Source organism: Caballeronia sp. 11_S32, from assembly GCF_056930355.1.
Genome location: NZ_JBXOWH010000005.1, coordinates 287,131 through 514,271, shown reverse-complemented (window position 1 = coordinate 514,271; position 227,141 = coordinate 287,131). Strand labels below are relative to the sequence as shown.

General features: G+C 63.3%; 202 protein-coding genes, 2 tRNA genes, 3 rRNA genes and 2 pseudogenes (2 of these 209 only partly in view). 98 read left to right on the top strand and 111 right to left on the bottom strand.

Features of this window, described 5'->3' with window-relative positions:
• Nucleotides 1-244, bottom strand: the start of a protein-coding gene (locus AC1Z32_RS36965; RefSeq protein ID WP_483483813.1) for a bifunctional AfsR/SARP family transcriptional regulator/alpha/beta hydrolase. Its footprint begins 1,307 nt before the window's first position; only the first 244 of its 1,551 coding nucleotides appear in the window; the start codon lies at nt 242-244; the stop codon falls past the left edge of the window.
• A 118-nt stretch (nt 245-362) separates the two neighbouring features.
• On the opposite strand from AC1Z32_RS36965, the gene AC1Z32_RS36960 reads away from it, so the two are divergent.
• The 3 genes from AC1Z32_RS36960 (at nt 363) to AC1Z32_RS36950 (ending at nt 4,365) form a co-directional block, all read left to right on the top strand.
• Complete coding sequence (locus tag AC1Z32_RS36960; protein WP_483483812.1) at nt 363-1,745, top strand: FAD-dependent oxidoreductase; 1,383 nt, start codon at nt 363-365, stop codon at nt 1,743-1,745.
• Between the two features lie 307 nt (nt 1,746-2,052).
• Nucleotides 2,053-2,970 carry an SDR family NAD(P)-dependent oxidoreductase gene (locus tag AC1Z32_RS36955; RefSeq protein ID WP_483483811.1) on the top strand — a complete coding sequence of 306 codons (918 nt, stop codon included), beginning with the start codon at nt 2,053-2,055 and terminating at the stop codon, nt 2,968-2,970.
• 42 nt (nt 2,971-3,012) lie between these two features.
• Nucleotides 3,013-4,365 carry an epoxide hydrolase family protein gene (locus AC1Z32_RS36950; protein WP_483483810.1) on the top strand — a complete coding sequence of 451 codons (1,353 nt, stop codon included), beginning with the start codon at nt 3,013-3,015 and terminating at the stop codon, nt 4,363-4,365.
• 108 nt (nt 4,366-4,473) lie between these two features.
• Here the strand turns inward: AC1Z32_RS36950 and AC1Z32_RS36945 are convergent, their stop codons facing one another.
• Complete coding sequence (locus tag AC1Z32_RS36945) at nt 4,474-5,712, bottom strand: MFS transporter (protein ID WP_483483809.1); 1,239 nt, start codon at nt 5,710-5,712, stop codon at nt 4,474-4,476.
• Nucleotides 5,713-6,008: 296 nt separating this feature from the next.
• A complete protein-coding gene (locus AC1Z32_RS36940; RefSeq protein WP_483483808.1) occupies nt 6,009-7,199 on the bottom strand; it encodes an FAD-dependent monooxygenase in 1,191 nt (396 codons plus the stop codon).
• A gap of 328 nt (nt 7,200-7,527) precedes the next feature.
• On the opposite strand from AC1Z32_RS36940, the gene AC1Z32_RS36935 reads away from it, so the two are divergent.
• Nucleotides 7,528-9,906 (top strand): sensor domain-containing protein, encoded by a 2,379-nt coding sequence (locus tag AC1Z32_RS36935; RefSeq protein ID WP_483483807.1) that lies wholly within the window; start codon nt 7,528-7,530, stop codon nt 9,904-9,906.
• A 19-nt stretch (nt 9,907-9,925) separates the two neighbouring features.
• Here AC1Z32_RS36935 and AC1Z32_RS36930 read toward each other — a convergent pair.
• The 3 genes and pseudogenes from AC1Z32_RS36930 to AC1Z32_RS36920 all read right to left on the bottom strand — a co-directional run.
• Nucleotides 9,926-10,105 (bottom strand): annotated as a pseudogene (locus tag AC1Z32_RS36930) (hypothetical protein); the annotation flags it as partial.
• A gap of 73 nt (nt 10,106-10,178) precedes the next feature.
• On the bottom strand, nt 10,179-10,751 hold the full coding sequence (locus AC1Z32_RS36925) for a DUF3331 domain-containing protein (protein WP_483483806.1): 573 nt from the start codon (nt 10,749-10,751) through the stop codon (nt 10,179-10,181).
• Between the two features lie 29 nt (nt 10,752-10,780).
• Nucleotides 10,781-12,358: an outer membrane protein assembly factor BamB family protein gene (locus AC1Z32_RS36920; protein WP_483483805.1), complete on the bottom strand. Its 1,578-nt coding sequence runs from the start codon at nt 12,356-12,358 to the stop codon at nt 10,781-10,783.
• Nucleotides 12,359-13,014: 656 nt separating this feature from the next.
• Here AC1Z32_RS36920 and AC1Z32_RS36915 point away from each other — a divergent pair.
• Together AC1Z32_RS36915 and AC1Z32_RS36910 are read left to right on the top strand one after the other, a co-directional pair.
• Entirely contained in the window at nt 13,015-13,890 is an 876-nt protein-coding gene (locus tag AC1Z32_RS36915) for a pirin family protein (protein WP_483483804.1), read from the top strand.
• Nucleotides 13,891-14,018: 128 nt separating this feature from the next.
• On the top strand, nt 14,019-14,966 hold the full coding sequence (locus tag AC1Z32_RS36910) for a LysR family transcriptional regulator (RefSeq protein ID WP_483483803.1): 948 nt from the start codon (nt 14,019-14,021) through the stop codon (nt 14,964-14,966).
• A 16-nt stretch (nt 14,967-14,982) separates the two neighbouring features.
• On the opposite strand, the gene AC1Z32_RS36905 is transcribed toward AC1Z32_RS36910, so the two are convergent.
• Both AC1Z32_RS36905 and AC1Z32_RS36900 read right to left on the bottom strand, forming a co-directional pair.
• Complete coding sequence (locus AC1Z32_RS36905) at nt 14,983-17,634, bottom strand: glycoside hydrolase family 15 protein (RefSeq protein ID WP_483483802.1); 2,652 nt, start codon at nt 17,632-17,634, stop codon at nt 14,983-14,985.
• A 218-nt stretch (nt 17,635-17,852) separates the two neighbouring features.
• Nucleotides 17,853-18,509 carry a FadR/GntR family transcriptional regulator gene (locus AC1Z32_RS36900; RefSeq protein ID WP_483483801.1) on the bottom strand — a complete coding sequence of 219 codons (657 nt, stop codon included), beginning with the start codon at nt 18,507-18,509 and terminating at the stop codon, nt 17,853-17,855.
• A gap of 158 nt (nt 18,510-18,667) precedes the next feature.
• On the opposite strand from AC1Z32_RS36900, the gene AC1Z32_RS36895 reads away from it, so the two are divergent.
• From AC1Z32_RS36895 to AC1Z32_RS36880, 4 genes are read left to right on the top strand one after another with little or no spacing between them, the layout of a single operon-like run.
• The gene (locus tag AC1Z32_RS36895) at nt 18,668-20,452 is read left to right on the top strand and encodes a gamma-glutamyltransferase family protein (protein ID WP_483483800.1); all 1,785 of its coding nucleotides are present in this window, start codon (nt 18,668-18,670) and stop codon (nt 20,450-20,452) included.
• 27 nt (nt 20,453-20,479) lie between these two features.
• Nucleotides 20,480-21,889 carry an MFS transporter gene (locus AC1Z32_RS36890; RefSeq protein ID WP_483483799.1) on the top strand — a complete coding sequence of 470 codons (1,410 nt, stop codon included), beginning with the start codon at nt 20,480-20,482 and terminating at the stop codon, nt 21,887-21,889.
• Between the two features lie 14 nt (nt 21,890-21,903).
• Nucleotides 21,904-22,446, top strand: coding sequence for a GAF domain-containing protein (locus AC1Z32_RS36885; RefSeq protein WP_483483798.1), 543 nt, complete (start codon nt 21,904-21,906; stop codon nt 22,444-22,446).
• A complete protein-coding gene (locus AC1Z32_RS36880; protein ID WP_483483797.1) occupies nt 22,443-23,756 on the top strand; it encodes an MFS transporter in 1,314 nt (437 codons plus the stop codon). Before AC1Z32_RS36885 ends, AC1Z32_RS36880 begins: the two co-directional genes overlap by 4 nt.
• 216 nt (nt 23,757-23,972) lie before the next feature.
• Here AC1Z32_RS36880 and AC1Z32_RS36875 read toward each other — a convergent pair whose 3' ends face one another.
• Entirely contained in the window at nt 23,973-24,425 is a 453-nt protein-coding gene (locus AC1Z32_RS36875) for a phosphate-starvation-inducible protein PsiE (protein WP_483483796.1), read from the bottom strand.
• A 25-nt stretch (nt 24,426-24,450) separates the two neighbouring features.
• Nucleotides 24,451-25,440: a LysR family transcriptional regulator gene (locus AC1Z32_RS36870; RefSeq protein WP_483483795.1), complete on the bottom strand. Its 990-nt coding sequence runs from the start codon at nt 25,438-25,440 to the stop codon at nt 24,451-24,453.
• 331 nt (nt 25,441-25,771) lie between these two features.
• Here AC1Z32_RS36870 and AC1Z32_RS36865 point away from each other — a divergent pair, with 331 nt between their 5' ends.
• On the top strand, nt 25,772-27,199 hold the full coding sequence (locus AC1Z32_RS36865) for an aminotransferase-like domain-containing protein (RefSeq protein ID WP_483483794.1): 1,428 nt from the start codon (nt 25,772-25,774) through the stop codon (nt 27,197-27,199).
• Between the two features lie 22 nt (nt 27,200-27,221).
• Here the strand turns inward: AC1Z32_RS36865 and moaA are convergent, their stop codons facing one another.
• From moaA to AC1Z32_RS36835, 6 genes are all read right to left on the bottom strand, one after another.
• On the bottom strand, nt 27,222-28,286 hold the full coding sequence (moaA, locus tag AC1Z32_RS36860) for a GTP 3',8-cyclase MoaA (RefSeq protein ID WP_483484143.1): 1,065 nt from the start codon (nt 28,284-28,286) through the stop codon (nt 27,222-27,224).
• Between the two features lie 223 nt (nt 28,287-28,509).
• Complete coding sequence (locus AC1Z32_RS36855) at nt 28,510-29,421, bottom strand: bestrophin family protein (RefSeq protein WP_483483793.1); 912 nt, start codon at nt 29,419-29,421, stop codon at nt 28,510-28,512.
• 37 nt (nt 29,422-29,458) lie between these two features.
• Nucleotides 29,459-30,466: a cytochrome d ubiquinol oxidase subunit II gene (cydB, locus tag AC1Z32_RS36850; RefSeq protein WP_483484142.1), complete on the bottom strand. Its 1,008-nt coding sequence runs from the start codon at nt 30,464-30,466 to the stop codon at nt 29,459-29,461.
• Nucleotides 30,467-30,470: 4 nt separating this feature from the next.
• Nucleotides 30,471-31,859 (bottom strand): cytochrome ubiquinol oxidase subunit I, encoded by a 1,389-nt coding sequence (locus tag AC1Z32_RS36845; protein WP_483483792.1) that lies wholly within the window; start codon nt 31,857-31,859, stop codon nt 30,471-30,473.
• Nucleotides 31,860-32,031: 172 nt separating this feature from the next.
• Nucleotides 32,032-34,314 (bottom strand): FdhF/YdeP family oxidoreductase, encoded by a 2,283-nt coding sequence (locus AC1Z32_RS36840; protein WP_483483791.1) that lies wholly within the window; start codon nt 34,312-34,314, stop codon nt 32,032-32,034.
• 304 nt (nt 34,315-34,618) lie between these two features.
• Complete coding sequence (locus tag AC1Z32_RS36835; protein ID WP_483483790.1) at nt 34,619-34,864, bottom strand: hypothetical protein; 246 nt, start codon at nt 34,862-34,864, stop codon at nt 34,619-34,621.
• 183 nt (nt 34,865-35,047) lie between these two features.
• Here AC1Z32_RS36835 and AC1Z32_RS36830 point away from each other — a divergent pair, with 183 nt between their 5' ends.
• Nucleotides 35,048-35,263: a hypothetical protein gene (locus tag AC1Z32_RS36830; RefSeq protein ID WP_483483789.1), complete on the top strand. Its 216-nt coding sequence runs from the start codon at nt 35,048-35,050 to the stop codon at nt 35,261-35,263.
• Nucleotides 35,264-35,305: 42 nt separating this feature from the next.
• Here the strand turns inward: AC1Z32_RS36830 and AC1Z32_RS36825 are convergent, their stop codons facing one another.
• Together AC1Z32_RS36825 and AC1Z32_RS36820 are read right to left on the bottom strand one after the other, a co-directional pair.
• On the bottom strand, nt 35,306-38,077 hold the full coding sequence (locus tag AC1Z32_RS36825) for an ATP-dependent Clp protease ATP-binding subunit (RefSeq protein WP_483483788.1): 2,772 nt from the start codon (nt 38,075-38,077) through the stop codon (nt 35,306-35,308).
• Nucleotides 38,078-38,548: 471 nt separating this feature from the next.
• Nucleotides 38,549-39,481, bottom strand: a complete 933-nt coding sequence (locus AC1Z32_RS36820) for a LysR family transcriptional regulator (protein WP_483483787.1) — start codon at nt 39,479-39,481, stop codon at nt 38,549-38,551.
• 218 nt (nt 39,482-39,699) lie between these two features.
• Here AC1Z32_RS36820 and AC1Z32_RS36815 point away from each other — a divergent pair, with 218 nt between their 5' ends.
• The 3 genes from AC1Z32_RS36815 (at nt 39,700) to AC1Z32_RS36805 (ending at nt 45,614) form a co-directional block, all read left to right on the top strand.
• Nucleotides 39,700-40,473, top strand: coding sequence for a putative hydro-lyase (locus AC1Z32_RS36815; RefSeq protein WP_483483786.1), 774 nt, complete (start codon nt 39,700-39,702; stop codon nt 40,471-40,473).
• A gap of 151 nt (nt 40,474-40,624) precedes the next feature.
• On the top strand, nt 40,625-41,932 hold the full coding sequence (locus AC1Z32_RS36810; protein ID WP_483483785.1) for an MFS transporter: 1,308 nt from the start codon (nt 40,625-40,627) through the stop codon (nt 41,930-41,932).
• A 49-nt stretch (nt 41,933-41,981) separates the two neighbouring features.
• The gene (locus AC1Z32_RS36805; protein WP_483483784.1) at nt 41,982-45,614 is read left to right on the top strand and encodes a hydantoinase B/oxoprolinase family protein; all 3,633 of its coding nucleotides are present in this window, start codon (nt 41,982-41,984) and stop codon (nt 45,612-45,614) included.
• 120 nt (nt 45,615-45,734) lie between these two features.
• Here AC1Z32_RS36805 and AC1Z32_RS36800 read toward each other — a convergent pair whose 3' ends face one another.
• Nucleotides 45,735-46,778 carry an SDR family oxidoreductase gene (locus AC1Z32_RS36800; RefSeq protein WP_483484141.1) on the bottom strand — a complete coding sequence of 348 codons (1,044 nt, stop codon included), beginning with the start codon at nt 46,776-46,778 and terminating at the stop codon, nt 45,735-45,737.
• Between the two features lie 181 nt (nt 46,779-46,959).
• Here AC1Z32_RS36800 and AC1Z32_RS36795 point away from each other — a divergent pair, with 181 nt between their 5' ends.
• The 3 genes from AC1Z32_RS36795 to AC1Z32_RS36785 all read left to right on the top strand — a co-directional run bounded on the left by AC1Z32_RS36795 (nt 46,960) and on the right by AC1Z32_RS36785 (nt 51,108).
• Nucleotides 46,960-47,934, top strand: coding sequence for an AraC family transcriptional regulator (locus AC1Z32_RS36795; protein WP_483483783.1), 975 nt, complete (start codon nt 46,960-46,962; stop codon nt 47,932-47,934).
• Between the two features lie 319 nt (nt 47,935-48,253).
• Nucleotides 48,254-49,330, top strand: coding sequence for an ABC transporter substrate-binding protein (locus tag AC1Z32_RS36790; RefSeq protein ID WP_483483782.1), 1,077 nt, complete (start codon nt 48,254-48,256; stop codon nt 49,328-49,330).
• Entirely contained in the window at nt 49,327-51,108 is a 1,782-nt protein-coding gene (locus tag AC1Z32_RS36785) for a diguanylate cyclase domain-containing protein (RefSeq protein ID WP_483483781.1), read from the top strand. The genes AC1Z32_RS36790 and AC1Z32_RS36785 overlap by 4 nt, the downstream gene beginning before the upstream one ends.
• Nucleotides 51,109-51,169: 61 nt before the next feature.
• Here the strand turns inward: AC1Z32_RS36785 and AC1Z32_RS36780 are convergent, their stop codons facing one another.
• The 7 genes from AC1Z32_RS36780 to AC1Z32_RS36750 all read right to left on the bottom strand — a co-directional run bounded on the left by AC1Z32_RS36780 (nt 51,170) and on the right by AC1Z32_RS36750 (nt 59,837).
• Nucleotides 51,170-52,912 carry a tannase/feruloyl esterase family alpha/beta hydrolase gene (locus tag AC1Z32_RS36780; protein WP_483483780.1) on the bottom strand — a complete coding sequence of 581 codons (1,743 nt, stop codon included), beginning with the start codon at nt 52,910-52,912 and terminating at the stop codon, nt 51,170-51,172.
• Nucleotides 52,913-53,173: 261 nt separating this feature from the next.
• Nucleotides 53,174-54,637, bottom strand: a complete 1,464-nt coding sequence (locus tag AC1Z32_RS36775) for an MdtP family multidrug efflux transporter outer membrane subunit (RefSeq protein WP_483483779.1) — start codon at nt 54,635-54,637, stop codon at nt 53,174-53,176.
• Nucleotides 54,634-56,736: an FUSC family protein gene (locus AC1Z32_RS36770; protein ID WP_483483778.1), complete on the bottom strand. Its 2,103-nt coding sequence runs from the start codon at nt 56,734-56,736 to the stop codon at nt 54,634-54,636. The genes AC1Z32_RS36775 and AC1Z32_RS36770 overlap by 4 nt, the downstream gene beginning before the upstream one ends.
• A gap of 9 nt (nt 56,737-56,745) precedes the next feature.
• Entirely contained in the window at nt 56,746-57,804 is a 1,059-nt protein-coding gene (gene mdtN / locus AC1Z32_RS36765; RefSeq protein ID WP_483483777.1) for a multidrug transporter subunit MdtN, read from the bottom strand.
• Between the two features lie 19 nt (nt 57,805-57,823).
• A complete protein-coding gene (locus tag AC1Z32_RS36760) occupies nt 57,824-58,108 on the bottom strand; it encodes a YtcA family lipoprotein (RefSeq protein ID WP_483483776.1) in 285 nt (94 codons plus the stop codon).
• A 283-nt stretch (nt 58,109-58,391) separates the two neighbouring features.
• Nucleotides 58,392-59,276, bottom strand: coding sequence for an SGNH/GDSL hydrolase family protein (locus AC1Z32_RS36755; protein ID WP_483483775.1), 885 nt, complete (start codon nt 59,274-59,276; stop codon nt 58,392-58,394).
• 75 nt (nt 59,277-59,351) lie between these two features.
• Nucleotides 59,352-59,837, bottom strand: coding sequence for a hypothetical protein (locus tag AC1Z32_RS36750; protein WP_483483774.1), 486 nt, complete (start codon nt 59,835-59,837; stop codon nt 59,352-59,354).
• 143 nt (nt 59,838-59,980) lie between these two features.
• Here AC1Z32_RS36750 and AC1Z32_RS36745 point away from each other — a divergent pair, with 143 nt between their 5' ends.
• The gene (locus AC1Z32_RS36745; RefSeq protein ID WP_483483773.1) at nt 59,981-60,283 is read left to right on the top strand and encodes a protealysin inhibitor emfourin; all 303 of its coding nucleotides are present in this window, start codon (nt 59,981-59,983) and stop codon (nt 60,281-60,283) included.
• 157 nt (nt 60,284-60,440) lie between these two features.
• Here the strand turns inward: AC1Z32_RS36745 and AC1Z32_RS36740 are convergent, their stop codons facing one another.
• The 3 genes from AC1Z32_RS36740 to AC1Z32_RS36730 all read right to left on the bottom strand — a co-directional run bounded on the left by AC1Z32_RS36740 (nt 60,441) and on the right by AC1Z32_RS36730 (nt 62,390).
• Entirely contained in the window at nt 60,441-60,755 is a 315-nt protein-coding gene (locus tag AC1Z32_RS36740; RefSeq protein ID WP_483483772.1) for a hypothetical protein, read from the bottom strand.
• Nucleotides 60,756-60,821: 66 nt separating this feature from the next.
• Nucleotides 60,822-61,055, bottom strand: a complete 234-nt coding sequence (locus AC1Z32_RS36735) for a hypothetical protein (protein ID WP_483483771.1) — start codon at nt 61,053-61,055, stop codon at nt 60,822-60,824.
• A gap of 30 nt (nt 61,056-61,085) precedes the next feature.
• Nucleotides 61,086-62,390: a M4 family metallopeptidase gene (locus AC1Z32_RS36730; RefSeq protein WP_483483770.1), complete on the bottom strand. Its 1,305-nt coding sequence runs from the start codon at nt 62,388-62,390 to the stop codon at nt 61,086-61,088.
• Nucleotides 62,391-63,141: 751 nt separating this feature from the next.
• On the opposite strand from AC1Z32_RS36730, the gene AC1Z32_RS36725 reads away from it, so the two are divergent.
• Nucleotides 63,142-63,909: a C1 family peptidase gene (locus AC1Z32_RS36725; protein ID WP_483483769.1), complete on the top strand. Its 768-nt coding sequence runs from the start codon at nt 63,142-63,144 to the stop codon at nt 63,907-63,909.
• A gap of 58 nt (nt 63,910-63,967) precedes the next feature.
• The gene (locus tag AC1Z32_RS36720; RefSeq protein ID WP_483483768.1) at nt 63,968-64,288 is read left to right on the top strand and encodes a protease inhibitor I42 family protein; all 321 of its coding nucleotides are present in this window, start codon (nt 63,968-63,970) and stop codon (nt 64,286-64,288) included.
• Between the two features lie 86 nt (nt 64,289-64,374).
• Here the strand turns inward: AC1Z32_RS36720 and AC1Z32_RS36715 are convergent, their stop codons facing one another.
• The 3 genes from AC1Z32_RS36715 to AC1Z32_RS36705 all read right to left on the bottom strand — a co-directional run bounded on the left by AC1Z32_RS36715 (nt 64,375) and on the right by AC1Z32_RS36705 (nt 67,208).
• Nucleotides 64,375-65,106 carry a helix-turn-helix transcriptional regulator gene (locus AC1Z32_RS36715; RefSeq protein ID WP_483483767.1) on the bottom strand — a complete coding sequence of 244 codons (732 nt, stop codon included), beginning with the start codon at nt 65,104-65,106 and terminating at the stop codon, nt 64,375-64,377.
• A 477-nt stretch (nt 65,107-65,583) separates the two neighbouring features.
• Entirely contained in the window at nt 65,584-66,027 is a 444-nt protein-coding gene (locus AC1Z32_RS36710) for a helix-turn-helix transcriptional regulator (protein ID WP_483483766.1), read from the bottom strand.
• Between the two features lie 320 nt (nt 66,028-66,347).
• Nucleotides 66,348-67,208 (bottom strand): ATP-grasp fold amidoligase family protein, encoded by an 861-nt coding sequence (locus AC1Z32_RS36705; protein ID WP_483483765.1) that lies wholly within the window; start codon nt 67,206-67,208, stop codon nt 66,348-66,350.
• Nucleotides 67,209-67,804: 596 nt separating this feature from the next.
• Between AC1Z32_RS36705 and AC1Z32_RS36700 the strand changes: the two genes are divergently transcribed.
• On the top strand, nt 67,805-69,043 hold the full coding sequence (locus AC1Z32_RS36700) for a hypothetical protein (protein ID WP_483483764.1): 1,239 nt from the start codon (nt 67,805-67,807) through the stop codon (nt 69,041-69,043).
• A gap of 215 nt (nt 69,044-69,258) precedes the next feature.
• Here AC1Z32_RS36700 and AC1Z32_RS36695 read toward each other — a convergent pair whose 3' ends face one another.
• From AC1Z32_RS36695 to AC1Z32_RS36615, 17 genes are all read right to left on the bottom strand, one after another.
• Nucleotides 69,259-69,552 carry a GYD domain-containing protein gene (locus tag AC1Z32_RS36695; protein ID WP_483483763.1) on the bottom strand — a complete coding sequence of 98 codons (294 nt, stop codon included), beginning with the start codon at nt 69,550-69,552 and terminating at the stop codon, nt 69,259-69,261.
• Between the two features lie 158 nt (nt 69,553-69,710).
• Nucleotides 69,711-69,905, bottom strand: a complete 195-nt coding sequence (locus tag AC1Z32_RS36690) for a hypothetical protein (protein WP_483483762.1) — start codon at nt 69,903-69,905, stop codon at nt 69,711-69,713.
• A gap of 182 nt (nt 69,906-70,087) precedes the next feature.
• Nucleotides 70,088-70,201 (bottom strand): 5S ribosomal RNA (rrf, locus tag AC1Z32_RS36685).
• Between the two features lie 172 nt (nt 70,202-70,373).
• A 23S ribosomal RNA gene (locus AC1Z32_RS36680) occupies nt 70,374-73,260 on the bottom strand.
• A gap of 283 nt (nt 73,261-73,543) precedes the next feature.
• Nucleotides 73,544-73,619: transfer RNA gene (locus AC1Z32_RS36675), tRNA-Ala, on the bottom strand.
• 45 nt (nt 73,620-73,664) lie between these two features.
• Nucleotides 73,665-73,741 (bottom strand) — tRNA-Ile (locus tag AC1Z32_RS36670).
• Between the two features lie 62 nt (nt 73,742-73,803).
• Nucleotides 73,804-75,335, bottom strand: a 16S ribosomal RNA gene (locus AC1Z32_RS36665).
• The 16S, 23S and 5S rRNA genes sit together here with 2 tRNA genes alongside, the layout of an rRNA operon.
• A gap of 440 nt (nt 75,336-75,775) precedes the next feature.
• Nucleotides 75,776-76,801, bottom strand: a complete 1,026-nt coding sequence (locus tag AC1Z32_RS36660; RefSeq protein WP_483483761.1) for a DUF2955 domain-containing protein — start codon at nt 76,799-76,801, stop codon at nt 75,776-75,778.
• An 8-nt stretch (nt 76,802-76,809) separates the two neighbouring features.
• Nucleotides 76,810-77,964, bottom strand: coding sequence for an HlyD family secretion protein (locus AC1Z32_RS36655; protein ID WP_483483760.1), 1,155 nt, complete (start codon nt 77,962-77,964; stop codon nt 76,810-76,812).
• Nucleotides 77,961-79,535: an efflux transporter outer membrane subunit gene (locus AC1Z32_RS36650; RefSeq protein ID WP_483483759.1), complete on the bottom strand. Its 1,575-nt coding sequence runs from the start codon at nt 79,533-79,535 to the stop codon at nt 77,961-77,963. The genes AC1Z32_RS36655 and AC1Z32_RS36650 overlap by 4 nt, the downstream gene beginning before the upstream one ends.
• A 23-nt stretch (nt 79,536-79,558) precedes the next feature.
• Nucleotides 79,559-80,659 carry an AI-2E family transporter gene (locus AC1Z32_RS36645; RefSeq protein ID WP_483483758.1) on the bottom strand — a complete coding sequence of 367 codons (1,101 nt, stop codon included), beginning with the start codon at nt 80,657-80,659 and terminating at the stop codon, nt 79,559-79,561.
• 143 nt (nt 80,660-80,802) lie between these two features.
• Nucleotides 80,803-81,975, bottom strand: a complete 1,173-nt coding sequence (locus tag AC1Z32_RS36640) for a monovalent cation:proton antiporter-2 (CPA2) family protein (RefSeq protein ID WP_483483757.1) — start codon at nt 81,973-81,975, stop codon at nt 80,803-80,805.
• A 128-nt stretch (nt 81,976-82,103) separates the two neighbouring features.
• Entirely contained in the window at nt 82,104-82,301 is a 198-nt protein-coding gene (locus AC1Z32_RS36635; protein WP_483483756.1) for a hypothetical protein, read from the bottom strand.
• 349 nt (nt 82,302-82,650) lie between these two features.
• On the bottom strand, nt 82,651-84,114 hold the full coding sequence (locus AC1Z32_RS36630) for a purine-cytosine permease family protein (RefSeq protein ID WP_483483755.1): 1,464 nt from the start codon (nt 84,112-84,114) through the stop codon (nt 82,651-82,653).
• The gene (locus AC1Z32_RS36625) at nt 84,111-84,905 is read right to left on the bottom strand and encodes a creatininase (protein WP_483483754.1); all 795 of its coding nucleotides are present in this window, start codon (nt 84,903-84,905) and stop codon (nt 84,111-84,113) included. The genes AC1Z32_RS36630 and AC1Z32_RS36625 overlap by 4 nt, the downstream gene beginning before the upstream one ends.
• Nucleotides 84,906-84,985: 80 nt before the next feature.
• On the bottom strand, nt 84,986-86,197 hold the full coding sequence (locus AC1Z32_RS36620; RefSeq protein WP_483483753.1) for a M24 family metallopeptidase: 1,212 nt from the start codon (nt 86,195-86,197) through the stop codon (nt 84,986-84,988).
• 172 nt (nt 86,198-86,369) lie between these two features.
• Nucleotides 86,370-87,383, bottom strand: coding sequence for a GlxA family transcriptional regulator (locus AC1Z32_RS36615; protein ID WP_483483752.1), 1,014 nt, complete (start codon nt 87,381-87,383; stop codon nt 86,370-86,372).
• A gap of 174 nt (nt 87,384-87,557) precedes the next feature.
• Here AC1Z32_RS36615 and AC1Z32_RS36610 point away from each other — a divergent pair, with 174 nt between their 5' ends.
• Nucleotides 87,558-88,328, top strand: coding sequence for a DUF3047 domain-containing protein (locus AC1Z32_RS36610; RefSeq protein WP_483483751.1), 771 nt, complete (start codon nt 87,558-87,560; stop codon nt 88,326-88,328).
• Between the two features lie 78 nt (nt 88,329-88,406).
• On the opposite strand, the gene AC1Z32_RS36605 is transcribed toward AC1Z32_RS36610, so the two are convergent.
• The 7 genes from AC1Z32_RS36605 to AC1Z32_RS36575 all read right to left on the bottom strand — a co-directional run bounded on the left by AC1Z32_RS36605 (nt 88,407) and on the right by AC1Z32_RS36575 (nt 97,813).
• The gene (locus AC1Z32_RS36605; RefSeq protein WP_483483750.1) at nt 88,407-89,627 is read right to left on the bottom strand and encodes a hypothetical protein; all 1,221 of its coding nucleotides are present in this window, start codon (nt 89,625-89,627) and stop codon (nt 88,407-88,409) included.
• Nucleotides 89,628-89,836: 209 nt separating this feature from the next.
• Nucleotides 89,837-91,273: an aspartate ammonia-lyase gene (gene aspA, locus AC1Z32_RS36600; RefSeq protein WP_483483749.1), complete on the bottom strand. Its 1,437-nt coding sequence runs from the start codon at nt 91,271-91,273 to the stop codon at nt 89,837-89,839.
• A gap of 97 nt (nt 91,274-91,370) precedes the next feature.
• Entirely contained in the window at nt 91,371-92,828 is a 1,458-nt protein-coding gene (cuyB, locus tag AC1Z32_RS36595) for a cysteate racemase (RefSeq protein ID WP_483483748.1), read from the bottom strand.
• A complete protein-coding gene (locus AC1Z32_RS36590; protein WP_483483747.1) occupies nt 92,825-94,120 on the bottom strand; it encodes a dicarboxylate/amino acid:cation symporter in 1,296 nt (431 codons plus the stop codon). The genes cuyB and AC1Z32_RS36590 overlap by 4 nt, the downstream gene beginning before the upstream one ends.
• A gap of 186 nt (nt 94,121-94,306) precedes the next feature.
• Entirely contained in the window at nt 94,307-95,221 is a 915-nt protein-coding gene (locus tag AC1Z32_RS36585; protein WP_483483746.1) for a LysR substrate-binding domain-containing protein, read from the bottom strand.
• A 72-nt stretch (nt 95,222-95,293) separates the two neighbouring features.
• A complete protein-coding gene (gene pyk, locus AC1Z32_RS36580; protein WP_483483745.1) occupies nt 95,294-96,712 on the bottom strand; it encodes a pyruvate kinase in 1,419 nt (472 codons plus the stop codon).
• A gap of 15 nt (nt 96,713-96,727) precedes the next feature.
• Nucleotides 96,728-97,813: a tartrate dehydrogenase gene (locus AC1Z32_RS36575; RefSeq protein WP_483483744.1), complete on the bottom strand. Its 1,086-nt coding sequence runs from the start codon at nt 97,811-97,813 to the stop codon at nt 96,728-96,730.
• A gap of 108 nt (nt 97,814-97,921) precedes the next feature.
• Here AC1Z32_RS36575 and AC1Z32_RS36570 point away from each other — a divergent pair, with 108 nt between their 5' ends.
• Nucleotides 97,922-98,851, top strand: coding sequence for a LysR substrate-binding domain-containing protein (locus AC1Z32_RS36570; protein ID WP_062607068.1), 930 nt, complete (start codon nt 97,922-97,924; stop codon nt 98,849-98,851).
• 12 nt (nt 98,852-98,863) lie between these two features.
• Here AC1Z32_RS36570 and AC1Z32_RS36565 read toward each other — a convergent pair whose 3' ends face one another.
• A complete protein-coding gene (locus tag AC1Z32_RS36565) occupies nt 98,864-99,787 on the bottom strand; it encodes a LysR family transcriptional regulator (RefSeq protein ID WP_483483743.1) in 924 nt (307 codons plus the stop codon).
• Between the two features lie 140 nt (nt 99,788-99,927).
• Here AC1Z32_RS36565 and AC1Z32_RS36560 point away from each other — a divergent pair, with 140 nt between their 5' ends.
• From AC1Z32_RS36560 to ttdB, 3 genes are read left to right on the top strand one after another with little or no spacing between them, the layout of a single operon-like run.
• Nucleotides 99,928-101,232: an MFS transporter gene (locus AC1Z32_RS36560; protein WP_483483742.1), complete on the top strand. Its 1,305-nt coding sequence runs from the start codon at nt 99,928-99,930 to the stop codon at nt 101,230-101,232.
• Between the two features lie 48 nt (nt 101,233-101,280).
• Entirely contained in the window at nt 101,281-102,180 is a 900-nt protein-coding gene (gene ttdA, locus AC1Z32_RS36555) for a L(+)-tartrate dehydratase subunit alpha (RefSeq protein WP_483483741.1), read from the top strand.
• Nucleotides 102,177-102,785, top strand: coding sequence for a L(+)-tartrate dehydratase subunit beta (ttdB, locus tag AC1Z32_RS36550; protein ID WP_483483740.1), 609 nt, complete (start codon nt 102,177-102,179; stop codon nt 102,783-102,785). The genes ttdA and ttdB overlap by 4 nt, the downstream gene beginning before the upstream one ends.
• A gap of 50 nt (nt 102,786-102,835) precedes the next feature.
• On the opposite strand, the gene AC1Z32_RS36545 is transcribed toward ttdB, so the two are convergent.
• Entirely contained in the window at nt 102,836-103,471 is a 636-nt protein-coding gene (locus tag AC1Z32_RS36545; RefSeq protein WP_483483739.1) for a TetR/AcrR family transcriptional regulator, read from the bottom strand.
• Between the two features lie 249 nt (nt 103,472-103,720).
• Between AC1Z32_RS36545 and AC1Z32_RS36540 the strand changes: the two are divergent.
• The 13 genes and pseudogenes from AC1Z32_RS36540 to AC1Z32_RS36480 all read left to right on the top strand — a co-directional run.
• A pseudogene (locus AC1Z32_RS36540) lies at nt 103,721-103,864 on the top strand (NUDIX hydrolase N-terminal domain-containing protein); the annotation flags it as partial.
• Nucleotides 103,865-103,894: 30 nt separating this feature from the next.
• Nucleotides 103,895-104,365 carry an NUDIX domain-containing protein gene (locus tag AC1Z32_RS36535; protein WP_483484140.1) on the top strand — a complete coding sequence of 157 codons (471 nt, stop codon included), beginning with the start codon at nt 103,895-103,897 and terminating at the stop codon, nt 104,363-104,365.
• 387 nt (nt 104,366-104,752) lie between these two features.
• Complete coding sequence (locus tag AC1Z32_RS36530) at nt 104,753-105,076, top strand: DUF6566 family protein (RefSeq protein WP_483483738.1); 324 nt, start codon at nt 104,753-104,755, stop codon at nt 105,074-105,076.
• A 184-nt stretch (nt 105,077-105,260) separates the two neighbouring features.
• Nucleotides 105,261-106,304, top strand: coding sequence for a Dyp-type peroxidase (locus AC1Z32_RS36525; protein WP_483483737.1), 1,044 nt, complete (start codon nt 105,261-105,263; stop codon nt 106,302-106,304).
• Nucleotides 106,297-107,100 (top strand): family 1 encapsulin nanocompartment shell protein, encoded by an 804-nt coding sequence (locus tag AC1Z32_RS36520; protein WP_483483736.1) that lies wholly within the window; start codon nt 106,297-106,299, stop codon nt 107,098-107,100. The genes AC1Z32_RS36525 and AC1Z32_RS36520 overlap by 8 nt, the downstream gene beginning before the upstream one ends.
• A gap of 68 nt (nt 107,101-107,168) precedes the next feature.
• Nucleotides 107,169-107,549 carry a TraR/DksA family transcriptional regulator gene (locus AC1Z32_RS36515; protein WP_483483735.1) on the top strand — a complete coding sequence of 127 codons (381 nt, stop codon included), beginning with the start codon at nt 107,169-107,171 and terminating at the stop codon, nt 107,547-107,549.
• Between the two features lie 103 nt (nt 107,550-107,652).
• Nucleotides 107,653-108,528 carry a glutathione-dependent disulfide-bond oxidoreductase gene (gene yghU, locus AC1Z32_RS36510; RefSeq protein ID WP_483483734.1) on the top strand — a complete coding sequence of 292 codons (876 nt, stop codon included), beginning with the start codon at nt 107,653-107,655 and terminating at the stop codon, nt 108,526-108,528.
• A gap of 238 nt (nt 108,529-108,766) precedes the next feature.
• Nucleotides 108,767-110,068, top strand: a complete 1,302-nt coding sequence (locus AC1Z32_RS36505) for a glycosyltransferase family 87 protein (protein ID WP_483483733.1) — start codon at nt 108,767-108,769, stop codon at nt 110,066-110,068.
• A 69-nt stretch (nt 110,069-110,137) separates the two neighbouring features.
• The gene (locus AC1Z32_RS36500; RefSeq protein WP_483483732.1) at nt 110,138-111,094 is read left to right on the top strand and encodes an alpha/beta fold hydrolase; all 957 of its coding nucleotides are present in this window, start codon (nt 110,138-110,140) and stop codon (nt 111,092-111,094) included.
• 584 nt (nt 111,095-111,678) lie between these two features.
• Nucleotides 111,679-112,758, top strand: a complete 1,080-nt coding sequence (locus AC1Z32_RS36495) for a lipopolysaccharide biosynthesis protein (RefSeq protein WP_483483731.1) — start codon at nt 111,679-111,681, stop codon at nt 112,756-112,758.
• Nucleotides 112,759-112,857: 99 nt separating this feature from the next.
• Nucleotides 112,858-113,133: a hypothetical protein gene (locus tag AC1Z32_RS36490; protein WP_483483730.1), complete on the top strand. Its 276-nt coding sequence runs from the start codon at nt 112,858-112,860 to the stop codon at nt 113,131-113,133.
• Nucleotides 113,134-113,281: 148 nt separating this feature from the next.
• Nucleotides 113,282-113,734, top strand: coding sequence for a hypothetical protein (locus tag AC1Z32_RS36485; protein WP_483483729.1), 453 nt, complete (start codon nt 113,282-113,284; stop codon nt 113,732-113,734).
• A 21-nt stretch (nt 113,735-113,755) separates the two neighbouring features.
• Nucleotides 113,756-114,286 (top strand): hypothetical protein, encoded by a 531-nt coding sequence (locus AC1Z32_RS36480; protein ID WP_483483728.1) that lies wholly within the window; start codon nt 113,756-113,758, stop codon nt 114,284-114,286.
• A gap of 137 nt (nt 114,287-114,423) precedes the next feature.
• Here the strand turns inward: AC1Z32_RS36480 and AC1Z32_RS36475 are convergent, their stop codons facing one another.
• Nucleotides 114,424-115,716, bottom strand: coding sequence for an ATP-binding protein (locus AC1Z32_RS36475; RefSeq protein WP_483483727.1), 1,293 nt, complete (start codon nt 115,714-115,716; stop codon nt 114,424-114,426).
• A 206-nt stretch (nt 115,717-115,922) separates the two neighbouring features.
• Between AC1Z32_RS36475 and glcC the strand changes: the two genes are divergently transcribed.
• The 3 genes from glcC to dld all read left to right on the top strand — a co-directional run bounded on the left by glcC (nt 115,923) and on the right by dld (nt 120,008).
• The gene (gene glcC / locus AC1Z32_RS36470; protein ID WP_483483726.1) at nt 115,923-116,690 is read left to right on the top strand and encodes a transcriptional regulator GlcC; all 768 of its coding nucleotides are present in this window, start codon (nt 115,923-115,925) and stop codon (nt 116,688-116,690) included.
• Between the two features lie 218 nt (nt 116,691-116,908).
• Nucleotides 116,909-118,261, top strand: a complete 1,353-nt coding sequence (locus tag AC1Z32_RS36465) for an MFS transporter (RefSeq protein ID WP_483483725.1) — start codon at nt 116,909-116,911, stop codon at nt 118,259-118,261.
• A 7-nt stretch (nt 118,262-118,268) separates the two neighbouring features.
• Entirely contained in the window at nt 118,269-120,008 is a 1,740-nt protein-coding gene (gene dld / locus AC1Z32_RS36460) for a D-lactate dehydrogenase (RefSeq protein ID WP_483483724.1), read from the top strand.
• A 9-nt stretch (nt 120,009-120,017) separates the two neighbouring features.
• Here dld and AC1Z32_RS36455 read toward each other — a convergent pair whose 3' ends face one another.
• From AC1Z32_RS36455 to AC1Z32_RS36445, 3 genes are read right to left on the bottom strand one after another with little or no spacing between them, the layout of a single operon-like run.
• On the bottom strand, nt 120,018-120,911 hold the full coding sequence (locus tag AC1Z32_RS36455; protein WP_483483723.1) for a tyrosine-protein phosphatase: 894 nt from the start codon (nt 120,909-120,911) through the stop codon (nt 120,018-120,020).
• Nucleotides 120,908-122,212 carry an ATP-binding protein gene (locus tag AC1Z32_RS36450; RefSeq protein ID WP_483483722.1) on the bottom strand — a complete coding sequence of 435 codons (1,305 nt, stop codon included), beginning with the start codon at nt 122,210-122,212 and terminating at the stop codon, nt 120,908-120,910. Before AC1Z32_RS36450 ends, AC1Z32_RS36455 begins: the two co-directional genes overlap by 4 nt.
• Nucleotides 122,209-122,937: a response regulator gene (locus AC1Z32_RS36445; RefSeq protein WP_483483721.1), complete on the bottom strand. Its 729-nt coding sequence runs from the start codon at nt 122,935-122,937 to the stop codon at nt 122,209-122,211. The genes AC1Z32_RS36450 and AC1Z32_RS36445 overlap by 4 nt, the downstream gene beginning before the upstream one ends.
• 244 nt (nt 122,938-123,181) lie before the next feature.
• Here AC1Z32_RS36445 and AC1Z32_RS36440 point away from each other — a divergent pair, with 244 nt between their 5' ends.
• The gene (locus AC1Z32_RS36440) at nt 123,182-123,928 is read left to right on the top strand and encodes a response regulator (protein WP_483483720.1); all 747 of its coding nucleotides are present in this window, start codon (nt 123,182-123,184) and stop codon (nt 123,926-123,928) included.
• A gap of 20 nt (nt 123,929-123,948) precedes the next feature.
• Here AC1Z32_RS36440 and AC1Z32_RS36435 read toward each other — a convergent pair whose 3' ends face one another.
• Genes AC1Z32_RS36435 through AC1Z32_RS36420 form a run of 4 tightly spaced genes read right to left on the bottom strand, consistent with a single transcriptional unit; the run spans nt 123,949 to nt 125,613 of the window.
• Complete coding sequence (locus tag AC1Z32_RS36435; RefSeq protein WP_483483719.1) at nt 123,949-124,617, bottom strand: flagellar basal body L-ring protein FlgH; 669 nt, start codon at nt 124,615-124,617, stop codon at nt 123,949-123,951.
• A gap of 20 nt (nt 124,618-124,637) precedes the next feature.
• Nucleotides 124,638-125,258, bottom strand: coding sequence for a hypothetical protein (locus AC1Z32_RS36430; RefSeq protein ID WP_483483718.1), 621 nt, complete (start codon nt 125,256-125,258; stop codon nt 124,638-124,640).
• A 1-nt stretch (nt 125,259) separates the two neighbouring features.
• A complete protein-coding gene (locus AC1Z32_RS36425) occupies nt 125,260-125,442 on the bottom strand; it encodes a DUF6726 family protein (protein WP_483484139.1) in 183 nt (60 codons plus the stop codon).
• Between the two features lie 3 nt (nt 125,443-125,445).
• On the bottom strand, nt 125,446-125,613 hold the full coding sequence (locus AC1Z32_RS36420; RefSeq protein WP_483483717.1) for a hypothetical protein: 168 nt from the start codon (nt 125,611-125,613) through the stop codon (nt 125,446-125,448).
• A gap of 405 nt (nt 125,614-126,018) precedes the next feature.
• On the opposite strand from AC1Z32_RS36420, the gene AC1Z32_RS36415 reads away from it, so the two are divergent.
• From AC1Z32_RS36415 to AC1Z32_RS36395, 5 genes are read left to right on the top strand one after another with little or no spacing between them, the layout of a single operon-like run.
• Nucleotides 126,019-126,978, top strand: a complete 960-nt coding sequence (locus AC1Z32_RS36415; protein WP_483483716.1) for an ABC transporter substrate-binding protein — start codon at nt 126,019-126,021, stop codon at nt 126,976-126,978.
• A gap of 19 nt (nt 126,979-126,997) precedes the next feature.
• Entirely contained in the window at nt 126,998-128,518 is a 1,521-nt protein-coding gene (locus tag AC1Z32_RS36410; protein WP_483483715.1) for a sugar ABC transporter ATP-binding protein, read from the top strand.
• A complete protein-coding gene (locus tag AC1Z32_RS36405; protein WP_483483714.1) occupies nt 128,511-129,569 on the top strand; it encodes an ABC transporter permease in 1,059 nt (352 codons plus the stop codon). Before AC1Z32_RS36410 ends, AC1Z32_RS36405 begins: the two co-directional genes overlap by 8 nt.
• Nucleotides 129,566-130,603 carry a galactofuranose ABC transporter, permease protein YjfF gene (yjfF, locus tag AC1Z32_RS36400; RefSeq protein WP_483483713.1) on the top strand — a complete coding sequence of 346 codons (1,038 nt, stop codon included), beginning with the start codon at nt 129,566-129,568 and terminating at the stop codon, nt 130,601-130,603. Before AC1Z32_RS36405 ends, yjfF begins: the two co-directional genes overlap by 4 nt.
• An 18-nt stretch (nt 130,604-130,621) precedes the next feature.
• Entirely contained in the window at nt 130,622-131,344 is a 723-nt protein-coding gene (locus AC1Z32_RS36395; RefSeq protein ID WP_483483712.1) for a FadR/GntR family transcriptional regulator, read from the top strand.
• Between the two features lie 3 nt (nt 131,345-131,347).
• On the opposite strand, the gene AC1Z32_RS36390 is transcribed toward AC1Z32_RS36395, so the two are convergent.
• The 3 genes from AC1Z32_RS36390 to AC1Z32_RS36380 form a co-directional block, all read right to left on the bottom strand.
• Nucleotides 131,348-132,508 carry a phytanoyl-CoA dioxygenase family protein gene (locus tag AC1Z32_RS36390; protein WP_483483711.1) on the bottom strand — a complete coding sequence of 387 codons (1,161 nt, stop codon included), beginning with the start codon at nt 132,506-132,508 and terminating at the stop codon, nt 131,348-131,350.
• A gap of 89 nt (nt 132,509-132,597) precedes the next feature.
• Nucleotides 132,598-132,975 carry a DUF3140 domain-containing protein gene (locus AC1Z32_RS36385; protein WP_483483710.1) on the bottom strand — a complete coding sequence of 126 codons (378 nt, stop codon included), beginning with the start codon at nt 132,973-132,975 and terminating at the stop codon, nt 132,598-132,600.
• 49 nt (nt 132,976-133,024) lie between these two features.
• Nucleotides 133,025-133,915, bottom strand: coding sequence for a LysR substrate-binding domain-containing protein (locus AC1Z32_RS36380; protein WP_483483709.1), 891 nt, complete (start codon nt 133,913-133,915; stop codon nt 133,025-133,027).
• A 103-nt stretch (nt 133,916-134,018) separates the two neighbouring features.
• Here AC1Z32_RS36380 and leuC point away from each other — a divergent pair, with 103 nt between their 5' ends.
• From leuC to AC1Z32_RS36365, 3 genes are all read left to right on the top strand, one after another.
• Nucleotides 134,019-135,413, top strand: coding sequence for a 3-isopropylmalate dehydratase large subunit (leuC, locus tag AC1Z32_RS36375; protein ID WP_483483708.1), 1,395 nt, complete (start codon nt 134,019-134,021; stop codon nt 135,411-135,413).
• A complete protein-coding gene (gene leuD / locus AC1Z32_RS36370) occupies nt 135,406-136,050 on the top strand; it encodes a 3-isopropylmalate dehydratase small subunit (protein ID WP_483483707.1) in 645 nt (214 codons plus the stop codon). Before leuC ends, leuD begins: the two co-directional genes overlap by 8 nt.
• 70 nt (nt 136,051-136,120) lie before the next feature.
• Complete coding sequence (locus AC1Z32_RS36365; protein WP_483483706.1) at nt 136,121-137,443, top strand: 2-hydroxycarboxylate transporter family protein; 1,323 nt, start codon at nt 136,121-136,123, stop codon at nt 137,441-137,443.
• A 133-nt stretch (nt 137,444-137,576) separates the two neighbouring features.
• On the opposite strand, the gene AC1Z32_RS36360 is transcribed toward AC1Z32_RS36365, so the two are convergent.
• Both AC1Z32_RS36360 and AC1Z32_RS36355 read right to left on the bottom strand, forming a co-directional pair.
• A complete protein-coding gene (locus tag AC1Z32_RS36360) occupies nt 137,577-138,149 on the bottom strand; it encodes a hypothetical protein (protein WP_483483705.1) in 573 nt (190 codons plus the stop codon).
• Nucleotides 138,150-138,263: 114 nt separating this feature from the next.
• Complete coding sequence (locus AC1Z32_RS36355) at nt 138,264-138,557, bottom strand: hypothetical protein (protein ID WP_483483704.1); 294 nt, start codon at nt 138,555-138,557, stop codon at nt 138,264-138,266.
• 176 nt (nt 138,558-138,733) lie between these two features.
• On the opposite strand from AC1Z32_RS36355, the gene AC1Z32_RS36350 reads away from it, so the two are divergent.
• Together AC1Z32_RS36350 and AC1Z32_RS36345 are read left to right on the top strand one after the other, a co-directional pair.
• On the top strand, nt 138,734-139,090 hold the full coding sequence (locus tag AC1Z32_RS36350; RefSeq protein WP_483483703.1) for a winged helix-turn-helix domain-containing protein: 357 nt from the start codon (nt 138,734-138,736) through the stop codon (nt 139,088-139,090).
• 230 nt (nt 139,091-139,320) lie between these two features.
• The gene (locus AC1Z32_RS36345) at nt 139,321-139,902 is read left to right on the top strand and encodes a TonB-dependent receptor domain-containing protein (RefSeq protein ID WP_483483702.1); all 582 of its coding nucleotides are present in this window, start codon (nt 139,321-139,323) and stop codon (nt 139,900-139,902) included.
• Nucleotides 139,903-139,929: 27 nt separating this feature from the next.
• Here AC1Z32_RS36345 and gcvA read toward each other — a convergent pair whose 3' ends face one another.
• On the bottom strand, nt 139,930-140,838 hold the full coding sequence (gene gcvA / locus AC1Z32_RS36340) for a transcriptional regulator GcvA (protein WP_483483701.1): 909 nt from the start codon (nt 140,836-140,838) through the stop codon (nt 139,930-139,932).
• Between the two features lie 104 nt (nt 140,839-140,942).
• Here gcvA and AC1Z32_RS36335 point away from each other — a divergent pair, with 104 nt between their 5' ends.
• Nucleotides 140,943-141,785 carry an EamA family transporter gene (locus AC1Z32_RS36335; protein WP_483483700.1) on the top strand — a complete coding sequence of 281 codons (843 nt, stop codon included), beginning with the start codon at nt 140,943-140,945 and terminating at the stop codon, nt 141,783-141,785.
• A 285-nt stretch (nt 141,786-142,070) separates the two neighbouring features.
• Nucleotides 142,071-142,289: a hypothetical protein gene (locus AC1Z32_RS36330; protein WP_483483699.1), complete on the top strand. Its 219-nt coding sequence runs from the start codon at nt 142,071-142,073 to the stop codon at nt 142,287-142,289.
• A 68-nt stretch (nt 142,290-142,357) separates the two neighbouring features.
• On the opposite strand, the gene AC1Z32_RS36325 is transcribed toward AC1Z32_RS36330, so the two are convergent.
• Nucleotides 142,358-143,278, bottom strand: a complete 921-nt coding sequence (locus AC1Z32_RS36325) for a hypothetical protein (protein ID WP_483483698.1) — start codon at nt 143,276-143,278, stop codon at nt 142,358-142,360.
• A 458-nt stretch (nt 143,279-143,736) separates the two neighbouring features.
• Here AC1Z32_RS36325 and AC1Z32_RS36320 point away from each other — a divergent pair, with 458 nt between their 5' ends.
• Nucleotides 143,737-143,874: a hypothetical protein gene (locus AC1Z32_RS36320; protein ID WP_483483697.1), complete on the top strand. Its 138-nt coding sequence runs from the start codon at nt 143,737-143,739 to the stop codon at nt 143,872-143,874.
• Between the two features lie 70 nt (nt 143,875-143,944).
• Here the strand turns inward: AC1Z32_RS36320 and AC1Z32_RS36315 are convergent, their stop codons facing one another.
• The gene (locus AC1Z32_RS36315; protein WP_483483696.1) at nt 143,945-144,910 is read right to left on the bottom strand and encodes a homocysteine S-methyltransferase family protein; all 966 of its coding nucleotides are present in this window, start codon (nt 144,908-144,910) and stop codon (nt 143,945-143,947) included.
• Nucleotides 144,911-145,125: 215 nt separating this feature from the next.
• Here AC1Z32_RS36315 and AC1Z32_RS36310 point away from each other — a divergent pair, with 215 nt between their 5' ends.
• Entirely contained in the window at nt 145,126-146,166 is a 1,041-nt protein-coding gene (locus AC1Z32_RS36310) for a GlxA family transcriptional regulator (RefSeq protein ID WP_483483695.1), read from the top strand.
• Here the strand turns inward: AC1Z32_RS36310 and AC1Z32_RS36305 are convergent.
• From AC1Z32_RS36305 to AC1Z32_RS36255, 11 genes are all read right to left on the bottom strand, one after another.
• A complete protein-coding gene (locus AC1Z32_RS36305) occupies nt 146,150-146,677 on the bottom strand; it encodes an SLATT domain-containing protein (RefSeq protein ID WP_483483694.1) in 528 nt (175 codons plus the stop codon). The two genes, AC1Z32_RS36310 and AC1Z32_RS36305, sit on opposite strands and share 17 nt — an antisense overlap.
• A 74-nt stretch (nt 146,678-146,751) precedes the next feature.
• A complete protein-coding gene (locus AC1Z32_RS36300) occupies nt 146,752-147,168 on the bottom strand; it encodes a VOC family protein (RefSeq protein ID WP_483483693.1) in 417 nt (138 codons plus the stop codon).
• Nucleotides 147,165-147,674, bottom strand: coding sequence for a helix-turn-helix domain-containing protein (locus AC1Z32_RS36295; RefSeq protein ID WP_483483692.1), 510 nt, complete (start codon nt 147,672-147,674; stop codon nt 147,165-147,167). Before AC1Z32_RS36295 ends, AC1Z32_RS36300 begins: the two co-directional genes overlap by 4 nt.
• A 225-nt stretch (nt 147,675-147,899) precedes the next feature.
• Nucleotides 147,900-148,829, bottom strand: coding sequence for an amidohydrolase family protein (locus tag AC1Z32_RS36290; protein ID WP_483483691.1), 930 nt, complete (start codon nt 148,827-148,829; stop codon nt 147,900-147,902).
• A 2-nt stretch (nt 148,830-148,831) separates the two neighbouring features.
• Entirely contained in the window at nt 148,832-150,157 is a 1,326-nt protein-coding gene (locus AC1Z32_RS36285; protein WP_483483690.1) for an MFS transporter, read from the bottom strand.
• Nucleotides 150,158-150,171: 14 nt separating this feature from the next.
• On the bottom strand, nt 150,172-151,413 hold the full coding sequence (locus AC1Z32_RS36280) for an MFS transporter (protein ID WP_483483689.1): 1,242 nt from the start codon (nt 151,411-151,413) through the stop codon (nt 150,172-150,174).
• Between the two features lie 10 nt (nt 151,414-151,423).
• A complete protein-coding gene (locus AC1Z32_RS36275; protein WP_483483688.1) occupies nt 151,424-152,575 on the bottom strand; it encodes a porin in 1,152 nt (383 codons plus the stop codon).
• A 59-nt stretch (nt 152,576-152,634) separates the two neighbouring features.
• On the bottom strand, nt 152,635-154,014 hold the full coding sequence (locus AC1Z32_RS36270) for an MFS transporter (RefSeq protein WP_483483687.1): 1,380 nt from the start codon (nt 154,012-154,014) through the stop codon (nt 152,635-152,637).
• A 61-nt stretch (nt 154,015-154,075) separates the two neighbouring features.
• Nucleotides 154,076-154,999, bottom strand: a complete 924-nt coding sequence (locus AC1Z32_RS36265) for an SMP-30/gluconolactonase/LRE family protein (protein WP_483483686.1) — start codon at nt 154,997-154,999, stop codon at nt 154,076-154,078.
• A 22-nt stretch (nt 155,000-155,021) separates the two neighbouring features.
• Nucleotides 155,022-155,969 (bottom strand): hydroxyacid dehydrogenase, encoded by a 948-nt coding sequence (locus AC1Z32_RS36260; RefSeq protein ID WP_483483685.1) that lies wholly within the window; start codon nt 155,967-155,969, stop codon nt 155,022-155,024.
• Complete coding sequence (locus AC1Z32_RS36255; protein ID WP_483483684.1) at nt 155,969-156,667, bottom strand: RraA family protein; 699 nt, start codon at nt 156,665-156,667, stop codon at nt 155,969-155,971. Before AC1Z32_RS36255 ends, AC1Z32_RS36260 begins: the two co-directional genes overlap by 1 nt.
• A gap of 167 nt (nt 156,668-156,834) precedes the next feature.
• Between AC1Z32_RS36255 and AC1Z32_RS36250 the strand changes: the two genes are divergently transcribed.
• Nucleotides 156,835-157,545 (top strand): IclR family transcriptional regulator, encoded by a 711-nt coding sequence (locus AC1Z32_RS36250; RefSeq protein ID WP_483483683.1) that lies wholly within the window; start codon nt 156,835-156,837, stop codon nt 157,543-157,545.
• A 9-nt stretch (nt 157,546-157,554) separates the two neighbouring features.
• Here AC1Z32_RS36250 and AC1Z32_RS36245 read toward each other — a convergent pair whose 3' ends face one another.
• Nucleotides 157,555-158,439, bottom strand: coding sequence for a LysR family transcriptional regulator (locus AC1Z32_RS36245; protein WP_483483682.1), 885 nt, complete (start codon nt 158,437-158,439; stop codon nt 157,555-157,557).
• A 77-nt stretch (nt 158,440-158,516) separates the two neighbouring features.
• Here AC1Z32_RS36245 and AC1Z32_RS36240 point away from each other — a divergent pair, with 77 nt between their 5' ends.
• Nucleotides 158,517-159,818: an aspartate aminotransferase family protein gene (locus AC1Z32_RS36240; RefSeq protein ID WP_483483681.1), complete on the top strand. Its 1,302-nt coding sequence runs from the start codon at nt 158,517-158,519 to the stop codon at nt 159,816-159,818.
• A gap of 51 nt (nt 159,819-159,869) precedes the next feature.
• Here the strand turns inward: AC1Z32_RS36240 and AC1Z32_RS36235 are convergent, their stop codons facing one another.
• The 5 genes from AC1Z32_RS36235 to AC1Z32_RS36215 form a co-directional block, all read right to left on the bottom strand.
• Nucleotides 159,870-160,745, bottom strand: a complete 876-nt coding sequence (locus AC1Z32_RS36235; RefSeq protein WP_483483680.1) for a sugar phosphate isomerase/epimerase family protein — start codon at nt 160,743-160,745, stop codon at nt 159,870-159,872.
• The gene (locus AC1Z32_RS36230; protein WP_483483679.1) at nt 160,742-161,761 is read right to left on the bottom strand and encodes an ABC transporter permease; all 1,020 of its coding nucleotides are present in this window, start codon (nt 161,759-161,761) and stop codon (nt 160,742-160,744) included. The genes AC1Z32_RS36235 and AC1Z32_RS36230 overlap by 4 nt, the downstream gene beginning before the upstream one ends.
• Nucleotides 161,758-162,774, bottom strand: coding sequence for an ABC transporter permease (locus AC1Z32_RS36225; RefSeq protein WP_483483678.1), 1,017 nt, complete (start codon nt 162,772-162,774; stop codon nt 161,758-161,760). Before AC1Z32_RS36225 ends, AC1Z32_RS36230 begins: the two co-directional genes overlap by 4 nt.
• On the bottom strand, nt 162,767-164,305 hold the full coding sequence (locus AC1Z32_RS36220) for a sugar ABC transporter ATP-binding protein (RefSeq protein WP_483483677.1): 1,539 nt from the start codon (nt 164,303-164,305) through the stop codon (nt 162,767-162,769). The genes AC1Z32_RS36225 and AC1Z32_RS36220 overlap by 8 nt, the downstream gene beginning before the upstream one ends.
• A 66-nt stretch (nt 164,306-164,371) precedes the next feature.
• Nucleotides 164,372-165,364: a substrate-binding domain-containing protein gene (locus AC1Z32_RS36215; RefSeq protein ID WP_483483676.1), complete on the bottom strand. Its 993-nt coding sequence runs from the start codon at nt 165,362-165,364 to the stop codon at nt 164,372-164,374.
• A 228-nt stretch (nt 165,365-165,592) separates the two neighbouring features.
• On the opposite strand from AC1Z32_RS36215, the gene AC1Z32_RS36210 reads away from it, so the two are divergent.
• Nucleotides 165,593-166,648: a LacI family DNA-binding transcriptional regulator gene (locus AC1Z32_RS36210; RefSeq protein ID WP_483483675.1), complete on the top strand. Its 1,056-nt coding sequence runs from the start codon at nt 165,593-165,595 to the stop codon at nt 166,646-166,648.
• A 3-nt stretch (nt 166,649-166,651) separates the two neighbouring features.
• Here AC1Z32_RS36210 and AC1Z32_RS36205 read toward each other — a convergent pair whose 3' ends face one another.
• Both AC1Z32_RS36205 and AC1Z32_RS36200 read right to left on the bottom strand, forming a co-directional pair.
• Nucleotides 166,652-167,125, bottom strand: a complete 474-nt coding sequence (locus tag AC1Z32_RS36205; RefSeq protein ID WP_483484138.1) for a VOC family protein — start codon at nt 167,123-167,125, stop codon at nt 166,652-166,654.
• Between the two features lie 40 nt (nt 167,126-167,165).
• Nucleotides 167,166-168,092, bottom strand: coding sequence for a LysR substrate-binding domain-containing protein (locus tag AC1Z32_RS36200; RefSeq protein ID WP_483483674.1), 927 nt, complete (start codon nt 168,090-168,092; stop codon nt 167,166-167,168).
• A gap of 170 nt (nt 168,093-168,262) precedes the next feature.
• Here AC1Z32_RS36200 and AC1Z32_RS36195 point away from each other — a divergent pair, with 170 nt between their 5' ends.
• From AC1Z32_RS36195 to AC1Z32_RS36135, 13 genes are all read left to right on the top strand, one after another.
• Complete coding sequence (locus AC1Z32_RS36195) at nt 168,263-169,318, top strand: ABC transporter substrate-binding protein (protein WP_483483673.1); 1,056 nt, start codon at nt 168,263-168,265, stop codon at nt 169,316-169,318.
• Between the two features lie 43 nt (nt 169,319-169,361).
• Complete coding sequence (locus AC1Z32_RS36190) at nt 169,362-170,441, top strand: ABC transporter ATP-binding protein (protein ID WP_483483672.1); 1,080 nt, start codon at nt 169,362-169,364, stop codon at nt 170,439-170,441.
• The gene (locus AC1Z32_RS36185; RefSeq protein ID WP_483483671.1) at nt 170,428-171,300 is read left to right on the top strand and encodes an ABC transporter permease; all 873 of its coding nucleotides are present in this window, start codon (nt 170,428-170,430) and stop codon (nt 171,298-171,300) included. The genes AC1Z32_RS36190 and AC1Z32_RS36185 overlap by 14 nt, the downstream gene beginning before the upstream one ends.
• A 16-nt stretch (nt 171,301-171,316) precedes the next feature.
• Nucleotides 171,317-172,114 carry an ABC transporter permease gene (locus AC1Z32_RS36180; RefSeq protein ID WP_483483670.1) on the top strand — a complete coding sequence of 266 codons (798 nt, stop codon included), beginning with the start codon at nt 171,317-171,319 and terminating at the stop codon, nt 172,112-172,114.
• Nucleotides 172,111-173,247: an NAD(P)/FAD-dependent oxidoreductase gene (locus AC1Z32_RS36175; RefSeq protein WP_483483669.1), complete on the top strand. Its 1,137-nt coding sequence runs from the start codon at nt 172,111-172,113 to the stop codon at nt 173,245-173,247. The genes AC1Z32_RS36180 and AC1Z32_RS36175 overlap by 4 nt, the downstream gene beginning before the upstream one ends.
• Before the next feature lie 7 nt (nt 173,248-173,254).
• Complete coding sequence (locus tag AC1Z32_RS36170) at nt 173,255-173,617, top strand: (2Fe-2S)-binding protein (protein ID WP_483483668.1); 363 nt, start codon at nt 173,255-173,257, stop codon at nt 173,615-173,617.
• The gene (locus tag AC1Z32_RS36165) at nt 173,607-175,013 is read left to right on the top strand and encodes an FAD-dependent oxidoreductase (RefSeq protein ID WP_483483667.1); all 1,407 of its coding nucleotides are present in this window, start codon (nt 173,607-173,609) and stop codon (nt 175,011-175,013) included. Before AC1Z32_RS36170 ends, AC1Z32_RS36165 begins: the two co-directional genes overlap by 11 nt.
• Nucleotides 175,006-176,178 carry an NAD(P)/FAD-dependent oxidoreductase gene (locus AC1Z32_RS36160; protein ID WP_483483666.1) on the top strand — a complete coding sequence of 391 codons (1,173 nt, stop codon included), beginning with the start codon at nt 175,006-175,008 and terminating at the stop codon, nt 176,176-176,178. Before AC1Z32_RS36165 ends, AC1Z32_RS36160 begins: the two co-directional genes overlap by 8 nt.
• Nucleotides 176,179-176,263: 85 nt before the next feature.
• Nucleotides 176,264-176,617 carry a RidA family protein gene (locus AC1Z32_RS36155; RefSeq protein WP_483483665.1) on the top strand — a complete coding sequence of 118 codons (354 nt, stop codon included), beginning with the start codon at nt 176,264-176,266 and terminating at the stop codon, nt 176,615-176,617.
• A gap of 129 nt (nt 176,618-176,746) precedes the next feature.
• Complete coding sequence (locus tag AC1Z32_RS36150; RefSeq protein WP_483483664.1) at nt 176,747-178,036, top strand: M20/M25/M40 family metallo-hydrolase; 1,290 nt, start codon at nt 176,747-176,749, stop codon at nt 178,034-178,036.
• A 62-nt stretch (nt 178,037-178,098) separates the two neighbouring features.
• Nucleotides 178,099-179,412, top strand: coding sequence for an MFS transporter (locus AC1Z32_RS36145; protein WP_483483663.1), 1,314 nt, complete (start codon nt 178,099-178,101; stop codon nt 179,410-179,412).
• A gap of 70 nt (nt 179,413-179,482) precedes the next feature.
• Nucleotides 179,483-180,385 carry a LysR substrate-binding domain-containing protein gene (locus AC1Z32_RS36140; RefSeq protein WP_483483662.1) on the top strand — a complete coding sequence of 301 codons (903 nt, stop codon included), beginning with the start codon at nt 179,483-179,485 and terminating at the stop codon, nt 180,383-180,385.
• Between the two features lie 27 nt (nt 180,386-180,412).
• Nucleotides 180,413-182,035 (top strand): gamma-glutamyltransferase family protein, encoded by a 1,623-nt coding sequence (locus tag AC1Z32_RS36135; protein ID WP_483483661.1) that lies wholly within the window; start codon nt 180,413-180,415, stop codon nt 182,033-182,035.
• A gap of 9 nt (nt 182,036-182,044) precedes the next feature.
• Here the strand turns inward: AC1Z32_RS36135 and AC1Z32_RS36130 are convergent, their stop codons facing one another.
• Complete coding sequence (locus AC1Z32_RS36130; RefSeq protein ID WP_483483660.1) at nt 182,045-182,305, bottom strand: hypothetical protein; 261 nt, start codon at nt 182,303-182,305, stop codon at nt 182,045-182,047.
• Between the two features lie 312 nt (nt 182,306-182,617).
• On the opposite strand from AC1Z32_RS36130, the gene AC1Z32_RS36125 reads away from it, so the two are divergent.
• The 6 genes from AC1Z32_RS36125 to AC1Z32_RS36100 all read left to right on the top strand — a co-directional run bounded on the left by AC1Z32_RS36125 (nt 182,618) and on the right by AC1Z32_RS36100 (nt 189,192).
• Nucleotides 182,618-183,103 (top strand): RHS repeat-associated core domain-containing protein, encoded by a 486-nt coding sequence (locus AC1Z32_RS36125; protein ID WP_483483659.1) that lies wholly within the window; start codon nt 182,618-182,620, stop codon nt 183,101-183,103.
• A gap of 537 nt (nt 183,104-183,640) precedes the next feature.
• A complete protein-coding gene (locus AC1Z32_RS36120) occupies nt 183,641-184,918 on the top strand; it encodes a cation:proton antiporter (protein WP_483483658.1) in 1,278 nt (425 codons plus the stop codon).
• A gap of 32 nt (nt 184,919-184,950) precedes the next feature.
• Nucleotides 184,951-185,769: a helix-turn-helix transcriptional regulator gene (locus tag AC1Z32_RS36115; RefSeq protein ID WP_483483657.1), complete on the top strand. Its 819-nt coding sequence runs from the start codon at nt 184,951-184,953 to the stop codon at nt 185,767-185,769.
• Nucleotides 185,770-185,920: 151 nt separating this feature from the next.
• The gene (locus AC1Z32_RS36110; RefSeq protein WP_483483656.1) at nt 185,921-187,261 is read left to right on the top strand and encodes an MFS transporter; all 1,341 of its coding nucleotides are present in this window, start codon (nt 185,921-185,923) and stop codon (nt 187,259-187,261) included.
• A 29-nt stretch (nt 187,262-187,290) separates the two neighbouring features.
• Nucleotides 187,291-188,997 (top strand): FAD-dependent oxidoreductase, encoded by a 1,707-nt coding sequence (locus AC1Z32_RS36105; RefSeq protein WP_483483655.1) that lies wholly within the window; start codon nt 187,291-187,293, stop codon nt 188,995-188,997.
• 15 nt (nt 188,998-189,012) lie between these two features.
• A complete protein-coding gene (locus AC1Z32_RS36100; protein WP_483483654.1) occupies nt 189,013-189,192 on the top strand; it encodes a hypothetical protein in 180 nt (59 codons plus the stop codon).
• Nucleotides 189,193-189,245: 53 nt separating this feature from the next.
• On the opposite strand, the gene AC1Z32_RS36095 is transcribed toward AC1Z32_RS36100, so the two are convergent.
• Nucleotides 189,246-189,407, bottom strand: coding sequence for a DUF1328 family protein (locus AC1Z32_RS36095; protein WP_008346326.1), 162 nt, complete (start codon nt 189,405-189,407; stop codon nt 189,246-189,248).
• A 508-nt stretch (nt 189,408-189,915) separates the two neighbouring features.
• Between AC1Z32_RS36095 and AC1Z32_RS36090 the strand changes: the two genes are divergently transcribed.
• Nucleotides 189,916-191,838, top strand: coding sequence for an AAA family ATPase (locus AC1Z32_RS36090; RefSeq protein ID WP_483483653.1), 1,923 nt, complete (start codon nt 189,916-189,918; stop codon nt 191,836-191,838).
• A 43-nt stretch (nt 191,839-191,881) separates the two neighbouring features.
• Here the strand turns inward: AC1Z32_RS36090 and pdxR are convergent, their stop codons facing one another.
• Nucleotides 191,882-193,372, bottom strand: coding sequence for a MocR-like pyridoxine biosynthesis transcription factor PdxR (gene pdxR, locus AC1Z32_RS36085; RefSeq protein ID WP_483483652.1), 1,491 nt, complete (start codon nt 193,370-193,372; stop codon nt 191,882-191,884).
• Nucleotides 193,373-193,459: 87 nt separating this feature from the next.
• Here pdxR and AC1Z32_RS36080 point away from each other — a divergent pair, with 87 nt between their 5' ends.
• From AC1Z32_RS36080 to AC1Z32_RS36070, 3 genes are all read left to right on the top strand, one after another.
• Nucleotides 193,460-194,083: an FMN-binding negative transcriptional regulator gene (locus AC1Z32_RS36080; protein WP_483483651.1), complete on the top strand. Its 624-nt coding sequence runs from the start codon at nt 193,460-193,462 to the stop codon at nt 194,081-194,083.
• 22 nt (nt 194,084-194,105) lie between these two features.
• Complete coding sequence (locus tag AC1Z32_RS36075; RefSeq protein ID WP_483483650.1) at nt 194,106-194,723, top strand: LysE family translocator; 618 nt, start codon at nt 194,106-194,108, stop codon at nt 194,721-194,723.
• Between the two features lie 121 nt (nt 194,724-194,844).
• The gene (locus AC1Z32_RS36070; protein ID WP_483483649.1) at nt 194,845-195,720 is read left to right on the top strand and encodes a glycine betaine ABC transporter substrate-binding protein; all 876 of its coding nucleotides are present in this window, start codon (nt 194,845-194,847) and stop codon (nt 195,718-195,720) included.
• A gap of 149 nt (nt 195,721-195,869) precedes the next feature.
• Here AC1Z32_RS36070 and AC1Z32_RS36065 read toward each other — a convergent pair whose 3' ends face one another.
• A complete protein-coding gene (locus AC1Z32_RS36065; protein WP_483483648.1) occupies nt 195,870-196,313 on the bottom strand; it encodes a cupin domain-containing protein in 444 nt (147 codons plus the stop codon).
• Between the two features lie 598 nt (nt 196,314-196,911).
• Here AC1Z32_RS36065 and AC1Z32_RS36060 point away from each other — a divergent pair.
• On the top strand, nt 196,912-198,741 hold the full coding sequence (locus AC1Z32_RS36060) for a serine aminopeptidase domain-containing protein (protein ID WP_483483647.1): 1,830 nt from the start codon (nt 196,912-196,914) through the stop codon (nt 198,739-198,741).
• 64 nt (nt 198,742-198,805) lie between these two features.
• Here the strand turns inward: AC1Z32_RS36060 and AC1Z32_RS36055 are convergent, their stop codons facing one another.
• The 9 genes from AC1Z32_RS36055 to AC1Z32_RS36015 all read right to left on the bottom strand — a co-directional run bounded on the left by AC1Z32_RS36055 (nt 198,806) and on the right by AC1Z32_RS36015 (nt 208,802).
• Nucleotides 198,806-200,062 carry an aromatic ring-hydroxylating oxygenase subunit alpha gene (locus tag AC1Z32_RS36055; protein WP_483483646.1) on the bottom strand — a complete coding sequence of 419 codons (1,257 nt, stop codon included), beginning with the start codon at nt 200,060-200,062 and terminating at the stop codon, nt 198,806-198,808.
• Between the two features lie 118 nt (nt 200,063-200,180).
• A complete protein-coding gene (locus AC1Z32_RS36050; RefSeq protein WP_483483645.1) occupies nt 200,181-201,113 on the bottom strand; it encodes a LysR substrate-binding domain-containing protein in 933 nt (310 codons plus the stop codon).
• Between the two features lie 87 nt (nt 201,114-201,200).
• A complete protein-coding gene (locus tag AC1Z32_RS36045) occupies nt 201,201-202,202 on the bottom strand; it encodes a glycine betaine ABC transporter substrate-binding protein (protein WP_483483644.1) in 1,002 nt (333 codons plus the stop codon).
• Between the two features lie 47 nt (nt 202,203-202,249).
• Nucleotides 202,250-203,365 (bottom strand): quaternary amine ABC transporter ATP-binding protein, encoded by a 1,116-nt coding sequence (locus AC1Z32_RS36040; protein ID WP_483483643.1) that lies wholly within the window; start codon nt 203,363-203,365, stop codon nt 202,250-202,252.
• Complete coding sequence (locus tag AC1Z32_RS36035) at nt 203,358-204,245, bottom strand: ABC transporter permease (RefSeq protein WP_483483642.1); 888 nt, start codon at nt 204,243-204,245, stop codon at nt 203,358-203,360. The genes AC1Z32_RS36040 and AC1Z32_RS36035 overlap by 8 nt, the downstream gene beginning before the upstream one ends.
• Before the next feature lie 27 nt (nt 204,246-204,272).
• Nucleotides 204,273-205,598 (bottom strand): NAD(P)/FAD-dependent oxidoreductase, encoded by a 1,326-nt coding sequence (locus AC1Z32_RS36030; protein ID WP_483483641.1) that lies wholly within the window; start codon nt 205,596-205,598, stop codon nt 204,273-204,275.
• 19 nt (nt 205,599-205,617) lie between these two features.
• Complete coding sequence (locus AC1Z32_RS36025) at nt 205,618-206,511, bottom strand: dihydrodipicolinate synthase family protein (RefSeq protein ID WP_483483640.1); 894 nt, start codon at nt 206,509-206,511, stop codon at nt 205,618-205,620.
• Nucleotides 206,512-206,515: 4 nt separating this feature from the next.
• Nucleotides 206,516-208,015, bottom strand: coding sequence for an aldehyde dehydrogenase (locus AC1Z32_RS36020; protein WP_483483639.1), 1,500 nt, complete (start codon nt 208,013-208,015; stop codon nt 206,516-206,518).
• 61 nt (nt 208,016-208,076) lie between these two features.
• Nucleotides 208,077-208,802 (bottom strand): GntR family transcriptional regulator, encoded by a 726-nt coding sequence (locus tag AC1Z32_RS36015; RefSeq protein WP_483483638.1) that lies wholly within the window; start codon nt 208,800-208,802, stop codon nt 208,077-208,079.
• Nucleotides 208,803-209,087: 285 nt separating this feature from the next.
• Here AC1Z32_RS36015 and AC1Z32_RS36010 point away from each other — a divergent pair, with 285 nt between their 5' ends.
• Both AC1Z32_RS36010 and fdhA read left to right on the top strand, forming a co-directional pair.
• A complete protein-coding gene (locus tag AC1Z32_RS36010; RefSeq protein WP_483483637.1) occupies nt 209,088-210,317 on the top strand; it encodes a M24 family metallopeptidase in 1,230 nt (409 codons plus the stop codon).
• A 52-nt stretch (nt 210,318-210,369) separates the two neighbouring features.
• Nucleotides 210,370-211,572, top strand: a complete 1,203-nt coding sequence (gene fdhA / locus AC1Z32_RS36005) for a formaldehyde dehydrogenase, glutathione-independent (protein ID WP_483483636.1) — start codon at nt 210,370-210,372, stop codon at nt 211,570-211,572.
• 62 nt (nt 211,573-211,634) lie between these two features.
• Here the strand turns inward: fdhA and AC1Z32_RS36000 are convergent, their stop codons facing one another.
• From AC1Z32_RS36000 to AC1Z32_RS35990, 3 genes are all read right to left on the bottom strand, one after another.
• A complete protein-coding gene (locus tag AC1Z32_RS36000; RefSeq protein ID WP_483483635.1) occupies nt 211,635-212,081 on the bottom strand; it encodes an SRPBCC family protein in 447 nt (148 codons plus the stop codon).
• A gap of 115 nt (nt 212,082-212,196) precedes the next feature.
• Nucleotides 212,197-213,504: a glycosyltransferase family 87 protein gene (locus AC1Z32_RS35995; protein WP_483483633.1), complete on the bottom strand. Its 1,308-nt coding sequence runs from the start codon at nt 213,502-213,504 to the stop codon at nt 212,197-212,199.
• Between the two features lie 48 nt (nt 213,505-213,552).
• Nucleotides 213,553-213,795, bottom strand: coding sequence for a GNAT family N-acetyltransferase (locus tag AC1Z32_RS35990; protein ID WP_483483631.1), 243 nt, complete (start codon nt 213,793-213,795; stop codon nt 213,553-213,555).
• Nucleotides 213,796-213,838: 43 nt separating this feature from the next.
• Between AC1Z32_RS35990 and AC1Z32_RS35985 the strand changes: the two genes are divergently transcribed.
• Nucleotides 213,839-214,159 carry a DUF4148 domain-containing protein gene (locus tag AC1Z32_RS35985; protein ID WP_483483630.1) on the top strand — a complete coding sequence of 107 codons (321 nt, stop codon included), beginning with the start codon at nt 213,839-213,841 and terminating at the stop codon, nt 214,157-214,159.
• A 26-nt stretch (nt 214,160-214,185) separates the two neighbouring features.
• On the opposite strand, the gene AC1Z32_RS35980 is transcribed toward AC1Z32_RS35985, so the two are convergent.
• A complete protein-coding gene (locus tag AC1Z32_RS35980; RefSeq protein ID WP_483483629.1) occupies nt 214,186-215,067 on the bottom strand; it encodes a LysR family transcriptional regulator in 882 nt (293 codons plus the stop codon).
• A 102-nt stretch (nt 215,068-215,169) separates the two neighbouring features.
• Here AC1Z32_RS35980 and AC1Z32_RS35975 point away from each other — a divergent pair, with 102 nt between their 5' ends.
• From AC1Z32_RS35975 to AC1Z32_RS35930, 10 genes are all read left to right on the top strand, one after another.
• Nucleotides 215,170-216,078, top strand: coding sequence for an HpcH/HpaI aldolase/citrate lyase family protein (locus AC1Z32_RS35975; RefSeq protein WP_483483628.1), 909 nt, complete (start codon nt 215,170-215,172; stop codon nt 216,076-216,078).
• Between the two features lie 41 nt (nt 216,079-216,119).
• Nucleotides 216,120-217,325, top strand: a complete 1,206-nt coding sequence (locus AC1Z32_RS35970) for a CaiB/BaiF CoA transferase family protein (RefSeq protein ID WP_483483627.1) — start codon at nt 216,120-216,122, stop codon at nt 217,323-217,325.
• Nucleotides 217,326-217,403: 78 nt separating this feature from the next.
• Nucleotides 217,404-218,750: a 2-hydroxycarboxylate transporter family protein gene (locus AC1Z32_RS35965; RefSeq protein ID WP_483483626.1), complete on the top strand. Its 1,347-nt coding sequence runs from the start codon at nt 217,404-217,406 to the stop codon at nt 218,748-218,750.
• 140 nt (nt 218,751-218,890) lie between these two features.
• Nucleotides 218,891-219,925, top strand: a complete 1,035-nt coding sequence (locus AC1Z32_RS35960; protein WP_483483625.1) for an SGNH/GDSL hydrolase family protein — start codon at nt 218,891-218,893, stop codon at nt 219,923-219,925.
• A gap of 479 nt (nt 219,926-220,404) precedes the next feature.
• The gene (locus tag AC1Z32_RS35955; RefSeq protein WP_483483624.1) at nt 220,405-221,763 is read left to right on the top strand and encodes a 2-hydroxycarboxylate transporter family protein; all 1,359 of its coding nucleotides are present in this window, start codon (nt 220,405-220,407) and stop codon (nt 221,761-221,763) included.
• A gap of 6 nt (nt 221,764-221,769) precedes the next feature.
• Entirely contained in the window at nt 221,770-223,656 is a 1,887-nt protein-coding gene (locus AC1Z32_RS35950) for a sensor histidine kinase (RefSeq protein WP_483483623.1), read from the top strand.
• Nucleotides 223,625-225,007 (top strand): sigma-54-dependent transcriptional regulator, encoded by a 1,383-nt coding sequence (locus AC1Z32_RS35945; protein WP_483483622.1) that lies wholly within the window; start codon nt 223,625-223,627, stop codon nt 225,005-225,007. The genes AC1Z32_RS35950 and AC1Z32_RS35945 overlap by 32 nt, the downstream gene beginning before the upstream one ends.
• Complete coding sequence (locus AC1Z32_RS35940) at nt 224,991-225,125, top strand: hypothetical protein (protein ID WP_483483621.1); 135 nt, start codon at nt 224,991-224,993, stop codon at nt 225,123-225,125. The genes AC1Z32_RS35945 and AC1Z32_RS35940 overlap by 17 nt, the downstream gene beginning before the upstream one ends.
• Before the next feature lie 104 nt (nt 225,126-225,229).
• The gene (locus tag AC1Z32_RS35935) at nt 225,230-225,715 is read left to right on the top strand and encodes a molybdopterin-dependent oxidoreductase (RefSeq protein WP_483483620.1); all 486 of its coding nucleotides are present in this window, start codon (nt 225,230-225,232) and stop codon (nt 225,713-225,715) included.
• A 2-nt stretch (nt 225,716-225,717) separates the two neighbouring features.
• Complete coding sequence (locus AC1Z32_RS35930; RefSeq protein WP_483483619.1) at nt 225,718-226,287, top strand: nitrogen fixation protein NifQ; 570 nt, start codon at nt 225,718-225,720, stop codon at nt 226,285-226,287.
• Nucleotides 226,288-226,418: 131 nt separating this feature from the next.
• Here the strand turns inward: AC1Z32_RS35930 and AC1Z32_RS35925 are convergent, their stop codons facing one another.
• On the bottom strand, nt 226,419-227,141 hold the 3' portion of the coding sequence (locus AC1Z32_RS35925) for a porin (protein ID WP_483483618.1). It continues 441 nt past the right edge of the window; only the last 723 of its 1,164 coding nucleotides appear in the window; the start codon falls outside the window, past its right edge; it ends in the stop codon at nt 226,419-226,421.

Sequence of the window (227,141 nt, the reverse complement as noted above, 5' to 3'; positions counted from 1 at the left end):
TGGTCAGAACGTCGTCGCCGAGGGAGAGCTGGACGCGATGCAACAGACGCCGCAGCCGCGCCCGCACGACTTCTTCCGAGCCTTCCGGCCACAGCATCGTGGCGATGGCATCGCGCCCGACCGAGGTCTTCGCTTCGGCCAGGTAGACCACCAGGGCCAAACCTTTGCGCAAAGCCAGTTGGCACAGCCGGCCGTCCCGACGGATCTCCGGAAATCCAAGCGTTCGCACGCTGAACAAAGCCATGACGGGGCGACCTTCTATGACGGCGTCCGAGGGACGCTCAGGGGACGAGGCAATCCTAGCATTGCTTGCAGACGATGACCGCCTGGCTCATCGCTACAGACCGAACTGGAGGATTGCCATGAAGAAACTGGGCGAGCATGCGATCGTGATCGGCGCGAGCATAGGCGGGCTCCTGGCCGCCCGCGTCCTGTCGGAGTTCTATACCCTCGTCACCGTGCTCGAACGCGATGCGTTTCCGGCAGCGGACACCTCGCGCAAAGGCGTGCCACAGGGTCGTCATACCCATGGTCTCCTCGCGCGAGGCAGCACGGTATTCGAAACATTCTTCCCGGGATACAACGCCGAGGTCGTCGCGCAGAGCGGCGGCCTGACCGGCGATGTAGCCAACGATGTGATCTGGATCGGTCACAACGTCAGGCTCGCCAGCGGCGCAAGCGACCTGACCGGCCTGCTTGCGAGCCGTCCGGTGCTCGAAGGCCATCTGCGCCGGCGGCTTTTGGGGTTGCCCAACGTGCATGCCGTGGAACATTGCGCCGTGCGGGGGCTGGCCACCTGCCCTGCCCGAAAGAGCGTGACGGGCGTGCGCGCATGTGTCGGGGGCCAGCCGGAAGAGACCATCGACGCGGACCTCGTCGTGGATGCGACTGGCCGTGGCTCATGCAGTGCCGCGTGGCTTGAAGCACTCAGCTACGCCCCGCCCGCCGATGAGAAAGTCGAGATCGGCATTAGCTACATGACCCGTACGTATCGGCGCCAGCCTGCCGATCTCGGCGGCAAGCACGGTATCGTCGTCGCCGGTAGTGCGCCGAACTGGCGCAACGGCGTCATGCTCGCGCAGGAAAACGACAGCTGGATCGTCAGTGCCGGGGGTTATTTTGGCGACGACGCACCGAACGACGACCAGGGCTTTCTCGCGTATCTGGCGACGCTGCCGACCATGGAGATTCATGACGTGGTCGCGAGAGCGGAGCCGCTATCCGATTACAGACGCTACCGCTACGTCTCCAGTCTGCGCCGGCGGTACGAGAGGCTCGCGCGTTTCCCCGAAAATTATCTGGTTTTCGGTGACGCCATCTGCAGCTTCAATCCTGTCTACGGGCAGGGCATGACGGTCGCGGCAGAGGAAGCGTTGACGCTGCATCGGTGCCTGCGCGCAGGCTCGATCGATCTCGCGCACCAGTTCTTCGCAGCGGCCGCGAAGATCGTCGATATTCCGTGGGAAATCGCCGTTGGAAACGACCTCCGCAATCCACGGGTCAACGGTGAACGTCCGCCGATGCGGCGTTTCATCAACTGGTACATCGGCAAACTTCATCTTGCCGCGACACGCGACTGCACGCTGGCGACCGCGTTTCTGAAGGTCGTCAACCTGATGATGCCGCCGTCATCGCTGCTCAGCCCTGCGATCGTCAGGCGCGTCTGGCAGGGGAACCGGCGGCCTGCACGATTCGTTCCCTCGCCTGCAATCGAGGAGGCGAGGCGAAATAGCGCATCGTCATGACCGGCATGTCGGCGTTGACCCGCTCACAGCAACCGTTTTTGCACCTGAAGGGTCACGCCGGCTTGACCGAATGTATCCGCTCCTCACGCCGATACAGGCGCTTACAAATCCCGCGCTTCACGACACAGTCCAGATACATCGGCCCGATTCAATACGTGCTGAGCCTCCTGATCGACCGCACGTCAGGCATGCATCTGCATGATCGTGCGGCACTCGAGAGACCCGGCCTCGCCCTGCTCCGAACATCCTGATTTTTTCACGCAATAGTGCATATACACATACATCGCTGGAAGTAACCGATATGACGATGAAACCCGTACACGACAGACCTATTCTGGTAACAGGCGCCGCGGGCGCGGTGGGCGGCATCGGCCGCAACCTCACGAAAATGCTGCTCGCGAAGGGGCATACAGTGCGTGCGCTGGTGCGCCACGAGGATGAGCGCGCGGGCGATCTGCGCCGTCTCGGCGCGGAAGTCGTGCAGGGTGACTTGACCGATCTTGCATCGATGCATCGCGCGGTCGAAGGTGTATCGCGCATCTACTTCGGCATGTCCGTGTCCGCGCAGTATCTGGAAGCGACGGTCAACATGGCGGCGATTGCACGTCATCATGGCGTCGAAGCCTTCGTGAACATGTCGCAGATGACGGTCGCGCAGATGAGCATCACCGAGACCACCGACAGCCCGCAGCACAAGCTGCACTGGCTCGCCGAACAGACCCTGGCGTGGTCGGGGCTGCCGGTCGTCACGGTGCGGCCCACGGTCTTCCTGGAAGGCTTCTTCCGGCTTCTGGCCGCCGAAGGCGTGCGCGCGCGGGATGAACTGGCGGTGCCGCTCGGCAGCGGAAGAACATCGCCTGTTTCGGCGGTGGATGTGGCGCGCGCCGTGGCGGCGATACTCGACGATCCGGCTCCGCACATCGGCAAGGTCTATCACCTGACCGGACCGGAATCGGCCGACCTCGAGCATTTTGCAAGCGTGTTTTCCGAGGTGCTCGGGCGCACGATCCGCTATCGCGACGTGCGGCTCTCTGCGTGGGCGGACACGCTTCGACGGATGAGCGTGCCCGAACATCTCGTCCGGCACCTCGCGGCGATGGGCGAGCTTCACGCGCGGGGAAAGTACGACCGCATGACGGACGACCTCTTCATGCTCACCGGCAAGACGCCCATGACCATGCGCGAGTTCGTGACGCACCACGCCGCTGAATTCACGCGCGCGTGACGCCGCGCATCGCATGCGCCTTCATTTCAATCAGGAGCCCCCATGTCAAACGATATTCCGCAATCGCCATCGCGGCGCCGGTTCGTCGGCGCGGCGGCGGCGAGCGTCGCTGCTGCCTCGCTGAGCCAACTTGCCCTCGCCGAAACGAATCAATCGATCGTGTCGATCACGAAACCACCGGGCGCAGGCAAGGACGCCATTCGTCCGCTGCGCGTGCACGTTCCGGAGGCACAGCTCGTCGATTTGCGTCGGCGCGTGAGGGCCACACGATGGCCCGAGCGCGAAACCGTCACCGACGATTCGCAAGGCGTGCCGCTCGCGATGATGCAGGAACTCGCGCGCCACTGGTCCACGGATTACGACTGGCGCAGGTGCGAAGCGAGACTCAACGCATACCCGAATTTCGTGACCGAGATCGACGGGCTGGATATCCACTTCATCCATGTTCGCTCGAAGCACGAGAACGCGATGCCGCTCATCGTCACGCATGGATGGCCCGGTTCGGTGATCGAGCAGTTCAAGATCATCGATCCGCTGACGAATCCCACCGCGCATGGGGCCAGTGCGTCGGACGCGTTTCACCTGGTCATTCCGTCGCTGCCGGGCTACGGGTTGTCGGGCAAGCCGGGCGAAACCGGCTGGGGCCCGGAGCGCACCGCGCGTGCCTGGGTGACGCTCATGAAGCGGCTGGGCTACGACAGGTTCGCCGCCCAGGGCGGCGACCTGGGCGGCGTGGTCGCGAACGTGATGGGCAAGCAGGCGCCGCCGGAGCTGCTGGGCATCCACGTCAACTTCCCCGCCACGGTTCCCGCCGGAATTGCCAAAGCGCTGCAGGCGGGCGAACCTGCGCCGGCGGGACTCTCCGACGACGAGAAGCACGCGTATGACCAGCTCGGCAGTGCCGCAAAGAAGCGGCGCGCATATGCCTTGGAGATGGGAACGCGCCCGCAGACGCTGTACGGCATCGCCGATTCGCCGATAGGGCTCGCGAGCTGGCTGCTCGATCACGGCGACGGTTACGTGCAGCCGGCGGCCGCGCTGACTTCGGCGGTGTTCGGGCGCGCGGTCAATGGCGAATCGTCGGGCGCCATGACGCGCGACGACGTGCTCGACGACATCACGCTCTACTGGCTGACGAACACGGGCGTGTCATCCGCGCGCTTCTACTGGGAGTCGCATTTCAACTTCCTCGCCGCCGCCGATGTCTCCGTCCCCGCTGCCGTGAGCGTGTTTCCGCGCGAGAACTATCAGGCGCCGCGAAGCTGGACGGAGCGCGCGTATCACAACCTCATCTGGTACAACCGGCTCGACAGAGGCGGACATTTTGCGGCCTGGGAGCAACCCGACCTGTTCGCCGAGGAAGTGCGCGCGGGTTTGAGGCCGTTGCGCCAATAGTCTGCGCGCCGCCGGGCCCGGGTTCGCGGAAAGACCTGGGCTGCGCGTCGCCCATCTGACGAGCCGCAGTCCGAACCCGAGCCCGCTCTGCGCGCGTTCCCGGGCGCCTCAGTCGAGCGACGGCTCGCAACGGTTCTCCGCCGCGCGCGTCATGCCCGAACGTCCCAACGCCGTCACGCGCTGCAACGTCGCCAGACCGAGCACGGCGAGTCCCGCGCCGAGCATGAAGTCGGTTTCCACTCCCGCGCGGTCGACGATCGCGCCGCCCACGGCAGACCCCGTCGCGATCGCCACCTGAATGATGCTCACGAACATGGCCGAGCCGGCTTCCGGATAGTCCGCCGTGCCGCGCTGAATCCAGACGCTGAAGCACAGCGGCAGCGCGCCGAAAGCGACGCCCCAGATCAGCATCGCGGCGGTCTCGCCGATGTGCGAATGCCCGAACAGCAGCATCGACATGATCGCGCCGAGCAGCAGCAGAATCATGACGGCGACGGATTTGACGAGATGCTTCGCGACGATCATCGACATCAGGGCGTTCGAGAAGAAGCCGATGACGCCAAAGCCGAGCAACAGCAACGTGATCGCGTTCAGCGAGAAATCCTGTTCCAGCAACGGCGCGATGTACGTGTAGGTCGAGAAGTGCGCGCCGAAAGCGAACGCGACCATCAACATGCTCAGTCGCGCATGCGGCCTCGCAAGCAGCGCCCTGAAGTCCTGGATGCGCAGACCGGACGCGGACGGCAGCCGCGGCACGAGCAGCGCCTGCGCGATCAGCGCGACGGCCACGAGGCCCGCAGTCGCTGCAAAGGAAAGCCGCCACGACGCAAACGATGCGATGAAGATCCCGAGCGGCACGCCGATGACCGTCGCAAACGTCACGCCCGTCAGGATGATCGCCGTCGACTTCGCTGCGTCCTTGCCTTGCACGAGCCGCGGCGCCGCAGCCGTCGCGAGCGTCCAGAAGCCGCCAAGCGCCGCGCCGAGCATGGCGCGTCCTATGAGCATCGTCGGGAAGCTGGGGGCCATCGCGCACACGACGTTGGAAACGAACAGGACAGCGGTGAGCAGCAGGAATACATACCGACGGTCCATGCGGCCCGCGCCGATGATCAGCGTCGGTGCGAAGATGGCGGCCATGACGCCGGGCGTCGTCACCATCAGACCCGCGATGCCGGGACTCACGCCCAGGTCGCGAGCGATCTGCGGCAGCAGGCCGACCGGCAGAAATTCCGCCGTCACGAATGCGAACGCACTGACTGCGACCGCGAGCACGGCGAGCCACTGGCGTATCGTTGTTGGAAGGCGGTCCGATGCTCCGGAGATCGTGAGGGTATCAATGTGCATATCGATGGAAACGGGAAAATGTGGGCGAAGCGATCGCCTCGCCTTTGGCAGTCACAAAGCGGGCGCGGCGCATTCGACCTTGGACGGTCAGCGCACGAATGAAACACTTTATGGGGATGAGCGACGACGAAAAAGGCCAGCGCGTCGAATTGACAATCCGGGTCAGGCGAACAATCGCGCGCCAGCGGACGCGCAACGCAGGGTGAAAATCAAAGAGAGCAGCATCTTATATCAAAGTGCGCAAATCGCTCACACGCCGAATCATAAGCCGATGGCCGGTTGCCGAAGACCGGACTCTAGTAATCCTTAAGAGCCATTGAGTTGGCCACATTGGCGATGCGCTGTGTGGAACGCCCGATGAAAAACTCCGTCATGCGGCCCGGGATCAGCCGCATCAACTGCACGAGTAGCCACGCTCCGAGCGTCTTTTTCTCGTTCGACCGCATCAAACTCGCTGCCCTCTTCCCGAGCGCCTGATTCGCTTCCACGAATGGCCGCATTCCACTTTCATATTCGGCAAACGCCTTCCGATGATTACCGGATGCCGCAGCCAGTTCTCCGGCCAGCACGTAGGCACCGATCAAAGCAAGGCTCGTACCCTGACCGGACATAGGCGATGCGCAGAAAGCGGCATCGCCCAGCAACACGATTCGCCCCTGCGACCAACTCTCCATGCAAATCTGGGCTGCGGTATCGAAATACCAGTCCGAAGCCTGCTCCATCCGGTCCAGCAGGCGCGGGAACTCCCACCCAATGTCCGCATACACGGTGCGCAGTGCCTGCTGCTGCTGTGTCTTGTCCTGCAGGTTTATCCGGGCAGAAGAGGCAGCAAAGGCAAAGCACGCCTTGAGATCCGAATCCTTTCGAGCGTGCCAGACCGCCGCCATGCGGCCCAGTTCCGTGTACTGGATTTCCACCCGGTCCAGATCCAGATAATTCGAAACCGAGTAGACGCACAGGTATAAACCCAGGTCGCGCAGGAAGCGCGACTCGTCACCGAATGCAAGTTGCCGCAGATTCGAGTGGATGCCGTCGGCGCCGATAACCAACTCGAATTCGCGCGCACCATTCTTCGCAAACTGGACCTGCACCGAATCGCCGGACTGGCAGACCGACTGAATCTCGTCTCCAAATATGAACTCTGCGTCCGCAACCCGATCCATCAATATTCGACATAAACTGCCGCGCACGATTTCCACGTCCTCGCCGACGCGATGGCCGTGCTGGTCGCCACTTATCCGCTTGATGACATCTCCATTGCGATCGACCAACAGAGCCTCCTGCATGTCGGTAGCGCCAGCCATCACGGCTTCATAAATTTGCATGCGTTTCAGAATCTCAAGCGCCGTTCCCCGCACATCGATCTTGTAGCCACCGGTCGGCAATGACGGCGCCCGCTCCACCAGCGTCGGAAGATATCCATGACGGCGCAGCCAATATGCAACAGTAAGTCCGGCAATGCCCGCTCCCGATATAAGTACCCGCATGGGCGCTCCCCTTCGCTCATTTGAAGCCATATCTGCGCGATCCGCGTACACCCGCGCCGGGTTCGGTGGATTGATGGATAAACTTTAGTAGCCGGCCGGGTACACACCAAGGCAGGGGTTCATCGACGCAACGGGAGTTATCGCCAACAGGACGACGCTGCGGCGCACCCGACTGGACAAATTTACCTTCTGCACTTTCGCCGGATGCCTTACTTTCCCTCGGCCGGCTAAAGCATTGAACACGCGGTGACGTAAACAAGCTGTGGTCCTCGCCACAAGCGAAGCAGAGTTCGCTGCATGTTCATCAAAAGTCCGCGTCGTCAACGTAATGAGCCAGTCCCTCAATCCCGAATCGTCCAGCGCCATTGCTAGTGGCGACGATTCACGACAGGGAGCCAAGCCCGCTCAGAATCAGGAATTTCTTTCCTTCTTTTTGTCGACCCGCTCGGAGGGTGCGACGCTCTCCCCGTCGAACCTCGTGCAGATCGGTCTCGCGGCCTGGGGCGCCTGTGCGCTGACCTGCCTGGCACTGTCGTTCGCGTCCAGGGGCGTCGCCTTCTGCTCCGGCGTCGCGGTCGGCGCAGTCGTGTTCGCGGCCTGCTTCCGTCGCGCGCGCCGGTTTGCCTCGCGCGCGAACGCCGCCACTGCTCTCGCCAGCGCACTTCTGGAGGCCAATCGCGAATGCCTGAAGTTGCTTGACGCCGAAGGCCGCATGGTGCGCATCTCCGAATATGGCGCACAGCTCATGCAGGCAAGCGGTCCGGAGCAGCTCGCCGGTTCGAACTGGCTCGGTTTCTGGTCCAATGAAGACGCGACTGCCGCGCACAATGCGTTCTACGCAGCCAAAAACGGGGCCCGCACTGCCTTCAAGGGTAGCTGTCCGACCACTGCGGGCATCCCCAAGGTCTGGTATTCGCGTCTCATCCCGATCGAAGACGGCAACGGTCGCGTGGATGGCATCATTTGCGCGTCGTTGGACGTGACGCAGGAAGAGGAACTGGCCACCGCTCTGCGTGCCAAGGAAACGCTGATGTCCGAAATGGAGGCGCACGTCGGCCTGTGCTTCTACTCCTATAGCGCCGATTTCACGGGTCTTCATCACATCAGTGCGGGCTGTGCATCCGTGTTCGGCATGGACGCCCAGTCGTTTCGTGAGTCGCCCCAGGCATGGATGGCTCTCGTGCTGCCAGACGATCTGCCGCACCTCAAGTCGGCCATGCATCGAATCGCTGAGTCCAAGGTCAGCCAGAAGGCGCGCTACCGCATCCGCCGGCCAAACGGCGACGTACGGTGGATTCAAAGCACCGGGTCGGCCGTATTGGACGATGCTGGAAACGTGGCACGCATCGTCGGCATCAGTGAGGACATCACCGCGGAGCAAGACCGCCTCGTGGAACTGGATCGCCTGGCCTTCACCGACTCGCTGACCGGGCTCGCGAATCGCGCCGCGCTCATGCGCAGGATCGACGATCGTTGCCGCAGAAAGGCTCCCTTCGCCCTGATGTTCATCGATCTCGACCGGTTCAAGGTGCTCAACGACACGCTCGGTCATACGGCGGCCGACCGCCTCCTCAAGAAGCTGAGCAAGATCATCGGCGCGGCGCTGCCGCCAGACGCCTTCCTTGCGCGTCTCGGCGGCGACGAGTTCGCCGTGTTGATCGACGGTGCAAAGAACCAGGACGAGCTCGCCGGCGTCGCACGAGGCACACTTCGCGCTCTCGTGCACACGGATCAGGCGCGCCGCGCCGGCACCATCACGGCGTCCATCGGCATTTCCGTATTTCCCGGGAACGGGGCGAATCGCGAGACGCTCCTCACGAGCGCGGACATCGCCATGTACGCGGCCAAGAAAGCCGGACGTAACGGCTACCGTTTTGCCGACAAGGACTCGAGCGAACGCATCGTCGACTTCGAACTGGAGCGCGACCTGCCCGCGGCACTCGCGAAGAAGCAATTCCAGCTTCACTATCAGGCGATTTACGAGCCCCGGACGCTCACGGTGCGCAAGGTCGAAGCCCTCATCCGCTGGCGGCATCCGAAGCGCGGACTGATCTCGCCCGGCGTGTTCATCCCCATTCTCGAGGAGAGCGGATTCATCACCGAAGTCGGCGCCTGGGTGATGGACGACGCGCTTCGCCAACTCGCGCATTGGCGCCAGGCGGGCGCCCGCTCCCTCGGAATATCGGTGAATGTGTCCGCGCGCCAGTTGCGCGACACCGCCATCGTCGAGGTAGTGGACAGTGCATTGCGCCGGCACGCGCTTCCTCCTTCGTCTTTGGAACTGGAATTGACGGAGAGCGCGTTGATGGACGATCCCAACCTCGCGCAGAGCACGCTCCGTGCGTTGAAGAAACTCGGCGTGCGCATCGCCATCGATGACTTCGGCACGGGCTATTCCAGTCTGCGCTATCTGGCTGATTTCTCGCCGGACAGTGTCAAAATCGACCGCTCCTTCATCACGCGCCTCGAGCATGATCAGGCGACGCGCAGCATCGTGTGCGGCATCATTCAGCTCTCGCACACGCTGGGGTTGAGCGTGACGGCGGAAGGTCTCGAAGAAGCGGCGCAACTCGAACTGCTGAGGCATGCGCAATGTGACTTCGTGCAGGGCTATCTATTGAGCCGGCCGGTCGCGCCGGAGGACGTGCTCGGGCTCTCGATAGCGGCCGCCCATGAACATTCCCGCATCGGAGCGATCGTCGACTGACGCCGGCGAGAAGGCTGGATCAATGGCCCGAGTGGCCGCGGAGCACATTTCCGCGAACTTGCTCCTGATGACCCGCCTGCTTCACAGCGCGATCGGCGGCGGCGTTGCCCGCCTTCCGCGCCGCGTCGACGCTCGTTTGCCCAGCGACGACGCCTTAAATCGCCTGTACGACCATGGTCCCGAAAGACTGGAACTCGGGGAACTGCAGCGTCACGCCGCTGGAATCCCATGCTATTGCTTATTGATCGCGTCGTGTCTGCGGATACCGCGCCTCACCCTCGCTCGACCTGCTCATCGCCACGTGTTGGCGACATGACTTCATCGACGCAACAGGCGAGGATCATCCGGTCATGATCGGTAACGAGTGGGGTCTGCTGTGCCGGTGATCGATAGACTTCGTCACCGTACCGGATATACCTCCCAGTCAGAAGACAAAGCGAATTGCTCCGCGCGCGTCCCAGCCGCCATGTCTGCTCCGAGCAGCGGCCCATTCTGGCATCGCTCCAGCACACGCTCACGGTTCCCGATGACAGTCGCTCGACAAGCGAAATGCGCATCGGCCTCGACACCGCGCCGACTTCCGACACGGCCTCGTCATTCAGGCGCTTCTTCAAACGGAATCTCTGCGGCTTCCGACGCACGACGCCGGTCGAGACCGCCGATGTCTGCGTAGCGGGTGTCAGCACGTCGAGCAACGCACGTCGCCCGATGTCTTCTTTTGCCAGGTCGGTCATCATCATTCCACTGCCGCGAAGCGTTTGGTCGGATAGACGCACGAGCGCGGCGGCATCGCGAACGTCCACGACGCCGCCCGCATCGCTTCGGGCGCTCGGCCCTTCCAGCACGACATGAATCAGCGACGTCGTTCGCCCGATCAGGGCAGGCTCAACACGACGATCGTGTTGTCGCCCTTGACCCCGAACGTCAGGTTGTTATCGCCGGCGGCAGCGGCAATGTATTGCTTGCCCTTGACCTCGTAGGTGATCACGCCGCCGTCGATCGCGCCGCCCAGGCCGGTCTTCAGCAGCTCGTTCCCGGTGCCTGCGTCGACCACATAGAAATTGCCGTCCGCGGTGCCTGTCATCACGATGCCGCCGGCTGTCGCCGTGATTCCGCCGAGCGGCACGCCCGGAAGCTTCTTGCGCCATGCGACGCCGCCCGTAACCGGGTCGATCGCACTGAATACGCCGAACGCCTGATCGATCGAATCGCGCGTGCCGTAGTAGTTCGCCCAGCCCAGATACTCCTGGCCTGCCTTGTAGGCGGGCGTCGCGCCCTTGATCGCCTGCGCGCACCAGTCGACGGCCGTCATGTACATCAGCTTGGTATCGGGGCTGTATGAAGGCCCGTTCCACTCGACGGCTGCAATCGGGCAGACGCGAATGCCTGCACCCTTCGGAACCGGGCCCGTCGTGCCTTCATAGCGCGTCACGAGCGGCGAAGCCGAAACCTGCTTGCCGTTGGTGCGGTCGACGACGTGAATCACGCCGTCCTTGCCGGCCACAGCCGCCAGCTTCTGGTTATCCGCCGAATCGAAGGCCGCGACGACATCGGTATCCCAGTCGCGATCGTCGGGTGCAACCAGCTGGTACCACCATTTGAGGCGGCCGGTCTTCGCGTCGAGCGCCACGAGAGAATTCGTGAACAGATTCGTACCCGGACGCGAGTCGTTGTCGAAGTCAGGACCGGGGTTGCCAACGGGGAGCAGCAGCAGACCGGCGTCCGGGTCGAGACTGAACGCGGTCCAGAGCGAGCCGCCGCCATGCTCGATGCTGGCCTTCTTCTTCCACGTTTCGGAACCTGTCTGGCCGGGAGAAGGAATGGTGTAGAAGCTCCAGATCTGATGTCCGTCGGACGTGGAGAACGCCATCATCTCGCCGCGAATGCCGCGGTCCGCACCCGCCTTGCCCATGAAAATCATGTTGTTCCAGACGAGCGGCGCGGCTGTCGCGAACTCGCCCTTGAAGGGGTTCATCACAGCCTTGTCCCACAGAAGGGCGCCCGTCTTCGCATCCAGCGCGATCAGGTGGCCGTCCGGGGTGCCGCGTATCACGCGACCCTGCGCGATCGCCAGACCTTTGCTGTTCGGCGCGACCGTTCTGGTCGACGTGTAGTCGTATTCCCACACCTTCTGGCAGTTGGATGCGTCGATGGCGAATGTCTTCAAGGCAGTCGTTGCATAGAGCACGCCGTCGTAGACAATCGGGCCAGTCTGGAACGAGCCGTTCGTCCCGACCTTGAACGAACAGACCTGCTTGATCGTGCTCGCATTGCCGGCATCGATACCTTTCAGCTTCGAATAGCGGTAACCCATGTAGCCTTTGTTATCCATCAGCCAATGCGCCGGATCGACGTCCGCGCGGTTCAGCTCCTCCTGACTCGGGCCATTGGTGGACGGCGGCGTGATCTGATCCGCCAGGACGCGGGGCGCAGGAACCAGCGTCGCGAGCATGATGGCGGCGGCAGAAAGTATCGAGCGAGGGTCAGCGGGACGCCAGCCAGGAATGCACGTCCTTGCCCGAGAGACTTGACGGTAAATCCGCTTGTTCGTATTCATCTCGATCTCCAGTTGCAGATTGGCGAATTCAATGACGGTGCGGCCTCGCCTGGAGGCCGCTGCCAGAGCGCCGTGTCGACCACTGATTTATTTGATTCGCTAAGCTAATTATTTCGAAGAAAATCATTCCACTAATTCATGAACCGCCGCCTGATCATCTAGTTACGCACGCGATGAGATCGCTCCGCGTGCACAGCGTAGAAAGCGCCAATGCGAGCCTGCTTTCAAAGAATACGCGAATCATGAGACGACCGTGAGCAGCGTTCACCGAACGAGGCGTTCGAAGAACCAGAACGAGACGCACGAGGGTGACGAAATGAGTCTTCTTATTGCGAAGAGCGTCTGCCGGATGCGAGCGCGTGCTGCAGTCGTGCGTCCTCGCCGTGCCTCATCACGATGGCTGGCGTGCGTCGAGAGGCCTGCCTTGCATCCGTTCGATCGTTCCTTTCATGGGACACAGACGGTCATTCCATGACCTACCGCCGCCATCGTCCATCCACTACCCTTCGCCCATATGACCAGGCCATAGGCCTTCGAAAGGAAATTCGACGATGAAAAGGATTCTCGGCACTTACAGCAACCCCAATTCACATTGGGTCGGCGACGGCTTTCCGGTGCGCACGCTGTTCTCGCACCACACGATGGGCCGGCACCTGAGCCCGTTCCTGATGCTCGATTACGCGGGACCGATGCACTTTGCGCCGACAACCCGCCGTCTCGGCGTTGGACAACATCCTCATCGCGGCTTCGAGACCGTCACCATCGTGTATCAGGGCGAGTTGGAGCACCTCGACTCGACCGGCAGCGGCGGGCGGATAGGTCCCGGCGACGTGCAATGGATGACAGCCGGTGCCGGCATACTGCATGAGGAGTTCCATTCGCGCCAGTTCGCCGAAACAGGTGGAACGCTCGAGATGGTGCAGCTCTGGGTCAATCTCCCTGCAAAGGACAAGATGACCGCCCCCGGCTATCAGAGCATCGTCGCCGGCCAGATTCCTTCGATCGACCTGCCCGCTGGCGCAGGACAGGTACGGGTCATCGCCGGCGAGTACGCAGGCAAGCCCGGGCCTGCGCGCACTTTCACGCCGATCGATGCCTGGGATGTGCGGCTCAATGCGGGGCGTGGTGCGACGTTGACGCTGCCGGAGAACAGGACGCTCGCACTTATCGTGCTGCGTGGCCAGATCCGGGTCAATGGCGATGAGCGGGCCGTCAGCGACGGACAACTCGTTCTGCTTGGCCAAGAGGGCACCGACGTTCAGCTCGACGCCGACAGCAATTCGGTCGTCCTGCTGCTGAGCGGCGAGCCGATCGACGAACCCGTCGTCGCCTATGGTCCGTTTGTCATGAACACGACCGAGGAAATCGACGAAGCGGTAAAGGATTTCAATAGCGGGCGCTTCGGCAAGATGGCAGCAACGGCATAGCGCGCCCAGTCAGTCTTCCAGACGAAGTGCGTGTCGTGCACCAGCACGGCGCGCACGACGTTATTCTTTATTGATTCTGCGGACGTTTCCGCATGGTAAAGACCCGCGATGGACGGAGCAGCCGATCCATGAGAACCCTCAGCAACGAAGACATTCAGGCATTCGTGCTGGTTGTCGAACGAGGCAGCATCACTGAAGCGGCGAGGCGTCTCGATCTTTCCAAGTCCGTGGTGAGCAAACGTATCAGCGATCTCGAGCGCGACCTCGGCACGCAACTTCTGATACGTTCGACGCGCGGCGTCACGCCAACGGATGCAGGACTGACTTTCCATGAGGCCGCTCTGGAATCGATGCGCCGTCTGGAGGCGGCCGTCGAAGCGATATCGGAGCGGGCGAATGCGCTATGCGGCGAACTGCGCATTACGGCGCCAGTCAGTCTGACCCAGTTGTGGCTTGGCGACGTCATGGCGAATTTCGCCGGGGCGCACCCCGAGCTTCGGCTCACGATAGAGGTCGATGACCGGCTCATGAATATCGAAGCCGAACGATTCGACCTTGCCATACGCGTGGCGCGTCTTCCCGATAGCGCACTCATTGCCCGCCGCGTCGGAGTCAGCCGCCGCGTGCTCGTCTGCAGCCCCGACTACATCAGAAAGCATGGAGCGCCCGATTCGCTCGACGACCTCGCGAAACATCGTTGCTTGTGCTACACGAATGCGTCCATGTCTCAAACCTGGTCCTTTCGGACAGCGGCAGCGACGATGAAACCCCGTATCTTTGCGCCGGCAGGTGTGCTCGCGTCAAACAACGAAGACGTGCTGCGGGATGCTGCCGTACGCGGACTGGGTATCGCGGTACTGCCCGCATTCATCGTCGCGCGGGATCTTCTGGAGAGGCGGCTGGTAAGGATCCTGCCGAACGAGCACCCGGAAGACGACATCATCTATGCCGTCTATCCTCGCAGCCAGTTCACGTCAAACAAGCTGCGCGTTTTCATCGAGCATGTTCGGCGCGCCCTGATCGATGCTCCGTGGGACGCTCTCGTCGCGCCTAGCGCTGCGTCGAAGGCCGCATAGTTTGGGGCACCGGTCGTCACCAGCTCACGGTGTCGTTTAGCGCGACCTTGCCCGATGCAGGCACCGCCAGCAGGCGATTGCCGCCTCCGGCACGGTTTTCCCAGGTGACGGTGCCATCGGCGTTCTTGCGGTAGTACTTGTACTGAACGCTCGTGCCCGACGGCAGATTCACGCTGTTGCGCCATATCGGATAGCTCGCCGGGTCCACCGGCAGACCGAGATCGGTGTTCCAGTTGCCGAGGGCGTCGACGTTGCCGGTTACGTACATATACTGGCCGGGTTGCGTCGCCGCGTTCACGTTGATAGCCACGCCGGTCTCGTTCGCCTGCGGCGGGGCCACGCAATTGCTGTAGCGCGCACACACGATCAACGGAATGTCGACGATCCTTCCCGCCTCGATCGATGCGACCAGGCTGATGTACTCGCCCATCGCCCAGTTGAGCGGCGCGATCGATTTGGTCGGCGTTTCAGGTGCATAAGGCGCGGGCGTCGTCACGGTCCAGTGGTCGGGCAGCGTCTTCGATGTGGTCCAGATCTGCTCGGGGATGAAGCCTTCGGGCGTCGCATACTTTCTCACGGCCGCGCGATATTTCTCGCCGCTGCCGCCGCGGCCGCTGCGCGCTATTTCGAACATTCCGCGCTCGGCCGTGAAGATCGGCCATGCGCGCCCTACGCCGGTGTTCCTGAAATCGCTGCCGTCGTTGCGTTCGCCGTAGCCGTCGAAGTTATAGCGGAACCACGCCGGGTTCGAGTCGCTGAACGTCGTTTCGAGCACGGCGTCGTAGACGGCGAGCGTGCTTGCGATGGTCGGATCGTCCGCGCGCTTCACGCCCATGCGGACCAGTTCGAGAAAGCCGCCATCGACGACCTTGTCCTCGCTGCGGTTGCCGCCGCCGTTCGCCACGTCGTAGCGCTGGTCCGAATCGGGATAGCTCGTCGGCTCGTACTTCCGCGGACCGCTGCCCATGCCGCTCATGCCCGCCGGATTGATGCGCACGTAAAAGTGGCCGTTGCCGAGCTGGCCGGCGTCGGTGTAGGTCCAGCGCGTCACGTTCTGCTGCCAGTAATCGGCCGCGCCGAGATACGCGCCGGCGCGCGCGGTGTCGCCGTTGTCGAGCGCGATGCGCGCCGCCGCGACGAGCCCCGCGATCTCCGCCGCAATCGTCGAAGGCGAATAGCCGGAAGCTTCCTCCCAGCGCTCCTGTTGCGTCCACGGGCCGGTGTTCAAGATGAAGTCGGCGGTGAGGCGGATCTGCGGCCATAGGGCGTTGTACACGCCGGGGCCGAGGCGCCATGCGAGCAGGATCGGCATCGCCTGCTCGTCCATCTGCGTGCCCGACCAGTTCTGGGTACCGTCGACCCACGAATTCTGCGGAAAGCGTCCGACGCGGCTATAGCCGTGCGCGCACTGCGGCGCGGAGAACTCGCTGGCGCCGCAATTCTCCTTTTGCTGCTGCTTGTCGAAGAGATAGTGCGCGACGATGGTGGCCGTCGACGTGTCGTTCGCGGTGATCAGCGCATTCGCGAACTTGAAGAGATCGCGCGCCCATACGATGTGATAGCCCACCGCGTTGCCGTCGTCCTGCGTCTCGCCCCATGGCGTGCCGATGCCGGCGATCATCGCGCCGTTGCTCTTGTCCTGCATCGTCTTGAGCGTCATCGCGGCGAGATACCACATGTCGTCGCTCTGCGGCGACAGGCCCGCGGAATAGGCATGCCACGCGTCGTCGTATTGCGTGCGCAGCGCGTCGAGGTTGTCCGCGAGCGTGGCGTTCGCGGTCTGCATCGCGTTCGCCGGCGATGAACTGTCGAACGCCAGCACGACATCGAACGATACGCTCGCTGCGTTCGCATTTGCATTCGCGTTGGCGTTGGCGTTGGCCGCATCGATCCAGCCCATCTGCGCGACGTTGCCATCGGTCGCCGATGCATACGTCCAGTCCATTTTCCTGTCCGCCGCCGCGCCGCCGAGCAGGTCGGTCCAGCCGTCGCTTTGCGCGACGAAGCCGTTCGACACCATCGTCGTGCCGCCCTGCACCTGCCACGGCAACGACACCGCCAGCGCCGAATAGCGCGTGTTGTGCCTGCCCGCGAGCATCGTCCGGCCGTTCGCGGCGGTCGCGGTCCATACGGTGTTGTGCCCGCCGGCATTGTCGAGATGCGGCTTGAAGAGGAGATAAAGCCTGTAATCGCCGATGCGCGCGCCGTTCAATGCCTGAAACGTCACGCGCTCGATCAGCGCATTGCGCGTGGGATCGCTGAAGACCGTCTTGACGATGCGCCAGTGGTGGGCATCGTTGTGCGTCGTGACCTGCCAGCTCATCGTGCGCGCATCGGTGCGCGCGGCGCTGTAGTCCTGGCGCTTTTCCTCGTCGACATAGGTGCCCGCCGCGTCGCCGACGAGGAATTGGAGGTCCACGGTTTCGGTCGTGTCGAGGACAGGATAGTAGACCTCGGAGACGATGCCGCGATAACCCGTGAAATAGATCTGCGACGCCGGATTCAACGCGGTGCCAAGGAAGGACTTGCGCGCCGGACCGTGCATCGCGGTGATGCCCGGCGCGCCGAACGCCTCGCCCGTGGTCGCGGCCAGCGGCGCGTGAGGCATCGCGGGCAGCAACGCGGTGAGCGCGGCAAGAGACCATCGCAGCATGCGTTCGGGCTTCATCGTCGCACCCCCGGGTCATTTCGGCCGCTCTGCGAAGGCCTGCCGATTCTCGAAGACTAGGATGCGATCAGGGCGACGTCAAACTCGGATGTACACGGTCGGTTTCACTTCGAGACGGAGTAATCGATGCCCGCGCTGACGGGGCAGTGGCGCTCGCCGTCCTTCCCCGCGCGTGATGCAAGCCATGCATCGATTCGGATTCCTGATATCGGACACCCTCATTCCCGATGCGACGGCATCCGCCATTGCACGTTCAGTAGATGATCGCGCATGCGGGCGGCGGCCGTCGTGCCGTCGCGCTCCACCATCGCTTGCACGACGGCCTGATGCTGCTCCGCGAAATGCCGTCGCGTATCCTGATCGGCAGTCTTTTCGCGCGCGTTCGGCTTCATGCGCATGCCGTTGACCACGTCCATCAGCGCGATGATCGCGGGATTGCGTGTCGCCTGCGCGATGAGCAAGTGAAAGCGATGATCCCACTGCTGCCACTCATCGTCGTCTTTCGCCATGGCGTTGCGCCGCGCGCATTTCTCCAGTTCCGCGAGATCGTCGGGACTCGCCTTGCGCGTCGCCAGTTCGACGAACGCCGGTTCCAGCACCAAGCGCATTTCCGCGACATCGGCTGGGCTCGACCCCGCGCGCAGACTGCGCAGCGAAGCCGAGAATTTCAGCGGACGCGTACCCAGATAGGTGCCGCGCCCGACGCCGCGCCATACCCGCCCCGCCGCTTCCATCGACGCCAGCGCACCGCGCAGATCGCGCCGGCTCACGCCAAGTGCCTGGGCGAGGCTGCGTTCCGGCGGCAACGTGTCGCCGTCCTTCAGATTGTGCTGCGCGACATAGTCGAGCAGTTTGTCGAGCGCGGGCTTTTCCATGGATTGAAATTTGAACCAATGAATATTGGTTCAATGTAGCAGAAAGCCGATTAGGCAGCGACGGATTGCTTTACTTTTTATGATCACGTACGCTGGCTTCATATTTTGTATTTTCAAATCGAACCAATTTACATTGGTTCGATAAACGGACAACAGCAATGAGTTTCACGACACGACCCGAACTGATAGGCACTTTCGGCATGGTGGCTTCGACACACTGGCTCGCCAGCGCGTCCGCGATGGCGGTGCTCGAAAAAGGCGGCAACGCGTTCGACGCGGCGGCCGCAGCCGGTTTCGTGCTGCAGATCGTCGAGCCGCATCTGAACGGGCCGGGCGGAGAACTGCCCGCGGTGTTCTACAGCGCGAAGGAAGATCGCGTGCGCGTGCTGTGCGGCCAGGGCGTGACGCCCGCCGCCATGACAATCGGGCGCATGAAGGACATGGGCCTCAGCGTGATGCCCGGCACCGGCTTGTTGCCCGCGGTCGTCCCCGGCGCGTTCGGCGGCTGGATGGCGATGCTGCGCGACTACGGCCAGTTGCCGCTCGAAGACGTGCTGAGCTACGCGATCGGTTATGCGGAACACGGCTATCCGGTGCTGCCGCGCATGGCGTCGTCGATTCTGGCGATCCAGGATTTCTTCAAGCGCGAATGGCGCACGTCCGCCGAGCAATGGCTGCGCGAGGGCGTGGCGCCGCGTCCGAATCATCTCTTCGCGAATCCGGCCATTGCGGAGACTTACAAACGCATTCTGCGCGAGGCGAAGACGCGCGGCGATCGCGCGGAACAGTGCGAGCGCGCGCGCATCGCGTTCTATCGCGGGTTCGTCGCGGATGCGATCGATCAGTATTTCCGTTCGACCGACGTGCTGGATACATCGGGTCAGCGCAATCGCGGCCTGCTCGACGCATCGGATCTCGCGCGCTGGGAGCCGACGTACGAAGACGCCGTGTCCTACGAATACGAAGGCTTCATGGTCCACAAAACGGGCCCATGGGGACAGGGTCCGATGTTCCTGCAACAGCTCGCTTTGCTGAAGGGCTTCGATCTTGCGGGCATGGACCCGCTGGGACCGGACTTCGTGCACACGGTTATCGAATGTTCGAAGCTCGCGTTCGCCGACCGCGACGTCTTCTATGGCGACCCGAACTTCTCCGACGTGCCGATGGACACGCTGCTCAGCGACGCCTACAACGACGCGCGCCGCAAGCAGATCGATCCGCGCCGCGCATCGTTCGAATTCCGGCCGGGCAAGCTCCTCGACAGCGAAGCGCGCGCCGCGAAAATTCTCGCCAACGCGGGCCGCCAGCAGCCGGGCGGCTTCGGCCAGGGCGAACCGACCTTCGCGCCGCTGCCGGAGTTGCGCGGCGACACGGTGCATCTCGATGTCGTCGACCGTTGGGGCAACATGGTGTCGGCGACGCCGTCGGGCGGCTGGCTGCAGGCGTCGCCCGCGGTGCCGGGACTGGGCTTCAACGTGACCACGCGCGGCCAGATGTTCTGGATGGAAGAAGGCCTGCCCTCGTCGCTCGGGCCGGGACGCCGCCCGCGCACCACGCTTTCACCGACGCTCGTCACGCGCGGCGGCAAGCCGTATGCCGCGCTCGGCACGCCGGGCGGCGATCAGCAGGATCAATGGTCGCTGCAACTGCTGCTGCGGCACGTGCATTTCGGCATGAACCTGCAGGCCGCCGTGGATTCGCCATCGTTTCAGACCGCACATTTCCCCGGCTCGTTTTATCCGCGCGACATTCAGCTCGGCAAGATGTCGGCGGAGGGCAGCTTCCCGCAAACGACGCTCGATGCATTGCGCGCGCGCGGCCACGAACTCACGGTCGCCGAACCATGGTCGCTCGGACGCGTGTGCGCCGTGGGCATCCGCAATGGCCTGATGCGCGGCGCCGCCACGCCGCGCCAGATGCAGGCTTACGCGATCGGGCGCTGACACAGAATCCACCGGAGAACATCGATCATGTCCGCTGTCGCCGCCCGCCTCGAACGGCTGCCGCTATCCGGCTTTCATCGCAAACTGCTCATCATCGGCGGACTCGGCTATATGTTCGACGGCCTCGATTCGTCGTCGCTCGCGTTCCTGCTTCCGGTCGTCAGCAAGCTGTGGGGCCTGACGAGCGCGCAAACCGGACTCGTCGCGAGCAGCACGTATATCGGCTATTTCTTCGGCGCGTTCCTGTCGGGCGTACTCGCGGACATCATCGGACGGCGCCGCATCATGATGAGCGCGCTCGCGATCTATTGCGTCGCATCGCTCGCGAGCGCCACCGCGAATGACTGGCACACGTTCTTCGCGCTGCGCATCGTCGCGGGCTTCGGCTCGGGCGCGGAAACCGTCGTGATCGCGCCGTTTCTCGCGGAATTCGTGCCGCGCCGCTACCGCGGCATGTTCTGCGGCGCGCTGGTGGGCTTCATGTCGTTCGGTTATCTGAGCTCGTCGATTCTCGGCTATACCGTCGTGCGCAATTTTCCGGACGGCTGGCGCTATCTTGCGGTCATCACCTCGCTGCCCGTCGTGATGCTGCTGTGGTGGCGCCGCACCCTGCCCGAATCGCCGCGCTGGATGGAAAGCCAGGGCCGCGTCGCCGAAGCCGGCAGCATCGTCGACGGTATCGAGGCGTGGTATGCGCAACGCGGCATCGCGCTTGCACCGCTCGCGACCGTGGGCGCGGTTCCGTCCGCAGCGAAGAGCAGCGGCAGCGCGTGGCAAAACGTGAAGACGCTGTGGAGCAAGCGCCTCGCGGGCACCACGGCGGTGAGCTGGCTGATGTGGTTCGCCGTGGCGTTCGCGTACTACTCGTTCTTCTCGTGGATTCCGAGCCTGCTCGTCAAGGAAGGCCTCACGATCACGAAGAGCTTCGGCTTTTCGATCGCCATCTACGGCGCGCAGATACCGGGCTATTTCTCGGCGGCGTGGCTCAACGAGAAGATCGGCCGCAAGGGCGTGGTGGCCTCGTATATGACGCTCGGCGGCATCGCGGCGATCATGCTGTCGCTTTCGCATACCGGTGTGCAGATCATGGCGGCGGGCATCTGCCTGTCGTTCTTCATGAATGGCGCGTTCGCGGGCGTCTATGCGTACACGCCGGAGATTTTCCCGACCTCGGTGCGCACCACGGGCACCGGATCGTCGTCCTCGTTCGGGCGCATCGGCTCGGTGAGCGCGCCGATTCTCGTCGGCATCGTGTATCCGTCTTTCGGCTTCTTCGGCGTGTTCGCGATGACGACCGCCGTGCTGCTCGCGGGCGCATGTGTCGTGTTCTTCCTGGGCATCGAGACGCGCAATCGCTCGCTCGAAGACATCGAAATCAACGGCGCGGTCGGGAGCGATGCACGCGACCGCCTCGCTCCCCAGAACCTGCGCGGCTAGAGAGTTTCATCGTCATGCGAGATATGCAAACGTCCACGGTGCGCCCGTTGCAATTGCCCGACCTTCAACGCCTCGCACGGGCGATGCGCGAGCCCGCACAACCGGCCACACTGTTCGACGCGGTCGCCGCTGTCGCGGCCGAAACCATCGGCTTCAGGCTTTTCACCATCATGGCGTACGACCCGCGCAATCACGAAGTGGAGCGCGTCTTCACCAACATGCCCGATGTATATCCGACCGGTGGCCGCAAGAAGAAGCGCGGCACCGCGTGGGCGACGCAAATCCTCCATGAATTGCGGCCGTTTCGCGGCGAGACCGCGCACGACATCCGCAACGCGTTCGACGATCACGCGACAATGGCGGACATGGGCCTCGGCTCTATCCTCAACATTCCGATCGCGTATGACGGCGAATGCATCGGCACGATGAATCTCACGCATATCGAGCACTGGTACACGCGCGAGCACGAAGACGCAGGCGTGCTGCTCGGCTCGTTTCTCGCGCCCGCGCTGATTTCCCGCGCGCCGTCTAACGCCGGTGAGGAGCCGCGTTCATGAACCGCGCTGCTCCTGAAACCGGGCGCTGGCTGATCGTTTTCGCGCTGGGCTATCTCGCGCTGCTCGTCGACGGCGCCGACGTCATGATGTATGGCCTCACGCTCACGCGCATCAAGAGCGAATTCGGGCTCACCAATGTCGAGGCGGGCGCGCTGGGCAGCCTGACGCTCGTCGGCATGGCGGTGGGCGGCATCCTCGGCGGCTGGGCGAGCGACGCGATCGGACGCGTGCGCGTCGTCGTGTGGGCGCTCGCGCTGTTCTCGCTCGGCGCGGGCCTGCTCGGACTCACACACACGTTCGCCCAGTTCGCGCTCGTGCGCTTCATCAGCTCGCTCGGGATCGGCTGCATGGTGCTCGTGAGCACGCTCGTCGCCGAATATGTGCCGACCGAGCGGCGCTCGCTGATCCTCGGCATCCTGCAGACCGGCATATCGGCGGGATATATCGTCGTGATCTCGCTCGCCAACTGGATCCTGCCCCACTACGGCTGGCGCATGCTCTTCTATGTCGCGACGATTCCCGTCTTGCTGGCGCTGGCGATTCACTGGTTCGTGCCCGAGCCGCCCGGCTGGCGCGCAAGCGTGGCGATGCGGCGAGACGCGCCGCGCGTGCGCCGCACATGGCGCGAGAACCGTTATTACCTGATCTTCTCGGATCGCGAGGCGCGCAAGATGTTCGTCTTGTGGGCGCTTGCATCCGTGTTCGCGCTGTCGGGCTTCTACGGACTCAACAACTGGCTGCCAACCTACCTCGAGAAAGAACTGCACGTGCGCTTCGGCTCGATGGCGGGCTACATGATCGGTACCTATGTAGTCGCATTCGTGGGCAAGATCGTCGCGGGCTGGGTCGGCGACCTGTGGAGCCGGCGCGGAGTGTACGTGCTCGGCTGCATCGGCGCGGCCTTGTTTCTGCCGGTCATCGTCTTTCTTCATACGCGCGAGAACATCGTCTGGCTGATGCTGTTCTTCGGCTTTCTCTATGGCGTGCCGCTCGGCACGATGGGCGCGTTCATGTCCGAAAGCTTCGCGACGCGCATTCGCGGCACGGCCGTCGGCGGTTCATATAACGTGGGGCGCTTCTGTTCGGGCGCTGCGCCTGTCGCGATCGGGTTCATCGCCACGCAGTTCTCGTTCGGTGTGAGCTTTCTGCTGGTCGGCGCAGTGTTCTTCCTGAGCGGCGTCTGCGCGTCCTTCATTCCGGACCGCCTCTACGACACGAGTGCGCGGGAGCCGAAAGACCTCGGTCCGCCCACTCCCGCGCGCGACGCAAACGCCGACGACAGCGTAACGGAGGCGCTCAATCCGCGTTGATGAGACAGGTAGGGCTGAACCGAAAATGAAAACGCCCGCGCAAAACGCAGGCGTTTCCGTGGCCCCGCTACCGCGCCCCAATAAACGAACTCTCGTTCGCCCAAGCATAGGGCCGGCTTCCGCGCGGCTCATCTTTAGTATAGGTCGTGCAGCGGGATATCCAAGTTTCGCTCGCGACGTTTTCGGATCGGCGAGGCGGCCGCGTCCGGCTCAGGATCAAGGGTGGGAATCCGACAGCTCGTCACGCCCTTCATCGTCGCGCGCGGGATACCGATGTTGACCGAATCGAAGGACAACGGCGCTGATGGCGAGCACTGCTATGCCGAGCGTAGTAATGAGGATATGCTGGTCCGCCGTGTCGCTGCGGTTCAGGATGAGATCTCGCGCCAGCGACGCCATGGCGATATAAAGCGGAAACCGAACCGGCAACTGCCCAAGGCGTAGATATCGCGCGTCCATGGCAAGGACTTCGAGATAAAGGAACATCAACAGAAGGTCCGTGAGCGAGACGGTGCCGGCCCTCAGGACTTTCCAGGTCTCCTGAGCCATGGCAAACGCAGTGGCGAGGCCGATCAGGATCAGCACCGTCAACTCGACCACGTTGATCAAGTGGTCGAACCTTCGCCGGACATTTTCGGTGAGGCCGTCCGTGCCGTGATGTACTTTCATTGGGGATCTGGGCATCGTCGGGAATTCATCGCAGCAACGACGAGTCCAGCAGGCTCGAAGCCTCGTCGCTGGCGGGCGTTTCACTGCAGTCTTCTGTCTCGCCGCGCGTGACGTGTATCCTTTGCAGAATTTCAGGGATGCATGTCTTCATCAACGTCATGATCATGCGCACGCGCGGCGGGACGGGACGTTGCGCCTGGATCAGCATGTTCAGCTCGAAAGATGGCACCTCGTACTGAGGCAGGATTCGCACGAGCCGGCCGTCTGCGAGCGCCTCGGCGCAAGCCGGATCCTCCAGCACGCCGATGCCTACGCCGGAGAGAATCGTTTCATACACGGGCCGCCAGTGCGTGGTCCTGATGGCTGCGCGAATCGGCGCATTTTCAACGACAGTCGCGCTTTGTCGGAGTGGCAACTGGTCCGTGGTGAACATGCCCTGTGCCCGAATGAACGGATGCCTGACCAGGTCCGATGTCGCCAGTATCGGTCCGTGCTGGCTCAGATAATCCGGCGCGGCAACGAGCGTACGCCCGATCTGCCCGAGCTGACGTGCAATGAACGCGCCTTCTTCAAGCGGTCCAAGACGAAACGAGATGTCCACGCCTTCCGTGACCAGATCGGCGATCCTGTCGTTCAGCACCAGTTCCAGTTCGAGCTGCGGATAAGCGGCGCGAACGAGCGCCAACGTCCTCGGTACGACTGTCTCGCCAAAGCAGTGCGGTGCCGCGATGCGGATCGTTCCCCTGATTGCCTGCTCATCGTTCGACATTTCAGCCACAGCCTGTTCCACCGCGGAAAGAATTCTCTTGCTACGTTCGTAGAAGGCAATGCCATCGGGCGTGCAATTGAAGGCGCGGGCACTGCGAAGCAGAAGCCGGCAACCGAGATACTTCTCGAGCCGCTCGATACGTTCGCTGGCGGCCGGCTGGCCGATGTCGAGGTCTCTCGCCGCGTTCGAGATACTCCCGCGTTCGACGACCCTCACGTATATGCGCATGGCTTCGAGCAAATTCACTTTATTCGACCCGCCTTTGCGTCGTGACAATGGTGAGCCGCCCCGCCCGCGAGCCGCCAATGGTTTGCATCAGCCGATTTCTTCCAATTCACCGTTTTCATTCTCTAGCCTCATTCGGTATGTGCGGGCCCCAATTCCGGAATCCCGCACCGTATATTCAATGGAGGAAAGAGTACGACCGGAGCGTCACCCATAGCGTGCACAGTTCGAGCCGTCTCCCGTCATTACAGTTTTGCTAGGATCTCGGGACCGGGCGAGAATCTGTCGGCGCGAGCGCCCGCGCCGGAAGGCGGCCGACACAACTCATAGCGGATGTCAGGAGAGTCGTCGGATGAATCTCTACGAGAAGCTTGCAGACGACATCGAGCGGTCGATCCGGCAAGGCGTCTACCGTCATGGAGAGCGCCTTCCGTCGGTTCGTCAGACCAGCCAGCAGCATAGGATCAGCGTCACGACCGCCATTCGCGCGTACTTGTTGCTCGAAAGCCGCGGCCTCGTGACGAGCCGGCCCCAGTCGGGCTATTTCGTCAACTTCCACGGCGACGCAGGCGAGCGGAAGATGTTTGAACTCCGGCCGTCGAGACCGATCCCGATCTCCTCGCCGGTCGATGTCAGCCGGCTGGTGCTGTCGACGCTGCGTTCGATCGGTGTCGACGATGCGGTGCCGCTCGGCTCGCCTTACCCCGATCCCAGTCTGTTTCCGTTCGAGCGGATCAACCGCTATGCCTATGACGCGGGACGGGGCAAGGCGCAATGGGGCGTAACGGATGCGCTGCCGCCGGGCAACGCGAAACTCGTGCGGCAGATTGCGCGCCGCTACCTCGAGAACGGCATGGCGGTCGATCCGAACGAGATCATCATTACGGTCGGCGCGACCGAGGCTATCAATCTCTGTCTTCAGGCGGTCGCGAAGCCCGGCGACGTGATCGCGGTCGAGTCGCCGACGTTCTATGCGATGCTCCATGCAATCGAACGCATGGGCATGAAGGCGATCGAAGTATCGACACATCCGGAGTACGGCATCGATATCGAGGCGCTTTCAGCGATCGTGAAGTCGCAGACGATCACCGCCTGCATGATCATGCCCAATTTCCAGAATCCGCTCGGTTTCCAGATGCCCGACGAGCGCAAGCGGGAGCTCGTTGAACTCCTGACCGCGCAGGACATTCCGGTCATCGAGAACGGCGTCTACAACGAGCTGCACTTCGACCGCGCTCATCCGAGCACGTTGAAGTCTTTCGACACCAAGGGACTGGTGCTGCACTGCTCGTCGTTCTCGAAGAGCCTGACGTCCGCCTACCGGATCGGCTGGGCTTTGCCGGGCCGCTATCGAGATCGCGTGGAGAAGCTCAAGTTTCTGAACACACTGACCTCGCCGTCGATTCCTCAACTGGCGATAGCGGAATTCCTCGAACGCGACGGGTATGAGCACCACCTGAGACGCGTGCGCAAGGCCTATGCACAGCAGGCCAGTCTCATGAAGGCGATCGTTTCGCGCTTCTTTCCTGAGGGGACGCGCGTATCCAACCCCACTGGAGGATACGTACTGTGGATCGAGTTGCCATCCAGTGTCGACGCGATGCGTCTCTACAAGCTCGCGCTCGATCAGGGCATCACGATCGGGCCGGGCTACATGTTCTCGATTTCCGAGTCGACCTACAGGAATTTCATACGTCTCAACTACAGCAGCCCCTGGTCCAGCGAGATCGAGCAGGCGGTGATTACCGTCGGAAAGCTCGTCGCAACGTGTGCGCGCTAGCGTCCCACGGACCGGCGAGCCGTCAGCCGCCGACGAGCGACATGCGGACCGTCGGATAGACGCGCCCTGCTTCCCTTTTGCGCTGCGTCGACCGAAGTTCGGAGTAGCGGTCAGCGCGCTCACTCCACTGGTTGCGGATGGCCGCGGCCAGTTGTTCGACTGATGCGATATCCGTGAGCCAGGGCGTAAGGTCGGTGCCTTTTGTGGCGAACAGGCACGAATATAGGTGTCCGTCGGCGGATACACGGGCGCGCGAGCACGAACCGCAGAACGGCTTCGATACGCTCGCAATGAATCCGACCTCGCCCTCGCCGTCCGCATGGCGATAATTGACTGCCGTGCCCCTGTGCCCGGCGAGCGGGATCAACGGAAACTCCGACTCAATGACGTCGCGAATCTCGCGAGCCGTGATCACCTTGGCCTTCGACCACGCTGCCGCGCCCCCAACGTCCATGTATTCGATGAAGCGAACGGCTACGCCGGTGCCTTTGAAAAGCCGCACGAGCGGCAATATCTGACCGTCATTCACACCTCGCTCGACCACGGTGTTCACCTTGATCGGATCGAGTCCAACTGCGCGCGCCGTCTCGATGCCGTCCAGTATGCGCGACACGGGTATGTCGATGTCACTCATCTTGCGGAACACCGCATAATCGACTGCGTCGAGACTGACTGTCACACGTCCGAGACCGGCGTTGCGAAGTGATCGCGCCTTCGCGGCAAGCAGGGAACCGTTCGTCGTGAGCGCGAGCTCCATCGCCTTGCCGCTTATGGTCGTCAGTTTGGCGAGCTGCTCTATCAGCGATTCGAGGCCACGCCGCAGCAGTGGCTCTCCACCGGTGATACGTATCTTTTCCACGCCGAGCAGCGCGAATGCCTTCGCGAGCTTGAGCATTTGCGCGAACGACAGGCGCTCCGAAGATGCCAGAAACGGATAGTCCGCATCGAATGTCTCTCTGGGCATGCAATAGGTGCAACGAAAATTGCATTGATCGATAACGGACAGCCGTAAATCCCGCAAGGGACGATCGAGCCTGTCGAGAATGGGCGAGGAATCTCCAACGGTCAGGCGATCACGAGATGCCATATCCGCCAGTATCGGCTGGTCGATTATCTTCACGATCTGTTCGAGAGTGAACTGCGAATGGTTGGGCCGTGCAGCGCCCTTCGATGTTAAGAAGGTGGAACGTCTGCTCAGCGCATTGGATAACCTGCAGGATAGTCGGTCGGCGCGTGCGCGTGACACACAGTTCGCGTTGACGTCCGGAAGCACAGTACGCGCATGAAACGACCGTTGCACGACCGCGCGATCAAGTCAGTTGATAGGGACGAACGGGTACGACCTCGTCGGGAATCTCACATCCGCACAATTCCAGAATGGATCGTTCGATATTGCGCGTCATGGCGTCGAGCGCAAGCGCGTTCGGCGCGACGGAGAACGGCTCCGCGACTTCACTGGCGATCGCCTCCAGTGCAATCAGCGTATAGGAAATAAAAACACACAGAAGCGGCGTGAAAAACTCCGTCGAATCGACGAGGCCGAACGGGAGCAAGATGCAATAGGCGTAGACGGTCCGATGAAGCAATACGCTGTAGGAAAACGGAATGGGCGTCGACGCGATGCGCTCGCATCCGCCAATAGCCTTGCCCAATTCGTTGATCTGCGCGTCGAACATCCAGAGTTTCGTCTCCGAAGCCAGTGCACGAGCCTGTAAATCCGCCACGTCCCGACGAACGTCATTGAGAAGCGAAGTGGGCTTGTAGCAGCTCTTCCGCAGCGTGTCGGTCCGCGCGCGCCCGAGCAAGGGAAGAAGATCCGCGGTCGGATCGGTTCGACGCAGCTCGTGCTTCAGCGTATAGATACAGGCGATGAGCGTGCGGGCTATGTGAAGCTTGTCCGCGCCGGACGGGACATAGCACAAAATCTGCGACGTCAGGGACCGGCTCGAGATCAGAAGATTGCCCCAGTGATGGCGCGCCTCGTTGAACCGTTCGTAGCTCGCGTTATTGCGAAACGCAAGAAATATCGCGAGCGCGAGACCGAACAACGTGAACGGCGCCGTGTTGAGCGGAATCTTCTCGCCGAAGATGCGCCCGTGCGTGAACACGGCCAGGCTGCTGACAACGCCCATAAAGAATAGTTGGGGAATAATCGACTGCAACACGGAACCGTTCCAGACGAACAGCAATCGGAACCAGTTCTGATTCGACCTCACAATCATGATTTGCTCTGTTGTTGTACTGATCGCGCGGTTGCCATCAGTGATATCCCGCGTCCCCTTCCCTCACCTTGCCGCGGAATACGCGGTACTGCATGGCGTTGTAGACGAGAATGATGGGCAGCACGATGACCGTCCCGACGAGCGCGAACAACTGGCTCGAGTGACTGGCAGAGGCCTCCCAGATGGTCAGCGAAGGCGGGACGATGTTCGGCCAGATGCTGATGATCAAGCCGCTATAACCGAGGAAGCACAGTGCGAGCGTTAGAAGGAACGGTGTGGCCTCATGCTTCAGCCGCACCGCGCGGAAGATGCCCCACACGCAAAGAAGCACGAGGATCGGGACCGGAAGAAACCAAACGAGATTGCCGCTTCCGAACCAGCGATGTGCCACCGCCGGCAATCCGATCACCGTCCACAGACTGACGACGGCGACCGCCCCAAGCAGCACGATCACGATCGGCCTCATCAGCTCGCGCATCTTTCGTTGCAACTCTCCGTCCGTCTTCAGAATGAGCCAGCCGCACCCGAGCGTTGCATACGTGATGACCACGCCGATGCCGCAAAACAGGCTGAACGGCGAAAGCCAGTCGAATGGCTCGCCGACAAAGCGGCCATGGACAATCCGGATGCCTTGCAGAAGCGATCCCAGCACGATGCCCTGGCAGAAGGCCGCAAGTGCGGAACCGCCGATGAAGGCGAGGTCCCACGCATGCTGCGTCCGGGACGCCTTCGATCGCAGTTCGAAAGCCGCGCCGCGGAATATGAGCCCAACGACCATCAGGATCAAAGGCATGTAGTTCGCCGGCAGAAGCGTCGAATAGACCACCGGGAACGCTCCGTAGAGCGCGGCGCCGCCGAGCACGAGGAAGGTCTCGTTACCGTCCCAGACCGGGGCGATGGTATTGAGCATGACCTGCCGCTCACCTTTCCCTTCGAAAAACGGGAACAGCAGGCCGATGCCGAGATCGAATCCGTCCAGCATCACGTAGATGAACACACCGAGCCCGATGATCGCGGCCCACACAACGGGAAGGTCGATTTGCATGGCGTCATTCTCCTTCCAGTGCGTCGAGCGGGCGGTTCCGCAAGACAGGGTATCTGCGGGACAGGCGGCGCTCGACATGCTCCTCCGGCCCGCGTTTCATCAGCTTCAACATGTAGTACACCCCCGTTCCGAACACCAGGAAATACACCAGCACGAAGATCAGCAACGAAACGCCAGCCTGCTGGGCGCTGATCGGTGAAAGGGAATCCGCGGTCCGCAAGACACCGTAGACGGTCCAGGGTTGGCGGCCCACCTCGGTCGTGATCCATCCTGCCAGCAGCGCGACGATTCCCGATGGTCCCATGCAGAGAACAAAAATCTGATACCACCGCGTTTCATAGAGCCGGCCGCCCCGTCTGAGCAGCAGACCAAGAACGGCGGTCAACAGCATCAGCATGCCGAGGCCTGCCATCAGGCGAAAGGTCCAGAAGACAATCGGTGAATACGGACGGTCCTTCGCCGGAAACTCCTTCAGCCCACGAATTTCGCCATCCCAACTGTGCGTCAGGATGAGACTGCCCAGATGCGGTATCTTGATCGCGTAACGCGTCACCTCTGCCTCCATGTCGGGAAGGCCGAACAGATTGAGCGCCGTGCCGCCGTGCTCGGTCTCCCAGAGACCTTCGATGGCAGCGATCTTCGCCGGCTGATACTCACGCGTATTGAGCCCATGCGCGTCCCCGACGAGAATCTGGATCGGCGTCAGCAGGAGCAGCATCCACAACGCCATCGAAAAACTGCGCTTCACCGGCTTGTCTCGCCGGCCCTGCAACAGATGCCACGCGCCGCAAGCCGCGACGATGAAAGCCGCGACGATGAACGCGGCGATCGTCATATGCACGAGGCGATACGGGAACGAAGGATTGAAGATCACCTTCATCCAGTCCACCGGCACGATACGTCCGTTCTCGATGGCGAATCCCTGCGGCGTCTGCATGAAGCTGTTCGACGAAAGAATCCAGAAGGTCGAAATGAGCGTGCCCAGCGCCACCATCAAGGTCGCGAAGAAGTGGGCGCGTGGACTGACACGCTCCCATCCGAACAGCATGACGCCGAGAAACCCGGCCTCGAGAAAGAACGCCGTCAGCACTTCATAGGTCAGGAGCGGCCCGGTGATGTTCCCGGCGACACTGGAAAATCCGCCCCAGTTGGTGCCGAACTCATAGGCCATGACCACGCCCGACACGACGCCCATTCCGAAGCCGATCGCAAAGATCTTCGACCAGAAATGGAACATCTCCTTGTAGGCGGCGTCGCCGGTCAGCAGCCAGCGCCATTCCAGCACGGCGAGGAAACTGGCCATTCCGATGCTGATCGCAGGGAAGACGATATGAAACGAGACCGTGAAGGCGAACTGCAGCCTGGCGAGGTGGAAGGCATCGAATAGTTCCATGGCTGAACAATTTGCTCCTGGTTGTTGCAGCAATTGCGGCAAGAGAGGCGTGAGACGACGAATCGGCCTTGCCGCCTGATGCTCACGGTCGTGAAGAGATCGTGCCTGGCCGAAGCATCCGCCGGATGCTTCGCGCAGGACAGCTTTCGATCTGATGCGTCGAGTGTCGCGATCAGTCTTGTGCGGAACGTACGACGTGAACGGGAACGGACTTGTACGAAGGCGTTCCGCTTTCCTTGTCGATATAGTCGAAAGGCACCAGCACGTTCGCTTCCGGGTAGTAGGCGGCCACTGAACCCGGCGCGATGTCATAGACGATGGCCGTGATCTTCTTCAGGCACAGTTGTCTGCCGGATGCGATCGTTTCGATGTCGACCAGGTCGCCATGCTCGAGCCCGCGCGCGGCAAGATCCGCTTCGTTCATGAACAACACGTCGCGCCGGCCGAATACGCCGCGATACCGATCGTCGAGGGCATAGATTGTCGTGTTGTACTGGTCGTGGCTGCGGATCGTGATGAGACGCAAGACACCGGTCGCGCCGAGCACGTCCGCATCTTCCTTCACGCCACCGTACACCGAGAACATCGCCCTGCCTGAAGGCGTGGGCCATACGCGTTCGGTCGGAGGCAGCGGCATGCGGAATCCTCCGGGCGTTCTGATTCGCTCGTTGAAGGCTTCGAAGCCCGGCACCGTTTGCTCGATCAGATCGCGAACCTTGTCGTAATCGGCTATCAGGTCCTTCCACGCCACCTTGCTGCCCGGCAGCGTGGCGCTCGCGATGCCAGCAATGATCGCGGGCTCGGAGAGCAGATGTTCCGATGCCGGCGTCAGCTTTCCCGACGACGCATGGACCATCGACATCGAATCCTCGACGGTAATGGATTGCCGCCCGGTCGCCTGCATATCGAGTTCGGTGCGACCAAGAACGGGCAGCAGATACGATTCCTTTGCCACCAGCAGGTGTGATCGATTCAGCTTCGTGCCAAGGTGAACGCTCAGATCGAGCTTGCCCATCGCGGGGAACGCCAGCTCGGAGTCAGGCAGCGCAACTGCGAAATTGCCGCCGAGGCAAACGAGGGCTTTGGCCGACCCGGCGACCATCGCCTGCATCGCCTGGACGGCATCGTGTCCGTGAGCCTTGGGCGGCTGGAACCCGAATACGTCCTCGATCTTTTGAAGGAAACTCTCGGACGGCTTTTCGGTGATGCCCACCGTCCGGTTGCCTTGCACGTTCGAATGCCCGCGCAACGGACAGATCCCCGCGCCAGGCTTGCCAATGTTGCCGCGCATGAGCAGCAGATCGGCGATCAGCCGGACGTTGGCCGTCCCCTTGTTATGCTGGGTGACGCCCATGCCGTACGTGACGATCGTCGCGTTCGATTTGGCATAGGCAATGGCCACCGCTTCGAGATGTTCACGGTCGAGCCCGCTCGCCTTTTCGATGTCCTCCCATGACGTGGCTTCGAGATCGGCCGCGCACGCCTCGAAGCCCTGAGTGTGAGCGGCAATGAACTCGTGATCCAGCACGGTCCCGCCCTGCTCCGCATCCATCTGGAGCAGCGCCTTCATGATGCCTTTGAGGGCGGCGGCATCTCCGCCGGCGTCCAGCTGGAAATAGGTCGACGCGATGCGTGTCGAGCCTAACATCGCCATTTCGACGACGCTCTGCGGATCGGCGAAGCGCTCGAGCGCTCGCTCGCGCAGAGGATTGAATACGATGATGGGAACGTTGCGCCGTGAGCATTCGTGAAGGGTTCCCATCATGCGTGGGTGATTCGTGCCGGGATTGTGACCGATGGAAAGGATGAGTTCGGTCTTGTCGAAGTCGTCCAGCGATACCGTGCCCTTGCCGATACCGATCGACTGAGGCAACCCGACGCTGGTCGGCTCGTGGCACATGTTCGAGCAATCGGGGAAGTTGTTGGTGCCGAACTCCCGGGCGAACAACTGGAAGAGATAGGCCGCCTCGTTCGATGCCCTTCCCGATGTATAGAACTCCGCGTCGTTGGGCGAAGGCAAACCGCGAAGCACCTCACCGATGCGCGCAAATGCATCTTCCCATTCGACGGCCCGGAACTTGTCTGTGGCGGCGTCGTAGACGAGGGGATGCGTCAGTCGGCCGAGATCCTCAAGCTCGAAGTCCGAGCGCTGCAACAGCGACGACACGGTGTTGCTTTCAAAGAACTCCGGCGTCACCCGCTTGGTCGTTGCTTCCCACGTGACTGCTTTGGCGCCGTTCTCGCAGAACTGAAAAGTAGACTTGTGCTCTTTGTCTGGCCAGGCGCAACCCGGGCAATCGAAGCCGTCGGGCTGATTGGTCCGTAACAGCGTGATCGGCGCCTCTACGCTTTCCATCTGGGTCCGGATCGCCTGAGCTGTCGCGCGGAGCGCTCCCCAGCCTCCTGCAGGTCCGTCATAGGGTCGGATACCCGGCACTTCACGTCGTGTGGTCATATTGGACTCCATGAACTTCCCAGATGCCTGGGAGGCTGTTCAACAGCGGGTTGCGGGCTCTTCTCGGCATGCTGCTGAGATAGGTTCAGTCTAGTCGCGCCCATGCGCCGCGACCGGTACAGAACGCGCGATGGCGAGCAAGCACAGAATGATGAGGGCGTCTGCGTGAGTGACCAACCCGTCCCTCCTTGGTCGTCATGCGAGTGATTCCTCGTTGCTCGAGGAAATTTTAAGGACGTACCAAGCGCAAGTTAATATCGGTTTTGCCGATGATAAGAATTGGAAGGCGAACCTCGATCGGGTATCAGCGATGCATAGCTGCCGAGACGAGGAGATGCAAAGGAAGCACGAGCAGCGCGGTGGCAATGACTCCCACGAGCCATAGCGCAACGAACCAGAGCAACTGCTTCCCGTATGGCCGACGATCCTCATGGCCCGCGCAAAGTTTCGTTCTGCTTCCTGGCATGCGCACTTCCGCCGACGTGAGCCGTCCTCTTGCGCGCGGCACGCCGCCGGGCTCGACATCAGGTTCGCGTTGATGGATGACCATAGTCTTGCTCCAAAGAAGGACAAAGCCCAGACGATGGGCGCCGAGTTCGCGGAAAGCCTTCTAATCGAACCAGCGCTCTTTGGCGCTTCGCGTGCTTACATGCCGCGCTAAAAAATCGCTCTTCGGTCGAGGCGTGGCCTATGCTGGGTGAAACGCTCTTTTCATCCTATCGGGAGATGTTCCATGCAACAGCAACAAGCAGAGTTCGACTTCTACATCAACCTCACGAAACCCACGCTCGGGTTGTATGTCCGCAAGGGTGCAGGCCTGCCGGATTTCGCGGCGGCCGAAGCGAAACAGTGGCAGTTTTCCGGGCATATCTGGCAAAGCGAGCTGTCGCCCGCGATACTCAAGGAACTCGATTCGAACGGCCATGCCTTTCAAGAGCTGGGCAGCTAGATATGGCCGCCCGGCTCCTTTAGAACGCCTACACGCGCACCATCAGGTTTCGCTGCTAGCGGACTCGGTCTTGCCTTCCGCTGACTTTGCCGTGCCCTTCCTGCTCGCCGCCTTGGCCTTCTTCGGCTTCGCCTCGGCCTCGACCTTCTTGAACGCGACCTCGTCCGTCTCCTTGTCGTAGCTTACGTCCACCGTGTCGCCGGATTTGAGCTTGTCGCCGAGGATTTCCTTCGCCAAGCGCGTCTCCAGTTCCTGACGAATCTGGCGCTTCAGTTCGCGTGCCCCGAACTCCGGCCGATAACCCACGTCGGCGAGATGATCAATGACCGAGTCCTGCACCTTGAGCGTGATGTCCTGCGCAGCCGCCGTGCGCGTGACGCGATCGATCTGGATCCGCACGATCGAACGGATGTTTTCGCGCGAGAGCCCATGAAACACGATGATTTCATCGATGCGGTTCAGGAACTCCGGACGGAAATGCCCCTTCAGCACGTCCATGAGCTTCGCGCGCATTTCCTTTTCTGAATCGCGATCCTTGTCGCTCTTCTCCAGGTTATCCATGATGATGGACGCGCCGAGATTGCTCGTCGAGATGATGATCGTATTGCTGAAGTCGACCACGCGGCCTTTGCCGTCGGTGAGGCGGCCATCGTCGAAAACCTGCAGCAGCACGTTGTTCACATCGGGATGCGCCTTCTCGATTTCGTCGAGCAGGATCACGCAATACGGACGGCGGCGCACGCGCTCGGTGAGCTGACCGCCTTCGTCATAGCCCACATATCCCGGCGGCGCGCCGATCAGCCGTGCGACCGCATGCCGCTCCATGTATTCCGACATGTCGATGCGGATCACCGCCTGCTCGTCGCCGAACACGGTTTCCGCGAGCGCCTTCGCGAGCTCGGTCTTGCCGACGCCGGTCGGCCCGAGGAACAGGAACGTTGCAATCGGACGGTTCGCCTGGCCCATGCCCGCGCGTGAAAGACGCACCGCATCGCTGACGGCGACGACAGCTTCGTCCTGACCGACCACGCGCTCGCGCAGCTTGTTCTCCATGTCGAGCAGCTTCTGGCGCTCTTCTTGCGTAAGCTCGGTGACGGGAATGCCGGTGAGACGCGATACGACTTCCGCAACCGCGGCAACCGTCACTTCCAGCGTTTCCGATCCCGTCTTGCGCTGCCAGGCCTCGGTAAGCCCATCGAGCTTTGCCTGCTTGTCCTTGATGCGTTCCTCGAAACCCTTCGCTTCGTCGAAGCGCTTGCGCGACGACGCATAGTCCTGCTCGCGCTTCAGCTGCGCGATCTCTGCTTCGAGTTCCTGAATCTCGGGCGGCCGCGAAGTGGCGCCGATGCGCACGCGCGCGGCCGCCTGATCGATGAGATCGATAGCCTTGTCCGGCAGATAGCGCGACGTGACGTAGCGGTCCGACAGCTCGGCCGCGGCCACGAACGCATCGTCGGCGAAGGTGACCTGATGGTGCGCTTCGAGCTTGTCGCGCAGGCCGCGCAGAATGACGATGGTCTGCTCGACAGTCGGCTCCGGCACGAGCACGGGCTGGAAGCGCCGTTCGAGCGCCGCATCTTTCTCGATGTACTTCTGATACTCGTTGAGCGTCGTCGCCCCGATGAGGCTCAGCTCGCCGCGAGCGAGCGCGGGCTTGAGCACGTTGGCGATATCGAGCCCGCCTTCCCCGCCTCCCTGCCCCGCGCCGACGATCGTATGCAGTTCGTCGATGAACACGATCAGCTCGTCCTGCTTGGCTGTGATTTCATCGATGAGCTGCTTGGCGCGCTCCTCGAATTCGCCGCGATACTTCGCGCCCGCGACCATCGAGTTGATGTTGATCTCGATGAGCCGCTTGTTGCGCAGATCTTCGGGCACGTCGTCATTGACGATGCGCTGCGCCAGCCCTTCGACGATCGCGGTCTTGCCCACGCCCGGCTCGCCGATCAACACAGGGTTGTTCTTCTTGCGCCGCGCGAGCACTTCGATCGTGCTCTCGATTTCCTGCGCGCGTCCGAGCACCGGATCGAGCTTGCCTTGCCGCGCCATGGCCGTGAGGTCGCGGCCGAACTTGTCGAGCGTGGGCGTGCCGCTCGGCGTATCGACGCGTCCGTCTTCCGCGCCCTTGCCGACGATCTTCACCACCTTCTGGCGCAAGGCCTCCGCTGTCACGCCGTATTTCTTCAGCAGCGTCCCCGCGATGGAGTCCGGCACGGCCGCGAGACCGATCAGCACATGCTCCGGGCCGACATAGGAATGCCCGAGCTCCCGCGAGGCCTGAAACGCGTACTGGAATGCTTTCTTGAGACGCGGCGAGATCGTCATCTTCTCGACGGACGCATCCGGATCGGCCTTGCCCTTCTGCGCGTGCTCGTCGATGTAGCGCTTGATGTCGTCCGGCGACAGCTTCATTTCCTTGAAGAGCGCCTGCACGACATCGGTGTCGGCCAGGACATAGAGGACCTGTTCGGTATCGAGCTCGGTCTTCTGCAATTCATGTGCCTTTTCTGCGGCGCGTTGCAGAAGCTCCATCGTCTGCTCGCTGAAGGCATCGGTGACATCGACGGATTCGCGCGGCACCGAGGCCACCATATCCTCGTCGTCTTCATCCTCGCCGCCGGGCATGCCGCCCATGAGGCGCGACAGGCCGCCGCCGCCCAGCAGGGAATCGAACGGATTCAGCATGCTTTGATGCCGCATCAGCTGACGATAGTCGTATTCGCAAATCGACATCGACTTGCGCTGGCCGTTCTGCACGACGGTCACTTGCGCGACCGCCGGACGGGCATGACAAATTTCGCAAAGGGCAGCCATGATCAGTCTTCTCCATGTTCGCGCGGCCAGATTCCGACCATGACGACGATCACGCGCATGGCGATGCGATCGTCATTTCAGGTCGAACCGCCGCCTGGTAAAGAGTTCGTTTTCCCCATGGTCTCTCTTATCGGCGAAATGCAGCTCGTAGTCGCCTCCGCGCGTGGTGGACACGAATGCAAGATCGTCGGGCCGTGGGGTTCATTCACATCCGTCCCCCCGAATGGCCAATTGCGCGCACACGCTTCCGGCTGATTCTATGGCGTCCACCGAGAACCTGCGTTCCAACGAGACACATGACGAGCTGGCAGTCAGATCCTACGACAGCGTTAGGGGACAGCAATAGACTTTGGTTCTCCGATGCTTAGTATCGGATGGGCCGTGGGATGGATTGGCGTGCCCCTGGCTTGACCTGAGAATGCCGACGGGCTATGCGAGCGTAAAGTGCATTCGCCCCGCAAAAGCCGGGCGCTATAGCCGCTCGATCAAGCGCCGGTCCGCCTGCTCGCAATATTCGTGACACGCCGCACGTGCCGCGTTCGCCGCGCCATGCACGAAAAGCGGCGCATCCGCGCGTCGGGACATCGACACCACGATGGACGGCGGCGAGGGCTGCAGCGGCAGTTCCACCACTTCTCCGCGCGCGATCAGATCATCGACGAACAAACGCGGAATCGCCGCCACGCCGAAGCCATCGCGCACGAGTTGCACGATCACCGAAATCGACGGCGACCCGGTGATGCGCGTATCCGCGAGCGGCACGCCGTTGGCGAGCGCGAGCTTGCCGACGATGTCCTCCAGCGCGCGATGCGGCGCCGTTCCGCGCCCGAATGTCAGAATCGGATGACGCAGAACGCGTTTCGCGAGTCCGCTGCGCGCAAGCGGCAGCAGGCCCGCGCGCGCTATCCAGTGCACCGGATAGTTCGCGAGCGCATCGCACACGACGGATTCCTCATCACTGCCTTCCACGCGAATGATGAGATCGAGTTCGCCTGTCATCAGACGCCGCTGCAACACGACGCTCACGTCCACCGCAAGCTCTACTTCGAGCTGTGGAAAGTCGTTCGAGAGCCGCCGCATGTAATCGGCAAGCCAGCTATGCACGACTGTTTCGATCACGCCGAGCCGCAGCTTGCCGCGCATCGCGCCTTCATGTGACGCGGCGGCCTGCAACTGACGCGTCGCCTCGACCACGGCCTTTGCATAGCCAAGCAGATATTCGCCGTTCGGAGTGAGCCGGAATTCGCGACTCTCGCGATCGACGAGCACGGTCTGCAACTCGTCCTCCAGCGCCTTCAGGCGTTGCGAGATTGCGGCAGGCGTGGCGTGCAGCGCGGTCGCGGTAGTCCGGAAGCTGCGCAGCTTGGCGAGCGTGACGAAGGTTTCGAGAAAGCGCGTATTCATAGCCCAAGGCTTTTGTGAAACAAGCGGGACAAACCGTTCCGAAAATCTCGACATGACTCGGGAAAACCCGCGATTTCGTTAAGAAATTCTATTCACCCAGCGCAAATAAAACTAGTTGGCGTCAAATTTTCTTCTTTTCTATGCTTGGCCTGACGGTAGGCAAAACGCATCGCCCGCCGCAGACGAACCAACGCAACCCGCCAGAGCACGCTGACACCATGACCCCATTCGAATTCCGCCAGGCCGTACGCCACGGAGACTTCCGTGGCCCGACGGCCGGGCACTGCGGCGAGTACGCGCAAGCCAACCTCGCGATCCTGCCCGCCGCGCACGCGCACGATTTCCTGCGCTTTTGTCATGCGAACCCGAAGCCGTGCCCGCTGCTCGGCGTGGGTGAGCCCGGCGACTTTCGCGTGCAGATGCTCGGGCGCGACATCGACATCCGCACCGACGTCCCCGCTTACAACGTCTACCGCGACGGCAAGCCGAGCGAGCAGGTCGAATCGATCGAAGCGCTCTGGCAGGACGATTTCGTGGTGTTTGCGATCGGCTGCTCATTCTCGTTCGAGCACATGCTCGCGCAGGAAGGCATCGGACTGCGCCACGTCGAAGAAGGCCGCAACGTGCCGATGTACCGCACCAACATTCCAAACCGGCGCGCGGGCGTGTTCGGCGGCGAACTCGTCGTGTCGATGCGGCCGCTGCGCGGCGCCGACGCGATCCGCGCCGTGCAGATCACGAGCCGCTTTCCGGGCGTGCATGGCGCGCCCGTGCATATCGGTGATCCGGCGGAACTGGGCATCGCCGATCTCGCGCGTCCCGAGTTCGGCGACGCGGTGACGATCCGCCCGGGCGAACTGCCTGTCTATTGGGCTTGTGGCGTGACGCCGCAAACCGCGCTGATGGCCGCAAAGCTGCCGCTTGCGATCGCGCACGCGCCGGGCCACATGCTGATGACGGATATCACCAACGCGTCACTGGCCATTTTCTGACCGTCCCGGCGGCGCGCACCGCGCTGCCGCACGACGAGCGATTCACAGCACATCGAAGCCATCCGGCCACGCGGCCCGGAGGGAATGACGCATCCCTACGCTCGTGCGCGGCTTCGATCGATACGCATGCGTCTATTCACGGGAGCAACAGATGGACAGCAAGACACTCACGGCGAGCGCCGACGATGCCGCCGACATGAAGGCGCCGACGGGAAGTCCGCAGCTTTCCTGGTACGCCGAAGCCGGTCCGCGCGCACAGCGCGCGTTCTGGAGCTGCAAGGTGGGCTACATGCTCGACGGCATGGACACACAGATGCTTTCCTTCGTCATCCCGACGATCGTCGCCACCTGGGGCATCACGCTCGCGGACGCCGGCTTCATCGGCACCATGACGCTGCTGTCCTCTGCCCTCGGCGGCTGGGTTGCAGGAATACTGTCCGACCGCATCGGCCGCGTGCGCACGTTGCAGCTCACCGTGCTGTGGTTTGCGGTATTCACGGGCCTGTGCGGTCTTGCACAGAACTATGGCCAGTTGCTCGCGGCTCGCGCGCTGATGGGCTTTGGTTTCGGCGGCGAGTGGACGGCGGGCGCGGTGCTGATCGGCGAAGTGATCCGCGCGCGCGATCGCGGCAAGGCGGTCGGCCTCGTCCAGTCGGGCTGGGCGCTCGGCTGGGGCCTGGCCGCCCTGCTCTACGCGGTGCTGTTCTCCGTGATGGCGCCTGAGGTCGCGTGGCGCGCATTGTTCCTGATCGGGCTCGTACCCGCCGTGCTCGTGCTCTTCATCCGTCGATACGTCAAGGAGCCGGAAGTATTCGAGCAGGCCAAGGTTCAGCAGCAGGACGCGCAAGACACGCCGCGCTTCACCGAGATCTTCGCGCCCCGACTGCTTTCGACGACACTGCGCGCCGCCCTCCTCACGACGGGCGCACAGGGCGGCTACTACGCGATCACGACCTGGCTGCCGACTTTCCTCAAGACCGAGCGTCACCTCACGGTGATGGGCACGGGCGGCTATCTGGCGATGATCATCGCGGGCTCGTATGCGGGCTATCTGTGCAGCGCATGGCTTACCGACCGCATCGGCCGCAAACCGAACTTCATTCTGTTCGCGCTCGGCTCGATGGCGATAGCCTTCGCGTACACCTCGCTGCCGCTCACGAATGCATCGATGCTGTGGCTCGGTTTTCCGCTCGGCTTTTTCGCGTCGGGCATCTTCTCCGGCATGGGCGCATTCCTCACCGAACTCTTTCCGACTCGTGTACGCGGCTCGGGCCAGGGCTTTTGCTACAACGTCGGCCGCGCGATCGGGGCGCTGTTCCCGGTGCTGATCGGCGCGTTGTCGAGCCACTTCGGACTGGGTACGAGCATCGGCATATTCTCGGTGGCGGCGTATGGCGTGCTGATCATCGCCGCGCTCACGCTGCCCGAGACGCGCGGCCGTGAACTCGAATCCGCCTGAATCGCACCTTTCGCATCCCATCACCTCTTCGCCTCGAGATCACGACACGATGAAGCACGATCACGCCTCCGATGTTTGCACGCCCTCCCGCTGGCAGTTCTGGATCGACCGCGGCGGCACGTTCACCGATATCGTCGCGCGCCGCCCGGACGGCACGCTCACCACGCACAAGCTGCTGTCCGAAAACCCGGAGCAATATCGCGATGCAGCCGTCGCCGGGATTCGCTACCTGCTCGGCTTGCAAGCCGGCGAAGCCATCACGCCGCGCGATGTCGAAATGGTCAAGATGGGCACGACGGTCGCGACCAATGCATTGCTCGAACGCAAAGGCGAGCCTGTCGCGCTCGTCACCACGCGCGGCTTTCGCGATGTGTTGCGGATCGCATATCAGAACCGTCCGCGCCTGTTCGATCTCGACATTGCGTTGCCGGAAGCGCTCTATGAGACCGTGGTGGAAATCGACGAACGCATGAGCGCACACGGCGAAGTGGTCGCGGCGCTCGATCACGCAGCAGCGGAACGCGCACTGCGCAAGGTCTATGAAAACGGCATCCGTGCACTCGCGATCGTGCTGATCCACGGGTATCGCCACACGGTTCATGAACGCGAGCTTGCGGATCTGGCGCGCCGCATCGGCTTCACGCAGGTCTCGGTGTCTCACGAAGTCTCGCCGCTGATGAAGATGGTCTCGCGCGGCGATACGACCGTGGTGGATGCGTACCTGTCGCCCATCCTGCGCCGCTATGTGGATCAGGTCGCGAGCGAAATGCCGGGCGTGAACCTGCAGTTCATGCAGAGCAGCGGCGGTCTGACGCGCGCCGACGTTTTTCAGGGCAAGGACGCGATTCTGTCCGGTCCGGCCGGCGGTATCGTCGGCATGGTGCGCGCGGCGCAGGCAGCGGGCTTCGAACGCGTGATCGGCTTCGACATGGGCGGCACGTCGACGGATGTCTCGCACTTCAACGGCGAGTTCGAGCGCGTATTCGAAACGCAGGTGGCAGGCGTGCGCATGCGCGCGCCGATGATGAGCATCCATACCGTGGCGGCAGGCGGCGGATCGGTGCTCGGCTTCGACGGCGCGCGGCTGCGTGTCGGCCCCGATTCGGCAGGCGCGAATCCGGGTCCGGCGGCATACCGGCGCGGCGGCCCGCTCGCGGTCACCGACTGCAACGTGATGCTCGGCAAGATTCAGCCCGACTATTTCCCGCGCGTCTTCGGTCCGCACGCGAACGAGCCGCTCGACCGCGAGATCGTCGCCGAGCGCTTTCAGGCACTCGCCGATGACATCTTCGCGGCTACCGGTCAGCGCCGCACGTCCGAGGAACTCGCGGAAGGCTACCTGGAGATTGCCATCGGCAGCATGGCGAACGCGATCAAGAAGATTTCCGTGCAGCGCGGCCACGACGTCTCGCAGTATGTGCTGACGACTTTCGGCGGCGCGGGTGGCCAGCATGCGTGCGGCGTGGCCGACGCGCTCGGCATGACGCGAGTGTTCGCGCATCCGCTTGCGGGCGTGCTGTCCGCCTACGGCATGGGCCTCGCGGACCAGACGGCGATGCGCGAGCGAGCGCTGGAGATGACGCTCGACACGTCTTCACTCGCAACGCTGAACGACGCGCTCGATGCGCTCGCGGACGATGCGACCCGTGCACTGCTGGAACAGGGCGTCGACACCGCGCGTATCACGACCGAGCGACGCATCCATCTGCGCTATCAGGGCACGGATTCCGCGCTTGCGGTGCCGGCGGGCAGCGTCGATGCGATGCGCGCCGCGTTCGAAGCCGCGTATCGTCAACGCTATGCGTTTTTGATGGCGGATACGCCGCTCATCGCGGAGCTCGCTTCCGTGGAAGCGATCGGACATTCCAGCGCGCCAGTCCAGGCCGGCAGCCTGCCGCGGCGCGCGGCAGGCGACCCGCTGCACGCGCAGACGGTCGTGCGCATGTATTCGGGCGGTAGCTGGCACGACGCATCGCTGTACCAGCGCGAAACGCTGTGCGCGGGCGACACGCTCGACGGCCCGGCGATCATCGCCGAAAAGAACGGCACGACCGTGGTCGAACCGGGATGGCAGGCGGTGCTGACCGTTCAGGGCAACGTGGTGATGACGCGCGTGCAGCCACTGCCGACACGCCGCTCGATCGGCACCGAGGCCGACCCTGTGCGCCTCGAGATCTTCAACAACCTGTTCATGTCGATCGCCGAGCAGATGGGCTTGCGTCTGCAAAACACGGCGTATTCGGTGAACATCAAGGAGCGTCTCGACTTCTCGTGCGCGATCTTCGATGCCGCGGGCAATCTGATTGCGAACGCGCCGCACATGCCGGTGCATCTGGGCTCGATGGGCGAAAGCATCAAAACCGTCATCGAGCGCAATCGCGGCGCGATGCGCGACGGCGATGTGTTCATGCTCAACGACCCGTATCACGGCGGCACGCATTTGCCCGACGTGACCGTGATTACGCCCGTATTCGCCGACGGCTCGTCCGAGCCGCTCTTCTACGTCGGCTCGCGCGGCCATCATGCGGATATCGGCGGCATTACGCCCGGCTCGATGCCGGCGGCCTCGTCGCATATCGAGGAAGAAGGCGTGTTGATCGATAACTGGCAGCTCGTCTCGGCGGGCGTGCTGCGCGATGCCGAAACGCGCGCGCTGCTTGCGTCGGGCCGCTATCCGGCGCGCAACATCGCGCAGAACATGGCCGACCTGCGCGCGCAGATCGCCGCGAACCAGAAGGGCGTGGACGAGCTGCGCCGCATGGTCGCGCAATTCGGCCACGACGTGGTGCTCGCTTTCATGCAGCACGTGCAGGACAACGCCGAAGAGGCGGTGCGCCGCGTGATCGGCGCGCTCAAGGACGGCCGCTACCGCTACGAACTCGATAACGGCGCGGTGATCGACGTCGCCATTCGCGTCGATGCCGCGACGCGCAGCGCGACGGTCGATTTCAGCGGCACGTCCGCGCAATTGCCGAACAACTTCAACGCGCCGAAGGCGGTCTGCATGGCGGCCGTGCTCTATGTGTTCCGCACGCTCGTCGGCGACGACATACCGCTCAACGCGGGTTGCCTGAAGCCGCTCTCGGTGATCGTCCCGGACCGCTCGATGCTCAATCCGGTCTATCCCGCGGCGGTGGTCTCGGGCAACGTCGAGACATCCTCCGCAATCACCAATGCGCTGTACGGCGCGCTCGGCATCGTGGCGTCGAGTCAGGGCACGATGAACAACTTCACGTTCGGCGACGCCCGCTACCAGTACTACGAGACGATCGCGGGGGGCAGCGGCGCGGGCGAGGGCTTCAGCGGCGTCGATGCGGTACAGACGCACATGACCAACTCGCGCCTGACCGACCCCGAAGTGCTCGAATGGCGCTACCCCGTGCGGCTCGAGTCGCACCTGATCCGCGCGGAGTCGGGCGGAGCGGGACGCTGGCGCGGCGGCAACGGCGCGATCCGGCGCATCCGCTTTCTCGCGCCGATGACCGCATCGATTCTCTCGAACAACCGCATTCATGCGCCTTTCGGCGCGGCAGGCGGACGTGCGGGACGACGCGGCAGCAATCGCGTCGAGCGCGCGGATGGCGAGATCGTCGCATTGGGCCATATCGCCAGCGTCGAGATGGCCGCGGGCGACGTGTTCGTGGTGGAAACGCCGGGTGGTGGCGGTTTCGGCGCAGTGTGATTCCGGTGCCGCGAGCCGTGCGGCGCGCACGGCTCGCGGCCTGGCCTGATCTTGTCGCATTGCAACGGTGGCGGGGCCCGCCGCGGATACGTCCGCAACGACGTATGGCTGCGCCGACCGCTACTTGGAATCGCGTAGCAGCCCAAGCCGGACGAGGCTCTCAGCCGTGGCAACGATGGCCTCTTCGCGCGGACGCGGCGTCCAGCCCAGCAGACGCATTGCCTTTTCGCTCGTGGAGTTCATGTTCACGCCGAGCAGCGGCACGATGCCCTTCACCGCCGGATTCCGCATGGCCGCGATGCGCACCAGCCAGTTCGGCAACACGCGCTTCGTCACTTTGCTCGCGGCCGCGCCCATGCGGCGCCTGAGCACCTCGGCGACGTCGATCATCCACATGCTTTCGCCGGCGGTCGCCAGAAAGCGCTCGCCGGACGCGGCCGGATTGGTCATCGCCCGCAGATGCAGGTCGGCCACGTCGCGCACATCGACAAAACCGCAATTGATCCTGGGGCAGCCCGCCTGACCGTCCATCAGATTCGCGATGATCCGGATCGAGTGCGAATAGTCGGCGCCGAGCACAGGGCCCAGCACGCCGACGGGATTGATCGCCGCGAGTTCGAGTCCGTTCCCCTCGCGCGCGATAAAGTCCCACGCCGCGCGTTCGGACAGCGTCTTCGATTTCTGATACAGCCACACGTTGCCGGTCACGTCGCTCCAGTCGGACTCGTCGAACGGTCTGTTCATCGACTTATGCCCGGCACAGATCGCACCGAACGCGGAGGTCAGCACCACGCGCCGGACGCCGGCGTCCCGCGCGGCGCGCAGCACCCGCATATTGCCGTCCACCGCGGGCTTCACCCAATCTTCTTCGCGGACCTGATTGCCCGACGGTGTCGGCGACGCACCGTGCAATACGTACGCGCAGCCGTCAGCCGCTTCGGCCCAGCCACGGTCGCCGCCCAGATCGGCCTCGACGAAGGACAGGCGATCGCCCGGTTCCGCGCCGCCCTCCTTGAGATTCGCGCGCACTTCCGCTTCGCGGGCCAGCGACCGGACCGTGGTCCGTACCCGATAGCCGCTCGCGAGCAGCGCCAGAATGCAGTGCTGCGCGATAAATCCAGTCCCGCCGGTGACGAGCACCTGTTTGTCCGTTTTGTCATTCATGTCGATTTCATTTCCTGATTCACCCGCAGTACCTCCACTCCCTGAATGCCGGATCGTCGTCCGGGCGGTGTCATGAGAAGCCTTATCTCTCTGAAGTTGAATGAAGAGGTCCAAAGCGTAAGGGCGGGCAGCCGAACTGTGAATGCTCTAAAATGCGATTTATTTTCGTAAAAGTACGGATATGAGCAGCGATCCTTTCTCCGACATCCTCAGGTTCGCGAACGCCGAATCGCTCGTCACGGGCGGCTTCACGGCGGGAGGCGCATGGGCGATCCGCTTTCCGGCACCGACGACGATCAAATTTTTCGCTGTCGTGAAAGGCCATTGCTGGGTGCGAATCGACGGCGAGGCAGAACCCATTCGTTTCGACGCGGGCGATGTGGGCCTGCTGGCCGTGCCACGGTCTTTCGTGCTGGCGAGCGATCCGGATATCGTCCCCATCGACGCAATGAGCGTGTTTTCCGGCGCAGGCGCAGGCAGGACGAAAGCGCAACTCGGAAACGGCTGCGACTTCGCTCATATCGGCGGGCACGTCCTGCTCGATCCCGCGAGCGGGCGGCTACTCGCCGATGTTCTTCCGCCATGGATTCACATACCCGCTGCATCGCCGCAAGCAACGACTTTCCGATGGCTCCTCGATCGACTGGTCGAGGAGCAGGCGGTCGAACAGCCCGGCACGCAACTCGCGTCCGCCCACCTCGCTCAGCTTCTGTTCATCCAGATTCTGCGTGCCCACCTGAAGACATCCGGCCCCCTGCCAGCCGGATGGCTACGGGCGCTCGGCGATCCGCGCATCGCACCCGCCTTGCGATTGATGCACGACGAGCCCGGTCGCGCGTGGCACCTCGATGAACTCGCGCAGGCTTGCGCGATGTCCCGGACGACGTTCGCTGTCCATTTCAAAACCATTGCGGGCGTGACGCCGCTGGCTTATCTCACCCAATGGCGCATGCATCTTGCCGAACGCGCGTTGCGGGAGGAAAACACGCCTGTCGGCAGCGTGGCGCAAACGTTGGGCTATGCGTCCGAAAGCGCGTTCAGCAATGCGTTCAAGCGTGTCAACGGCCAATCTCCGAACACATACCGGAGGACCGCGCGCGCCACGGCCCGTGAACATGATCCCGCGCCGCTAAAGTTCGTCGGCGTGAAGCCGTAAACGAAATGGAGTCGCTTCAGGATGTCGGGCAGCGCCCCTGTTCGGCCCCGTCGAATCGAGCCGGACCCGGTGCCATGAACGACGGCTCCGGTCGTCGTTCGACGGTGCAGCCGCCCGAACATCGCCGGCCAGCACCACGGCAGCGCAACCAAGCATCAAGCGCGCGACAAGAGGGTTGGAGAGAACAGCCACGTCACCTGTCCCATCCTGCAAAGCCCTTTGTGTTGCTTTTTACTTGCGACGGCAAAAGAACGGTCAAATGGGCCTCGGTCCCTCACCGCCCAATCGGATAAGCGTCCTGCTCCTCCAGACATGCGCGATGGCGAAGCGCGTATTTCGGTGCGTCCGCTTTTCTTCTCGCGCTCCGGCCGCGGTGCTCGTTTTCTTCGCACTGACGTTGTGCGGCTTGCCGGTCATCGCGCAGGAAAACGTGCTGCGCGTGCTCGCGTGGCCGGGCTATGCCGACAGCGACGTCGTGAAGACTTTCGAAGCCCGCTTCAACGCACGCGTCGAAGTGACCCTCGTGGACTCCGACGAAGCGTTGTGGGACAAGATGCACGCCGGCGACAAGCCACGGTTCGACGTACTCGCGGCCAACACCGCGGAAATACACCGCTATGCGCAGGAGAACCTGCTCACGCCGCTCGATCCGGACAAGCTGCCCAACACGCAACGGCAATTGCCGCGCTTTCGCGCGCTCGCGTCGATCAACGGACTCACCGCGAACGGCAAGGTCTACGCGATCCCGTTCACGTATTCGTCTATGGGACTGATCTACGATCGCAAGCAGATTCCCATTGCGCCCCGCTCCATGAAGGAGCTATGGAATCCGCGCTATCAAGGGAAGGTGCTCGACTTCAACAGCGCGCAGCATAACTTCTCATTCGCGGCGCTGGCACTCGGCTATCCGCATCCGTTCCAGCTCACCGACGCGCAGATGCGCAAACTCGCGCGAAAACTGGTCGAACTGCGCCGTAACCTGCTCACCTATTACACCGTGCCCGAGGAAGCCACGGCGTACTTCATTCAGCACAAAGCCGCCCTCATGTTCGGCAATTACGGCACTCAGCAACTCGCCTTGCTGCGCAAGGCCGGTGCGGATGTGGGTTATGTCATTCCCGAAGAGGGTGCGCTCGCCTGGCTCGATTGCTGGGCCATGACGCGAGCGGTCACCAACCGGCCGCTCGCGCTCGCCTGGATCAACTACATGCTCGAACCCGACGTGAGCGCACTGCTCACGCAGCGACAGGGACTTGCGAACACGTTGATCCCGCCACCCGAATACAGTGGGGATACCGCTCATCTCATCTGGATTCAGCCGGTGGAAAACATCGGGGAGCGCGAGTCGCTCTGGAGCCGGATCGTGTCCGGCGACCGGCCGGAGCGCTTTCCATGATGCGGCCCGGACTGACGGTGAAGTTGTCGTTGCTGCTTGCCTTGATTGGCGTGCTGGCGTCGGGCTCGACGGGCTACTACGCGTATCACGCCAACCGCGCCATGCTGGCCGGCGAGGCGGGGCGCAATCTTCTCACCGCGACGGAGCTGCTCGGCCGGCGCTTCTCGGTTGCCATCGACGACATGGCTGCCGACGTGCTCGTGCTCGCCACCATGCCGTCGTCGGCGCTCGTTGCACAATCGGCCGACGACCTGAAAACGAAGGCGGACCGGGCGCGGCTCGCCCAGGTCTTCTCGAGCTTCATGCTCCATCATCCCGGATACCTGCAGGCACGGCTCATTGCGCGCGATCGATTCGGGCTGGAAAGGATCCGCTTCGATCGCGACGGACACGGCATCGTGGAGGTCCAGGGCGGAAACCTGCAGGAAAAAGGCCAGTTCGCGTACGTGTTCGACACGCTGGCATTGGCGCCCGGCCGTGTGTACATCGGACCGATCACCATCAATCGCGAACGCGGCGCGCACTACGCCGAAGGCAAGCCCATCCTGCGCCTCGCCGCGCCCATCGCCACGCCCGCGGGCAGCGTCGTAGGCGTGGTGGTGCTCGACGTCGATCTCGCGGTCCTGCTCAAACTGCTGCGGACCGACTTGCCGCCCGACTATGAGGTGTATCTCGCCAACGAATGGGGCGACTTCCTCGTTCATCCCGATTCCTCGCAGGCGTTCGGCTTCGACAAAGGGCGCCGCGTGTTCATGCAGGACAGCTTCGCCGCGACGAAGCCGCTCTTCGATCGCACGAAAAACGGCGTGCTGATCAACGGGCTCACCAACCCGGAGCAGGCGCTCGACGAGGTGCTCGCATTCGTGAGACGGCCGTTTGGAGCGTCCGCGGGCAATCGCTTCATCGTGCTCGGACTCGGTAAGCCGCTCTCGGACGTGCTGGCCGGCGCGAACCTGCTCGGCGATGAGATCGTGCGAATGGTGCTGTTTTCGAGCGTGGCGGCGCTCCTGCTCGCCATCCTGTTTGCACGCGCGCTGACGAGGCCGCTGCAGATCCTCACCCATGCGGCCACGCATTTTCTCGCCGAGAACGCGACGGAAGCATTGCCGCTCAAACGCACCGATGAGATCGGCATGCTGGCGCGCTGTTTCGACCGCATGCGGCGCGAAATCAAATCTCAGGTGGACGCGCTTCACGACAAGCAGCATCAGCTCGCGCATCTGGCCAATCACGACGTGCTCACGAGCCTTCCCAACCGCATGTTGTTCATGCAAAGGCTCGACGCGGCAGTGCACGACGCGACCGCAAACGGCGAGCGGCTCGCCGTGCTGTTCGTCGATCTGGACCGCTTCAAGCAGATCAACGACCAGTTCGGTCATTCATTCGGCGACACCGTGCTCGTGGCGGTGGCGCACCGCCTGCAACAAGTGCTTTCCAGGGGACATACCGTGGCGAGACTGGGCGGCGACGAATTCGTCGTGCTGGTGGAGGACGCGTATGCCTCCGGCTCCGCGACGGATCTCGCGGCAAGGATCGTGCGCGCGCTCGATGACGATCTTCCCGTCGACGGGAGACGGGTAACCGTAGGCGCGAGTGTCGGCATCAGCGAGTTTCCGCAGGATGGCACCTCCGCGCGCGACCTGCTGCTCAATGCGGATGCCGCGATGTATGCCGCAAAGTCGAAGGGGCGCGGCTTCTGGCAACGCTATTGCGACTTGACCGGAGAACAGCTCGCCAGGACCGCGAACGAGACGACTGCCGACGAAAGCCAGGTCTAGGCAGTAGACGCGGCCGTGCCGCGCCCTCCCAGGGCCGCGGCACGGACAACGCGCGCTCAACTCACTGCGCGGTACACGTAAAGCTCGACGCCGCGTTCACGTCGCCCGAGCCGTTATAGCGCGGGAACGCGGGATAGTCGCACAGCGGACGCGTGCGTCCCGGCACGCCTGTCGTATCCGCGACGGTCTGCGGAGGCGGCGCCACGCCCTTCTCGACCCAGTTCTCCAGCGTCGTCAGCGAGTCCCACGATGCGTTGAAGATGCTGCTGGTGGAGTGGCCATAACCGGGAATCTCGTAGTAACGCACGAAATTCCCGACGGTCGACGCGCCCATTGTCTGGCGCAGACGCATGTAGTACTGCTCGGTGGACTGCGTGCTCACGAGTGCATCGGCGGTGCCGTGCGCCATCAGAATCTTGCCGCCCTTCGCATTGAACGCGGACAGATCCGTCTTGTTCACGTCCTGTTCGGCCGTCAGCGCGCTGATGCGGGCCTGGTACGGGCCGGGGTTCTGCGGATCGACCGCGAGCGAGTTGACGTTCGGATCACGCGCGACGAAGTAGCGTATCCACTGGTCCCAGAAGACGCTGAAGTAAGGCGCGGTGGACGGCATCGGACTGGCGGGCTGCAGCAGATTCAGCGAAAGCGCGATCACCGTCGGTTGGACCAGCGACGGGTTCACGATGCCCAGATCCGCGCCCCATACGTTGAAGCCCGGATACTGCGTCTCGCCGCTGCCGAGCGCATAGTTGAACGTGATCGGCGTGGCATAGACCTTGAGTGCCGCGATCTGCGCATCGGAGAGACACGTATCGCCCGTATCCGCGCCGTTCGCGCAGCGCAACGGGGTGCCGTTGACTACGGCGGTCGACGGATCGAAGCTCGCATTGCACGCCGCGACGTTGCTGATGAGGCCATCGGCGACACCGTCGAGCGCATCGCATGCGGCGAGCGAGGCATCGAGCAGCACCTTGCGCTTCGCCTGATTGGGATACGCCCCCGGCTGCGCGAGCGCGCGCGTGATGCGGCCGAACTGCAGATCCAGACTCGCCGCATTCCAGGCCGGGTACAGCACGATGGAGCCGTCCCAGTCCTCGGGCCAGCGCTGCACGACCGCCAGCGCCTCGCGTCCGCCGGACGAGCCGCCCGCGAAGTACGCGCGCGTCGGCTTGTTCACCGCATAACGTTTGTCGATCAGATACACCGCGGTGTCGCGCGTCTTCTTGAGCGCATCGCCGGAAAAATTCGCGACGGCTTCGTCGTTCGTGCCGAAGGAGCCGTCCCGGCTGCCGAGTGCGCCGGCCTGGTGACCGGAATCGCTCCCGAAGACCGCGTAGCCGCGCGCGAGCGGCACGGGCTGCGTGGTCGGGCCGGCCGGCACATTGCCCGTGACGACAGGGACGGTACCGTCGTAGCCGCCGCCGCCAAGCATCATGATCTTGTTGTTCCACTGCGTCGGCATTGCGATCTGGAAGTTGATCTTCGGCGCGCTTTGATCGACCGGCGCGATCGAACCGCTCACGAGGCAGTATTCGGGCCTCGCGCTGACACCAGTGCCCGAGGCCGGAACCGTCGCGGCGGCCGTGACGGTCGCGCCCGTCGTCGGCAAGCCGATCGCATTCGCGGGCACGCTCATTCCCGCGAGTTGCGCGCAACTGAGCGGCGCGGGTGCGGGCGGGCTGCTGTTGTCATCGTCTCCTCCCCCGTGACAAGCGGCGAGTGCGAGTGCTGCGAACGGCGCTGCGGCGACTGCCGCCCTGTTGACGAACCTGACGTACCGAGGGCCGCGGAATGCTTCGGGCATTTCTCTTCTCCTGGCAATGTGGAACGTTGTCTGACCGGCTTGCACGCCGCACGTGGCGTCGTTGACGCAAGCGTGGGCGTAACGCATCGTTGTGGGCGCTTAAGTAAAAGTCAATCGGGACGAGTACGGCTCAAGCGATGGCGGCAGCGCAGCCCGTGAGGACTTACCGGTTCGGCGAATGGAACCGCAGGAAAAGCGGTCTTTATTGCCGCGCGCGCATTGGCGGCAACGTCAGAAGTTTGACGATCAAGAACGCGCCACTCAGCGCGGCTTGAGCTCGACGGGCGGATCGGCCCGATAACCGCCGCCGAGCGCCTTCGTCAGTGCAATTTCCTGGCCGAGCATCTGACCGTCGAGCGTGAGCAGCGCGACGCGCTCGGCGATCACCGGCTGGCGCGCTTCGAGCGCCGCGAGCCGGCTCGTGAGCCCGCGACGATAATGGGCCTCGACGCTGTCCCTCGTGAACGTGACGGAGTCGATGCGCCGCTTTTGCAACGCGGTCTCTTCATCGAGCGCCTGCAGACGGCTGCCCGTCTGCGCGACATCGCGCACCGCGTTGAGCACAGACTGGTTGTACTGCTCGATCAGAAGGTTGCTTCCCTCGCGCGCGCCGCTCAGGTTCGCATTGAGCCTGCCGCCGTCGAAGATCGGCAGATACAGGCCGGGGATCAGGTTGATCTGCTGGCTCGCATGCGTGAAGAGGTCGGCGAGATGCAATGCGTTGAAGCCGAAGAACGCCTTGATGTCGAAGCTCGGGTAGAACGCCGCCTTCGCCGCGTCGATCCGGTCGAACGACGACTCGACATACCAGCGCATTGCCTGCAGGTCGGGGCGGCGCGCGAGCAGCTCATAGGAAAGCGTCGACGGCAGTGCCGCCTCCGAACGCGGCAGCGCGACCGGCTCGATCGCGGGCAGGCCGTCCGGTCCCGCGCCGACGAGCGCGCGCATCGATTCGCGAAGCTGCCTGATCTGCCCTTGCGCCGAAACAATCTGCCGCTCGATCGCCAGTTGCTGCGCGCGCGCTTCCTCGGTGAGCGTGCGCGCCTCCAGCCCGCGCGCCGCACGCGCCTCGTGCGCCTGCAGCGCGAACGCCGCGACCTCGTGCGATTCGCGCAGGAGCGCGATGAGTCCGTACGTCGTCTGGATGCCGTAGTAGAGCTGCGCGACATCCGTCGAGATTTCCAGCTCGACAGCGGACGTCTCGGCAAGGCGCGCGTTGCTCACCCCGACCGACGCGGCGATCTGCGCGCGCTGCCTGCCCCAGATGTCGATGTTCAGGCTCGCGCCCAGCCCGACGATGCCTTCCGTGTACCACGGCCCCGTCAGACCCAATGCCGGCTCGTTCATGGCGAAAGGGCCGAGAAACCCGTGCGCGGAAACGTGCTCGCGATCCAGCATCGCCAGCGCGGCCACCTGAAGGCTCGATCCCGTTCTGACGAGTTCGACATCCGATTTCGCCTGCGCGACCCGCGTGCGCGCGATCACCATCGTCGGCGCGCCGGCGAGCGCCTGGTCGATGAGCGCGTCGAGTTGCGCATCGTCATAGCGCGTCCACCAGCGCGCGGCGGGCCAGCCGTCGCGCGCGAGATGAATGTCGTTCGCGAGCGCGATCTGCTCCGGCGCGATCCCGGCGTAAGGCGCGCTGTCGTGATGAATCAGCGCGCATCCCGCCAGCACGGACGACATCCACACACAGCACGACAAGCGTCGCAGCGACTGCTTCATGTTCGCACCGCCCTTGCCGGGAAAGCCGGCCAGTCCGGAAGACCCGCGACCTGCCGCGACAACTCGTCCGCGGCAGCGATAAGCGGCGCATCGCCGGGTGCCGTCGCGCGCACGGCAATCGCATCCCGGCGCGGCGTCTCGGCGGCGGGCGGACCGGCGGCGAGATCGTCCGCGTACCGGCCGATTCCGTCGGCTGCCTGTTGCTGCGCCGAGCGCGCGGCGTCGGCGGCCTGCGGGCTCGAAGCGTCGCCATGCGTCGCGAGCGCACTGCGCAGCGCGTCGCACGCCAGCATGATCTCGCGTCCCTGCGCAAGCACCGTCTGCCCGCGCAGCGTCAGCTGCGCCTGCTCGCCTTCCTGCCAGCCGGGCTCGAGCGCGACGCGCGAAAGCGTTGCCTCGCAGTCGGCGAGCGCCGCCCACGCCTGCATCTGGCGTTGCGCATAGGGCAACTCGTCGTGACCGATCGCGCCCGCCTGCGGCGCCTGCAACTGAGCGGCGATCGCGCGCAGCATCCTGGCGAGCTTCTGCCGCAGCGCGTCGCCCTCGCCTTCTCGCCAGAACGACATCTGCACGAACGTCGCAACACCGACGCCGAGCAGGATGCCCACCAGCCGGTCGCGGATTTCCGTGAGATTCATGGTCGGGCCGAACCGTTCGAGCAAGGCGAGCGAAAACGTGAACATCAACTGGATGCCGGCATAGCCGATGCGCTCCGACCCGGCCGAGATCCACGCGGCGAACGCCACGACCGGCAACGTCATCAGCAGCAAGCCGACGATGTCGTCGAGATGCGGCACGACGAACACCGTCATGACGAGCGCCAGCGCACTGCCGGCGACGGCGCCCGCCACCCGCAGCAACGCGCGCTGTGTCGATGCGCCCAGACTCGGCAAGGCGACGATCACGCAGGTCAGCATGATCGTGTGGATGCCTTGCCAGTCGGCGGCGTTGTAGAACACATAACAGACGAGCACGGCGAGCAGCGTCTTCAGCGAGAAGCGCAGGTAGGCGGGATTGGTCCATGCGTCCGGCGCGACCATGGGTTCGCCCGGGGCCGCCGCACCGCCCTGCGCGCCGCTCGCGACGTGATCCGCGTAAGCATGCAGCGCCCGCTGCGCATCGCCCGCGGCGGGCATCATGTCGGCGCAAGCGCGCTCCTCCGCGGTGGCGATTTCGACATAGCGATACGGCTCCCGCGTCATCACCGAGTCGTCGAGCGCGCGCACGTTGGCGCGCAGTTCGCGCAGCATCGCCTGCGCTGCCGCCGTGCGTGGCCACGTATCGGGCAATTCGCTCGCGCCGCGATAAAGACGCGACACCGTTGCGATGCACGCAAGCTGCAACGCCTGATGCTCGCGATAGCGGGCATCGCGCATCGTCGCGAAGCGCAGCAGCTTTTGCAGCGTGAGCGCGCCTTGCTGGACCGACGTCAGCGTAACGGGCGCGGGGTTCGCGCTCCCGTCGGTCAGTTGCGCGAGCCGCGCGGCCAGCGCCGCGAGCTGCCGATGCATCTCCGCCTCGAGCTGGACTTGCGGCTCGGCGGGCAGCAGCAGCGTGTTGATCACGAGCGTGAGGGCGATCGGATAGTTGACCGCGACCCATACCCACAACACCGCGCGAATCAGCAGGTCGGCCTGATCCGTGCGGTCCACGAAGCTCTGCACATAGATCACGACGATGGCGACGATGAAGAACACCACGCCTATCCTGAGCACGCGAAGCAGATACACGCTGCAAAAGAACAGCAGACTCGCGACGACGATGCGCAGCAACGGATAGTCGAAAGTGAATTTCAGCAGCAGGATCGACAGGCCGATGGCGAACGTCGATCCAACGATGAACATCAGGCCGACGAGCCGCGTGACCACCACGTTCGACTGCGTGACGTAGAAGACGACCAGCAGCGACAGCGCCAGTTCGGGCACTTCGAGCGCCATCGACGCGACGATCACGATGGCGCTCGTCAGCATGCAGCGCAGCATCACGTTGACGCGGCCGGGGAAAGGCGCAAGCTCGCGTCTCAGGAAAGCGCCTGAATCGCGCCAGGAAGCGGGCACACAAGCGGACAGACAGGCAGACAGATGAGCGTTCACGGCCACGGGCGCTCCTCAGCGATGCTCGCCATCACTGCCGCGCGTAGGCTCGAGCACGGCCACCGCCGACGTGCCGACGCGAAACAGCTCCGGATTCGGCTGATCCACGCGGATCTTCACCGGGAAGCGCTGTGATACGTGAACCCAGTTGAGCGTGCGCTGAATGCGCGGCAAGCCGCCGGGCAATGCGAGGCCGGCTTCCTCGGGCGCGACGCCATAGCCTATCGAATCGACACGCGACGCGAAGCGCTGGCCCGTATCGCTCATCAGGTAGACCGTGGCGGGCGTGCCCGCACGGATGCCCTTCAACTCCGTCTCGCGGAAGTTGGCGACCACGTACCAGCGGCGCGTATCGATCAGGGTGAAAACCGGTTTGAGCGCCGTGGCGAATTGCCCTGTCGATGTCTTCAGCGCGACGACGCGGCCGTCGAACGGCGCGCGCACGGTCGCGTATTCGAGATTCAGTTCCGCGATCGAGATTTCGGCCATGACCACGGCGCGTTGCGCGACGAGCGCGTCGACGCCGCTCACCGCGGCCGCTGCCTGCTGCGCCTGGAGCTGCGCGGCGCTCAGCTCGGCCTGGGTCGCGCGTTGCGCGGTGCGCGCCCGGTCGACGTCCTCCGCCGACACATAGCCGTGCGAAAGCAATGGCTCCATGCGATGCAGCGTATCCGACGCCTGACCGGCCGCCGCCCGCGCGCGCTCGACGGCCGCGCGCACCGACTGCGCGTTGTATTGCTGCGCATTGACGGTGCGCTGGGTCAGCTCGATCTGACGATCGAGCGCGGCGAGCGAGGCCTTGCCTCGCGTCAGCGCATCCTGATACGGCCGAGGGTCGATCTGAAACAGCAGGTCGCCCTGCTTCACCGCCTGATTGTCATGCACGGCAAGCTCGACGATACGGCCATTGACCTCGGGCACGACGTCGATCGTATCCGCATAGACGTAGGCGTCGTCGGTGCGCGGCGCGCGGTCGAGCTGGCGGATGACGAGCAGCAGCAACAGCAGCGTCGCCAGGACGAGCACGATGACCGGCCATGCTCGTTTCTTTTTCGTGACGGGAGTCGTCGCCATTGCATCACCTGAGGGAGATTCAATGCTGGAACAGCATCAACCAGACAGCGAGCGAAAGGAACGTGACGAGCGTCGGATACACCAGAGCCGCAGGCCCGATCGCTTGACCGGCGCGCAAGCGCTTCAGAATCAGATAGACGATCACGGTCAGCACGACGCCCGCGACAATACAGAAAAGCCAGTCCGGAAAATACGCGCCGAGCACGGCGATGGATGGCGAACCGCTGCATCCCGATATGAACGTGACCGTGAACACGGCGATGCCGAGCGCAGGCGTGGGGCATTCGCCTCTGACGAATTGCATGTGTCGCTCCAAAGTCATCGTGTCGTTCGAATCGATCTCACATCGATCTCACGCCTTGCAGCTTTGCCGAGGCATTCTGCAAGGAAAAGATCATCCGGATCAAGCGATCGAAGGGATCAGCCGGCGAGTATTAAGGGCGTGAATAACATCGGTCGCGTATCGGCTCGACTGGGAATGATCGGGGCAAGTCCGATCGGAAACCATCCCCTGAACGGGGGAGCCAAAAGAGAAAGCGAAGCGCGTTACGGGTTGAGACGCGATTCGCACATGGCGCGCGCGGCGCTCATATGCGACCCGGAAACCGCGCGGCGAGCGCGCTCCTGAAACGCGCGCCGACCTTCGCGAAGCCCGCGCCGGTGGGATGCAACTCGTTGGCCCATTCTCCTGGCGCGAGCGTGCCCTGCGTTTCGACCAGCACTATGTCGTGGACGGGATCGCTCGCGAGCCGCTGCAGCATGGCGTGGAAGTGGACGAGAATCGTCTTCACGATCAGGCTGCCGGGCGCGAGGTCCGGCCAGCCACGGTCGACAAGCGAAGGACGCAGCCACGGCCCCGCGAGACGGCAGGCCGAGATGCCGGTGGGAATCGCAAAGTCGTACGCGTGCACGAAGATCGGCGCATGAGGCGCGAACTCGTCGCGAATGCGGATCAGATCGAGATAGGCACTCTCGACCACGCCGAAGATATAGCCGAGGCGCTGGACGTTGATGCCCCGTGCGGGGTCGCTGCGGGCCGCGCTCGCATCGTTGAGCCAGAAACGGAACTGGTCGCCGACCACGTCGTTGCCGCCGCCGGAAAAGAGGATGGCATCGATGGGTCCGTTGGCCGGATCCTGCAACTGTGCGATGAGGCGGTTGCGCCGGGTCACGCCGAGAAGCGTCGTGGTCGCGTCGCTGTAATGCGCGAGCTTGAGGATCAGCGGAGCGGGTGTGCCGGTGGTCCTCAGCGCCTCCAGCACATCCGTGGCGTGAAGCGGATCCGGCAGCGGGTAGTCGAACCAGGAATCGCCGTCGCCAAGCAGGATGAGTGGCCTGGGCGCGCCGGCCTGCCGGGCTTGTAGCGCCTTCGCTTGCAGCACGTCGTGCTGGTGCGCCTTGATGCGCGCCTTCAAATCCTGCTGGATCTGCTCCTGCCAGCGCTCGTAGAGGTTGTTCGCCGGACCGGTCATGGTGTCTCCGTTCCCCTGCGGGGAGTGCGCCGAACCATTGTACTTGCGTGGACGCGAGATCGAACCGGACGCGTGTCAGTGATGCGGCCAGAGATAGCAATACTTCTGGCTGAGTTCCAGATTCTCTCCGACGCTGCCGTCCGCGCTCAATTTCTTGATCCAGCCATCAGGATCCGACTTCGTCGGCGTATCGCCGCAATTGTTATGTACCCAGTGAATGCCGCCCGGAAACGGTATGCCGCACAGTTCCAGCTTGTCGCCCACCTTGATGGTGTTCAGCGGTGCGGGAACGCCCTTCTTGTTCTTCTGATAGCCCGATGCGAAGACGTTGTCGATCGCGACATCGTACGTCTTGTCGTCGCTGCCTTTCAGGTTCAGATGCGTATGCGAGAGCTCGACGCCCTTTCGAAACATGCCGCTCTTGAACCTGGGCTGTGAAACGACCTGACCGGTCAGCATCGTGCCGCCAGCGGCTTTGCAGTCGGCCGCGTCGTCGGCGAATGTGCTGGTCGAAAGCGTAGCGAGCAGAACCGTCAAACTCATCAATGCGAGCGGCTTCATTTCCTTTCTCCCTTGCTCCGATGTTCGTGACTTGAGACGGGGCACGATACCGCTTTTGACTGCGAAGGACGAAAATGCACGTTACCCCCGGTTTTCTATACTGAATAAGCAACGCGTGCGAGAAGCACGAACAAGGAGGAAGGATGCATGTCGAACTGACCACCGACGGTGGCTGGACCGCCGGCATTCCCGGCCTGGCAAAACCGATGATTCTGAACGCGAGCGAACTTCCGCCGGACCAGAACGAAGAGTTCGCCAGGCTGATCGTCGCGGCCCGTACAGAAGGCTCGGTCGCGAAGGAGAGCACGAAAATCGCGGACGGGCAAAACCATCAGATCGTCATCGTGGACCAGGGCGGGCGAACGCTGCTCAGCGCGGCCGATCCGTCGACGCCGCCCGAATTCTATGCGCTGATGCATTTCGTAAGAATGCATGGTCATCGATAGCCGTTGATCGGGGTGTCCATCGACGAGCTCACGCTATTGTCCAGGACTGAATCAGAATGAAGTTGGCGCCCGGATTCAGGCACCAACTTCTTTTGTCGTTGTCGCTGTCGAAACGCTGAAATGAAGGATCCTATTTCGCGTTTTTCTGTCCCGCCGACTACGCTTCTTCCGGCCGAGGCGGCTCCTCCTCATCTTTGCTTCCGGAAATCATCTCCGGATTCAACTCGGGAGACGGCGCAGCCGACGCTTCCTGCAGTCCCCCGCCTCCCGAAAACGGAGTTGGAATATTCTCCTGCGCGCCGGCCATGCCTAATGTCATGTCAGGGGTGGGTATCGAACCGGTCAGGTCGGCATGCACACCTGCTCCGGCGGAAGGCGCCGGAGCGGCATCTCCCGCGGATACCTCCTTGACGGTCGTGCCGCTCCCGTCCTGACCGAACTCGATCTTTATCGTGATGGATGAAGGGTTCATGAGAATGGATTCCTTTTCATGCAACACTGCGAGCAGTCAGATTCGACTGCCCCGGCTATTGTGCGTTCAGTTGAGGTATAGCGTGTAGAGCTGTCCCGTCGCGTCGTCATATGAGCCGGATACGGTTCGGCCGCTGGTTTTGGCGGCGTTCAGCATGACAAACATGTTGGATACGCCATCCGTGCTGATTGGCTGAGGTTTTCTCCAGGGCTGCGTTTCGATCAGCGCCCACGCATTCATCGAATGCGGGCTGCAATACGTCATGGTGACTTTGACATTGGAAAAATTCACGTATGCCATGATTGATCTCCTTTCACGATGCTCAGCAAATTACACGGAATAAGCCTGATAGATGGTCGTGCCATCAAGATACACGTTCACCCTGGCGTTGACGCTTTGAGCATCGACGAGCAAGGCGAAAGTATTCGTGACACCGTCGGGCGTCAGGGATTGAACCTTTCTCCAGCCGTTGTCCTGGATGTATGCCCAGGCGTTCATCGAGTGCGGGCTGGTATAGGTCGACAAGACTGCCTTATTGTTTTGCCATGAAACGATCGGCGCCACATTGATGCCGACTTGCTGCCACGCCTGAACGACGGCATTGCCAACGGTAGCGCCGTAAAGCTTGTTTGCATTATCGACGGTGAGATTCGCGAAATCCTGAAATTGCGCCGTGGTGGTCAGCCGCGAATCAAGCAGCGTGTTATACCAAATGTGGCCTGCTCTATCCCACGAGTGCCCTCCCAACGCGATGGACGTGAGATAAAACGCCTTGTTGGGAATACCGGAGTTGATATGCACTCCGCCGTTATCCGACGTCGTGTTGACATACTTGCTCATGTGATCCGGCTGCGGATCCTTTCCCAGGACGGGGTCGTCGTATGCGGTGCCCGGCGCCTTCATCGACCGCAGCGCAACGCCCTTCACGCCGGCCGCCAATAGCCCTGCGCCGATGAGCCAGTCAGCCTGCGCGGAGGTTTGACCGAGCGCGTACTGCTTGACCATCGACCCGAATACGTCCGAAACGGATTCGTTCAAGGCGCCCGACTGATTGCTATATACGAGTTTCGCGGTGTATTGCGTCACTCCGTGCGTGAGTTCATGCCCCATGACATCGATGGAGATGGTGAACCGGTTGAAAAGCTTGCCATCGCCGTCACCGAAAACCATCTGGGAACCATTCCAGAACGCATTGTTATATTTGACTCCGTAGTGCGTCGTTCCGATCATATCCAATCCAGCGTTGTCGATCGAGTTGCGCTGGAAGACGTTGTAATACAGGTCAAAGGTCGCGCCGAGACCGTTATAGGCCTCGTCGATTTCCGCGTCTCCGGATGCGGCTTGCCCCTCGCTTCGGACCAGGGTTCCGGGAAGACCCGTGCCATTCGAAGCCGTGTAGATCTTTCGGTTTTTGTGAGCGGCGCCGGCAGTTTCGTCGGAGACCTGAGCGGGGGCCGATTCCCCCATCAGGTTGATGCGATCGAGCCGCATTTGCTCCGTCAAATGCAGAGTCTGCGCGGCAGCAATGCGCTGCTCCGCATCGCCGTTTCTGATGATTGCCTCGAGCATGTGAGGCGGGATAATGCTGCACGAGCATCGATACTGGCTATGGGCCACCGGGTCATTGCATTTCATGGTACCTCCTTGGTCAAGCGGTAGTGCAAAAAGACCGTCAACAGAACAGCCGACATTTTTCGGAATTCAGCCCATGTTCTTGATATCTCAAATGCGCGCTGTCTCCGACGAATGTTCCCTCACACTCATTCCTGCAACATTCCAATTTGGGCGAGACTTCGGCGGTGAAGTCGAGCTTCATGAATAATGGCGAATCTGTTTTAAGTCCCTTAAGGTATGCAGCCTTCGCCTCGAGGCATATCCGAACCAAGGGTTAATCGGTTCAGCGGCGCGCGCACCTCGGCCCCGGCATGTTGACCCGGCGTTTTCGGCTTCTTTCCCTTCCAGGATTTTCGGCGTGACTGACGGCTCTTTCTCGACCTCGTTGAAGCGCAGTGTAGATGAGGCGTTTGCGCGCCCGTTATAACAATCGTGCTGCCTGTTAGGACGATTTTGCTTTTAAGATGAGCGAGTGGGTCAGAAGGTTTTTAAAACGACAAACCAATTGCCCTCTTTCAAATCCGCCGCTTTACCCCATCGAGCCGATGTCGTCCGCATGCAATCTAGGAACGATCTCGATCCCGGCGTATCGGCGATCACGCCGTCAAAACGCTTACAGCACAATCGTCCTAGCGCGTGAGCACTATCGTCCTAACGCCGCAGCCGGGGGTCGCCCTATGCTTGGCCGTGCAGCCGCCCGACAGTCGCGACGAACGTCGCATTCGGACCGTCGGCGCGTGCGCGAGCGAGACCTCGAACCATGGAGATTGACATGCCATACACGACCAAGCGTTACGGATGGGTGCGCGACCTGCCCGATCACCGGGACCATCTTTATGCCGCACCCGTCACGCGGCTCGCGGCGCTGCCCGCCAGCGTCGATCTGACTTCGCAATGTCCGCCGATCTATGACCAGGGCAGCCTCGGGAGCTGCACGGCCAACGGTATTGCCGCAGCGTTGCAGTTCGATCGCATGAAGCAGAACCTGCAACCGGCGTTCAATCCATCGCGGCTCTTCATCTACTACAACGAGCGCGTCATCGAGCACACGGTCGAATCGGACAGCGGCGCAATGATCCGCGACGGATTCAAGTCCGTGGCGAAGCAAGGCGATTGCCCTGAAACCAGCTGGCCCTACGACATCAGTCAGTTCAGGGATAAGCCGCCGAAGAAGTGCTACACGGAAGCGCTGAAATACAAGGTCGTACAGTACTCGCGCCTGGTGCAGAACCTCAACCAGATGAAGGGATGTCTCGCGGACGGCTTTCCGTTCGTCTTCGGGTTCAGCGTCTACGAGAGCTTCGAGAGCGCGGAAGTCGCGCAGACCGGCACCGTTCCGATGCCCGGGCCTCGTGAACAGTTGCTCGGGGGTCATTGCGTGGTCGCGGTGGGCTACGACGATTCCCAGCAACGCTTCCTCATCCGCAATTCGTGGGGCGAGGCATGGGGCATGAAGGGCTATTGCACGATGCCTTATGCTTACCTCACCGATACGGACCTGTCGTCCGACTTCTGGACGATGCGCCTCATCGCGGCCTGAGCCCCACGACCGCGTATCGCTCGTATCGCGAGCCAAAGCGGGAACGCCCATGCGAAGCATGACCGTCAAGCAAGCGGACTCGGGCGGCGCGGTCGCGCTCGAGCTCGACGATGAACTGATCGTCGAGCTCGACGAAACGCCGGCCACCGGCTTTCGCTGGAGCCTCGCGCAGGATGCCGCCGGCGTGCTGACGTCGCGCGGCCCCGCCTACGTCGTGTCCAAAGGCCAGCCGGGTGCGGGCGGCATCGCAAGATGGACCTTCATTGCGAGCGGTCAAGGCAGCGCGCGGCTCGTGTTGAAGTGCATCCGCGCATGGGAAAAGGACGCCTCGGCCTGCGCGACGTTCCAGCTCGATGTCAGTGTCTCGCCTCGCCCGTGAGCGCATGCATGCGCGTGCAAGTGAGACGGACTGGCCGGCAAGGCCGGCCTTGTCGCGGCATCGCGTCACGGCGCCGCGATGTCTCGTCACGCGGCCATGTGCGATGTCCGTTGCGTTGTCGCACCAGCTTGAAACTCGCTCGGACACAATCCGAACTCGCGCCTGAACGACCGCGTGAAGTATGAGAGGTCGTTGAAGCCGACTTCATACGCGACCTCCTTGACGAGCACATCGGGCAGGCACAGCCGCTCACGCGCGCGCTCCATGCGAAAGCGAAGCAGGTATTGACCGAAGCTCACGTGATGCTCTTTTCTGAAGGTTCTGCAGAACTGCGACGGACTGAGCCGGCATTGCGCGGCGACCTCGCTGATCAGTATCTTGTCCGCGTAATGGCTCGCCACGTACGAGAGCGCGGACGATGTGCGCATCGCGTCCTGACGCGGACCGGCTCTTTCCACGCGCGCGAGTGGGGCCTGCAGCAATTCGCGCCGCTGAAGCCTCGACGTCAACGCGTCGATCGTCCTGCACAAATCCGGTCCGCTCACCGGCTTGATCATCACATCCCACACATGCAGGCGCACCGCCCACAGCGCAACAACGGACGAGCATCGCCCCGCGACGATGAGCGTGGGCAGATCGGGATAGACCTCCCGCACGCGCGTGAGCATTTCGATGCTCTTCGGATCGGCGTCGCTGCCTTCCTCGAGCTCCACACAGATAAAGGGCGGCGCGTGAAGGCCGATATCCCCGGTAATATGCTGCGGCTCGCGCACCGTCCTGAACGCGAATGCGCCGGATATCGAATGCGCAACGGACAAGGATGGCTCTTTGGTGAGGTCTATCCAGACAAAGGCGCGCTGGTCCAACACATGCATCTTCTGCATTTGCCCCATGATCGCTGCTGCCCTCCGTGATCACCGGTTATTTACTTCAGATTCCGCCAGTCCAATCGTCCCGATGCGCGCAGTGGCATTCATGTTCGACGAAGGGAACGCGTATCTCATGCTCGCAAAAAGGAAATCGAGAATATCGAGGCGGCAGGCAGTACGGCTTGTGGTTGATGTTGCCCGGTACGCGAAGAAGCGGGCCACTGCCTTACCTGTACTTTGGACGATCGGCGCGTCCCTTGAAACCCGCGCTTGGCAGGACGGCGATCCCCACTTACGCGGGACTCCGACCATTAGATGGCGGCTTGCATGGACGGATCGCTTTCGATGGAATGTGAGCTAACCTGAGCTTCGGCCAGGAGGATGATCCTCCAGGCTCAAGTGGCCAGCGGAAGGGGCATTGAAGACTTACGCTGACCGATCCGCGTCATCGGTGCGCAGGATCGAGATCTCCTTCAGTTCGCTCGGGCATATGCCGAAAAAGCGCTTGAATGACCGCGCGAAATACGACAGGTCATTGAAGCCCACGGCATAAGCGGCTTCCTTCACGAGTTCACGGCGCGATGTCAGGCGATGCAATGCCATCCAGAGCCTGACCCGAAGCACGTACTCCCCGAAACTCAGATGCTGCTCCGCCTTGAATACTCTCGAAAACTGCGAGGGACTGAGCCGGCACAGTTCCGCCATTTCACTTAGCGTGATCCTGCGCGAGAAGTGCTCCCGGACATGACGGATAGCAGGCGACGTGCGCTGTGAGGCCCTGTTTTCCTCTGCGGTTGCCACAATCCCGGCCGCACTTCGATTGGACAACGGAAGATCTTCGATTGCCGCCAGAATGGCGTCACCGGACAACGGGCCATCGGCGCGTCCTTGCCGTGTAGTCGATCTCATGACGCCCCTTCAACAAGCTGATGAACACGCAGCGACGAGTTATCCGCGAAGCGCGTGCATCGAGCGGGAACGAGATTCCAAACCGGTCGACCGTGATGGTCGCGCAGGGACGCGTCACAAATGATAAGACGATCAGCGTCGCGGAAATTGAAATCTTCGAAGGGTCGCGATGTTTATTCGATCGAGGGCGGGGTTGCCCGCGACGGTTGCCCGCGACGCGTCGTGGAAGCCTTCGTCACGAGCGCTCGCAAGCTTTTCGGCGCTACTCTGGCCTTCCCCGTTTACATGAGACTTCCCCACTCATAGTCCACACGGTCCGGCTTCAGAGGGAACATTCCAGCCCCGGGCGTGAACGTAAGTTCCCCGAAGTATATGGTTCCGTTCATGTCGTATAGGTCGACGCGCACAAACTCGAAATCACTTGCCAGCGCGCGCGCAACTGACAGCAGTACGTCTAGGTTATCCGGGCGCGGATCGGGAGTCGTGCTGCGTGCGTAGCGTCCCATCGAAACGTCGAGCATGTTCCAGTTCCCGTCATAGATGTCGCCGCGCGTATGCTCTCCGAACCGGTCTGTGATAACGAGGATAAAGATCGCGGGGTCGCCCGATTGCTTGTTGAAAACATGGATCTTCAGATCGGGCGGGATCTTTCCGTCTTGCGCGACAAGAAGCTTCTCGAAGAAGATACGCCGTTCGATCGTGCGGTAATGCCGCTCGCGCCCGATCGTATAGAAGTCGGTCGATAACCAACGTTGAGCTAGCGCATTGAGCTCTGCGAACGATGTTTCGCTCTTGTCTTTGACGACATGAACGAATCCGCTGCCGTGGTTCGCCTTCATGACAAAGGCCGGCGGAAGGGCTTCGAAAACGCTCTCCGTGAAGTCCGACGGCTCCGCGACGAGCGGAACGAGATACTCGCTGCCAATCTTCCCGGCAATGTAATCGCGCACCTTCAACTTGTCGCTGAGATCGCCATAGCGGGGATCGGGATCGAGGCAGCGTCGAATGATCTTTTCATTGAACGTCGTCGGATGGCGCAGCTTCGGGAATCGTCCGATAGTGCGTCGATGACGGAAACTGAAAAACAGGTTGTCGGGCAACCAATCCCTTACGCTTTGGATCAGCGTCGTTGAAAGAGTCATTCGTTTGCTCCACTATCTGCAGATCAGGACGTGATACATGCTGTACGATTTGATGTCGTTACATCATAACGGTTCCGCTGAATTCAGTTGTTCATTAAAGCATCGAACGTCAGTGTCGGCACCTTTTACAGAGATGCCTCCGCATTCTCCATTGTCGCGCCGAGTCACACATCGATCACGAATCGAATTGTCGGTCGAATATTCAACGTGACGTATGTGCGCAATCGCACACTTCGAAGATTTCCGCTGCGAAACACAACCCATACGATAGTTCTACTTGCGATAGATAAACATCAACGCTACATTTCCCCAGACCGGCGAAGAGGGCCCCAGCCGGTTCTCTCTTTCGATGACTCACTGAAATTCATCGGCACGCGCCTGACCGGAAGGCATTCGGTCATTCAATCGATGTCGCGCTCATAAGCGACAACACTTGCTTCAATCGTGCCGGGATCGCCCTTGCGCTAGCGCTTTCTCGCATCGACCGTCGCTCTCGCGATGCTTCGGATGCCGGATGTGATCCGGGCACATATCGTGCTATCGCACGTGGCGCGCGACGCGTTCAGATTTTTCAGACGAACAGGCGGAGTCCATACATGCTCAAAGAGAAACAGAGACACACTCGCTGGATGACCGCCGCAGTCTCGGCGGCTGCAGTCCTATTGGTTGCCGCTTGCGGCGGCGGATCAGGCAGCGATTCGAGTTCGCCCGCGGCGAGCAGCACCCCCGCATCCGGCGCAAGCACCCCCGCCGCGACGCCCGCATCGGGCGCAAGCACACCCGCTGCGAACACCACGCCAACGCTCGCGGCAGCGACAGCCGTCGTGGACGGCACGACGCTCGGGACGGCGCAATGGAGCGATGGCTCGACGTCCACCGGCGGCGCTGGCCAGGCGGTCGGCAGCCTCAATTGTACGGTTGCTGGCAGCAAATACAGCTATGCGCATTTGTCGGTGTATCAGAACGGCAAGCAGCTTGCGTTGCCGGCGAACATTGGCAGCGTGGCGCCGACCATGGCGCTGCAGACGGGCTGCGTCTATCCGGTCCACACCGTCGATGCGTCGGGCAAGATCCGCATGGACGTGACGTCGAACGCGTCGTACACGCTTGGCCAGTTCTTCGCCGTGTGGGGGCAGCCGCTCAGCCCGACCAACGTGGCGGGCCTCACGGGGCCCGTGACTGCCTGGGTGAATACCGGCGGCACGCTCACGAAGTACACCGGCGATCTCGCGAGCCTCGTGCTGCCGCAGCATGGCGAAGTGACGCTCGTGGTCGGAACGCCGCCTGCCCAGATTGCGACGTACGCGTGGACCGACCCGCCTCCCTTTACATCGACCGTTACCACGCTCAGCTTTGGCGGCGTCGTGGGCACGCCGTTCTTTGCGAACGGCAACACGGCGAGCGGCGGCACCGGATCGCCAGTGGACGGCCTGATCTGCGCGGCGGGCATGGCCGAGACCTTCCACGTGCACGCGCATGTCGCGATCTTCAAGGACGGCCAATGGCTCGCGTTCCCGTCGAACGTCGGCATCTTGCCTCAATGCAACTACGAGATGCATACGCACGACAACACCGGCATCATCCATATCGAAACCCCGAATGTGAAGCCGTTCACGCTCGGCCAGGTCTTCGATGTCTGGGGTCAGCCGCTCTCGAGCACGAATGTCGCGGGCATCACGGGCAACATAGTGGTCTATATCAACGATAACGGCGATGTCCGACGGTACACGGGCGACCCGCGTAACATCCCGCTGACTTCGCTGCGGGACATCACGTTCCAGATCGGCACGCCGCTCACGACGCTTCCGACCTATTCGTGGTACGAGCCGAAGTAAGAGATAGAACGCCGCGGTGCGAACCGCGGCGTTCGCTCATTCTTATCGGCGACTCGAAGCCGGATTAGTTCGGCGGGCGCTCTCGAAGCGCCCGTATGCCCTTCGAGCGGACGAACGACGGCGGTGCAGGGCACTCGGGCAGTAGTGCAAGCCTTGCCTACTGGACCATTGCACTCAAGGCGGAACTGCTTCTGGCCAGCGTTCGCATCGCGCGCCTACTTCAATCCGCCGACGATACGCTCCATTTCTTCTTCGCCGAACGCGCGCATCGTCGTCGTGCGGACATTGCCGAGCGCGGCGGCCGCGAGGCCGAGGCGAGTCGCGGTTTCGTCGTCGGGCGAATCGATCGATACGACCAGGTCGTATCCGCCGAGCGTCCAATGCATCGCGCCGACGGTCACGCCCATCGCCTTGCCCGTTTCGCGAAATGCGCGCGCCCGGTTGATCGTATCCTTAGCGGTTCGCACGCCCTGATCCGTCCAATTAAGCAGCATGATGTAAGTGGCCATGTCTGTCCTCTTCAAGCGAAAGTGAGGGACCGCGCGCGCACCGCGACGGCGTCCACCAGGAGACGCGCATGCGGCACGACGCACACCGTTTTCTATGCGTGCATAAAGAGGCAAAGAGAAAAGAAGACAAGGCGGCAATCGCGCAGGGAGATCAGCGCTTACGACAAGGAAGGCCGCAGATTGATATCGCCCGGTTTCACGCTGACCGCGAGATCGATTGGTCTGCGAGCGGTGGACACAGTCGGGCTGACCGCCTGAAAAGTATAGTCGACACTACGCGTCGGAAAGAGCAGATTGGGCATGCGGATATCCGAAGCCACGATCTTCATTCGCGTCTTGGCGATCAGGTGCATGAAGAGCCGTCTCAAGTTCCAGCAACTCCTTGATCGCGCGCCGATGCCGGGTTCAATGGTCGACAGAAACCGTACCTTCGGAGAAGGGGCGGTGTCAGAACGGACTCTCGCATTGCGATTGCGCGCCCCCAAACGCAAAAACCCCACCTTTATGGGGTGGGGTTTTTGTTGCAGCATGAGGAGCCTGACGATTACCTACTTTCACACGGGTGATCCGCACTATCATCGGCGTGGAGTCGTTTCACGGTCCTGTTCGGGATGGGAAGGGGTGGTACCGACTCGCTATGGTCATCAGGCATGACTTGTTGCTGTGTCGCGGGTTCGCGCTACAGCCAATCTGGGAAGAAGTAGAAGTGTTTGGGCAGTGACTGCGGGCACAGGCGTCACTCAACCAGCGTTCCCCTGCGGGGACTTGTCCCAGTCAGCGCTAAAGCGCTAACTTGAGACTGACGCAAACACACTGGTTATAGGATCAAGCCTTACGGGCAATTAGTATCAGTTAGCTCAATGCATTACTGCACTTACACACCTGACCTATCAACGTCCTGGTCTGGAACGACCCTTCAAGGGGCTCGAAGCCCCGGGGATATCTCATCTTAAGGCGAGTTTCCCGCTTAGATGCTTTCAGCGGTTATCTCTTCCGAACATAGCTACCCGGCGATGCGACTGGCGTCACAACCGGTACACCAGAGGTTCGTCCACTCCGGTCCTCTCGTACTAGGAGCAGCCCCCTTCAAATATCCAACGCCCACGGCAGATAGGGACCAAACTGTCTCACGACGTTTTAAACCCAGCTCACGTACCTCTTTAAATGGCGAACAGCCATACCCTTGGGACCGGCTACAGCCCCAGGATGAGATGAGCCGACATCGAGGTGCCAAACACCGCCGTCGATATGAACTCTTGGGCGGTATCAGCCTGTTATCCCCAGAGTACCTTTTATCCGTTGAGCGATGGCCCTTCCATACAGAACCACCGGATCACTATGACCTGCTTTCGCACCTGCTCGACTTGTCGGTCTCGCAGTTAAGCACGCTTATGCCATTGCACTATCAGCACGATTTCCGACCGTACCTAGCGTACCTTCGTACTCCTCCGTTACACTTTGGGAGGAGACCGCCCCAGTCAAACTGCCTACCATGCACTGTCCCCGACCCGGATCACGGGCCAAGGTTAGAACCTCAAACAAACCAGGGTGGTATTTCAAGGACGGCTCCACCAAGACTAGCGTCCTGGCTTCATAGCCTCCCACCTATCCTACACAGATCGGTTCAAAGTCCAATGCAAAGCTACAGTAAAGGTTCATGGGGTCTTTCCGTCTAGCCGCGGGGAGATTGCATCATCACAAACACTTCAACTTCGCTGAGTCTCGGGAGGAGACAGTGTGGCCATCGTTACGCCATTCGTGCAGGTCGGAACTTACCCGACAAGGAATTTCGCTACCTTAGGACCGTTATAGTTACGGCCGCCGTTTACCGGGACTTCAATCAAGAGCTTGCACCCCATCATTTAATCTTCCGGCACCGGGCAGGCGTCACACCCTATACGTCCACTTTCGTGTTTGCAGAGTGCTGTGTTTTTATTAAACAGTCGCAGCCACCAGTTTATTGCAACCCTTTCACCCTCCTGGCGCAGGCCAGTCAAGCTACAAGGGCGTACCTTATCCCGAAGTTACGGTACCAATTTGCCGAGTTCCTTCTCCCGAGTTCTCTCAAGCGCCTTAGAATACTCATCTCGCCCACCTGTGTCGGTTTGCGGTACGGTCATCATTAGACTGAAGCTTAGAGGCTTTTCTTGGAACCACTTCCAATTGCTTCGCTTCCGAAGAAGCTCGCGCCACACCCTTGAATTACGTGCCCGGATTTGCCTAAGCACCTTCTCCAATGCAGCGACCGGGACTTCCAACACCCGGACAACCTTCCGCGATCCGTCCCCCCATCGCATCTAACAATGGTGCAGGAATATTGACCTGCTTCCCATCAGCTACGCATTTCTGCCTCGCCTTAGGGGCCGACTCACCCTACGCCGATGAACGTTGCGTAGGAAACCTTGGGCTTACGGCGAGGGGGCTTTTCACCCCCTTTATCGCTACTCATGTCAGCATTCGCACTTCCGATACCTCCAGCATGCCTTTCGACACACCTTCGCAGGCTTACGGAACGCTCTCCTACCACACACGTATCTTTCAACGTGCATCCGCAGCTTCGGTGACTGGCTTGAGCCCCGTTACATCTTCCGCGCAGGACGACTCGATCAGTGAGCTATTACGCTTTCTTTAAAGGGTGGCTGCTTCTAAGCCAACCTCCTGACTGTTTTAGCCTTCCCACTTCGTTTCCCACTTAGCCAATCTTTGGGACCTTAGCTGGCGGTCTGGGTTGTTTCCCTCTTGACACCGGACGTTAGCACCCGATGTCTGTCTCCCGTGATTGCACTCTTCGGTATTCGGAGTTTGCTATGGCGTAGTAATCCGCAATGGACCCCACAACCATGACAGTGCTCTACCCCCGAAGGTGATACACGAGGCACTACCTAAATAGTTTTCGGAGAGAACCAGCTATTTCCAAGTTTGTTTAGCCTTTCACCCCTATCCACAGCTCATCCCCTAACTTTTCAACGTTAGTGGGTTCGGTCCTCCAGTACGTGTTACCGCACCTTCAACCTGGCCATGGATAGATCACTTGGTTTCGGGTCTACGCCCAGCAACTGATCGCCCTATTCGGACTCGCTTTCGCTACGCCTGCCTTAATCAGTTAAGCTCGCTACTGAACGTAAGTCGCTGACCCATTATACAAAAGGTACGCCGTCACCCCTTACGAGGCTCCGACTGTTTGTATGCATGCGGTTTCAGGATCTATTTCACTCCCCTCCCGGGGTTCTTTTCGCCTTTCCCTCACGGTACTGGTTCACTATCGGTCGATCACGAGTATTTAGCCTTGGAGGATGGTCCCCCCATCTTCAGACAGGATTTCACGTGTCCCGCCCTACTTGTCGTACCCCTAGTTCTTTCATACTGTTTTCGCTTACAGGGCTATCACCTGCTATGGCCGCACTTTCCAGAGCGTTCAGCTAACAATACAAATAAAGAGTACAGGCTGCTCCCATTTCGCTCGCCACTACTTTGGGAATCTCGGTTGATTTCTGTTCCTGCGGTTACTTAGATGTTTCAGTTCACCGCGTTCGCTCCACATGACCTATGTATTCAGTCATGGGTACTCCATTAGGAGTGGGTTTCCCCATTCGGACATTTGTGGATCAAAGCTCGTTTGCCAGCTCCCCACAACTTTTCGCAGGCTACCGCGTCCTTCATCGCCTGTGATCGCCAAGGCATCCACCACATGCACTTGTTCGCTTGACCCTATAACGAGTGTGTCTGCTTGCGCGTCTTCACCACGTCATAGGCTGAGTATTCGCGTTGTGCCGTATTCCAAGTCATCATTAAGATCACTTTTCATACTTGATACAATCACTACCCTGAATCGTTAATCACGCCCATCTCTAAGCGCTTTCGCGATTCTCTTTACTACTTCTTCCAGATTGTTAAAGAACGTTTAGCCGATAGGTGCACTTCTATACCTACAGCATCAACTGGCTTCAATCGCCAATGCAAAGTGCTTCACGAAACACTGTGCATTGAGGATTGGTGGAGGATGACGGGATCGAACCGACGACCCCCTGCTTGCAAAGCAGGTGCTCTCCCAGCTGAGCTAATCCCCCGTGTATGCCTGACTTCGACTCTGTCTCTCATCAGCACGCCCCGGGTGGTGGGTCTGGTTGGATTCGAACCAACGACCCCCGCCTTATCAAGACGGTGCTCTAACCGACTGAGCTACAGACCCTTAGCCTGTCTTAACCACAGCCGATAAGCGTGAGCACTTGATAGTGTCGTGCGAAGCTCGAGAAAGGAGGTGATCCAGCCGCACCTTCCGATACGGCTACCTTGTTACGACTTCACCCCAGTCATGAATCCCACCGTGGTAAGCGCCCTCCTTGCGGTTAGGCTACCTACTTCTGGTGAAACCCACTCCCATGGTGTGACGGGCGGTGTGTACAAGACCCGGGAACGTATTCACCGCGGCATGCTGATCCGCGATTACTAGCGATTCCAGCTTCACGCAGTCGAGTTGCAGACTGCGATCCGGACTACGATCGGTTTTCTGGGATTGGCTCCACCTCGCGGCTTGGCAACCCTCTGTTCCGACCATTGTATGACGTGTGAAGCCCTACCCATAAGGGCCATGAGGACTTGACGTCATCCCCACCTTCCTCCGGTTTGTCACCGGCAGTCTCCTTAGAGTGCTCTTGCGTAGCAACTAAGGACAAGGGTTGCGCTCGTTGCGGGACTTAACCCAACATCTCACGACACGAGCTGACGACAGCCATGCAGCACCTGTGCGCCGGTTCTCTTTCGAGCACGTCCACCTCTCAGCAGACTTCCGACCATGTCAAGGGTAGGTAAGGTTTTTCGCGTTGCATCGAATTAATCCACATCATCCACCGCTTGTGCGGGTCCCCGTCAATTCCTTTGAGTTTTAATCTTGCGACCGTACTCCCCAGGCGGTCAACTTCACGCGTTAGCTACGTTACTAAGGAAATGAATCCCCAACAACTAGTTGACATCGTTTAGGGCGTGGACTACCAGGGTATCTAATCCTGTTTGCTCCCCACGCTTTCGTGCATGAGCGTCAGTATTGGCCCAGGGGGCTGCCTTCGCCATCGGTATTCCTCCACATCTCTACGCATTTCACTGCTACACGTGGAATTCTACCCCCCTCTGCCATACTCAAAGCCTGCCAGTCACCAATGCAGTTCCCAGGTTAAGCCCGGGGATTTCACATCGGTCTTAACAGACCGCCTGCGCACGCTTTACGCCCAGTAATTCCGATTAACGCTCGCACCCTACGTATTACCGCGGCTGCTGGCACGTAGTTAGCCGGTGCTTATTCTTCCGGTACCGTCATCCTCCACCGATATTAGCGGCGAAGTTTTCTTTCCGGACAAAAGTGCTTTACAACCCGAAGGCCTTCTTCACACACGCGGCATTGCTGGATCAGGGTTGCCCCCATTGTCCAAAATTCCCCACTGCTGCCTCCCGTAGGAGTCTGGGCCGTGTCTCAGTCCCAGTGTGGCTGGTCGTCCTCTCAGACCAGCTACAGATCGTCGCCTTGGTAGGCCTTTACCCCACCAACTAGCTAATCTGCCATCGGCCGCCCCTATAGCGCGAGGTCCGAAGATCCCCCGCTTTCTCCCTTAGGTCGTATGCGGTATTAATCCGGCTTTCGCCGGGCTATCCCCCACTACAGGACACGTTCCGATGTATTACTCACCCGTTCGCCACTCGCCACCAGGGTTGCCCCCGTGCTGCCGTTCGACTTGCATGTGTAAGGCATGCCGCCAGCGTTCAATCTGAGCCAGGATCAAACTCTTCAGTTCAAACCTGTTACTGTTTTCGGGTTCCATGAACCCGGTCGCTCACTCAACGTACTGACGATGATTAATCTGTCAAAAGACAGAAAAACCTTCCTCTGATACTTCGTGTGAGACTCTTGATTACTTTTGCTATTGCCGGGATTCCGAAGAACCTCAGCCGCACTCGCCATCAAGCGCCCACACTTATCGGCTGTTAGTTTTTAAAGAGCATTGCGCAGTTATTTGCTTCGCGAGTTACTTGTTTCGCTTGCTTTCTTGCGCGCCGTCATTCAACGGGAGGCGAATTATGCGGGGCTATTTCAGTGGCGTCAAGCGTCTTTTTCAAATTGTTTTTCGTGCCAGATTGCGACGGTCCTCGAGCCAAATGAAACCAAATGAAACCGGAGGACACCGGAGGCGAATCGATCGAGATTGGGACGAGGTCCGCCTCGGGAAACGCGAGCTCAAGTCGGAGCACCATCCGTGCTGCGCGGTCGATCGAAAAGCACCAGCATCAGACACGCGTAGAGCGTGACCGCGAGAAAAAGCCCCATGCGCACCGCAAACGCCGTGTAGACGTCCTTGCCCATCACGCTGTCCTGCACCGACTGGCCCAGCAGGATGATCATCGTGACGAGGCTGTTGACCCAGAAGCCCGGCGAGTACCGCGTCGGATCGATGCCGTAGAGCTTGCGTCCGACGAGCAGGCCGAACAGCAACATCCACAGGAAGAACATCCACAGGTCCACGGCGAGTCTGAGCGCAAACCAGAACGCGATCGCGAGCAGGCCACCGAAGAGCGTGGAGCCGATGAGCTCGCGCGCCGCACTGCGCGCCGTTGCGGTGCAACTCTGTCTGCCGAGGCTGACAGATTTCATGATGATCGGCATATAGCTCGTCGGGTCGGTCATGGCGAGCAGATACGCTGGCATGACGACGAGCGCGGCACGAAGCGCAATGTACATCGCGCGATCGGCGGACATGACGCGCGCGGCGGCTTGCGGTCGCGCACTGACGGTTTCGGGAAATAGGCAGTGGGTCAGTGCCGAGATCAGCACGGCCAGCAACAGACCCTTAACGAGCGCGCCGACCACGGTGACGGCCACCTGGAAGTCCGCGGTGCCCGCTGCGGAGATCATCGTGAGCCCCGCCACCAGAAAGGTCGCGACGAGATTGTTCCCGCCGCGCAGTCCGTAGCGAAACGCGAGAAAGAGCAAGAGAGCGACGAGCATCACGCCGGCGAACGCGTAATGCCGAAGCAGCGGGACGAGCAGAAGGCCGCTGCCGGTGGTAAACATCACGACGAGCCCGAGCATCACGCCTGCCTTAAACGACAACGGCCGATTTTGCGTCGCGAGCAGAAAGACGGCGAACACCGGCGCGATCACGGGAATCGAAAGATCCAGCGCAAAACTGATCGCGAGGCACGACGCTGTTCCAGTGGCTATGCGCAGCGCGCGTCGGCCGGGAAGCTGGAGCCTCTTTTCCATGGCCGTCTTCAGTAGACGTAGGAGACCCAGCTCATCACGCGCAGGAACACGCGGCCGAGCGGATTGAGCGGATTGCCCTGACTCGGGAACGCCATCACCTCGGCCTGGCCGCCCACGCGGATGTTGCTGAGACGCGCACGCTCATTCGCGTCGAACTCGACGATCACCGGAAAGCGCTGCGCCGGACGCAGCCAGTCGCGGCTGTTCTGCACGGATGGCAAGCTGCCGGGCGGCGCGCTTTGCCCGACGCTCACGCCATACCCGATGCTGCGCACACGCCCTTCGAAGACCTCGCCCGGCAACGCATCCAGCGCAATGGCAACGCGTGTGCCGGGCTTGAGACGGCCCAGGTTGTTCTCGGTCATGTCCGCGCTGATCCAGACATCGCGGATCGCGATCAGCGTCATGACCGCCTTGCCCGCCGCCGCGAACTGCCCGACTTCCGTGCCGAGATCCGTGATGACACCGCCCGTGCGCGCCTTGATACGCGTGTTGGCCAGATCGAGTTCGGCCTTTTCGAGCGCGGCGGCGGCGCTGCGCAACTGGGCGTTCTCCGCTTCGATACCGCCTTGCTGCTCGCGTGCGCGCTCCACTTCCGCGCGCGCCGCCGCGACCTGGCTTTGGGCCTGCTCATAGGTCGCGCGCGCCACCTCGAGACGCCGCAGTGAAATCGTGCCCTCGTCCTCGCGATAGAGCCGCTCGAGCCGTTCGCTGTCCTGCCGCGCCTTGAGTTCGTTCGCGATCGCCGCGCGCAGCGACGCGCGCGCCGAATCGATGCCGGCCGTGCTCGCGCCGACCTGTCGGCGCATGGTTTCGAGCTCGGCCCGCGCCCGGTCGGCGGCAATGCGATATTGCTCGCTATCGATTTCGAAGAGCACTTCGCCAGCGTTGACCTCCTGGTTGTTATGGACGAACACGCGCGTCACGCGGCCGGATATTTCCGCGACGACGGGCACGACATATGCCTGCACGCGCGCCTGTTGCGTGTAAGGCGTGAACCGGTCCGCAAGCAGGTACCAGATCAGGCTCACGGCGATCAGAACGACGACCCACTTGACCGCCCTGCCCGACGGATCGCCGGCCGGCTCAGGCGGCGACGGCGGCGCCTGCGGCGATGGCGTCTGTGCCGGCGCGGCCTGGGTCGGCCCGGAGGTTTCGCTCATCGGGACGCTCCTTCGGATGACGCGTCCGCGGCCCGCGGCGCGCTGACCTCATTCAGCAGGTCGCCCCAGTCGGTGCGTTGCTGCATCTGCTGGCGCGTCGCGGCATCGACGAGCGGCTGCCGCGTGTACCAGCCGCCGCCCAGCGCCTTGTAAAGCGCGATCAGGCTGCTTACCGCATTGCGGCGGTTGACGACATACGCGTCCTGCTGCGCGAACAGCGCGCGCTGTGCATCGAGCACGCGCTGGAAGTCCGAATACCCTTCCCGGTAGATCGTGCTGGCGAGCGTCAGCGACCGTCGCGCGGCCCCTTGAGCGTCGTTCAGGATGCTGTCGCGCCGCAATGCGGCGAACAGCGCGGTGGCGGCATCATCGGCTTCGCGCGCGGCTTCGCGCACCGTGTTCTGGTAGGCAACCGTCAACTGCTGGAGCCGGGCGTCCTGGACACGCACGTTGTTCGTGATCCTCCCGTGATCGAAGACATTCCAGACGACGCTCGGGCCGACTGCCACCGCGAGCGTGTTCGGCGATCCGGTGAGCGAGCTCGCGCTCCAGCCGAGGGTGCCGAGCAGCGACACGGACGGGTAGAAATCAGCTTCCGCCACACCGATCAGCGCCGACTGCGCGGCCATCTGATATTCGGCGGCGAGCACGTCGGGGCGCCGCAACAGCAGCTCGGCGGGCACGTCCTGCAGCACCGCCCGGTCCACGAGCGGAATCACGCCTTCCTTGCCGGTCGACGCGTCGAGTTCCGGCAGCGGGCCGGGCGGACGTCCCATCAGCACGGACAGCGCGTGCCGCGCAAGGACGATCTGGCTCTCGAGATCAGGGATGCTGCTCAGCGTGCCGAGATACTGCGTCTTCGCCTGCTGGAGGTCCAGTTCATCTGTCTCGCCGGCCTTGAAGAGCTTTTGCGCGATGTCATAGCTGCGCTTTTGCAACTGGGCGTTCTCGCGCGCGATGCGCAGGCGCGCCTCGGCGGTGCGCAGCGCGAAGTACGTATCGGCAACCTGCGCGTGCAACAGTACCAGCGCGGCATCGCGATTCGCCTGCGCGGCGAAGAACGCGGCATCGGCGGACTCGATCGCGCGGGCGAAGCGCCCCCAGAAGTCGAGCTCCCATCCGACGACGAAACCCGCGCCGTACTGCAGATAAACGCCTGAGCGAGTATTGAACCCATCCGAGCGCTTGCGCGCCGAGGCAAGCACCTCGGCGCTCGCCTGCTGCACTTGAGGGTATTGTCCCGCGAGCGCGATGCCGAGTTGCGCGCGCGCTTCGATCACACGCAGCCCGGCGATCTGCAGGTTGCCATTGCCGGCATCGGCCTGCGCGATCAGGCGCCCGACGGTCTCGTCACCGAAAACCGTCCACCATTCCCGCACATCGGGCTGCGCTGCCTGGCGGGTGACCTGCTCGAGCGTCGCGCTGCTCCAGTGCTCACTCCAGCTTTCGCGTTGCGGATGGAAATCGGGGCCCACGCGCATGCAGGCGCTCAGGAATCCCGCAACGCAAACCACGATGCCGCCTGCCCGGAGCAGAAGTGTCATCCCGCATGGGCGCATTGAAGGCGACATCGGCGTCGTCTGCGCAGGGCTCGTCAACTCTGCTTCTGCATTTTCGACGGATCGGATTCCGGCTGGTCTTTCACCCAACGCCAGAACAGCTTGTAAGCCACCGCGAGCATCACGGGTCCGATGAACAGGCCGATCACTCCGCCCGTGACCATGCCGCCGAGCGCGCCGATCAGCACCACGGGCATCGGCACCGCGACGCCGCGCCCCAGCAACAGCGGCTTGAGCACGTTATCGGCCAGACCCGCGACGAAAACATAGATGGAAAACACGATCGTCGCCGTGCTGACGCCGCTCGTCACGATGACGAAGATGATCACCGGGACCGTGATCAATGTGGCCGGCAACTGCATGATCCCGATGAGCAGCACCGCAAGCGCCAGCAGACCCGCGCCGGGAATGCCCATGACGACGAACGCGATGCCGATCAGCAGCATCTGGATGAACGCGATGCCGACCACGCCCTGCGCCACGGCGCGGATCGTGGCCGTGCACAGATCGGCGATCTGCTGGCCATTCTCGGGCCCGGAGATTCGCGAGGCGATCTGCACCGCGCTGTGATAACCCTTCTCGCCGTGCGCCATGAAGATACCCGCGACGATCAGGGCGAGGAAGAACACGAGCAGCCCGGCGCCCAGACCGGTGACCGTGCCGAGCACCGCGAGGCCGGCTTGCTTGAGCTGGGGAGCGAACTTCTGCGCGAGGCCCGTTATGTCCGTGGACGCCTGAGCCCAGAAGTCGTACACCCGCTGCCCCACCAAAGGCCACGAGGTTATCGATTCCGCCGGCGGCGGTATCTGGAAGCTGCCGCTCTTGAAGACGGCCATCCCGCGCTCGATCGATTGAGCCACCGCGACACCGAGCAGATATGTCGGCACGAGAATGACGACAAAAGCAACGAGGATGATCAGCGTGGCGATCAGGCCATCCTTGCCTGCGCGCGAGCCGCGGAGCCGGACCTGAAGCGGATATAACGTGACCGCAAGGATCAGCGCCCAGACCATCAGGTCGAGGAACGGGACGAAAACGCGGAAACAGAAGACGGCCAGAACGGCAACGAGCCCGGCGCGAATCAGGACGTCGAGCAGTTCCCTGGAGAGGGTGCGTTCGGTGATCGGCGATAGCATCTCATGCCTCCTCGCAGCTTGCCGCAAGGCTATCCGGACGGCAAACCAGATAACGTGTTCGCCTGTCCAAGTCTAGGACGGGCAGCACCACTTCTCAAACAGCCGGACGAACGACATCGGCAGTCATCGCCTCGACAATACGATCAGCTCGTTCGGGTTCGCGCATGCGCTCCGGAAAGCCGGCGATGCACGAGCAGCAACAGAGGTGTCGATACCATCGAGAGCGCGACGACCAGCGTGACCAGCGCTGCCTGCCGCTGATCGATGACACGCGCAGCCAGCGATGCGGCCATCACCACGAACGCGAACTCGCCGCCCTGTGACAGCAGGATGGCAAAGTAGCCACGTTGCGCAGGCGGAACTTCAAATCGATTCGCAAGAAACCACTGCGCAATCGTTTTGATGCCGACCAGTGCCACGACAAGCACGCCAACCCGTAGCGGCTCATTCATCAATACACTGAAATCCATCGACATTCCAACCGCGATGAAAAACAGGCCAAGCAACAGGCCTTTGAATGGCGCCATGTCGACTTCGACTTCGTGGCGATAATCCGAGTCCGCGAGCAGCACGCCCGCGACGAACGCGCCCAGGGACATCGACAGATGAACGCTCTCCATGAGGAGCGCGATGCCGATGATCCAGAGCAGTGCGAAAGCGGTGAAGATCTCCGGCACACCGGTGCTCCGTATCACACGCAACACGACGTGCAGCAGATAGCGACCCGCCAGCGCTATCGCGCCCAGCATGGCGATCGCCTTCAAGGTCACGAGCCAGCCGGGTTCCGCCGCGGGCGTGGGCACGGCGGGGCCGAGCAGCGGCAGGAGTGCAATCAGCGGAATAGCCGCCATGTCCTGGAACAGGAGGATGCCGAAGCCCGCACGGCCCGTCGGCGTGTCCATCAACTTGCGCTCCTGGAGCTCGGACATCACCATTGCCGTCGATGACAGCGAAAGCGCAAGCCCGCCGGTCAATGCAATGCGCCAGGGCAATCCCAAGAGCAGAAAGATCCCCGACAACGCGCCGGCACAGACGATCATTTGCATGGCGCCGTAGCCAAAGATGCTGCGGCGCATCGCCCACAGCGCGTCGACCCTCATCTCGAGCCCGATTACGAACATCATCAACACGATGCCCAGCTCGGAAAAATGGAGGATCGCGTCGACATCGGTCACCAGTTGCAGCACCCACGGACCGATCATGACGCCTGCCACCAGATAGCCGAGCACTGCCCCGAAGCCGAAGCGGACCGCAAGCGGCACGGTGATCAGCGCCGACGCAAGGAAGATCACCATGTCGATGAGCAGCTTTGTCATGCGCTGTCCTCCTGAATCGATTGACGACAAAGGGGATTCACTTGCACGAGCCGATTAGTCGAGGGTAGTCGACGGCGCGAGGAGGAAGAAGCAAACGGCTGGCCGCTGTTCGGGCCGGTTCCGCCGTGTCAGTGCCGAGAACTTCGCACCGCGCGCAACAGCGAGTCCCCAGCTTCGGTAATGCAAGGGCGCGTGGCGTCGCCAACGAACTGCTTCATCGCGACCAGCTGGCGCTCGAGCAGCGTATCCAGCTCCTGGCGGTCGATGATCTGGTCGGCGGCGTCCTTGACCAGCATGAGTGTCGCGAATTCGTGCGCGCTGAGCATGCCTGTTTCCCCGATCGTTCGAGTACGCGTATGGAAGTCTGCGTCGACTTCGGTGCTTGTAGTTCTGGCCAACCGTTTTCAACGGTCGCATATCACGACGTGTTTTGGAGGTTAGAACGGGCTTCTCGCTGGCGGCAATCCGGAACCTCCCCATATCTGATACTGCGAGTTCAGTCGCTCGTCAACCCGTCAACCCCGTCAACTCATTAGGCGCGTGCATCATTGCGCGTCAGACTCCCGTCCGCAGTGAAGCCCGCGCTCGCGGCGGGCTTCACTTGTGCATGAACGGATACCGCGCTTTTCTGATTCATGGGCTGTTTTTCTTGCGCGGTGCCGGACCATGGGGCGCTCAGATGGAAGTGGAACGCGCGTCTGTCTGCACGCGCTCGACGCCGTGCCCCACCCGAAACAGCGGATGCCGGCGCGCGAGAATGAAGTATGCGAGGCCGCCGACGAGCAACGAGCATTCGAAGCTCAGATCGCCCCAGCCGAGCACATCGCGCATGAGCGGGCTGACGAAGGTAGGCGAATTCGAGAATGCGAGCGACGCGCCGATGCCCAGAAGCCAAGCGATGATCCCCGGCCAGAACACGCCCCCCGTGTACCAGTACGCACCGCTGCCCCACTTCATCCAGTCGTCGGCACGGTAGCGTCCGCCGCGCAGGAAATAGTCCACGACGACGATCGCGGCCCAGGGCGCGGTCCAGAACACCATGTAGTTCAGGAACACCTGATACATGCCGAAGAACTCGCCATAGAACACGGTGACGACCCGGAACGACAGCGTGAACAGCGCGATGATCGCAAGAGAGGTCACGCGGTTGATCGGAATGCGCATCGCGAGCAGGCCGAGGCCGGCGGTGTAACCGTTCGGCACGTTGGCCGCGATGCCGCCGAGAATGATCGCGAACAACAACGGCACGATGAACCACGTCGGCAGAAAGCGCGACAGCTGGCTCACGGGATCTTCCCCGAGCGTGCCGCCGAGAGCGGTCGCGAAGAGTACGCCGATCACTTCACAGAACATCAGCGCGACGAACTGGCCGCCGCCCGCCGCGAGCACGATCTTCTTCCAGCTCGTTTCCGCCGGAAAATAGCGGCTGTAGTCGGAGGCGAAGTTGGCCCAGCCGATCGGATACGAGAACACGATGCCCATCGCGATGAGCCATGTGCTGAACGATCCGCCGCCGTGATTCACCTGCGAGGCAATCGCGAGACTCGTATGCGGCAGCACGAACCATGCAAGGCCGGCGAACAGCACCGCAAGCACGAGCGCGATCCACTTCTCCGCCGCAATGATGGTTGCGTGCCCGAAAATCGCCAGAATGATTTCCGCGGCGAGAATGATCGCGAGCGATACCCACACGACCATGTGACTATGAAAGCCGCTCATTTTCAGGAGCGTTTCCAGCGCTTGCGTCGCGACGACGGAGTTGATCGAGAACCAGCTCAACGCGGATATCAGGCTGACCGCTTTCGGCAGAAACGAGCCAATCTGCCCGAACGAGCTGCGCGATGTCATGATGCCCGACGTGCCCGTCTTCGGTCCCATGATCGTGGTGAGACCGAGCACGAGACAGCCGAAGAAATTGCCGACGAGAATCGCCAGAAGCGCCTGCCACAGCGACAAACCTTGCGACAACGCGAGCGCGCCCGTCACCACGACCACGTAATTCGTATTCGCGCCGATCCACATCTTGAAGAGCTCGCCGGGCGTGCCGTGCCGGTCTTCACGCGGAATCGGATCGATGGCGTGCTGCTCGATGCTCCACGCCTTGTCCGCCGCTACTTCCGTGCCTTGATGCGTGCTCATGGCTTGCCTCCGTTCGATCGTGCGTCATATGCTTCGCGCAGCGCATTGACAATGCCGTCGACGCAGACGTCGAACAGCAGTTGGCCCTTCTCCGCCGTCGCGTTGGCCGCGGACGAAAGACATCCGGAAGCGGGCGTCCATTCGGGAATCGTCGGGAAGACGTCGTAGGGCGGAAACGTCGCCGCTGCATGAGTCGGCACGCGCGACATATCGACGAGATGCGGATGAAGGTGCAGCATCAGCGAGGTTTCCAGCACGCCGCCATGCTCGACGGCCCAGCCCGGAAAGCCTTCGGGATAGATGCGCGCGATGGTTGCATCGGTAACGAAGTCCCAGTACGACAGCATCACGACCTGAAAATCGTGCACGTTCTCCCAGCGCAACTCGCGCAATGCGAGGTCGATGCCTTCCACGGCGAACATCGAATTCTCGAAGTGGCCGTTGATGAGGCAGACCTTGCGCGCGCCATGCCGCGCGAATTCCTTGAGAATGTCCTTCACCGTCGATGACAACGTGTGGCCGTCGAGACTCGTCGTGCCGCACAGATGATTGCCGCCGCCGCTTTTCTGCTGCGATTTATAGCCGTATGCGATTGCCGGCGCGACGAGCGCGCCGATTCTCTCCGCGACGCCGATACCGATCGCGCTCGGCAGCAGCACGTCCGGATTCATCGACATGTGCGGGCCGTGCTGCTCCAGTGCGCCGATCGGAATCAGCACGGGCTGACCAACGCCTATGCGTCGCGCATACTCGGGCCACGCGAGCTCGCCTATTACCACGCTCTCTTTCATCTCCCCCTCCCCTTCTCCTGCTAATGGGTGGGCATGAAGCGCCCGCGGCGCGCGCCGCGGGCCTCATGCACGAACGTCGCTCAGGCAGCGATGATGTTGCGCTCCGGCCCATACGGGAAGCCGGTGATATTCGTCGCGCCCTTCTCGCCGACGACGAGAATATCGTGCTCACGATAGCCGCCCGCGCCCGGCAAGCCTTGCGGCAGCATGATCATCGGTTCCATCGACACGACCATGTTGGGCTGAAGCACCGTCTCGATGTCCTCGCGCAATTCAAGCCCCGCTTCGCGCCCGTAGTAATGCGAGAGCACGCCGAACGAGTGACCGTAACCGAACGTGCGGTATTGCAGGACGCCGTATTCGGCATAGATCTTGTTGAGCTCGCTGGCGATATCGCAGCAACGCGCGCCCGGTTTGATGAGTTTCAGCCCTGCCTCATGCACCTCGACATTGATCTTCCACAAACGCAGATGCTCGTCGGAACAGTGATCGAAGAACATCGTGCGTTCGAGTGCGGTGTAGTAGCCCGCGATCATCGAGAAGCAGTTCAGGCTCAGGATGTCGCCCTTTTGCACCTTGCGGGTGGTGACGGGGTTATGCGCGCCATCCGTGTTGATGCCGGACTGAAACCAGGTCCAGGTGTCCATCAGCTCCGAATCGGGAAAACGCCGCGCGATCTCGCGCACCATCGCCTGCGTCGATGCGAGCGCGACTTCGTGCTCGGGCACGCCTTCATGCACCGCCGCCGCGAGGGCCGCGCCGCCCACGTCGCACACATTCGCGCCGTGCCGGATCACCTCGATCTCTTCGGCGGACTTGATCATGCGCATGCGCATGGTCTGAGCGCTGATATCGACGAATTCGACGGACGGCAACGCGGCCTTCAACTTCGTAAGCGTTTCGACGGGAAGCTGATCGAACTCCACGCCCACGCGGCCCCTGTTGTCGATTTCACCTTGCACCGCACGGAAGAAATTGTCGCGCTGCCAGTCCGTATAGACAACGTTATAGTCGCCGACGGTGCGCCGCCACGGCTGTCCGCCATCGATGTTCGCCGAAATCGACACGACTTTCCTCGGCGTCACGACGAGCCCGTACTTGCGGCCAAACGAGCAGTACAGGAAATCCGCGTAGTAGTTGATGTTGTGATAGGACGTGAACAGCACCGCGTCGATGTTCTCGCGCGCCATCAGATCGCGCAGCTTGCCTTGACGGTTCGCATATTCGGCGTCGGAGAACGTGTGCTTGGCCTTCTCGCCATTCTCGATCCGGATGAGGTTCTCCATTTTCATGCGCTCTTCTCCTTGGTGAAAAGTCGGTTGGTGTGAGCGAATGGTAGGAGCCTCAGGCTTTGAAACATTTCCCGATTCGACACGGAATATCGCTGTTTTCGACATCGAGGGTTAACCACGACCGGCGCCTCGCACGGTCGTACGAGGCGCACGGCAACGGCGTATCAGGGGGTCAAAGCGCCTTCTGATAGCGCCTGCGATCCGCGATTGGCGAGATGTTGAACTGCGCCTTGTAGCGCGTGGAGAAGTGCGTGAGAGACGTGAAGCCCGTGCGTGCGCAAACTTCCTCGAGCGGCCGTGCCGTGCGATACAGGATCTGACGCGCACGCAGCAGTCGTATTTCGAGGTAGGCCTGCGCCGGTGTCTTGTCGAGACGCTCGCGGAACCATCGTTCGAGCTGGCGCTGCGAGACCTTGATGAACGCGGCAATCTCCGCGACGCTCAGCGTTTCCTCGACATTGCTTTCCATCACCTGCAGCGCTTCATCGAGCTTCGTATGCTCCTCGCCGATATATTGACGCAAGGACGTGACCTGGCGCTCTTCGCCGCGCCGCCGCTCCGCGACGAGCAGTTCGAGCACGCGCGCGGCCAGCGACGGACTGCCGGGCGGCCGTCCGAGCAGATGCACCATGAGATCCAGTGGCGCGACGCCGCCGCTGCATGTGAAGCGGTCGCGATCCACTTCATAGAGACGATTGGAAACAGTGAGCTTCGGAAACTGCTCCAGCAGCACGTCCTGATCTTCCCAGTGAATCGTGCAGCGATAGCCGTTCAACAGGCCCGCGCGAGCGAGAAAGTAACTGCCGGTATCGAGGCCGCCGAGCGCGACGCCATGACGCGCCTGCAAGCGCAGCCAGTCCATGACGGCGCCGATGCCCTTGCGCGGTATCGGATTGGGCCCGACGACGAAGACAGCGTCGAACTTTGCCGCCGAGGACATGGACGTGTTCGGAATCACCTGGATGCCGTCACTGGAACGCACGGCATCGCCGTTCGTGCCGATCAGCGCATAGTCGTACACCGTTCGCTCGACGAGCATGTTCGCGATGCGCAGCGGATCCACGGCCGTGCCGAGCGCGATCAGCGAAAAGTTGTCCAACAGAAGGAATCCGATCCGAAGCGTTCGCAAGTCGTGCAAGCTCGGATTCGCCTGCTTTTTCGGATGCGGTTTGACACCGGATGACATGGACGACCCACGCGATAAAGTTGAAAGGCTCGCGAATCATAGCGCCAAGATCGCAATTTGCTTTCGTCACGCCGCCGTTGCACGCGCTGGTAGCGGACGCCCTGATCCAAGCCACGATAGCCACGGCATAGCCCGCTACAATGAATGTAGCCAAACAGCCAGGAACGATCAGCCATGCATCTTCGTTCGAAGCCGCGAATGCGGAAGCGGAAAGCCTGGCGCGCCGCAATCGCCGTGTGTCTCGCACTCGCGTTGCCGCCGCTGTCGGCAGTGGTTCACGCGGAAAAGCCGGGCGTCAGTTTTTCGACATTGGAGCCGGGCGCGCCACTGCCCGCGGGATGGAAAAATCTGCCGGTCGTGCGCGGAAAACCGATGACGCAATACACGCTCGTCCGCGACGGCCAGACCACCGTTCTGCAAGCCGACGCGAACCGCTCGGCCTCCGCCCTGATGCACGAAGGCGATATCGATCTGGCTCAGACGCCCGTCGTGGCATGGCGCTGGAAAGCTGAAAAGGCCATCGAAGGCGCGGACAACCGGACCGGGTCCAAGGAAGATGCGCCCGCGCGACTGGTGTTCGTCTTCGACGGCGACAAAAGCAAGCTGTCGCTTTACGACCGGGCCAGCATGGAAGTGGCGAAGCGCATGGGCGGTCAGGATCTGCCCTATGCCACGCTCATGTATGTCTGGTCCACCACGGCCGCGCCGGACAGCGTCATCGCGAATCCTCATACCGGGCGCGTACAGATGATCGTCGTCTCCGGCCGGCCCGGCGATGCGGGTGAATGGCAAACCTTGCGCCGCAACATCGTGCAAGACTACGAGAAAGTCTTTCACGAGGCGCCAGGACGGATCACGGGCTATGGCCTGCTGAGCGACACCGACAATACCGGTGCTACGGCGCGCGCGTGGTATGGAGACATCCAGCTGCTGCCCGGGCCGTGACGATACGGCGTGAAGCGGCCCAGGCGCGATCGAGCGCGGCCCATGTTTTCGGGCCCACCGTCCGCATCGAAGACGCCGTCAACGGGCAGGGCCGCCTTCATCGGTGCCGGGTGGCTCATCGCGAGAAACGGAAGCTATCGCCGGGCCGGGCGGCACGATATGAATCACAGCCGGCGGACTTGCCGCGCGCGCACCGGCGAAGCCCGCCTGACGATCCTCCGACGCTTCTTCAGGGCTCTTTTCGTGCGGCTTGACAGTCGACCGGATCACCATGATTTTGTTTAGTATGTCGAACCAGAACGGCGCGCCGAGCGTGATGGCGAAGGCGGTGAGAAGCCAGCCGAGCGGCTTCATGAACCAGCCGTGGTAGGCGTTCCAGAACGGCGTCAGCCGGTCGACCAGCGTGGTGTCTCGCGCAGATTGCGCCGCTTTGTCGATGGCGGCGGCTTCTGCCTTCGCCCTGTCGAGCGCCTGCTGCGCGTTCTCCCTGAACAGGAAGTCCCAGCCGATGGGAAGCTGCAGACTCCTGATCTGATCCTGGACGTCGCTGTAGTTCTTCGCGAGAAACGCCGGATCGGTCGAGGCGAGGCTGGCCTGCGCGACGATCGCCCCGCGCTGCGTCTCATTGCGATAGAGGTAATCGGCGAGGGTGATGGTATCGACATTGAACCCCACAGCGGTCACGAGGCCGATCCACAACAGCACGCCCTGGGTCGAGCGCTTGTAGCGGCCCGAGACGCGATCCATCGCGCTGTCGTACCAATGTTCGAGATTCTTCCGCGCCTTCTCGAGATCGCCCTGCGCCGTGTCGAGTGCCGCCAGCACGGCGCGCTGCACGGCCGGGTTCGCGATCGTGCCGATATTCTTCCGGATGTCCTCGATCGTGACGGCCCGCGCCAACGCTGCATCGGGCTGCGCCGGGTCCGTGGCAACCTGGCCCGACGAGGGCCCCGGCCCGCGCGCGATGATATCCATCAGCGCCGCCGCGAAGCTTGCCGCGGGAATGTAGGCGGGCAGCCGCTTGCCGCCCGTGAGCGGGCCCGCTATTTTCCCCACGGCGATCGGCGTGTAATTACCCGGAAACAGGCTATAGATGAGCGGATGCTCGTAGAACGACTTGGCGAGATCCTTGCCCTCGGCGTCGAACAGCAACTCGCGGATGCCGCTCTCGAGATACGACGCGCGAGTGCGGAGAAATCCCTCGATCCCCTCGCGCAAGGCCGTGCACATCAGGCTGAGAAGCAGATAGATGAAGACAATGCCGGTAGCGACTTCGAGTATGGCCGAGTTGAACATCATGCCCCCTTCGCCAGGTCATGCAATAAAGGCATGAACGCGAGCCGTCCGCCGCCTCCTGACCATTCAAGTCATTCTAGGCAGCGGAAAGCGGGACTTCAATGCGACCTTCGGTACTCGCGCGCGCGGATGAGTCGGAGCCGGCAATCGGCCAATGACCTGGCGTTAGCGCAAGAACCAATCCGGCATGACGCGTTCGTTCGGCATCCGCATCATGCCGCGGCGTCTGTGCGGCCGGAAGCCGTCACGCGCCTCGGCTGCGTCAACATCGCGGGCTGCAGGATGTCATCGAGTTGCGACTGGCTCAGAAGCCCCTTCTCGATCACGATCTGCGCCACGCTCTTGCCGGACATGAGCGCCTCCTTCGCGACTTCCGTCGAATGCGTATAGCCGATATACGGATTGAGCGCCGTCACGATGCCGATCGAGCTTTCGAGAATCGCGCGCAAGCGCTCGCGATTCGCCGTGATGCCGTCGACACATTTCGACGCGAGCGTGAGACACCCCGCCCGCAAATGCGCGACGCTCTTGAAAAGGCTATGCGCGATGATCGGCTCGAACGCGTTGAGCTGAAGCTGGCCTGCCTCGGCGGCGAAGCTCACCGTCACGTCATTGCCGATGACTTCGAACGCGATCTGATTGACGACCTCCGGAATCACCGGGTTCACCTTGCCCGGCATGATGCTCGAGCCCGCCTGAACCGGCGGCAGGTTGATCTCGCCGAGACCCGCGCGCGGCCCGCTCGCGAGCAGCCGCAGATCGTTGCAGGTCTTCGAAAGCTTGACCGCGACGCGCTTCAGCACGCCCGAAAGCTGCACGAACGCGCCGACATCCTGCGTCGCTTCCACAAGATTCGGCGACGTCGTGAGCGCGATGCCGGTCACATCGCTCAGATGCCTGCACGCGAGCTGCGCATACTCCGGATGCGTGTTGATGCCCGTGCCGATCGCCGTCGCGCCCAGGTTGATCTCGCAGATCAGCCTGGCCGCTTCCCTGAGACGCTCCTCGTCCTCGCCCAGCATCACCGCGAACGTGCTGAACTCCTGGCCGAGCGTCATCGGAACGGCATCCTGAAGCTGCGTGCGGCCCATCTTCAGATCGTTGCCGAACTCCACCGCCTTGCGTTCGAACGACGCGCGCAGCACGCCCATCGCATCGACGAGCTGCATGATGCCCGCGTACGTGGCGATCTTGAGCGCGGTCGGATAGACATCGTTGGTGCTCTGGCCGAGGTTCACGTCCTCGTTCGGATGCAGCACGCCATATTCGCCGCGCTGATGCCCCAGATGTTCGAGCGCGAGATTGGCGATGACCTCGTTCGCGTTCATGTTGGTCGAGGTGCCCGCTCCGCCCTGAATGACATCGACGACGAAGTGCTCGTGCGCGGTGCCCGAGCGCACTTGCCTGCACGCTTGCACGATCGCCTGCATCTTCACTTCGCTCAGAAGGCCGAGATCGTAGTTCGCGAGTGCCGCGGCTTCCTTCACGCTCGCCAGTGCGTTGACGAGATTCGGATACACGGAGATGGGAATGCCCGTGATGGGAAAGTTCTGCAGCGCGCGCAGCGTGTGCACGCCGTAATACGCGGTCGCGGGCACGGCGAGATCGCCGAGAAGGTCGTGTTCGATACGTTCGGTCGGTGCAAGCATGTCTTCCTCTCAGTGCTGAAATCGATGGGCGAACGAAGTCATCCGGCACACGTCGTGTGCGGGTTTCGTCGCGTTGGCTGGTTGATGCGGTGAGGTATTAATGCGGCGGCGCGGCCGCATACGCGACGCATCGCCTTGCGAGCACATCGGTCGGATCGATGACGCTCGCGCGCGCGCCGTTCGCGCCGACGACATGCGCTTCCCGCAACAGAAGCGGCAGCTCCGTGCAGCCGAGGATGATGACCTCGACGCCCTCGGCGATAAGCCCGTCGATCGCCGCGGCGATATCATCCTGGCACTGCCCGGTCGTGAATCCGGCCTTCACGCCCTGCGTGCCGTAGATGGCTTCCATCACGCGCGCCTGCAATGCGGGGCCGGGAACGACCTGCCGCAGGCCTTGCGATGCGAGCGCTTTCTCGTACACGCCGCTCGCGATCGTGCCTGATGTGGCGAGCACGCCCACCGAGCGCAGCGCGGGAAACGACTCGCGCAGATAACGCACCGTCACCGTCAGCATGTTCACGATAGGCACGCCGAGATGCGGCTGAATGCGCTCGACGAACGCATGCGCCGTATTACACGGAATCGCGATGAGATCCGCGCCGCCCGCTTCGAGCTTCTTGCAGGTCGCATAGAGCGAGATCGTCGGATCGGGGCCGTTGCCGATGAGGTTTTCCGTGCGATCCGGAATTTGCGGATTCTGCTCGACGAGCAGCTTGATATGGTCCTGATCGCGCGTCGCGGGCGTGGCGCGCACGATCTTGTGAATGAAATCGACCGTCGCCGCCGGCCCGACTCCGCCCACCACGCCGACCTTGAAGACAGTCTCGGGCAATTGGTACTGACCGGACACGACGTATTGCGCATACGCGAGATTCGCATCGACGAGCGGCACGCGCAATGCGCCGAGTTCGTCGGCGACGAGCGCGATCTCCGTGAGCCCCGGCACGATGATATTGGCGCCCTGCGCGATGAGGTCCTCGCAGGCCGCGCGCAACAGTTCGACGGGACGGCCGCGCAGATTGCCGCTCTTCACGCCATCGGCGCCGTAGACGGCTTCGGTGACGAGATCGGCGCCATCACGCGCGCGCGCGTGGATCACTTCGAACTCGGGCGCCGCGAAATATTTCTCGAACAATGCCTTGCGCCGCGTATAGGCCGACGCGAGCACGCCCACGCGGCGCACGGACGGAAACTTTCTGCGCACGTGACTGCGGACCGCTTCGATCATGTCGACGATCTGCAGCGGCGAATTGGCCTTCAGTTCGTCGATGAACGTATGACTGAGAAAGCACGGCAGCACGACCGTAGTGACGCCGCGCTTCTCGAAGCTGCTGATCAGATCGAAGATATACAGCTTGCGCTGGGTGAGCGTGTCGCTGTCTGCATCGGCGCTGCGAAAGGGCTGCTGCTCGAAGATCGCGTCGAAGTGCTCGGCGTCGCGCGTGGCGGGCGTCGACTTGATCAGCTTGAAGAAAACGTCCGCGCTCGCGAGCGGACCGAGTCCGCCCACGACACCGAACTTGCGCGCGAGCGCCGCGTCCTTGCTGCTCATTTCGTCTCGCCTTCGAATTGGCCGAACGAAGGCGTGGCCATTGCCGCGCGGCGCTCGTGCCGTGCAGCGCGCTTGCCTTCCCACTTCGCAATGGCCGCCGTCGCGATGCTGTTGCCGATCACGTTGGTCGCCGTGCGTCCCATGTCGAGAATCTGGTCGATGGCGAGCACGAGCACGACGCCCGATGGCGGCAGATGGAACATCGGCGCGACGGCCGCGACGACCACCACCGATCCGCGCGCGACACCCGCCATGCCCTTGCTGCTCACCATGAGCACGAGCAGCATCACGATCTGCGTGCCGATCGGCATGTCGATGCCGAAGGCCTGCGCGATGAAGATCGCCGCGAACGCCTGATACATCATCGAGCCGTCGAGATTGAACGCGTAGCCGAGCGGCAAGGTGAAGCCGACCACTTTCTTGTCGACGCCGAATTCCTCCAGCTTCTCGGTCAGACGCGGATACGCCGCTTCGCTGCTCGCGGTGGAGAAGGCGAGCATCGCCGGTTCGCGGATCGACTTGAGCAAGGTCCAGACCGGCTTGCCGAGGAACGCGTATCCCGCGAGGATGAGCGCGCCCCACAGGAGCGCGAGCCCCGCATAGAAGCTCGCGACGAGCTTGCCGTACGTGGTGAGCACATCGAGCCCGTGCACCGTGATCGCCGATGCCAGCGCGCCGAACACACCGATGGGCGCGAGGCGCATCACATAGTCGGTCAGCTTCAGCATCGCGGGCACGAGCCCTTCGACGCCCGCGATCAGCGGCGCGACGCGCGGGTCCGACTTGATCACGCTGAGCACGATCCCGAACAGCACGGAAAAGACGAGGATCTGGAGGATATCGTTGCGCGCCATCGCATCGAGGATGCTGGTGGGAAACGCGTGCGTCACGAAGTCCTTGAAGTTGAGGCCGGAGGTGTTGAGGCCCGTGGCGACATCGGCGCTCGTCTGGGTCATGTGCAGGCCCGCGCCGGGTTGCAGCAGGTTCGCGAGCACGAGCCCGAGCGCGAGCGAAAACAGCGACGCGCTCACGAACCACGCGATCGAGCGCAGGCCGATCCGGCGCACGTCGCTCGTGCCTTCCATGCCCGCGAGGCCCGAGACGAGTGTCGCGAAGACGAGCGGCGCAATGATCATCTTCACGAGCCGCAGGAAGATATCCGTGACGATGGAAAAGTACCCGGCGATGACCTTGGCGTGCTCGGCATCCGCCGCCGTGCGATGGCATACATAACCGACAGCCACGCCGAGCACCATGCCGGCGAGGATATAGAGGGTGAGTCGATTCTTCATGTGTCTCCGTCCTGGGATGACGCACGAACGGTCGATCTTGACCGCTGCGCGCTCGGGAATGGCTCGCGCATCGAGGTTCGACGCGCTGCTTCTTATGTGTCAGGACGGAATCTTAGGGAAGGCAGAAAAAACGTGAATGCTAGTGCTGCATATGGCTATGCAATTTTCGCATAGCAGGGAATACCGTTAACCGGCAGACCTGGCGGAAATCCGTAGATGGCTCCATAGCGTGTCGAGCAATTCGCTGCGATTCGTGATGTCGCGGTACACGCGCAGTTCGAGCGCCAGTTGCCACTCGGCGCGCCCGGCGGCAACGAGCTCGCCGGCATCGAGCTCGGCGGCGATCGAGCTCTTCGGCAGCCACGCCACGCCCTCGCCTTCCAGCACGAGCTTCTTCACGACCTCGGCCATGTCGGACTCGTAATGCAGCCGCAATGCGGGCGATGCCTTCGTCTGCTCCATCAGAAGCGCGAAGCAGCGGCCGAAGTAGCTCGTCTCCGTATAGGCGATGAACGGCATCGGACGATCGTGCACGCCGGGCAGGCGGTACATGGGCGCGAGCCGCTGATTGGGCCTGCACACCGGCATGAACGTGTCGACGCCAACGGTCACGTACTCGTACTTCGAAGGATCGAGATGCAGCGGCAACCGCGGATGGTGATAGCCGAACATCAGCTCGCAGTTGCCGTTGACGAGCATGAGGATCGAATCGTGGACGTTCGCGGGAATGACCCGCGCGCGCACTTCGCCGATATGTTTTGCGAGCGTGCGCAGCCACGCGGGCAGGAAATTTAGCGCGATGGTATGACCCGCCGCGATCTGCAGGCTCTTGCCCGAGATGCGCTGCTCCGTGCGGATGATGGCGCGCGTGTCGAACAGCTTGTCGAGGATGTCTTCGGCGGCGTCGCGAAACAGTTGTCCCGCCGGCGTGAGCGTCGGCGGAAAGCCGCTGCGGTCGACGAGATCGGCGCCGACCCATTGCTCGAGCGACTGGATGCGTCTGCTGAACCCGGACTGCGTGACGTTGCGGGACTCCGCCGCGCGCGAAAAGCTTTGATATCGGGCGAGCGCGATGAAGTCCTCGATCCACTTGATTTCCATGAGCCATCCGTCTCCGATACGCGACGAATGAGCTCGCCGCTACGAGCCGGAAATTCTACGCTCGCCCATGCCTTACGCGATCTGCGCGATGCGCAGCAGATTCGTCGTGCCCGGCGTGCCGAAGGGCATGCCCGCCGAAATGACGACGGTATCGCCCGTCGTGCCGAACCCTTCCTCGCGCACGGTTTCGCAGGCGAGCTCGCTCACTTCGAGCATGTCGACCACTTCCTTGCACACGACCGGATGCACGCCCCAGACGAGCGCGAGACGGCGCGCCGTGCCGATCTGCGGCGTCATGCCGACGATCGGCGCGCACGGCCGCTCGCGCGCCATCCGCAAGGCCGAGTAACCGGAGCTCGTGTAGGCGACGGTGGCGGCTGCATCGAGCAGACCCGTGACGTGGCGCATCGCGTAGCCGATCGCATCCGATGTATTCGCGCGCGGCGCCGCGTGCGAAGCGGCGATCACTTCCCGGTAGTACGGGTCGCGTTCGGTCTGCGCGATGATGAGGTCCATCATCCGCACCGCTTCGACGGGATACTTGCCGCTCGCCGATTCGGCGGACAGCATCACCGCGTCGGCGCCGTCGTAGATCGCGGTCGCGACATCCGATGCTTCGGCGCGCGTAGGCACCGGCGCCGCGACCATCGACTCCAGCATTTGCGTGGCCACGATCACCGGCTTGCCCGCCTTGCGGCACGCGCGCACGATGCGCTTCTGGATCGCGGGCACTTGCTCCGCGGGCATCTCGACGCCGAGATCGCCGCGCGCGACCATCACGGCATCGGCTTCATCGACGATCGCATCGAGACTGCCGATGGCCGCGGGCTTCTCCAGCTTCGCGACGATGCCCACGCGATCCCCGACGATCTTTCGCACCTCGAGAATGTCCTCGACACGCTGCACGAACGACAACGCGAGCCAGTCGATGCCGAGCGTGAGGCCGAAGCCGAGATCGCGCCGGTCCTTTTCCGTCATCGCCGAGAGCGGCAGCACGACATCGGGCACGTTGACACCCTTGCGCTCGGAAAGCGGACCGCCGACGATCACGGTCGTTTCGGCGAAGTCCGGCCCGCAACGTTCGACGCACAGCTGCACGCGGCCATCGTCGAGCAGCAGGTTCGTCTGTTCCTTAAGCGCCGCGAAGATTTCCGGATGCGGCAGCGCGACGCGCGTGACATCGCCGGGGTTCGTCGCGTCGAGATCGAGCCGGAAGCGCGCGCCCTTCTCCAGCGTGATCGGGCCGTTCGCGAAGGTGCCGATGCGCAGCTTGGGGCCTTGCAGATCGAGCAGCACGCCGATAGGCCGGCCCGCGTCCTTCTCGACAGCGCGGATGATTTCGAGGCGGCGCTGATGATCGTCGTGCGTGCCGTGGCTGAAGTTCAGACGGAACACATCGGCGCCCGCCTTGTGCAGCGCTTCGATGGTTTCATGGCTCGTGCTCGCGGGACCCAGCGTGGCGACGATCCTGGCATTTCGCGTTCGGCGCATGTCGGTCGGCTCCGTTCAGGCGGCGTTGGCCGCTTTGGTGTCGATCAGCGCGCACACGGCATCGGTGACTTGCGCCGTGGTCGCGGTGCCGCCGAGGTCGCGCGTGTGCAGCGACTTGTCGGACGTCACGGCTTCGATCGCCCGCATGACGCGCTTCGCGGCGTCGAATTCGCCGAGATGTTCCAGCATCATGACGACCGACCAGAACGTGCCGACCGGATTCGCCAGCCCCTTGCCCATGATGTCGAACGCGGAGCCGTGGATCGGCTCGAACATCGACGGATAGCGGCGCTCCGGATCGATGTTGCCCGTCGGCGCGATGCCGAGGCTGCCCGCGAGCGCGGCGGCGAGATCGCTGAGAATGTCGGCGTGCAGGTTCGTCGCGACGATCGTATCGAGGGACTCGGGACGGTTGACCATGCGCGCGGTCGATGCATCCACCAGTTCCTTGTCCCATTTGACGTCCGGGAATTCCTTCGCGATTTCGCCCGCGATCTCGTCCCACATCACCATTGCGTGACGTTGCGCGTTGCTCTTCGTGATGACCGTCAGCAGCTTGCGGGGGCGCGATTGCGCGAGGCGGAACGCGAAACGCAGAATGCGCTCGACGCCCGCGCGCGTCAGGATCGAGACATCGGTGGCGGCTTCGATCGGATGACCCTGATGCACGCGGCCGCCCACGCCCGAGTATTCGCCTTCCGAGTTCTCGCGCACGATCACCCAGTTCAGGTCTTCGGGCTTGCAGCGCTTGAGCGGCGCGTCGATGCCGGGCAGGATGCGCGTCGGACGGACGTTCGCGTATTGATCGAAACCCTGGCAGATCTTCAGGCGCAGGCCCCACAGCGTGATGTGATCGGGCACGTCAGGATCGCCCGCCGAGCCGAACAGGATCGCGTCCTTGTCGCGGATCGCATCGAGACCGTCCTCGGGCATCATCACGCCGTGCTGGCGGTAGTAATCCGCGCCCCAGTCGAAGTTCTCGAACTCGAATGCGAACGACCGGCTCGACTTCGCGAGCGCTTCGAGCACTTGCTGACCGGCGGGAACGACTTCCTTGCCAATGCCGTCGCCGGGAATGGTCGCGATGCGATAGGTCTTCATGTCTCTGTCTCCGTGGAATGTCTGTGTGAACGAACTCTACCCACATTCCAGCTTCAAAACCGCTGCTAAACTTAAAGTATCGTTAACTTTGATTCACGAATCATCGCGATGTCCGATACCGTCCAGCCTGCCGATCTGAGCTTCTTTTCGACGCTTTCCGCCGCCGGCAGCCTGAGCGCGGCGGCGCGTGAGCTGGGCCTGACGGCGGCCGCCGTGAGCAAGCGTCTGTCGCAGATGGAAACACGCGCGGGCGTCGCGCTCGTCAACCGGACCACGCGCCGGATGATGCTCACGCCGGAAGGCGAGCTCTATCTCGAACGCGCACGCCGGATTCTCGACGAAATCGATGAACTATCGGAACTGCTCGGCTCCGCAAAGCAGAGCCCGAAGGGTTTGCTGCGCGTGAACGCGACGCTCGGCTTCGGGCGCAGCCACGTCGCGCCGGTGATATCGCGGTTCGTCGCGCAGCATCCGCAGGTATCGGTGCAGCTTCAGTTGTCGGTGACGCCGCCGCCTTTGACCGACGATGCCTTCGATGTCTGCATCCGTTTCGGCGAGCCGCCGGATACGCGCGTGGTCGCGCGGCGGCTCGCGGCGAACCGGCGCCTCTTGTGCGCCGCGCCTTCCTACATTGCGGCGCGCGGCATGCCGCTCACCGCGCACGATCTCACGCGCCACAACTGCATCGGCATTCGCCAGGGCGACGAAGCGTATGGCGTGTGGCGGCTGACATCGGGCCGGGGGACATCGCGCAAGACGGAGGCCGTGCGCATCAACGGCACGCTGACGACGAACGACGGCGAGATCGCGGTCAAATGGGCACTCGAAGGGCACGGCATTCTGATGCGCGCCGAATGGGACCTCGGGCAATATCTCGCGGACGGTTCGCTCGTTCGCGTGCTTCCCGATCACGAAACGCCGAACGCGGATATCTTCGCCGTCTATTCCCAGCGCCACCAGATGTCGAACCGCATTCGCGCGTTCGTCGATTTCATCGCTCACGAGCTCAAGGGCGAAGTGGCCCGGCGCGGGTCGTGACCGCCATCTTGGCTACCAGTTGGAACTGACCGGCGACGGACCGTCGGCGTGCTGGCCGAGATAGCCGCGCAGATGCTCGACGAAACACGCCACTTTCGCGGAGAGATTCAGGCGCTCGGGATAGACCGCGTAGATATCGGCGGGCGGCGTGTCGTAGTCGGTCAGCACCTGCACGAGCCGTCCGCTGCGAAGATACTTGGCGATATCCCATTCCGCGCGCATCAGGATGCCGTGCCCTTCCAGCGCCCAGTTGAGCGCCACTTCGCCATCGTTCGTGCTCAGCTTGCCGTGCACCTTGATGGTCTCCGTGCGCCCGCCCCGGCTTAAGCGCCAGTTGCCATACGCGCTTTCGTTCTGCCGCAGCACGATGCACTGATGCTGCGTCAGATCGTGCGGATGAGCCGGTTCGCCGGCTGCGCGCAGGTATCCGGGCGATGAAACGAGCAGCCGCCGGTTCGACGCGATCCTCTTCGCGATCAGACGCGAATCCGGCATCTCGCCGAAGCGCACGGAAACGTCGATGCTTTCGTCGGGCAGGCTGACGGGCCGGTCGGTGAGATGCAACTGGACTTCGACATCGGGAAAACTCTGGCTGAACACCGAAATCGCCGGACCGATATAAGACCGCCCGAAACCCAGCGGCGCATTCACGCGCAACAGTCCTTTAGGCGCGGCCCGGCTGCTGGAGACGAGCCGCTCCATGTCGTCGATGTCGCTCAATATGCGCTGCGCGTTCGCGAAGTAGACCTCGCCTTCGCTCGTCAGGCTGATCCGCCGCGTCGTGCGGTTGAGAAGACGCACGCCCAGCCGGTCTTCCATCGCCGAAAGCCGCCGCGAAACCGCCGGTGGCGTCAGGTTCAATTCCCGCGCCGTCGAGGCGAGACTGCCCTGCTTCACCAGCAGACAAAAGAAGCCCAGCTCCGAGTCCATGTTCATTCGTGAGTTTTTTGCAATGATGTATTAAGTTTAGATCGATTCATACGCGTTTCCATCGGTTTTAACCTTGGTTCCGGATAGAGCGAAGCCGCGCAAGACGGTCGCGACATCGATTGGTCATCGGATAAAGGAGACATTCCATGGATATGGATCTGGAAAAACGTACCCTGCGCAAGGTCAGCTGGCGCATCGTGCCGTTCATCATGCTGCTGTACTTCATCGCCTACATCGACCGGGTCAACATCGGCTTTGCCTCCCTCACGATGAAAACCGATCTGGGCTTCACCGCCTCGATCCTCGGTTTCGGCGCCGGCATCTTCTTCTGGGGCTACTTCCTGTTCGAAGTGCCCTCCAACATCGTCCTGCACAAGGTCGGCGCCCGCATGTGGATTGCCCGCGTGATGGTCACGTGGGGCATCATTTCCGCGACGATGGCCTTCGTCACCGGGCCGACCAGCTTCTACATCATCCGCTTTCTGCTCGGCGCGGCCGAAGCGGGCTTCTTCCCGGGCATCATCCTGTACCTCAGCTACTGGTTCCCGGCCCGCCGCCGCGCGGGTGTGACGGCGTTCTTCATGGCCGCCGCGCCAATTTCCACCGCCATCGGCTCGCCGCTCTCCGCCGCGCTGCTCGAAATGAACGGCGTGATGGGCCTGCACGGCTGGCAATGGATGTTCATTCTCGAAGCCATCCCCGCGCTCATCCTGGGTGTCGTCGTGTTCTTCTACATGACCGACAAGCCCGAAAAGGCGAAGTGGCTGAAGGACGACGAGCGTGCATGGCTGGTCAATGTGATGAACGCGGAAACCGCGAGCCGGGCCTCGGCCGGCGCGAAGCACGGCATCATCAGCGGTCTCGCTAATCCTCGCGTGCTGGCCTTGTCGCTGATCTACTTCGGCACGTCGGCGGGCCTGTACACGCTCGGCATCTGGGCGCCGCAGATCATCAAGCAACTGGGCGTCTCGTCGATGACGGTGGGCCTGCTCAATGCGATTCCGCCCGTCGTCTCGGTCATCGCGATGGTCTTCTGGTCGCGCCACTCCGACCGCACCGGCGAGCGCACCTGGCACGTCGTGCTGGCCTGCGTGGCGGCGACGGTCGGTCTCGTGGTCGCGGCAATGGCCAATAGCGTCGTCGGGCTGATCGCCGCGCTGACGCTCGTGAATATCGGCATCAGCTGCGCGAAGCCGCCCCTGTGGACCATGCCGACGATGTTCCTCTCCGGCGCCGCGGCGGCCACGGGCATCGCCACCATCAATTCGATCGGCAATCTCGGCGGCTTCGTCGGCCCCGCGATGATCGGCTGGATGAAGGATCGGACCGGCAGCTTCAGCGGCGGACTCTATTTCGTCGCGGGCCTGCTCGTGCTCTCCGCCGTGCTCACGCTGCTGCTGGCACGCACGCAGAAATCGCCCGTCACGCCCGGTAATGCAGCCGTGCATTGAAACCAGACGCGCCCCCGTCCCAACAATACGTCGTCAGAGGAATGCAACATGGAAAAGGAAGCAGCCGTTCAGTCCGTCACGGACACCATGGCGAAATTCACCGCCTATATCGGCAAGCGTCTGCCCAAGGATGTGAAGGCGAAGCTCGCCGAACTGCGCACGCTGGAAACGAATCCGCTCGCCAAGTCGATCTATGACTCGATGGATGGCAATCAGGAAGCCGCCGACAAGCTCGACCGCCCGAGCTGCCAGGACACCGGCGTGATCCAGTATTTCGTCGAAGCCGGCGCGAAGTTTCCGCTGCTCGGAGAACTGGAAGAGATCCTGCGCGAAGCCACCGCGGGCGCGACGAAAATGGGCCCGCTGCGCCACAACGCCGTCGAAACCTTCGACGAGAAGAACACCGGCACCAACACCGGCACGCAGATTCCCTGGCTGGACTGGCGCATCGTGCCGGAAAAGGATAGCTGCACCATCGACGTGTACATGGCCGGCGGCGGCTGCACGCTGCCCGGCGCGGCCAAGGTGCTGATGCCGGGGCAAGGCTACGAAGGCGTCGCGGAGTTCGTGATGGATGTCATCACCGAGCGCGGCGTGAATGCGTGCCCGCCGCTGCTCGTCGGCATCGGCGTGTCGACATCGGTCGAGACCGCGGCGCGGCTCTCCAAGCTCGCGATCCTGCGGCCGGTCGATTCGAAGAGCGACAACCCCCGCGCCGCACTGATGGAAGAACTGCTCGAGGACGGGCTCAATGAGATCGGCATCGGACCGCAAGGCCTGAAGGGCAACAACAGCGTGATGGGCGTGAATATCGAGTCGTCGGCGCGCCATCCGTCGACTATCGGCGTCGCTATCAATACCGGCTGCTGGGCGCACCGGCGCGGCAAGATCCGCATCAATGCCGACCTGTCGTACGAAATCCTTTCCCACGAAGGAGTGGTGCTGTGAAAAAAGTTTTGACCACCCCCATCAAGAGCGAAGATCTTGAAGACCTCAATGTCGGCGACGTCGTCTATCTGACTGGCCGGCTCGTCACCTGCCGCGATGTCGCGCATCGAAGACTGATCGAGCAGGGCCGGGAATTGCCCGTCGATCTCGAAGGCGGCGCTATCTTTCACGCGGGCCCGATCGTCCGCAAGAAAGACGACGGCAGCTTCGAAATGGTGTCCATCGGCCCGACGACGAGCATGCGCATGGAGAAGTTCGAGCGCGAGTTCATCGAGCAGACCGGCGTGAAGCTGATCGTCGGCAAAGGCGGCATGGGCCCCGAGACTGCTGCGGGCTGTCAGGAGCACAAGGCCGTGCACGCGATCTTTCCGGGCGGCTGCGCGGTACTAGCCGCGACGCTGGTCGAGGAAATCGAAGGCGCGGAGTGGCAGGATCTGGGCATGCCGGAAACCTTGTGGATCAACCGCGTCAGGGAATTCGGCCCGCTGATCATTTCGATCGACACCAAGGGCAATAACCTGATCCAGCAGAACAAGGCGGTGTTCAACGAGAAAAAGAAGCCGATTCTCGACAGGATCAGCGAGCAGCTCAGCTTCATCAAGTAAGCGGTGTTGCGGCCGGCCCGCGGTGCCTTGCCCGGGCCGCCGCGCGCCGGCTAGCTCGCCGGACGCAGGTAGGCGAGCAGCATGTCGAGATGCATCGCGGAAATGGCCTCCTGACGAGGTTTCTCCGCATAGTTCCGGCCCGTGAACGCGTCGATCGTGTAGCGGTTGGACACGATGTAGTAGCCCATGCCGACGAGCGTCACGTAAAAATCCAGCGGATCGATACCGGCGCGAAACTGCCCCGCCGCCGTGCCGCGCTCGAGCGTCACGCGCACCAGGTCAACCACCGGCGAGAGCGCCTCGAGCAATCGGCTCGAACGTTCGAGGTATCGCCCTTCGTGCAGATTTTCGTTATTGACGAGGCTCAACCACTGCGGGTTGTCCCGCAGATGAGTCCAGATGGAGCGCGCCAGCTCGCGAATCGCGTCGGCTGGCTGCATGCCGGACAGATCGAGCTTTGCCTCCCGCTCCGCGAACTGCGCGTACATCGCTTCGAGCACCGCGACATACAGGCCTTCCTTGCTCGTGAAGTAGTAGTAAAGCATGCGTTCGTTCGTGCCTGCCGCCGTGGCAATGGCATCGACGCGCGCGCCCGCGAGCCCGAACTTCGTGAACTGTTCGGTGGCGGCTTCGAGAATGCGCCGTCGCGTGCCTTCCGGATCTCGTTTTACTCGTTGTTCGCTCATATCTTTGCGGTCACGGATTAAATTTCGACAGTCACTTAATAGCTCCATTATGCCGAGCGTCATGGGCCAAGCATAGCTCTGTGAATACGGATTGTCGCCGCCTTGACGACGAGAAAATGAAACGCTAGTTGAAAGCGGCGGAAAAGCTTGCGCCGACAACTTCAGTCTGGACGCTCGCTCGGGCCCGGTTCGTATCGAAAGATATGCAGGCGCTACAATCGCAGGGGTCTATCTGTGGACTCATAGCCAATGAACGCGCCAATGCCACACGAGAATTCATCATCCGGACGACGGCTCGAACAGGCTCGCCGCCTGCTCGCACTTGCCCAGACGGGGCTGCACTATACGACTGGCGTCTTCGACAAGGAGCGATACGAAGAAATAGCGGCGATCGCTCATGCGCAAATCGCCGAAATCGCCTCGATGAAAACTGATCAGGTGGCCGAACTGTTTTCGTTCGAGGAAGGGTACGCCAATCCGAAGCTCGATGTCAGGTGCGCGGTGTTCGACGAGGCCGGACAGATCCTGCTCGTGCGCGAAGCAGCCGATGGACATTGGTCGCTTCCCGGCGGCTGGGCCGACGTGGGATTGTCTCCCGCGGAGAACGCCGCCAAGGAAGTGCGGGAGGAAAGCGGCTATACCGTCGAGATCGTTCGCCTGCTCGCGGCGTGGGACACGGCCAAGCATCCTCATCCGCCGTCGGTCTTCCATATCTGGAAGCTCGTGTTTCTCGGCGAGATCGTACGCGCGGGCGAAGTGATCGGCGTGGAAACGGATGCGGTCGGGTTTTTCAGTCTCGATGCGCTTCCGTCGCTGTCGCTGGGCCGGATCATGCCGCAGCAGATTCAGCGACTCGATGAACTGCGACGCGGCGGCGGCATCGATTTCGATTGAAACGGGGCGCCGCCCGCTCATCGACGTGCCATCTCGACGCTCTTCGGGAAAGCCCGCGAAGTCGCCGGTGCGCGGACGCCGCTGTTGGCCGGGTTGATGGCGAAGCTTTCAAGGGTGTTTGCGCGGAAGACAGTTAGTTGCCTTTCAAGTTGCGCTTTTACTTCGCACTCCGATATAGATTCCGCCGTATAGCACTGTTGCGAGGACTCGGGACGCGCATGCCACCCACGATCTGACGAAACCGCGCGTTTTGGAGTATTCGTTACATGAAGTTGGTGTATCGTCAGGCCACTGCTTTCGCTCAAAGCGGGTGGACTGCGCCAATCTATAATCGTATGAAACTCCAGGCCGCCTTTATCGAAGTGTTGATCCGCATCGGAGGACCAGATGGAATCTGCCTTTGACGTTTATGCGGGATTCGAAATCTCAGTCGCTACCCGGCGCAATGAACGCGGCGCGTGGGTCGCGAACCTCAACGTGAGCCGCGATGGCCAGGCCGCGTTCGCCCCCTGGCCCGAGACCGTGCAGCCGGAATGGCGCACCGCTGACGAAGCCGTGCGCGACGGAATCGAACGGGCGCGGCGGATCATCAGGCAACACCTGAACGGCAGTGACACTCACTCCTGGGTGGTGACGCGCCGGCACGCGCAAACGTGGTTCATCACGGAAACCGAACGGAGCTCCGGCCACACCTTCACGCCGGGCAGTTGAGGCATCTTCTCATCCCGGATGCATCTTTCCAGGTTGCGCCGGGGTCTCACGCAATACCTCGCCTTTCGGCGAAGCAAGCGAAGTCAGCAGGCATTCACGCGCGGTTCGCGCCCGAAAGACGCGGGCCTTCGCCGTGACGTGTCGATCGAATCAATCAACCGCTTCACGCAATCCAACTCTTCAGATGCCCGACAACACACCAGAACCTCAAGCCGTCTGTGACCCGATTTCCCGGAGCGCGATCTTCATCGTCGCCACCGTTTCCCGCGCCGAAGGCAAGGCCGATGTCGTGCGCTCATGGTGCGGCGATATCGCGGCGCTGGTCCGCGCGGTCGGCATGCGCGCGCCGACCGCGAACCTGTCCTGCGTATGCGGCTTCGGCTCCGATGCGTGGGAACTGCTCTTCGGCGCGCCGCGTCCCGCGTCGCTGCATCCGTTTCGCGAGTTCGGCTCGGGCGATCGGCGCGCAATCGCGACACCCGGCGACATCCTCCTGCATATCCGCGCGGATCATATGGACCTGTGCTTCGAGCTCGCGTCGCAGATGCTCAACAAGCTCGGCGATTCGGTCACGGTCGTCGACGAGGTGCACGGCTTCCGCTACTTCGATCTGCGCGACATGGTCGGCTTCGTCGACGGCACCGAGAACCCGACAGGCAAGAGCGCCGCGAATTACACGATCATCGGTGACGATGATCCGGCTTTCGCCGGCGGCAGCTACGTGATCGTGCAGAAGTATCTGCACGATCTGGACGCATGGAACGGACTGACCGTCGAGCAGCAGGAAAAGATCATCGGCCGGGAGAAGCTTTCCGATGTCGAACTGGATGCGGCCGTGAAGCCCTCGTGCTCGCACAGCTCGCTCACGACGATCGACGAGAACGGCGAGGAAGTGAAGATCCTGCGCCACAACATGGCTTTCGGCCGGCCGGGCGCGAAGGAGTTCGGCACGTATTTCATCGGCTATGCGCGCACGCCGAAGCCGATCGAGCAGATGATGGAAAACATGTTCGTCGGCCGGCCGCCTGGCAACTACGACCGGCTGCTCGACTACAGCCGCGCGGTGACGGGCGGCCTCTTCTTCGTGCCGTCCACCGACCTGCTCGACGAACTTCCCGACCGTATTCCCGATGCCGCGACCGCTTCGATCGAAGAAAGCCAGCGCGAGGATGGTCGCGAAGGCACATTGAACATTGGCTCACTCAAAGGAACGCCACAACATGAATAATCTGCATCGAGAGCTCGCGCCCGTCTCCAGCGCCGCATGGGCGCAGATCGAAGCCGAAGTCGCACGCACCTTCAAGCGCGCCCTCGCGGGCCGCCGCGTCGTCGATGTGAAGAGCCCCGGCGGCACGGCGCTATCGGGCATCGGCACGGGACATCAGACCAACATCGCCTCGCCGAAGAAAGGCGTCTCGGCGAAGCTGTATGAAGTGAGGCAGCTCGTGCAACTCACGGTGCCGTTCACGTTGCAGCGCGAGGCCATCGACAGCGTGGAGCGCGGCTCCAACGACGGCGACTGGCAACCCGCGAAGACCGCCGCGAACGAGCTGGCGCTCGCCGAGGATGGCGCCATCTTCGACGGCTTCGCGGCTGCGGGCATCGTCGGCATTCGCGAAGGCAGCTCGAACGCGCCCACGTTGTTGCCCGCGGATGTCGCCGATTATCCCGCCGCCATCAGCCAGGCGCTCGAGAAGCTTCGGCTTGCCGGCGTCGATGGCCCCTACTCCGTGCTGCTCGGCGCGGATGCCTATACCGCGCTCGCGGAAGCAAGCGATCAGGGCTATCCGGTCATCCAGCATATCAAGCGCATCGTCAGCGGCGATCTCATATGGGCGCCCGCGCTGCAGGGCGGCTGCGTGCTGTCGACGCGCGGTGGCGATTACGAACTGCATATCGGACAGGACTTGTCGATCGGCTACACGAGCCATACCGATACGGCCGTCCAACTCTATCTGCGCGAAACGCTCACGTTCCTGATGCTCACGAGCGAGGCGTCCGTTTCCATCCCGGCAGGTGAATAGCGGTATATATGAAGCGTGGCGGCCCTGTCACGCCACGCTTACGAACACTGGTTCCAAGGAGCACGATCATGCCCAGTCAACAAGGCGGCCTGAGCGACGAGTTCATCGCGACACAGCGTGAGCGTCTTCTCGCGCTGAAGCGCGAACTGCTCGGCAGCGAGGAAGGCGGCATCGCCGGAGAGCGTCGATTGCAGGAAGAGCGCGGTTCCGAGGCGCACGAGTATGAGGACGATGCCCAACGCATGGAGCAGGACATCGCGAATCAGGCGTTGCGCAACGTGAACGATCGGCGCATCGGCGACATCGAACGCGCGCTGCGGAAGATCGCGGAAGGCACGTATGGACTCTCCGACGAAAGCGGCGAGCCCATCCCGAAGGCGCGTCTCGAAGCGATGCCCGAAGCGGTTCTCACGGTGGAGGAACAAGGCAGGCGCGAAGCGGGCCGATGATGCCCGTATGCGCGTGCCGTTGCACTCGAAGCGCCAAGCACGTTTGCCGTCGACCTGCTAACCTCGGGCGAATCGATCGATCTCGCGACAAGGAGCGTGAAGCATGAGTGCATCGCCGGAATACGTGCCGCCAAGCGTGTGGACCTGGAGCAAGGAAAGCGGCGGACGCTTTGCCAACATCAATCGGCCGGTCTCCGGGCCGACGCATGACAAGGCATTGCCGGTCGGCCGTCATCCGCTGCAGCTCTATTCATTGGCCACGCCCAACGGCGTCAAAGTCACCGTCATGCTCGAAGAATTGCTCGCGCTCGGGCATCGCGGCGCGGAGTACGACGCATGGCTCATTCGCATCGGCGACGGCGAGCAGTTCGGCAGCGGCTTCGTCGAAGTCAATCCGAATTCGAAGATCCCGGCGCTGATGGACCACAGCGGCGCAACGCCCGTGCGCGTCTTCGAATCGGGCGCGATCCTGCTCTATCTCGCGGAGAAGTTCGGCGCATTCTTGCCCACGGAGCCGGCCAAACGCACCGAATGCCTTTCGTGGCTCTTCTGGCAGATGGGTAGCGCGCCCTATCTCGGCGGCGGCTTCGGGCACTTCTATGCTTATGCGCCGAGCAAGATGGAATACCCGATCGACCGCTTCGCAATGGAAGTGAAGCGTCAGCTCGACGTGCTCGACAAGCGCCTCGCCGACAGCGCGTATATCGCCGGCGACGCGTACACCATCGCGGACATCGCCATCTTTCCGTGGTACGGCGGCCTCGTGAACGGCTGGCTGTACGATGCGGCCGAGTTTCTCTCCGTGCACGAATACCGGCACATGCGCCGCTGGGCCGATATGATCGGCGCGCGTCCCGCCGTGCAGCGCGGCCGCATGGTGAACCGCACCTTCGGCGAGCCGTCGACCCAGTTGCACGAGCGACACGACGCGTCGGACTTCGACACGCGCACACAGGACAAGCTATCCGCAGACACGTGACGCGATAGCGCGACGTTCAAAAAAACCCACGGACGTGAGCCACTTTTCGTCAACGCCTGCATCATTGCGGTGCAAAAAACACGATTGACGCCTCCCCTGTCATGCTGTCACGATTCGTAGGCCGTACGATCCTCCATCGCTTCACGCACGCGCTTTCGTGCGACGAATGACGGACGATTCTCGAAGCTCAGGACTATACCGTCCTTACAACGTGAAAGCCGACACACGGAGAACGTCCATGTTGAACGCTCGGGTTGGCGCCAGGTCCGCGGATAACGCTCGGACCATTGCGGCCTTGCTGATGCTGGTCGCAGCGGGGTTTCTCGCGATCCGCATGGTGATCATCTATCACTACACGCTTTCGTACGGCGCCGACCATCCACGCGCATTCAGCGATTTCAATTTCTATTACTACGCGTTCAGCACGGTGCTGAACTCGCCGCACGATCCATCGCTTCTGTACAACAACGAGCAACTGGTTTCGTATATATCGAATCTCGGCGCGAATACAGTCAACGATATCCTCATCTATTGTTATCCGCCGCAGTTCGCACTCATCTTCTCGCCGTTTGCGCTGTTACCGTCGTTCACCGCGAAGCTGACGTGGGTCGCGATGTCCGTCGTGCTATGCATCATCGGCGCAATTCTTCTCGCGAAGATGGCCTATCGCGGCGAAGACAAGCGCGTGACCGCGTTGCTTATCGCTGTGACGTTGCTGAGCTTTCCGGTGCTGCATGACGCGTATCTCGGGCAATCGAATGAGCTGCTGTTCTTCCTGCTGGCCACGGCGTTCTTTCTGGTCGAGCGCGGCAATCGCTGGGCCGCGGGCGTCTTTCTCGCGCTGGCGGTCGTCTTCAAAGTGACGCCGCTCGCGGTCGTCGGCCTGCTGCTGTTGCGACGCGAATGGCGCACGGTGGTATCGACGGGCATCTGGGCAATCGCGCTCACGCTCTTCACCGCGAGTCAGCTCGGCTTTCGCATCATCTGGGATTACTTCACGGTGGAGATCGCGCGCGCGCAAACGCACATCGTGGGCGCGGGCGGCTTGCCGGGCAACAGCTCGGTGCGCGGCGCATTGCAGACGATATCCGAAAGGCTCGGCATGCCCGCGCCGGAAGCCACGCTTCATGCCACGTCGACGATCTTCGCCGCGATCGTGTGTCTGCTGGCGTGCTATCTCGTCTTGCGCCGCAGCCAGGACAGGCGCATGGACTACGGGCTCGCGTGCATCACGATGCTGCTCGCCGCGCCTATTCTGGAGCCGATTCATATGGTCGTCGCGCTGATTCCGCTGGCGATTCTGCTCGGGACCGCGCTGGAACGATGGGATCTGCGGCAGTCCGCCATCGGACCTCGTGCCGAGATCGTGCTCCTCGCGCTTGCGGTGTTCCTGCTGTTCTTCATGGAACGATCCGCGATGTATACCGTTTCGGCGTTGCTTACGTGGGTGCTCTGCGTCGCGCGGTATTTCCCGCCGGCGTCGGCGCGGCGACGCAACCCGCAAATGGAAAGCGGCCGCCTCGATTCGCTAATGCCCTGAGCATTCCGGCAAGCGCCGCGGGCCTGATACTGCGTCATCATGTGCCGCCATCGCTTCGTTGCGGGCTTCATGCTGAGTGTGATCCTGCAGGCTTCGGCTGCGTCGCCAAGCGACTTTTCGGGGCCGGTCGACATCGGCGGAGGACGATCGCTCTATCTCGAGTGCCGGGGACACGGCAGTCCCACCGTGATTCTCGAAGCGGGCGCGCTCAACCGCGCCGACGTCTGGAGCCGCGACAAGCTGCATCCCTCTGACTCGCGAACCATGGTGTTGCCGGGCGTGGCCGCCTTTACACGCGTCTGCGCATACGACCGGCCGGGCACACTCTTCGGAGTCGATCCAAAACTCGATCCGAATGGTCCGCAGTTTCTGCCAAGCCGCAGCACGCCGGTGCCCCAGCCGCGAACCACGCGCGACAAGGTCGCCGATCTCCACGCGCTGCTGACTGCCGCCAAAATTCCCGGTCCTTATGTGCTCGTCGGACATTCCGCCGGTGGCCTCGTCTCGCGACTCTATGCGAGCACCTATCCCGATGATGTCGTGGGCATGGTGTTGATCGACACGACGCCCGAGAACGTCTGGCTGCGCTTTCACAAAGCGCTGCCGCCCGCGCAATGGAACACGTTCGAAGCACTCACCGTGAAGAATCAGGAGTTGCTCGACGCGTATCCGGAAGCGGAGCAATGGTGGACCGCACCGCTCGAGAACGACGCCTCGACCCGTCAGGTGCGCGAGGCACGAGCGCAAGCCCCGATGCGCCCGATACCGCTCTACGTCCTCGTTCACGGCATTCCGTTTGCCGCGCCGTTTCCCGGATGGCCGAGCGACAAGATGGAAGCGATCTTGAGCGGCTTGCACGACGACCTCGCGCATATGACACCGGACGCGAAACTCGTCATCGCGAAGAAGAGCGGGCACGACATCCATCAGGATCAGCCGGAGCTGGTTATCGCCGCGATACGCCGGGTGGTCGATGCGGTGCGCGACCCTGGAACATGGAAGGCAGCGTCGCGAACTACGCCGTAGAAACGACTGCGTGCAGAACGACAAAACAGAGAAGATACCGGTTTAAATCTTGCACCAGACAAGATATTTTTTCTGCTATCGGGTTTACATCAACATCAGAACAAAGTAATCTTTCCCCGCTGTATCCTGCCCGGCAACGCTTTGCCTCGGCTGGAAAGCATTACGCCCGATAGTCAGCAATTTCGACTTCCCGAAGCGTGAAGCGCTGCACAAGTTACCGATAACCGGCTTCTCATGAATTCGTCGGTCATCGTCGATCGCCCGGCATTGATCTGCCCGGCGGCCCCGCAATTCGATCGCATGTCGGTCATGCGCCCGGATTTGCATCAGCGAGTCTGCACTACCCCTGGTTGTCTCGACGCCCTGCTTCGCGCCGGCCGGCCATTTTCAACATCAGGCAGTCGTTCGGATGACTAATGACTGTTCGCAAGAACACCGGAGACGTTTGTGCGTGGCCGGTGTGCGCGTCGCCGGTGTACGCGTCGCCGGTGTGCTCGTCGCTTTACCCGCTCGCTGAAAAACGTCTCCGTCAGTTGCTCACGCCATAGTGAGAACGCGGCTCCATATTCGTCATCCTAATTAATATGAAGAATCGATCCTTTCCCTCGCTTTCCGGTTCGCTCGTCGCAGCGGTGTTGACGAGCGTGATGCTTGCCGCATGCGGCGGCGGAAGCGACAGCGACGGCGCCGTCGATACCGCTGCGACCGGCAAGAGCGCCGCGCTGCCGAAGTCGACCGCGAAGGCCTCGAGCGGTAATGGCTCGATCTTCTACGGCGTGAACGGCCACAACACCAACGGCGGCGCATACGATTTCACGAGCCCGCAGACGCAGCTTGCGCAACTGCAGGAACTCGGCGCGACGATCTATCGCAACGACGTGTACAGCCAGGCATCGGCGAACATGCTGGCGGGCATCGCGAAGACGATGGAGGACGGCGGCGTGACGATGTATCCGGTGATGCTCCTCACCCTCAACTACAACAGCGAGAACGAGGCCTACGACGCAGGCTTCAAACTCGGCCAGCTGACCGCAAAAAGTTATCCCTACAAGTACTACGAGGTCGGCAACGAACTGGAGGCGAAGGCCCTCAACGGCAATGTCGACGGCACGGTCTGGCATCAGTACAACAACTGGAGCTTCATGCTCGCGCGCGGCGTGATCCGCGGCATGATCGCGGGCGTGAAGTCGGTCGACGGCTCGGCCAGGATCGTGCTGGGCGGCACGTGGTTGCACACTGCGTTCTTCCAGATGCTCGCCGATGGCTCTCAGCCCGACGGCACCTGGGGCCATCCGGCCGTGAGCTGGGACATCACCTCGTGGCACTGGTATTCGAGCCAGGGCGACATCACGCACGCATGCGGCGGCACCGGTTGCCATGACGTGCTGCAGGCATTGCACGACATGGGCAAGCCGATCTGGATCAACGAGTTCGGCGTGCGCCCGGATTACGGCTCGTACAACCAGATCGCCGCATACATAACGGGCAACACGATGATGGCGCAATTCGCGAGCGTCGCGTCGAAGTACAACATCCAGTCGATTCAGGCCTTCCAGCTTTACGATGACGGCGAAGGCGCCTACGGGCTTCTCGAAGGCGACGGCACCTCGAAGAAGGCCGCCTATTGGGCGTACAAGGATTTCGTGCAGAACCACCCGATGTAAGCACCCGCGGTAAGAAACGGAAAGGCGCGCGCGTTCAAGCGTGCGCGCGAACCCGCCGTTATCGCGGTTTGCGAGAACCGGATAACGACGAGGGAAGCGATGCAGATCAACAGTGCGGCCACGCCCGCGTATACGAGCGCCGATGCGCCATTGCCGCGCCGCGCCGCTTCCGCCGATCTCGCGCAGGACGCCTCCGACGACAACGCCGGCACGCAGCCAACCGAAGAGCCATCGCCGGTGAAATCTTTCGCCTATGGCGCGCTCGGTCTCGAACGCCCCGAGGTCCAGGCGACCGATACGGGCGGCTTCTATACCGCCGGCAAATGGGTCGCGGCGGCCGTGACCATCGGCGGCATCGTGTCGTTGTTCGTCTGATGAGGACACTCGCGAATTAATAGCTGGAAATAACTTGCCGGATTGGCGCTTTGCTCCGCATATCGACGCGCGGTGCATTGCAGGACGATGTCGATACGCGGTCTTCATACGACAGACCGCGCTTCTTCCTTCGACATAAAGCCAGGTCATGCAAGCTCAACTTTCCAGCCCTCTCCGTCTCCGCTCCCTGCGCCGCGCGCTCGTCGCTGTAACGCTCATCGCGCCGATGCTTTCCGCGTCGGCGGAGGATCTGCCCGACGTCTGCTCCGCGCTGAAGACGATCGTCTCCACACCTTCTTTCGATGCGCTCGCCAAAGAGCGCGCGATGCTGCCCGCGGGCTCGCCGGGCCAGGGCACATGCAGAGGCAGCGCGCATGCCTATGATTGCCGCTGGCGAGCGCATTGGGGTCCGGACGGCGTCGCCGCCGATCCGCTGCAGGAACTGGGCGCGGACATCGCCGCCTGCTTTCCCGATGTGCGTCACGACGCGAACACGCCCACGCGCCAGCACTTCGCGCTGCGCGATGTGACCGACCGGCGCGTGACGATGACCGCCACGATCCAGGCGCCGAACACGCTGCGCCTGCTCATCGCGCGATAAGCCGGATCGACGGCAAAGTTCATGGTCAGAACGCTCATCGCTCGCGCGCTGCTCACCCTCGGCGCGCTCGCGCTTTCCGGCTGCACGTGGACCCTGATCACTGCCGCCGATGCCGCGGGCTCGCTGGTGCAGGCGGGCTTCACGGTCGCATCGAACTATTCGTCGCCGACTTCGGTCACGGGCTCGCCCGCCGCGTTGCAATCCGTGTGCATCGAGCTGAATCGGAGCGTCGCGACCGGCGACTTCGTGCCCGTGCTGCAAGTCGCCTTGCAGCGGCGCGGCGTCGACTCCATGGTCTATAACCCGGGCACCTCGCCGCCCGGCTGCGAGGCGATGCTCGTCTACGGCGCGACGACGCGCTGGGACAAGCACGCGTTCAGCAGCGAGCCGGTGTCGTATCTCTCGGCGATCGATCTCACGCTCGTGCGGCAAGGACAGATTCTCGTGACCGCGCGCTACGACACGAGCGGCTTGAACATCGATCGCTTCGCGAGCGCGCGGCAAAAGCTCGACGCGCTGGTGGACCGCATGGTGGTCTCGCGCATGCCATGACGCGCTTTCCCTTACCGCATCTTTCCGACGCGATCACGCGCGTGGAAGCGATGCTAATCTGGCCACGCTGTCGTTGTTGACCGATCCCTCTTGCGGCTCGCCATCGTTCTTCTGGCGGGCCGTCTTTTTTATCGCGATCAAAGCGGATGCCGGTAACGCGCGCGCAGTCCGCCGTCGATATTCTCCAGCACGAAGTGGCCCCCGCTGCGGCGCGCCGTTTCCGACACGATCGACAGACCGAGCCCGCTGCCCGATGAGCGCGTGCCCGGGATCCGATAAAAAGGCTCGAGCACGCGCGACAGCTGATCCTCGGGAATGCCCGGCCCGGAATCCTTCACCTCGAGCAGCAAGTCGTCTCCATTGAACGTGACGGACACATCCACTCTGCCGCCCGGCGGCGTGTAGCGCACCGCATTGTCGACGAGATTGCGCAACACGACGGCGAGCGCGGGCGCATCGGTGACCACCGCGACGTCATCGACGTGATAAAGCCCGAGATCGACCTGCTTGTCCTCGGCCATGTTCACTGTCTGGATCACCACATCGCTTGCGAGTTCGCGCAGCGACACGACGGACGACTTCATCGACGAGCCATGCTGGGAACGCGCCAGCGCGAGAAGCTGTTCGACGAGCCGCGCCGTCCGCCGTATCGCCGCATGAAACGTGACCAGTCGCTCGCGCGCGACGACCGCGGAGTCCGCGGCGCCGAGATGTTCCGCCTGCAAGGACAACGCGGCAAGCGGCGAGCGCAGCTCGTGCGCCGCGTCCGCGATGAAGCGGCGCTGCTGGGCCATCGCCTCCTTGAGCCGGCCGATGAGCCGGTTGATCGACGTGACGAAGGGAAGCAGCTCCTTCGGGATGTCTTCCTCGGACAGCGCTTCGAGCGTCGCATCGTCCTGCCGGTCCACGACAAGGGCGAGGCGCCGCACGGGCAACAGCATCCGGCGCACGAGAAAGACGACCAGTGCGACGAGAACGGGCGTCAGGGCGAGCATCGGAAACAGCGTTCTCATCGCGCCGTCCGATGCGATCTCGTCGCGGATCATCGAAAGCTCCGCGACCGCGATCCGCTCGCCGGAATGCAAGGTGCGCACATCGACACGCCAGCTCCGGCCGCGCGATTCCAGGTTGTGCAACCCGTCCGGCAGCGTGGCCGGAACGGCGATCGGGGCCGCCGCCTGCGCGCCGTCCGGAGACGGCTCCAGCCGCGCGATGACGAGCCGCACGTCCGAATCCTGGCTGCCTTGCCACGCGACGTCGCTCGTATCGAGAACCAGCTTTCTCGCGTCGATCAGCGCGCCGATCTCCCGAAGATGGCCGTCCTGAAGCTTGTTGGCCTCGTGATACGCGGCGGCGAAGGACGCACCGCCCGCGGCCACGCTCAGCGCCGCGACGACGGACGCGATCCACCACGTCAGCCGCGAACTCATGGACCGGGGCGAGCGACCCTGTCGAGCATCCATTCGACACCTCATGTTTATGTCTTTGCAAGGCTCTATTTTTTCCGAATGGCGTGAAGCGGTCATGCACGCGCACCGCTTCGCCCAGTGCCCGACATCGTAAAGCATGCGAAAACTTCTCCCGCATCCCGGCGGATGCTAGAGTTACCAAAGTGGTCGGACCAGTGGGGCATACCATGCATGAAGACAACCAGGAAGACGCACTGCAGATCGCAGATGCCGTCGCGGGACGCATCGAGGGGCTCATCGTGGATGGCGTGCTGAAGCCCGGCCAGGCGCTGCCTTCCGAGCGGCGCCTGACCGCGAAACTGGGCGTGTCGCGGTCAGCGGTGCGGGAGGGGCTGAAGGTGCTGCGCACGCGCGGCATCATCGAGACCTCGCACGGACGCGGGTCCTTCGTCGCCGCGCTGACCGCGCAACCCGCCCTCACGCCGATGATGCATCTGCTCGGCTCGCAGCCGCGCACGCTGTACGACATCTTCGAGGTGCGCGAGATGCTCGAAGCCGAATCCGCGCGTCTTGCCGCCTTGCGCGGCACGCAGGCGGATTTCGCGCTGATCACCCGCCGCTACGAGGAAATGCTCGCGGCGAACGAGGGCGACGTGTGCGAATCGGCTCGCGCGCGGCTCGACTACAACTTCCATCTCTCGATCAGCGAGGCATCGCACAATCCCGTGCTCGTGCATACGCTGAGCTCGCTCACGGATCTGCTGCTGAGCTCGGTCTTCGCATCGGTCAACAACCTCTACCATCGCGAGGCGCAGAAACGCGTCATCGACAAGCAGCACGCCCGTCTCTACAAGGCCGTGCTCGGCAAGCAGCCCGAGCAGGCGCGCAAGGCCGCGAGCGCGCATATCACCACGACGACCGCCGTCATGCGCGAAATCGAGGCGGAAGAGCAGCGGCTCGTGCGCGCGACGCTGCGGCTCGAGGGCTGGAAATGAGCCGTGCCGGGGCCGGGCGGGCGCGTGGGCGCACACGCGTGCGGAAAGCCGGGCACCCTCGCCGCCATTGATTCCGGCGTGAACCGGAGCCTGGCACGGCAAAAATAAGTGGTCGGACCAGTGGTTTGACATCTCGACAAGTCTCCTGCCGGCGCGGAACAATGCGCAGCAAGCAAAGCCAGTAGCGGCGTCAAGCCGCACGAATCAGGAGACTCACGATGAACCCGCACACCCCATCGGGCGCGTCCGCGCCCATCCCATCCGTCACGCCCGCGTTCGAGAACGCGACCTACGCGAAAGTGACCTGGCGCCTCTTGCCCTTTCTTTTCATCTGCTATGTCGCGGCCTATCTGGACCGCGTCAATGTCGGCTTCGCGAAGCTGCAGATGCTCAATGACCTGAAGTTCAGCGAGTCGGTCTATGGGCTCGGCGCGGGGATCTTCTTCATCGGCTATTTCCTGTTCGAGGTGCCGAGCAATATCCTGCTGCATCGCGTGGGCGCGCGCGTGTGGATCAGCCGCATCATGGTGACATGGGCGCTCGTGTCGGCGGCTTCGCTCTTCGTGACGACGCCCGCGATGTTCTATACGCTGCGCTTTCTGCTCGGCGTGGCGGAAGCCGGGTTCTTCCCGGGCATCGTGCTGTACCTGACGTACTGGTATCCGTCGATGCGCCGCGGCCGCATGAACGCGCTCTTCATGATCGGCATTCCGGTCGCGGGCGTGGTCGGCGGGCCGCTGTCGGGCTGGATCATGCAGGCGTTCAACGGCGTCCACGGCTTGTCGAACTGGCAATGGCTCTTCCTGCTCGAAGCGGTTCCGTCTCTCGTGCTGGGCGTCGCCACGCTGTTCATGCTGCCCAACGGCATCCGCGCGGCTTCGTGGCTGAACGAGCAGGAAAAGCAGCTTCTCGAAGCCAACATCTCGCGCGATGGATCCGCCGGCGCCGATCATTCGCTGAAGCACGTCATGTCGAACGGACGTGTATGGCGCCTCGCCGCGATCTACTTCTGCTGCATGATGGGCCTCTACGGTGTGAGCTTCTATCTGCCGACGCTCATCAAGACGGCGGGCGTAAAGGATGCGCTGGATGTCGGCCTGTTCACCGCGATTCCCTACGCGGTCGCGATCGTGTCGATGATTCTCGTCGCGCGCTCATCCGACCGCCGCAACGAGCGCCGCTGGCATCTCGCGCTGGCGGCTGTCGCGGCGGCGCTGGGCTTCTATGCGAGCACGCTTCACACCGGCAATCTCACGCTCGCACTCGTCACGTTGTCGGTCGGCACGGCGGGCGTGTTGTCGATGATGCCGGTCTTCTGGACCTATCCGAGCAGCGTGCTGGCCGGCACCGCGGCAGCGGCAGGCATCGCGATGATCAACTCGATCGGCAATCTCGCGGGCTTCGTCAGCCCGTCGATCATCGGCTGGATGAAGGACGTCACGCACAGCACGAACGCGGGTCTCGTCGTTGTCGCCGGAGCGCTCGTCGTCGGCGCGGTGCTGACGCTCACGCAGCGCGCGGCAGCGGCATCGGCAGACGAGTCGTCGTCTTCGGAACCGCACCGGGCCTGAGGCCATCATGTCCACGACCGCCCCTTCCGCCCTTCCCTTCGGGGACTCGCGCCAAAACTTGCTCGCGTCGCTCGGTGAGATCGTCGGCGCGCGCAACGTGCTCACCGGCGATGCAGAAACGCGCCGCTACCGCACCGGCTACCGCTTCGGCGCGGGCCGCGTACTGGCGGTCGTGCGGCCCGGCTCGCTCGTCGAGCAATGGCGGATTCTCGCCGCGTGTGCCGCCACGCGCACGATCGTCATCACGCAGGCGTCGAACACCGGCCTCACCGGCGGCTCGACGCCCGATGGCGACGACTACGATCGCGATGTCGTCATCGTCAGCACGACGCGCATCAGGCGCGTTCATGTGATCAAGGGCGGCGCGCAGGTGGTCTGCATCGGCGGCACGACGCTCGACCAGTTGGAGCGCACGCTGAAACCGCTCGGACGCGAGCCGCATTCGGTGATCGGCTCGTCGTGCATCGGCGCATCGGTGCTGGGCGGTATCAGCAACAACTCGGGCGGCTCGCTCGTGCATCGCGGACCGGCTTATACGGAGATGGCGCTGTTCGCCGCCGTCGATGCCACGGGCGTGCCGCGCCTCGTGAACCATCTCGGCATCGCGCTCGGCGGCACGCCCGAAGAGATTCTGTCGCGCCTCGAAAACGGCACGTTCGACGATACCGACATTCGCGACGGCGCGGCCGCGTCGGATCACGAATACGCGACCCACGTGCGCGATGTCGATGCGTCCACGCCCGCGCGCTTCAACGCCGATCCGCGACGCCTCTTCGAGGCATCCGGTTCCGCGGGCAAGGTGATGACCTTCGCGGTGCGTCTCGACACGTTCGCGGCGGAGAAAGGCGCGAAGGTGTTCTACATCGGCACGAACGATACGAGCGTGCTCACCGATATCCGTCGCCATGCGCTCGCGAATTTCGCGCATCTGCCTATTGCGGGTGAATATCTGCATCGCGATGCATTCGATGTGGCGCGCAAGTATGGAAAGGACCTCTTCGTCATCATCGACAAGTTCGGCACGGACCGGCTGCCGCTCTTCTTCAGTCTCAAGACGCGTTGCGATGCATGGTTCGAGCGCCTCGGCTTCATGCCGAAGCATCTGAGCGACCGCGTGCTGCAATGGGTGAGCGAGCGTCTGCCGGATCATCTGCCCGCGAGAATCAACGCGTATCGCGAGCAGTACGAGCATCATCTGATGCTGAAAGTGCCGGCTGCGGGCATCGACGAAGCGCGCGCGTTTCTTTCGAAGCGTTTCGCGGACGGCGGCGGCGCGTACTTCGAATGCAGCGATGAAGAAGGCCGCAAGGCATTCCTGCATCGCTTCGCGGCGGCCAGCGCGGCAGTGCGCTATCGCGCGGTGCATCACCGTGAAGTGGAGGATATCGTTGCGCTCGATATCGCGTTACGCCGCAACGACCGCGACTGGCTCGAGCGCTTGCCGGAGCGGATCGAACGCCCCATCATTTTGAAGCTGTATTACGGGCACTTTCTGTGTCACGTGTTCCATCAGGATTACATCGTCGTCAAGGGCAACGACTGCATGGCGCTGGAGCACGAAATGCTCGAATTGCTCGATGAACGCGGCGCCGAGTATCCCGCCGAGCATAACGTAGGGCATCTTTACGAGGCGAAACCGCAGCTTGCGGCGTTTTACAAAGACCTCGATCCGTGCAATTGCTTCAATCCGGGGATCGGGAAGATGTCGAAGTTCGCGGCGTATCGGGAAAGCGCGGCCGAAGCTTGAACGCGCGGTCTACGCGACCAGCTTCACCCGCAACATGCCCACATCCGCGCTGCTCATCGACAAGCCCTGCGCCAGATAATTGCTCAACGTGCCAAAGCCGCGATGCAGCTCATCGAACGCCGCTTCGATCGTCGCGCTCTGCGCCCGATAAAGCGGCGCGACCGCGGACACATCGGTTCCCAGCCGCGCCGCATGCGCCTTCATGCGCGCGTCGATCTGCGCCTGTGCCGCCGTGTTCGTCAGCAGATAGTCCTGAATGATCACGTCGAGCGGCACATCGGCGATCGCGAGCAGAAGCGCCGCCGCCCATCCCGTGCGATCCTTCCCCGCCGTGCCGTGGATGACCTGCGAACCCGACACACGCGCGAGCCTCGTCAGCACCACGCCGAATTGCAGACGCGCGGCTGCGTCGGTGACGAGCTGGCGCTGGCGCTCGCTCATCCACACACTTGCCGATGCCGCATCGAAAGGCATCTCCGCGGAAGCATCGATCGGCGCGACTTCGTGCGTCTCGCGCACGGCGTTCGCGGGCACGCGATCCGGCGCGAGCGATGTCTCGCTCACCACGCGCAGATCGTGCACCGCGCGCAGCGATAGCCGTGCGAGCGCGGCCGCGTCCGCATCGTCGGGCGTGAGCGCGCCCGAGCGATAAAACACGCCACGCCGCAAGCGACGGCCATCGACGGTCGGATAGCCTTCGCCCATGCCGGCGACGTCGCGGAAGTTTTCGATTGAAGCGAGTGTCGGCGTTTCCGTCGCGGGCTGATCGTCGCTTGCGCCGCCGCACGCCGATAACAGCGCGCCCGCGCCGAACGTCGTCGATAGAAGCGCGGCACGCGCGCCGCCGCGAATGAAGGCACGGCGCGACAGCGGCGCCGAACGCATGGTCGAAGCAGACGTCATGTTTCTTCAAAGGGAATGGCGATGCGCACGATCAGCCCGCCGCCCTCGGCATTGCCGATCTCGCAGCGGCCGCGCTGCTCGCGCGCCAGACGTTCGACGATGGCGAGGCCCAGCCCGCAATGGCCGTTGCCGCTGCGCGCCGGATCGAGCCGCACGAAGGGGCGCAATGCATCGCCGAGGCGCTCGTCGGGAATGCCGGGACCGTGGTCGCGCACTTCGATGAGCCACTCGCCGTCCCGCCGCGCGGTGCGAATATCGACAGGCGGCTCGCCATGCTCCAGCGCGTTATCGACGAGATTCGTCATCAGGCGGTCGATGAACGTTCGCGGCAGCATGAACGCGTCGCCCGCTTCGAGCGACAGCGTGAACAACGGCGCTTCGCCATCTTCGGGCGATGCGAACTGCTCCGCGATGAACGCATCCACACCGGTCTTCGTGCTTTCGGAAGACGAGCGGCCCGCGAACTCGAGGAACTGCTGAACGATGCGCGTCATCGAATCGATATCGCGCAGGAAGTGCGCGCGCTCGCGCTCGTCCTTCGCGAGCACGGTGGCGCGCAGCGAAAGACGCGTGAGCGGCGCCTTCAGATCGTGCGCGATGCCGGCGAGCATCACCGCGCGATCGTCGTCCGCGTCGGTGAGCTTCTTCATCATCTGGTTGAACGCGCCGATGAGTTCGCGCAATTCGCGCGGCCCGTTTTCATCGACTGGCACGGGCCGCTCGCCGCCGCCGAAGCGCCGTGCCGCCTGCGCGACGCGCGCGAGGGGCCGCTGCAGTTGCCACGTCGCGAAGAGCGAGAGCACGAGCGCACCGGCGAGCAGCACGACCGCCTCCATCATGAACGGTGCGGGCGGCGGCAAGTCGATCGGCGCGACGATCCACACGTTGCTCGACGGATAGCGCACCCAGAGCCGCGACGTGTTGCGGCCATCGATATCGACGGCGATTTGCGAGCCTTGCGGCAAGCCATCGGCGATCTGGCGCGCGAGATGCGCGTGACGCGTCTTGCGAGGATCGCGCAGCGTCAGCGGCTCGGGCATGTTCCACACGGGCACGATATGCACGCGCGTTTCGCGCATGAGCCGGCCGCCGAGCGCGACATCGTTATGCGCCGCTTCCAGCACGATGAGCAATGCGCGCGCGTAGCCATCGGCTTCCTTGTGCGGGCCCTGCACGTGAAGAATCGCGAACCATCCGCCCTGCAGCGCGAGCAGCACGCAAACCGACACGAGCGCCATGCGGCCGAAGAGCGTGTCGATGAAACCGCGCGGCGCGCGCGTCATCGCGCCCACGCCGCTCATGTTTCAATCCAGTGCGATGACGAGCCGTCCGCGTCGGGCACGAACACATAGCCTTGTCCGCGCACCGTCTGCACATGGCGCGGGCGCGAAGGATCATCCTCGATGATGCGGCGCAGACGCCAGATCGGCACGTCGAGGCCGCGATCGCGAAAAGCCAGATCGTCGCGATGCACGAGATCGTGGATCAGCACGCGCGAGAGCACCTTGTACGGATGCTTGATGAACACCTTGAGCAGCGCGAACTCACTGTCGCGCAGCGCGATGCGCTCGCCGTCGCACAGGAGCGAACGCGTGACGAAGTCCACTTCGAAGCGCCCGAAGCGTTCACGCGGCGCGCGTTCGGGACGGCTCGGCGCACTCGCGCGCCGCCTGAGCACCGCTTCGATGCGCGCGAGCAGTTCGCCCGGATCGAAGGGCTTGGAAAGATAGTCGTCCGCGCCCGATTGCAGCCCCGCGATTTTCTGCGCGACGCTGTCGCAACCGGTCACGAAGATCACCGGAATGTCCTCGCCCGCCGTGCGCAAATCGCGCAACGCGCGCAGGCCGTCCGTGTCCGGCATCATGATGTCGAGCACGACGATGGACGGTCGCTCGAGTTCCAGCCGCCGGCGCAGCCCGCCGCCATCGTGCAGCACGGAAACGTCGATGCCTCGCGCGTTGAGAAAGCGGCGCAGCAGGTCGCGCACCGCGGGGTCGTCGTCGACGATGAGAACCGATGTAGACATCTCGAAATTCTATTCGGACGTTATGGGTATACAGGCCGCCGCGCTCACGTCGCGTCATTACGGATGTTTACGCACCGCATCTTTCAAGCGATGAAAAGGCGAAGCACGCGCGTGCTATTCCCGCGCGAGCCCGCGCATGGGCGCGATCCGAACGTGCATCGCCCGATGAAACATGCCGTAACGGAAAGAAATGGAAAGTTTTCCGCCGTCGCGATGGCATGCGCGTTGTGCTTAGAATTCACGCATGACTCCACATGTATTGATGGTCGACGATGACCCTGTCGTGCGCGATCACGTTCGCGATTATCTTCAGCAACACGGCTTCGATGTCTCCGTCCTGAGCGACGGCACTGACCTGAAACGCCGGGTGCAGGCGGCCCGCCCCTCGATGATCGTCCTCGACGTGATGATGCCCGGCAAGGACGGCATCAGCGCCTTGCGTGAACTGCGCAATGCTCACGACGACATCCCCGTGATTCTCTTGACGGCGCGCTCGGATGTGCTCGACCGCGTCATCGGGCTCGAGCTCGGCGCGGACGATTATCTCGGCAAGCCCTTCGATACGCGCGAACTGCTCGCGCGCATCCGCTCGATATTGAGGCGCCGCGAGCCCGCATCGCCGTTCGTGGCGAGTGCGCCGGAGATTCGCCCGAGTTATCGTTTCGGCCCGTTCGAGATGGACTTCGGCGCGCGCGAGTTGCGCCGCAATGGCGAGCGTATCGCGCTGCGCTCCGGCGAATTCGCGCTGCTCAAGACGCTCGTGAAGAACGCGATGGTCGTGCTCACGCGCACGCAACTGAACGAACGGATGCGCGGCAACGGCGCGCATCGCGATCGCAGTCTCGATGTCGCGATCTGGCGCTTGCGACGTCTGCTCGAGATCGATCCTTCCGAGCCGCGTTTCGTGCAGACCGTGTGGGGCCAGGGCTATATCTTCGTACCGCATGGCGATCCGGCCGAAGCCGGGCGCATTGCGGCGCGTGCGGGCTGATACGGCGCGCGCCGTCATCGTCAGAAGGTCAGCACGCTCATGAAGAGCCGTTGCAGCCAGCCCATCGTGGTCGAATCGGCGAGCATGCCGACGCCCGCCTGCTCGATGCGCGCATTGGCCACCTTGTTCGACGCGACATAATTGCCCGCCTCGATATCCTTCGGATTGACGATGCCCGAGAAACGCAACTGGTCCTGATTGCCGCTCATCGCGATGACCTTGTCGCCCGCGACGACGAGATTTCCGCCCGGCAAGGTGCCGATGACGGACACCGCGAGGGTGCCGCTCATCGCGGAAAGATTGCTCGTGCTGCCGTTGCCTTTGAAGGACGTATCCGCCGAGCCGACATTGAAGAGACGCGCGAGCCGCGCCGCCGCGCCGCTCGATTTGTCCGCGGCTTCCGCGCTGATGCTGCTGGAACGGCTCGCGCGGGCATCGGCGGAATTGCTGCCCTGATATGACTCGGCGAGACGAATGGTCAGCACGTCGCCAACCTTCTGCGCACGCGATGTCTCGTACAGCGACACCGATGTTCCCGCCTGATAGATCGCGCCCAGCGTGTTGACGTTGACCGGCTGCGCGACGGCGGGCGCGTAAGTCGGCATCTCGACGATTGAGCGCGACCCGGACGACGAGCACGCGGCGAGCGCGAGCGCCAGCCCCGCGCATGGCAATGACGCCAGTTTCATGAACAATGCTCTCCTTTGATTCACGGCGTGTCGTGCACGGCGGCGAGACGCCATCGGTCGGTCGTCTCGCGCAGCCACGCTTCATAGGCCTTCAGCCGATAGATCACGCGCGCCGAAGCCGCCGCGCCGTTCGCTTCCAGCGTGATCGAGCTCGTCGCGTTCTCCCACGTGCGCGTCTGATAACCATTCGCGCGTTCGAGGCGGCTCCTGCCGAACTTGGCCGACAGCGCCTCTGTGAAGTCATCGACCACGCGCGCATCGATCACGAACGACATGCGATAGAGCCGCGGCGACGTATCGCCGGGCATCGCCATGAAGCGCAGCACGTGATCGCGCGCGGGCGTGCCGTCGACGACGGCCAGCGACTCGCTCCATCTGCCTTGCGTGCGATGCGCCCACTTGCACGCAATCGACAGGCTGTGCGCGTCGCGCAGCACCATGCCGAGCGATGCCGCTTCGAGATCGGTGTCGCACACGGCGACGCTGCCGGGCGGCGTCGCGCGCGGAGGCTCGTCGCGACGAAACGCGTCGAGCGGGATGCCGAGACGCAGGCCGCGGAAATCGAAGGGCTTCTGCGCCGCCGCGAGCGCGGGCATCGCCATGCAGGCGACGATCGCGCAACGAAGAAACGTTCGCTTCATATCAGTCGATGGCGGTAGCGCACGCATCGAAGGGCGTGGACGCGGCATGACCCACGACCGGCACGATCTTCAGCGCCGCCGATGTCACGCGGCACGGCAGAGCCGCGAGCGCGCAGCCGTCGAGCAGGAACGGGCATGCCGCGACGGCCGCGCACGCGAGCGCGAAACGAAAGGACGTGCGCATCATTCAAGCGGTCGTATCGACGTGATTGCCCAGATGAGCGGGATTGCTCGGCGCCGCCTTCACGTTCGCGTTGCCCGTCTCGACTGTTGGGACATCGGTGTTGCGCTTGATCGGCAGCGTATGCGACGACGCTTGCGTCGCGTGTGGTGTGGTCGTGCCGGTGACGTTCATGCTGCGCTCCTTCGAGATGATTGGACCGTTGCGGATTGCAACGCGGAGCAATCTTCCTTGAGCGCGCGATACGGCGATCGCGCAAGAAAACGCGGCTTTTCGCGAGTGCTTACGAGGCGTTACTCCGTCATTACCGGTTCTTCCCCGCGCCCATGAATCGCATGCTGCAATGCAACCCGCGGCGCGAGATGGTATGACTGTTTCGGCCGCAAAAGCGGGTTAACGTGAATAAAAAGAGGCCGAATAGCTTCATATAGTCAATCTATCTCGCGGCCATCGAAATGAAAGTCATAAACCCAAATACCGGAATGGAAGCGAGATAAATAGAACAACCAATTAAAAAGTTATTCCAGAAACATTCGAACAAGACCGAATAAATAGCCAACGGATGGAGGAACCACTGACATGAAACGCCGCACCGTGTTAGTCGCGATGGCCGCCGCGCCCTTGAGCGCGATGCTCCCGCTACCCGCCTTCGCGCAGAAACCCATCGTGCTCGGCTTCGCTCAGGTGGGCGCCGAAAGCGAATGGCGCACCGCGAATACCGAGTCGATCAAGTCCGCCGCTAAGGAGGCCGGCATCGACCTGAAATTCTCCGACGCGCAGCAGAAGCAGGAAAACCAGATCAAGGCGATCCGCTCTTACATCGCGCAGAAGGTCGATGTGATCGCGTTCTCGCCCGTGGTCGAAACGGGCTGGGAAACCGTGCTCGTCGAAGCGAAGAACGCGAAGATTCCCGTCGTGCTGACGGACCGCGCGATCAGCAGCAAGGATGAGTCGCTCTATGTGACGTTCATCGGCTCGGACTTCACCGAGGAAGGCCGCAAGGCGGGCCGCTGGCTCGTCGAGAAGGAGAAAGGCGTTCCGGGGCCGATCAATATCGTCGAATTGCAGGGCACGGTGGGCTCGGCGCCCGCCATCGATCGCAAGAAGGGCTTCGAGGAAATCATCAAGTCCGATCCGAAGTTCAAGATCATCCGCTCGCAGACCGGCGATTTCACGCGCGCGAAAGGCAAGGAAGTGATGGAGGCCTTTCTCAAGGCCGAGGGCAAGAAGATCAACGTGCTCTATGCGCACAACGACGACATGGCGATCGGCGCGATCCAGGCTATCGAGGAAGCGGGCATGAAGCCGGGCAAGGACATCATCATCATTTCCGTCGATGGCGTGAAGGGCGCATTCGAAGCGATGATGGCGGGCAAGCTCAATGTATCGGTCGAATGCTCGCCGCTGCTCGGGCCGCAACTGATGTCCGTGGTGAAGGACATCAAGGCGGGCAAGCCGGTGCCGAAGCGCATCGTGACGCAGGAAAGCATCTTCCCGATGGAGGTCGCGGCGAAGGAATTCCCAAATCGTAAATACTGAGCGAAAGTACTGATCTCCGATGACATCGCCCGTACTGGAACTGCGCGGCATCGACAAGCGCTTCGCCGGCGTGCATGCGCTGCAGGACGTGAGCCTCACCCTTTATCCGGGTGAGGTTCACGCGCTGATGGGACAGAACGGCGCGGGCAAGTCGACGCTCATCAAGGTGCTGACCGGCGTGGTGAATCTCGACGCCGGCGAGATCCTGCTCGATGGCCGCGCGATACGTCCCGATTCGCCGCTCGACGCGCAGAAGCTCGGCATCAGCACGGTCTATCAGGAGGTGAATCTCTGCCCGAATCTTTCCGTGGCGGAGAACATCTTCGCCGGATACTTTCCGCGACGCGGCGCGCTGCACGGCTATCGCATCGACTGGGACGCGACCCACCGGCAGGCGCGCGAACTGCTTGCGCGCATCGGGCTCGATATCGACGTGACGCGCGTGCTGACGAGCTATTCGGTCGCGGTGCAGCAGATGGTCGCGATCGCGCGGGCGTTGAAGCTATCGTCGAAAGTATTGATTCTCGACGAGCCGACTTCCAGCCTCGACGACGACGAAGTGCGCCGTCTCTTCGACGTGCTGCGCCGTCTGCGCGGCGAGGGACTCGCGATTCTCTTCGTCACACACTTTCTGAATCAGGTCTATGCGATCTCCGACCGCATCACCGTGCTGCGCAACAGCAAACGCGTCGGGGAATGGCGCGCGAGCGAGCTGGGCACGCAAGCATTGATCGCGGCGATGCTCGGCCGCGAGCTGGCCGCCGCGCAGGCACGCCAGGTTCCGCCCGAAGAGAGCGAAGCGAGCACCGCCGACACTGCGCTGCTCGACGCCGTGCGCCTCGGTCAGAAAGGACAATTGCAGCCGCTCGATCTACGCGTGCGCGCCGGCGAAGTGGTCGGCGTGGCGGGCCTGCTCGGGTCCGGGCGCACCGAACTCGCGAAGCTGCTCTTCGGGCTGGAAAAGCCCGACGAAGGCGAATTGCGCATCGACGGCGCGCCGGTTTCCTTCGCGACACCCGCGCATGCGATTCGTCACGGCATCGCGTTCTGTCCCGAGGAGCGCAAGGCGGACGGCATCGTCGCGGAGTTGTCGCTGCGCGAGAACATCGCGCTCGCCTTGCAGGCGCGGATGGGCGCACGTCGCTGTCTCACGCGCGCGCAACAGAACGCGCTCGCCGAGCGCTTCGTGCGCGCGCTCGGCATCAAGGCCGCGACGCTCGACATGCCCATCGGCCTGCTCTCCGGCGGCAATCAGCAGAAGGCGCTCATCGCGCGATGGCTCGCCACCGAGCCGCGCCTGCTGATTCTCGACGAGCCCACACGCGGCATCGACGTGGCGGCGAAGCAGGAAATCATGGACGAGATCCTCCGGCTCGCATCGACGGGCATGGCGGTGCTCTTCATCTCGTCGGAGATCGCGGAGGTGGTGCGTATCGCGAACCGCATCGTGGTGCTGCGCGACCGGCGCAAGGTGGGCGAGCTGCCCGCCGGCACGAGCGAGGACACCGTGTGCGAAATGATCGGAGCCGAACATGGATGACACCGCGCGACTCGGAACGCTTCGTTCGATGATGGAGCACCGGCTCGGCTGGCCACTCGTCACGCTCGCGCTGCTGCTCGCATTGAACGCCGCGTTCAATCCGGGTTTTCTGCATGTCGAATGGCGCGATCATCATCTATACGGCAGCCTCGTCGATATCCTCAATCGCGCGGCGCCGCTCGCGGTCGTCGCACTCGGCATGACCATCGTGATCGCTACGCGCGGCATCGATATCTCCGTGGGCGCCGTAGTCGCCATCGCCGGCGCGGTGGCCGCATGGGCGATCGGCGGCTCCATCTCCGGCAATGTCACGCGCTTTCCGCTGCCGGTGGTGATCTTGGCCGCGCTCGGCGTCGCGTTGCTGTGCGGGTGGTGGAATGGCTTGCTCGTCGCGCGCGCGGGCATGCAGCCGATCATCGCGACGCTGATCCTGATGGTCGCGGGCCGCGGCATCGCGCAGCTCATCACGAGCGGCCAGATCATCACGATCTACTACACGCCTTACTTCTTTTTCGGCGGCGGCTATTTTCTCGGCTTGCCGGTGTCGATATTGATCGTCGCGCTCGTGTTCGCGCTGCTCTATCTCGCGATCACGCGAACCGCGCTCGGGCTCTTCCTGCAAGCGATCGGCATCAATCCAACGGCCGCGCGCGTCGCGGGCGTGCAGGCGAGAAGGCTCACGCTCGGCGCGTATGCGTTCAGCGGCCTGTGCGCGGGCGTGGCGGGCATTCTCATCAGCTCGAATGTGAAGAGCGCGGATGGCAACAACGCGGGCCTGCTGCTCGAACTCGATGCGATTCTCGCCGTCACGCTCGGCGGCACCGCGCTCACCGGCGGGCGCTTCACGCTCGCGGGCAGCGTGATCGGCGCGCTCATCATCCAGACGCTCACGTATCTGATCTATTCGCTCGGCGTGCCGCCGGAGGTGAATCTCGTGGTGAAGGCGATCGTCGTGTTCGCAGTGATGATGCTGCAATCGGGCGAGTTCCGCGCGACGGTCGCGAAGTTCGCACGCCGCCCCGCGCTTTCCGATCGCGAGGTGCGCCGATGAACTCGGGCCTGCCCAAGCCGCGCAGCGTCGCGCTCACGCATCGTCGCGACAGCGAAGCGCCGCCGCGCAAGCTTTCGCAGAGCCGCTATCTGCCGCTTGCCGCGACGGTGTCGCTGTTCATCGCGGTGTCGGTGCTCGGTTCGGTGATGTACACCGGCTTCTTCTCGGCGCAGGTCTTTCTCAACCTGCTGATCGACAACGCGTTTCTGATCGTCGTGGCGGTGGGCGAGACGTTCGTGATTCTGTCGGGCGGCATCGACTTGTCAGTCGGATCGGTCATCGCGCTCACGACGATGGTCTCCGCCGCGCTCGTCGAGAAAGCGGGCTGGCATCCGCTCGTCGTGATTCCGCTCGTGCTCGCGATGGGCACCGCGTTCGGCACCTTGATGGGCTGGCTGATCGCGCGCTTTCGCCTGCAGCCGTTCATCGTCACGCTCGCGGGCATGTTCCTCGCGCGCGGGCTGTGCTATCTCATCAGCATCGATTCGATCAGCATCACCAACCCCTGGTACGCAGCCGTTTCGCAGATTCGCATACCGGTGATGAGCGGCGCATCGCTCTCGCTCGGCGCGGTAATCGCGTTGATCGTGCTCGCGCTCGCGGTGTTCGTTGCGCACTACACGCCGTTCGGGCGCACCCTCTATGCGGTCGGCGGCAATCCGCATTCCGCGCTCCTGATGGGCCTGCCCGTGAACGCGGCGACCGTCGGCGCCTATGCGCTGTCGGGCTTCTGCTCGGCGCTCGGCGGCGTGCTGTTCACGTTCTACATGCTCTCCGGCTATGGCCTGCACGCGATGGGACTCGAACTCGATGCGATCGCTTCGGTCGTCATCGGCGGGACGCTGTTGACGGGCGGCGTTGGCTATGTGATCGGCACGCTGTTCGGCGTGCTTCTGCTCGGCATCATTCAAACGCTGATCTCATTCGACGGCTCGCTGAGTTCGTGGTGGACCAAGATCGCGGTGGGCGCGCTGCTGCTCGTGTTCTGTCTGTCGCAGCGGGCGTTCGGCGATCGCGCCGCTGCCAGACGTTGACGGGCGCCGACGAAAGATATGGACTATCGCCATCCACAGCCCCGCAAGAGCATGCACGCGCGCATCGTGCAGGAGCTCGGAATCGATATCGTGAGCGGCAAGCTCCAGCCGGGCGATCGTCTGCCCGCCGAGGCGAAGCTGTGCGAAGCGTATGGCGTGAGCCGGCCCGTGCTGCGCGAAGCCACGCGCGTATTGGTGGCGAAGGGGCTCGTGTTGTCGAAGCCGCGTCTGGGCAGCGTCGTGCGTCCGCGCGACGAATGGCACACGCTCGATCCCGATGTGCTCTTCTGGACCATCAACAGCGTGCATGAGGGCGCGTTCTTCGAGTCGCTGCTCGTGGTGCGCAGGATCGTCGAGCCGGCGGCGGCGGCGCTCGCCGCATCGAACGCGACGGAGGACGACCTCGCGCGCATTCGCGACGCCTATGAGCGGATGTCGCACGCCGCCACGCCCGAAGCGTTGCTCGCGCCCGACCTCGAGTTCCATCGCGCGATCATGACGGCCACGCATAACGACATGCTGATGTATATCGGGCACATGCTGTCGCTCGCGCTGTCGGAATCGATCAAGCTGACGAGCCGTCATCCCGATACGCACGCGCTGTCGTTGCCGCGTCACAAGGCGATTCTCACCGCGATCACGAATCATGATCCGCTCGGCGCGCGTCATGCGAGCCTCGTGCAGCTCGATAATGCGCAGGCCGATGCGGAGAGCGTGCTCTCGGCGGTGTATCAGGAATAGCCGTTACGTGCTGCGCCGCCATGCGTTGTCGTTCAGTGCGCTCTTTAGCGCATCCACGGACCATTGCTCGTCGAGCGCCTGTCTGAGCAGCGCCTGCTGACTCTTCGGCGCAAGACCGCCGACGGGCGGATCGCGATCGAGATTCGTCGGAAATGCATAGCCTTCCGCGCACGACGCAATGACGGCATCGATCTCTGCATCGCTCATCTGGCCCGTCGACTTGTAATCGAGCAGCACCGGATAAACGGCTTCGCACATGCGCGCGCGATCGAGCGATTCCATCGCGCGGCCATATGCCGACGATACTTGCAGCAGATTCGCCATGCGCTGCACGTCGCGCGTGCGATTCGCGCCCGCCGCATGAAAGAGCGCCGGGCTGAAGAAGAGCGCATCGCCTTTCTCCAACGGCAACTGCACGTAATGCGCCTCGAAATACTCGCGAAAGTCCGCGCGACGCCAGGCGACATAGCCGCGAGCATAGCGTTGCGAGAATGGCAGCAGCTTCGTCGGACCGCTTTCGACGGGCATGTCGCTGTGCGCGACCGCGCCTTGCAGCGTGAGAAACGGCGACATTGCATGAACGTGCGCGGGATAGCGCCGCACTTCCTCGGCGGTCTGAAAACCGAGGTGGTAATCGCGATGCGCCTGTTGCGCGTCCCCGCCGGGACGCACGACGTTCACCTGCGAGGTCATTTGAAAACCGGGGCCGAGCCATGCCTGCGCCGCGCACTCGATAAACGGATTGGCGAAGTAGCGCGCGAACACGCGCGGCGCTTTCAGACAGAGCTTTTCCTGCGCATTCCAGATGCGGTCGTTGGCGCCTGCTTTCGCGAAGTGATCGGCGCCGCTCGTGCCGTCCTCGCGCTCCTGCCGGATGATCGATTCGAAAACCGCGGTGGCTTCGTCGATCGGCGCGGTGTCCGCATAAGCGCGCTTCAGCACGAGCACGCCCGCGCCATCGCGCAGTACCGTGGCCCATTCCGCCTGCAATGCCATGCGTTTCGATGAATCGCTCAACGCATCGGCGAGCGCGCCGCAGTCATAGAGCGGAATCTTCTGCTGGATATCGGCGGCGAATGCGGGCTTCGGCGCGTCGCGCGCCACGAGGCTTGCAAATTCGTCGAGTGAGCAGCCGCTTTCCGTGTACCAGTTCGTCTCGTTCATGTCGCGCTCCGTTTTCTCCAAGCATAGCGGCAAGCGCGACGCGTGGACGATCATCGACGCATCAAAAAACCATCAAGCTGCGCTGACGCTCATTTCAACGGATCGTGGCCCCAGTTCATCAACGAGTAACGCCAGTGCGAATGCTCGACCTCATGCGGCCTTTGCGCGAGGTGCCGCTTGATATAGCCGATTACCTTGCGCATATGCGCGTAATCGCCGTCCGTGAGATCGGTCTTCTTCTTGCCGAGAATGTCGATGATATGCCTTCCCGACTTGTGCCCCACCGATTCGCCGCCGCCGTTCTTCTGGCCGACTTCGCGCGACTCGTCGGTCGCGAGCCACTTCTCGAGCTGCGCGGGCGTCATGTTGACAAGATCCTCGAAGGCGTCGCAGGTCGCGGCGTGGTCATTCACCGTCGATTGTCCATGCTTCGCCGCATGGGCGCTGGAATAATGCGAGGCCGTCATGGGCTGCCTCCTTCGTCGAGCGATTCGCGTGCCGACGTTTCAGCAAGCATCACGCCCGCTTAAGATACTGCTCCAGAAACTCGACGAACACCCTCACCTTCGCCGAGAGATTCAGACGCTCCGGATAAATCGCGTAGATATCGGCGGGCGGCATCGACCAATCTGCCAGCACGCGCTCGAGCGCGCCCGTATCGATGAACGGCTTTGCATCCCATTCCGAGCGCACCAGCACGCCGTGGCCATCGAGCGCCCAGCGCAAGGTCGCTTCGCCGTCGTTGCTGCTCATCGTGCCGTGAACCTTCACGGTCTCGTGGCGCTTGCCCTTCGTGAAATGCCAGGTGCCATACGCGGTGTCGTTTTCGCGCAGCACGATGCAGTGATGGCCGCGCAGATCGTCAGGTTCACCGGGCGCGCCGTGCGCCTTCAGATACGCGGGCGACGCGCACACGAAGCGCCGGTTCGCCGCGATCTTTCTGCCCACCACGCGCATGTCCGGCAACTCGCCGAAACGGATGCCGACATCGAATGCGAACTCCGCGAGGTTCACCGGACGATCGGTGAGATCGAGCTGCACTTCGACTTCCGGATAGGCCCGGCGAAACTCCGACAGTGCCGGCGCGATATGACGCCGCCCGAAGCCGAACGTCGCATTCACCTTCAGCAAGCCGCGCGGCAGATCGCGGCTGCTCGACACCATGCGTTCCAGTTCCTGCACCTGCTCCAGCAAGCGCGAGCCGGTGCCGAGATAGAGCTCGCCTTCCTGCGTCATCGCGAGCCGCCGCGTCGTGCGGTTCAGCAGCTTCACGCCGAGACGCCTCTCCAGCTGGCTCAGGCGCGCGCTCACTGCAGGCGGCGTCACACCGAGTTCTCGCGCGAGCGCCGAAAGGCTGCCTTGCGTGACGAGCCGCGCGAAGAACTCCAGATCCGCAATCGAGTTCATTTTTAAATCCAGCTTAACAATAGGTTAAAGCAGTCTGCATTTTACGGTCCATGTTATCGAATTACACTGGCTTCGACTTACTGAAGGCATGAACGGAGACAACATGGGACAGACGCTTTATCGAAAGATCGTGGACAGCCACACGGCTTTTCGCGTCGATGACGAGCACGTCGCGCTTTACGCCGACCTGCACATCATGAACGAGTACACGAGCCCGCAGGCGTTCGCAGGCCTCGCCGAAAAGAACCTGCCGGTGCGCTGCCCGGAGAAGCAGATGGGCGTGGTCGATCACGTGATTCCGACCCATCCCGTCGCGGTCGACAAGCGAACGATCATGATCGACGCCGCCGCGCAACAGGCCGCGAACTTCACGCGCAACTGCGCGAAGCACGGCATTCATCTATTCGACGTGCGCGATCGCGCGCAGGGCATCGAGCATGTGGTCGCGCCGGAAATCGGGCTGATTCGCCCCGGTATGGTCGTGCTGTGCGGCGACAGCCACACGACCACGTATGGCGCGCTCGGCGCACTGGGCTTCGGCATCGGCACGTCCGAGGTGGAGCACGTGCTCGCGACGCAGACGCTCGTGTATCGCGTCGCGAAGGACATGCGCATCGTCGTGGAGGGCGCCCTGCCCGATGGCACGACCGCCAAGGATCTCGTGCTCTACATCATCGCGAAGATCGGCGCGCAAGGGGCGCGCGGTTTTGTCGTCGAATATGCGGGCAGCGCCATTGACGCACTTTCCGCCGAAGCACGCATGACCCTGTGCAACATGACGGTGGAAGCGGGCGCGCGCGGCGCGTTGATAGCGCCCGACGCGACGACGATTCGCTATGTCGCCGAGCGCATCGAAGCCGATGCCTTCGTCGCGCAATGGGAGCAGCTCAAGTCCGATGACGATGCGAGCTTCGACATCACGCATCGCTTCGACGCGAGCGAGGTCGCGCCTTTTGTCACGTGGGGCACGAGCCCCGATCAGGCAATTGCAATCGATGCGCGCATTCCCCGCCTCGCCGATGAACCCGTCGCACAGCACAACGCGTCGAAGGCGCTCAAGTACATGGGCCTCGATGCGGACCAGGCGCTCGACGGCCTCGCGATCGATCATGTGTTCATTGGCTCGTGCACGAATGCGCGCATCGAAGACTTGCGCGCCGTCGCCGATGTCGTGCGCGGCCGCAAGGTCGCGCCTTCCGTGCGCGCGATGGTCGTGCCCGGCTCCGGCATGGTGCGCGAGCAGGCGGAACGCGAGGGCATCGCGAAGGCGTTGATCGACGCGGGCTTCGAATGGCGTCAGCCCGGCTGCTCGATGTGCCTCGCGATGAACGACGACATCCTGCAAGCCGGCCAGCGCTGCGCCTCCACGACCAACCGCAATTTCGAAGGACGCCAGGGACGCGGCGCCCGCACTCACCTGATGAGCCCGGCGATGGCCGCCGCCGCCGCGATCGCGGGCCGTATCGTCGATGTACGCAAGGAGTTCCAGCATGTCTGAGCACGCAACACTGGCGGGCATCGCCGCGCCGCTGCCGCTGAACAATCTCGATACCGACCAGATCATGCCGAAGCAGTTTCTGTTCGGCATCGACAAGTCCGGTCTCGCGCGCGGCGTGCTGCATGACTTGCGTTTCGACGCATCGGGCAACGCGCGTGAAGATTTCGTGCTGAACAGGCCCGAATACGAAGGCGCGCGCATTCTCGTGGCGGGCGCGAACTTCGGCTGCGGATCGAGCCGCGAGCATGCCGTGTGGGGCTTGCAGCAGGCGGGCATCGATGCGGTCATCGCGCCGAGCTTCGGCGAAATCTTTTATTTCAACGCGCAGAACAACCGGCTATTGCTCATTACGCTCGATGAGACCGCCGTCGCGAAGCTGAGCGCGCATGTGAGCGATGCGAAGACGAATCGACTGAGCATCGACGTCGCGAATCAACGCGTGACGACGAGCGACGGCCTGCATTACGCGTTCGATCTGCCGCCGCGGCAGAAGCGCATGTTCATCGAAGGCCTCGACATGATCGGCATGACGCTCGCGGACAGCGACGCGATCCGCGCCTTCGAAGCGAGGCACGAGGCCGCGCATCCGTGGATGAACATCGACCTTCCGAAGCAACGCAAGACTCAGGCGGCGTAACGCAGCAAGGCCCGAACAAGAGACGCACGAGCGTCCAGCGCCGCATCATCCTCAAATCAGGAGACACCTCATGGAAAGCCCTTCGCTACGCACGGGCGCAGCGCCGCTCGGCCTGCGCGCCCGTTTCTCGATGCTGACCGTCGGCGGCATGCCGCTCGCGATGTTCGCGGCGCTCGCGCTCGTGACGATACTCGCCGCGATCACCGGCAAACTCCCGAACGACATGATCGGCGGTTTCGCCGTGCTGATGCTTTCGGGTCTTTTGCTCGGCGAAATCGGCAGGCGCATTCCGGTGTTCCGGCATATCGGCGGGCCCGCGATCCTGTGCCTCTTCGTGCCTTCCGCGCTGCTCGGCTACAAGCTGATGGACGACGCCGCGCTCAAGGCTATCACCACGACGATGAAAACCGCGAACCTGCAATACCTCTATATCGCGTGTCTCGTCGCGGGCAGCATCCTCGGGATGAATCGCAAGATCCTGATTCAAGGCTTTCTGAAGATGTTCGTGCCCTTGCTGGTCGGCACGTTGACGGCGATCGCGGCGGGCGTGGCCGCCGGCCTCGTGTTCGGCTATGACCCGAAGCACACGTTCTTCTATATCGTGATGCCGATTCTCGGCGGCGGTATCGGCGAAGGCATTCTGCCCTTGTCGATCGGCTATGCGGAGATCACCGGCGCGGCGCAAGGTCATCTCATCGCGATGATGGTGCCCGCGGCGCTCATCGGCAATGTCGTCGCGATTCTCGCGAGCGGTCTGCTCAAGCGCTTCGGCGAAAAGCATCGCGCCTATAGCGGCGACGGCATGCTCGTGAAGAGCGGCGACGATCAGGCGCTCCTGAAAGAGCAAAAAGCGGAAGCGGCGCTCGATCTGCGCCTGATGGGCTTCGGCCTGCTGCTCGGCTGCACGCTCTTCATTCTCGGCATGCTGCTCGCGCCGGTCACGGGCATTCCGGGCCCTGTGCTGATGATCGTCGCGGCAGCCGTCCTGAAGGTCGCGCGCGCCATTCCGGAACGCATGGAAATCGGCGCGTATCAGATCTACAAGTTCATGTCGACGAATCTCACCTTCGCGATTCTCGTCGGACTGGGCACGCTCTTCGTGTCGTGGGACAAGCTCGTCGGCGCATTCTCGCCCGCGTACTTCGTGATCTGCGCATCGACGGTCGCGGCAATGGTCGTGTCGGGCTTTTTCGTCGGTGCATGGCTGAAGATGTACCCCGTCGAGGCCGCGATCATCACCGCGTGCCATAGCGGACTCGGCGGCACGGGCGATGTCGCCATTCTCTCGTCATCGAACCGCATGGGACTCATGCCCTTCGCGCAGATCTCGACGCGCATCGGCGGCGCGGGCATGGTCGTGTTCGCCACGCTGATGATGAAGTTGTTCGGATGAGACAGGAATGCGGCACGATCGCGAATCAACTTATCATCATGATAAGCAAGTGATAGAGTTCGAGACGCAGCGGGCATGACAAAGCGGAACCTGAGAGAAAACAATGCGCCCCCGAAGACGATCGGGGGCGCAATTACGGTTCCCGGCCGTTGTCCGCATCCGTTCGGCGCGGCATCGGCAAAAAATGCAGTGCGACCTTGAGCGTGTAGATGACGATCATCGTGCCGGATAGATCGCCGACGAACATCGCGAAGAATCGCGACGCGATGTTTTGCGCATCGCCCTGAAGATAGAACCAGATGTTATGCAGGAGCGAGCCGGCGAGCGCGTAGGCGACCGTGAGCAGCATCAGCCGCGTCGCAGTCAGATTCGAAAGTGACGCGTTGAGCCCATAGATTTCACGCGCCAGGCGATAAACGGCATAGGGCGCGGCGGTCGCGATGATCCCGCCCACGAATGACCTGAGCGGATCGTTGGGAAAGAAATAAAAGAAATCGACGATCCAGCTTGCGAGCAGCAGCCCGATTGCGCCGTCCGCGCCGAGCAAAAGCGTGCTGAAAAGCCGAATGCCCGCCGGGAGATAGACCCAGTTCACGCCGCGCACGAACTCCGAATGAGTAAAGATTTCCTGATTGACCCAAAGCGATGCGATAAAGAAAAGCGCCGTGCCGACGACGGAGCACAGGCGGAGCTGAAAGGAAGACATTGGCGGCGAGCCAGTTGAGCGGCGGCGGAGCGCTCATCTTACCGCAGCGCCGCGCGCGCTTATGCCACGCTTATGCCACGCTTATGCCACGCTTATGCCGCGCTTATGCCGCGCTTATGCCGCACCTATGCTCCGCCCTTCGCCTTTTGGCATTTCGCCGCGCTTCGGTGAAGATGTGAGTTGTTGCGCAATTCGCTCCAGCTCACCGAGCAGGGAGCGCAACTCCGCGCACTGATCCGGCGCGATAGCGGGCGCGTGCAGCAGTTCCTCGATGCGCTCGCGCCAATACGACACCGGCCACGCCGCGCTGCGATGCCAATGCCGCGAGCGGATCATTCTTGCGAGATGCCCGATTTCCTGCTCGATGAAATGCGCCGTGATGTAGGTGAAGTCGCGTTCTTGAGTCACGCCCATGTCCCCGAAATTCGCTCAGGCGGGAGAGCATTGCGCTCTGCTTCCGATCGCCCTTATTCGATACGCCATGTTAGCACTTACTTATCAGCGTGATAAATACCTAGCTTTTCCTCATGTTCCATTTTTTCGCAGATGCTATGATCGATTCGTTCTCTTCCTATGATTTCTTCATGGCCAAAAAAGCCGTTTTCGATGCCTATTTCCGCTTCCTGAATCTCGCTCAGGCGGTGCAGGCATTGCCTTCGGTGCCCAAGCTCGATGCCGCCGAGGAACGCTTGCTCGAAGCGCTCACGGCGTCATGGCATGCGGGACATACGCTGACGGTCACGGAGACCATGGGGCTGTCCGTCGCGGGTGCGCCTGCGACCGTGCATCGCAAGCTGACGAACCTGAGAAAGCGCGGTCTCGTGTCCGTCGAAGAAAGCAGTGACGATCTGCGCATCAAGACCGTCGTGCCGACGCGCAAGGCGTTGGATTATTTTGAAAGGCTGGCGGCGTGTCTCGAGGAAGCGAAGAAGAAACGCTGAACGGCGCCTGAGCGCCCTACCACGAAGCGGCGCGACAAAAGTTATAGTTCGCCGCTTTCCGGCGTAACCACGCAGAAAAATTTCCACTTAAGTCCATATCCCCATGGAGAGCGGCACCGGCCCGCAGTGTCCGCGAGCCTCCGTAGCAATCGCAGGTGTTGTGCTGCATCAGTCTGCGATTGTCATGTCTTTCTCGTATTTCGAAGCCGTTCATCGCCCTCGCGTGTCGCGTGTTCGATTACGACTATTCGGGCCAGCAGATCGCGCAACTCGTGCCGTTCGCGGATGGCCGCGTCGGGACCAAGATCGTCAACGCCGGGCGCAGGCGCATCTATGGCGCGGATGCCGATATCCGCGCGCTCGTCGATCCCATCGGCCTCGTGACTTTCTCGATTGCATGGCTGCATGCGCGATTCACCGATTTCATCGTCGATGATGGCAGCGGCGAGAACGTGCAGCTCGCCGGCAACGCGCCGCCGCAAAGCCCCGCGATGACGATCGGTCTCGGTCTCGAACATGCGTGGACGATAGCGGCCGGGCGCATTATCGGCAGGATGAATGCGAAGTTCCAGAGCGGCCAGCACTTCACCATCTACAACTACGGCGACGATTATCAAAAGCCGTATCTGACAGCCGATCTCTCGGCGACCTGGATACCGAGCCAAAAGAACATCGAGTCGATGGCGTATGTGCGCAACGTGACCAATGCGCGCGTTTTCACGGCTGCCGAGGAATACACCTTCGATAACTCGTATCGCTACGCGTTCGCCGCGCCGCGCACGTTCGGCGTCAAGGCGACTTACTTCTGGTGACGGGCGCGTGCGCGCACTCAAAGCGCATCACACCTCATGCTCGCTCGCGAACGCCCTGCCTTCCTGCTCCAGCCACGAGCGAAACAGCACGATCAGATCGTCTCCGGCTTTTTCATCGGCGACGTAGGTGCAGTAGCTCCGCGACGGCAGACGCGGCCCCGCGAACGGCGCGACGAGCCTGCCTGCGGCGAGATCGTCGGCGACGAGCGCGGTCGGACCCATCGCGATGCCCATCCCGTCGACCGCCGCCTGCAAGGTCAGATAGAAGTGATCGAAGGTCAGCACCGCCGCGGGCATGAGCGCAGGGATGTTCGCCTGCGCGAGCCAGTCCGGCCAGACGCGCGGCAGGCTCGACGTATGCAGCAGCGTGTGCCGCCGCATGTCTTCGGGCGTTTGCAAGGGCACGCGCCGCAGCAGCGCGGGACTGCATACCGGCAAGCGCGCCTCGGACAGAAAAGGCCGCATCGCGTAGCCGTAGAACGTGTCGGGGCCGCCCCGGATCACAATGTCGTACGTGTCTTTCAGCCTTTCCACCGGCTCGTTCGATGTCTCTATCCTCACCTCGACATCCGGATGAAGCGCGCGAAACTTCTCCAGTCTCGGCACGAGCCAGCGCAACGTGAACGTCGCGAGCGAATTCACGGTGAGCGTGCGCGACACGGCCTCGGACAAGCCATAGCGCGCGGTGGCCTGCGAAAGCTGATCGAAGAGCGGACCGATTTCCGCGAGATAGACGCGCGCCGCCGGTGTCAGCACCACGCGCCGGTTGTGGCGCTCGAACAGCGGCGCACCGAGCCACGCCTCGAGCAGCCGCACCTGCTGACTGATCGCGCCGTGCGTCACGTGCAGTTCCGCCGCGGCTTCCTTGAAGCTGCCGAGGCGCCCCGCGGCTTCGAAAGCGCGCAGCGCGTTGAGCGATGGCAATGGCGATCTCATTCGAAAGAGATTTTCTAACGCCACTGCGCAATTTTAATGGTTTGTTGCCCGCCTACAAGATAGATATTCTACGAAGTATCTGTCACATAAGCGAAACAAAGCCCATGTTCAGCTATACCGGGGGTGTCGTCCTTTTTGCAGCCGTGCTTCACGCGAGCTGGAACGCGATGCTTCACGGCAACCGCGACCGCTTTCTCTCGATGACCTGGATGAGCATCGCCATCGGGGTCGTCTCCGCGTTCGTCGTGCTGTACCTTCCGTTGCCCGCGCGAGCCGCGTGGCCGTATATCGTCGCATCGGGACTCGTGCACATCGTCTATAACGTGAGCCTCGTGCGCTCGTATCGTCGCGGCGATCTCGCCCAGGCTTATCCGATCGCGCGCGGCTCGTCGCCAATGCTCGTCACGCTCGGCGCGGCGATCTTCGCGCACGAGGCGATCGGCCCGTTGCACGCGCTCGGGATCGCGCTGATATCGGGCGGCATCATGGCGCTCGCGCTGCAAGGCGGCCGCGTGTCGCGCGCGGGCGCGCTCGCCGCATTGACCACGGGCGTCACCATCGCGATCTATACCGTGATCGACGGCATCGGCGTGCGCCTCTCCAACGGCGAAGCGCTCACCTATACGGCGTGGATGTTCATGTTCTACTGGCTCATGCCGGTGATCTTCGTCGCGATGCGCGGCCTGCCCGCGCTCTGGACCCCGATGAAGGACACGCCGATGGCCGTGGGCTCGTCGCTCGCGGGCGGACTCGTGTCGATCGCCGCGTACGGCATTGTCATCTGGGCGATGCAAGCCGGCGCGATGGGCGCGGTTTCCGCATTGCGCGAGACGAGCGTCGTATTCGCGGCGCTCATCGGGCACGTGTTTCTGCAGGAGCCGGTCAGCGCGAAACGCTGGCTGGCGTGCGTGGTCGTCGCGGCGGGGGCGGTCTGCCTCGGGCTGTGAGCCATCGCCGCGACCCGGCACGAGCATTTCACGATACGGAATTGAGGTCCGTTTCTCGAAAATTCGCGCTGCATGGCAGCACGACGCGGGTTGCACATCGGACAATGGGCTTTCTCATCATGAAAGCGCGCCATTAACATATTGATTCGTTTATGTTTTTATTTGGTGCGCAACGCCACGCACCAATGCTGCCCGTCACCGTTTCTTCGATAACCTCTTATACAAGAGGTGCAAGTTCGCCACGGCGAACCGCCCAGTGCTTTCCAATCACGCTGGAGAAACGCGATGCAGAATGTCTATATCGAACCGATGCCGAAGGGCCAGTGGGGGCCGATCGACGGCTATGCCCTCGAATTCCACGACGGCACGAGAATCACGCAGCAGGTCTATCGCTCGGAGCGGCTTGCCGTCGACGAGATCAAACTGCGCGGCTATTCGCCCATGCTGGCGAAGGTGCGCATCACCGACAAGACCGTCGACGAGCACTGGCAAGCCGCCGAGTAACCGCCGCAGCGCGCTTCGCGTGTCGCGCGAAGCGCATCCTCATCGAGCTTTCCTCTCTTCAGTGCGCGCTAGTTGTTCTTCTTGCTGGGTTTCCAGCTGCCGTCGGCTGTCATGGCGGGTTTGACGGGCGCGGGAATGGCCGCCACTTTCTGAAAATCCTTCGTTCCGGATTTCGCTCGCACGACTTCGGGATGAGCGGGCGCCTTGCTCGCTTGCCGTTGCTTCGGCTCTGCGCGCTTCGGCTCGACGCGCTTCTGTTCCGCTTTCGATGGTTGGCGCTGCGTCGCCCCGGCGCACGCACGATCCGATTTTTGCGGGCACGCGGCGGCGGGTTTGGCCGCGGCCTTTTGCGGGCGCACCGCGCGGGCCGCCGGAGGCTTCGTTTCGATCGGGCGTTGGGAAACAAGCGGCTGATGCGCGCTGTCCTTGCTCGACGCGGCCACCGGAATCAACGGCGAAGCAGGCTGAACCGGAGGAGCCGGAGGAGCCGGCGCATCGGGAGATCGTGCTTCCACGACTCTGTCCGCGACATCGATCTTTGGAGCGAGTTGACGGACCGTCCCCGCGACCGCAACCGGAACCACTCCGGCGCGTGGCGTGGACGGCTGATGTTCGAAGTAGGCGCGCACGAGAAGACATGCGCCAATCACTATCCCGGCCATTGTGACGGTGGCCAGCATGGAATTCGGCACGCGCGACGATTCGAGTACGGACACGCGGCCGACCGCGGGCGCGGGCAAGCGCGCTTCGTACCCGACACGGTTCGGGAAGCATTCCACGCGGTTCACATCGGTCAGTTCGAGCAGATGGCGCCTCGCGCCGCGCGACGCTTCGACCGCCCGCACCGCCGTTGTCGCGCCGCTCGTCAGCACCGCGCCATGGCGGTCGGCGCCGCAGTTGGGACACGAACTCTCCTCCACGGAGGAAAGCGTCTCGCATCTGGGGCAGATCACGGAATAAAGCGACAGGGAGCCGCTTCGCTGGTCCATTGTCACACTCCGTCCGAATCATTTCGGAAGGCCGATCGACAAGCAGCGATCGCCCCGCAAGCATGCATACGAATCACCGTAGCACACGGGACAGTGTTTCGAAAGAGCGGACAAACGCATCGAATCGCGCTGAATCATCAGGTGAATGAAGCAATTTTGTCGATGTCTGCAAGAGCCGTTCATCGCTCTACTACAGCGTGACGCATCGCACAGAACGCTCTGGCAATGCCTCCCCTTCACTCCTATCTGTAAGCTGAATTTCTGTGTCGACGGCCAAATCCGCGGATTACCACCGACGCCGCGATGCTCTCGGATATCCGCGCTTTCCGCGGGCATCCGCCGCTGACCGGGTTCGGGCGTCAAGGCGAGATCCAGCCGCTCCGGTTTCCTGAAGCCCAACGCACGCGATCGAGGACATGGGCAACCAGGCGATCGGGTTCTGAACACGAGCGGGCGGCATGATGGGAAAGCTGGCGCCGGTCGACGAGGCCATCGCACAGCTGATGGCCTCGCTGAATCCGGGCGGGGGAGTCAGGGCTACTGAGGGATCGCGCGCCGCGTTCTTGCTGATCAGGCTTCGGGCGCGCGAGCAATGACGGAGCGCGTCGGAGTCATCGGCGACGACTCGACGCGGCGCCGCTTCCGGCCGCCCGACGCCGCGTCGCTTCACGCATTCGCATACTGCCCTCTCGCGCCCTTCATCGCGCTGCAGATCGCGCCCACATGGCGATGATCCGTGCCGCAGCATCCGCCCACCACGTTCAAGCGCGGCAGCAACACGTTCAACGCGCGATATTGCGCGCCGAGTTCCTCGGGATTGCCGTCGTCGAGATTGGCGGCTTCGTCGAGTTCGGCGTGACTCAGCCGTGAAGCGTTCGCGCGGATGCCATGCACGCGGTCCCGCCATGCACCGCCATCGCCCAGCACGGTTTCGAAATGCGACGGATGCGCGCAATTGATCATGTAGTACGCGGCATACGCATCCGTCTCGGCATCGGCGCGCTCGATGACATCGCGCAACGCATCGCCCGAAGGCAGGCGTCCATCGGTCTCCAGCGTGAACGAAATCGCGACGGGCATGGCGCGCGAGCGCGCGGCATCGATCACGCCGATGCCCTCTTCCGGATACGTGATCGTGAACGCCGCGATCATGTCGGCCTGCGTCGCCGCGAGCGTGTCTATCTGCGGCTGGTGATACGCGCGCGCTTCGTCGCGGGTCATGCGTGAATCGATCCGGTAGCCATCGCCGCGCGGACCCAGACATCCGCTGATGACGATGGGCGTATCCGGCGCCTCGAACTCGTCGCGCACCCGCACGAGCAGATCGATCGCGCGCCGGTTGGCCTCTGCGAGCGCTTCGGCCGAATAGCCGAGCTTGCGGCCCCAGTCCGCATTCGCGCGCCAGGTCGGCGCTTCGAGCACGAGACCGATGCCCTCGCTTCTCGCGAGGCCCGCATAGCGCCGGAAATACGCCTCCAGGCGCGCCGTGCCGGCAACGTCCTTCAGGAGATCGAACGCGGCGAAGCAAGGCAGCTCGATGCCTTCGTGGAAGATCAGCGTCGTCTCGATGCCGCCGTCGGTCATGAAAAGCGCGTCGTCGAGCTGCGGAAGGTGCGTGCGGTACTGGCTCATGGTCTTGCTCCGTCAACGAGGTCACGTCAGGAAGTGCGCCGGCAATGTCCAATGAAAGGAGGAGCTACAACACGCTCGCCCGCGCGCCCGTTGCTGCGATGCGCGCTGGCGCGAACGCCTTCCTTACACTTAAATAACATTGCGACGGACCCACGATACGGCCGGCCCGCGCATGACGCCAAAGCCATTTCGGCAACTTACCGGACAAAACGGCCATGAACGACCCATCACCCGTGCGCATCTGCATCCTCGCGCTGCCCGAGACATCGGCGTCGGTGGTGTATGGCATGTACGACATGTTCATGTCGGCGGGACGCGACTGGGGCCTCATCGTCGAAGGCACGCCGGGGCTCGCGCCGATCGCGCCTGTCGTGGTGTCGCGTCACGGCGGCGCGTTCGTCGCGGGCAACAACGTGCGCATCACGGCGGACGCGACGCTCGATGCCTGCGACGAGGCCGACGTCATCTGTGTGCCCGAGCTGCTCGTGCCGCCCGGCGAGCCGCTCGCGGGCCGCTTCGACGAAGAAATCGCGTGCCTCAAGCGCTGTCACGCGCAAGGCAAGATTCTCGCGACGGCCTGCTCCGGCGCGATCCTGCTCGCCGAAGCGGGCCTGCTCGACGGCCTCGACGCCACCACGCACTGGGCGTACTGCGATTTCATGGCGCGGCGCTATCCGTCGATCAAGGTGCGCTCGCATCGGGCGCTCGTCGCGTCGGGCGACGGCGAGCGGCTCATCATGGCGGGCGGCGGCACCTCGTGGCTCGATCTCGCGCTGTATCTGATCGCGCGGCTCGCGGGCATCGAAACCGCGATGCAGACGGCGCGCATCAATCTCGTCGACTGGCACGACGTCGGCCAGCAGCCGTTCGCGCGGCTCGCGCGCACGCGGCAGGCGGAAGATGCGGTCATCGCGCGCTGCCAGTCGTGGATTGCGGACCACTATGCGCAGCCCTCGCCCGTCAGCGCGATGATGCAGATGAGCGGCCTGCCCGAGCGCTCGTTCAACCGGCGCTTCCAGCTGGCGACGGGCATGTCACCGCTCGCTTACGTGCATACGCTGCGGCTGGAGGAAGCCAAGCAGATGCTCGAAACCGACCATCAGCCGATCGAGGCCATCGCCAATGAGGTCGGCTATGAAGACGCCGGTTTCTTCAGCCGCCTGTTCAGACGCAAGGTGAGCCTCACGCCGGCGCAATACCGCCGACGCTTCGGCGCGATGCGCGACGCGATCGGATGCATCAGCGAGAACCGCTGACCGGCGCGCTGCCTGCCAGCCGGCGCGGCAGATGCGGCGCGGTCTGCGCGATGTGATCGAGCTCGCCGCGCACGGCGTCTATCGCGCGCGGGTCGGGCGCTCGGGGATCGGCCGCGTGAATCGCTTCGAGGCGCCGCCGCACCGCGCCGTACTGCGCGCCCGCGCGGCGATGCAGCTCGGCGCGCTCGCTGTAGCGCAGGAACGTCTGCAACGAGGCGAGCACGGCGGCGCTCAGACTCGTCAAGCCGATAGCGATGCGCACGCCCGGCGACACGCCCGTCGCGACGAGCGACAGAAACGCCGACGTGCCCGTCGCCGCCGTGATGCCGATAACGGCAAGGCCGAGCCGCCTGCCGTAGCGCGTGAGGCGGTCGGCCATCGAGTAATGGCGGATCTGCGATTCGCGGGCGCGCCTGATCCACGCCAGCACGAGCGATCGTGTGTCGCGAGGCGGGTCATGCGCGGAAACGGAGTCGCGCGGCGGCGATTCGAACGAGGACGATACGGTCATGTTGTAAGCGCTCTGCGAACAGACCGTATCTTGCGGACCGATGCGGACGGATCGTGTCCCGATCCGGCGTGCGTTCAGGCTTCGTTGCGCGGCGCCTGAATCATCTTCCAGCCGTTGCCGGCGGGATCGCGGAATCCCGCGTCGACACTGCCGAAGCGCTCGACCGGCTCCTGCGTGAACTCCACGCCGCCCGCTTTCAGGCGCTCATACGTGGCGCGGCAGTCCGCGACGGACAGCACGAGCGGCGGCATCGCGCCCTTCGCGACCATCGCGCGCAGGGTGTGCGCGGTGGCATCGTCGTGAACGGGCGGCCCCGGCGTGAACAGGCCGAGCTGAAACGACGGCTGATCCGGATGCTGCACGGTGAGCCATCGGTAGGCGCCGTTGCGCACATCCGTATGGACGCGAAAGCCGAGCTTGCCGGCGTAAAACGCGAGCGCTTCGTCCTGATCGTCGACATACACGCCCACCACGCTGATGCCCTGATTCATGTGACCTCCTTCGTTGAAGATGGCCGCACTGTACCTTTCGCGACGCGCCGCCGCTTCTCCAAAACTGCGATCGTGAGATCGGGGCGCTGCGCCGCCTTCAGGACGCAGGCGGGCACGCGCCCGAGCGCGGGGACATCGGCGCGGGATTCGATGCGCATCGCGCCGGGGCTGCGGCCAGTGATGTCGCGGAAGATGCGGCCGAAGGTGCCGAGGCTTTCCCAGCCCGTGACAAAAGCGATGTCCGTGATGGCGAGATCGGTGTCGCGCAACAGCGTGACGGCCTGCTCGATGCGCCGCGTGAGCAGATAGCGATGCGGCGGAATGCCGAAGGCGCGCTTGAACGAGCGCGCGAAATGCGCTTCGGAGACGCCGCTGACGGCGGCGAGGCGCGTGACCGGCCAGTCTTCGTGCGAAGACGCGTCCATGCGGTCCTTGGCGCGCAGGAGGCGGCGCAGCAGGGCGGGATCTTGCAAGGCGCCTGCGCTGTCGTTATTGCGGGATGGCATGGCGTCGGGAGCGCGGAAAGTGTGCGGCTAGTGTAGCCCGGCGCGCGCAAACCCCGGCCGCAAAAGAAAACGTCGTGCGGATTGGAATCCGCACGACGCGAAAATCGCTCACTTCCCGGAGAAGAAAGAGCAAGAGAGACAGAAAGCATATTAATGCGCGACATTGAAGCGCAACGCGGCGGACAGCGTGCGATATTCAACCCACTTCATCGAATTGCGCCCGCGCTAGGCGAACCCATACAGCTTCGCCGGATTCGACACGAAGATCATCCGTTGCCAGTCGGCGCGCCCGATCCATCCGGCGATCACATCGACCAGATTCGCGTCGTCGGGCTTCGCACCCTTCTCGCTCGGATGCGGCCAGTCCGTGCCCCACAGCATCCGCTCCGGCGCCATGTCGATGAACGCCTTCGCGACCGGCGCGACGTCCGCGTACGCCGGCGCGGCCGTTTTCGTATCGACATAAGGGCCCGACAACGTGATCCACGTGTTGCCCTTCTCGACGAGCCGGCGCGCCGCGCGGAACGCCTCGGACGACGTGCCTTCCGGCTGCGGCACATGCGCAATATGGTCGATGACGAGCGGACACGGCAGCGCCGCCAGCCGACTTTCGAGCGCGGGAAGCTTCGCGCCCGGGATGACGAGCTCGATATGCCATCCGAGATTCGCGATGCGCGCCGCCAGAGGCATGATCATCTCCGCCGTCGCCGCGCCCGGAAAACTCAGGTTGAAGCGGATCGCCCGTATGCCGCCGCGATCCAGCGCGCGAAGCTCGTCGTCGGTGACCGATGCATCGACGACGGCCACGCCGCGCGCGTCATCGCCGAAGCGCTTCAGCGCGTCCAGCGTGCAGCGGTTGTCCGTGCCGTAAGTCGATGGCGTGACGACCACGTTTCGGCTCACACCGAGCCGCTTCTGCAAGGCACGGTATTGCGCGACGGTCGCGTTCGGCGGACGCAGCGTCGCGCCCGCCGTGATAGGAAACCGGTCGTCGTAGATATGCATATGGCAGTCGATGGCGCCATCGGGCAATCTGAACGAAGGCGGCTGCGTGCCGCTCGACCAAGTTTCATCGGCGAATGTCGTCGCGGGCAGCGCGCATGCGGCCGTCAACGCTCCCGCGTAGCGCAGGAACGCGCGTCGGTTCGTCGTCATGCTCAGACGGTCTCCGTCTTGCTGGTCAACTGCTGGGCGGATCCATTGCGCGTCAACAGCAGCAAGGTCGTCACGCTGACGAGCGTGAGAATCGCGAGCGGCATCAACGCGAGCGCATAGCTGCCCGTCGCTTCCTTGACCCAGCCGTAGACGTTGACCATCAGGCCGCCGCCGAGCAGGTTCGCGATCGCATTCACCGTGGCGAGACCCGCCGCGACCGCGCTGTTCGACAGCATGCCCGTTGCGAGCGCCCAGAACGGGCCCTTGAACGAGTACGCGCCGACGAGCACCGCGCAGAGCATCGCGACGGTCGGCACCAACGCGCCGCTCAACGAGGTCGCGAGCAGTCCCAGACCAATCAGCAGCATCGGAATCACGGTATGCCAGCGGCGCTCGCCGACACGGTCGGAACGGCGTCCCCAATACACCATCAGCACCGATGCCACCGCATATGGAATCGCGTTCAGCAGGCCGGTCTGCATCACCGTGAGGCCGAACGACTTCAGCAACTGCGGCTGCCAGACGCCCAGCGTGCTGCCCGCCGCCGACGCGCACGTGCAAACCAGCCCGAGGCACAGCACATAGCGGTTGCGGAACAGTTGAGTCAGCGGCATCTGCGCGACTTTCTTCGGCGCCTTGTGCTCCGTCGCGAGCGCGTTGATGAGCCATTTGCGTTCGTCTTCGTCGAGCCAGTTGGCGTTTTCCGGCTTGTTGGTCAGCACGAACAGACAGGCGACGCCGAGCAGCACCGTCGGAATGCCTTCGAGCAGGAACAGCCAGTGCCAGCCGCGCAGGCCGCCGACGCCGTCCATTTGCAGGAGCAGCGCCGAGATCGGCGAGCCGATGAAGCTCGCGGCGGGAATCGCCACCATGAACGTCGCGACGATGCGCGCGCGATACGACGCCGGAATCCAGTACGAGAGATACAGCAGCACGCCCGGAAAGAATCCGGCTTCGGCCGCACCGAGCAGAAAGCGCAGCACATAGAAGGTCGTCGCGTTCTGCACGAGCGCCGTCGCCGCCGATACGATGCCCCACGTGATCATGATGCGCGCGATCCAGATACGCGCGCCGTACTTCTGCATCGCGAGATTGCTCGGCACTTCGCAAAGGAAGTACGAGACGAAGAAGAGGCTGCTGCCGAAGCCGAAGACTCGCGCCGACATGCCCAGATCGTGATTCATCTGCAGCGAGGCCATGCCCACGTTGCCCCGGTCGATGAACGCGAGCAGATAGCAGACCATCAGAAAAGGGATGAGCCGCCATACGACCTTTCGTATGGTGCGGCGCTCGATTGCGGATTTCTCCATGACACCAGTAGCTTGCATTTATGTCTCCCAGTCTATTGTGCGCCTGAGCGCTGTTCCCTGAATCGTTGCAATGCGGTAATCGACATGACGCCCGTGGCCAGCACGATCGCCATGGCCGCGAAGGTGTGACGCACGCCGAGCGCTTCCGAGACCGTGCCGACGAGCAGATAGCCGAACGGCATCGTGCCGTTGTAGGCCATGCCGTACATGCCGACGAGCCCGCCGCGCACGTGCTCCGGGCACTGCCGCTGAATGGTTGCGTTCGTCGATGTCGCGGCGAACGTGAGGCTGAAGCCGAGCGCAAAAAACGCGGGGATCGATGCCGATGCCGCCGTGGTCATCGCCAGGGCGAGCAGCGCGGCGACGGCGCTCCACGGCGCCCACGCGATGCATCGACTCGACGCCCGCGGCCCCCACGCCGACGACAGCAGCACCGCGGCGCTCAGTGACCCCGCGCCGGCGCACGCGAAGAACACGCCGGTGAAGCGCGCCGCGTCGTGAAAGCCGCGGTCCGCCAGCAAGGGCACGAGCGTCTGATAGCTGCCGGCGAAGAGCCCGATGCACGCGAGAATCGGCAGATAGCGCGCCGAAAAGGCATCGGACATCACGTAGCCGACCGCATCGCGCAGGCTGCTGTCCGCGCGCGACGGCCGCGCCGCCGCTTGCGGTTTGATCGAACGCACGCAGGTCGCCATGAAGCAGAGCGCGAGCGCATAGATCGCGAACGATGCTTCAGGCCCGAACGCCGGATACACGAACCCGGCAATCGTCGGGCCCACCATTCGGCCCACGTTGTAGACCATCGTGTTCATCGCGACGGCGTTGGACGTGTGACTCGCGTCGCGCAGGCTGGTCAGCAGCAACACCTGCCTCGCGGGCGTCTCCACCGCGCTCGATATGCCGATGGCGAGCGCATGCGCGAGGATCAGCTTCACGCCCAGCACGCCGAGCGCCGACAGCGCAAAGAGGCTCGCCGTCAGAACCAGCGACACCATCAGCACGCACAGCGTCACGCGCTTCGCATTGGCCGAGCGGATCCGCGAACCCGCGACGGGCGCGACGATGATCTGCGGCCCGTACAGCAGGAAGTTGAGCAGCGCGAGAATCGCGGCGGAGCCCGACAGGTGATACACGAGCAGATTCAGCGTCACGTTCTGGGTCCAGCTTCCCAGCACGGACGCGACCTGCCCGCCCAGATAGCGCCGCAGCGACGCCTCCGCGAGCGCCGGAAACAGGCGGCCGGCAAGACCGGGTGGCTGAGCTGCGGTCGTCATGCCATCGCCCTCAGAACTTCTGCCGCATGCCGACGACCACGCCGGTCTGGTTGTAGCCCGGCGCGACCGTGCCGTAGCCGTTCACGCCCAGCGCGGAACCGCTCGTGTTGCGCGCGAAGGCGGCGGTCGCGTAGACGTCGGTGCGCTTGGACAGCAGGTAGTCCGCGCAGAGCACGGCGAGCCACGGGTCCGCGCTCGTCGAGTGGACGTCCTGGTAATAAGCCGTGGCGGTCAGATTGAAAGACGGCGTCACGGTGTACTGCGCGCCCGCCCAGTACATGTTCGCGGCGTTCGCTTCCGAGCCGTTGGCAACGTTGATGGGGCTTGCCGGCAGGAATGCGTTCGACGCGCGCAGATAGCGATAGCCCGCGAAGCCCTTCACGGGCCCGAATACATACGTCGCGGCGGCGGTCGCGCGGCGCTCGGTATCGGTATTCGTCGCGACGGTATTGCTGTTGCGCTGCTCGTAGGACACGCTCGCGGCGAACGGCCCGGTCGCGTAGGTCAGCGCGCCGCTGAAGAAGCGGCCGGTGAGCTGCGCGCCCGGCACCTCGCTGCCGTAGCCCGTGTCGTAGCGCGTGCTGTACATCGCCTGCGCGGTCAGCGGACCGAACCTGCCGGTGTACTTCGCCGAGTTGTCGATGCGCCCGGCCATCGCGTAGTCGACCGACAACGAAGAGTATCGGGACGACGCGCCCATCGGATCGAACACGACGGCCTGTTCGTACAGCAGCGAGTTCTGCCGGCCGAAGGTCAACTGCTGGTCCTTGAACGACAGGCCGACCCACGCCTGACGGCCAAAGAGCCGCGTGGTCGTGGTCGCGTTCGCGCCGAGGCCACGCGTGGATTGCGCGGAGGTGCCGTCGTTCAGGTTGAATCCGCTTTCGAGGACGAAGATCGCCTTCAGGCCGCCGCCGAGGTCCTCGACACCCTTCATGCCCCAGCGCGAGCCGGAGAGATTGCCCGACACTTCGCGCGTTTGCGCGCCGCCGGCGGTGGTGTTGTTGATGTGCTCGACGCCGATATCGGCGATGCCGTAGAGCGTCACGCTGCTCTGCGCATCGGCGGTTGCCGGGACGAAGGTGATGCTTGCTGCCGCGACGGCTCCAAGCGCGATGCTCAGGTTCGAACTGGCTCGCTGGCCGGCTTTCTTGTACGACATGGAGTCTCCAGACTTTGGATGATGACTGCGGGTGATGACTGAGGGTGATGACTGCGCGATCAGGATTTCTTCGCGGAAGGCGCTTCGCCGGCATCGGCGCCCGGATCGCCGAGCCACGCAATGGTCAGCGCGCCCAGCAGCAGCACCGCCGATACGGCGATGAGCGGCACGGTGAAGCCGCCTGAGTACTGCTTGAGGAAGCCGATCATCGACGGGCCGACGAAGCCGCCGAGATTGCCCACGGAGACAATGAGCGCGAGTCCGCCGGCGGCGGCGCGTCCGGTGAGGAAGCCCGAGGGAATGGCCCAGTACGTCGCCTGAAACGCGAGGATGCCGCTCACGGTGAAGCACAGCGCGATCAGCTTGAAGAGCGGCACGTCGACGAACGTGCTGACGAAGAGCGCCACCGCCGCGACGACGAGCGCGCCCGCCACGTACGGAATCCGGTTCTGCGAACGGCTCGCGACGCGCGCCCACCACAGCATGACCACGGCGCCGATCGCGTACGGAATGGCGGTCAGCCAGCCGACCATCGCGTGCCCGACGCCGAATTGCCGGATGATCTGCGGCATCCACAAGCCGACGCCGAGCGAGCCGACGATCCCGCAGAAATTGATGAACGCGAGCACGAACACGCGCCAGTTGGTCATCGCGTCGCGCAGCGTGCTGCCGTGCTTCGCGCCGATGTCGCCCTGTTCGAGCGCGAGACGCCGCGCCAGCGCGGACTTCTCTTCATCGGTGAGCCAGCGCGCTTTTTCCGGGCGATCCGCGAGCACGAACAGACACGCGATGCCGAGCGCGACGGCGGGCAGCCCTTCGATGAGCAGCAGCCATTGCCAGCTCTTGAGACCATGCAGGCCGCCGAGCTGAAGCAGCGCGCCGGAAATCGGCGAGCCGATCATGTTCGCGACGGGAATGCCGACGAGAAACGCCGCCGTCACCTTCGCGCGCCACTTGCCCGGAAACCAGTGCGTGAAATAAAGGTAGATGCCCGGCGTGAAACCGGCTTCGGCGATCCCGAGCAGAAAGCGCGCGGCCGCGAAGCTCTTCGGCCCGACGACGAACGCCGTGGCCATCGAAAAGACGCCCCACGTGATCATGATGCGCGCGATCCACACGCGCGCACCGACCTTCTGCATGATCAGATTGCTCGGGATTTCGAACAAAAAATAGCCGATGAAAAACAGCCCCGCGCCGAAGCCGAACTGCTCGGCGGTGAGGCCGAGGTCCTTGTTCATGGTCAGCGCCGCGAATCCGACATTGGTTCTGTCGAGATAGCTGATGACGTAGCAGACGAAGATGAACGGCAGAATGCGCCGGAAAGCTTTCGCGAGCGTGCGCTCGCTTGCCGCGTAATCCTCGCTGGCGATGGCGGCGTCGGGCTCCTTGCCCGCACGGCGCGCGGCGCGGCCCGCGCCCAGAGTGTGCGAAATGTTCATGCTTGCTCCTCCACCGCGCTTCTTCGAGCGCGATGTCTTGATGTGTGGCCGGACTTCGGTGCTATTTCCTGGCGCGTCTCGGAAGCGGTCCCGCAACGCCCATTCGCGCTTTGAGGATCGTTCCGGACACGGACTCGGTCATGAAAAGCGTCTTCATGTCCGCGCCGCCGAAGCAGAGGTTGGTGAGCGACGCGCCTTCGGGGCTCGTCAGAATCTCGACGGGCTCCGCGCGGTGATTCAGCACCCACGCGCGCCCCAGTCCCGGATTCGCGACGAAGAGCCGCCCTTCGTTATCGACGGTGAGTCCATCGGGACCGCTCGGTCCATACGACGTGAAGAACTGGCCGACCTTGCTGACCGAGCCATCGGCCTGAAGCGGGACACGCCACACGCAGTTGCCGCGCGTCATGCCGACGAACAGCACCTTCTCGTCCGGCGACAACACGAGTCCGTTCGGGCTCGGGCAATTGCCGAGCAGCATGTCGAGCTTGCCGTCGACGGAAAGCCGGTACACGCGGCCCGTCGGATCGTGCAAGCCCGTTTGCCCCTGATCGGTGAAATAGAGATTGCCGTGCGTATCGAACGTGAGATCGTTCACGCCCCTGAAGCGCTCGCTGTTGCGGCGTTCGAGATAAGGCCGCACGTCGCCGCGCGCGATATCCAGCAGCATCAGGCCGTTGCGATAGTCGGTGATGAGCAGATGGTCATCGTCGAAACGCTTCATGCCGTTCGGCTCGCCGTCGTACTGCGCGACGAGATCCCACTCGCCCGCGGGCGTGATCCGGAAGATGCGGCCATGCGGAATGTCGGTCACGAAGAGATGACCGTCCGGGTCCCAGACGGGGCCTTCGAGAAACGAGTCCGTCGCCATGCCGCCGCGATTGGCGCGCGCCCAGTCGGTCTGCGCGTCGGGCTTGCGGAAGGTGTCCGGCATGCGCGTGAATACTTCGGCTTCGCGCACCACGGGCGATGTGAGATAGAACATGATCAACCTTTGCTATCGAACGTCAGGCCGCGTCGCGGGCGTGTTCCGCGAGCACCGCGAGGATGTTGGCCACCGCGCCCTTGCCCATGTTCACGTAGGCGGCATCGCTCACGCCGCCTATATGCGGCGAAAGGATCACGTTGGGGATGTGCTGGAACGGATGAGGCGTGGTCATCGGCTCGATGTCGAAGCTGTCGAGACCGGCCGAACGCAACTGGCCCGAGGCGAGCGCCTCGGCGAGCGCGGTTTCGTCGATAAGACCGCCGCGCGCCGTGTTGACGAGAATCGCGCCTTGCCTGAAGCGCGCGAAGGCATCGCGGTCGAGCATCTTGCGGTTTCCGTCCGTGAGCGGGCAATGCAGCGAGACGATGTCCGATTCCGCGTACAACGCGTCCAGCGCGACGAGCGTCACGCCTTCGGGCGCTTCCTTCGCATACGGGTCGAACGCGACGACGTTCATGCCGAACGCGAGCCCGGCCAATGCGACCCGCCGGCCGATCGCGCCCAGCCCGACGAGCCCGAGCGTGCGCCCCGCAAGCTCGACCGACTTGTGCGTCGACTTGTCCCAGTGGCCTTCGCGCATGCGCGCGTCGAGTTGGGGGACGGCTTTGGCGCACGCGAGAATCAGCGCCCACGTATGCTCCGACACCGCCGCCGCGTTCGCGCCGACAGCCGCGCGCACCGCGATGCCGCGCTCGGCTGCGGCCGCCTGATCGATCACGTCGATGCCGCTGCCGTGCTTCGAAATCACTTGCAGGTTTTCGGCGGCGTCCATGATGCGCGCGTTCACCTTGCCGTAGCGCACGATGATCGCGACCGGCTTGTGCTGCGCGCAGAGCGCGACGACATCGTCTTCGGTCGGCTGCTTGCCTGCATAGACGACCTCGAACTGGCCGAGCATGTCGAGCGCTTGCGGCGCGAGATCGGCTGCCGTCACGAGAACGACGGGCTTGTGCGAAGTCGTCTGCATCACAGTGCCTCGCCTTCGGCCAGCATGCCGGCGGCGCGCAGTTCTTTCTCGACCCAGCCGGGACGCACGTCGCCCTTGTGGATGGCGGCGATGCGCGCGGTTTCCATGTCGAGCTTCTTCTGCGCGAGATCGACGATGCGCGCGACATCCTTGCGCGGAATGACGACTACGCCATCGGCATCGCCGACGACGAGATCGCCCGGATTCACCGCCGTGCCGCCGATGGAGATCGGCGCGTTCACGAGACCCGCGACGCTCTTGGTCGGGCCGCACGGATTCAGGCCCGCCGAGAAGATCGGATAGTCGCCCTGCGCGAGCTCGTGCGAATCGCGCACCGCCGCGTCGATGATGATGCCGGCGATGCCGCTCGCCTTCGCCTGCGCCGCCATGATTTCGCCGAGCAGCGCGCAGGTGACATCGCCCTTGCCGTCGACGACGATCACGTCGCCCGGCTTCGCGATGGCCAGCGCGGCGTGGAGCGCGAGGTTGTCGCCGGGGCGCACTTCGACCGTCACGGCCGGACCGGCGACTTTCATCGTCGGCGACAGCGGCTTCACGCGGCCGTGCACCGTGCCGCGACGGCCAGCGACATCGGCGAGGATGGCCGCCTGATACCTGGCCGCCGCCTCGACGAGTTCCGGCGAGACGCGCTCGATAGTGCGATTGATGGGGGAATTGCCTGTGGACGTCGTGCTCATGAATTTCACCTCAAAGGTCTCGTTGTACTATGTACAACTATGGTGTACGGAGTGAAATTACTATAAAACAGCGACGCCGTGCGAAGCCAGTAGCGTTAACCCTTTTATCAGGTGCAACGTCGTTTTACTGTGTACAATGCGTGGTAATCGAAAACCGGGAGACGGGAATGGGGAACGATGGCGTGGCAGCGGTCGAGAAGGCGCTTTCGCTGCTGGACTGCTTCAAGCCGGGTGCGGAATCGCAGTCATTGGCGGCGCTGGCTCAGGCATCCGGCATGCACAAGACGACCGTGTACCGGCTGATGAACTCGCTCGAGCGCATGGGTTACGTCGTGCGCTCGCAGGCGGGCAACTACTCGCTCGGGCATCGCGTGCTCTATCTGGGCAAGCTTTTCGAGCAGTCTTTTCATCTGTCGTCGGTGGTCGAGCCGGCGCTGCATGCACTGGCCGCATCGACGAAGGAAAGCGCATCGTACTACGTGCTCGATAACGGGCAACGGCTGTGTCTCTTCAGGGCGGAGCCGTCCGAGGGTTTGCGGGAAACGCGGCTCGCGGGCACGTCGTTTCCGCTGGACGACACGGCCATCAGCCATGTGATCCGCTACTGGGGATTGAACGAACCGATCTACGACGCGCCGCCGGCGATGCCGCTCTTCACGTCCGGCGCACGCGATCAGCATACGGCCGCCTTCGCGACGCCCGTCTTCGGCGCCGGCGACAAGTTCATGGCCGCGCTCACGCTTTCCGGGCCCGCGTCGCGCCTGATCGCGGCACATGAAACCGGCGAGCTGATCGAGCCGCAACTGAGCGCCGCCGCCGATCTGTCGCGAAGGCTCGGCGCGAGCGCCGGATTCTGCGAGAAGTTCTACGCGATGTGACGCATCGCGCTACAGCAACGGCAGCGTCAGCCGGATGTGCTCCGCGAACGCCGCCGTCAACAGCGACGGCCGCTCCCGCGCGAACTTCAGCGATATGCCGACGCCCGGCAGCGCGGGCAGTCCGGTATCCGCGTTCAGCACGCAGAGATCGGCGGGCACGGCCGTCTGCGTGATCACGGCGAACGCCTGCCCCGAGCGCACCAGCGCAATGAGCCCCGCGAGACTGCTGCTCGCGTACGCGATCCGATACGCCTTGCCCGCGCGCTGCAACGCCTCGCACGCCGCGATGTGATCGAGCGTGTCCGGGTCGGACAGCGCGAGCGGCAAGGGGTCGTAGTGCGCGGACTCCATCCCCGGGCAGCCGATCCAGACAAGCTGCTCGCGCCGGATGACATCGCCGCCGGGGCTGTCTTCGGGCAGCGAGAGCATCGCGAGATCGAGCGCGCGCTTCTTCAGCTGCTCGGCGAGCCGGGGCGTCGGTCCGCACACGACTTCCACGAGCGCATGCGGATGCTGACTCGAAAACTGCCGCAGCAAGGTCGGCAAAAAGACCGCCGCGTAGTCGTCCGGACAGCCGAAGCGGATGCTGCCCGAGAGCCCTTTTCCGCACAGATCGGCCATCGCCTCGTCATGCAGGCGCAGGATGCGTTGCGCGTGAACGAGCAGGCGCTCGCCCGGATTCGTCAGCACGACGCCACGCCCGGTGCGCTGAAAGAGCGGCTGATCGACGATCTCTTCCAGCCGCTTCATCTGCTGACTCAGCGCGGATTGCGTCCGTCCGATCCGTTCGGCGGCACGGCTCAACGCCCGCACTTCCGCGATGACAGCGAACGAGCGCAGCAATTCGATCTCAAGTGACAGGCTCAAGGTATTAGAACCTCTTCTATCTCGCATTAGAACTATTCGATTCTATAAAACCAGAGCGCCGACTACACTGCAAGTTCCTCTCACCTTCCGCCAGGAGAAGCACGGTGTCCCTGAACAACGACGCAAGCTTTTGGCACAACGCCAGGCAGCATCTCATCCGCTACGGCGGCACGTTCGAGCCGATGATCATCGAGCGCGCCCAAGGCAGCTTCGTCTACGACGCAGACGGCCGCGCGATCCTCGATTTCACCTCGGGTCAGATGAGCGCGGTGCTCGGTCATAGCCACCCCGAGATCGTTTCCGTGATCAGCGAATACGCGGGCAAGCTGGATCATCTCTTCAGCGGGATGCTGTCGCGTCCCGTGGTCGATCTCGCAACCCGTCTCGCCGATATCACGCCCGCCGGCCTCGACCGCGCGCTCCTGCTCAGCACTGGCGCGGAATCGAACGAGGCCGCGATCCGCATGGCGAAGCTCGTCACGGGGAAATACGAAGTCGTCGGTTTCGCGCAGTCGTGGCACGGCATGACGGGCCATGCCGCGTCCGCGACATACAGCGCCGGGCGCAAGGGCGTCGGTCCGGCGGCGGTCGGCTCGTTCGCGATTCCCGCGCCGTTCGCGTACCGCGCGCGCTTCGAGCGCAACGGCCAGTACGACTGGCTCGCGGAACTCGATTACGCGTTCGATCTCATCGACCGTCAGTCGAGCGGCAATCTCGCGGCGTTCATCGCGGAGCCGATCCTGAGCTCGGGCGGGATCATCGAATTGCCGGAAGGCTACATGGCGGCGCTGAAGCGCAAGTGCGAAGAGCGCGGCATGCTGCTGATCCTCGACGAGGCGCAGACGGGCATCGGCCGCACGGGCACGATGTTCGCGTGCCAGCGCGACGGCGTCACGCCCGACATCCTGACGCTGTCGAAGACACTCGGCGCAGGCTTGCCGCTCGCGGCCGTCGTCACGTCAGCGGCGATCGAGGAACGCGCGCACGAGCTCGGCTATCTGTTCTATACGACGCACGTGTCCGATCCGCTGCCCGCCGCGGTCGGCCTGCGCGTGCTGGATGTGGTCGAACGCGAAGGGCTCGTCGCGCGCGCGAACGTGATGAGCGCGCGGCTCAGGAGCGGCCTGCTCGATCTGATGGAGCGCTTCGACTGCATCGGCGATGTGCGCGGACGCGGCTTGCTGCTCGGCGTGGAGATCGTCAAGGACCGCCGCACGAAGGAACCCGCCGATGGCCTCGGCGCGAAGATCACGCGCGAGTGCATGAACCTAGGCCTGAGCATGAACATCGTGCAGTTGCCGGGCATGGGCGGCGTGTTTCGCATCGCGCCGCCGTTGACGGTGAGCGAGGAAGAGATCGATCTCGGTCTGGATTTGCTCGGGAAGGCTATCGAGCGTTCGCTTTGATGCTTCGGCTATCCCTGCGCGCGTCGAGCCGCAGGGATGGCCGCTTCGCCATCAATGATGCGACCTCGCCTTCGCCGCCGCATTGATGCCGCCCGCGATGAACTCGCGCGCATGCTTCGCGAGATCCATGCCGTCGTCCCACAGGTTGCGCCAGATCGCGAGCGTGTTCGACAACTGCTCGTTCACGACTGTCGATGAAAAGCTCTCGAACGTGACGACGCCTTCATAGCCGACCATCGCGAGCGCATGAAAGAACTGCGAAAAGTCGATGGTGCCCGAGCCGAGATAGCCGCGATTGCTTTCGCCGATATGCACGTAGCCGAGCCGCTTGCCGCATTCCAGCACCGGCTGCATGAAGTCCGATTCCTCGATGTTCATGTGATACGTGTCGAGATGCACGACAACATTCGGCGCGTTCACTTCGTCGATCAACGCGAGCGCCTGTGACGCCGTGTTCAGCAGATTACTTTCGTAGCGATTCACCACTTCCAGCCCGAGCGTCACGTTCTTCTTCTGCGCGAATTCGGCGATGCGCTTGAGCGAATCCACCGAATTGCGACGCCCCTGCTTCGTGACCGGCGCTGAATACTTCGCCATCGCGCCGTACAGAATGCCGCCGAAATAGCCGCCGCCCAGTTCGGCAGTAATCGTGATGCCTTCTTCCAGCAACGCGACGCCGCGCGCGACTGTCGCGGCATCTTCGCTGGAGACGTCCGCATCGAATGTCAGTCCGCGCGAGCAGCCGATCTCCAGTCCGTGTTCCTGCAACAGATCGCGCGTCAGCGCGAGGTCCATGACCTTCGGGCCGTGCAGGGAAAGCTCGACGAGATCGAAACCGGCGGCTTTGGTCTGGCTGATCACCTTGCGCGTCGAGTCCGGCGTCAGATCGCCCGCCCATACCAGTGCATGTACGCCAAGCTTGTTCATCGTGCGACTCCCTCCGATGCGGTCACGCGCCTGCGGACCAGTGTCTTCGAAATGCCGTTGGCCCACGCCCAACGGATGAGCATCACAACCAGCAGGAACACGCCCCACAGCGCGGTAGCCAGATGTTGATTCGCGCCGAGCAGATTCAGCCCCGACGCGATGACCTGCAGAATCACCAGCGCGATGACGACCGGCACCACGCGCCCGAAGCCGCCGAACGGATCGACGCGGCCGAGAAAGCACGCGAGCACCGAGATCAGCAGGAACGCCTCGCCATGACCCACGCGCACCGAATTGAACTGCGCCGCCATCACGACGCCCGCGACGCCGCACATCAGCCCGGAGAGCATGTAGATGCGCGTGACGGCGCGCGTCGTCGCAATGCCGGAATAGCGCGTCGCTTCGAGATTGGAGCCGATCATGCGCGTGGCGAAGCCGAGCCGCGAGCGCGTCATCACGACATGCCACAGCACCGCGCAGCCGATGAAGATCCACAGCGGAATCGGCACGCCGATGAACACGCCGTTGCCCATCTCGCGCACGAACGGCGGAAAGCCGGAGATATCGCCGCCGCGCGTGAGGAATTCGCCGAGGCCGCGCAGGAAGATCATCATCGAGAGCGAGACGAGGATCGGGCTCGCGCCTGTTCGTGCGATGACCGCGCCCATCACCCAGCCCGACGCGGCGCCGGTCGCCAGCGCGGCGAGAATGCCGAGCAGAACCGCGAGCGCGCCCGCATCCGCGCCGCCGTGCGTGTGCAGCACATAGGCCATCGCGAGGCCCGAGATATTGGCCGTGAACGTCACCGCGAGATTGAAGCCGCCGGAGATGAGCGGCATCAGCATGGCGAGCGTGAAGAAGCCGAGCTCGGGCAACTGGAACGCGACCGATACGAACGTGCTCGCCGTGAAGAAGCGATCGGACGCGAAACTCATCGCGACGATCACGATGACGAGAAAGCCGAGCAAGCCGGCCACATCGGCGGGAACGAGCGACGCAGACGAACGATCTTTCATGACGATGCCTTTGCATTCTGCGACGCGGCGAAACGCGATCCGACGAGCTTCGCGAAGCCGCCGCTCGACAAAGTGATTGCGACGAGAATGATCGCGCCGATGATCATCTTGAACGCGTAAGGCGAAATGCCGAGCAGGTTCAGGCCGTTCGCGGTGATCGCGGTGAGCAGGATGCCGAGAATCGCGCCGAGGATCGTGCCGCGCCCGCCGCCGAGCCGCGCGCCGCCCAGAACGACGGCGGCCAGCACATCGAGTTCGCGGCCATAAAGCGCGTTGGGCACCACTTCCTGCACGTAATGCGCCTGCATGAGTCCTGCGATGCCCGCCATCATGCCGAGCCAGCCGAACGCGATGTAATGCATCGCGCCGATGTTCACGCCCACGCGCCGCGCGGCCTCGGGGTTGTCGCCCATCGCGTAGAGCTGGCGGCCGGTCGTCGTGCGGCGAAGCAGGAACCACGTCGCGAAAACCATCACGACCATCACGGCGACGGGCAGCGCGAGATTCGCCGCGCCGCTCGAGGTGTCGAAATGCACGATCGACACGCGATCGACCCACCAGTCGGGCAGATCGTAGATCGACACGCCGCCCGTCAGAAACATCAGCCCGCCGAAGAACACGTTGAACGTGGCAATGGTCACGACGATCGACACGATGCGAAAGCGATAGATGATGGTCGCATTCACCGCGCCGAGCAGAAACCCGAAAAACGCCGCGACGATAAAACCGAGCGCCCAGTTGCCGCCGCCGAGCCGCATGACGGTCAGCGCGGTCAGATACTGCACGACCGATGCGCCCACGGCGAAAGAAATATCGATGCCGCCCGCGATCAGCACGACCAGCAATCCCACCGCGAAAATGATGTTGACGGAGCTTTGATTGACGAGATCGAACAGGTTCGACAGCGTGAGAAAGGTCGATGTCGCGAGGCTCAGACCGATCATCATCATGACGATGACGAGTATCAGCAGCGCCTCGATCGAACCGATCCCGAATCTTCGTAGATCAGGCATGGACGTCTCGCTCGATGTGTTCCATGGTCGTCGCGCCCGGCACGTACTCCCCGACGATGCGCCCATTGCGCATGTGCAGGATGCGGTCCGAGTTGAAATAGACCTCGGGGATTTCGTCGGAGATCAGCAGGATCGCCATGCCGAGCGCCGCGAGCTTGTGGATGATCGCGAAGATGCCGGCGCGCGCGCCCACATCGACGCCGACGGTCGGCGAATCCAGAATCAGCAGCTTCGGGTTCGTCGCGAGCCACTTGGCGAGCACGATGCGTTGCTGATTGCCGCCGGATAACGTCGATACGGCATCGTCCGGCTTGCCGATCTTCACGGCGAGTTGCGCGATCCAGTCGCCAATCAGCGCGTCGCGCTTGTGCGAGGAAATGAGCCGCGTGGCGTCGAGCAGATTGTCGAGCACCGCCGCGACCGTGTTGTCGCCGATCGATTGCGGCTGCACGAGGCCGAGCGATAGCCGGTCCTCGGACACATACGCGATGCCCTTGCGGATCGCATCGCGGTTCGAGCGCAGCGCGATCTCCCGGCCTTCGACGCGGATCGATCCCGCGCGCGGCCGCGTCATGCCGAACAGCGACAATGCGAGCTCCGTGCGCCCCGCGCCGAGGCGGCCGGTGACGCCGAGAATCTCGCCCTTCCTGATCTCGAGCGAGATATCCGCGTATTCGCGGCCGCGCGACAAGCCCTGCACTTCCAGCACCACAGGCGCCGATGAGAGATCCGTCCTGCGCACTTCGTAATCGAAGGTGCGGCCCGTCATCAGTTCCGTGAGACGTGTTTGCGTCATGCCTTCGGTCGGGAACGTGCCGACGTATTGACCATCGCGCAGCACGGTCACGCGCGTGCAGACTTCGAGCACTTCCGCGAGCCGATGACTCACGAACACCACGGCGATGCCGTCCGCCGACAGGCGGCGCACGATCGCAAGCAGCGCCTCGGTCTCGGCGTGGCTGAGCGAGGCGGTCGGCTCGTCCATGAACACGAGGCGCGCGTCGCGCACGAGCGCCCGCGCAATCGCCACGATCTGCCGCTGCGCAATCGACAGCGAACGCACCGAACGATTCAGATCGATGGTGACGCCGAGCCGCGCGAGAATCCGCCGCGCCGCGTCTTTCATCTTCCCGTAGTTGACGAAGCGCGGACGGCCGCCGAGGTTCTGCTCGAACGCGATGTTCTCCGCGACGGTCATCTCGGGAAACAGTGCGAGATCCTGCCAGATCACCTGAATGCCGAGCTCGCGCGCTTTCGCCGGATCGAGTCCTTCGATTGACTCGCCGTCCATCAGCATCACCGCGCCTGGCTCAGGCTGATACACGCCGTTGATGATCTTGATGATGGTGCTCTTGCCGCAGCCGTTCTCGCCCGCGAGGCAAAGCACTTCGCCGGGCATCACGTCGAACTTCACGGCCTTCAGCGCCTTCACGCCGCCGAAGACCTTCGAGATGTTGTCGAGCTGAAGCAAAGGCGTGCGGCCAGCTTGCGCGGCAACCGCCTGCGAGCCGGTGGACGCTGCGTGCATCATGAAACGCTCCCTGCCGGGTGCATGCCGCGTTCGCCGCACACACCCGCGCGCAGAAAAGGATTGCGCTCAGAGACCCGACTTCGCGAGCTCGTCGACGGTCTTCTCGTTGAGATCGACCAGTTGATCGACGATCAGGTTGTGGCCATCCGGATGCACGACGCCGAGGCCCGGAATGTTCGTGCCGTCCTTGATCGGCTGGCCTTTCGCGACCATCGTGCCGAGCGTCACGAAGACTTCGCCCGCCTGCGCCGGATTCCACATGTAGCCGCCGGTCAGCACGCCGTCGTGAACGAGGCGCCGCCCTTGTCCCGGCGAGAACGGTCCGAGCACGATCACCTTGCCCTTCATCTGCTTCTCCTGAACCGCGCGCGCCGCGCCGATAGGCCCTTGGCTGCCGAACGCGAGAATCGCCCTCAGGTTCGGATGCGCGCGCATCAGATCGAGCGCGGTCTTGCGCGAAGCATCGACGTCTTCGGCCACGCCGTAACGGTCGCCGACGAGCGTCATGCCCGGATAGTTCGCCTTGATGTACGCGATGGCCGCATCGGCCCATGCGTTATGCAGCGGCACCGTGAGCGAGCCGACGAACACCGCATATTCGCCCTTGCCGCCGAGCGCTTCGCCGAGCCGCTTGGCATACGCCTCGCCGAAACCCTTCACCGACGCCAGCTCGAAATCCCAGTCCGCGTTCTTCTGCTTCGGCGACTCGTGCGTGATGACCTTGATGCCCGCCGCGCGGGCGCGTTGCAGCACGGGTTCGAGCACTTCGGCATCGTTGGGCACGACGCCGATCACATCGACCTTTTGCGCGATGAGATCCTCGATCGCGCGGACCTGCAGCGCGGGATCGGCGCTCGTCGGGCCGACCATGAACGCCTTCACGCCGAGTTCCCCGGCGCGCTTCTTGATGCCGGCGTCCATCGCGTTGAACCAGGGAATGCCGCCGATCTTCACGACGACGCCGATGACCGGCTTGTCGGGCGACGCCGCCGCCATGCCGATCGCCAACGCGAATGCGGCCACGCCTGCACACAACGAGCGAATCAGATTCTTGGACATGTCTCCTCCGGAGGACATCCGCGCACTTCGAGCAGACGCCCTGTTGAGTGATCGGAATTCCAGATGCGCCGGTGGTTTGCCTGAATTGTGCTGAATCCATTCAGCAAGCCGGGTTGAGGTATGCTGAATCTATTCAGCAACAGGGTCGACCCGGACAAACCCTAGTTCGGTTCCTGATTTCGGACCGGCTACCGTCTGGGAAAACGCATGCAGTGTGGAGCAAGTCCGATGGCCAGCAATACCCCCGCAAGGAAGTCGACGATCTACGACATCGCGAAGGCGACGGGCTCGTCGACGTCCACAGTCAGCATGGTGCTGAACGGCACCTGGGCGCGTTATCGCATCAAGGAGGAGACGGCCACGCGCATACTCGAGAGCGCCCGCAAGCTCGGCTACAACGTCAACATGAAGGCGCGCGGGCTGCGGCTGTCGAGATCGGGCCTCGCGGGCATGGTGCTGCCGCATTACCGCAACCGCTTCTTCGCCGGGCTTGCGCAGACTTTCGAGGATCAGGCGCGCAGCCGCGGACTGTGTCCGATCGTCGTCGGCACGCAGCGCGATCCGGCTGTCGAAGTGAGCGTCGTCGAGACGCTGCTTTCGCAACGGGTCGAGCTGCTGTTCATCGCGGGCGTGCGCAATCCGGCGCCGCTCAATGCGCTGTGCGCGGCGGCGGGCGTGCCTTCGATCAACGTCGATCTTCCCGGCGATGGCGCGCCGTCGGTCGTATCCGACAATCGCGGCGGCGCGCGCGCGATCACCGATGTACTGATCGACAAGCTGATCGCGCGCGGCGAATCGCCGGACGAACTCATCCTGCTCGGCGGCGTGGCGGGCGAATACGCGACCGAAATGCGCATCGCGGGCTTTCGCGATGCGTTCGAGGCACGGCGTATCGCGCCCGCGCCCGATGCCGTCGAATGCTGCGGCTACAACGCCGCGTCCGCGAGACGCGCGCTCGCGATCCGCCATGACAAGCTCGGGCGGCTTCCGTGCGGATTGCTGATGAACTCGATCACCGCGTTCGAAGGTCTCGTGCAGTTCACATCGACCTTGCCAGCGGATGCGTGGAAATCGGCGGTCGTCGGCTGCTTCGACTGGGACCCGTTCGCGGCGCACTTGCCCTTCGACGTGACAATGCTGCGTCAGGACGTGCAGTCGATCATTTCCGAAGCGTTCGCGCTGGCGGATAAGTACGATCCCGCCGACCGCTCCGTCGTGCTCGTGCCGACGGGCTTCGGCAAGATGTTCGAAGAGGCCGAGCAGACGAAGGAGTTCGACCGGTGAGCGTCACGCGCCCGCAGCCGCCCGCTCGATCGCGGCGATGTCGATCTTCTTCATCGTCATCATCGCGTCCATCGCGCGTCTTGCGGCATCGCGGTCGGAACCATTGAGAATATCGAGCAGGCGCTTGGGCGTGATCTGCCACGAGAAGCCCCAGCGGTCCTTGCACCAGCCGCACGGCCCTTCCTCGCCGCCATTGTCGAGGATCGCGTTCCAGTAACGGTCGGTCTCTTCCGCGCTGCCGGTGTGGACCATGAAGCTCACCGCTTCGTTCGGCTTGAAGTTGGGGCCGCCGTTCAGCCCGAGAAAGCGCTGCCCGAGCACGGTGAATTCAACTGTCAGCTCCGGCCCGTGCCCCACGCCAGGCTTCGCGGATACATGGCCCGCGCCGACGCGACTATCGGGAAACGTGGCGGCGTAGAACTCCGCCGCTTCACGCGCGTTTCCATCGAACCACAGGCAGTTGACGAGCTCGGCCATCGCACGCTCCTTCGAGACAGTGAACAGTGCGCCGACGATATCACGCACGCGCGCGTCCGCGCACGGGCGGCACGGCATCGGCCAGCAACTCGTCGTGCAGATCGCGCAGCACGTCGACGAACGCCTTGGCGAGACGCTCGCGCGGCCGGTGCGGCGGAAACAGCAGATACATCGGAAAGCGCGGCGCGGGCACGAACGGCCGAATCTCGATGCCCGGCCCGCGAAAATCCCGCGCGACTATCGGATGCGCGAGCGTCACGCCCATGCCGTGCCGCACCATCTCGCAGCACATCGCGGTGTATTGCGCTTCGATGGCGAGCACGCGTTTCACGCCCGCACGCTGGAACACTTCGTCCATCACCGCACGCGTGCCGTCGCCGTGGCAGAGCGAGATGAACGATTCGCCCTCCAGATCCTCCGGCCGGATGACGCGCTTCGCCGCGAGCCGATGTCCCGCCGGCAGCACGCATACCGCGGCGACGCTCGATAGCTGCTCCACTTCGCACTCCGACGCCTCGCTCACATACACGGCGACGCCCAAATCGCAGAACTGCGATGCAGTCCAGTGATTCACCGTGCTCGACGTGTTCACGTGCAGCGACACGGTGACTTCCGGAAACAACTCGACGAAGCGCTTGATCGCGTGCGGCACGAGCGTCATGCCCGCCGAGGGCATCGCCGCGATGCGCAGACGACCGCTGCCGAGATTGCGGATCTGCGCAGCCGCGTTCGCGAGGCCCTGCAAGCCGACGAATGCGCGCTCGACCTCGCGAAAGAACGCGGTGCCTTCGCTCGTCGGAATCAGGCGCACGCCGCTGCGCTGAAAAAGCTGTAGCCCCGTTTCGCGCTCCAGTTGCGAAATCAGTCGGCTCACGTTGGGCTGCGACGTAAAGAGCGCCTTGGCCGCCGCGGTCATCGACCCGGACACCATCACCGCGCGAAACGCCTCGATGTGCTTCAGGTTCATTGCCTGTTTCCCCCGTAGTTTCCCTATTCTCGTTGCGCCCGATCCATATCATCCATGCATAGATAGGTATTTTATTCGTATTGGACGATATGAATCGACAGCGCGACACTGCCTTCCATCGACGGGCCCGGAAGCCCGCGCCCCACGTAACGGAACTGGAGATCGTCGTCATGAGAAGCGCGCTGCATCGCCGTCTGTTTGCCCTGTCCCGCACCGCTGCCGCGGGCTTCATCATCACCGGCGCACTCGCCGCCCACGCCGAAACCACGCTCTATGTCGCCAACGTCGGCGGCTCGAACGAGCAGCTCTATCGGCAGAAGATCATTCCGCCGTTCGAGAAGGCGCACAACGTCAAGATCGTCTACGTCGCGGGCAATTCGAGCGACACGCTCGCCAAGCTCCAGGCGCAGAAGGGGCATCAGCAGATCAACGTCGCCGTGATGGACGACGGCCCCATGTACCAGGCGATGCAGATGAACCTGTGCGCGAAGCTCGACGACGCGCCGATCATGAAGGACGTCTACCCGCTCGCGAAGCTCGGGCCGACGTCGGTGGGCGTCGGCATGGTGGCGACGGGCATCGGCTACAACGAGGAAGCGTTCAAGAAGGCCGGCCTGCCGCCGCCCGACTCGTGGAAGGTGCTCACCGACAAGCGCATCAAGGGCAAGCTCGGCGTGCCGCCGATCACCAACACCTACGGCCTGCACACGCTCGTGATGCTCGCGCGTCTGTCCGGCGGCGGCGAGAAGAACATCGATCCGGGCTTCACGGAAATGACGAAGCAGGTGGCGCCGAACGTGCTCTCCTGGGCGCCGACGCCCGGCGAGATGGACGGCCAGATGCAGTCCGGCGACGTGATCCTCGCGCCCTACGGCAGCGGCCGCGCGGTGGCATTGCAGAACACCGGCTTTCCGCTCAAGTTCGTCTATCCGAAGGAAGGCGCGGTCGCGCTGCAGGTGGCGGCGTGCGCCATCGCGGAGAACGCGCAGCCCGCTTTGTCGCAGCAGTTCGTGCAATACCTGCTGACGCCGGAAGTGCAGACGCTTCAGGCGCAGAACATCGGACTCGGCCCGGTCAACAAGACGGTCAAGCTGACGCCCGAAGTCGCCGCGCGCGTGCCCTACGGCCCCGAGCAGATCTCGAAGCTCACCGCGATGGACTGGGCGACGATCAACCAGCATCGCACCGAGTGGACCGAGCGCTGGAACCGTTCGGTCGAGCGCTGAAGCGCACCCCGCGATCCGTTGACGTGACGAAGGAGCAAGGCGCATGGCCTTTCTGACACTGCAAGGCATTTCCAAACGCTACGGCGATTTCACGGCGATCGAGCAGCTCGATCTTTCGGTCGAGCGCGGCGAGCTGCTGGCGCTGCTCGGTCCGTCCGGCTGCGGCAAGACCACGACGCTGCAAATGGTCGCGGGCTTCGTTGCGCCGACGACCGGCCGCATCCTGCTCGATGGCCGCGACATCACGCACGAGCGCCCGGAAAAGCGTGGCATCGGCGTGGTGTTTCAGAGCTATGCGCTCTTTCCGCACATGACGGTGGCGGGCAACGTCGGCTTCGGGCTGGAGATGCGCAAGGTGAAGCGCAAGGAACGCGAAGAGCGCGTCGAAGAGGCGCTCGCGCTCGTGCGTCTCAAGGGCCTCGGGCACCGCTATCCGAAGGAGCTGTCGGGCGGGCAGCGGCAGCGCGTCGCGATCGCGCGCGCCATCGCGATGCAGCCCGAGCTGCTCCTGCTCGACGAGCCGATGTCCAACCTCGACGCCAAGCTGCGCGAGGAGATGCACATCGAATTGCGCGCGATCCAGAAGCGCCTCGGCATCACGACGATCCTCGTCACGCACGATCAGGTCGAAGCAATGACGATGAGCGATCGCATCGCGGTGATGCATCGCGGTGCGATCGCGCAGCTCTCCACGCCCTACGACGCCTACGAGCGCCCCGCGACGCCGTTCGCCTCGACGTTCCTCGGCCGCACCAACGCGTTTTCAGGCGAAGTGCTGCAGCGCAATCCGCGCTGCGCGATCGTCGATGTCGCGGGCACGCAGATGCATGTGCCGCACGAAGGCCGTCATGTCGATGGCGCAGTGAACGTCTATATCCGCCCGGAGAAGGTGCATCTCGCCAATGGCGATGCGCGCGTGCGCGGCCGCATCGCGACGCGCGTGTTCGTCGGCAATCAATGGCTGCTCGAAGTGGAAACGGGACTCGGCAAGCTGCGCGTCGCACAGCCGAATCACGGCGCGCCGCCGCCCGAGGAAGGCAACGAAGTCGGCCTGGACTGGACCGACGACGACCTGCGCGTGCTGACGCAAGACCTCCGGGAGAACCTCAATGGCCACGCTTGACGACGCCCGTCCCGGCGCCGCGCCGTGGCTGCTGTCGGGGCCGGCGCTGCTGCTGTTCATCGGCCTCTTGCTGGTGCCGCTGCTGCTCACGCTGCTGCTGTCGTTCCGCGTGTTCAGCGACACGGCCGGCGTCACGCCCGCCTTGACGCTCGCGAATTACTGGGAAGTGGTGAGCGACCCGTACTACGGCACGATCTTCCTGCGCACCGCAGGCCTCGCCTTCGCCGTCACGCTGCTCTCGATCGTGCTCGGCGTGCCGGAGACCATCGTGCTCGCGCGCATGAAGCGGCCGTGGCAATCGCTGTGTCTTCTCATCGTGCTCGGCCCGCTGCTGATCTCGGTGGTCGTGCGCACGCTCGGCTGGCAGATCCTGCTCGGCAACAACGGCGTGCTCAACAACGCGCTGCAGGCGCTGCACATCACCGACGAGCCGATCCGCCTCGTCTTCACGATGACAGGCGTGATCATCGCGCTGACGCACGTTCTCGTGCCCTTCATGGTGATGTCCGTCTGGGCGACGATGCAGAAGCTCGACCCGCAAGTGGAATGGGCCGGACGCTCGCTCGGCGGTTCGCCGTTCGCCGTGTTCCGCCGCGTGGTGCTGCCGCAGATCATGCCGGGCGTGCTGTCGGGATCGATCATCGTGTTCGCGCTCTCCGCTTCCGCTTTCGCGACGCCCGCGCTGATCGGCGGACGCCGCCTGAAAGTAGTCGCCACCGCTGCCTACGACGAATTCCTCGGCACGCTCAACTGGCCGCTCGGCGCGAGCATCGCGGTGCTGCTGCTGATCGCGAACGTCGCGATCGTGATGGGTTGCAGCCGCCTCGCCGAACGCCGCTTCCGGCATATCTTCGACTGAGCCAAGGACCCACATCATGAAAGAGAACGGCTGGCTCGCGCTCACGTATAACGCGCTGTTTCTGACCTTTATCGTCGCGCCGCTCGCGGTCGTGATCCTCGTCGCGTTCACCGACAAGGGCTTCATCTCGATGCCCTTCGATGGCGCGTCGCTGCGCTGGTTCCACGCGATCATCGAGAACGGCGACATCGTCTCGGCGTTCTGGCTGTCGATCCGGCTCGCGTTCGCGGCGGCGACCATCGGCGTGCTGCTCGCGGTGCCCGCCGCGCTCGCCATCGCGCGCTATCGCTTTCCGGGCCGCGCCGCGCTCACGAGCTTCTTCCTCTCGCCGATGATGATTCCGGCCGTCGTGCTCGGCATCGCGTTCCTGCGCTTCCTGTCGCTGCTGCATCTGTCGGGATCGTTCTGGTCGCTGGTCGCCGCGCACGTGATCATCGTGCTGCCGTATGCGCTGCGGCTCGCGTTGTCTTCGGCGGTCGGGCTCGATCGCGACGCCGAGCGCGCCGCGCTGTCCTGTGGCGCGAGCCGCTTCACCGCGTTTCGCCGCGTCGTGCTGCCGATGATCCGCACGGGCGTCGCGGGCGGCTGGGTGCTCTCGTTCATCCAGAGCTTCGACGAACTGACGATGACCATCTTCGTCGCGACGCCCGGCACCACCACGCTGCCCGTCGCCATGTACAACCAGATCGCGCAGACGATCGATCCGCTGGTCGCTTCGGTATCGGCGGTGCTGATCGTCGGCACGGTTCTGCTGATGATCCTGCTCGACCGCATGGTCGGACTGGACCGCATTCTGATCGGAGAAGCCCGATGACATTTCCAAGCTCCGCCAGTCCCGATGTGCTCGTTCTGGGCGGCGGCCTCGTCGGTTCGGCCGTGGCCTACGGGCTCGCCCGCGAAGGCGCGCGCGTGACCGTGCTCGACGAGGACGACGGCGGCTTTCGCGCCTCGCGCGGCAACTTCGGCCTCGTGTGGATACAGGGCAAAGGCTACGGACTGTCGCCTTACGCGACCTGGTCGCGCAGTTCCGCGACGCGCTGGCCCGGTTTCGCCGATGCCCTGCTGGGCGAAACCGGCATCGACGTGGCCTTGCGTCAGCCGGGCGGCTTCCAGTTCTGCTTCAGCGACGACGAGCTCGCCGAGCGCAAGAAGCGCCTCTCGACGCTGCAAGCCGAGCTTGGCGACTACCCGTTCCAGATGCTCGACGCCGCCGAAGTCCGCGAACGCATTCCGCAAGTCGGGCCGGCGGTGATCGGCGCGAGCTATACGCCGATGGACGGCCACGTCAATCCGCTCAAGCTCCTGCGCGGCCTGCACATGGCGATGCAGGCGCGCGGCGTGCGGCTCGTGTCCGCCGAGCGCGCGGAGCGCATCGTGCCGGAAGCGAACGGCTTCACGGTTCATGGCAAGCACGGGACGTATCGCGCGGGGCGTGTCGTGCTCGCCGCGGGGCTCGGCAATCGCGCGCTCGCGCCGTTCGTCGGACTGAATGCGCCGGTCGCGCCGAATCGCGGGCAAGTGCTGGTGAGCGAGCGCGTCGCGCCGTTTCTCCACTATCCGACGCTCAACGTGCGCCAGACCGACGAAGGCACCGTGCAGTTCGGCGATTCCATGGAAGAAGTCGGCTTCAACGATTTCACGACGATGCACGTGCTCGCCGACATCGCCCGTCGCGGCGTGCGCGCCTTTCCCATGCTGCAACACGTGCGGCTCGTGCGCATGTGGGCCGCGCTGCGCGTCTACAGCCCCGACGGCTTTCCGATCTACGACCAGTCCGAGGCGCATCCGGGCGCGTTCGTCGTCACCTGCCACAGCGGCGTGACGCTCGCCGCCGCGCACGCGCTGCGCGTCGCGCCGTGGATCCTGGGCGCGCCGATGCCGGGCGAGTTGCCCAACTTCTCCGCGCGCCGCTTCGAGAACGCACGAGAACTGACACCCGCACATTGAGTTCGACATGACAGTCCAATCGAATCACACGCTTTTCAAGCCGTTGCCCGACGCCGATGGCGGCAACATCGAAATCTGGTTCAACGACCAGGCGCTCACCGTGCCCGCCGGACGTTCGGTGGCCGCGGCGCTGCTCGCGGCGGGCGTTTCGCGCTTTCGTGCGACGCCCGTCTCCGGCGCCCCGCGCGCGCCCTATTGCATGATGGGCGCGTGCTTCGAATGCCTCGTCGAGATCGACGGCGTGCCGAGCCGCCAGAGCTGCATGGTCGAAGTGAAAGCCGGCATGCGCGTGCGCTCGCAGGAAGGCGCGCGCGATCTGCCGCCGACGAATTCCATCGATGCTCCTTTGGAGAACGCGCATGGCCGCTGATTTCGCACCCGAATCCGTCGACGTAGTCGTGGTCGGCGCCGGCCCCGCCGGCATGAGCGCGGCGACGCGCGCCGCACGCGCAGGCCTCAAGACCGTGCTGATCGACGAGCAGGACGCCGTCGGCGGACAGATTTATCGCGCGATCGGCAAGGCGGACGCGCGCCGCAAGGAGATTCTCGGCCCGGACTACGCGGCGGGCTCCGCGATCGCATCGGCGTTCGCCGCGTCGGGCGCGCGTCACGTGACGAATGCGAGCGTATGGCAGGTCACGCGCGAGCGCGGCATCAACTATCTGAAGGACGGCAAGATCGGCGCATTCGATGCGCAGCGCGTGATTCTCGCGAGCGGCGCGCTGGAGCGCCCTTTCCCGATTCCCGGCTGGACGCTGCCCGGCGTGCTGACGGCGGGCGCCGCGCAGATCCTCCTGAAGAGCGCGGGCGAAGTGCCCGCCGCGCCGCCGGTTCTCGCGGGCTGCGGGCCGCTGCTCTATCTGCTCGGCTGGCAGTACGTGCGCGCGGGCGTGCCGATCCGCGCGCTCGTCGACACGACGCGTCATGAAGACCGCTGGCGCGCGAAGCGTCATCTGGTGTCGGCGCTGCGCGCGTGGCCGTTTCTCTCGAAGGGCCTGCAACTGATCCGCACCTTGCGCGAAGCAGGCGTGCCGATTTTCGAAGCCGCCGACGATCTGCGCGTGGAGTCGCGCATCGGCACGGATCATGTCGAACGTGCGGCGGCGCTCCGGTTCACGACGCAGGGCGTCGCGCATCGCATCGAAGCGGACGTGATCCTGCTGCATCAGGGCGTCGTGCCGAATACGCAGTTCACGCATGCGCTGCGCGCGTCGCATCGCTGGGACGATGCGCAACTCTGCTTCACGCCGAAAACCGACGCTTGGGGCGAACTCGACGTGCCCGGCATTTTCGTCGCGGGCGATGGCGCGGGCATCGGCGGCGCGCAGGCGGCGGCCTTGCAGGGCACGCTCGCGGGGCTGGCCGCGGCCGCGCAGCTCGGCGCGATCGACACCGCCACACGCGATGCCGAAGCCGCTCCGCTGCGCCGCGCGCTCGCGGATGTCATGCGCATCCGGCCGTTTCTCGACAGCCTGTATCGCCCCCGCGACGTCAACCGCATTCCGCGCGACGGCACCATCGTGTGCCGCTGCGAGGAAGTCACGGCGGGCGAGTTGCGCACGTTCGTCGAACTGGGCTGCGTCGGGCCGAATCAGGCGAAATCGTTCGGGCGCTGCGGCATGGGGCCGTGTCAGGGACGCATGTGCGGGCTCACCGTGACGGAAGTCATCGCCGATGCGCGGCAGGTTTCGCCCGCCGAAGTCGGCTACTACCGCATTCGTCCGCCGATCAAGCCGCTCACGCTCGGAGAACTCGCCGGTGAATGACGCAAGCGACATTCAGGAAACGGACGTTCTCGTCGTCGGCGGCGGATTGCACGGCACGAGCAGCGCGTTCCACACGGCGCGGCGCGGCGCGAAGGTGATCGTGCTCGAAGCGGATTACGTCGCGCGCCATTCGTCGGGCGTGAATGCGGGCGGCGTGCGCACGCTCGGGCGTCCTGTGCCCGAGATTCCGCTCGCGCTGATGTCGCGCGAAATCTGGCACGGCATGACCGATCTCATCGGCGAGGACGGCGGCTTCGTGCCTTCGGGCCAGTTGAAGATCGCCGAAACCGAAGACGAGCTCGAAGCCTGCCGCGAGCGCGTCGCGCTGCTCGAATCGCACGGCTTCACGCACGAGAAGGTGATCGACCGCAATACGGTGCTCGAACTGGAACCGGCGCTCGCGCGTCACGTGACGGGCGGGATCTGGGTCGAGCGCGACGGCTATGCGCTGCCGTTCAAAACCACGACCGCGTTCAGGCTCGCCGCGCAAAAGCTCGGCGCGCGCTTTCTGGAAGGCACGCCGGTGCGCCGCATCGAGCAGCGCGGCACGCGCTGGTTCGCCTACACGCCGCGCGGCACGTTCAGCGCGGAGAAACTGCTCGTGACGGCGGGCGCGTGGTCCGGCGGGCTTGCGAAGCAGGTGGGCGAGCCCGTGCCGGTTCATCCCGAAGGCCTGATGCTGATGGTCACCCATCGCGTCGCGCCCTTCTGCCGCGCGACGCTCGGCGCGACCGGCCGGCCGCTTTCGTTCAAGCAGTTCGACAACGGCACCGTGGTGATCGGCGGCAAGCTGATCGGCATTGCTGATCTCGCGAATCGTCATGGCGAAGTGGATTTCATCCGTCTCGTGAAGAGCGCGCGCACCGTCACCGATCTCTTTCCGCATTTGCGCCATCTCGGCGTGAATCGCGCGTGGGCGGGCGTCGAAGCGTTCACGGAAGATGAGCTGCCGGTGATATCCGCGAGCCGCAAGGCGTCGAATCTGTACTACTCGTTCGGCTATTGCGGCAGCGGTTTTCAGCTCGGGCCGGGCTGCGGCAAGCTCGTATCCGAACTGATGCTCGACGGCGCGCCGTCGATTTCGCTCGATGCGTTCGCCATCGACCGATTCGGGCGCGATGCGGTTTCGACTCACGCGGGCGCGTCGCAACTGATCGCTCACTGAATCACGTTTTTTTCTGGCCGCGCGCGGGCGCATGCAGCACGCGCGCCGGCTTCGTTCGCCTTCAACTTTCAACGGAGAGATTTTCATGAGCGATATCGTTCGCATCGACACCAATCAGCGCATGAGCCGCGTCGTCAAGGCGGCGGGGCTCGTGTTCATCGGCGGACAGACGTCGGCCGATCACACGCCCGATGTGAAGCTTCAGACCGCGAAAGTACTGGAGAAGATCGACGGCTTTCTGGAGAAGGCCGGCATCGACAGGACGCGCCTCGTGTCGGCGCAAGTGTGGCTTGCGGATATCGCCCGCGACTTCGCGGGGATGAACGAAGTATGGGACGCGTGGGTGCCGCAAGGCTGCGCGCCCACGCGCGCGACGGTGCAGGCGCAGCTCGCCGCGCCGGAATTGCTGGTGGAGATCGCGGTCGTGGCGCTCGCCTGAGGCAATTAAGTTCCGCTTATACCCTCGCGTTTTTGTTTGATTGGACGCTGAAAATTCGGCCACCGACGATGGATTCATGCCCGGCGCGTAACACGCGCGCCGGAAATGCACGATTCCCGGAGGTCATCCATGCAAGCCGACGTTCTCGTCCAGAACAGCACCGAAGTTTCCGGCCAGCGGCGCGCGCTCGCGCACGCCGTCGCCAAGAGCAGCCATGAAGTCGTCGATCTGGCGCGCGCGCTCGTCGCGGTGCCGAGCCCGTATCCGCCCGGCGACACGCACGCCGTCGCGCAGCGCATCGAGTCGATGCTCGAAGGCAGCGGCGTCGAGATCACGCGCCACGGCACGCTGCCCCATGTGATGAACCTCGTCGCGCGCGTGCGCGGCGCACGGCCCGGCCGGCGGCTCGTGTTCAACGGCCATCTCGATACCTTCCCGCTCGTCGACGAAAGCCGCTGGAGCGCCGACCCGAACGGCGAAGCGCGCGACGGCAAGCTCTACGGCCTCGGCGTTTCCGACATGAAAGGCGGCCTCGCGGCGATTGTGTTCGCGCTGCGCCATCTCGCCGCCATGCGCGACCAGTTACCTGGCGAAGTCGTCGCGACCTTCGTCGGCGACGAGGAAAGCATGGGCACCGAAGGCGCGGGCTACCTGCTCAAGCACGTGCCCGAAGCGTCCGGCGACGCGATGATCAGCGCCGACACCGGCTCGCCCGCCGTCCTGCGCTTCGGCGAAAAAGGCATGATCTGGCTGCGTCTCGAAGCCGTGGGCAAATCGGCGCATGCCGCGCACGTCCACAAGGGCATCAGCGCGATCGAGCGGCTGCTCGACGCCATCTCCGAGCTCAAATCCCTGCGCGAACATCCCGTGGATGCCCCCGCCGACGTGCTCGCCGCGATCGAGCGTTCGAGCGCCGCGTCCGAAGCGCTGTCCGGCGCGGGCGAAAGCGACGTGCTGCGCCAGGTGACGGTCACCTTCGGCACGGTCCAGGGCGGCCGCCTCTCGAATCTCATCGCGGATCACGCGTCGGCGACCGCCGATATCCGCCTGCCGGTCGGCGTGAGCGTCGCGCAGATCGAAGCGCGCATCGACGAGATCGTCGCGCGTCATGAAGGCGTGAGCGCGCACATCACGCGCCGCTACGAGCCGAACTGGACCGCGCCCGGTCACGAAATCGTCCAGCGCATCCGCGAGAACTGCGCGGCGCGCCTCGGCATCGCGCCGGCCGTCAACATGCGCGTCGGCGCATCGGATGCGCGCCATTACCGCATGCACGGCGTGCCCACCGTCGTCTGCGGACTCACCGCGCACAACATGGGCTCGTTCGACGAGCACGTCCATATCGACGAATTGCGCGCGCTCGGCGAGATCTACGCCCTCACCGCGTTCGATTACCTGCACGCGACGCCCGAAGCCTGAACGGCCTTCCGGCTCTCGTCCCGCGCAAGCTTCCACACGTCGTCACGACCTAGGGAAACGCCATGTCACACGATCTCGCTTTCAGCCGCGCGCAACGCGGCAAATTCCGGCGCATTCTGGCATCCGCGCTCGTCGGCAACATGCTCGAGTTCTACGATCTGTTCATCTACGGGTTCCTTGCCGCGATCATCGCCAAGGCCTTTTTTCCGACGGGCGACGCCTACACGTCGATGCTCGCCACCGCCGCGACCTTCGGCATCAGCTACTTCATCCGGCCGCTCGGCGCGGTCGTGATCGGCGGGTACAGCGACAAGCGCGGACGTAAGGCCGCGATGATGCTCACCATCTGGCTCATGGCGCTCGGTACGTTCGTCATCGCGTGCGCGCCGACCTACGCGATGCTCGGCGCGGGCGGCACGCTGATCCTCGTGTTCGGCAAGTTCCTGCAGGGCTTCTCGGCGGGCGGCGAGTTCGGCTCGACGGTGTCGTTCGTCACCGAGCATGCGCCCAAGGGCATGAAAGGCTATTTCGCGAGCTATCAGGTGGTCGGCATCGGGCTGGCGACGGGACTCGCGAGCATCGTCGGCCTCGTGACGACGCGCGTGATGACGCCCGACACGCTGCTGTCGTGGGGATGGCGCGTGCCGTTTCTCATCGGCCTCGCGATCGTGCCGTTCGGCTACTGGATTCGCCGCCGAGTCGATGAAACGCCCGAGTTCGAAGCGAGCCGCCACGAGCACAATCCGCTGCGCGAGGCGCTCTCGACCGCGAAGGCGCGCATCGCCGCCGCGATCGGCCTGTATTCGCTCGCGGCATCCACGAACTATCTGCTCGGCGTGTTCATCCCGCTCTACGCGCAGAAGGTGCTCGGCCTTTCCGCCGCCGATTCGATGCTCGGCGCGATCGGCTACTCCGTCGCGCAGATTTTCCTGCCGCCCGTATTCGGGGCGCTGTCCGATCGCGTCGGCCGGCTCGCGCTGATCACGGCGGGCACGCTGCTGACCGTCGCGCTCACGATGCCCGCGTTCCATCTGATGGTCGCGCAGCCGACGGTCGGCGTGTACGTGCTCTGCATCACCGGCCTCACCGCCTGCGTGATGGTGTTCCAGGGCGCGATGCCCGCCTTCGTCGCCGAGCTCTTTCCGCACGGCACGCGCACGACCTGCATCGCGATCGTGCATAACCTGACCTTCGCGGTCTTCGGCGGTTTGTCGCTGATGATCTGCACGTGGATCGCCAACGAAACCGGCAGCAAGTTCGTGCCCGCGTGGTACGTGATGGTCACCGCCGTCATCGCGCTTACCTGTATCCTCTGGTTCAGGCTGCGCTCCCAGAGCGCGCGCATCGAGGACAACAACGCGCTCAACAACGCGTGACGGCAAAGCCGGTCTTGCAGCGCGGGCCGGTTCGCCTGGCTGGCCCGACCCAGACCGGACACGACATTCGATGAGACTCAGGCACATAGAAGTCGTCAACGCGATCCGCGTGACGGGCACGCTGAAGGCCGCCGCCGCGCTGCTGTCGCTCACGCAGCCGGCGGTCACGCAGATCCTGCAAAGCGCGGAACGTCAGCTCGGCTATCCGCTCTTCGAGCGCACGCGCGGCAAGCTCGTTCCGACGCGCGAAGCGCAGCGTCTCTTCCCCGAGATGCTGAAGCTCGACGAGCAGTTGCACGCGGTTCAACGTCTCGCGGACAACCTGCGCGGCGGCACCGACGAGTCGTCGATCCGCGTGCTCGCCGCGCCCGCGCTCGCGCAAACGGTCGTCGCGGATGCGGCGCTCGCGTTCGGCGAGATGCATCCGAACGTGAAGCTCTCCGTGCGCTCCGATTACTCCGCGACCGCGGTGGCAAATATCGCGCTGATGGACGCGGATGTCGGCGTGCTGTATCACAGCATCGCGCATCCGGCGATTCGCGAGACGGAACTCGCGTCGAGCCGGCTCGTCTGCGTGGGTCATCCGGACGTGCTCGACGATACGGAAACCATCGGGCTCGCCGCGTTCGATGGCCGCGAGATCATCGGCCCCGATCCGGACGATCCGCTCGGGCGTCTGCTCAACAAGCGCTTCGAGGAACACGCGATCGACGTGCGCGCGACGATCACCGCGCAGTCGTATCACTCGCTCATCGCGCTGGCGGCGCGCTCGCGGCTCGTCACGATCGTCGACGAACTCGCGGCGCTCTCCGCGCGCGAGCTCGGCCTGAACGTCGTGCCGCTCGCGCCGGAAATCGCGATTCCCGTGGTCGCGAGTCTTGCGATCAGCGGCGAGCGTTCGGCGCTCGTCGAGCAGTTCGTCCAGCTTTGCAGAAAGATCATGCGTACGCCCCTGAAGCCGCGCGGCGCCTGACCGTTCATCTTTTTCGACATTCGATCCATGACCATCCGACACTTCAATCCCTCGCGAGGCACACGCGGCATGGCGGTCGCGCCGCACTCGCTCGCGTCGCAAAGCGCGCTCGCCGTGTTGCGCGAAGGCGGCAATGCAGTCGAAGCGATGATCGCGGCCGCCGCGACGATCGCGGTCGTCTATCCGCACATGAACGGCATCGGCGGCGACGGCTTCTGGCTGATCTCACGGCCGGGCGAAGCGCCCGTCGGCATAGAGGCGTGCGGCGCGGCGGCATCGGCGGCGACGATCGCGCGGTATCGCGAGCTTGCGCTCGACCGCATTCCGCATCGCGGGCCGCTCGCGGCGAACACGGTCGCGGGCACCGTGTCCGGCTGGCACGCCGCGTTCGAGTGGTCGCAAAAAACGCTGAACGGCCGCCTGCCGCTCGCGCGCCTGCTCGACGATGCGATCGCCTACGCGACGAACGGCGTGCCCGTCACCGACAGCCAGGCGCGGTGCATCGCCGCCAAACGCGACGAACTCGAAGGCGTGCCGGGTTTCGCGGACACGTTCATGCCATCGGCGCCGGCGCCGGCATTGACACTGCGGGCGGGCGATCGCTTCACGCAGCCGCGCATGGCCGCGACGCTCGCGCATCTCGTGCATAACGGTCTCGACGATTTCTATCGCGGCGATCTCGCGCGCAACATCGCGCAGGAATTGAGCGCGCTCGGCAGCCCGCTCGCGCTCGCCGATCTGGAGCGCCATCGCGCGCGGATCGTGGCGCCGCTTGCCGTCGCGCATTCGCTCGGGACGGTGTACAACATGCCGCCGCCGACGCAAGGACTCGTGTCGCTGATCATCGTCGGCCTGCTGGACCGCGTGCTGCGCGACGACATGGACCCGCTCGGACCCGAGTATGTGCATGCGTGCGTCGAAGCCACAAAGCTGGCCTTCGCTATCCGCGATGCGCACATCACGGATCCCGATCACATGGACGTGGATCCGCAATCTCTGCTCGCGCCGGATCGGCTCGATGCATTGGCCGCGCAAATCTCGATGGACCGTGCCGCGCCCTGGGGCAACGGCCTCGGCCCCGCGGATACCGTGTGGCTCGGCGTCATCGACGGCGATGGCGTGGCCGTCAGCTTCATCCAGAGCATCTATCACGAGTTCGGCAGCGGCATCGTGCTGCCCTCTTCCAGCGTGAACTGGCAGAACCGCGGATGCAGTTTTTCGCTCGATCCAAGCTCGCGCAATCCGCTCATGCCGGGACGCCGGCCCTTTCACACGCTCAATCCCGCGCTCGCGCGTTTCGACGATGGTCGCGTGATGGTCTACGGCAACATGGGCGGCGACGGCCAGCCGCAATCGCAGAGCGCGGTGTTCACGCGCATCGCGCGATACGGCTGGAATCCGCAGACGGCCATCGATGCGCCGCGCTGGCTCCTTGGACGCACGTGGGGACAGGCGAGCGACTCGCTCAAGCTCGAAGCGCGCTTCGGCGATGGCACCATCGCGGCGCTTCGGCGCCTCGGCCATGAAGTCGATGTCCTGCAGGCCTACGATGAAACGATGGGCCACGCAGGCGCGATCATTCGTCATCCGAATGGGTTATTTGAAGGCGGTGACGATCCGCGCAGCGACGGTGTGGCGGCTGGGTGGTAAGCGCCGCCGCTATTGGTACGCGAGCAGCCGTCCCAGCGTGCCGGCGATCGGCCACAACAGCAGGGAAAGGATCGCCTGCACACGGCCGGAAAGGGGCGGATGCCGGTCCCAGTCGGCGAGCCGGTGCGCCCAGACCCGGCGCAACGCCAAGGCGTTCGCGAGCCCGAGCGCGATGCAGCCCAACTTCATCTGAAGCAGGGGATTGCGATGCAGCGGCGACGCATCCGCGCTGAACAGCAGCACGCCGCTGCCGATCAGGCTGCGCTTCAAAGATCAAGGTTTTTTGAAATGAACATTAATCTTCCAGCTTGGTATGACGAGCTTTTTGAGTTTGAGTGCGAATCGAAAGGTTCTGTGTTGAATTTTGAGGTTTTCGTGGGAAGCCGCAGGAGAATTTTTAATTTTTACGACATAACAAGGTTTTCTCAGGACGCCAATGATGAGGTGGATCAGCACGGATATTTTTCGGATGAATGTGCTGTCCTTTTAAGAAAAATAACGCGAGAAAATATAATGAAATATTTAGAATCTCTCAATTGGGAGTAGATTAGAGAAGGGCCGCTTAAAAGCGGCCCTTCGTTCATGCTACATCGGTATTTCGATCCGCAGACCGGCATCTTCATATCACAAGATCCGATCGGACTGCTCGGTGGCAGTAATCCATATCGATTTGCACCGAACACGCTGAGGTGGGCGGATCCGCTGGGACTAACATCCTGCCTGGTTAAGCAGGAGCATTTGGATGAACTTGCGGCGAACGGCGTTAAATTCACGCCAGAGAATATTGTTGCCACTGGCAGGATGCCAAATGGTCAAATCTCCTTCCTTGAAACTGGCAACGCCACCGCTGGCCTTCGACATATTACCGATGCACACGGGACACATTTTGCGGACAGAAGTATATCCGAGGCCGAAATTCCTGGCACAGTGATGCAGGCATCGATCATAGCGATTTTCCTATCTCGTCAGATCTTCAAAATAGACTATTGGCTTGGGCTGATCTGTTCGATGCAACGTTCGATAGCAACGATCCGGTGGATTCGGGATTCTAAAACGAGGAAGCTTTGAAAGAGTTCAAAAAGAGGGAGAAGCCTTAGCGTATGAACTGCAAGAGGGTCTTGGGTCAATTTATTTTGTAACTAGCAAGATATGACTAAAGGGATCGAAAACGACCCGTGTCAGTTCATTCAGCGGAAATCCCCAGCCATCCGCGATCAACAGCGATCCTGACGGGCTGTCTACAATCGGCACAGATATTACGATCCGCCTGGAGAGCATAATCCAATCTATTCGCAATAAACCGGCCTGCCATTCAAGTCGCCTTAATCCTGAAAGAATCGAGCTCACAGGCGAATTGAAGAGGGAATATATATGGCATCAATCGCTGCGCAGGTGACATCACCACTCGCGGTAGCCGCATCATTACCAGTTCCAATTTGAACGGAGTGTCTTGGAGGACGGGCCTATTCGCTCGATACTGCGACTTCGTCCTGGTGGGATGGAACTTGACTCGCTATCCAAAGCCCCCACGACAATCCCCAGACACATTGACAGACCCTCGCCCCCGCCACCAGACTGCGGTCATCGCTCCCGGCCACCCAAGCAATGCCCACCTCCCAACTCTCCGTCCACTTCTTCCTCCAGGCCGCGGTGATCGTCTTCACGAGCCAACTCGTCGGACGGCTCGCGCAACGCGTCGGCCAGCCGCAAGTGGTCGGCGAGATGATCGCGGGCGTATTGCTCGGCCCGTCGCTCTTCGGGCTGCTGCTGCCGCAATGGCAGCAGGCGCTCTTTCCCAAGCCGACCATGGGCATGCTCTACGTCGCCGCGCAGCTCGGCGTCGGACTCTACATGTTTCTCGTCGGCACCGAGTTCCGCGCGGAACACTTCCGCGCACGCGCGAAGAGCGCGATGAGCGTGTCGCTTGCCGGCATCGTCGCGCCGTTCGCGCTCGCGTTCGCGCTCACGCCCTGGCTGCACACGATCCCCGGCCTCTTCGCCGCGAACTTGCGGCTCTACGAAGCGTCGCTGTTTCTGGGCGCGGCGATCGCGATCACCGCGTTCCCGATGCTCGCGCGCATCATCCACGAGCGCGGTCTCGCCGGCACCTCGCTCGGCACGCTCGCGCTGACCGCCGGCGCGTTCGACGACGCCGCCGCATGGTGCATCCTCGCGATCGTGCTCGCGAGCTTCGGCGGCTCGTGGATGAGCGCGTACGCCGCGATCGGCGGCGGCGCGGCCTTCGCGCTCTTCATGATCTTCGCCGGCGGCAAGCTGCTGCGCCGGCTCGCCACCGGACTGAATCCGGACGCGCCGCTGCCCACGAGCGTGCTCGCCGCCGTGATGGTGCTGTTCTCGCTGTGCGCGTTCGCGATGGACGCGATCGGCATTCACGCGGTCTTCGGCGGCTTCCTGCTCGGTGTGGCGCTGCCGCGCGGTCCGCTCACCGAAAAGCTGCGCGATATGCTGCAGCCGTTTGTCGTCGTGTTTCTGCTGCCGATGTTCTTCACGTACTCGGGCCTGAACACGCGGCTCGACATGCTGATGAACCCGGCGATCATGGGCGCCGCGACCGTGATCCTGCTCGCGTCGTTCGGCGGCAAGGGCATCGCATGCTGGGCGGCCGCGCGGCTGAACGGCGAGCCTTCCGGCGACGCCATGGCGATCGGCGCGCTGATGAACGCGCGCGGCCTGATGGAGCTCATCATCATCAACATCGGCCTCGCGGCGGGCGTGATCCTGCCGGGACTGTTCTCCATCCTCGTGCTCATGGCCGTGCTCAGCACGCTGATGGCGACGCCGCTCTTCAACTGGATCGTGCGCCGCCAGGCCGCCCCGCGCTCGGCCATCGCGCGCCAGCGTCGGCCCACGAGCCTAAAATAGCGGGATCGCCCCGCCTTTCACTTCTGCACATCATGCGCTCCTGGCGACTCGACCGCCCCTCCTCACAAGGGCAGCTGGATCTCAGCCGCGCGACGGGGCTCGTGTCGTCCATCGGCAGCGAGGATTCCAATGCGCTCGCCGCCGAAGTGCTCAAGCTGCTCGGCGACATCGCCGCGATCTCGCAATGCACGATCTTCGCGTACGAGTTCGGCAACCGGCCGCGCACGGTATCGGTGGCCGATCATCGCGGCGGGCGCTTTCTACGCGATGTCGCAGACACCTACGCACGCCATTTCTACGCGCTCGACGGCAATCAGAAAATCGTCTCGACGGCGCGCAACGACAAGCCCGGCTCCATGCTCGTGCTGCATCGGCAGACGAGCGAGGACATCGCCAACGAGGCGTATCGCGCGGCGTGCTATCACCAGCCGAACGTGTCGGACCGCGTGTCGCTGCTCGTGCAGCCCACGCCCGACGTGTGGCTCTCCGTGAACCTCTATCGCGACACGCGCTTCGGCAACTTTCATCCGCGCGAGATCGCGTTGATCGAAGCGATGGCGCCGCTCATCGCGCACGCGGCGAAGCATCACTATGCACTCTGCGGGCAGCGCGACATGCCGATCTCGCATCTGATGCTCGCGCGCGTGCGCGGGCTGTGCCCAGAGCTTTCGAAGCGCGAGCTCGACGTGCTGACCGGCGTGCTCGAAGGCCGCACCGCGCAGGAGATCGGCGATGCAATGGGCATCAAGGCGACGAGCGTTGTGACCTATCAGAAGCGCGCATACCGCAGGCTCGGCATTTCGAGCCAGCGGCAGCTCTTCGCGCTGTGCATCGGGCCGGGCAAGGTCTGACGCTCCTCGAACGTCATCGACGTATCCGTGTTTTCCCCAAGCCGTCCACGGGCTCGCGCTGTACCCAAATTGAGGACAGGCGGCACAGGCTCGCGCTCCATACTGCGACGCATCAGATGTCCGACAGAGCGACACGAACGGAGACGACAGCATGGAATCGACGAGCGCAAGAGGCGCAGTGAACAAGGCGTTATCGCAGACACAAGAACAGGCGGTGATCGCGAAAGTCTCGCGGCATTTGCTGTGGTTCCTGTTCGTGCTGTTCTTCTTCTCGTTTCTGGACCGCATCAACATCGGCTTCGCGGGCCTGACGATGATGAAGGACCTCGGCCTCACCAGCACGCAGTTCGGTCTCGCCACCACGCTCTTCTATATCGCATACATCGCGTTCGGCATTCCGAGCAACGTCGTGCTTGCACGCATCGGCGCGCGCCGCTGGATCGGCACGATCATGATCGCTTGGGGCCTCGCCTCCACGGCCACGATGTTCGCGACGAACCCCACTTCGCTCTATGTATTGCGCGTGCTCGTCGGCGTGACGGAAGCGGGCTTCCTGCCCGGCATTCTGCTCTATCTCACGTACTGGTTTCCCGGCGCATACCGTGCCCGCGCCAACGCGCTCTTCATGATCGCAATGCCCGTGACCGCGGCTGTCGGCTCGGCGCTGTCAGGGTTCATTCTCGCGCTCGACGGCACGCTCGGCCTCAAGGGCTGGCAGTGGCTCTTCCTGCTCGAAGGACTGCCCTCCGCGCTGCTCGGCCTCGTCGTGTATCGCTATCTCGACGATAACCCCGGCAAGGCGCACTGGCTCGATGCCGATGAAAAGCGCACGCTCGCCGCGACACTTGCAAGCGAGCATCGCGACGACGCGACCGCATCGGCACAGGTAAGCGGCAACGGCATCGTCGCCGAGTTGCTCTCGCCGACCGTCGTGAAGTTCGCGATCGCGTACTTCTGCCTCGTGAACACGCTCGCGATGGTCGCCGTGTGGACGCCGCTCATCGTCAAGAGCTTCAGCGCCGATGCGAGTAATCGCACGATCGGCCTGCTCGCGGCGATTCCCCAGGTTTGCACGATCGTCGCGATGATCGTGTGGGGACGCCGCTCGGATCGCAAGCAGGAGCGCAAATGGCATCTGATGCTGCCGATGCTCTTCTCCGCCGCCGGCTGGCTGTGCACCGCGTATTCCGCGAATCCCGCGCTGCGCATGCTCGGCGTATGCCTCGCATCGGCCGGCTCGTACACGGCCATGTCGATCTTCTGGACCACGCCCGATCACGCATTGAGCTTCAAGGCGCGCGCAATCGGCATCGCGGTCATCAACGCGACAGGCAATATCAGTTCGGCGCTCAATCCGCTCATCGTCGGCTGGCTGAAGGACGCGACGCACAGCTTCACTTCAGGGCTGATCTATTCGGCCGTGCTGCTCGCAATCGGCACGCTCGTCGTGATGATGTTGCCCATACAGAAAACCGAAGCGCGCGCCGCTTGAAGAATCACGGAAGCTATCAGGAGCACAGGATGAACAAGGCATTCAAACCGTATCCGTTCACGGCGAAAAAATACGCGGCACGCATTCCCCGGTTGCAGCACGGCGTCGATGTAACGCGCCATGCCGTGACGATCGTCGGCGGCGGCCCGGTCGGTCTCGCGGTCGCGCTCGGGCTCGCGAATCACGGCGTGCGCTCGGTGCTGATCGAAGCGGACGATTCCGTCTGTCACGGCAGCCGCGCGATCTGCATCTCGCGGCGCAGCCTGGAGATCATCGAGCGGCTCGGCGCGCTCGACGGCTTTCTGAAAACCGGCCTGCCGTGGACGGGCGGACGCAGCTTCTATCGCGACACGGAAGTGCTGCATTTCACGATGCCGCAAGATGAAAACCAGAAGCTGCCGCCGATGGTCAATCTCGCGCAATATCACATCGAACAGTTTCTGCTCGATGCCGCCGAGAAGCGCGCCGACCTCATCGATATCCGCTGGCAGACGCGCGTGAAATCTATCGACGCACGCGACGACGGCGCGACGCTGCAACTCTCGACACCCGATGGCGACTACGCGCTCGACACCGGCTGGGTCGTCGCGAGCGACGGCGGCCGCAGCACGATACGCGAAGCGCTCGGCCTGCAATTGAAGGGCACGAGCTATGAAGGCCGTTACGTGATCGTCGATATCGAGCTCGACAGCAAGCGGCCCACCGAGCGTCTCGCGTACTTCGATCCATCGTCGAATCCGGGCTCGACCGTGCTCGTGCACAAGCAGCCGGATAACGTATGGCGCATCGACTATCAATTGCGCGACGGCGAGGACGCCGACGAAGCAGTAAAGCCCGAAAACGTGATGCCGCGCGTGCAGAGCCTGCTCGACATGATGGGCGAAACGGGCGCGTGGTCACCGATCTGGATCACGATCTACAAGGCCAATGCGTTGACGCTCGAACGTTATCGGCACAAGCGCGTGATGTTCGCCGGCGACGCCGCGCATCTCGTGCCGATCTTCGGCGTGCGCGGCGCGAATTCGGGTATCGACGATGCGGACAACATCGCGTGGAAGCTCGCGTTCGTCGTGAAGGGGATCGCATCGGATACGCTGCTGGACAGCTATTCCGACGAGCGCGTCGCCGCGACGCACGAGAACCTGAGCTACGGCACGAAGAGCACGGAGTTCATGGCGCCGCCTTCGTTCGCATTCGAACTGATGCGCACGGCGGTGCTCAGTCTTGCCGCGAAGCATCCCGAGGTGCGCTCGCTGATCAATCCGCGGCAGACGTCCGCGATCACGTATGCGGACTCGCCATTGAATATTGCCGATCGCGATACCTTCGCTTCAGGTCCGGTGCCGGGCGCGGTGCTGGCGGAGTATCCGGTGACGATCGTGGAGAGCGGACACGGACGCGAAGCGCATCTGACCGATCTCGCCGGCGCGAGCTTCACCGCGCTCTGCTTCACCGATGACGGCACCCTGCCCGCCGCGTTCGCGGCCCTCGCAAATGCGCTGCGCATTGGCGGCGCGCCGTTCAAGGCGGTGCCGTTGAGCGCGCATCTGCATCCGCAGACGCCGGGCGTGCATGCATGGGATCACACGGGGCGCATCTTCGAGCGTTACGACGCGAAGCCCGGCACCGTGTATCTGCTCAGGCCCGACGGCCACGTGCTCGGCCGCTGGCACGACGCGCAGCCGCGCGATATTGAAGCGGCGCTTGCGCGCGCACTGTCCGCATCAAACGACTAAACCATGGAGAACATCATGACCGATGCACAACTCGACGCCGTCTACACGCGCCTGTGCAAAACGATGACGCAACTCGGCGAGGCCAAAGCGTCGCTCTTTCTCGCGCGCTTTGCTTTGCTTGCTATCGGTGAGATGGACGATCCGGAGGCTTCGCTCAAACTGATCGATCAGGCGAGCGACGGGATCGCAGGTTGAAAAAAAGGCGTCGTGCCGGCCAGCCTCGGCACGACGCCTTCGCATGATGGCCGTCAACGTCGCATGAGACCCATGACGAGCGTCACGAGGAATATGACGAGGAATATGAAGAATAGAATCTTCGCGATGCCCGCGGCGCCTGCCGCGATGCCGCCGAACCCGAGGGCGGCGGCGATGATCGCGATGATGAAAAAGACCAACGCGTAATACAACATGATGTTATCTCCCTCCGGTTTCAGATCCGCCGCGCGCCCCATGTGCGCGGACAGTTCACTAGCTTAAGCAAGCAGTATTCCTTACCGGATGGAGCATCGGATTCTGCCGTGATATCCTTGCCTTCGTCCTGCGTACACCATCAAACCTGCATCAAGCCGCGAGCGCGGATCATCCGCTTTTACACTGCCGTCAAGAAGATTCGTCCTCTGCCGTTAATCATAAAAAAGGGACGTGACTGAGAGGCGCGGTGAAGCTCGTTCGCGCGCTGTTCCGCGTTATCGAATGGTCATGCGATACGGGCACCATTCCAGCGGAGCACTCCCCGAAAAAGGGCCATGCTCGCATGGTTGACGATCTGCGGTTAAAGGTCGATCGCTTCGCCATCTTGAGCATCAAGACATACACGGCGGGCATCCCACCACCGAGGCACGAGAGACACGTCCGGATGCCATTCATCCGACGATAGATTGAAGGGCGCCGCCCTCGCGGCCCCATGGGAAAGAATTGATGAAACCGGTAAGGAATTCGCTGCGGTCACGCGTTGGCCGATATATCGCGTATGGTGTGATCGCTGCGGCGCTCGTAGCGGGTGTGGGCGTTCTGCACTGGCGCAATCAAATGCATGCCGCGCAGTCCCAGGCAGCGGCGCTGACCGGCGTGGCCAATCAGATGCGTCATGACGCCGCCGCGTGGACGCATCGCGAGAAAGACGCATCGGAAATGCTGACCGATATTCGCGAGCGCAACGTCGCGACGATCGGCGTGAGCCCCGATGCGATTCTCGTCTCCACGTCGAAAGGCGAGAAGTACTACGTCGCCGACCATAACGGCGCCTTCTCCAATGCGCTCCTGCTCGGCGATCTCAAGCCGGGCGCGACGGCGCCCTATCAGCTCGTGTGGCTGCCCGACGCCAACGTGCGCGTAGGGATGGCGCGCTGGACCGAGACGTTCGACCGCTCGCGCGACGTGTTGAGTCTTCTGCTGCCGGTGCTGATGATCGGCGGCCTGCTCTGGTTCATGCGCCGCGAGATGCGCGGCGGTGCGCAACTGCTGGGCACATCGCCGACGCTGCGTTTCGATGATGTCATCGGCGCGGGCGAAGCGAAAGCCGCGCTCACGGATGTGCGCGCGTTTCTTACCGAGCCTGCACAATTTACCGGCATGGGCGTGCGCGCGCCGTGCGGCATTTTGATGACGGGCGGGCCGGGCGTCGGCAAGACGCGGCTCGCGCAGGCGCTCGCGGGCGAATGCGGCGCGAACTTCATCGCGATCACGGGCAGCTACTTCAGCGCGAAGTATTACGGTGTCGGCATTCAGAAGGTGAAGCATCTGTTCGAGCTCGCGCGCAAGAACGCGCCGACGGTGATCTTCATCGACGAAGCGGACGGCCTCGGCAAGCGCACCGATACGGGCGGCGGCCCGGTCGAAGCGGAAAGCAACCGCATCATCAATCAACTGCTCGCGGAGATGGACGGCTTCGCATCGAACGAAGGCGTGATCATCGTCGCGGCGACCAACCATCCGGACAATCTCGACGAAGCGCTGCGGCGTCCCGGCCGTTTCGATCGCACGGTGCAGGTGCGTCTGCCGAGCGTCGAAGACCGCGCGGAAATCCTGCGCTTTTACGCCGCCAATCTGAAGACGAAATCCGAGGACATCGATTTCGACCAGCTCGCGCGGCTGACGACAGGCCTGTCGCCTGCCACGCTGTCGATGATCGTGAATCAGGCCGGCCTCGTCGCGCGCAAGGCGGGCGATCGCGAAGTCGGCGCGACGCATTTCATGGAAGCGATCAAGATCGCGCGCATCGGCGATGTCAACGGCGCGGAACGTGCCCTGTCGGACGACGAACGCACGCGCATCGCGGTGCATGAAGCGGGTCACGGACTCGTCGCCGCGCTGCTCGGCACGGGCGTGCTCGAAGAGGTCACGATCCTGCCGCGCGGCGGCGCGCTCGGCGTCGCGCTCATCACCAAGATGCAGGACAAGCATCTGTATCGTGAGACGGAGCTGCGCAACGAGATTCAGGTTCTGCTCGGCGGACGCAATGCGGAGCTGCTGATGTTCGACGAAGCATCGAGCGGCGCGGCATCGGATCTGCAGGAAGCGTCACGGATCAGCCTCGACATGGTGTCGAAGTTCGGCTTCAATGCCGACGGCAATCTGTTCAGCCTCGCGGCCCTGCCGCAGCAGTATGCGGGCTTGCAGTTGAAGAACTCGATCGAGCACGCGAACGCGCTGCTGCACGATCTGAGCGATGCATGCTTCGCGCTGTTGCAGGCGAACGAGCCGGTCTTGCGCGCGATCGCCGACCAGTTGCTGGAGTCGGAGACCGTGCCGGGCGAGACGGTTTATCGTCTCATTCGCGAGCATGCGGCGGTTATCGCGCAGGCAGAAGAGGAAGCGGCGAACGTCGTGCTGGCGGCATAGGGGCTAGCGGCATGAAGGCCGATGCGGTCGGGCGGAATCTCATCTAACGGGCCCGTCTCGACCGCGGACTGAATTGCCCGATCACCTCCGCGAGAATGCGCATACCCTGCCCTATCTGCTCGACGCTCAGGCTCGCATAACCCAGAATCAAACCCGCCGCGCGGCTTCGCCCTGAGGCCGCCTCGCCCGCGAACAGCGGTGACACCGGATAGACCCCCACACCCCGCTCGCTGGCCGTCTTTACCAGAGCGGCCTCGTCCTTCGCACGCATCGCGGGCAGCCACAACAGGACATGCAGGCCCGCCGCCGATCCGGTGACGTGGGAACCGGCGGGCAAATGATGCGCGATGGCATCCAGCAGCGCCGATCGGCGGCGCTCGTACTCGCGCCGCATTCGCCGCACGTGACGCTCGTAAGCGCCGCTTTCGATCAGCGAAGCCAGCACACGCTGTTCGAGCACCGGCGCGTGCCGGTCGCAGAGCCGCTTGGCCTGCCGGAACACCGGCACGAGCTCGTGCGGCAGCACCAGATAGCCGAGCCGCAAATGCGGCGACAACGCCTTGGAAAACGTGCCGACATAGATCACGCGGCCCCCCGCGTCGATCGATTGCAATGCGTCGATCGGGCGCTGGCCGTAGCGGAACTCGCCGTCGTAATCGTCCTCGATGATCCACGCGCGCCGACGTTGAGCCCATTGCAGCAGTTCGAAGCGCCTGCCGATCGGCAAGACGCCGCCCAGCGGAAACTGGTGCGAAGGCGTGACATAGGCCAGTCGTGCGCGATCATCGTCGGGAATGCGGCTGGTGTCGATGCCATGTTCATCGACCATGGCGGGCAAGAGCCGCGCCCCCGAAGCCTCGAAGCAATGGCGCGCGATCAGATAGCCGGGGTCCTCGAAGACGAAGGCATCGCCGGGATCGAGCAACAGGCGCGCGCACAGATCGATGGCCTGCTGTGTGCCGCTCACCACGACGATCTGCTCCGCATCGCAGACGAGGCCGCGCGCGCGCCCCAGATACGCCTGAAGCGCACGCCTCAACGATGCATCGCCTTCGGGTGCAACGTAGTAGAGATCGCCTCGCTGGCGCAGCAACTCGGCCTGATAGGCGCGCCGCCAGATCAGCGTGGGGAAGTCGCGCGCAGAGAGCGCGCCATACAGGAAGTCGATGCGGCGTTGAAAGGCGGAAGGCAGCGTCGGCGTGCGTATCTTTTCCACACGACGCCCGTACTCGGACAAGACTGGAGCGCTACGGGCGCGGCGGGGCGACCGCTTCGATGATGCGCGTGTCGCCGGCTGGCTCGCGACGCGCGCGGCACGGCCCGCCGACGTGACGATGAATCCTTCCGCGGCGAGTTGCTCGAACGCCGATGTGACCGTGGTCCGCGATACGCCGAGCTCGGCCGCGAGGGCGCGCGTCGATGGCACGGGGGCGCCGGCGGGAAGCGTGCCGTCCGCGATTTGCGCGCGCAGCAGATCGTAGATGCGGCGTCCGGTTCCGGTGGCGCCATCGTTGGACTTGCGAAACTGGACCATGAAAAGTGATCGAAACTGGATCTTCTCATTGTGCCTGTTTCGCGCGACAGTGGCGGACCATTCGCACTCCTCTCTCGAGAAACCACGATGTATATCCCTCCGCACTTCGCACAGACTCGTCCCGAGGAACTGCTTCGGATCATCCGCGCGCATCCGCTGGGCATCCTCGTCACGCATGGCATCGCCGGGCTTGACGCCGAGCACATCCCCTTCGAGTTCGATCCGGACCAGGGCACGCATGGCATGCTCACCGCACACGTGGCGCGCGCCAATGATCTGTGGCGCCGCTGTCCGTCGGGCACGCCCGTGATGGTGGTCTTCCGCGGGGTGGACGCGTACATTTCCCCGAACTGGTATCCGAGCAAGCATGAGGCGCACAGGCAAGTGCCCACATGGAATTACGAGGTCGTGCATGCGCACGGCACGCTCACCATTCGCGACGACGAGCGCTTCGTGCGCGGCATGGTCGCGCGACTCACCCGCCGGCACGAAGCGAGCGAGCCTGCACCGTGGAAAATGAGCGACGCCACGCCCGAATTCATCGATGGCATGCTGCGCTCGATCGTGGGCATCGAGATCGCGGTGACATCGCTGGTAGGCAAATCGAAGCTCAGTCAGAACAAGGAGGCGCGTGATCGCAACGGCGCCGCGGGTGCGCTCGCGTCGCGCGGACATCACGAGCTCGCGCAATCGATGCGCACGGATGCGTGAACTCGGACACAAGGTGCCTCACATGTCGTTCATTGCGTTTCTGATCGCCGCTATCGTTCTCGCCATGACACCCGGTCCCGGGATCGCTTACGTCGTCGCGCGCACGGCTGCGGCGGGCCGCTCCGAAGGGCTGGCTTCGTGCATCGGCACCGCGATAGGCGGGCTGGTCCACGTGCTCGCCGCGGCGCTCGGACTTTCCATGCTGGTCGCGAAGTCCGCGATGCTCTTCGGCATGCTCAAGTACATCGGGGCCGCGTATCTCGTCTATCTGGGAATACGCCTGCTGTTGCGCGCGGATCCGCCGCATGACGCGGAACGCGTTGGGTCGCAAGGTGTTCGCCGCGCGCTGCGCGAAGGCATCATGGTCGAAGCGCTCAACGTGAAGACGGCCCTCTTCTTTCTTGCTTTTCTGCCGCAGTTCGCCGATCCGGCGCGAGCGCTCGCGCCGCAACTGGCGTTGATGGGAAGCGTCTGCGTCGTGCTGAACACGCTCGTCGACGTCATCGCGGTGCTCGGCGCGGCACGCCTGCTTCGATCCGGCGTGCTGCAAGGCCGGCTGCTGAACCGCATTTCAGGCGGCGTCATGGTGGGGCTGGGTGCGTTCCTCGCGATGGCGCGGCGCGCAGCGCACGCGGGATAACACCTACCGGACGCGAAACTTGAGCAAAGAACATTGACGGCGCTTTTATGCGCCCGAATACTAGGGCTCCGCTGCATCGCGTGCACGCGATAGACGCTCGCAACGACATAGGGAACTCGATATGAAGAATACCTCGCTCGTACGATTCGTCACGAAGGCTGCCCTTGCAGCCTCGACTGTCATGTTCGCGACGTGCGCCAACGCCGCCGAGCCAATCAAGATCGGGCTGGCCAACTGGGCCGATACACAAGCTGTCGTGTACACCGCGAAATACGTTCTCGAAACCAAGCTGCAGCAGCCGGTCACGCTGGTGACGACGGATATCGGCATTCAGTATCAAGGTATCGCGCGGGGCGACCTGGATCTCATGCTCGGAGCCTGGCTGCCGGTGACGCACGGGGCCTATTACAGCCGCTACAAGAATGACATGGAGGATATGGGCATCATCTATACCGGCGCGAAGATCGGCTGGGCGGTTCCGGATTATGTACCCGAAAGCGAATTGTCCTCACTCGCCGATCTCAACAAGCCCGACGTCAAGACCAAGCTGGAAAGCAAGATTCAAGGTATCGATCCAGGCGCGGGCGAGATGGTCGCGTCCGAGAAGACGATCAAGGCCTATGACCTCGCGGGTTATAACCTGATTGCGGCAAGCGAGGCCGGGATGTTGGCGGCGCTTTCGCGTGCTTATCAATCGAAGACCTGGATCGTGGCGACCGTGTGGAGCCCGCATTGGTTGTGGCAACGGTGGAAGATGCGATATCTGAAAGATCCCAAGGGCACCTTGGGCGGCGAGGAACAGATCCACGGATTCGCGTCGAAGAAATTCGCAGGCAAGTTTCCGCGCGCCGACGTCTTCGTTCGCCACTTCAAGTTGACCTTGGCCGACGTCGAAGCAATCGAACTCGACGGAAACACCACGAACGACTGGAATGCCGCAGCGAAGAAGTTCGTCGACGCACATCCGGAAAAAGTCCAGGCGTGGTTGCAGCAATGAGCCTTGAAGGCGAGCCCGGATTGCCGGACCCGCTTCCGGTCTTTCTTCACGAGGCCGGCGATCATTTTCTCGCCGGCTTCGATGTCAGTCCTGCGTGCGCCTGAGCGCGCCCGCGCATCTCTGACGCATTGGGAGACGAATGGCTCGCTTCAGAGCGATGACGTGCGCGGAAGATAGCCGGCCGGCTTGCGGCCGAGTTTGCGGCTCACCTTGAGCGCAAATAGCACCGGTTTCGAGATGTGCGGACGCAGGATCGCGTGCTTGCGCACATAGTGCGGCACGTGCCATTCGGAACGCGTGCCTGCATAGAAGAGCGCGGCATGACCAGCGCGCAGCGTGCGCGGTTCCTGGCCTTCCGCCGTGATGATGACCTCGCCTTCGATCACGTAAATCGTCTCGTCCTCCTCGAAATACCAGTTGAAGCGTCCGGCCGTGCAATCCCACACCCACGATGTCGTCGTCGTGTCGGGACTTTTCGACCACTGACCGCAACGCGCCACCGGATTGCCTTCGAGGATCCATGACGGATCGATCGGAGATGGCTCCAGCAGGACTTCGTCTAGCCGGACAGACTCGAAAACGGAAGATGTCATGTAGGTTCCCTCAACGTTGCTGATGATCGGTCATAAAGCGATTAAGCAAAACGCCCATTCGCTTTATCCGGTGATTTGGCTCCGTTTGGAACGGACTCGGTTGCCTTGTGCCGCGCGTCATTCCCGCTACTCGCTCGTCTCGTGTTGTCTATAACAAGACACCTCCGCGGCGAAATCGTTCCTTACAATTGTAATGTTAGCGAATTACCGCGCAGTTCAGGAGCAAATACTTAAGCGCTATGAGGGAAAGCAGACATAACTTTTTTCGGAATCGTTCTCGATTCGCCGACCCCATTGATTTTGAAGATCAAGAGCTCATCGAACATGCGATCTGCGTTTAAGCGTGAAGAATTTGCCTTGAAAAAGAGTGCGGTCGCGTAACTGTTACTCGCTTGGACAACCGCTTCTGAAAATGTTGGACAACGCACCGAAAGGGAAAATCGATAGGAGGTTTAATCGCTCCACACGTGCAAGACAACGCGAAAAACATGCGCGAAAAGACAAATACATATAGCGGCTCTGAGGGAAAGAACGTTGCCCGTCATGCGTCTTGGACCGCAGAAGCGTACATCGGTCATTTGGAGCGGGGAGGCAACTCATGACGCCGATCGTTTTTGGGGGCCGGTTTGGCTGGCTTCATGCCGGCCATGGCAAGCACGGCGTCGTGCTATGCAAGCCTTTTGGACATGAAGAGTCCTGGGGTCATAAAGCCATGCGTCATCTGGCCGAAGATCTGGCCCGCATGGATATCCCGGTCTTGCGCTTCGATTATCTCGCCACGGGCGATTCGGTCGGACTCGATCATGACGGCGATCAGCTCGATGGGTTCGTCGCGGATATCGGTGCGGCTGTGGATTGCCTGCGCAACGAGACGGGCGTAACGAAGGTCACGTTATGCGGCTTGCGTCTCGGCGGGACGCTGGCGGCGCTCGCGTCGCATCATCCCCTCGTGGATTCTCTCGCGTTGCTTGCGCCCGTACTGAATGGACGCCGCTATCTTCGCGAGTTGTCGGCATTGCACAAGGCGTGGGTCGAGAACCTTCCTGTGCCCGTGCGGGCCGGGCAGATCGATTCGCCCTTCAGCGTGCTCGGGCAAATCTATAGCGATGCATTTCGCAGCCGGTTGAGCGAGCTCGATCTCGGAAAGGCCATGAGCCGTCAGAGCGCGATCCCGAAGCGCGTATTCGTTGTCGATGTGATGCCCGGAGCCAGTCAGGCGCTTTACGCTCCCCTGCGCGATCGAGGCGTCGAGGTCCACACGGACAGCTTCGACGACTACTTCGAATTCATGCAGGAGACCGCGTCGTCCGTCCTGCCGGAGAAAACCCTCACGCGAACCGCGCAATGGATCGCACAGGGCATGATGGAAGGCGGCTCCGTCGATCTAATGAAAGGCCGCACGAGAAAGCCGACGCGGCCAGGGACGAGCCGCGATGCGATCATCGAGACGCCGGAAGCGATCGAGCGCCCGGTGGTATTCGGTGCAGCCGGACTCTTCGGCATCCTGTGCGAGCCGCGCGACCGGCTCGTGGGCGGGCCGGCCATCGTCATCACCAACACTGCGGGCAGCGTGCATCACGGCGACAGCCGCCTGTCCGTGCGCATCGCGCGGGAGATGGCGCGACGCGGTATCGCGTCGATGCGCATCGACGCGCGCGGCATCGGCGACAGCCCGCCGCGCTCGACGGACGAAGCACCGGACACGGCGGCGCCGATTCATGCGCAAACCATTGTCGAAGACGTTGCGACCGCCGCTGCATGGCTCAAGCGCAAGGGCTACGATACGGTCCTCACGTTCGGCATCTGCTCGGGTGCCTATAGCGCGTTGCGCGCATCGCTCATCGAGCCATCGATCGCGGCTGTCATCGCGGTCAATCTTCAGCGCTTCTACATCCCCGAAAGAATGACGCTGCAAGAGCTCAGGAACGAAAAACGCAATTCGATGGCGCGTCTCGGTCCGGCCATTCTGAAGCCCTCGAAGTGGTGGCTGGTTTTGAGCGGCAAGCGCGGACTCAAGCCGATCGCCAAGGCCTTCGCGTCGAATGCCGCGGCGCGCCTGCAATCGCAACTGCTCGGCGTGCATCGCAAGAAGGCCGTCGGCGGCACCGTCGAAGCGCCGATCACGCATCCGCACGGCGTCATTCAGACGCTCGAGCGCAAAGGCGTGCAAACGCTGCTTCTGTACGGCGCGGGCGACGATGGCCTCGATCAGCTCAATGCTCACTTCGGCAGGCACGGAAAGAAGCTGTCGCGTGTCGCGCGAGTGAAGACCGCGGTGTGCAAGGATGTCGATCATGCGCTTTACGATCCGCGCGCATTCGCGAGAGTGATCGCGCTGTCCGAGACGTTCATCCGGGAACTGCATCCCGAGAGCACGCCGGTGATCGACACCGTCGCCCCGCCTCTGGGTGTTTCGCAGCAGTTGTGAACCCGCGTCGCGCGTCATGAAAAACGGGCCCGTCATGGGCCCGTTTGCGTTTCTTGCCAATGCGTCAGATGCCGTGCGCCATGAGACGCGACGCGTACCAGTCGACGAACTGATCGACATACGTTTCCGTGAAAGGCGAGTACGGTCCGGGCACATACCCCGGGTCCTGCGCGCCACGGTGATTGATCGCGACGAGGCTCGCATCCTGCGCGTTCGTCGCGACCCAGACCTCGGTCAACTTCGTGATGTCGTAATCCACGCCCTCCACCGCGTCGGCATGCACGAGCCATTTCGTGCGCACCAGGGTCTTTTCCGGAGTGAGCGGAACGATGTAGGTGATCATGGCGTGGTCGCTCATCACGTGCGTCCACGAGTTGTGCGTCCACATGTGCGTGTCGCCGAGGTCGCGACGCGCGAGTTTGCCCAACAGCTTCTGGCACGCGACCTTGGTGTCCATCGTCTGCGATTCGCCGTTTCCTGCGATAACCAGCCGCTGCGTCCGGAAATGCGTCGCGACGTCTCCGCTCAACGCCTCGACGGGCGCGCACAGCAAGCCTTCGCTTTCCCAGTCCTGCTGGCTTTCGGCGTTGCGCTTGTAGTACGCGTCGAGCGCCTGCAGCGACTCCTCGTTCATGTGATCGGTGCTGAAGCCGAAATCCTCGGGCAGGAACGACACCGTCAGTTCGGGATGCCCCGCTTCGCAGTGATAGCACTCGCGGTTGTTCTCCATGACGAGCTTCCAGTTGCCGTCTTCGACGATCTCCGCTTCGTACGCGATCTTCGTATTCTGCAAATCGTACGATGCGAAGCGCGGCGTCATGGTTTCTTCGAGCTTCGCGATGTCCGCCGGCGGCTCGTCGGCGAAGCACACGAAGACATGCGTGCCGACCACCTTGATATGAACCGGCAACAGGTTGCGGCAGGTCGCGTCGAAGTCCTTGCCCATATGCTTCGTATGTCGCAGGCTGCCGTCGAGGTCGTACGTCCATTGATGATACGGACAGACCAGCATGCCGACCGTCGATTTTCCGGCTTCCTTCAGGCGCGCGCCACGGTGGCGGCACACGTTGCGATAAGCGCGGATAGCTTCATCGTCGTCGCGCACGATGATGACCGACGCCCTGCCTATATCGACGACGGAAACATCGCCCGGCTCCGGAACATCCGCCGTCACGCCGACCATGATCCAGTGCTTGTGAAAGAAGATATCGACGTCGGTTTCGAAAACGTCCTGTCGGCTAAAGACATCGCCGGGCAATCCGAACCCGGGTTCGCGGCTGCGAATAAGTTCACCGAGAGGCTTCAATTGAAACTCAGACATCTTTCATCTCCAACGTTCAGGGTTATCGGGACTTCGAATGTTCCCGCGCTGGCGTCAGTATTGGATTGCCGAAAGATGCCGTCAATGCGCTTTATTTTCGCGAATTCATTACTTTGAATTATGGCGTGACACCAGCTGCATGACGCAAAAGATCGATGAGCGTTTGAACCGTCGGCGTGAGGGTGCGGCCATTGGGCACGACGACATAGTAGGCATCGCTCAATGGAAGTGACGCGCTCGTAAGACGAACGAGTTCGCCGGATGCCAGATGCTCGTGAAGCAATCTGCCCCAGCCAAGCGCGACACCTTGCCCATGCCGCGCGGCCTGAACCGCGTCGTTATAGAGGCATGTTCGCAGACCATACTTGAGCTTCATCGGGCGCACGCCCATCGCGCGAAACCATTCTTCCCAGGTCAGCCAGCCTTCCGAGGTCGCGTCATAGGAGATGAGCGTGAGGTTGGCCAGTTCATCCAGCGAACCGGGCGCGCCATATTCCTCTTTCCATTCCGGCGAGCACACCGGAAACACTTCTTCATCGAACAGAAGATGCGATGTTCCATCGCTCCACTTGCCATTGCCCCACCGCACGGCAACATCGACTTCGTTATGGCGAAGATCGGCAGTGAACATCGTTGTCGTCAGCCGCAAGCGAAGATTGGGCTGAAGACGCTTGAGCTTCGCGAGACTCGGCATCAGGCGAAAATGCGAAAACGCGGCCGTGGTCGCCAGCACCATTTCCTCTTCTTCGATGCCCGTCGACAGGCGGTCGAACACACCGGCGATCTTGCCCATCGCTTCCGCAACGACCCTGTACAGCGCGTCGCCTTCGCTCGTCAACATGGTGCCGCGATGCAAGCGGTCGAGCAGGCGAACGCCGAGCAGTTCTTCGAGAAGCCGGATCTGGCGGCTCACCGCGGCCTGTGTCACGCCGAGTTCCACGGCAGCCTGAGTAAAGCTTCGCAGCCGCGCGACAGCTTCGAATTCGACCAGCGCCGTGAGCGATGGAATGAGCCGCCGATAGCCCTTCGCGCCGTCAGTCACTGCTTTCATCGTGAGCTTGCATGGTGATGGATGATTCGAACACGCTCCGGGCGGCGCGGCCATCGCGCCGCGCGCCCGAGACTCGTCACTCAGCCGTTACAGCGACGCCTTGATCTTCTCGGCTGCGGCCGGCGTAACCCACTTCGTCCAGACATCCTGCTTCTCCTTGAGGAAGCGCTTCGCACCGTCTTCGCCCGTCGCCTGGTTGTCGGTCATCCAGACCATGACCTGCTGAACGTCGGCGGTCTTGAACGAACGCGTGTCCAGATACTTCATGACGTCCGGGCTCGTCCGTTCCGCAAACGGCTTCGCGACCAGCGTGTACAGGCGTCCCACCGGCCATGCCGTCGGCTTCGGATCAGGACAGTTCGCCACGGTCGTGCAACGCTTCCATTCGGCCTCGTCGACGGGAACGCCCGGGTCGAGCTTCACCATCTGGTACTTGCCCAGCAGCGATGTGGGAGACCAGTAGACGCCGAGCCACGGCTGCTTGCGCTCGTACGCCTTGGCCAGCGACCCGTCGAGACCCGCCGCCGAGCCCGTATCGATGAGCCGGAACCCTGCCTGGTCGGCCTTGTATGCCTTGTATAGTTGCGCGGTATTGACCGTAATGCCCCAGCCTTGCGGGCCGTTATAAATCACGCCCTTTCCAGGGTTCTCCGGATCGGGGAACAGTTCCGGATGCTTGAGGGCGTCGGGAATCGTCTTGATCTCGGGGTGCTTATCGGCGAAGTACTTGGGGATATACCATCCATAGACCGCGCCTTCCTGAATCACCTTCGAGGCCATGACGATCTTCTTTGCATCGATACCCTGTTTCACGATGGCGGGCAGCAGATCGATCGCGCCTTCCGACACGATATCGGGCTTGCCCTTGTCGACCATCGAGGTAATCGTGGGAACGGTGTCGCCGATCACCATGTTCACCTGACAGCCATAGCCTTCTCCGAGAATCATCTTGTCGACAGCGGCTTCGAGTTCAGCGCTTTGCCAGTTCATGCTCGCGATGGTCACGTTCCCGCAACCGGCGGCGTTGGCTTGCGACACGCCGCAGAAAGCGCCGGCTGCGACAAGCGCCCCTATGAATTTCAGTTTCATGGCAGTTCCCTAAAAGTTGCGTTGGATTAAACGATCGACGACATCATTCATGCACGAGATGCCGCGCCCGGAACATCGGCGCATTCGCGCTCATCGGGAGGCACGCGCACCGCGTCGTGCTCTTCGTCCGGCGTGATGAGCGCGGCGGCGAGCTGGCGCAGATTCACGGTGCCCAAGGGGTGATTGCCCGAGCCGACCACGATCAGGTGCTCGATTGACGGCTCCCGGGTCAATAGCGAAATGGCGTCCTCGATGGTCGTGTCATTGGCGACGTGCTTGCCGACCGCCGCGACGCCGGATCGAAGCGGCGACATCACGCCATCGACACGCACGACGCGCCCGCGATTCACCTGCTTCACGAAGTTGGTCACATAGTCGTCGGCGGGGCGCAGCACGATGTCCTGTTTCGTGCCTTGCTGGACGATGCATCCGTCACGCAGAATCGCGATCTGGTCGCCGAGCCGGAGCGCTTCATCGAGGTCGTGCGTGATGAAGACGATCGTCTTGCGAATCTCCTTCTGCAAATCCAGCAGCACGGTCTGCATATCCATGCGGATCAGCGGATCGAGTGCCGAGTACGCTTCGTCCATGAGCAGAACGGGCGCGTCCATCGCCAGCGCGCGGGCCAGGCCGACGCGTTGCTGCATGCCGCCGGACAATTGATTCGGGTAACGCTGCTCGAAGCCCTTGAGTCCCACGCGCTCGATCCATCGCATTGCCGTGCCGAGCGACTCCTTTCGGGTCACGCCGCACACTTCGAGGCCGTAGATGACGTTATCCAGCACATTGCGATGAGGAAGCAGCGCGAACTTCTGAAACACCATTGCTGTTTGACGGCGGCGGAATTCGCGCAGGTCCCGGAACTTCATCTTGCACACATCGACGCCGCCGATCAGCACTTCGCCCGCAGTCGGGTCGATGAGGCGATTGATGTGCCGGATGAGCGTCGACTTGCCCGAGCCCGAGAGCCCCATGATGACCTGAATGGAACCGGCGGGAATATCCAGGTTGATATCGCGAAGGCCGAGCACGTGACCCGTCTGTTGCAACAGATCGGCCTTGGACAGACCGTTTTTCACTGCGTCGACGTAGGATGCGGCCTTGGGTCCGAAGATCTTGTAGAGATTCTGGATCTTGATGCCGCCTGCTTTGATGTCAGCCATGGACCACCTCCTGATGCTTTTGGAGCCGCTTGCCATATGCCTGACTGACCCGGTCGAAGATGACCGCGATGCCCACGATAGCAAGACCGTTGAAGATACCGAGCGTGAAGTATTGATTTGCGATGGCCTTCAGCACGGGCTGCCCGAGCCCTTGAACGCCGATCATCGCGGCGACGACGACCATGGCCAGCGCCATCATGATGGTCTGGTTCACACCTGCCATGATGGTCGGCAGCGCGAGCGGCAACTGAACCTTCAGAAGCCGCTGCCAGCCCGAGGAGCCGAACGCGTCCGCGGCTTCGAGAATGTCGCGGTCGACGAGGCGAATGCCGAGGTTGGTCAGCCGAATCATCGGCGGGATCGCATAGATGACAACCGCGATGAGACCAGGCACGCGGCCAATGCCGAGCAGCATCACGACGGGAATCAGATAGACGAAGCTCGGCATGGTTTGCATCACGTCGAGCACGGGATCGATCACTCTGCGCACCCGGTCAGACTTCGACATGAGAATGCCGATCGGCAAACCGATCACGATTGAGAGGAACGTGCATACGAAGATCATCGACACGGTGCGCATCGTGTCCTGCCACATGTCGAGATAGCCGATCAGGGCGAGGGTGACGAGGCAGCCTAGAACGACCTTCCAGTTGCGGCTCGCCGCCCACGCCACGACGAGAACGAGCAGCATGATGACAGGCCAAGGCGTCTGTGTCATGAAGCGCTCCGCCGTCATCAGGAACTGCTGCAGCGGCTGAAAAAAGCTGTCGATGGGGTCGCCGTATGCCGCCGTGAAAGCGCGGAAACCGTCATCGATCGAACGCTTCATATGAAGAAGCGATTCATCCTGCATATGCGGAAATTTGTTTAACCAGTCCATGTGTTCCTCCGTCATTCGGTTGATGCGTCACTCCACCCCTGCCGACCATTCCTTCATGCTGAGATTCGCCGTTGCGCCTATCGTCAGGAACGGCTGGGGCGGCAGCCGCTTCGGCGCGGCGAACCCCCTGAAGACCTGAACGAGCCAAGAATCCATGCCGAGCGCGGCTTCGGCGGCTGCTATGCCCGATGCGGTGGCCTTCGTCGCACCGACGCCATTGCACGCAATGGCGGCGAAGATGCCAGGCTCGATCTCTCCGAACACGGGCACGCCGTTCCAGGTCAATGCCATCGCGCCTGCCCATCGGTATTGCATCGGCACGTCTTTCAGCATGGGGAAGCGCTTCTCGAACTTGCGGTCGTGAACCCGGCCCGCTCGCGCGATCGCGCCTTCGCTCACCTGCATGCGCGGGTTGTAGGTGTAGCGCGAGCGAATCAGGATTCGATCGCCCTTCTCGCCCTCCACCCTGCGCACGGTCGTGCCCATCGGGAATGCGGGCGTGGCCGCCCATGAGCGTTGACCGCCGAGGCGCTTCGGATCGAACGCCTCGGTCATCGATGCGTAGGTGTAGACGTGCAGAAGCTGCCCACGGAATAGACCGAAGCTCTGAGCCTGGCCGTTGTTCGCGAGAATGATCTTCTTCGCCTTGACCTTTCCTTTCGGCGTACTAATCGCCCACGACACGCCTTGACGCTCGAATGACAATGCAGGCGTGTTCTCGTAGAGCTTCACGCGGCCACTGAACGAATCGGCCAGACCTCGTATGTAAGCAGCGGGCTGGATGATGACAGTGCCGGGCGTATAAATCGCCGATGTGAAGGAACGGGTTCCGGTCACGTCGGCAATTGCCTGGGCATCGAGAAGCCGGTACGGCTCCTTCACCTTGTCCAGCTGCTTCGCATAGGACGCGACGTGCTCGTCGCCCTGCGGACCGAGCGCCACGTTGTACTTTCCGCAAGGGTCGAAGATATCCCTGCCCCAGCCCTTCTCGTTCGCCAGGTCCCGCGCAAGGGCGATCGCGGTCCGATGAACCTTGATATCGTGCCGCCGCTCGTCGCTGCCCGAGCCGCCGTAGTCTTCCGACGATACCTCGTGCGGCAGGTCGATGATGAAACCCGAATTGCGTCCGGTCGCGCCTTCGGCGACTTCGCTCGCCTCGAGAATGACGACGTTGAGCCTCGGGTCGAGCTGAGACAGACGCCGGGCCGCCGAAAGCCCGGCAAAGCCGCCGCCGATCACGACGACATCCGCATTCACCGTGCCGTCGAGTGGCGGACGCGGCGCGCGGCGGGGCAGCATCGATACCCAGCCTGACTGGCCGAGATGCTGGGGGAGTTTGCTCGCTACGAACATGATCTCTCGCTCGATGTGTTCAAACCGTGCGCTTCTCGCGCTCGACGAGATCGCCGAGTGCGCTGCGCAGCGCATCGATCTTCCTGGCCGACAGGCGCGACAACGGGCGACGCGGATTGCCCGCGCCGTAGCCGGTCATTTCGGCGGCGGCATAAACGGATTGCACATAGTCGCCTTCCCAGATCAGGGACATGGCGGGCTCGAGCAGGCGCCAGAGTTCGCGGGCGTCATCCCAACGATGCTCCTGCGCCGCCGTGACGAACTCGGTGCATGTCTTCGGCGCGAAGTTCGCGCCGCCCCAGATGAGGCCTTTGACGCCCGCGTACATCGCGTAAGGCACGAGGGCGTCCGCGCCGTTCATCATGGGAAGCCCGGTGCGAATCAGCGCTGCCTGCTTCGCGAGATCGCCGCTGCTGTCCTTGACCGCGAGGAACTCCGGAATCTCGCACAGCCGGCGCAGGAGCGTCGGGGTGATCTCCACGCCCACTGCCTGCGGCACGTTGTATCCGATGATGGGAAGGCCGCCGCGCGCCACGGTGGAATAGAACTCGAAGACGCCGTCGTCATCGGTCGGGCCTTCGAAGAACGGCGGCAGCACCATCACGCCGTCAGCGCCGCAGTCGGCTGCATGACGCGTGCGCTCCACGACATCGTCGGCGAGCAGGGCCGACGTCTGCGCGATGATCCTCGCGCGCCCGCCGATCACCTTCGCACCGAATGCGACGAGCGCCTTCGATTCCTCCTGCGAAAGATAGACGTGCATGCCGGTGCCGGAACTCAGCACGAAGCCGCGAATGCCCGCCGCAAGATAGCGCTCGATCAGGTGTTCGAGGCGCGCGTGATCCGGCTTGCCGTTTTCATCGAAAGGAGTGCTAATTGCCAGATTGATGCCAGGGAAAGGAAAGTCTTTCATGTCTTCACTCTTCGTCGGTTGCGTTGTCGTTCAGATCGAGCCAGATGGTCTTGAGCTGCGTGTACTGGTCGTGCGCGTGAAGGGAGTTGTCGCGTCCACCGAAGCCCGACTGCCTGTAGCCGCCGAACGGGGTGGTGATGTCGCCTTCGCCGAACGAGTTCACCGTCACGGTGCCCGCCCGGATCGCGCGCGCCGCCCGCAATGCACGCTTCCCGTTTCCGGCGAATACAGAAGCGGCGAGCCCGTAGTCGGTGTCGTTCGCGATATCGATTGCCTGCTGCAGGCTGTCCACCGTGATGACCGTCAGAACCGGTCCGAAGATTTCTTCGCGGGCATGCTTCGCGTCGTTGCTATCGACATCGACGATGGTCGGATGCACGTATCGCCCTTCGCTCGTCTGACCACCGTAGAGCACCTTGATATCGTCGGAGAGATACGACGCGACCTTCTCGTAATGCTGCGCGGACACCAGCGGCCCGATGCGGTTCGCCGGGTCGAGCGGGTCGCCGACGCGCCATTCGTCGGCGAGCTTCATGATTCTGTCGAGCAGGGGCGCCTTGATGTCGCGATGCACGATGAGCCTCGAAATCGCCGAGCAGTTCTCGCCCATGTTCCAGAGGGCGCCATTGACGATATGCCCTGCCACCGCATCGAGATCCGTCGCGTCGGGCATCACGATGCAGGGATTCTTGCCGCCCATTTCCAGCACAATCTCCTTGAGATTGCTTTCCGCCGAATAGGAAAGGAAGCGCCGCCCGGTTTCGGTCGATCCGGTGAACGACACCATGTCGATGTCGCGATGACGGCCGATCGGCTCGCCGACCGCGGGACCCGTGCCCGTCACGACATTGAACACGCCCGCGGGAATGCCGGCTTCGAGCGCGAGTTCCGCGACGCGCATGGTCGTGAGCGACGTTTCCTCGGCCGGCTTCACGACGAGCGAACAACCCGCGGCGAGAGACGGGCCGATCTTCCACGCCAGCATCAACAGCGGGAAATTCCACGGCAGCACGAGGCCGACGACCCCCACAGGCTCGCGCACGATCATCGAGATGTGGTTCTCGGATGCCGGCGAAACCTGGTCGTAGATCTTGTCGATCGCCTCGGCGTGCCAGCGCAGCACGTTGACGGTTTCGGGAACGTCGACCGTCTGGCAATCGAAGATCGTCTTGCCGGCATCGAGACTTTCCATCACCGAAAGCTCGAGCGCGTTCTGCTCGATGAGACCGGCCAGACGGAGAATCGCCTGCTTGCGCTCGGCCGGGTGCAGCTTGGACCAGCGGCCGTCATCGAACGCGGCGCGCGCGCTTGCGACAGCCGCGTCCACGTCCTGCTTCGAACAAGCCGGCACGTCCGCCAGATGCTCGCCCGTCGTCGGATCGAACGTCGCGAACGTCTCGCCCGTTGCGGCGCCGCAAGCCTTGCCGTCGATGATGACGGACGTAGGCAGCTTCAACCCCCGGGCGATCTTTCGATACTCGGCCCTGGACAACAAATCAGTCATATCAGTCTCTCATCGACACAGGTTTTCATGAGGAACCGGACACGACGCCCGGTTCGGGAAGCTAAAACTCGATCGGCACGTTCACGCCTTCGGGCGCAACGTACGACGCCATGTTTCGCCGCGCCAGATAGACGTGCGCCCGCACGACCTCTCCCGCCGCTTCTGCATCGCGACGCTGGATGGCGTCGATGATGTCTTCGTGCTGCTGCACCGCTTCCGCGAGCTCCGCGTCCATGCGCTCGTCGCGCGGCTGATAAAACGTCTTGCCAAGCCGAGCATGGTCGATCAGCAACCGGCACAGGCTCGGCAGCAGATACGGGTTGTGCGCCATCTTGCCTATCGCGAAGTGGAACTGGTCGTTCCACAGCACGCGCTCTTCCACGTTGTCGCCTTCGACCGCCGCGCGGAATCCTTCCTGTATGCGCTTCAGATCGTCGATCTCCGCCTGCGTCGCGTGCGCCGCCGCCAGCTTGCTCGTCGCGACGTAGATCAACGGAGCCGCGAGGAAATAGTTGCGCAGCGAGTCGTAGTTCATCGACGCCACGCGCGCGGCACGATTCGCCTCCAGCTCGATGTAACCCTCCGCCGCCATCTGCCGCATCAGTTCCCGCACCGGCGGGCGCGACAGGCCGAACTCCTCGGCCAGCGCCACTTCGTCCAGCGACGCGCCCGGCGCCAGTTCCATGCTCAGAATGCGATGCCGCAAAGCCTGACCCAACGCGCCCTTGCGGTCCTGGGACGATGCCTGACCGTCCTCTCGTTCGATTTCAACGACACTCGCCTTCATGTGTCCTCCTGTTGCGATCATAGTGTGTCTACAAATTGTATTCGTCAAGACTTCAATGTGTCTAATGCGGGAAGTCACTGAGAAATATGCGTTTTCCGATTCGAGCCTGTGCGACCGGCCCCGCTGCGGATGCATAACCTAAAGTAATGCGGCCCGGAAAATAAAGCGCATTGACGGTGACTTGGCGCGAACGAATACTCGTCGCACAGCGAAGGCAGCCGAACCTGAGAGGCACCACCCACACCTCTGCAATCGCACATTAAAACTATTTCCAGGAGCACGAGTATGGCGGGCGAACCAGCCGTTGACGCAGGCAGCGCAGTCGAACCCGGCGGCAGAGAGGCGATTCTGCGGGACGTGAGGTCGTATCGGCTTGCACGGGTGCAGGAGCAACTCCTCAAGCACAAGATCCCGGCGATCCTTCTGTATGACCCGGTGAACATCCGTTACGCGACCGACACGTCGAACATGCAGGTCTGGGCGGGCCGCAATCCCGCGCGCTATGTGATGGTCTTCGCCGATGGCCGCATCGTCGCGTGGGAATTTCACAGCAGCGAGCATGTGTGGGACGGGCTGAACCTCGATGTCGAACTGCGCGGCGCCATCAGCTGGACCTTCTTCAATGCGGGACATGAAGCCGAGCGCCGCGCCGAGACCTGGGGCGCCGAGATCGTCGACGTGCTCCGCAAGCATGCGCCCGGCGACCGCGTGCTGGCCGTCGACCGGCTCGACCCGTTCGGCGCCGCCTATCTGGAAAAGCATGGCATCACCCTGCTCGACGGACAGGCGTTGATGGAGACGGCCCGGCTCATCAAATCGTCCGGCGAGCTCGTCTTGATCGGCGAATCCTTGCGCACCGCCGAGAAGGGCATCGAGCGCATGCGCAGCGAGCTGCGCCCGGGGATGACCGAGAACGATATCTGGGCCCATCTGCATTTCGAAAATATCCGGCACGGCGGCGAGTGGATCGAGACCCGGCTGCTCGCGTCCGGTGAGCGCACCAATCCCTGGATGCACGAGTGCTCTTCGCGCGTTCTGCAGGACGGCGACCTGCTCGCGTTCGACACGGACATGGTTGGGCCGAACGGCTACTGCTCCGATATCTCGCGCACCTGGCTCGTCGGCGATGGCCGTCCATCGGATGAGCAGCGCACGTTGTACGAATACGCCTATGCGCAGGTCCACTTCAACATGGATCTTCTGCGGCCCGGCATGACCTTTCGGGAGTTCTCGGAAAAGGCATGGAAGATTCCGGACCCGTTCGTGAAGAACCGCTACTGCTGCCTTGCCCACGGCATCGGCATGGTGGACGAGTATCCGTCGATCGCGCATAGCGTCGACTGGGACAGCGCGGGCTACGACGGCCGCTTCGAAGTCGGCATGACGGTGTGCGTCGAAAGCTATATCGGCGCGGATGGCGGCAACGAAGGCGTCAAGCTCGAGCAGCAGGTCGTGCTCACGGAGCACGGTTGCGTCCCGCTCACGACGTGCAGCTTCGAGACCGACTGGCTGTGACTTGCGTCTCGAAAAGCGCGTTGTCGATAACCACATCACATCAGGAGACGTCATGTCAGGAAATCGTGGAGTCGTTTATGTGGGGCCTGGGAAAGTCGAGGTGCGCGGCATCGCGTTTCCCGAACTCGTGGACCCGGCGGGCCGAAAAGCCAATCACGGCGTCATCCTTCGCGTCGTAGCGACGAATATCTGCGGCTCGGACCAGCACATGGTTCGCGGCAGAACAACGGCGCCGGCTGGCCTCGTGCTCGGTCACGAGATAACGGGTGAAGTGATCGAAGTCGGCTCGGACGTCACGACGCTGCAAAAAGGCGATCTCGTGTCCGTGCCGTTCAACGTGGCCTGCGGCCGTTGCCCGATGTGCAAGGCGCAAAACACGGGCGTGTGCCTGACCGTCAATCCGTCGCGCGCGGGCGGCGCTTACGGCTATGTCGATATGGGCGGCTGGATCGGCGGACAGGCCGAGTTCGTGATGGTGCCGTACGCGGACTTCAACCTGCTCAAATTCCCGGATCGCGACCGCGCCATGAGCAGGATTCGCGATCTCACCTGCCTCTCGGACATTCTGCCGACCGGCTATCACGGCGCGGTGACCGCCGGCGTCGGGCCGGGCTCGACGGTCTATGTCGCCGGGGCGGGGCCGGTCGGTCTGGCTGCCGCGGCGTCGGCGCGATTGCTGGGCGCCGCCGTCACGATCGTCGGCGATGTGAATCCCACGCGGCTCGAGCACGCGCGGCGCGTCGGCTTCGAGACCGTCGACCTTTCGGAAGACGCCTCGCTCGCCGACCAGATCGCCGGTCTGCTCGGCGAACCGGAGGTCGATTGCGCGATCGACTGCGTCGGCTTCGAAGCGCGTGGACACGGTCACTCGGGCTCCCAGGCCGAAGCGCCCGCCACCGTCCTGAACTCCCTCATGGAAGTCACGCGCGCCGCCGGGAAGATCGGCATTCCGGGCCTCTATGTGACCGATGACCCCGGCGCGACCGACGCCGCGGCGAAGCACGGCAGTCTTTCGGTGCGCTTCGGGCTTGGCTGGGCGAAGTCACATTCCTTCTTCACCGGCCAGACTCCGGTGATGAAGTACAACCGGAACCTGATGCAGGCGATTCTCTGGGACCGGTTGAATATCGCCGAGGTCGTCAACGTGACGGTCATCGAGCTCGATCAGGCGCCCAGCGGTTATGCCGAATTCGATTCGGGCGTGCCGAAGAAATTCGTCATCGATCCGCACGGCAGTCTGAAGGCCGCTGCGTGAGTCTTCGGCGGTTGGGCTCGCGTTCATCGCGCGCCCAGCCAGACGCGGCTTGCGGGCGAACGTCAGTCGGGAATCTCGGGTTCGACCAGTTTTGCCAGTTGATCCAGCGACTCCTGCCAGCCGAGATAGCACAACTCGACGGGAATCGCCTCGGGCACGCCTTCCTGCACGATGCCGAGCTCGGTTCCACAGGAGACCTGTCGCAACGAGACCGTCACTTGCATCTCGCCGGGCAGGTTCGGATCGTCGAAACGGTCCGTGTAGCGGATCTTCTCGAACGGCACCAGCTCGATGTACTCGCCGCCGAACGAGTGGCCGTTGCCGGTGCCGAAATTGCGAAAGGACATCTTGTGCGTGCCGCCCGTGCGTGCGTCCAGTTGATGGACCTGACAGGTGCAGCCGTAGGGCGGAAGCCACTTCACGATGGCATCGGGTTCGAGGAAGGCGCGGTAGATGCGTTCGGGCGTCGCGCGCAAGACGCGGTGGAGACGGACGGTGCCGGTAGTCATGGTGTGCTCACCTTTCACTGGATGAATTGGACACACTTCCACGACGATACATCGAAGCCGGAATCGACAACCAAGCGGGTCATGGAAAACCCCGAGGGCATGCCGAGCGGTCGTTTCAGGCTTCGACGCGCTCCGGGTTTGTTTCGAAGACCGGATCGATGTTGCCGGATGGGCGCGTGACATCCGGCAGACGCCCGCTCGTCCCGTCGCTGGAAGAATCCGCTGAGCCGTCACGGCGGCGTTGTTTTTCCGCCGATGCGCGACGCACCGCCACGAACAACAGCGAAGCGAACACGACCGGGCCGATGCCCGCATTCAGAAACCGGCCGCAGATATCGCCCAAGCCCGGATACAGCCACGCCACGCCCAGGATTTCGCGTTCCCACGGCAGCCACCCGTCCCGCAGCGCTTTCGCGGTGAGCAGCGCGATGGGCACGCCGAGCCACGCGGCATCGTAGTTGAAGAGATACGGGCTGATCATGCAAGTTCCGGCGACGAGCGCCGTCGCGCGCACGGCCAGATCGTCCGACTGTCGCCACACCCAGAGCACCGCGCCCGCGGCGACGATCGCCTGGCACGCCTGAGCCCCGTAGGCGGGCGCGAGGGGTACATGAATGGCGCGCAGGGTCGCGAAGAGGCTCGCCGTCTGCCACCAGGGCAGCGCACCGATCGCGAGAGCGCTGTTGGCGAGGCTCACGCCATCCAGGAAGGCCGGAATCGCGGCCAGGCCGAAGACGGCGATCGATATTCCCGTCAGCAGCAGCGCGGTGACGCCGGCGGCGATGAAGGCGGTCCACATTCCGGCGCACGCGAGCACGAGCGGAAACAGGATCGCCAGATGCGGCTTGATCGACAACATGCCGATGCATATGCCAGCGAGAATCGGCCGCTTGTTCAAAAGCAGCAGAGCGCCGAGCGCGAGAGCGGCGGTGATGCACGAATTCTGCCCTTGCGCCATGGTCAGCCAGATACCCGGAAACGCGAGAATGGGCAGCAAAGCGCCGCGCATCGGCAATACCTTGCGCAACAGCACGACGAAAACGGCGGCCGTGGAGACCGCGAAGATCGCATACGCAACCGGCGCGGGCAGCAGCGCGAACGGCCGCAGCAGCAGAAAGAAGTTCGGCGGGTAGAAGAACGGGCCGGGCAGCGGCAGGTTCGGTGAGATGTGCCGCGCGGCATGGGCCAACGCCGGGTACGAGTAGGCTTCGAGCGGTGTGCCGTCGAGCCATAGGCGCGACGCCGCCCAGAACGTCGCAAAGTCCATCCCGTTCGGCTGCCCATACAGCGTCCAGCCATACCAGGCGCAACGCAGCCCGTAGATCAGCGACGCCAGCAGGATCGTCCCGCAATACGCGCGCAAACGCGCCCTGTTGAGCCAGTGAGCCGTGGAGTCCGACACCTTGGATGAATTTTCGAGCATGGTTCGCCGTATATCGGCAGGGATTGCCGATCCTTTAGCCCACCCGCTTCATTTGCATCCCAGGTGCTTCACGAGCACGAGTTCCGGATCATCCGCATCGACGTTGTCGATCCGGCCGCTCTCGACAAAACCCATGCGATGCAGAAAGTGACGCATCGCAGTGTTCGAGGCGTTGGTCGACGTGAATAGCTTCTCGCCCTTGCAGACCCGCTCGATCGCCGCGAGAATTTCGGTCGCGATGTGTCGGCGCCGTGGCCGGTTGCGCCGCGCGGCGGCGCCACGGGCATGCAAGAATGTCGATCATCGAAGCGGTGTCCGGAAGGAGGCTTTTGACATGAAGAACTCGCCGAAGATCTGGCCGATGATCTGGCCGATGATCTGCGCGTCGGCCTTCTCCCTTGCCGGCTGCATCGCTGGCGGCACGCCGCAGGGCACGACACATCTGAGCGCTACGCAATGTCGCGATCTCACCGCGCTCAGGAACAACGCGCCGCTCACGCACGAGCGCAATCTCAGTGAGCTCGCGGCGCTCAGGGCCGCAGGTTACGATCCATCGAAGTTTTTCGATCCGTACTACCCGGAAGATCTGCAGGCGGCGCAGCGTCAGGTCGATCGCTGGTATCAGGCGGAATGCCAGCAGACTCGGACGGAGTAAGGCGCATCGCCGACTTTTCCCGAGCCTCATCGCTCCTCCTGCGCCAACACCCGCTCCGCGCACTGCAAAAGCCCGTTTATCAAACGTCCGCGCGGCGAAGCACGCTGCCACAACAAGCCAAAGCGGCGCGGCTCCGTCTTCATCGCGAGCGCCAGCCTCACGACGTCGAGTCCCGCCGTCAAGGGCGAGACGATATCGGGCACGAGCGAGACACCGAGCCCGCGGTCGACCATCATCGCGATCGCCATCAGCGAGTTCAACTCGAACAACTCGTGCGGAACGATCTTCGCCGCCCGCAGATATTGATCCGCCTGCTTGCCGCCGCCAAGCGAGCGGTCGTATCGAATGAAGGGCTCGCGGCGCAGCAGCTCATGCGGGTCACGGCTCGCCTGCTTCGAATGCGCCAGTACGACGATCGGCTCCTCGCGCAGCAAATGCCAGTCGTACGCCTTTGGCAGCGTGAACGGCGGATGCAGGCAGATAGCCACATCGATATCGCCGCGCTGTAGCGTGTCATACAGCTCCATTGACGTTCCCGCCCGGATCAGCACCTTGGCCTGCGGAAAGTCGGCCGCAAAACGGGCGAGCACGTCGGGCAGGAGGCTCAGGAGCGCCGTCGTGATCGTGCCGATTCTCAACTCGCCCGCCGCCTCGCCTTCGAGCGCGGCCGCCTTCAGGTCCGAAAAGCCGCGCACGAGCGCGCGCGCCCGCTCGATCACCCGATGCCCGGCTTCGGTCGGCATTACGGTACGTCCGGCTCGCACGAACAGCGAGACGCCCAATTCCCGCTCGAGCGCCTGAATCTGCTGCGCGATCGCGGCAGGCGTCACGCCCACGCGGCGGGCGGCCTCGGCCATCGAACCACTGTCGACCACGGCCAGCAGGTTGGCGAGAAAATCGGTGTCCATGAAGATAGCTCAGCTATGTTTTGAAGATAGGCACAAATAGTTTATCTAAATTCATGGCAGTCTTAGACTCGTTTCCAGCATTCACGACGAACGACTGGAGATATGAGAAGCAAACTCTTCGTGCCGGCATCGCGACCGGAACTCTTCGCGAAAGCGCTCGCGAGCGCGGCCGATGCGCTGTCCTTCGACCTGGAGGATTCGGTCGCGGCCAACCGCAAGTGCGACGCGCGCGAGGCGCTACACGCACTGCTGCGGTCGAACGACATCGCGGCTCACGCGAAAACCCTGATCGTCCGCGTGAACGCGCTGGATACGCCGCATTTCGAGGCCGATATCGATGCGGTCGTTCAGTCCGGACTCGCTCTCATCAACCTGCCGAAGCCCGAATGCGTCGACGCCGTCCGTGCCGCCGTACGCGCCATCGAGCGGGCGGAACGCGCCAACGGCGTGACCCGGCCCGTGAAGCTTCTGCTCAACATCGAATCGCCCAGGGCGTTCCATCGCGCGGCTGAGCTGGCCGGTGCGCATCCGCGCGTCGCGGGGCTGCAACTGGGCCTCGGCGACCTGTTCGAGCCGCTCGGCATGGCTCGCCGCGAGACGGCGGCGATCGCGCAGGCGATGTTCGGTCTGCGCATCGCGGCGGCCCAGGCTGGCGTGTTCGCCTATGACTCGGCGTTCGCCGACATCGAGGACCAGGCCGGCTTTCGCGCCGAAGCGCAACTTGCCCGGTCGATGGGCTTTCTCGGCAAGAGCTGCATCCACCCGAGCCAGATTGCGCTGGCGAACGAGGTCTTTCGTCCATCGGACGACGAGATCGAGCACGCGGTGCGTGTCGTCGAAGCGTCGCGCGAAGCGGAAAGCAACAGCGTCGGCGCCTACGTGGTGGACGGCAGGATGATCGATCCGCCCTTCGTCGAACGCGCGCGCGTGCTCGTGCGCGATGCGCTCAGGCTCGGCCTGCTCACGCGGCAACAACGCGCGACGCTCGCCGGCGCGAACGTCCCGATCTGACGCGCGCAGCAACGCCGAATCACCGATACGGAGAGACTCTCATGCAGGCATCGCCACATCCATCACGCGCCGGGAGCGCGGGCCCGCTCGCAGGCCTGCGCGTGCTCGACCTGAGCGCCTATATCGCCGGTCCCTACGGTTGCACGCTGCTCGCGGACCAGGGCGCTGAGGTCATCAAGATCGAGCCGCCATCGGGCGACAACCTCCGCACATATCCGTCCACCCTGGAAGCCGAGAGCCGCGCCTTTCTCGGTGTGAATCGCGGCAAGCGCGGACTCGTGCTCGACCTGAAACAGCCGGAAGGGCTCGACGTGCTGCTGCGGCTCGTCGAATCGGCGGATGTGCTCGTCCACAACTTCCGGCCGAGCGTCCCGGGGCGGCTCGGCATCGCATACGAGCAACTGCGCGAGGTCAATCCGCGCCTCATCTATTGCGCGGTGACGGGCTATGGCGACGCAGGGCCGGACAAGGACAAGGCGGGCTACGATCAGGTGCTGCAGACCATGACCGGCATGTGCGCGCTGCAAGGCAAGCCCGAAGGCCCGCCCGAGATTCTCTACGGATCGGTGGTCGATTACTACGCGGCCGCGCTCGTCGCGGCGGGCGTGTCATCGGCGCTCTTCGAACGCGAGCGCAGCGGCGCCGGACAATATGTCGGCGTGTCGCTCCTGCGCAGCGCGCTCACGATGCAATCGGCGCGCATGATCTGGGCCGAGGGCGAACCGAAGGAAATCGGACGGGACATGCGTTCGGGCGGCATCACCGGCATCCATCCGACGCGCGAAGGCTACCTGTACATCTCCGCCAACACACCGCACTTCTGGACCTCGCTGTGCGAGAAGACCGGGCTCGAAGACCTCGCCCGCGACGCGCGATACGACACGGTCCGCAAGCGCGCGCAGCATCGCGACGAGATCGTTCCGCAGCTGCATCGCGCGCTGCAGGCGCGCACGGCGCTCGACTGGGAAGCACTCTTCGGTGACGCGGTGCCCTGCGCGGCGGCGCGCAGCATCGAAGACATGTTCGACGATCCGCAGGTCGCCGCCGAAGACATGGTGACGAGCTTCGAGTATCCGGGCGTCGGCCGCTATCGCGGCTTCAAGCATCCGATTCGCTTCGGCGCGACACCGGGACGCGATCCCGCGGCGGCGCCCGCATTGGGACAGCATTCCGACGCGGTGTTGCGCGACTTCGGCTGGACCGAAGCGGAAATCGAATCGCTGCGCGCGAGGCGCGCGGTGCTCTGAGGACACGCGCGATGCTGTTCGCGTTGCCATTCCTCGCGTAAGGACCGCACGCACAACGATATGAATGGAGACAGAAAGATGGAATCGACGACGACGCAACGCGCCACACCCCCCATGCGGACATATCGGAAGCCGCTGACGGAGCGCTGGTGGGCCGTGTTCGACATGCGCATCGGCGCGCTGCCCGTGCCGGTGTATCTGCTGCTCGTGGCCGTGCTCGCCGCGATGATGTTCCAGGGCAAGATCGCATCCGATCTGCCCACGGGCATTGCGCTGGTCGCGGTGGGCGGCTTCACGTGCGCGGAACTGGCGAGGCGCATTCCATGGATTCGCCATATCGGCGCGACGTCGATTTTCGCGGCGTTCATTCCCTCCATGCTGGTCTACTACAAGGTGATGCCGCCGACGCTCGTCAAGGCGGTCACCGACTTCACGAAGAGCTCGAATTTTCTCTATCTCTTCATCGCCGCGATCATCGTCGGCAGCGTGTTGAGCATGGATCGCCGCACGCTGATCAAGGGCTTCGTGCGCATCTTCATTCCGGTCGCGAGCGGCTCGGTGGTGGCCGCGCTCGTGGGAACGGGCGTTGGCGTCGCGCTCGGCATGGACGCGAGGCACGCACTCTTCTTCGTCGTCGTGCCGATCATGGCGGGCGGCGTCGGCGAAGGCGCGCTGCCGCTCTCAGCAGGCTATGCGCAGATTCTCGGCGTGGCGCAAGGGCCGCTCTTCGCGCAGGTGCTTTCTGCCGTCATGCTCGGCAACATCGCGGCGATCTGCTGCGCGGGCCTGCTGAGCTATATCGGCACGCGCAGGCCGAAGCTCACGGGCAACGGCCGGCTGACCGTCGCCGAAACAGCCGGCGGCCCCGCCGAGCGCGCGGCGCCTTCGTTCGAATTCGACGTGAGCTCGATTGCGGCGGCCGGCGCGACGGCCATCGCGCTGTACCTTCTCGGCGTGCTCAGTCATCAGTTGTTCGGCTGGCCCGCGCCGGTCGTGATGCTCCTGCTCGTGGTCGCGGCGCAGTTGTTCCAGGTGGTGTCGCCGCGCGTGCGGGGCGGCGCGCGCTTCATGTACAGCTTCTTCTCGACCGCTGTCACGTATCCGCTGATGTTCGCGATCAGCGTCGCGATGACGCCGTGGGGCGAGATCGTCACCGCGTTTCACTGGATCAACATCGTGACCGCCGTGTCGACGGTGCTCGCGCTGACTTTGACCGGCTTCTTCGTCGGGCGGCTCGTGGGCATGTATCCGGTCGAAGCGGCCATCGTCAACGCGACGCACAGCGGCCTCGGCGGCACCGGCGACGTCGCGATCCTGACCGCCGCCAACCGGATGGAGCTGATGCCGTTCGCGCAGATCGCGACGCGCATCGGCGGAGCCGTCACCGTGATGACCGCACTCGCGGTCTTCGCCTGCCTGCGCTAGGCAGGCGCGCGGGTTGCACACAAACATACGGCGCATCTTTCTTGCTTGCCACATGGAAGAGGTCGCGACTTCACCCTCGCCTGGCAACTCACCGTTTCCAGGCATGAAGCCGTCCTGGCAAGCGATGGAACGGAGGAGCCATGCGCCACATCAAAATCACATCTGGCATCCGCCGCGCAATTTCTGCCTCGCTGATTGCACTGCTTACCGCGTGCGGCGGCGGCAGCGACTCGGGCGGAAACCCAGGCGGAAGCAGTGCGTCCACGCCGGCGGGCGGCGTCCACCTGCAGGTCGTGTCGTTCGGGGATAGCCTGTCGGATGTCGGGACCTATGCGCCGATCGCAAGCGCGGTGGGCGGCGGGCGCTTCACGACAAATCCCGGCCAGGTATGGACGCAGGACGTCGCGCAGTATTACGGCGACACGCTCACGGCGGCTTACACCATCGACCTCGGGCACGAGTTGAAGCCGCAGAGCGGATTGGGCTACGCGCAAGGCGGTTCCACCGTCGCCACGCCGGCCAATCAGGCGCAATTTCTGACCGACGTGATCGGCGACGTCGAGATGCCCGTCAACGTGCAGATTTCGAGCTATCTATCCGCCCACGGCAGTTTCAATTCGGGCCAGCTGGTGCTCGTCTGGGCCGGTTCGAACGACGTGCGGCGTGCTGGCAGCCCGCCCGCCGCCAACGCGACGGTGCAGAATGCGGCCACCACGCTCGCGCAACTCGTCGGCCAGATCGTGCAGCACGGGGCCACGCATGTCGTGGTGGTCAACGCGCCGAATATCGGACTCGCGCCCGATGGCATCAAGTCGTCCGATGGCGGCGCGAACTTCACGCAACTATCGCAACTCTTCAATGCGACCCTGACTTCCGCGTTGCAGGCCAACGGTGTGCAGGGCAAGGTCATCGTGATCGACGCCTACACGTGGACGACGCAGACCATCGGGAACTTTCGGGCCAACGGGTTCACCGTGTCCAACACGGCACAGGCCTGCGACTCGCGAAAGACGCCGCGCGACACGGCCCTGCTCTGCTCGCCGTCCACCTACGTGTCCTCGAACGCCGACCAGACCTACATGTTCGCCGACGACCTGCATCCGACAACCCGCATGCACGCGCTTTTCGCGCAATACGTGGAGCAGCAGATCGCGGCGAGCGGGCTCGGTCGCTGATCTTTGCTTTTGCGTCGCGCCGATCGCTCGACAGGCCGAAAGCTCGGCCATCTGAATCGACGAATTCTGAGATTTCAGAACGGCGCGGATCGGCCTCGTGACCCCGCAAGATAATTCCACACAAAATCATAGACTTACCTCCGTTGCACCAAACGTCTCACTTGGCATGGGCCTTGCCTTGTCATTACGCATAGACCCGCCGCGAAAGCGCTTCGCGGTTCGAGGCCAGCCAGCCGGCACACAGCCGGCCACGTACGGAGACGACACCTTGACCCTGCCCTTGCCCGAGCGACCATCGGCGTTCCGATAGCCGGCACCCGCTTTCCCCGACCTGTTTTTCACCATCGCCATCGCGCGCCGTTTCAGGCGCCGCGCGAGAGGCTGTCGCCGCGAAACCGCCGACCAGGCCGATCGCGGACTCAACCACAACCAAAGGCCGGCCGCACACGCGCCGGCCCCGATAAAGTAAGGAGACATTCGTGCACATCACATCCCAAACCGCGCAGCATGACGATGCGCAGCAGGCATCGGCCCATAAGGAACGCTTCTGGCCCGAGGGCTGGTGGAAGCTGATGGAAACGCGCATCGGCATCATTCCGCTGCCGGTGTACGTGCTGCTGCTCGTGCTGATCAGCGGCTTCGCGGTGACGGGCAAGGTGCCGGGCGAAATCTCGATGGCGATAGCCGTGCTCGCCTTCTTCGGCTTCACGTGCGCGGAAATCGGCAAGCGCATGCCGCTCGTGCGCAACATCGGCGCGGCGGCGATCTTCGCGACGTTCATTCCGTCGGCGCTCACCTATTACCATCTGCTGCCGAAGCCGATCCTGCATCTCACGACGGAGTTCACGAAGCAGACGAACTTCCTGTATCTGTTCATCGCGTCGATCATCGTCGGCAGCATCCTGAGCATGGACCGGCGCGTGCTGATCCAGGGCTTCATCAAGATCTTCATCCCGCTCGCGCTCGGCTCGATCGCGGCGGCGATCGTCGGCACGCTGGTCGGCATGGCGTTCGGGCTCGGCGCGCGCCACACGCTGCTCTACATTGTCGTGCCGATCATGGCGGGCGGCGTGGGCGAAGGCGCGATTCCGCTGTCGATCGGCTATTCGGAGATCATGCATCTGCCGCAGGGCGAGCTCTTCGCGCAGGTGTTGCCGCCGGTGATGCTCGGCAGCCTCACGGCGATCGTGCTGTCGGGCGTGCTCGACATGGTGGGCCGCCGCTATCCGCATCTGACGGGCCAGGGCCGTCTGCAAGTCGGCGAGCAGGACGAGATGGACCCGGTGCAGGAAGAGATTCGCGGGCATATCGACGTGACGCACATCGCGGCGGCGGGCATCACGGCGATCACGCTGTATCTGCTCGGCCTGATGTGCCGGAACATCTTCGGTCTTCCGGCGCCGGTCGCGATGCTGTTTCTCGCGGTGCTGGTGAAGCTTGCGCGCGCGGTGTCGCCGCAGCTTCAGGAAGGCGCGTTCGTCGTGTACAAGTTCTTCTCGACGGCGGTGACGTATCCGCTCCTGTTCGCGATCGGCGTGGCGATGACGCCGTGGGACAAGCTGATGGCCGCGTTCACGGTGGCGAACATCGTGACGATCGTGGTGACGGTGGCCACCCTGATGGGCACGGGCTTCGTGGTGGGTCGCCTGATGAAGATGTACCCTATCGACACCGCGATCGTGAACGCCTGCCACAGCGGCCAGGGCGGCACGGGCGACGTGGCGATCCTGACCGCCGCGAACCGCATGACGCTGATGCCGTTCGCGCAGATCGCGACGCGCATCGGCGGTGCGATCGTGGTCACGCTGACCCTGCTGGTGCTGGCGCACTTCGGATGACAAACAATGACGATGCTGGGCGTCCCGCTGTGGGCGGTGTTGGCAAGCGTGGCGCTCTATGTCGCCGCGGCGGCGGCCGCGGTAGAAGTGGCGTGGCATCGCGGGCTGGACGCACTGACCGAAGCGGGCGCGCACCGGCTCGATCTGTACGCCGCGAGCCTCAGGAGCGAGCTGGGCCGCTACGAGATCCTTCCCGCGATCGCAGCGCGCCAGGACAGCATCAGGGCGCTGCTCGAAGCGCCGCCCGACGCGCGGCGCGCGCTCGTTCCCGGCGTCAACGGTTATCTGGAAGCGGTCAACAATGACGCGGGCAGCGTCGCCGTCGACGTCATCGATCTGAACGGCGACGTCATCGCGGCAAGCAACTGGAATCAGCCGGTGAGCTTCGTCGGCACGAACGTCGCGTACCGTCCTTACTTCGCGGATTCCATCTCGGGCGGCAGCGGCCGCTTCTTCGGCATCGGCACGAACACGGGCCAGCCGGGCCTGTACTTCGCGAGCGCGGTGCGCGGCGCGCAAAAGGTGCTCGGCGCGACGGCCGTCAAGATCAGCGTCGATCCGCTCGAATCGGCCTGGCGCGTGCCGAACGAAGCGGCCATGGTCGTCGACGGCAACGGCGTCGTCGTGATCTCGACCGTGCCCGCCTGGAAGTTCACCGCGCTCGCGCCCATCGCCGCGCAAAAGCAGCAGCAAATTCAGGCATCGCGTCAGTATGCGGGCCGCAAGGTCGAGAGCCTCGGCTACGCAAGGCTCGACGACTGGCGCAACGGCGCGTGGTTCGCGCGCCTGCCCGACTGGGCGCATCCCGGCCGCGAGCGGCGCTATCTCGTGATGTCGCGCAGCGCGCCGCAAGCGGGCGACGCGATCATGGTGGCCCTCGATCTTTCGGCGGCGCGGCGTCAGCAACAACTCGCGTTCGCGTTCGTGACGGGCGCGTTCCTGATCGCGGTCCTGTACGCGCTCTACGCCATGCAGAAACGCCGCGTGATCGCGGAGCGGCTCGCGGCGCAGGACGCGCTCCAGCGCGCGAACGAACGCCTCGAAGCGACCGTGCAGCAGCGCACGGCCGCGCTCGTGCTGGCCAACGAGCGCATGCAGCAGGAGATCGACGAGCGCGTGCTGACGGAGCAGAAGCTGCGCGATTCGCAACAGGAGCTCGTGCATGCCGGCAAGCTCGCCGTGCTCGGGCAGATGGCGGCTGGCCTCACGCACGAGATCAATCAGCCGCTCGTCGCCATCCGTACACTGTGCGACAACGCGCGCACGTTCTTCGAGCGCGACCAGCCCGCGCAGGCCATCGCCAATCTGGAGAGAGTCGGCAGGCTCGTCGACGGCATGGCGAATCTCACCGCCGAACTGAAGGCGTTCGCGCGGAAGCCCGACGCGCGCACGGTGCCCGTCGCGCTCGCGGACGCGGTTGCGCACGCGCGGCTCATCCACGAGGCGCGCATCCGCGACGAAGGCGTTCATGTCGATGTCGCCATCCCGCCGGACGCGATCGTGGAAGCCGAGCCGGGACGGCTGCAGCAGGTGATCGTCAACCTGCTCGGCAATTCGCTCGATGCGCTCGCCGGACGCGAAGAGCGCCGCATCCGCATCGGCGCGAGCCGCGGCGACGATCCGGCCCGCGTGCTTTTCTTCCTCGCCGATAACGGTCCCGGCATCGATCCGCAGGTGCTCGCGCATCTCTTCGAGCCGTTCGTGACGACCAAACCGCGCGGGCATGGACTCGGCCTCGGGCTCGCGATCACGTCGCGCATCGTCGAGGGCTTCGGCGCGCGGATATCGGCTGTCAATCCCGAAGGCGGGGGCGCACAATTCACGATCGAATTTGTAGCGGCAAACGGCGGGAGAACCGACAGTGAACAAGAAGTCGAACCAGCAGGCCAGTGACGATATCCGCGTGGTGATCGTCGAGGACGACGAGGACGTGCGCCTCGGCGTCGAGCAGGCCGTCGCGCTTGCGGGCTTCCCGGTGGAATCGCACGCATCGGCGGCAAGCGCGCTCGCCGCGGCCGTGCCCGGCGCGCCGGTGGTGTTCGTCTCGGACCTGCGCATGCCGGGCATGGACGGCATGCAACTGCTCGAACGCGTGCTCGCCATCGATGCGCAGATTCCCGTGGTCCTCATCAGCGGCCATGCCGACATATCGACGGCTGTCGGCGCGATGCGCGTGGGCGCCTACGATTTCATCGAGAAGCCGTTCTCGTCCGAGCATATCGCCGGACGCGTCGCGCGGGCGGTCGAGAAGCGCCGGCTCACGCTCGAAGTCGAAGGCCTGCGCGCCGCCCTGCACAACTGGCGCGGCATCGAGGCGCTCATTCTGGGCAAGTCGCCGGCCATCGCCGATGTGCGCAAGAAGATCCTGCGGCTCGCGGATACCTCGGTCTCCGTGCTCATCACGGGCGAGACCGGCACCGGCAAGGAGCTGATCGCGCGGGCGCTGCATGACCATGGCAGGCGGCGCGAGCATCACTTCGTCGCACTCAATTGCGGCGGCTTGCCCGAGCAGCTTTTCGAGAGCGAGCTTTTCGGGCACGAGGCGGGCGCGTTCACCGGGGCGACGAAGAACCGCATCGGCAAGATCGAGTGGGCGGACGGCGGCACGCTCTTTCTCGATGAAATCGAAACCATGCCGATCGCGTTGCAGATCAAGCTGCTGCGCGTGCTGCAGGAACGCCGCGTGGAGCGTCTCGGCTCCAACGAATCGGTCGCGGTGGATTGCCGGGTGGTCGCGGCATCGAAGGCCGACCTCGCATTGCTCTCCAATGAGGGACGTTTTCGCGCCGACCTGCTCTATCGGCTCAATGTCGCGTTGATCGACCTGCCGCCGCTGCGCGAGCGCCGTGAGGATGTGCCGCTGCTGTTCGAGCATTTCGTGCTCGCCGCGGCGCAGCGCTTCGGTACGGACGCGCCCACTATCACGGCCGCCCAGTTCTCGGAACTGACGGCGCATCAATGGCCGGGCAATGTGCGCGAGTTGCAGAACGTGGCGGATCGCTTCGTGCTGGGCCTCGCGGGCGATGAGCTGATCCCGTCCGGCGACCGGCCGCGCGGCGGCTCGCTGAACGAGCAGCTCGCGTATATCGAGCGCGTGCTGATCGAGGACATGATGCGGCGTCACAACGGCAACGTCAGCGCGGCGAGCGAGGCGCTGGGCATGCCGCGCAAGACGCTGTATCACAAGCTGCGGCAGTTCAAGATTCCAGGCCCGGATGCGCAGGCGGATGAAAACGACAATTGACTCTCCGGCGAGCGCCGTGAAGGCGTCGAGCGTGACCATTGCGCTCGACTCAGCCGGCTGGCTGAACCGGCTCGTTCAAGTCTCCGGACCGGCGCGTGTCATGTCGGACCAGACATGACCTCCATATTGCCGAGGCTCGTGGTCACGAGCCATGGTTCCGTTATATCCTCGCGTATAGTTCGGATCGAGTGATTCGATCGCACAGTTACCGCGAGGCTGCAAATGGATGAGTCCCCGGCGAATGTTTTGACTGAACCGCTTCTAATCATTGGCGGACAGGTGGAGCGACCGCTGCGCCTCGACATCGCAGCATTGCGCGATTTCGAAAGCGTCTCGCTGCCACCGTTCGACCTCGTCTGCTTTACGACCGGCAGGTTCATCCGGCAGGTGGGCAGTTATCGCGGCGTGCCGCTGCGCGTGCTGCTCGACGCAGCGGGCGTGCGTCGGCCAGGGAGCACAGATTTCAAGCGAACAGTGTTTTGTGCGCTCGGCCACGACGGCTACGCGGTCGTGTTCTCCTGGCACGAGCTATTCAATACGCCGGTCGGCGATCATGCCCTCGTCGTCTATGCCTGCGCCGGCCAGCCGCTGGATGTCGAGGGCGGCTTGCCTGTTCTCGTTTCGGGCGCGGACAGGGTGCGCGCGCCCCGACATGTGAAGCGCCTCACGCGCGTCGACGCGGTCGTGCTCGGGTCGCCGAAGGATTGAATATGGTCACGGTGTCGCCATGCGAGCGGATCGTGCAGCAGCTTCTGGCCGATGCATGCGATGCCGGCAATGCGGACACGGTTGCGTTCGCGCGTCTGATTGGCGCCCGGCTTCATGCACATGAGTTGCGTCTGCTGGGGCTGGGGAGCGCCGAGCTGGCCGCGCTTCTTGCGCGCCACTTTCCTCGCTTCGAGACGGATATCGAGCTTCCGGTTGCCGTCATATCGTCGCCGCATCGGCAATTCATAAGCGAACTGCGCGACTTGCTGCTATCCCACGATGTAACCGCCGCCGCGTCATCCGACGATGCGCAGTGTCTGGCCACGATCGTCGCGACGGCGTGCCAGCGTCCCGATCATCTCTGGCGTGATCTGGGACTGAGCGGCCGCGACGATGTCAGCGCGATCCTTGCACGTCACTACCCTCGTCTGGTCGCGCGCAACGTGAACACGCTGCGCTGGAAGAAATTCCTCGCGCAGGAAGTCGCGCTCGCGCACGGCAGGCCCGTCACCTTTGCGCCCGGCTGCCCGGGCTGCGAGGATTTTGCTCACTGCTACCCTGACAAGGCCTGATCCGATGGCCGCCGCCCAGGCTTCGTGCAGGTTTTGCGGCACGGATGCCACGAGCCTTTGCGAGCGACATTCGATGCGGGCCGCGCTCCACGCAGACACATCGCGGCCCCCCGCACTCGGCGGCTCTCCGATCAGAACTTGTGACGCAAGCCGACGCGCGTCACGAGCTGCGTATTCGCTCCCGCATTGCCGATGAACGAAGACGCCGAGCCGATCTCCGCCTGCACCGGCACGCCGCGGTTGCTGCCCGACGCCTTTTGATAAGCGCCGGTCAGATAGACATCGGTACGCTTCGAGAGCGCATAGTCGAACACGCCGTTGATCTGATGCCACCTGCCGTCGAAGTTGCCGCTGAGGTCCGAGAACGTGTACCCCACGCCCGCGCTCAATGCCGGCGTGAACGCATACTTGCCGCCGATTTCATAGTTGTTCAGCGTCGACGTTCCGGCGGTGATCTGATGGAACATCGTGTGCGTCCAGTTCGCCCAGATCGTCGCGGCGGTGATCATGTAACGCGCGCCGACGCCGAAGGTTTCCAGATCGTGCAGGCCGAGCGTGTTCACATTCGCGATGCTCACGCTGAACGGCGGCGTCGCGGCATTCGGATAGCGGATCTTGGTGTACGCCGCGCCAATGCCGACCGGTCCTTGCGCGTAGTTCAAACCGAAGCTGTACGCGCTCGACGAGCCTTGCACCGCCGTCGCGCCGGTTCCCGTCGTGGGCGAGCCTGCGAAGTTCGTCGAGTTCGAGAAGCCATACATCGCACCGAACGTGACGCCGTAGAAATTGGCGCTGCTGAACTTGACCGCATTGTTGATGCGGCTGGAGGTGAGTTGATCCAGATCGTTGATGTG

Excerpts from the sequence above, each read along its gene's own strand:
- AC1Z32_RS36960 (WP_483483812.1), top strand. The coding sequence starts at position 363 with ATGAAGAAACTGGGCGAGCATGCGATCGTGATCGGCGCGAGCATAGGC.
- AC1Z32_RS36955 (WP_483483811.1), top strand. The coding sequence starts at position 2,053 with ATGAAACCCGTACACGACAGACCTATTCTGGTAACAGGCGCCGCGGGC.
- AC1Z32_RS36950 (WP_483483810.1), top strand. The coding sequence starts at position 3,013 with ATGTCAAACGATATTCCGCAATCGCCATCGCGGCGCCGGTTCGTCGGC.
- AC1Z32_RS36945 (WP_483483809.1), bottom strand. The coding sequence starts at position 5,712 with ATGCACATTGATACCCTCACGATCTCCGGAGCATCGGACCGCCTTCCA.
- AC1Z32_RS36940 (WP_483483808.1), bottom strand. The coding sequence starts at position 7,199 with ATGCGGGTACTTATATCGGGAGCGGGCATTGCCGGACTTACTGTTGCA.
- AC1Z32_RS36935 (WP_483483807.1), top strand. The coding sequence starts at position 7,528 with ATGAGCCAGTCCCTCAATCCCGAATCGTCCAGCGCCATTGCTAGTGGC.
- AC1Z32_RS36920 (WP_483483805.1), bottom strand. The coding sequence starts at position 12,358 with ATGCTCGCGACGCTGGTTCCTGCGCCCCGCGTCCTGGCGGATCAGATC.
- AC1Z32_RS36915 (WP_483483804.1), top strand. The coding sequence starts at position 13,015 with ATGAAAAGGATTCTCGGCACTTACAGCAACCCCAATTCACATTGGGTC.
- AC1Z32_RS36910 (WP_483483803.1), top strand. The coding sequence starts at position 14,019 with ATGAGAACCCTCAGCAACGAAGACATTCAGGCATTCGTGCTGGTTGTC.
- AC1Z32_RS36905 (WP_483483802.1), bottom strand. The coding sequence starts at position 17,634 with ATGAAGCCCGAACGCATGCTGCGATGGTCTCTTGCCGCGCTCACCGCG.
- AC1Z32_RS36900 (WP_483483801.1), bottom strand. The coding sequence starts at position 18,509 with ATGGAAAAGCCCGCGCTCGACAAACTGCTCGACTATGTCGCGCAGCAC.
- AC1Z32_RS36895 (WP_483483800.1), top strand. The coding sequence starts at position 18,668 with ATGAGTTTCACGACACGACCCGAACTGATAGGCACTTTCGGCATGGTG.
- AC1Z32_RS36890 (WP_483483799.1), top strand. The coding sequence starts at position 20,480 with ATGTCCGCTGTCGCCGCCCGCCTCGAACGGCTGCCGCTATCCGGCTTT.
- AC1Z32_RS36885 (WP_483483798.1), top strand. The coding sequence starts at position 21,904 with ATGCGAGATATGCAAACGTCCACGGTGCGCCCGTTGCAATTGCCCGAC.
- AC1Z32_RS36880 (WP_483483797.1), top strand. The coding sequence starts at position 22,443 with ATGAACCGCGCTGCTCCTGAAACCGGGCGCTGGCTGATCGTTTTCGCG.
- AC1Z32_RS36875 (WP_483483796.1), bottom strand. The coding sequence starts at position 24,425 with ATGAAAGTACATCACGGCACGGACGGCCTCACCGAAAATGTCCGGCGA.
- AC1Z32_RS36865 (WP_483483794.1), top strand. The coding sequence starts at position 25,772 with ATGAATCTCTACGAGAAGCTTGCAGACGACATCGAGCGGTCGATCCGG.
- moaA (WP_483484143.1), bottom strand. The coding sequence starts at position 28,286 with ATGGCATCTCGTGATCGCCTGACCGTTGGAGATTCCTCGCCCATTCTC.
- AC1Z32_RS36855 (WP_483483793.1), bottom strand. The coding sequence starts at position 29,421 with ATGATTGTGAGGTCGAATCAGAACTGGTTCCGATTGCTGTTCGTCTGG.
- cydB (WP_483484142.1), bottom strand. The coding sequence starts at position 30,466 with ATGCAAATCGACCTTCCCGTTGTGTGGGCCGCGATCATCGGGCTCGGT.
- AC1Z32_RS36845 (WP_483483792.1), bottom strand. The coding sequence starts at position 31,859 with ATGGAACTATTCGATGCCTTCCACCTCGCCAGGCTGCAGTTCGCCTTC.
- AC1Z32_RS36840 (WP_483483791.1), bottom strand. The coding sequence starts at position 34,314 with ATGACCACACGACGTGAAGTGCCGGGTATCCGACCCTATGACGGACCT.
- AC1Z32_RS36835 (WP_483483790.1), bottom strand. The coding sequence starts at position 34,864 with ATGGTCATCCATCAACGCGAACCTGATGTCGAGCCCGGCGGCGTGCCG.
- AC1Z32_RS36830 (WP_483483789.1), top strand. The coding sequence starts at position 35,048 with ATGCAACAGCAACAAGCAGAGTTCGACTTCTACATCAACCTCACGAAA.
- AC1Z32_RS36825 (WP_483483788.1), bottom strand. The coding sequence starts at position 38,077 with ATGGCTGCCCTTTGCGAAATTTGTCATGCCCGTCCGGCGGTCGCGCAA.
- AC1Z32_RS36820 (WP_483483787.1), bottom strand. The coding sequence starts at position 39,481 with ATGAATACGCGCTTTCTCGAAACCTTCGTCACGCTCGCCAAGCTGCGC.
- AC1Z32_RS36815 (WP_483483786.1), top strand. The coding sequence starts at position 39,700 with ATGACCCCATTCGAATTCCGCCAGGCCGTACGCCACGGAGACTTCCGT.
- AC1Z32_RS36810 (WP_483483785.1), top strand. The coding sequence starts at position 40,625 with ATGGACAGCAAGACACTCACGGCGAGCGCCGACGATGCCGCCGACATG.
- AC1Z32_RS36805 (WP_483483784.1), top strand. The coding sequence starts at position 41,982 with ATGAAGCACGATCACGCCTCCGATGTTTGCACGCCCTCCCGCTGGCAG.
- AC1Z32_RS36800 (WP_483484141.1), bottom strand. The coding sequence starts at position 46,778 with ATGAATGACAAAACGGACAAACAGGTGCTCGTCACCGGCGGGACTGGA.
- AC1Z32_RS36795 (WP_483483783.1), top strand. The coding sequence starts at position 46,960 with ATGAGCAGCGATCCTTTCTCCGACATCCTCAGGTTCGCGAACGCCGAA.
- AC1Z32_RS36790 (WP_483483782.1), top strand. The coding sequence starts at position 48,254 with ATGGCGAAGCGCGTATTTCGGTGCGTCCGCTTTTCTTCTCGCGCTCCG.
- AC1Z32_RS36785 (WP_483483781.1), top strand. The coding sequence starts at position 49,327 with ATGATGCGGCCCGGACTGACGGTGAAGTTGTCGTTGCTGCTTGCCTTG.
- AC1Z32_RS36780 (WP_483483780.1), bottom strand. The coding sequence starts at position 52,912 with ATGCCCGAAGCATTCCGCGGCCCTCGGTACGTCAGGTTCGTCAACAGG.
- AC1Z32_RS36775 (WP_483483779.1), bottom strand. The coding sequence starts at position 54,637 with ATGAAGCAGTCGCTGCGACGCTTGTCGTGCTGTGTGTGGATGTCGTCC.
- mdtN (WP_483483777.1), bottom strand. The coding sequence starts at position 57,804 with ATGGCGACGACTCCCGTCACGAAAAAGAAACGAGCATGGCCGGTCATC.
- AC1Z32_RS36760 (WP_483483776.1), bottom strand. The coding sequence starts at position 58,108 with ATGCAATTCGTCAGAGGCGAATGCCCCACGCCTGCGCTCGGCATCGCC.
- AC1Z32_RS36755 (WP_483483775.1), bottom strand. The coding sequence starts at position 59,276 with ATGACCGGTCCGGCGAACAACCTCTACGAGCGCTGGCAGGAGCAGATC.
- AC1Z32_RS36750 (WP_483483774.1), bottom strand. The coding sequence starts at position 59,837 with ATGAAGCCGCTCGCATTGATGAGTTTGACGGTTCTGCTCGCTACGCTT.
- AC1Z32_RS36745 (WP_483483773.1), top strand. The coding sequence starts at position 59,981 with ATGCATGTCGAACTGACCACCGACGGTGGCTGGACCGCCGGCATTCCC.
- AC1Z32_RS36740 (WP_483483772.1), bottom strand. The coding sequence starts at position 60,755 with ATGAACCCTTCATCCATCACGATAAAGATCGAGTTCGGTCAGGACGGG.
- AC1Z32_RS36735 (WP_483483771.1), bottom strand. The coding sequence starts at position 61,055 with ATGGCATACGTGAATTTTTCCAATGTCAAAGTCACCATGACGTATTGC.
- AC1Z32_RS36730 (WP_483483770.1), bottom strand. The coding sequence starts at position 62,390 with ATGAAATGCAATGACCCGGTGGCCCATAGCCAGTATCGATGCTCGTGC.
- AC1Z32_RS36725 (WP_483483769.1), top strand. The coding sequence starts at position 63,142 with ATGCCATACACGACCAAGCGTTACGGATGGGTGCGCGACCTGCCCGAT.
- AC1Z32_RS36720 (WP_483483768.1), top strand. The coding sequence starts at position 63,968 with ATGACCGTCAAGCAAGCGGACTCGGGCGGCGCGGTCGCGCTCGAGCTC.
- AC1Z32_RS36705 (WP_483483765.1), bottom strand. The coding sequence starts at position 67,208 with ATGACTCTTTCAACGACGCTGATCCAAAGCGTAAGGGATTGGTTGCCC.
- AC1Z32_RS36700 (WP_483483764.1), top strand. The coding sequence starts at position 67,805 with ATGCTCAAAGAGAAACAGAGACACACTCGCTGGATGACCGCCGCAGTC.
- AC1Z32_RS36695 (WP_483483763.1), bottom strand. The coding sequence starts at position 69,552 with ATGGCCACTTACATCATGCTGCTTAATTGGACGGATCAGGGCGTGCGA.
- AC1Z32_RS36690 (WP_483483762.1), bottom strand. The coding sequence starts at position 69,905 with ATGCACCTGATCGCCAAGACGCGAATGAAGATCGTGGCTTCGGATATC.
- AC1Z32_RS36660 (WP_483483761.1), bottom strand. The coding sequence starts at position 76,801 with ATGGAAAAGAGGCTCCAGCTTCCCGGCCGACGCGCGCTGCGCATAGCC.
- AC1Z32_RS36655 (WP_483483760.1), bottom strand. The coding sequence starts at position 77,964 with ATGAGCGAAACCTCCGGGCCGACCCAGGCCGCGCCGGCACAGACGCCA.
- AC1Z32_RS36650 (WP_483483759.1), bottom strand. The coding sequence starts at position 79,535 with ATGTCGCCTTCAATGCGCCCATGCGGGATGACACTTCTGCTCCGGGCA.
- AC1Z32_RS36645 (WP_483483758.1), bottom strand. The coding sequence starts at position 80,659 with ATGCTATCGCCGATCACCGAACGCACCCTCTCCAGGGAACTGCTCGAC.
- AC1Z32_RS36640 (WP_483483757.1), bottom strand. The coding sequence starts at position 81,975 with ATGACAAAGCTGCTCATCGACATGGTGATCTTCCTTGCGTCGGCGCTG.
- AC1Z32_RS36635 (WP_483483756.1), bottom strand. The coding sequence starts at position 82,301 with ATGCTCAGCGCGCACGAATTCGCGACACTCATGCTGGTCAAGGACGCC.
- AC1Z32_RS36630 (WP_483483755.1), bottom strand. The coding sequence starts at position 84,114 with ATGAGCACGCATCAAGGCACGGAAGTAGCGGCGGACAAGGCGTGGAGC.
- AC1Z32_RS36625 (WP_483483754.1), bottom strand. The coding sequence starts at position 84,905 with ATGAAAGAGAGCGTGGTAATAGGCGAGCTCGCGTGGCCCGAGTATGCG.
- AC1Z32_RS36620 (WP_483483753.1), bottom strand. The coding sequence starts at position 86,197 with ATGAAAATGGAGAACCTCATCCGGATCGAGAATGGCGAGAAGGCCAAG.
- AC1Z32_RS36615 (WP_483483752.1), bottom strand. The coding sequence starts at position 87,383 with ATGTCATCCGGTGTCAAACCGCATCCGAAAAAGCAGGCGAATCCGAGC.
- AC1Z32_RS36610 (WP_483483751.1), top strand. The coding sequence starts at position 87,558 with ATGCATCTTCGTTCGAAGCCGCGAATGCGGAAGCGGAAAGCCTGGCGC.
- AC1Z32_RS36605 (WP_483483750.1), bottom strand. The coding sequence starts at position 89,627 with ATGATGTTCAACTCGGCCATACTCGAAGTCGCTACCGGCATTGTCTTC.
- aspA (WP_483483749.1), bottom strand. The coding sequence starts at position 91,273 with ATGCTTGCACCGACCGAACGTATCGAACACGACCTTCTCGGCGATCTC.
- cuyB (WP_483483748.1), bottom strand. The coding sequence starts at position 92,828 with ATGAGCAGCAAGGACGCGGCGCTCGCGCGCAAGTTCGGTGTCGTGGGC.
- AC1Z32_RS36590 (WP_483483747.1), bottom strand. The coding sequence starts at position 94,120 with ATGAAGAATCGACTCACCCTCTATATCCTCGCCGGCATGGTGCTCGGC.
- AC1Z32_RS36585 (WP_483483746.1), bottom strand. The coding sequence starts at position 95,221 with ATGGAAATCAAGTGGATCGAGGACTTCATCGCGCTCGCCCGATATCAA.
- pyk (WP_483483745.1), bottom strand. The coding sequence starts at position 96,712 with ATGCGCCGAACGCGAAATGCCAGGATCGTCGCCACGCTGGGTCCCGCG.
- AC1Z32_RS36575 (WP_483483744.1), bottom strand. The coding sequence starts at position 97,813 with ATGAAGACCTATCGCATCGCGACCATTCCCGGCGACGGCATTGGCAAG.
- AC1Z32_RS36570 (WP_062607068.1), top strand. The coding sequence starts at position 97,922 with ATGTCCGATACCGTCCAGCCTGCCGATCTGAGCTTCTTTTCGACGCTT.
- AC1Z32_RS36565 (WP_483483743.1), bottom strand. The coding sequence starts at position 99,787 with ATGAACATGGACTCGGAGCTGGGCTTCTTTTGTCTGCTGGTGAAGCAG.
- AC1Z32_RS36560 (WP_483483742.1), top strand. The coding sequence starts at position 99,928 with ATGGATATGGATCTGGAAAAACGTACCCTGCGCAAGGTCAGCTGGCGC.
- ttdA (WP_483483741.1), top strand. The coding sequence starts at position 101,281 with ATGGAAAAGGAAGCAGCCGTTCAGTCCGTCACGGACACCATGGCGAAA.
- AC1Z32_RS36545 (WP_483483739.1), bottom strand. The coding sequence starts at position 103,471 with ATGAGCGAACAACGAGTAAAACGAGATCCGGAAGGCACGCGACGGCGC.
- AC1Z32_RS36535 (WP_483484140.1), top strand. The coding sequence starts at position 103,895 with ATGAAAACTGATCAGGTGGCCGAACTGTTTTCGTTCGAGGAAGGGTAC.
- AC1Z32_RS36530 (WP_483483738.1), top strand. The coding sequence starts at position 104,753 with ATGGAATCTGCCTTTGACGTTTATGCGGGATTCGAAATCTCAGTCGCT.
- AC1Z32_RS36525 (WP_483483737.1), top strand. The coding sequence starts at position 105,261 with ATGCCCGACAACACACCAGAACCTCAAGCCGTCTGTGACCCGATTTCC.
- AC1Z32_RS36520 (WP_483483736.1), top strand. The coding sequence starts at position 106,297 with ATGAATAATCTGCATCGAGAGCTCGCGCCCGTCTCCAGCGCCGCATGG.
- AC1Z32_RS36515 (WP_483483735.1), top strand. The coding sequence starts at position 107,169 with ATGCCCAGTCAACAAGGCGGCCTGAGCGACGAGTTCATCGCGACACAG.
- yghU (WP_483483734.1), top strand. The coding sequence starts at position 107,653 with ATGAGTGCATCGCCGGAATACGTGCCGCCAAGCGTGTGGACCTGGAGC.
- AC1Z32_RS36505 (WP_483483733.1), top strand. The coding sequence starts at position 108,767 with ATGTTGAACGCTCGGGTTGGCGCCAGGTCCGCGGATAACGCTCGGACC.
- AC1Z32_RS36500 (WP_483483732.1), top strand. The coding sequence starts at position 110,138 with ATGCTGAGTGTGATCCTGCAGGCTTCGGCTGCGTCGCCAAGCGACTTT.
- AC1Z32_RS36495 (WP_483483731.1), top strand. The coding sequence starts at position 111,679 with ATGAAGAATCGATCCTTTCCCTCGCTTTCCGGTTCGCTCGTCGCAGCG.
- AC1Z32_RS36490 (WP_483483730.1), top strand. The coding sequence starts at position 112,858 with ATGCAGATCAACAGTGCGGCCACGCCCGCGTATACGAGCGCCGATGCG.
- AC1Z32_RS36485 (WP_483483729.1), top strand. The coding sequence starts at position 113,282 with ATGCAAGCTCAACTTTCCAGCCCTCTCCGTCTCCGCTCCCTGCGCCGC.
- AC1Z32_RS36480 (WP_483483728.1), top strand. The coding sequence starts at position 113,756 with ATGGTCAGAACGCTCATCGCTCGCGCGCTGCTCACCCTCGGCGCGCTC.
- AC1Z32_RS36475 (WP_483483727.1), bottom strand. The coding sequence starts at position 115,716 with ATGAGTTCGCGGCTGACGTGGTGGATCGCGTCCGTCGTCGCGGCGCTG.
- glcC (WP_483483726.1), top strand. The coding sequence starts at position 115,923 with ATGCATGAAGACAACCAGGAAGACGCACTGCAGATCGCAGATGCCGTC.
- AC1Z32_RS36465 (WP_483483725.1), top strand. The coding sequence starts at position 116,909 with ATGAACCCGCACACCCCATCGGGCGCGTCCGCGCCCATCCCATCCGTC.
- dld (WP_483483724.1), top strand. The coding sequence starts at position 118,269 with ATGTCCACGACCGCCCCTTCCGCCCTTCCCTTCGGGGACTCGCGCCAA.
- AC1Z32_RS36455 (WP_483483723.1), bottom strand. The coding sequence starts at position 120,911 with ATGACGTCTGCTTCGACCATGCGTTCGGCGCCGCTGTCGCGCCGTGCC.
- AC1Z32_RS36450 (WP_483483722.1), bottom strand. The coding sequence starts at position 122,212 with ATGAGCGGCGTGGGCGCGATGACGCGCGCGCCGCGCGGTTTCATCGAC.
- AC1Z32_RS36445 (WP_483483721.1), bottom strand. The coding sequence starts at position 122,937 with ATGTCTACATCGGTTCTCATCGTCGACGACGACCCCGCGGTGCGCGAC.
- AC1Z32_RS36440 (WP_483483720.1), top strand. The coding sequence starts at position 123,182 with ATGACTCCACATGTATTGATGGTCGACGATGACCCTGTCGTGCGCGAT.
- AC1Z32_RS36435 (WP_483483719.1), bottom strand. The coding sequence starts at position 124,617 with ATGAAACTGGCGTCATTGCCATGCGCGGGGCTGGCGCTCGCGCTCGCC.
- AC1Z32_RS36430 (WP_483483718.1), bottom strand. The coding sequence starts at position 125,258 with ATGAAGCGAACGTTTCTTCGTTGCGCGATCGTCGCCTGCATGGCGATG.
- AC1Z32_RS36425 (WP_483484139.1), bottom strand. The coding sequence starts at position 125,442 with ATGCGCACGTCCTTTCGTTTCGCGCTCGCGTGCGCGGCCGTCGCGGCA.
- AC1Z32_RS36420 (WP_483483717.1), bottom strand. The coding sequence starts at position 125,613 with ATGAACGTCACCGGCACGACCACACCACACGCGACGCAAGCGTCGTCG.
- AC1Z32_RS36415 (WP_483483716.1), top strand. The coding sequence starts at position 126,019 with ATGAAACGCCGCACCGTGTTAGTCGCGATGGCCGCCGCGCCCTTGAGC.
- AC1Z32_RS36410 (WP_483483715.1), top strand. The coding sequence starts at position 126,998 with ATGACATCGCCCGTACTGGAACTGCGCGGCATCGACAAGCGCTTCGCC.
- AC1Z32_RS36405 (WP_483483714.1), top strand. The coding sequence starts at position 128,511 with ATGGATGACACCGCGCGACTCGGAACGCTTCGTTCGATGATGGAGCAC.
- yjfF (WP_483483713.1), top strand. The coding sequence starts at position 129,566 with ATGAACTCGGGCCTGCCCAAGCCGCGCAGCGTCGCGCTCACGCATCGT.
- AC1Z32_RS36395 (WP_483483712.1), top strand. The coding sequence starts at position 130,622 with ATGGACTATCGCCATCCACAGCCCCGCAAGAGCATGCACGCGCGCATC.
- AC1Z32_RS36390 (WP_483483711.1), bottom strand. The coding sequence starts at position 132,508 with ATGAACGAGACGAACTGGTACACGGAAAGCGGCTGCTCACTCGACGAA.
- AC1Z32_RS36385 (WP_483483710.1), bottom strand. The coding sequence starts at position 132,975 with ATGACGGCCTCGCATTATTCCAGCGCCCATGCGGCGAAGCATGGACAA.
- AC1Z32_RS36380 (WP_483483709.1), bottom strand. The coding sequence starts at position 133,915 with ATGAACTCGATTGCGGATCTGGAGTTCTTCGCGCGGCTCGTCACGCAA.
- leuC (WP_483483708.1), top strand. The coding sequence starts at position 134,019 with ATGGGACAGACGCTTTATCGAAAGATCGTGGACAGCCACACGGCTTTT.
- leuD (WP_483483707.1), top strand. The coding sequence starts at position 135,406 with ATGTCTGAGCACGCAACACTGGCGGGCATCGCCGCGCCGCTGCCGCTG.
- AC1Z32_RS36365 (WP_483483706.1), top strand. The coding sequence starts at position 136,121 with ATGGAAAGCCCTTCGCTACGCACGGGCGCAGCGCCGCTCGGCCTGCGC.
- AC1Z32_RS36360 (WP_483483705.1), bottom strand. The coding sequence starts at position 138,149 with ATGTCTTCCTTTCAGCTCCGCCTGTGCTCCGTCGTCGGCACGGCGCTT.
- AC1Z32_RS36350 (WP_483483703.1), top strand. The coding sequence starts at position 138,734 with ATGGCCAAAAAAGCCGTTTTCGATGCCTATTTCCGCTTCCTGAATCTC.
- gcvA (WP_483483701.1), bottom strand. The coding sequence starts at position 140,838 with ATGAGATCGCCATTGCCATCGCTCAACGCGCTGCGCGCTTTCGAAGCC.
- AC1Z32_RS36335 (WP_483483700.1), top strand. The coding sequence starts at position 140,943 with ATGTTCAGCTATACCGGGGGTGTCGTCCTTTTTGCAGCCGTGCTTCAC.
- AC1Z32_RS36330 (WP_483483699.1), top strand. The coding sequence starts at position 142,071 with ATGCAGAATGTCTATATCGAACCGATGCCGAAGGGCCAGTGGGGGCCG.
- AC1Z32_RS36325 (WP_483483698.1), bottom strand. The coding sequence starts at position 143,278 with ATGGACCAGCGAAGCGGCTCCCTGTCGCTTTATTCCGTGATCTGCCCC.
- AC1Z32_RS36320 (WP_483483697.1), top strand. The coding sequence starts at position 143,737 with ATGATGGGAAAGCTGGCGCCGGTCGACGAGGCCATCGCACAGCTGATG.
- AC1Z32_RS36315 (WP_483483696.1), bottom strand. The coding sequence starts at position 144,910 with ATGAGCCAGTACCGCACGCACCTTCCGCAGCTCGACGACGCGCTTTTC.
- AC1Z32_RS36310 (WP_483483695.1), top strand. The coding sequence starts at position 145,126 with ATGAACGACCCATCACCCGTGCGCATCTGCATCCTCGCGCTGCCCGAG.
- AC1Z32_RS36305 (WP_483483694.1), bottom strand. The coding sequence starts at position 146,677 with ATGACCGTATCGTCCTCGTTCGAATCGCCGCCGCGCGACTCCGTTTCC.
- AC1Z32_RS36300 (WP_483483693.1), bottom strand. The coding sequence starts at position 147,168 with ATGAATCAGGGCATCAGCGTGGTGGGCGTGTATGTCGACGATCAGGAC.
- AC1Z32_RS36295 (WP_483483692.1), bottom strand. The coding sequence starts at position 147,674 with ATGCCATCCCGCAATAACGACAGCGCAGGCGCCTTGCAAGATCCCGCC.
- AC1Z32_RS36290 (WP_483483691.1), bottom strand. The coding sequence starts at position 148,829 with ATGACGACGAACCGACGCGCGTTCCTGCGCTACGCGGGAGCGTTGACG.
- AC1Z32_RS36285 (WP_483483690.1), bottom strand. The coding sequence starts at position 150,157 with ATGCAAGCTACTGGTGTCATGGAGAAATCCGCAATCGAGCGCCGCACC.
- AC1Z32_RS36280 (WP_483483689.1), bottom strand. The coding sequence starts at position 151,413 with ATGACGACCGCAGCTCAGCCACCCGGTCTTGCCGGCCGCCTGTTTCCG.
- AC1Z32_RS36275 (WP_483483688.1), bottom strand. The coding sequence starts at position 152,575 with ATGTCGTACAAGAAAGCCGGCCAGCGAGCCAGTTCGAACCTGAGCATC.
- AC1Z32_RS36270 (WP_483483687.1), bottom strand. The coding sequence starts at position 154,014 with ATGAACATTTCGCACACTCTGGGCGCGGGCCGCGCCGCGCGCCGTGCG.
- AC1Z32_RS36265 (WP_483483686.1), bottom strand. The coding sequence starts at position 154,999 with ATGTTCTATCTCACATCGCCCGTGGTGCGCGAAGCCGAAGTATTCACG.
- AC1Z32_RS36260 (WP_483483685.1), bottom strand. The coding sequence starts at position 155,969 with ATGCAGACGACTTCGCACAAGCCCGTCGTTCTCGTGACGGCAGCCGAT.
- AC1Z32_RS36255 (WP_483483684.1), bottom strand. The coding sequence starts at position 156,667 with ATGAGCACGACGTCCACAGGCAATTCCCCCATCAATCGCACTATCGAG.
- AC1Z32_RS36250 (WP_483483683.1), top strand. The coding sequence starts at position 156,835 with ATGGGGAACGATGGCGTGGCAGCGGTCGAGAAGGCGCTTTCGCTGCTG.
- AC1Z32_RS36245 (WP_483483682.1), bottom strand. The coding sequence starts at position 158,439 with ATGCGAGATAGAAGAGGTTCTAATACCTTGAGCCTGTCACTTGAGATC.
- AC1Z32_RS36235 (WP_483483680.1), bottom strand. The coding sequence starts at position 160,745 with ATGAACAAGCTTGGCGTACATGCACTGGTATGGGCGGGCGATCTGACG.
- AC1Z32_RS36230 (WP_483483679.1), bottom strand. The coding sequence starts at position 161,761 with ATGAAAGATCGTTCGTCTGCGTCGCTCGTTCCCGCCGATGTGGCCGGC.
- AC1Z32_RS36225 (WP_483483678.1), bottom strand. The coding sequence starts at position 162,774 with ATGCCTGATCTACGAAGATTCGGGATCGGTTCGATCGAGGCGCTGCTG.
- AC1Z32_RS36220 (WP_483483677.1), bottom strand. The coding sequence starts at position 164,305 with ATGATGCACGCAGCGTCCACCGGCTCGCAGGCGGTTGCCGCGCAAGCT.
- AC1Z32_RS36215 (WP_483483676.1), bottom strand. The coding sequence starts at position 165,364 with ATGTCCAAGAATCTGATTCGCTCGTTGTGTGCAGGCGTGGCCGCATTC.
- AC1Z32_RS36210 (WP_483483675.1), top strand. The coding sequence starts at position 165,593 with ATGGCCAGCAATACCCCCGCAAGGAAGTCGACGATCTACGACATCGCG.
- AC1Z32_RS36205 (WP_483484138.1), bottom strand. The coding sequence starts at position 167,125 with ATGGCCGAGCTCGTCAACTGCCTGTGGTTCGATGGAAACGCGCGTGAA.
- AC1Z32_RS36200 (WP_483483674.1), bottom strand. The coding sequence starts at position 168,092 with ATGAACCTGAAGCACATCGAGGCGTTTCGCGCGGTGATGGTGTCCGGG.
- AC1Z32_RS36195 (WP_483483673.1), top strand. The coding sequence starts at position 168,263 with ATGAGAAGCGCGCTGCATCGCCGTCTGTTTGCCCTGTCCCGCACCGCT.
- AC1Z32_RS36190 (WP_483483672.1), top strand. The coding sequence starts at position 169,362 with ATGGCCTTTCTGACACTGCAAGGCATTTCCAAACGCTACGGCGATTTC.
- AC1Z32_RS36185 (WP_483483671.1), top strand. The coding sequence starts at position 170,428 with ATGGCCACGCTTGACGACGCCCGTCCCGGCGCCGCGCCGTGGCTGCTG.
- AC1Z32_RS36180 (WP_483483670.1), top strand. The coding sequence starts at position 171,317 with ATGAAAGAGAACGGCTGGCTCGCGCTCACGTATAACGCGCTGTTTCTG.
- AC1Z32_RS36175 (WP_483483669.1), top strand. The coding sequence starts at position 172,111 with ATGACATTTCCAAGCTCCGCCAGTCCCGATGTGCTCGTTCTGGGCGGC.
- AC1Z32_RS36170 (WP_483483668.1), top strand. The coding sequence starts at position 173,255 with ATGACAGTCCAATCGAATCACACGCTTTTCAAGCCGTTGCCCGACGCC.
- AC1Z32_RS36165 (WP_483483667.1), top strand. The coding sequence starts at position 173,607 with ATGGCCGCTGATTTCGCACCCGAATCCGTCGACGTAGTCGTGGTCGGC.
- AC1Z32_RS36155 (WP_483483665.1), top strand. The coding sequence starts at position 176,264 with ATGAGCGATATCGTTCGCATCGACACCAATCAGCGCATGAGCCGCGTC.
- AC1Z32_RS36150 (WP_483483664.1), top strand. The coding sequence starts at position 176,747 with ATGCAAGCCGACGTTCTCGTCCAGAACAGCACCGAAGTTTCCGGCCAG.
- AC1Z32_RS36145 (WP_483483663.1), top strand. The coding sequence starts at position 178,099 with ATGTCACACGATCTCGCTTTCAGCCGCGCGCAACGCGGCAAATTCCGG.
- AC1Z32_RS36140 (WP_483483662.1), top strand. The coding sequence starts at position 179,483 with ATGAGACTCAGGCACATAGAAGTCGTCAACGCGATCCGCGTGACGGGC.
- AC1Z32_RS36135 (WP_483483661.1), top strand. The coding sequence starts at position 180,413 with ATGACCATCCGACACTTCAATCCCTCGCGAGGCACACGCGGCATGGCG.
- AC1Z32_RS36125 (WP_483483659.1), top strand. The coding sequence starts at position 182,618 with ATGCTACATCGGTATTTCGATCCGCAGACCGGCATCTTCATATCACAA.
- AC1Z32_RS36120 (WP_483483658.1), top strand. The coding sequence starts at position 183,641 with ATGCCCACCTCCCAACTCTCCGTCCACTTCTTCCTCCAGGCCGCGGTG.
- AC1Z32_RS36115 (WP_483483657.1), top strand. The coding sequence starts at position 184,951 with ATGCGCTCCTGGCGACTCGACCGCCCCTCCTCACAAGGGCAGCTGGAT.
- AC1Z32_RS36110 (WP_483483656.1), top strand. The coding sequence starts at position 185,921 with ATGGAATCGACGAGCGCAAGAGGCGCAGTGAACAAGGCGTTATCGCAG.
- AC1Z32_RS36105 (WP_483483655.1), top strand. The coding sequence starts at position 187,291 with ATGAACAAGGCATTCAAACCGTATCCGTTCACGGCGAAAAAATACGCG.
- AC1Z32_RS36100 (WP_483483654.1), top strand. The coding sequence starts at position 189,013 with ATGACCGATGCACAACTCGACGCCGTCTACACGCGCCTGTGCAAAACG.
- AC1Z32_RS36095 (WP_008346326.1), bottom strand. The coding sequence starts at position 189,407 with ATGTTGTATTACGCGTTGGTCTTTTTCATCATCGCGATCATCGCCGCC.
- AC1Z32_RS36090 (WP_483483653.1), top strand. The coding sequence starts at position 189,916 with ATGAAACCGGTAAGGAATTCGCTGCGGTCACGCGTTGGCCGATATATC.
- pdxR (WP_483483652.1), bottom strand. The coding sequence starts at position 193,372 with ATGGTCCAGTTTCGCAAGTCCAACGATGGCGCCACCGGAACCGGACGC.
- AC1Z32_RS36080 (WP_483483651.1), top strand. The coding sequence starts at position 193,460 with ATGTATATCCCTCCGCACTTCGCACAGACTCGTCCCGAGGAACTGCTT.
- AC1Z32_RS36075 (WP_483483650.1), top strand. The coding sequence starts at position 194,106 with ATGTCGTTCATTGCGTTTCTGATCGCCGCTATCGTTCTCGCCATGACA.
- AC1Z32_RS36070 (WP_483483649.1), top strand. The coding sequence starts at position 194,845 with ATGAAGAATACCTCGCTCGTACGATTCGTCACGAAGGCTGCCCTTGCA.
- AC1Z32_RS36065 (WP_483483648.1), bottom strand. The coding sequence starts at position 196,313 with ATGACATCTTCCGTTTTCGAGTCTGTCCGGCTAGACGAAGTCCTGCTG.
- AC1Z32_RS36060 (WP_483483647.1), top strand. The coding sequence starts at position 196,912 with ATGACGCCGATCGTTTTTGGGGGCCGGTTTGGCTGGCTTCATGCCGGC.
- AC1Z32_RS36055 (WP_483483646.1), bottom strand. The coding sequence starts at position 200,062 with ATGTCTGAGTTTCAATTGAAGCCTCTCGGTGAACTTATTCGCAGCCGC.
- AC1Z32_RS36050 (WP_483483645.1), bottom strand. The coding sequence starts at position 201,113 with ATGAAAGCAGTGACTGACGGCGCGAAGGGCTATCGGCGGCTCATTCCA.
- AC1Z32_RS36045 (WP_483483644.1), bottom strand. The coding sequence starts at position 202,202 with ATGAAACTGAAATTCATAGGGGCGCTTGTCGCAGCCGGCGCTTTCTGC.
- AC1Z32_RS36040 (WP_483483643.1), bottom strand. The coding sequence starts at position 203,365 with ATGGCTGACATCAAAGCAGGCGGCATCAAGATCCAGAATCTCTACAAG.
- AC1Z32_RS36035 (WP_483483642.1), bottom strand. The coding sequence starts at position 204,245 with ATGGACTGGTTAAACAAATTTCCGCATATGCAGGATGAATCGCTTCTT.
- AC1Z32_RS36030 (WP_483483641.1), bottom strand. The coding sequence starts at position 205,598 with ATGTTCGTAGCGAGCAAACTCCCCCAGCATCTCGGCCAGTCAGGCTGG.
- AC1Z32_RS36025 (WP_483483640.1), bottom strand. The coding sequence starts at position 206,511 with ATGAAAGACTTTCCTTTCCCTGGCATCAATCTGGCAATTAGCACTCCT.
- AC1Z32_RS36020 (WP_483483639.1), bottom strand. The coding sequence starts at position 208,015 with ATGACTGATTTGTTGTCCAGGGCCGAGTATCGAAAGATCGCCCGGGGG.
- AC1Z32_RS36015 (WP_483483638.1), bottom strand. The coding sequence starts at position 208,802 with ATGAAGGCGAGTGTCGTTGAAATCGAACGAGAGGACGGTCAGGCATCG.
- AC1Z32_RS36010 (WP_483483637.1), top strand. The coding sequence starts at position 209,088 with ATGGCGGGCGAACCAGCCGTTGACGCAGGCAGCGCAGTCGAACCCGGC.
- fdhA (WP_483483636.1), top strand. The coding sequence starts at position 210,370 with ATGTCAGGAAATCGTGGAGTCGTTTATGTGGGGCCTGGGAAAGTCGAG.
- AC1Z32_RS36000 (WP_483483635.1), bottom strand. The coding sequence starts at position 212,081 with ATGACTACCGGCACCGTCCGTCTCCACCGCGTCTTGCGCGCGACGCCC.
- AC1Z32_RS35995 (WP_483483633.1), bottom strand. The coding sequence starts at position 213,504 with ATGCTCGAAAATTCATCCAAGGTGTCGGACTCCACGGCTCACTGGCTC.
- AC1Z32_RS35985 (WP_483483630.1), top strand. The coding sequence starts at position 213,839 with ATGAAGAACTCGCCGAAGATCTGGCCGATGATCTGGCCGATGATCTGC.
- AC1Z32_RS35980 (WP_483483629.1), bottom strand. The coding sequence starts at position 215,067 with ATGGACACCGATTTTCTCGCCAACCTGCTGGCCGTGGTCGACAGTGGT.
- AC1Z32_RS35975 (WP_483483628.1), top strand. The coding sequence starts at position 215,170 with ATGAGAAGCAAACTCTTCGTGCCGGCATCGCGACCGGAACTCTTCGCG.
- AC1Z32_RS35970 (WP_483483627.1), top strand. The coding sequence starts at position 216,120 with ATGCAGGCATCGCCACATCCATCACGCGCCGGGAGCGCGGGCCCGCTC.
- AC1Z32_RS35965 (WP_483483626.1), top strand. The coding sequence starts at position 217,404 with ATGGAATCGACGACGACGCAACGCGCCACACCCCCCATGCGGACATAT.
- AC1Z32_RS35960 (WP_483483625.1), top strand. The coding sequence starts at position 218,891 with ATGCGCCACATCAAAATCACATCTGGCATCCGCCGCGCAATTTCTGCC.
- AC1Z32_RS35950 (WP_483483623.1), top strand. The coding sequence starts at position 221,770 with ATGACGATGCTGGGCGTCCCGCTGTGGGCGGTGTTGGCAAGCGTGGCG.
- AC1Z32_RS35940 (WP_483483621.1), top strand. The coding sequence starts at position 224,991 with ATGAAAACGACAATTGACTCTCCGGCGAGCGCCGTGAAGGCGTCGAGC.
- AC1Z32_RS35935 (WP_483483620.1), top strand. The coding sequence starts at position 225,230 with ATGGATGAGTCCCCGGCGAATGTTTTGACTGAACCGCTTCTAATCATT.
- AC1Z32_RS35930 (WP_483483619.1), top strand. The coding sequence starts at position 225,718 with ATGGTCACGGTGTCGCCATGCGAGCGGATCGTGCAGCAGCTTCTGGCC.